At 48.2% G+C, this 198,387-nt stretch carries 154 protein-coding genes, 3 pseudogenes and 1 other annotated feature (1 of these 158 running past the window's edge); of the genes and pseudogenes, 134 read left to right on the top strand and 23 right to left on the bottom strand.

Annotated features, from left to right (window positions below; genetic code table 11):
• Window positions 1–61: 61 nt before the first annotated feature.
• The 42 genes and pseudogenes from ACSR9A_RS24585 to ACSR9A_RS24380 all read left to right on the top strand — a co-directional run bounded on the left by ACSR9A_RS24585 (window position 62) and on the right by ACSR9A_RS24380 (window position 53,244).
• Window positions 62–1,389, top strand: a protein-coding gene (locus tag ACSR9A_RS24585; protein ID WP_473760175.1) for an IS3 family transposase whose coding sequence is annotated in 2 segments (ribosomal slippage) — window positions 62–431 and window positions 431–1,389 — 1,329 coding nt in all. Because the reading frame shifts where the segments join, the coding sequence is not laid out codon by codon here.
• A gap of 38 nt (window positions 1,390–1,427) precedes the next feature.
• A pseudogene (locus ACSR9A_RS24580) lies at window positions 1,428–1,691 on the top strand (spermine/spermidine synthase domain-containing protein); the annotation flags it as partial.
• Window positions 1,692–1,836: 145 nt separating this feature from the next.
• A pseudogene (locus ACSR9A_RS24575) lies at window positions 1,837–2,032 on the top strand (RNA polymerase subunit sigma-70); the annotation flags it as partial.
• Window positions 2,033–2,240: 208 nt separating this feature from the next.
• Window positions 2,241–2,444: a Fic family protein gene (locus tag ACSR9A_RS24570; protein WP_473760173.1), complete on the top strand. Its 204-nt coding sequence runs from the start codon at window positions 2,241–2,243 to the stop codon at window positions 2,442–2,444.
• Window positions 2,356–2,832, top strand: a complete 477-nt coding sequence (locus ACSR9A_RS24565) for a Fic family protein (RefSeq protein WP_473760261.1) — start codon at window positions 2,356–2,358, stop codon at window positions 2,830–2,832. Before ACSR9A_RS24570 ends, ACSR9A_RS24565 begins: the two co-directional genes overlap by 89 nt.
• Window positions 2,833–3,018: 186 nt before the next feature.
• Window positions 3,019–4,149, top strand: coding sequence for a sigma-70 family RNA polymerase sigma factor (locus tag ACSR9A_RS24560; protein ID WP_473760170.1), 1,131 nt, complete (start codon window positions 3,019–3,021; stop codon window positions 4,147–4,149).
• A gap of 4 nt (window positions 4,150–4,153) precedes the next feature.
• Complete coding sequence (locus tag ACSR9A_RS24555; RefSeq protein WP_473760168.1) at window positions 4,154–7,411, top strand: DEAD/DEAH box helicase; 3,258 nt, start codon at window positions 4,154–4,156, stop codon at window positions 7,409–7,411.
• 45 nt (window positions 7,412–7,456) lie between these two features.
• Window positions 7,457–9,073, top strand: coding sequence for a restriction endonuclease subunit S (locus ACSR9A_RS24550; RefSeq protein WP_473760166.1), 1,617 nt, complete (start codon window positions 7,457–7,459; stop codon window positions 9,071–9,073).
• Window positions 9,060–10,589, top strand: a complete 1,530-nt coding sequence (locus ACSR9A_RS24545) for a class I SAM-dependent DNA methyltransferase (RefSeq protein ID WP_473760165.1) — start codon at window positions 9,060–9,062, stop codon at window positions 10,587–10,589. The genes ACSR9A_RS24550 and ACSR9A_RS24545 overlap by 14 nt, the downstream gene beginning before the upstream one ends.
• Window positions 10,579–11,946, top strand: a complete 1,368-nt coding sequence (locus tag ACSR9A_RS24540) for a restriction endonuclease subunit S (RefSeq protein WP_473760164.1) — start codon at window positions 10,579–10,581, stop codon at window positions 11,944–11,946. Before ACSR9A_RS24545 ends, ACSR9A_RS24540 begins: the two co-directional genes overlap by 11 nt.
• Window positions 11,947–11,963: 17 nt before the next feature.
• On the top strand, window positions 11,964–15,101 hold the full coding sequence (locus ACSR9A_RS24535) for a type I restriction endonuclease subunit R (RefSeq protein WP_473760162.1): 3,138 nt from the start codon (window positions 11,964–11,966) through the stop codon (window positions 15,099–15,101).
• Window positions 15,102–15,369: 268 nt separating this feature from the next.
• Window positions 15,370–18,159, top strand: coding sequence for a hypothetical protein (locus ACSR9A_RS24530; protein WP_473760159.1), 2,790 nt, complete (start codon window positions 15,370–15,372; stop codon window positions 18,157–18,159).
• Window positions 18,156–20,945, top strand: a complete 2,790-nt coding sequence (locus ACSR9A_RS24525; RefSeq protein WP_473760158.1) for a hypothetical protein — start codon at window positions 18,156–18,158, stop codon at window positions 20,943–20,945. The genes ACSR9A_RS24530 and ACSR9A_RS24525 overlap by 4 nt, the downstream gene beginning before the upstream one ends.
• Before the next feature lie 232 nt (window positions 20,946–21,177).
• Window positions 21,178–21,876, top strand: a complete 699-nt coding sequence (sigK, locus tag ACSR9A_RS24520) for an RNA polymerase sporulation sigma factor SigK (RefSeq protein ID WP_473760157.1) — start codon at window positions 21,178–21,180, stop codon at window positions 21,874–21,876.
• 508 nt (window positions 21,877–22,384) lie between these two features.
• A complete protein-coding gene (locus ACSR9A_RS24515) occupies window positions 22,385–24,172 on the top strand; it encodes a sensor histidine kinase (RefSeq protein WP_473760155.1) in 1,788 nt (595 codons plus the stop codon).
• A complete protein-coding gene (locus ACSR9A_RS24510; RefSeq protein WP_473760154.1) occupies window positions 24,172–25,770 on the top strand; it encodes a response regulator transcription factor in 1,599 nt (532 codons plus the stop codon). Before ACSR9A_RS24515 ends, ACSR9A_RS24510 begins: the two co-directional genes overlap by 1 nt.
• Window positions 25,771–25,916: 146 nt before the next feature.
• Entirely contained in the window at window positions 25,917–27,431 is a 1,515-nt protein-coding gene (locus tag ACSR9A_RS24505) for an ABC transporter substrate-binding protein (protein WP_473760152.1), read from the top strand.
• 90 nt (window positions 27,432–27,521) lie between these two features.
• Window positions 27,522–28,448: an ABC transporter permease gene (locus tag ACSR9A_RS24500; RefSeq protein WP_473760150.1), complete on the top strand. Its 927-nt coding sequence runs from the start codon at window positions 27,522–27,524 to the stop codon at window positions 28,446–28,448.
• Window positions 28,449–28,472: 24 nt separating this feature from the next.
• On the top strand, window positions 28,473–29,363 hold the full coding sequence (locus ACSR9A_RS24495; protein ID WP_473760148.1) for a carbohydrate ABC transporter permease: 891 nt from the start codon (window positions 28,473–28,475) through the stop codon (window positions 29,361–29,363).
• A 51-nt stretch (window positions 29,364–29,414) separates the two neighbouring features.
• Window positions 29,415–30,953, top strand: coding sequence for a glycoside hydrolase family 43 protein (locus ACSR9A_RS24490; RefSeq protein WP_473760146.1), 1,539 nt, complete (start codon window positions 29,415–29,417; stop codon window positions 30,951–30,953).
• Between the two features lie 354 nt (window positions 30,954–31,307).
• Window positions 31,308–32,339: a hypothetical protein gene (locus tag ACSR9A_RS24485; RefSeq protein ID WP_473760144.1), complete on the top strand. Its 1,032-nt coding sequence runs from the start codon at window positions 31,308–31,310 to the stop codon at window positions 32,337–32,339.
• A 194-nt stretch (window positions 32,340–32,533) separates the two neighbouring features.
• On the top strand, window positions 32,534–33,376 hold the full coding sequence (locus ACSR9A_RS24480) for a class I SAM-dependent methyltransferase (RefSeq protein WP_473760259.1): 843 nt from the start codon (window positions 32,534–32,536) through the stop codon (window positions 33,374–33,376).
• 2 nt (window positions 33,377–33,378) lie between these two features.
• On the top strand, window positions 33,379–33,618 hold the full coding sequence (locus ACSR9A_RS24475) for an acyl carrier protein (protein ID WP_473760257.1): 240 nt from the start codon (window positions 33,379–33,381) through the stop codon (window positions 33,616–33,618).
• Window positions 33,615–34,949, top strand: coding sequence for an ATP-grasp domain-containing protein (locus tag ACSR9A_RS24470; protein ID WP_473760143.1), 1,335 nt, complete (start codon window positions 33,615–33,617; stop codon window positions 34,947–34,949). The genes ACSR9A_RS24475 and ACSR9A_RS24470 overlap by 4 nt, the downstream gene beginning before the upstream one ends.
• Window positions 34,950–34,978: 29 nt before the next feature.
• On the top strand, window positions 34,979–36,109 hold the full coding sequence (locus ACSR9A_RS24465) for a glycosyltransferase family protein (protein ID WP_473760142.1): 1,131 nt from the start codon (window positions 34,979–34,981) through the stop codon (window positions 36,107–36,109).
• A gap of 34 nt (window positions 36,110–36,143) precedes the next feature.
• Window positions 36,144–37,253 carry a radical SAM protein gene (locus tag ACSR9A_RS24460; protein WP_473760140.1) on the top strand — a complete coding sequence of 370 codons (1,110 nt, stop codon included), beginning with the start codon at window positions 36,144–36,146 and terminating at the stop codon, window positions 37,251–37,253.
• Window positions 37,254–37,333: 80 nt separating this feature from the next.
• Window positions 37,334–38,524 carry a radical SAM protein gene (locus ACSR9A_RS24455; protein ID WP_473760139.1) on the top strand — a complete coding sequence of 397 codons (1,191 nt, stop codon included), beginning with the start codon at window positions 37,334–37,336 and terminating at the stop codon, window positions 38,522–38,524.
• A gap of 14 nt (window positions 38,525–38,538) precedes the next feature.
• Window positions 38,539–39,573, top strand: coding sequence for a Gfo/Idh/MocA family protein (locus ACSR9A_RS24450; protein ID WP_473760138.1), 1,035 nt, complete (start codon window positions 38,539–38,541; stop codon window positions 39,571–39,573).
• Between the two features lie 14 nt (window positions 39,574–39,587).
• Window positions 39,588–40,580, top strand: a complete 993-nt coding sequence (locus ACSR9A_RS24445; protein ID WP_341281902.1) for an ABC transporter ATP-binding protein — start codon at window positions 39,588–39,590, stop codon at window positions 40,578–40,580.
• Window positions 40,567–41,376: an ABC transporter permease gene (locus ACSR9A_RS24440; RefSeq protein ID WP_473760135.1), complete on the top strand. Its 810-nt coding sequence runs from the start codon at window positions 40,567–40,569 to the stop codon at window positions 41,374–41,376. The genes ACSR9A_RS24445 and ACSR9A_RS24440 overlap by 14 nt, the downstream gene beginning before the upstream one ends.
• Window positions 41,377–41,381: 5 nt before the next feature.
• Complete coding sequence (locus ACSR9A_RS24435; protein ID WP_473760133.1) at window positions 41,382–42,185, top strand: ABC transporter permease; 804 nt, start codon at window positions 41,382–41,384, stop codon at window positions 42,183–42,185.
• 145 nt (window positions 42,186–42,330) lie between these two features.
• Entirely contained in the window at window positions 42,331–43,113 is a 783-nt protein-coding gene (rfbF, locus tag ACSR9A_RS24430) for a glucose-1-phosphate cytidylyltransferase (protein WP_473760131.1), read from the top strand.
• A 19-nt stretch (window positions 43,114–43,132) separates the two neighbouring features.
• Window positions 43,133–44,227 carry an NAD-dependent epimerase/dehydratase family protein gene (locus ACSR9A_RS24425; RefSeq protein WP_473760130.1) on the top strand — a complete coding sequence of 365 codons (1,095 nt, stop codon included), beginning with the start codon at window positions 43,133–43,135 and terminating at the stop codon, window positions 44,225–44,227.
• A complete protein-coding gene (locus tag ACSR9A_RS24420; protein ID WP_473760129.1) occupies window positions 44,224–45,519 on the top strand; it encodes a UDP-glucose dehydrogenase family protein in 1,296 nt (431 codons plus the stop codon). Before ACSR9A_RS24425 ends, ACSR9A_RS24420 begins: the two co-directional genes overlap by 4 nt.
• Window positions 45,506–45,772, top strand: coding sequence for a phosphopantetheine-binding protein (locus tag ACSR9A_RS24415; protein ID WP_473760127.1), 267 nt, complete (start codon window positions 45,506–45,508; stop codon window positions 45,770–45,772). Before ACSR9A_RS24420 ends, ACSR9A_RS24415 begins: the two co-directional genes overlap by 14 nt.
• Before the next feature lie 5 nt (window positions 45,773–45,777).
• Window positions 45,778–46,842, top strand: a complete 1,065-nt coding sequence (locus ACSR9A_RS24410; RefSeq protein ID WP_473760124.1) for an LLM class flavin-dependent oxidoreductase — start codon at window positions 45,778–45,780, stop codon at window positions 46,840–46,842.
• Window positions 46,820–47,863, top strand: a complete 1,044-nt coding sequence (locus tag ACSR9A_RS24405) for a hypothetical protein (protein ID WP_473760122.1) — start codon at window positions 46,820–46,822, stop codon at window positions 47,861–47,863. Before ACSR9A_RS24410 ends, ACSR9A_RS24405 begins: the two co-directional genes overlap by 23 nt.
• A complete protein-coding gene (locus ACSR9A_RS24400; protein ID WP_473760120.1) occupies window positions 47,860–48,897 on the top strand; it encodes a phosphotransferase enzyme family protein in 1,038 nt (345 codons plus the stop codon). Before ACSR9A_RS24405 ends, ACSR9A_RS24400 begins: the two co-directional genes overlap by 4 nt.
• A gap of 40 nt (window positions 48,898–48,937) precedes the next feature.
• On the top strand, window positions 48,938–49,198 hold the full coding sequence (locus ACSR9A_RS24395; protein ID WP_473760118.1) for an acyl carrier protein: 261 nt from the start codon (window positions 48,938–48,940) through the stop codon (window positions 49,196–49,198).
• Window positions 49,195–50,091 carry a cysteine peptidase family C39 domain-containing protein gene (locus ACSR9A_RS24390; protein WP_473760116.1) on the top strand — a complete coding sequence of 299 codons (897 nt, stop codon included), beginning with the start codon at window positions 49,195–49,197 and terminating at the stop codon, window positions 50,089–50,091. The genes ACSR9A_RS24395 and ACSR9A_RS24390 overlap by 4 nt, the downstream gene beginning before the upstream one ends.
• 32 nt (window positions 50,092–50,123) lie before the next feature.
• On the top strand, window positions 50,124–52,133 hold the full coding sequence (locus ACSR9A_RS24385) for a non-ribosomal peptide synthetase (protein WP_473760114.1): 2,010 nt from the start codon (window positions 50,124–50,126) through the stop codon (window positions 52,131–52,133).
• 217 nt (window positions 52,134–52,350) lie between these two features.
• The gene (locus ACSR9A_RS24380) at window positions 52,351–53,244 is read left to right on the top strand and encodes a nicotianamine synthase family protein (RefSeq protein WP_473760112.1); all 894 of its coding nucleotides are present in this window, start codon (window positions 52,351–52,353) and stop codon (window positions 53,242–53,244) included.
• A gap of 197 nt (window positions 53,245–53,441) precedes the next feature.
• Here the strand turns inward: ACSR9A_RS24380 and ACSR9A_RS24375 are convergent, their stop codons facing one another.
• The 5 genes from ACSR9A_RS24375 to ACSR9A_RS24355 all read right to left on the bottom strand — a co-directional run bounded on the left by ACSR9A_RS24375 (window position 53,442) and on the right by ACSR9A_RS24355 (window position 64,366).
• Window positions 53,442–54,758, bottom strand: coding sequence for a COG1361 family protein (locus tag ACSR9A_RS24375; protein WP_473760110.1), 1,317 nt, complete (start codon window positions 54,756–54,758; stop codon window positions 53,442–53,444).
• The gene (locus ACSR9A_RS24370) at window positions 54,755–61,063 is read right to left on the bottom strand and encodes a DUF7507 domain-containing protein (RefSeq protein WP_473760109.1); all 6,309 of its coding nucleotides are present in this window, start codon (window positions 61,061–61,063) and stop codon (window positions 54,755–54,757) included. Before ACSR9A_RS24370 ends, ACSR9A_RS24375 begins: the two co-directional genes overlap by 4 nt.
• 20 nt (window positions 61,064–61,083) lie before the next feature.
• On the bottom strand, window positions 61,084–61,443 hold the full coding sequence (locus ACSR9A_RS24365; protein WP_473760107.1) for a hypothetical protein: 360 nt from the start codon (window positions 61,441–61,443) through the stop codon (window positions 61,084–61,086).
• 133 nt (window positions 61,444–61,576) lie between these two features.
• Window positions 61,577–62,371, bottom strand: a complete 795-nt coding sequence (locus ACSR9A_RS24360; protein WP_473760106.1) for a class I SAM-dependent methyltransferase — start codon at window positions 62,369–62,371, stop codon at window positions 61,577–61,579.
• Between the two features lie 225 nt (window positions 62,372–62,596).
• Window positions 62,597–64,366, bottom strand: a complete 1,770-nt coding sequence (locus ACSR9A_RS24355; protein ID WP_473760105.1) for a glycoside hydrolase family 2 protein — start codon at window positions 64,364–64,366, stop codon at window positions 62,597–62,599.
• A 160-nt stretch (window positions 64,367–64,526) separates the two neighbouring features.
• Between ACSR9A_RS24355 and ACSR9A_RS24350 the strand changes: the two genes are divergently transcribed.
• The 5 genes from ACSR9A_RS24350 to ACSR9A_RS24330 all read left to right on the top strand — a co-directional run bounded on the left by ACSR9A_RS24350 (window position 64,527) and on the right by ACSR9A_RS24330 (window position 69,374).
• The gene (locus ACSR9A_RS24350; RefSeq protein WP_473760103.1) at window positions 64,527–65,390 is read left to right on the top strand and encodes a helix-turn-helix transcriptional regulator; all 864 of its coding nucleotides are present in this window, start codon (window positions 64,527–64,529) and stop codon (window positions 65,388–65,390) included.
• Between the two features lie 86 nt (window positions 65,391–65,476).
• The gene (locus ACSR9A_RS24345) at window positions 65,477–66,490 is read left to right on the top strand and encodes a LacI family DNA-binding transcriptional regulator (RefSeq protein ID WP_473760102.1); all 1,014 of its coding nucleotides are present in this window, start codon (window positions 65,477–65,479) and stop codon (window positions 66,488–66,490) included.
• 201 nt (window positions 66,491–66,691) lie between these two features.
• Window positions 66,692–67,201, top strand: a complete 510-nt coding sequence (locus tag ACSR9A_RS24340; RefSeq protein WP_473760100.1) for a VOC family protein — start codon at window positions 66,692–66,694, stop codon at window positions 67,199–67,201.
• Between the two features lie 64 nt (window positions 67,202–67,265).
• Window positions 67,266–68,150, top strand: coding sequence for a TolB family protein (locus ACSR9A_RS24335; RefSeq protein ID WP_473760099.1), 885 nt, complete (start codon window positions 67,266–67,268; stop codon window positions 68,148–68,150).
• An 81-nt stretch (window positions 68,151–68,231) separates the two neighbouring features.
• Window positions 68,232–69,374 (top strand): Gfo/Idh/MocA family protein, encoded by a 1,143-nt coding sequence (locus tag ACSR9A_RS24330; protein WP_473760097.1) that lies wholly within the window; start codon window positions 68,232–68,234, stop codon window positions 69,372–69,374.
• Window positions 69,375–69,781: 407 nt separating this feature from the next.
• Here ACSR9A_RS24330 and ACSR9A_RS24325 read toward each other — a convergent pair whose 3' ends face one another.
• A complete protein-coding gene (locus tag ACSR9A_RS24325; RefSeq protein WP_473760096.1) occupies window positions 69,782–70,816 on the bottom strand; it encodes a hypothetical protein in 1,035 nt (344 codons plus the stop codon).
• 830 nt (window positions 70,817–71,646) lie between these two features.
• On the opposite strand from ACSR9A_RS24325, the gene ACSR9A_RS24320 reads away from it, so the two are divergent.
• Window positions 71,647–72,390, top strand: coding sequence for a hypothetical protein (locus tag ACSR9A_RS24320; RefSeq protein WP_473760094.1), 744 nt, complete (start codon window positions 71,647–71,649; stop codon window positions 72,388–72,390).
• A gap of 361 nt (window positions 72,391–72,751) precedes the next feature.
• Here ACSR9A_RS24320 and ACSR9A_RS24315 read toward each other — a convergent pair whose 3' ends face one another.
• Window positions 72,752–73,300, bottom strand: a complete 549-nt coding sequence (locus tag ACSR9A_RS24315; protein ID WP_473760093.1) for a GNAT family N-acetyltransferase — start codon at window positions 73,298–73,300, stop codon at window positions 72,752–72,754.
• A gap of 446 nt (window positions 73,301–73,746) precedes the next feature.
• Here ACSR9A_RS24315 and ACSR9A_RS24310 point away from each other — a divergent pair, with 446 nt between their 5' ends.
• Window positions 73,747–74,628: a hypothetical protein gene (locus ACSR9A_RS24310; RefSeq protein ID WP_473760092.1), complete on the top strand. Its 882-nt coding sequence runs from the start codon at window positions 73,747–73,749 to the stop codon at window positions 74,626–74,628.
• 163 nt (window positions 74,629–74,791) lie between these two features.
• On the opposite strand, the gene ACSR9A_RS24305 is transcribed toward ACSR9A_RS24310, so the two are convergent.
• Window positions 74,792–76,096, bottom strand: coding sequence for a hypothetical protein (locus tag ACSR9A_RS24305; RefSeq protein WP_473760090.1), 1,305 nt, complete (start codon window positions 76,094–76,096; stop codon window positions 74,792–74,794).
• A 245-nt stretch (window positions 76,097–76,341) separates the two neighbouring features.
• On the opposite strand from ACSR9A_RS24305, the gene ACSR9A_RS24300 reads away from it, so the two are divergent.
• The 3 genes from ACSR9A_RS24300 to thiM all read left to right on the top strand — a co-directional run bounded on the left by ACSR9A_RS24300 (window position 76,342) and on the right by thiM (window position 79,675).
• The gene (locus ACSR9A_RS24300; RefSeq protein WP_473760088.1) at window positions 76,342–77,229 is read left to right on the top strand and encodes a glycoside hydrolase family 43 protein; all 888 of its coding nucleotides are present in this window, start codon (window positions 76,342–76,344) and stop codon (window positions 77,227–77,229) included.
• A 242-nt stretch (window positions 77,230–77,471) separates the two neighbouring features.
• The gene (locus ACSR9A_RS24295; protein WP_473760086.1) at window positions 77,472–78,644 is read left to right on the top strand and encodes a benzoate/H(+) symporter BenE family transporter; all 1,173 of its coding nucleotides are present in this window, start codon (window positions 77,472–77,474) and stop codon (window positions 78,642–78,644) included.
• Between the two features lie 194 nt (window positions 78,645–78,838).
• Entirely contained in the window at window positions 78,839–79,675 is an 837-nt protein-coding gene (gene thiM / locus ACSR9A_RS24290) for a hydroxyethylthiazole kinase (RefSeq protein WP_473760084.1), read from the top strand.
• Window positions 79,676–79,958: 283 nt separating this feature from the next.
• Here the strand turns inward: thiM and ACSR9A_RS24285 are convergent, their stop codons facing one another.
• Window positions 79,959–80,864 carry a DMT family transporter gene (locus ACSR9A_RS24285; protein WP_473760081.1) on the bottom strand — a complete coding sequence of 302 codons (906 nt, stop codon included), beginning with the start codon at window positions 80,862–80,864 and terminating at the stop codon, window positions 79,959–79,961.
• Window positions 80,861–81,712, bottom strand: coding sequence for an AraC family ligand binding domain-containing protein (locus tag ACSR9A_RS24280; protein ID WP_473760080.1), 852 nt, complete (start codon window positions 81,710–81,712; stop codon window positions 80,861–80,863). The genes ACSR9A_RS24285 and ACSR9A_RS24280 overlap by 4 nt, the downstream gene beginning before the upstream one ends.
• 320 nt (window positions 81,713–82,032) lie before the next feature.
• On the opposite strand from ACSR9A_RS24280, the gene ACSR9A_RS24275 reads away from it, so the two are divergent.
• The 9 genes from ACSR9A_RS24275 to ACSR9A_RS24235 all read left to right on the top strand — a co-directional run bounded on the left by ACSR9A_RS24275 (window position 82,033) and on the right by ACSR9A_RS24235 (window position 97,080).
• Window positions 82,033–84,609, top strand: a complete 2,577-nt coding sequence (locus ACSR9A_RS24275) for a glycosyl hydrolase (protein ID WP_473760078.1) — start codon at window positions 82,033–82,035, stop codon at window positions 84,607–84,609.
• Window positions 84,610–84,875: 266 nt separating this feature from the next.
• Window positions 84,876–87,674 (top strand): endo-beta-N-acetylglucosaminidase, encoded by a 2,799-nt coding sequence (locus tag ACSR9A_RS24270; protein ID WP_473760076.1) that lies wholly within the window; start codon window positions 84,876–84,878, stop codon window positions 87,672–87,674.
• Window positions 87,675–87,793: 119 nt separating this feature from the next.
• Window positions 87,794–89,632 (top strand): sensor histidine kinase, encoded by a 1,839-nt coding sequence (locus ACSR9A_RS24265; RefSeq protein WP_473760074.1) that lies wholly within the window; start codon window positions 87,794–87,796, stop codon window positions 89,630–89,632.
• On the top strand, window positions 89,607–91,169 hold the full coding sequence (locus ACSR9A_RS24260) for a response regulator (protein ID WP_473760073.1): 1,563 nt from the start codon (window positions 89,607–89,609) through the stop codon (window positions 91,167–91,169). The genes ACSR9A_RS24265 and ACSR9A_RS24260 overlap by 26 nt, the downstream gene beginning before the upstream one ends.
• Window positions 91,170–91,306: 137 nt before the next feature.
• On the top strand, window positions 91,307–92,812 hold the full coding sequence (locus ACSR9A_RS24255; protein WP_473760071.1) for an ABC transporter substrate-binding protein: 1,506 nt from the start codon (window positions 91,307–91,309) through the stop codon (window positions 92,810–92,812).
• Window positions 92,813–92,908: 96 nt separating this feature from the next.
• Complete coding sequence (locus ACSR9A_RS24250; protein ID WP_473760069.1) at window positions 92,909–93,859, top strand: ABC transporter permease; 951 nt, start codon at window positions 92,909–92,911, stop codon at window positions 93,857–93,859.
• Window positions 93,860–93,910: 51 nt separating this feature from the next.
• Entirely contained in the window at window positions 93,911–94,789 is an 879-nt protein-coding gene (locus ACSR9A_RS24245; RefSeq protein WP_473760255.1) for a carbohydrate ABC transporter permease, read from the top strand.
• A gap of 172 nt (window positions 94,790–94,961) precedes the next feature.
• Window positions 94,962–95,183: a binding site (T-box leader), on the top strand.
• Window positions 95,184–95,501: 318 nt separating this feature from the next.
• Window positions 95,502–96,761 carry a tyrosine--tRNA ligase gene (tyrS, locus tag ACSR9A_RS24240; protein ID WP_473760067.1) on the top strand — a complete coding sequence of 420 codons (1,260 nt, stop codon included), beginning with the start codon at window positions 95,502–95,504 and terminating at the stop codon, window positions 96,759–96,761.
• Between the two features lie 196 nt (window positions 96,762–96,957).
• Window positions 96,958–97,080 (top strand): hypothetical protein, encoded by a 123-nt coding sequence (locus ACSR9A_RS24235; RefSeq protein ID WP_473760065.1) that lies wholly within the window; start codon window positions 96,958–96,960, stop codon window positions 97,078–97,080.
• 77 nt (window positions 97,081–97,157) lie between these two features.
• On the opposite strand, the gene ACSR9A_RS24230 is transcribed toward ACSR9A_RS24235, so the two are convergent.
• Window positions 97,158–97,589 carry an HIT family protein gene (locus ACSR9A_RS24230; protein ID WP_473760063.1) on the bottom strand — a complete coding sequence of 144 codons (432 nt, stop codon included), beginning with the start codon at window positions 97,587–97,589 and terminating at the stop codon, window positions 97,158–97,160.
• 233 nt (window positions 97,590–97,822) lie between these two features.
• Between ACSR9A_RS24230 and ACSR9A_RS24225 the strand changes: the two genes are divergently transcribed.
• Window positions 97,823–98,518 carry a DNA alkylation repair protein gene (locus tag ACSR9A_RS24225; protein WP_473760062.1) on the top strand — a complete coding sequence of 232 codons (696 nt, stop codon included), beginning with the start codon at window positions 97,823–97,825 and terminating at the stop codon, window positions 98,516–98,518.
• An 84-nt stretch (window positions 98,519–98,602) separates the two neighbouring features.
• On the top strand, window positions 98,603–99,421 hold the full coding sequence (locus ACSR9A_RS24220) for an SPL family radical SAM protein (protein ID WP_473760060.1): 819 nt from the start codon (window positions 98,603–98,605) through the stop codon (window positions 99,419–99,421).
• A gap of 139 nt (window positions 99,422–99,560) precedes the next feature.
• Here the strand turns inward: ACSR9A_RS24220 and ACSR9A_RS24215 are convergent, their stop codons facing one another.
• A complete protein-coding gene (locus ACSR9A_RS24215) occupies window positions 99,561–100,022 on the bottom strand; it encodes a hypothetical protein (protein ID WP_473760058.1) in 462 nt (153 codons plus the stop codon).
• Between the two features lie 270 nt (window positions 100,023–100,292).
• The gene (locus ACSR9A_RS24210) at window positions 100,293–102,287 is read right to left on the bottom strand and encodes a DUF4832 domain-containing protein (protein ID WP_473760056.1); all 1,995 of its coding nucleotides are present in this window, start codon (window positions 102,285–102,287) and stop codon (window positions 100,293–100,295) included.
• A gap of 659 nt (window positions 102,288–102,946) precedes the next feature.
• Here ACSR9A_RS24210 and ACSR9A_RS24205 point away from each other — a divergent pair.
• The 8 genes from ACSR9A_RS24205 to ACSR9A_RS24170 all read left to right on the top strand — a co-directional run bounded on the left by ACSR9A_RS24205 (window position 102,947) and on the right by ACSR9A_RS24170 (window position 113,448).
• On the top strand, window positions 102,947–104,047 hold the full coding sequence (locus ACSR9A_RS24205) for a Gfo/Idh/MocA family protein (RefSeq protein ID WP_473760054.1): 1,101 nt from the start codon (window positions 102,947–102,949) through the stop codon (window positions 104,045–104,047).
• 8 nt (window positions 104,048–104,055) lie between these two features.
• Window positions 104,056–104,949: a carbohydrate ABC transporter permease gene (locus tag ACSR9A_RS24200; RefSeq protein ID WP_473760052.1), complete on the top strand. Its 894-nt coding sequence runs from the start codon at window positions 104,056–104,058 to the stop codon at window positions 104,947–104,949.
• A gap of 10 nt (window positions 104,950–104,959) precedes the next feature.
• Window positions 104,960–105,802, top strand: a complete 843-nt coding sequence (locus ACSR9A_RS24195; protein WP_473760051.1) for a carbohydrate ABC transporter permease — start codon at window positions 104,960–104,962, stop codon at window positions 105,800–105,802.
• 58 nt (window positions 105,803–105,860) lie between these two features.
• Window positions 105,861–107,225 (top strand): ABC transporter substrate-binding protein, encoded by a 1,365-nt coding sequence (locus ACSR9A_RS24190; RefSeq protein ID WP_473760049.1) that lies wholly within the window; start codon window positions 105,861–105,863, stop codon window positions 107,223–107,225.
• A gap of 248 nt (window positions 107,226–107,473) precedes the next feature.
• Window positions 107,474–108,973, top strand: a complete 1,500-nt coding sequence (locus tag ACSR9A_RS24185) for a right-handed parallel beta-helix repeat-containing protein (RefSeq protein WP_473760254.1) — start codon at window positions 107,474–107,476, stop codon at window positions 108,971–108,973.
• 223 nt (window positions 108,974–109,196) lie between these two features.
• Window positions 109,197–110,237 carry a LacI family DNA-binding transcriptional regulator gene (locus tag ACSR9A_RS24180; RefSeq protein WP_473760047.1) on the top strand — a complete coding sequence of 347 codons (1,041 nt, stop codon included), beginning with the start codon at window positions 109,197–109,199 and terminating at the stop codon, window positions 110,235–110,237.
• A 220-nt stretch (window positions 110,238–110,457) separates the two neighbouring features.
• Entirely contained in the window at window positions 110,458–113,178 is a 2,721-nt protein-coding gene (locus ACSR9A_RS24175) for a glycosyl hydrolase family 95 catalytic domain-containing protein (RefSeq protein WP_473760046.1), read from the top strand.
• A 120-nt stretch (window positions 113,179–113,298) separates the two neighbouring features.
• A complete protein-coding gene (locus ACSR9A_RS24170) occupies window positions 113,299–113,448 on the top strand; it encodes a hypothetical protein (protein WP_473760044.1) in 150 nt (49 codons plus the stop codon).
• Window positions 113,449–113,729: 281 nt separating this feature from the next.
• On the opposite strand, the gene ACSR9A_RS24165 is transcribed toward ACSR9A_RS24170, so the two are convergent.
• Window positions 113,730–114,635, bottom strand: coding sequence for a helix-turn-helix domain-containing protein (locus ACSR9A_RS24165; protein WP_473760042.1), 906 nt, complete (start codon window positions 114,633–114,635; stop codon window positions 113,730–113,732).
• A gap of 172 nt (window positions 114,636–114,807) precedes the next feature.
• Here ACSR9A_RS24165 and ACSR9A_RS24160 point away from each other — a divergent pair, with 172 nt between their 5' ends.
• The 8 genes from ACSR9A_RS24160 to pflA all read left to right on the top strand — a co-directional run bounded on the left by ACSR9A_RS24160 (window position 114,808) and on the right by pflA (window position 124,263).
• Window positions 114,808–115,449, top strand: a complete 642-nt coding sequence (locus tag ACSR9A_RS24160) for a carbohydrate-binding family 9-like protein (RefSeq protein ID WP_473760040.1) — start codon at window positions 114,808–114,810, stop codon at window positions 115,447–115,449.
• A gap of 37 nt (window positions 115,450–115,486) precedes the next feature.
• Window positions 115,487–116,335 carry a sugar phosphate isomerase/epimerase family protein gene (locus ACSR9A_RS24155; protein ID WP_473760038.1) on the top strand — a complete coding sequence of 283 codons (849 nt, stop codon included), beginning with the start codon at window positions 115,487–115,489 and terminating at the stop codon, window positions 116,333–116,335.
• Window positions 116,336–116,377: 42 nt separating this feature from the next.
• Window positions 116,378–117,388: a Gfo/Idh/MocA family protein gene (locus ACSR9A_RS24150; protein ID WP_473760036.1), complete on the top strand. Its 1,011-nt coding sequence runs from the start codon at window positions 116,378–116,380 to the stop codon at window positions 117,386–117,388.
• A gap of 197 nt (window positions 117,389–117,585) precedes the next feature.
• Window positions 117,586–120,012 (top strand): nitrite reductase large subunit NirB, encoded by a 2,427-nt coding sequence (gene nirB / locus ACSR9A_RS24145; protein ID WP_473760035.1) that lies wholly within the window; start codon window positions 117,586–117,588, stop codon window positions 120,010–120,012.
• Window positions 120,013–120,079: 67 nt separating this feature from the next.
• Window positions 120,080–120,445 (top strand): nitrite reductase small subunit NirD, encoded by a 366-nt coding sequence (gene nirD / locus ACSR9A_RS24140; RefSeq protein WP_473760033.1) that lies wholly within the window; start codon window positions 120,080–120,082, stop codon window positions 120,443–120,445.
• 40 nt (window positions 120,446–120,485) lie between these two features.
• Window positions 120,486–121,115: a hemerythrin domain-containing protein gene (locus ACSR9A_RS24135; protein ID WP_473760031.1), complete on the top strand. Its 630-nt coding sequence runs from the start codon at window positions 120,486–120,488 to the stop codon at window positions 121,113–121,115.
• 69 nt (window positions 121,116–121,184) lie between these two features.
• Window positions 121,185–123,458, top strand: a complete 2,274-nt coding sequence (gene pflB / locus ACSR9A_RS24130) for a formate C-acetyltransferase (RefSeq protein WP_473760029.1) — start codon at window positions 121,185–121,187, stop codon at window positions 123,456–123,458.
• Window positions 123,459–123,474: 16 nt separating this feature from the next.
• Complete coding sequence (pflA, locus tag ACSR9A_RS24125) at window positions 123,475–124,263, top strand: pyruvate formate-lyase-activating protein (RefSeq protein ID WP_473760027.1); 789 nt, start codon at window positions 123,475–123,477, stop codon at window positions 124,261–124,263.
• Window positions 124,264–124,301: 38 nt separating this feature from the next.
• On the opposite strand, the gene ACSR9A_RS24120 is transcribed toward pflA, so the two are convergent.
• Window positions 124,302–125,279 (bottom strand): GntR family transcriptional regulator, encoded by a 978-nt coding sequence (locus ACSR9A_RS24120; protein WP_473760026.1) that lies wholly within the window; start codon window positions 125,277–125,279, stop codon window positions 124,302–124,304.
• Window positions 125,280–125,445: 166 nt separating this feature from the next.
• On the opposite strand from ACSR9A_RS24120, the gene ACSR9A_RS24115 reads away from it, so the two are divergent.
• Window positions 125,446–125,979 (top strand): HPP family protein, encoded by a 534-nt coding sequence (locus ACSR9A_RS24115; protein WP_473760024.1) that lies wholly within the window; start codon window positions 125,446–125,448, stop codon window positions 125,977–125,979.
• A gap of 123 nt (window positions 125,980–126,102) precedes the next feature.
• Here the strand turns inward: ACSR9A_RS24115 and ACSR9A_RS24110 are convergent, their stop codons facing one another.
• Entirely contained in the window at window positions 126,103–126,501 is a 399-nt protein-coding gene (locus ACSR9A_RS24110; protein ID WP_473760022.1) for an SET domain-containing protein, read from the bottom strand.
• A gap of 313 nt (window positions 126,502–126,814) precedes the next feature.
• Here ACSR9A_RS24110 and ACSR9A_RS24105 point away from each other — a divergent pair, with 313 nt between their 5' ends.
• Window positions 126,815–127,090 (top strand): hypothetical protein, encoded by a 276-nt coding sequence (locus tag ACSR9A_RS24105; protein ID WP_473760020.1) that lies wholly within the window; start codon window positions 126,815–126,817, stop codon window positions 127,088–127,090.
• 191 nt (window positions 127,091–127,281) lie between these two features.
• Here ACSR9A_RS24105 and arfA read toward each other — a convergent pair whose 3' ends face one another.
• Window positions 127,282–128,793: an arabinosylfuranosidase ArfA gene (arfA, locus tag ACSR9A_RS24100; protein ID WP_341281942.1), complete on the bottom strand. Its 1,512-nt coding sequence runs from the start codon at window positions 128,791–128,793 to the stop codon at window positions 127,282–127,284.
• Between the two features lie 278 nt (window positions 128,794–129,071).
• Here arfA and ACSR9A_RS24095 point away from each other — a divergent pair, with 278 nt between their 5' ends.
• The 8 genes from ACSR9A_RS24095 (at window position 129,072) to ACSR9A_RS24060 (ending at window position 140,853) form a co-directional block, all read left to right on the top strand.
• Window positions 129,072–129,974, top strand: coding sequence for an ArsR/SmtB family transcription factor (locus tag ACSR9A_RS24095; protein ID WP_473760018.1), 903 nt, complete (start codon window positions 129,072–129,074; stop codon window positions 129,972–129,974).
• Window positions 129,975–130,023: 49 nt separating this feature from the next.
• On the top strand, window positions 130,024–131,601 hold the full coding sequence (locus ACSR9A_RS24090) for a response regulator (protein ID WP_473760016.1): 1,578 nt from the start codon (window positions 130,024–130,026) through the stop codon (window positions 131,599–131,601).
• A gap of 3 nt (window positions 131,602–131,604) precedes the next feature.
• Window positions 131,605–133,416: a sensor histidine kinase gene (locus ACSR9A_RS24085; RefSeq protein ID WP_473760014.1), complete on the top strand. Its 1,812-nt coding sequence runs from the start codon at window positions 131,605–131,607 to the stop codon at window positions 133,414–133,416.
• Between the two features lie 431 nt (window positions 133,417–133,847).
• The gene (locus ACSR9A_RS24080; protein ID WP_473760252.1) at window positions 133,848–135,155 is read left to right on the top strand and encodes an ABC transporter substrate-binding protein; all 1,308 of its coding nucleotides are present in this window, start codon (window positions 133,848–133,850) and stop codon (window positions 135,153–135,155) included.
• A 130-nt stretch (window positions 135,156–135,285) separates the two neighbouring features.
• Window positions 135,286–136,182 carry a carbohydrate ABC transporter permease gene (locus tag ACSR9A_RS24075; RefSeq protein ID WP_473760012.1) on the top strand — a complete coding sequence of 299 codons (897 nt, stop codon included), beginning with the start codon at window positions 135,286–135,288 and terminating at the stop codon, window positions 136,180–136,182.
• Window positions 136,175–136,999 carry a carbohydrate ABC transporter permease gene (locus ACSR9A_RS24070; RefSeq protein WP_341281947.1) on the top strand — a complete coding sequence of 275 codons (825 nt, stop codon included), beginning with the start codon at window positions 136,175–136,177 and terminating at the stop codon, window positions 136,997–136,999. The genes ACSR9A_RS24075 and ACSR9A_RS24070 overlap by 8 nt, the downstream gene beginning before the upstream one ends.
• A gap of 84 nt (window positions 137,000–137,083) precedes the next feature.
• Complete coding sequence (gene lacZ, locus ACSR9A_RS24065; protein ID WP_473760011.1) at window positions 137,084–140,119, top strand: beta-galactosidase, LacZ type; 3,036 nt, start codon at window positions 137,084–137,086, stop codon at window positions 140,117–140,119.
• A gap of 242 nt (window positions 140,120–140,361) precedes the next feature.
• Window positions 140,362–140,853, top strand: coding sequence for a hypothetical protein (locus ACSR9A_RS24060; RefSeq protein WP_473760009.1), 492 nt, complete (start codon window positions 140,362–140,364; stop codon window positions 140,851–140,853).
• 62 nt (window positions 140,854–140,915) lie between these two features.
• Here ACSR9A_RS24060 and ACSR9A_RS24055 read toward each other — a convergent pair whose 3' ends face one another.
• The gene (locus ACSR9A_RS24055; RefSeq protein WP_473760007.1) at window positions 140,916–141,464 is read right to left on the bottom strand and encodes a GNAT family N-acetyltransferase; all 549 of its coding nucleotides are present in this window, start codon (window positions 141,462–141,464) and stop codon (window positions 140,916–140,918) included.
• Between the two features lie 369 nt (window positions 141,465–141,833).
• Here ACSR9A_RS24055 and ACSR9A_RS24050 point away from each other — a divergent pair, with 369 nt between their 5' ends.
• The 13 genes from ACSR9A_RS24050 (at window position 141,834) to ACSR9A_RS23990 (ending at window position 155,456) form a co-directional block, all read left to right on the top strand.
• On the top strand, window positions 141,834–142,622 hold the full coding sequence (locus tag ACSR9A_RS24050) for a DeoR/GlpR family DNA-binding transcription regulator (protein ID WP_473760005.1): 789 nt from the start codon (window positions 141,834–141,836) through the stop codon (window positions 142,620–142,622).
• 4 nt (window positions 142,623–142,626) lie between these two features.
• The gene (pfkB, locus tag ACSR9A_RS24045) at window positions 142,627–143,568 is read left to right on the top strand and encodes a 1-phosphofructokinase (protein WP_473760004.1); all 942 of its coding nucleotides are present in this window, start codon (window positions 142,627–142,629) and stop codon (window positions 143,566–143,568) included.
• Window positions 143,569–143,610: 42 nt separating this feature from the next.
• Entirely contained in the window at window positions 143,611–144,990 is a 1,380-nt protein-coding gene (locus tag ACSR9A_RS24040; RefSeq protein ID WP_341281955.1) for a PTS fructose transporter subunit IIC, read from the top strand.
• Between the two features lie 25 nt (window positions 144,991–145,015).
• Entirely contained in the window at window positions 145,016–145,471 is a 456-nt protein-coding gene (locus ACSR9A_RS24035; RefSeq protein ID WP_473760002.1) for a PTS sugar transporter subunit IIA, read from the top strand.
• Between the two features lie 31 nt (window positions 145,472–145,502).
• Window positions 145,503–145,772, top strand: coding sequence for an HPr family phosphocarrier protein (locus ACSR9A_RS24030; RefSeq protein WP_341281957.1), 270 nt, complete (start codon window positions 145,503–145,505; stop codon window positions 145,770–145,772).
• Complete coding sequence (gene ptsP / locus ACSR9A_RS24025; protein ID WP_473760000.1) at window positions 145,769–147,511, top strand: phosphoenolpyruvate--protein phosphotransferase; 1,743 nt, start codon at window positions 145,769–145,771, stop codon at window positions 147,509–147,511. The genes ACSR9A_RS24030 and ptsP overlap by 4 nt, the downstream gene beginning before the upstream one ends.
• 349 nt (window positions 147,512–147,860) lie before the next feature.
• Entirely contained in the window at window positions 147,861–148,529 is a 669-nt protein-coding gene (gene deoC, locus ACSR9A_RS24020) for a deoxyribose-phosphate aldolase (RefSeq protein WP_473759999.1), read from the top strand.
• Between the two features lie 152 nt (window positions 148,530–148,681).
• Window positions 148,682–149,863, top strand: coding sequence for a NupC/NupG family nucleoside CNT transporter (locus ACSR9A_RS24015; RefSeq protein WP_473759998.1), 1,182 nt, complete (start codon window positions 148,682–148,684; stop codon window positions 149,861–149,863).
• Window positions 149,864–149,941: 78 nt separating this feature from the next.
• Window positions 149,942–150,649 (top strand): purine-nucleoside phosphorylase, encoded by a 708-nt coding sequence (deoD, locus tag ACSR9A_RS24010; protein WP_338555475.1) that lies wholly within the window; start codon window positions 149,942–149,944, stop codon window positions 150,647–150,649.
• Between the two features lie 55 nt (window positions 150,650–150,704).
• Window positions 150,705–152,006 carry a pyrimidine-nucleoside phosphorylase gene (locus ACSR9A_RS24005; RefSeq protein ID WP_473759997.1) on the top strand — a complete coding sequence of 434 codons (1,302 nt, stop codon included), beginning with the start codon at window positions 150,705–150,707 and terminating at the stop codon, window positions 152,004–152,006.
• A gap of 271 nt (window positions 152,007–152,277) precedes the next feature.
• Entirely contained in the window at window positions 152,278–153,786 is a 1,509-nt protein-coding gene (locus tag ACSR9A_RS24000) for a DHA2 family efflux MFS transporter permease subunit (protein ID WP_473759995.1), read from the top strand.
• Window positions 153,787–153,997: 211 nt separating this feature from the next.
• Window positions 153,998–155,116 (top strand): GNAT family N-acetyltransferase, encoded by a 1,119-nt coding sequence (locus tag ACSR9A_RS23995; RefSeq protein ID WP_473759993.1) that lies wholly within the window; start codon window positions 153,998–154,000, stop codon window positions 155,114–155,116.
• A 136-nt stretch (window positions 155,117–155,252) separates the two neighbouring features.
• Complete coding sequence (locus tag ACSR9A_RS23990; RefSeq protein WP_473759992.1) at window positions 155,253–155,456, top strand: hypothetical protein; 204 nt, start codon at window positions 155,253–155,255, stop codon at window positions 155,454–155,456.
• A gap of 336 nt (window positions 155,457–155,792) precedes the next feature.
• On the opposite strand, the gene ACSR9A_RS23985 is transcribed toward ACSR9A_RS23990, so the two are convergent.
• Window positions 155,793–156,677 carry an AraC family transcriptional regulator gene (locus ACSR9A_RS23985; protein WP_473759990.1) on the bottom strand — a complete coding sequence of 295 codons (885 nt, stop codon included), beginning with the start codon at window positions 156,675–156,677 and terminating at the stop codon, window positions 155,793–155,795.
• Window positions 156,678–156,852: 175 nt separating this feature from the next.
• Here ACSR9A_RS23985 and ACSR9A_RS23980 point away from each other — a divergent pair, with 175 nt between their 5' ends.
• The 10 genes from ACSR9A_RS23980 to ACSR9A_RS23935 all read left to right on the top strand — a co-directional run bounded on the left by ACSR9A_RS23980 (window position 156,853) and on the right by ACSR9A_RS23935 (window position 175,241).
• The gene (locus tag ACSR9A_RS23980) at window positions 156,853–159,174 is read left to right on the top strand and encodes a beta-galactosidase (protein WP_473759988.1); all 2,322 of its coding nucleotides are present in this window, start codon (window positions 156,853–156,855) and stop codon (window positions 159,172–159,174) included.
• A 257-nt stretch (window positions 159,175–159,431) separates the two neighbouring features.
• On the top strand, window positions 159,432–161,840 hold the full coding sequence (locus ACSR9A_RS23975) for a glycoside hydrolase family 95 protein (protein ID WP_473759986.1): 2,409 nt from the start codon (window positions 159,432–159,434) through the stop codon (window positions 161,838–161,840).
• Between the two features lie 56 nt (window positions 161,841–161,896).
• The gene (locus ACSR9A_RS23970; RefSeq protein WP_473759984.1) at window positions 161,897–164,782 is read left to right on the top strand and encodes a glycoside hydrolase family 3 C-terminal domain-containing protein; all 2,886 of its coding nucleotides are present in this window, start codon (window positions 161,897–161,899) and stop codon (window positions 164,780–164,782) included.
• A gap of 293 nt (window positions 164,783–165,075) precedes the next feature.
• On the top strand, window positions 165,076–166,884 hold the full coding sequence (locus tag ACSR9A_RS23965; RefSeq protein ID WP_473759982.1) for a sensor histidine kinase: 1,809 nt from the start codon (window positions 165,076–165,078) through the stop codon (window positions 166,882–166,884).
• Entirely contained in the window at window positions 166,877–168,445 is a 1,569-nt protein-coding gene (locus ACSR9A_RS23960) for a response regulator transcription factor (RefSeq protein WP_473759980.1), read from the top strand. Before ACSR9A_RS23965 ends, ACSR9A_RS23960 begins: the two co-directional genes overlap by 8 nt.
• 25 nt (window positions 168,446–168,470) lie before the next feature.
• On the top strand, window positions 168,471–169,118 hold the full coding sequence (locus tag ACSR9A_RS23955; protein WP_473759978.1) for a cyclase family protein: 648 nt from the start codon (window positions 168,471–168,473) through the stop codon (window positions 169,116–169,118).
• A 310-nt stretch (window positions 169,119–169,428) separates the two neighbouring features.
• Entirely contained in the window at window positions 169,429–170,391 is a 963-nt protein-coding gene (locus tag ACSR9A_RS23950; RefSeq protein WP_473759976.1) for an ABC transporter permease, read from the top strand.
• A 12-nt stretch (window positions 170,392–170,403) separates the two neighbouring features.
• Window positions 170,404–171,294, top strand: coding sequence for a carbohydrate ABC transporter permease (locus tag ACSR9A_RS23945; protein ID WP_473759975.1), 891 nt, complete (start codon window positions 170,404–170,406; stop codon window positions 171,292–171,294).
• Window positions 171,295–171,404: 110 nt separating this feature from the next.
• Window positions 171,405–173,099, top strand: coding sequence for an ABC transporter substrate-binding protein (locus tag ACSR9A_RS23940; protein WP_473759974.1), 1,695 nt, complete (start codon window positions 171,405–171,407; stop codon window positions 173,097–173,099).
• A 111-nt stretch (window positions 173,100–173,210) separates the two neighbouring features.
• Window positions 173,211–175,241, top strand: coding sequence for a beta-galactosidase (locus ACSR9A_RS23935; RefSeq protein ID WP_473759972.1), 2,031 nt, complete (start codon window positions 173,211–173,213; stop codon window positions 175,239–175,241).
• A 300-nt stretch (window positions 175,242–175,541) separates the two neighbouring features.
• Here the strand turns inward: ACSR9A_RS23935 and ACSR9A_RS23930 are convergent, their stop codons facing one another.
• Window positions 175,542–176,210: an HAD family hydrolase gene (locus tag ACSR9A_RS23930; protein ID WP_473759971.1), complete on the bottom strand. Its 669-nt coding sequence runs from the start codon at window positions 176,208–176,210 to the stop codon at window positions 175,542–175,544.
• Between the two features lie 312 nt (window positions 176,211–176,522).
• Here ACSR9A_RS23930 and spoVAC point away from each other — a divergent pair, with 312 nt between their 5' ends.
• From spoVAC to ACSR9A_RS23890, 8 genes are all read left to right on the top strand, one after another.
• Complete coding sequence (gene spoVAC, locus ACSR9A_RS23925) at window positions 176,523–177,014, top strand: stage V sporulation protein AC (RefSeq protein ID WP_473759969.1); 492 nt, start codon at window positions 176,523–176,525, stop codon at window positions 177,012–177,014.
• 1 nt (window position 177,015) lies between these two features.
• Window positions 177,016–178,029, top strand: a complete 1,014-nt coding sequence (gene spoVAD, locus ACSR9A_RS23920) for a stage V sporulation protein AD (protein WP_473759967.1) — start codon at window positions 177,016–177,018, stop codon at window positions 178,027–178,029.
• 4 nt (window positions 178,030–178,033) lie between these two features.
• Window positions 178,034–178,384, top strand: a complete 351-nt coding sequence (gene spoVAE, locus ACSR9A_RS23915) for a stage V sporulation protein AE (protein ID WP_473759966.1) — start codon at window positions 178,034–178,036, stop codon at window positions 178,382–178,384.
• A gap of 139 nt (window positions 178,385–178,523) precedes the next feature.
• Window positions 178,524–179,483, top strand: a complete 960-nt coding sequence (locus ACSR9A_RS23910; RefSeq protein ID WP_473759964.1) for an AAA family ATPase — start codon at window positions 178,524–178,526, stop codon at window positions 179,481–179,483.
• A gap of 1 nt (window position 179,484) precedes the next feature.
• Entirely contained in the window at window positions 179,485–180,741 is a 1,257-nt protein-coding gene (locus ACSR9A_RS23905) for a DUF58 domain-containing protein (protein ID WP_473759962.1), read from the top strand.
• Window positions 180,738–182,981 carry a DUF4129 domain-containing transglutaminase family protein gene (locus ACSR9A_RS23900; RefSeq protein WP_473759961.1) on the top strand — a complete coding sequence of 748 codons (2,244 nt, stop codon included), beginning with the start codon at window positions 180,738–180,740 and terminating at the stop codon, window positions 182,979–182,981. The genes ACSR9A_RS23905 and ACSR9A_RS23900 overlap by 4 nt, the downstream gene beginning before the upstream one ends.
• A gap of 192 nt (window positions 182,982–183,173) precedes the next feature.
• Window positions 183,174–185,216: a hypothetical protein gene (locus tag ACSR9A_RS23895; protein ID WP_473759959.1), complete on the top strand. Its 2,043-nt coding sequence runs from the start codon at window positions 183,174–183,176 to the stop codon at window positions 185,214–185,216.
• Window positions 185,217–185,227: 11 nt separating this feature from the next.
• Complete coding sequence (locus ACSR9A_RS23890) at window positions 185,228–185,698, top strand: hypothetical protein (RefSeq protein ID WP_473759958.1); 471 nt, start codon at window positions 185,228–185,230, stop codon at window positions 185,696–185,698.
• Between the two features lie 303 nt (window positions 185,699–186,001).
• Here ACSR9A_RS23890 and ACSR9A_RS23885 read toward each other — a convergent pair.
• Window positions 186,002–187,455 (bottom strand): annotated as a pseudogene (locus ACSR9A_RS23885) (IS1182 family transposase).
• A gap of 250 nt (window positions 187,456–187,705) precedes the next feature.
• Between ACSR9A_RS23885 and ACSR9A_RS23880 the strand changes: the two are divergent.
• The 12 genes from ACSR9A_RS23880 (at window position 187,706) to ACSR9A_RS23825 (ending at window position 196,403) form a co-directional block, all read left to right on the top strand.
• Window positions 187,706–188,530 (top strand): Imm3 family immunity protein, encoded by an 825-nt coding sequence (locus tag ACSR9A_RS23880; protein ID WP_473759956.1) that lies wholly within the window; start codon window positions 187,706–187,708, stop codon window positions 188,528–188,530.
• Window positions 188,531–188,735: 205 nt separating this feature from the next.
• Window positions 188,736–189,095, top strand: coding sequence for a hypothetical protein (locus ACSR9A_RS23875; RefSeq protein ID WP_473759955.1), 360 nt, complete (start codon window positions 188,736–188,738; stop codon window positions 189,093–189,095).
• An 11-nt stretch (window positions 189,096–189,106) separates the two neighbouring features.
• Window positions 189,107–189,520: a hypothetical protein gene (locus ACSR9A_RS23870; RefSeq protein ID WP_473759953.1), complete on the top strand. Its 414-nt coding sequence runs from the start codon at window positions 189,107–189,109 to the stop codon at window positions 189,518–189,520.
• 575 nt (window positions 189,521–190,095) lie between these two features.
• Entirely contained in the window at window positions 190,096–190,620 is a 525-nt protein-coding gene (locus ACSR9A_RS23865; RefSeq protein ID WP_341281992.1) for a YqeG family HAD IIIA-type phosphatase, read from the top strand.
• Entirely contained in the window at window positions 190,617–191,744 is a 1,128-nt protein-coding gene (yqeH, locus tag ACSR9A_RS23860; protein ID WP_473759952.1) for a ribosome biogenesis GTPase YqeH, read from the top strand. Before ACSR9A_RS23865 ends, yqeH begins: the two co-directional genes overlap by 4 nt.
• Before the next feature lie 71 nt (window positions 191,745–191,815).
• Entirely contained in the window at window positions 191,816–192,694 is an 879-nt protein-coding gene (gene aroE, locus ACSR9A_RS23855) for a shikimate dehydrogenase (protein ID WP_473759950.1), read from the top strand.
• Window positions 192,695–192,736: 42 nt separating this feature from the next.
• A complete protein-coding gene (gene yhbY, locus ACSR9A_RS23850) occupies window positions 192,737–193,051 on the top strand; it encodes a ribosome assembly RNA-binding protein YhbY (RefSeq protein ID WP_046229655.1) in 315 nt (104 codons plus the stop codon).
• Window positions 193,052–193,158: 107 nt separating this feature from the next.
• Window positions 193,159–193,761 carry a nicotinate-nucleotide adenylyltransferase gene (nadD, locus tag ACSR9A_RS23845; protein WP_473759949.1) on the top strand — a complete coding sequence of 201 codons (603 nt, stop codon included), beginning with the start codon at window positions 193,159–193,161 and terminating at the stop codon, window positions 193,759–193,761.
• The gene (yqeK, locus tag ACSR9A_RS23840; protein WP_473759947.1) at window positions 193,739–194,311 is read left to right on the top strand and encodes a bis(5'-nucleosyl)-tetraphosphatase (symmetrical) YqeK; all 573 of its coding nucleotides are present in this window, start codon (window positions 193,739–193,741) and stop codon (window positions 194,309–194,311) included. The genes nadD and yqeK overlap by 23 nt, the downstream gene beginning before the upstream one ends.
• Window positions 194,312–194,314: 3 nt before the next feature.
• Window positions 194,315–194,662, top strand: a complete 348-nt coding sequence (gene rsfS, locus ACSR9A_RS23835; protein WP_341281997.1) for a ribosome silencing factor — start codon at window positions 194,315–194,317, stop codon at window positions 194,660–194,662.
• Window positions 194,659–195,621, top strand: a complete 963-nt coding sequence (locus ACSR9A_RS23830; RefSeq protein WP_473759945.1) for a CvfB family protein — start codon at window positions 194,659–194,661, stop codon at window positions 195,619–195,621. The genes rsfS and ACSR9A_RS23830 overlap by 4 nt, the downstream gene beginning before the upstream one ends.
• A gap of 14 nt (window positions 195,622–195,635) precedes the next feature.
• Window positions 195,636–196,403 (top strand): class I SAM-dependent DNA methyltransferase, encoded by a 768-nt coding sequence (locus tag ACSR9A_RS23825; RefSeq protein WP_473759943.1) that lies wholly within the window; start codon window positions 195,636–195,638, stop codon window positions 196,401–196,403.
• A 146-nt stretch (window positions 196,404–196,549) separates the two neighbouring features.
• On the opposite strand, the gene ACSR9A_RS23820 is transcribed toward ACSR9A_RS23825, so the two are convergent.
• Together ACSR9A_RS23820 and ACSR9A_RS23815 are read right to left on the bottom strand one after the other, a co-directional pair.
• Complete coding sequence (locus ACSR9A_RS23820; protein WP_473759941.1) at window positions 196,550–197,182, bottom strand: thymidine kinase; 633 nt, start codon at window positions 197,180–197,182, stop codon at window positions 196,550–196,552.
• A gap of 213 nt (window positions 197,183–197,395) precedes the next feature.
• A complete protein-coding gene (locus ACSR9A_RS23815) occupies window positions 197,396–197,617 on the bottom strand; it encodes a hypothetical protein (protein ID WP_473759939.1) in 222 nt (73 codons plus the stop codon).
• Window positions 197,618–197,883: 266 nt separating this feature from the next.
• Here ACSR9A_RS23815 and nrdI point away from each other — a divergent pair, with 266 nt between their 5' ends.
• Window positions 197,884–198,243 carry a class Ib ribonucleoside-diphosphate reductase assembly flavoprotein NrdI gene (gene nrdI / locus ACSR9A_RS23810; protein WP_341282002.1) on the top strand — a complete coding sequence of 120 codons (360 nt, stop codon included), beginning with the start codon at window positions 197,884–197,886 and terminating at the stop codon, window positions 198,241–198,243.
• Window positions 198,230–198,387, top strand: partial view of a class 1b ribonucleoside-diphosphate reductase subunit alpha gene (gene nrdE, locus ACSR9A_RS23805; protein ID WP_473759937.1) — the 5' portion only. Its footprint extends 1,927 nt past the window's final position; 158 of the gene's 2,085 nt are visible here — the first part of the coding sequence; it begins with the start codon at window positions 198,230–198,232; the stop codon falls past the right edge of the window. Before nrdI ends, nrdE begins: the two co-directional genes overlap by 14 nt.

Raw genomic sequence — 198,387 nt, 5'->3', positions numbered from 1 at the left:
GTCATCTTGTAGGGTCTTTTTTGTGTACAATAAATAAAAAAACGAGCGGCGGTCGAAGCGGATGTCTAAAAAATGCTTTACAACTCAAGAGCAAGCTCAGTTAAGAACAAATCCCTATGTGAAAAATGTGAGTGCTAAAGCCATTACCTATACGGATGCGTTTAAAGAACGATTTATTCAAGAATACAATCAAGGTAAGCTTCCAAGTGAGATTTTTCAGGGAGCGGGCTTTGCTCTAGACGTTTTGGGTCCAACCCGGATTAAGAAGGCTTCCAATCGATGGCGCACGGCTTATCAAGAACAAGGGCCTGCCGGATTAACAGACGCTAGAAAACACGCCTCAGGCCGTCCTCTGGGCCGTGAATTAAGTCTCGAAGAAAAATATGCCCGTTTGGAAGCGAAAATGAAGGGGCTCGAAGCGGAAAATGAATGCTTAAAAAAGCTCGATCAACTCGAAAGGCAGATGAGAAAAAAGAAATCCAACTAAGCACGCGGCAAAAATTCGAACTTATTCAACAGATGATGAACACCTATCCTTTCCAGCGAAAGGTGCATGTTCTTTGTGGAATCGCTGGGGTTTCACGTTCCGGCTATTATCGATATGGTAGCGAAGATGCTCGATTACATCGTCAAAAACAGGAAGAAAACGATCAAAAAGTGAAAGCGATTCTTCTGAAAGCCTACCATTATCGGGGAAGAAAGAAGGGGGCTCGTCAAATTAAAATGACACTGGAGCAGCAATATGGAATCACATACAACCTCAAGCGAATTCGTCGTGTCATGCAAAAGTACAACATCGTTTGTCCCATTCGAAAAGCAAATCCCGCACGACGTATGGCCAAAGCCACCCATGAGCATCGAACCTGTCCCAACACGTTAAAGCGAGCCTTTAAGCAAGGGATCGCCGGTAAGGTGCTCTTAACCGACATCACGTATTTAACCTATGGAAACAACAAGCGAGCCTATCTATCGACGATTAAAGATGCCGAAACCAATGAGATTCTAGCCTATGAAGTTTCTGCTTCCATTGGTTTGGATATTGCGATCGAGACGTTGAAACAACTCAAGAAACATCGCCATCTCACTCCGGATGCGTTGATTCATTCGGATCAAGGATTTTACTATACGAACCCGAAGTTCCAATATCTTGTGAAGAAAATGGGGCTAAGTCAATCGATGTCGCGTAGAGGAAACGGTTGGGATAACGCCCCACAAGAATCATTCTTTGGGCATTTTAAAGATGAAACGAATATCAAAACGTGTATGACCTTGGAAGAGGTAAAGCAAGAAGTAAAAAGCTACATGATCTATTACAATCATTATCGAGGTCAATGGAACTTAAATAAGCTGCCGCCTGTAAGGTACAGACAGCAGCTTGAAGTCGCCTAACCTTTTTTTAATTGTCCTTTACAAGGGGTACATTTTAAACAGATAATCCTTGGTTCAAAGGCGACTTAATACGCAACGCCATTCAGGATACGAAAGAAATTTTTCCTATCGCCCGCCTTTATACATGCAATATTCCAACGTATCCAAGCGGGATGTGGACGTTTACGCTCGGTTCAAAGACATATGATCCACTAGAAGTAGAAGTCTCACGTTTCTTTGAACTTAACACGAAGTATTACACGCCTGAATTGCATCAAGCATCGTTTGTTCTTCCTAAGTTCGTTGAGGATTTATGTAAATAAGCTGTGGTCAATTTCAGCTGCTTTATTTATTCTAATTCCTTGTACATGCACATATAGGCCCCCGCCCACGTAGAATATAAAATTGATGTTGGTGGACACTGAGGCTGATTAGAAAGCCCGGTAATACAGCATAGGGGGCCAGACGATGGGATTATTTGCTGCAATCGCTTTGTTTATTAAACAGCTAACGCTGCTCGTGTCGTATGTGAAAAAACAATGCTTTTCCACAGCCGCTTCGTGAAGAAGAAGAAGCGAAACATCTCGCACTAATGGCCCAAGGCAATACGCATTCCCGCAATTTACTTATTGAACATAATTTGCGCCTTGTCGCACATATTGTTAACACGTTATGAACACGAACCAATGTCAGGAAAAGGTGCGGTTTTTGTGTAGCGGGCGCTTTGTGCGGTGAGTGGACAAGCCTAATTATAATAAGCATGGGAGACGATCTCTCTTTAAAATGTACCCTTATTGATAGAGGATCTGGTTGCCTAGATTAATTCTCGGGAAACCTATACGGTACCAGTCCCCATTAAAGCGGGAATTTGTATGTGGCAGTTTCTGACGATCCATCCTTATATGGACAGAAATGGTCGAACAGCTCGAATGATTACAACCTATCTCCTACGCCGCGGTGGTTATGGTTTAAAAGGGTTATTTGTACTTGAAAATTTCTATGACCGGAACTTGGCTGAATATTATCGCCGGCTCCAATTGGGGGCTCCATCACAATTATTATTTTCGACGGAATGAGGCTGACTTGACGCCTTGGCTAGAGTTCTTTATTTACGGTTTAGCAGAGGTTTTTCAAGAAGCCGCTGCTATCGTATCGGAGAAATCTGCCCAAATGACAAAAATAGTACCAGATCTGATTCGTAAGCTATATTCTAGGCAAAGAATGGTCTTTGCTCAATTAACGTTTAAACAGGATGCTCTAACGACAAGTGAATTGGGAAATCTGTTGAATTTATCTGAGCGATCCATAAGAGATAAAATAAGTCATTGGAGAGAAGATGGATTTGTTGAGCCGCGCGATCAAGGTGCTAAGAGGGTTCGTTCATTAAAGTTATCAGCAGCATATGAGAAGCTGGCTCAAGGCATTAGGAATGAGCCGGATAAATTTGCTCATTTTCTACAGTAGATGAAGCACTCCCATATTTCAGTTAAAACAAGCCGACGAACGTCAGGTATAATCCTGATTTTTGTACGGCTTTTTTGTTGCGACTGTATTTATAAAAACCGTAATCTATAATTGGGTATTGTAATACCAAATAAATTTATGGTAATATTTTAATAGGTTGTTTTTGGTAATAAAGGAGGCATTCAAATGGGTAAGAGTATTCGCGAGATGCAGCAAGTGCTAGAACGAACTTTTCCTGATAAGCAGAAAATTCCTTTTGCCGAGGCGAAGGTTTGTCTGCAATCCTTAACTGATGAACAACTAGAGAATGAAGATGTTGAGATTTTTCTTGAGAATATGGGATATCAAGATATCTTACATATAGACCAGTCTAAGAAGGAAAATAAAGCAACAAACATTGATGATATTTTAAATATGGAATGGAAACCCAATACGAACTTAGATATGCTTGATGCCACCTCCAGTAAGGGGGCCTACTCCAAAAATACAATTCTTCTTAAAGAGTATCATGAGACTCAGAACGACCTAGAGTTTGAGAAATTGGTTGTAGACAATATAAAGCTGGTTCAGAAATTGGCTTCCAGATATTTAAGGTACTCCAATCACCAGCATTCCTATGATGACCTGGTATCGGAAGGTACGATAGGGTTAATGGAAGCTATTAGAAAATTTGATGTAAGCAGAGATGTTCAGTTTTCCACTTATGCAGTCTGGTGGATACGGCAACGTATAATACGTTCTATCATCGACACGGGAACGACGATTCGAGTTCCTGTACATATGTTTGAACTTATTCAAAAAATTAAACGTGCCGAGCAAGCTTTTGAGGATCAACATAATCCCCCTAGCAAGGAAGATATTATGTTGAAAGTAGGCATCCCTCCAGAAAAATATGAACAAGCAAAAATCGTGGAGCATCAAGTTCTGGGGATAACATCGACTGAGCAGAATATTTCAGAAGATGGTCAAGAGTCAGAGCTAAGTCAATTCATTAGCTTGGAAACGCATCGATTGTTGAGCGAGTATAGTGAAATTTATTATGATCCTGCACTCTTGGCAGAACAGCATGATTTGAGGAATCGGCTGCGTGATTTGATCATCATTCATCTCAAACCACGGGAACAAGAAGTAATTCAGGAAAGATTTGGTTTTAATGACAATACACCAAAAACGCTTGAGAAAGTAGGAGAGGAATTCGGACTAACAAGGGAAAGAATTCGACAGATTGAAGCTAAAGCACTGAGGAAATTAGCAAATAAAATGAGCAAACAGGCAATCTGTGAAGACTACTATTGGCCTGAACCATTAGGAGGTTAATTAAATGAATACATATTCAAAAATTGAACAAGATCTCTTGCAAATAAAACAGAACCCTAATCAAAAAAAAATGCTTTTTGTATTTAAAGGGTTTCCAGAATCTTTTTTTGATCCAATTCCTCTGCACAAGCTTATCCCACTTTCTATTGCTATTTCAATTAATGAGCTTGATCAAGCCAAAGCGTCCATTCTTCCGGAATTATTTCAGTCACTTCATAAAATCGAACAGGCTGCCTGGTGTACTTACGAGGAATATCAAGTTATAGGCACAGATGTGCTATCCCTCTACTTCACCATTGTAATCTATGAAAATAATATTTATCACCGCACCTTTCCTTGTTTATACAGTATACCTGCAGCAGATAGGTTGTTTACGACTTATTTCGAGGATGACAGTGCTGCCGAGGAACCTGAACAAGATGTAGATTTTGAAATCTTTCAAAAATATTATGGAACGTTAAAAAAAATCGATAACAATTGGTTTATTGTTTACGCTGATTCTGAACCAGCAATTCATTACTATTCAATTCCCCAATTCGAACTTCCAGAGCACAAACTTGAGAATAACGATATAGCTGAACTTGAGCTTATTGAAGAAGAAGATGTATTGATTGGCCTCATCACCCGAATTTTATCCAATGAATCAACCGAACAACAGCAAATTCGGATCTCTTATACAGGAGATATAAGTGCATCCATTCATCGTTATCAAGAGCGAATTCAGCTACTACAGAGTCAACTTCCTCATATTTCATTCACATTAGTTACGAAAACAACAACGTATGTACCACAACAATATGAAACAGAATATTTGCGTGTACTTGAGAAATATTGGAATTACTCAAGTTTTCGCAACTTGCGAATGTATAAGGATATTCATGACCCAGAATTTAAAAAAGAAACAGTCTTTATTCCTCAAAGCCAAGTCATAGATAGCATCGTACAACAGGCTACATTAGCGCAACAGGGGGATCGTTACCGCGATATCTTCGTGACTTCCCCAACTGGCGCAGGAAAGTCAGTTATGTTTCAAGTGCCTGCTATTTACCTTGCTGAAAAATATGGACTAATGACTATTATTATTTCCCCGTTAATTGGTTTGATGACAGATCAGGTACAGGGTCTGATGGATCGTAATGTTCACATGTCAGCAACGATTAATTCTGAAATTACACCTGTTGAAAAAATGAGCATTATTGAACGAATTCGTACAAAAGAGATCTCTATCCTCTATATTTCTCCAGAGACGCTCCTTAGTCGCTCTGATATAGCTCAATTAATTGGAGAACGGGAAGTAGGTTTGTTTGTAATCGACGAGGCCCACATTGTGACAACGTGGGGAAAAGCGTTTCGCTCTGACTACTGGTATTTAGGAGGATATCTGCAACGTCTGCGCAAGAAGGAAATACAGTTTCCAATTGCTACATTTACTGCAACCGCCATATACGGTGGAGTTGAAGATATGTATGCAGAAACAAGAGATAGTTTGAATTTAATTAATCCCATTAGCTACTTTGGCTATGTGAAGCGAGATGATCTGGAGGTTTGCATTCAGAAATCCAATCAAACCAAAGAGCGATTTAAGGAATATTTGGAGGACAAATTCAAAATACTTTTGTTTAGATTACAACAGTATCTGGACAAGGGTGAAAAAACGCTCGTTTATTTCCCAACAGTAGGACTAATTAATCAGTTTCATGAGTTTACCAGAATTTATGCGAGTGAACAACTGCGTCAGCAGCTCGCGGCTTATTATGGTCCTCTTGCTAAAGACCGTAAGCACGGAAACTACCAACGATTCAAGGAAGGCGAAGCATTAATCATGCTGGCTACCAAAGCTTTTGGCATGGGAATCGATTTGCCTGATATCGTGAATGTATATCATTTTGCTCCGACAGGAAATGTTTGTGACTATGTCCAAGAGATCGGACGTGCTGCAAGGGCACTGGAGCGAGGATATGCCTATTTTGATTTCTTGCCTAAGGATTTTGTTCACGTTAACCGATTGCATGGAATTTCAACCATTCGCAAAGATCAGCTTGTTCAAGTAATGACAAAGGTTCTGCAGCTCATTAATGAGAATAAGAACAGCAGCAATGTACGTCATCTTCTAATTAACGCAGAAGAATTTGGTTATATATTCCAACAGGGTTCCGAGGTCAGTGATGAGGTTGATAACAAGTTAAAAACAGCTTTATTGATTATTGAGAAGGATTTTAAGGCTAAGATGGGATATTCACCTATCATTGCTCGTCCGAGAAGTGTATTTGCTAAAGAGTATTTTATGGTTCAGCGCGATCAGGAGCAGCAAATTATGAGTCGATACGGGCAATATTTCAAGAAGATTGATGAAGGACATAAAACAGCATATGGAAGTATCTATACTTGTGATATGAAGAACCTGTGGGAATCAAATTTCCAAGGTCTATCCTTTCCCCAATTCAAGTATAAGTTTCATTCGAAGGATGAAGAACTAGGACTGCCCTTTTTGGTTCATATCCTCCCTGTTCTTCAATTGGAAATTGCTTTGAAGTCGTCACATCGTGATCAGTATACAAATGAGTTGAATCATCAATTAGATCATATTGCGGATATATTCGGTGTATATGCCAAGGAGCGAAGTTACTTTTCCATTACAGAAATTGCAGCAAAGCTGAAAAAGAGCATGAATGGAGATAAATATTATTGTGAAAACCTGGCCTCGGTCCTGATCCATAGTGCGGAGCATTATGATCGAATGATGCAAAAGCATTCTAATTTTTATCAACGATTTCTAAAGTACAGCGAATCGAGGGAAAAGTATTCGATCCAAAATAGCTCCTATGCAGGCTTTTTGGACTGGATCAGAATTGAGTGGAGATATATTCTTAGCCAGGGGCAACAGATGAATAACGAACCAAGTCACCTTACGATGTTTTTACCAAAGGTAAATCCAGAGAAAGTTGAGAAAATATTTATTCTTCTTGGTATACTAGAAGCTCTGGGTAACATGATATATCGCGTGAACGGCGGAAACAGTCCGGAGATATTTCTACGTATCAACTCTCGGATGCAGATTGAACGTAGCATACAAAACCCATCCAGGTATACCAACTATATATTAGAAAATGTAAAGGAAAGGCACTATCTATCGGTAGCAATGCTAACCTATCTGTTCGAAAATGAAGTGGATAATAATGAGTTTTGGGGAAACATCGAAAATTATTTTTTAGGACGTATTCCAGAACAAGTGTTAGCGAAAATCAGGAGTACTAGATCCTAAACATATCCTTGTTGAAGGATGCCTTGCAAGAAAGAAGGTGATGAATTGATTGAATCATTTTGGGAATTGTGCTTGCTTCATGAAATTGTTACTAGGGACCAACTTCTGCGAGAGGCGGTTCGGGTGAATCGCACCCGTCAATCGATTGAGCAGCTTAAAACGGCTGGATGGGATCTTGAGGCAAGCGCTGAAGTGCTATTTAACTGGTTGAAAGAACAGGTTGGGGACCGGGAACTGGGACATTTTCCTGGGGACCGAGATCTATTTTACCGTCTGTATCATTCGGGCAAAGAATTGGATTTATTAGAGTATGCGTACCGTACGGTGCAACAGGATAGAATTACTGGCACGTTGATGGCACATCCCGGAATTATGGAGCGATTTATTTCAATATGCGAGCAAGAGCAGCAACGATCTCTGCTCATCACAGAGACGGAGAAATTTCTACAGGGTCTGTATGAGACGAAATGTTATAAACGTGATTTTCACATCACATTATTATCAGAAAACTATATGCTCTGTCGCTTACTTAAAATATATTTTGAACAGAATCCTCAAATTACCGTCATACAAGCGAGTATCTATCAACCTTTGCAGATGGAGGAAAGATTCGATGCCATTTTATCTATTCCAACCTTTGGACTAAAGCTTCAGGATGAGGATGAAATCTCGATTAGAGAATCAGAAGGGGCGGCCGTCAGCTTCCTACTTCCTGCTCTGCACGAGAGCGGCAGATTATACGTAACTTTCCCACCACGGATGATGTTTCAAGGGGGAGTCATTGCAAGTTGGAGACAGGAGATGAACACAAGCACCCCCGTACAATCCATTTATGCGCTTCCGGATGGGTTGTTCAGGCCCTATACTTCAGTGAGAACTTATCTGGTTGAATTTGGTAATGAAATTCCATCGGAGGTTCGGATAGGTAGATTGGTTATTCACAAGAAGAATCTAGTGTTTGACCGAGAAGTAATGATACATCCGGATCAATTCCAATTATTAGACAATTGGAGAATTGATCTGTTGCTTGATGAAGAACAGGAAAAGCTACGTTCCTTTCAACAGGCAACTATGCCAAAGGAAAAGCTACGTAATATTGCAGATATATTTCGTGGAAAAGCGATCTCGAAGCAGGATTTAAAGCCGGGTAAAGTTCGAGTATTGAATATATCTAACATGGACGATGGTGAAATAAAGCTGGAGGATCTTGAAACGATTGATGAAGAAGAGCGTAAGGTGAAGCGCTATGAAGTGCTTCCGGGTGATCTAGTCATGACATGTAGAGGCACTGTCATTAAGCTGGCCATCTTCCCTGACAACGATGAGATGGTGATTGCTTCTGCTAATATTATCGTACTTCGCTTTAAAATGAGTGTACTAGCTCACTTTGTTAAGATTTTTTTGGAAAGTCCGACCGGGATGGCATTTATTCAAAGCTTCCAACGTGGAACAACAGTGATGAACTTAAATCCTTCTGATGTGGGAGATATTGAAATTCCTATACTGCCAGAAGAAAAGCAGCAGCAGTTGGTTGCCCATTATTTAGAGGAGCGGAAACGATATAAAATGGTTATTTCGGAAGCCCATACAAGATGGGAACTCGCGAAGCAAGATATACAACAAAGAATATTAGAAGAGGAGCTTGTTCATGGCAACAGCTAACTTGGGATTTGAAGAAAAATTATGGAGCATGGCTGACAAACTACGAGGCAGCATGGATTCGTCAGAATACAAGCACGTTGTGTTAGGGTTGTTGTTCCTTAAATATGTCTCCGATGCATTTGAAGAAAAGTATGAAGAACTAAAGAACGAGCCCTATGCAGACCCTGAGGATCGGGACGAATATGTCGCTGCAAATATATTTTGGGTACCAAAGGATGCTCGTTGGAGTCACATTAAGAACAATGCTAAGCAGCCCGAAATCGGACAAATCATTGATCAAGCGATGATTGACATTGAGAAGGAAAACGTATCGCTGAAAGGTGTATTGCCAAAGGATTACGCCAGACCAGCTTTGGATAAAACGCGCCTGGGTGAAGTTATTGACCTGTTCTCGTTCAAGGTGGGAGATGAAGATAGCCGCTCCAAGGATGTTCTTGGCCGAGTATATGAATACTTTCTCAGCAAATTCGCCAGCGCTGAAGGCAAAAATGGTGGGGAATTTTATACGCCTAACAGTGTTGTTCGTTTGCTCGTTGCGATGATTGAACCATTTCAAGGCCGTGTCTATGACCCGTGCTGTGGTTCTGGTGGCATGTTCGTTCAGAGCGAAAAGTTTGTTGAAGAGCATCAAGGCAAGCTCGGGGATATCGCTGTATATGGCCAAGAATCAAATCCAACGACTTGGAAGCTATGTAAAATGAACTTGGCGATCCGTGGCATTGACAGTAATTTGGGTGAGCATCATGCGGATACGTTCCACAACGACCAACATAAAAATTTGAAAGCCGATTATATATTGGCTAATCCTCCATTCAACATTAGCGATTGGGGTGGAGATAGGTTAACTGATGACGCCCGTTGGGCGTTCGGAACTCCGCCCGCAGGCAATGCTAATTATGCCTGGATTCAGCATATGATAAACAAGCTTGCGCCAAGTGGAGTGGCTGGATTTGTATTGGCAAATGGTTCTATGTCTACAAGCACATTAGCTGAATTAGAAATTCGCCGTAAACTGGTTGAAGAAAATGTGGATTTGGTGGATTGTATCGTCACGTTACCGGGGCAATTGTTCTATTCAACACAAATCCCCGTCTGTCTCTGGTTCATGGCGAAGAACAAAGCTCCAAGAGGGCTTCGTGACCGCCGTGGTGAAATCCTGTTTATCGATGCTCGTAAAATGGGACACATGGTGGATCGTACACATCGTGAACTCTCTGAAGAAAACGTTAAGAAAATTGCCGATACCTATCATGCTTGGCGTGGGCAGGATGAGGCTGGAACCTATGAGGATGTGAAAGGCTTCTGTAAAGCGGAGAAGCTTGTAAAAGTTCAGGAGCATGAATATATTTTGACTCCGGGTCGGTATGTAGGTATTGAGGATGTCGAAGAAGATAGTGAACCGTTCGAGGATAAAATGGCTCGCTTGACTTCGGAACTTGCAGAACAGTTTGCAAAATCACGGCAATTAGAAGATGAGATTCGCAAGCAGCTTGGAGGGATTGGGTTTGAGTTTTAGTTGGGAAGTTAAAAAAATAGACGATATTAAGGCCGATATTGCCAACGCAATAGCAATGGGTCCATTTGGATCGAATATAAAAACAGATAACTTTGTTGCAGACGGTGTTCCAGTAATAAGGGGGACAAACCTTTCTATTGGAAAACTTTACGAAGAGGGCTATGTTTTTTTAACTGAGGATAAAGCAGATGAGTTGAGGTCCAGTAATGCTTTTCCTGGGGACTTAATATTCACTCACAGAGGTACTTTAGGGCAGGTTGGCATAATACCATTTAACTCCAAATACAAAAGATATGTTGTTTCACAAAGCCAAATGAAATTGACGTGCAATAAAAAGATTTTAAATCCTTTATTTGTTTACTATTTTTTTAAATCGAAATTAGGCCAGCATGCATTAATGATGAATACCTCAACAACAGGTGTTCCAGCAATTTCACGTCCAGTAACATCATTGAAAAATATTGAGATTTCATTTCCTGCTTTAGCTGAACAAGAAAGAGTTGTAAATATTTTGAACGCTTTGGACAACAAAATCGAACTTAACAAGGCTATTAACAAAAACCTTGAGGAAATGGCCCAAGCCCTTTTCAAACGCTGGTTTGTGAATTTTGAATTCCTGAATGAAAACGGTGAACCGTATAATTCCAGCGGTGGCGAGTTTGAGGAAAGTGAGTTAGGGCTGATTCCTAAGGGTTGGAAGGTTGGAACACTATCTGATCTTGGAGAAGTTGTAGGCGGGGCAACTCCCTCCAAAAGTAAAGAAGAATACTATACTTCCAAGGGAATTGCATGGATAACCCCTAAGGATTTGTCGAGTAATAGAAATAAATATATTTCTAGAGGGCAAATTGATATTACCGAACAGGGATTCAAGAATTCAAGTACACGATTAGTCCCAAAAGGTACTGTTCTTTTTAGCTCTAGGGCTCCTATAGGATACATTGCTATATCAAAAAATGAAATGACTACTAACCAAGGTTTCAAATCCCTTATTCCACTCGAGTATATTGGATCTGAGTTTCTCTACTATGTTTTGAAGTTCAATTCTGAGACTATAGAAAACAGAGCGTCCGGCTCAACATTTAAAGAAATCTCGGGTAGTGAAATGAAGCGAGTTCCAATGAGAATTCCACCTCATAATATAATTGAACAATTCAACATTATTGTTGATTCGTTTGGGGAAATGATTAAAAAATGTGAGTCGGAGAATGATTCATTGGTACAGCTTAGAGACTCTCTCCTCCCCAAGCTAATGTCAGGAGAAATTCGAGTCCCAATGAATGAAGTAAATTCATACCCTGAATTTATTGAGCTCCCATCAGTAGCCGAAAGCAAAGTCCAATATACCACTACCTAACCAAAGGAGGTGCAAGCATGGCGCAGTACATCACATCTTATGCAGAGAGCGACCTCGAACAAGCTGCTCTCGAGTGGTTTGAAGAACTGAACTACAATAAAGCCTACGGCCCAGAGATTTCACCTGAAGGCGAATATCCAGAGAGACAGTTCTATCAGGATGTCATCCTTAAAGAACGCTTGCGTGAAGCACTTATTCGTATCAACAAGCAGCTACCACGTGAGGCTATTGAGGAAGCCATTCGCATCATCGAAGTTCCTCGCAGCCCGAGCTTGATGATTAACAACAAAGCGTTCCAGAAAATGATTACAGATGGCATTGATGTACAGTATCGGAACGAAGATGGCGATTACCCCACCGAAAAAGTGTGGTTGTTCGACACGCATCCTGAACGAATTGACAATAATAATTTTCTTGTGGTGAATCAGTTTACCGTCATTGAAAATCAAGTGGATAAGCGTCCGGATGTTGTCGTATTTGTCAATGGTCTTCCGATTGCGGTTCTGGAGCTGAAGAGCGCTTCCAACGAAGAGGTGGGAATTAGTGATGCCTACAATCAGGTGCAGACCTACAAAAGAGCAATCCCGTCCCTTTTTACATACAATTCCTTCATGGTAATTAGTGATGGAGTCAATGCAAGAGTTGGCACACTGACAGCTGATGAGGAACGGTTTATGATGTGGCGTACGATAGATGGTGAGGACGTTGCCTCCGCTTCCCTCCCCCAGCTTGAAGTACTGATTAAGGGCATGTTTGAAAAAAGTCGTCTTATGGATATCATCAAGCATTTTGTATTATTTCAAACTGATGGTGAACGTCTGTTCAAAATACTGGCCGGTTATCATCAATATCATGCTACGAATAAAGCGATTGCTGCTACGGAAAGAGCTACGCTGGAGGATGGTGACCGCAAGATCGGAGTAATCTGGCATACACAAGGATCGGGCAAAAGCCTGTCCATGGTCTTTTACGCTGGCAAATTGGTTCTGACGCTTGATAATCCGACGATTGTTGTCGTAACAGACCGTAATGATCTTGACGATCAGTTGTACGCTACATTCAGCAAATCAAAAGATTTGCTTCGTCAAACTCCGCAGCACGCCGAAGACCGAGCACACTTAAAACAACTGCTATCGGTGGAGTCCGGCGGTATTATTTTTACAACGGTTCATAAGTTCACGCCTGAAGTTGGCGAAACCCAATACCCTGTACTCACGGATCGTCGTAATGTTATCGTTATGGCCGATGAAGCCCATCGCAGTCAATATGGCTTTCAAGCGGAAATAGTCGCATCGGATGAGGAAGCAAACATCAAATATGGCTATGCAAAATACATGCGAGATGCATTGCCATATGCCTCTTACATTGGGTATACCGGGACGCCTGTAGAGTTAACAGATAAGAACACGCCAGCTGTATTCGGCGATTATATCGACATTTATGACATGACACGTGCTGTAGAAGATGGTACGACTGTCAAGATCTATTATGAAAGCCGTATCGCGCGATTGGAACTAGCGGACACGGAGCGTCCCGTCATCGATGGTGAGTATGAAGAAATTACAGAGTATCAAGAGTATTCTCAGCAAGAGAAGCTTAAGTCACGATGGGCACGTTTAGAAGCGCTTGCTGGTGCAGAGAAACGGATCAAAAAGGTTGCCAAGGATATGGTTGACCATTATGAGCAGCACAAAGGGGCCATGTTCGGTAAAGCAATGATAGTCGTTATGTCGAGACGTATTGCTATTGATCTCTACAAAGAGATTATTGCTCTTCGTCCAGATTGGCATAGTGACGATGATAATGAAGGCAAAATCAAGATCGTTATGACTGGCAGTTCGAGTGACCCGGCTCAGTGGCAACCCTATATCGGGACGAAGCGTCGCCGGGAGCATTTGGCTAAACGAATGAAGGATTTGAATGATCCGCTAGAGATTGTAATTGTACGAGATATGTGGCTGACAGGCTTTGATGTTCCGAGCATGAGTACAATGTATATTGATAAGCCGATGAAAGGTCATAACTTGATGCAGGCTATTGCTCGCGTCAATCGTGTATTTCGTGATAAGCCGGGCGGGTTAATCGTAGATTATATTGGCATTGCAGATATGCTAAAGTCTGCCCTCCAGCAGTACACCGAGAATGATCGTAAGACAGCTGGAATTGATACAGATCAAGCAGTTGATTTTATGTTGGAGCGAATTCAACTCCTTCGTGAACAGTTGCATGGTCATGACTTTTCAAAATTCGCGTCGGAGAAAGCATCTGAACGAATGAAGACAATTGTTGAGACGGTTGATTACGTGCTGGGGCTTGGCGAACAAGGTAAACGAAATTTTGTCAATTGGACGACGGAATTGGCGAAGGCTTATGCGCTGTGCGCTACAACCGAATCTGCAGAATCGGTTAATCTGGAAATCAGCTTTTACAAAGCTGTCAAATCTGGCATCGTCAAACTCATTACGACTGAGAACAAGAAGAAAACGACGAACGAGTTGGATGCGGAACTCAATCAGTTGATTTCCAAATCGGTCATGTCCGATGAAGTCGTTGATATTCTCGAAGCGGTTGGTTTGCAGAAGCCCAATATTGCCATACTGTCAAATGAGTTTCTGGAGCATGTTCGGGGGCTCAAACAGAAAAATCTTGCAGTCGAATTGCTAAGAAGACTTTTGCAGGGGAAAGTAAAGGCGGTATCTCGCACCAGCATCGTACAGTCCAAGAAATTCTCTGAAATGCTGGAGGAAGCTATTCGCAAGTACAATAATCGTACAATTCAGACAACTCAGGTTATTGAAGAACTCATCCAGATGGCCAAAGAAATGAATGCTGCGGTTAAACGTGGCGAAGACTTAGGTCTTATCAAAGAAGAAGTAGCATTCTATGATGCGCTGGCATCAAACGAATCAGCCAAGGAACTCATGGGCGATCTGGTTCTCAAGCAGATTGCTCACGAATTAACTCAGGCTATCAAGAACAATATTAAAGTGGACTGGACGCTACGTGAGAATGTACGGGCTCAAATGAGGATCACGGTTAAGCGGCTTTTGAAAAAATATGGATATCCGCCGGATCTTGAGAAGATGGCCATCGATTTGGTGCTTCAACAAGCTGAATTAATGGCACAGGCAGAGACTAAAGAATTCAAGTATTAATACAACACGACAAGGTGAAATTCAAGAGTTGCACAAATGAGGCACTATTTTCAGATTTATTCTGAAGATAGTGCTTTTTTGATTTCCTTTATTCTAAGAACAAAAGGAAAGAAAATAAATGAACGAATGGGAGGACATGGACAAAAATTGTCGAAATAAAGTGATCAGGACGCGATTTTATATAAGTCAATACGTCGTTGTCTCTATTATTTAAATGGGAATAGATCAGCTCTGTGTCAACTATTTCAAGGAGAGAAGGATGTAAGCCATGCAAGAAGAAAAAGTCGTGCTGGGGGCAAGAGCATTAGGCGATCAGGTCGAGAAGGTGATGCCGACCTATTCCATTATGAAGAAGCAAATAGAAGAAATTCGAACCGCAGCAACCCGTGAGGCTGATAGCAAAACGACGATGGAAAGTGGAAAAATAATTTATAACAATACGATTGGCATCTTTGGCCGGAGGGGTACAGGGAAATCGTCGGCTCTATATACGTTGATTAGTGGGCTTGATCCCAAATCAAGTATTTTATCTCCCCTGATCGAGCCTGATATTTTTGGCGATAATACTAAAATTGTTGGCGCTATTGTTGATTTTCTGAAAAACAAGGGAGATGCGTTGCTTGAAAAATTGAAGCATGGCCCAGTGAATTCGGAGCATCGAAAAAAGCTGAGCGGTTATTATAATGCCGGGGTGTACAAGTCTGCAAATCGGCTGCAGCAGGCAATTAATGAAACGATTGAGTACTACTTGTACACCGAGGATCAATACCGCAGCATACTGACCAAGCATTACGAGGACCTAGCTGTTTATATTAAAAACTCTACCCGGGTGCTCAGTCCGGATCGTACCTTTAAGGAAAAGCTGAGGCAGTTGATTGACGAAATTATTTTTGTCCAGCAGGTTTTGGAAGAGCCCACTGAACCGGTATTGATCTTTATTTTCGTTGACGATATTGATCTTAAAACGTCCAAAACAAGAGAACTGATGGAGGCGCTGCTGCAATATACCGATCATCCCCATATGGTTACAGTTCTTTCTGGGGACTATGATATTCTGCTGGAGTCGTTGACGCTTGCGCTACTTGCTGATGAGCCTTTGCAAGTGAGTGGATTAAACGCTTATGATTCTTTAAAAGTATTGGACAGGTCAAAGGATCGATCTGAGCAGCCGAACGAGACAGCTAATAGTAATACGCGCACCATTATGCGCCGCAAATCAGAAATCGCTCAGGAATATTTGAAGAAGGTTATTCCTTCGTCAAGAAGACATCAGCTGGTGAATTGGGGCAAGGGGACAATACCGAACTTTTCCTTTGGCACATATACATTGCTCGACCGGCTGGTACGATTGCTTGGAGATAAATCGGTCTTCAGCTATGCGCAAGCACCCTCGTCCTTGCAGCAGGGGAAGGAGCAAGTACGATATTTACCAATTACAAGCAGCTATATCATCTTTGATGAAAGAGCACGCGGTATTGTTTATGCCTACTATAATTTGGTGCAGCTCATTGAGTCGGGAACAGATGGTAAGAAATCATTCGATTTCGTGAAAACATTTGTGGACACGCTTCTTTTGTCCAATACGAAAATGTTAAAGCATCAAGAATGGCTGTTTCAGCATTTTCTACAGTGGGGGAGCGACGCGAAATCGACGACTATTGGTTACCCTGACACTAGCCCTGATGATGTTGATGATAGAAAAGAGCTGGCTTTACAGATTCTCATAATGGCCGAAGTTATTAAAGCTCTCTTACCTGATGTGCATTATGATACTGGGGCATTCCAAGCCTTCAAGAAAGAGGCTCTTGGAGGATTTCTTCTTGGAAAGCCCGAGAAGGAAAAACAATCTCCCTCAACTTCTTCAACATTCTTGAATGAGTACAGGCTTTATTATCTCATGCGAGAATTTGTGCTGCATACCGATATGCCCGCAGCCATGCTGTTGGTTGAATTTCTGTCACATTCTGAACTTGAACCATATTACTACCGTTATAACTGGGACAAGGACAAGGGGAATCAGGATCGCTTTGCAGTTAAATATATGGCAAAGCTTTTGGAGCAGCATCCCTCTTTACTTGTGAAGCTTTATCATAAGGCTAAAAATGAAAAAAATGACGAAATTAACGCAGCGCTTACTATTTTGCATGACTTGTGCGCCGTAACCGCCGAGTTTGAGACGACAGAGCGTATTTATGAAGGGCTTCTGGCTCATATTGCTCCCAATAAATATTCTGCTGATGTAGGGGATGCTGAATTGAGAAGGACGTTTTTTATTAACAATTTGAGCGATATACGAGCAAAACAATCTCCAGCTTTAAGTTCGGATGGTCAAAGTGCAGAGCTTCGTTCTTCGACAACAGTTATTTCGAATGATCGAAATAAAAATCTGGCTGAAGGTTTATATGCAGTAAATCAAAAGCAGAACGGAAATCCGCAGCTAAAGCTACCTGTTAGCGTAGTTCAAGCTTTAGAGGAAAATATAGAGAAATTTGGATCGTATTTTTCGAATAAGCTCTATACATCAAATATTAGTGTGCGTATTAAGCGAACTGAGCAAGTAGATCAAGCAATTAAGACATTTGATAAAGGAGTCGAGGGGTCAAGCCGTACGTCAAAATTTCGTTATTGTAAAGATAGGGTCAGAAAGAAATTAAATAATTTTGAATTAGGGGTTTTTACATTTGAATCATACAAAGCTATTTTGAAAGAATTAAGTGATCTATTTACAAATACTCGAGTATGGTATGGGCATGAGGAATCCCGAAAGCTGTATCATGCGTTGAAATATTCTGCTCGCATTGAACAGGATAAAGACAGTGGACATGTCTTTTTCACTGGAAATGATGAATTTATTTTGGGATTGTATGCTCAATATAATAATGGTAAGCAGGGACTGGCAGCATTAGCAGAGCATGTGAAGGCTAAGCGCGATATTCAAGCTAAATTGAATGATGCCTTTAAACAGGTAAGAGGACAAACGGAAGAGGAGCTTGGAGCTTTTGGTCTGGAGCTGGAGGCTGCTGATGTTGAGGGGGCAACCGATGGTGACACGGCATGAGATCCAAGCTGTCGCTTCTCATCCATGTAGCGTTGTTTCCGATCCAGAATTTGCAGTTTTATGGACAGCAGCCTATATTGGACGCTCTGGACTACAGAGACAAGGTAGGTATAGGTAAGAGTAAGCAGGGGAAAGCGAAGCGGCTTGTTGAACGCAAGCTGTATGCGGAGCTGCTGCGCAAGGCAGTACCTAATAGTCTCGATGAAATTCATTTAATGGTGCAAAAGTTTTATCCTATGCTACGCAGTGAAAACGAGGCTCGCCGCCATGATTTTATTCCGTTAGATGAGGATGCGAAAACTTACGCTATTGAAAAAAAGCTTTATCAGCATTATTTTCATATTATTGAGGAGTTTTCCGACTCGTTGCTTTCTTATCGGGATGGCGATATCATTTTCAAGTATTGGAGAAATGATGCCAATGGCTCCAAGAAGTGGCGCTTTATTGACTTCATGGCGCAATATAGCGACCAGGATAAGGTGATTTTTTTTCATGCGCTCAGCCGAACCGTACCCATTGATCTCATGATCGCTCTGCATCACTCAAAAAATAACATACATGATCCTATACAGCTTCATGAGCTATATCAGCATATCAATTTGGCGGATGCCCCTTTAGACGATATATTGGCAAGAGGCGTAGCGGAAAATCATATTCATGCTTCAGCGGCATTTAATTTTTCGATTCTGTGGCAGATGATGATGAACGGTGTATATGCGAAGACCTATTTCAAGAACTTTGAAACGAATCATTTGGCTGCCTCCTCAGAGGTAGAGTCCTATATATGGACAGCTCGTTTATTGCGTCTCGTTCTGTCCTACTATTTGAAGGATTGGGAATCCGGAGCTGTTCGCTCGTTGTATGAATGGATGGAGGACAGTTTTGCAACGACGAAGCCTGAAGTGGTTCGGCTGCTGCATGAGCTTTACCATAATGAATATGATGGATTTGCCCCAATGGACAAGCTTAAGGAAGTGGTTGAAAGTATACAGATTACGTTTATGGAGAATGAGGCAGGTGGATCGGACTTCATATTCAGCATATTTCCTGAGCAGCAGGCTATTAAAACCTATGGCGAGCATCTGTTTTTGTTTAAGGTGATGGCCTATAAGCGACAAATTCAGGATAAATCTGAATGCGCGAGCAGCTACGAGCAGTTCTTTCGTCTGTTTTTTATGTACATTGCCATCAAAAATGAATTTTATCAGCAGGTTACACAACCTACTGTTTTGCATGGTCTGGATTTTTTTAGAGGGTACTTTGATCGGGCGACAGACGGCATTGCAGCTAATCAATCGTATTATACGATGATGCTCCGCACGCTTTTTCAAAACAGATATTTACAGAAAGTCGAACTCAGGCTATCGGTTGCCAGCAGTGAAACGGAAAATCGAAAAAGGCTGCTGCGTCTATTGGAGTCGTACAAGGATATTTTGGTAAAAGACTATGATGTGGAAAATGATCCTCAGTCGGAATTTCCTCTGATTGGAATTGTGTATCATTTGATTAAACGTCCGGATGATGTGAATAAGGATTTCTGGTGGTTTGACGAGGAGAGAGACCATACGCTAAAGCATCTTCATTATGGCGAGCATCAAGAAAAGTATATGAAGCAAGTACAGATGGTGCAGCAGCTTCGCAAAAATGTACCCATGGTTACCAATTTTATCGTTGGACTGGATGCGGCGAGTCTGGAACATTATACCCCTGTTCAAGTGTTTGCGCCTGTATTTGATGAAGCGCGGGACAGCAAATATGATTCATTGAAAATACTTGATCCGGAAGGTCATATTTTGCCCCGACAAAGTCTGTTTTTTACGTTTCATGCCGGCGAGGAATTCCGCCATTTGGGATCGGGGCTGAGGCGCATGGACGAGGTTATTGATTATTGCAAGCTGCATGCCGGAGACCGAATTGGACATGGCATTGCGATTGGTGTATCCGTTGAGAAGTGGACTCAAGGGAATCCTGTTGTTATTTTGCCGCGGGGCGAATATTTGGACAATTTATTGTGGGTGTGGGGCGTTTACAGTCGTACAACGCAGTTCCGCACTGAAGCCATCATTTATTTGGAGAGGCAAATTGATGAATTGGCCTACTGCATTTTTAACGATTTATTATCGGGAAAAACGCCTGGCGTATCCTCTTTATTTAAAACATACAAAAGGCGCTTCAAAAGAATTAAGGATGAGATTGTGAAAGTAAAACACTCGCTAAGAAGTGAGGAGGAGATGTTGACACCATTCGCAATTTCCGCCAAGCAACTGAGGGATATAGAAAACATAGAGGATCGATTATTTGCTTGTTACCATCATGAGGATGCTTTAACAAAAATGGCTGAGCCGATTTATGTAGCTATTAACGAAACCGAAAAAATGATTCTCCAGGATATGCAAAATTATTTAATTGAAAAAATAGCAAGCAGTGGCGTTGTCATCGAGGTCAATCCTTCTTCCAATGAAGCGATTGGGGAAATCGATTCGCTGTTTGGTAATCAGTTGTTTCGTATTCAATCTGCCGGGAACCCGGAGTTGTCTAATATTTTGGTCAATATAAACTCGGATGATCCGATGATTTTTAATACGAATGTGAGCAATGAATTGGTATACATCTATTATGGCATGTTGAAGCAAGGAATAGGCCGAGAGGCTGCCCTGGAATGGATTGAAAAGCTTAGAAGATCAGGCATCGAGACCTCTTTTATTCGGGCAACCCGAAGCCGTATACAATATTTGCGCATTCTGGATATGACCATTAAGGCTTTGCAAGATCCTAGCTATTGTTAATCGAATAAGTCTTTTAATCGGGTATGCTGTCCGTTTCAAAGAAAGGACAGTCCGTTGCACATTCGGAATTTAATCCTTAATTTTACTGCCGTTAGGCAAATAGCCAATGCAGCAGCATTTTTTGCACGATACAGGCACGTATAGGCCACCGCCCACATACAATAGTAACCGGATGTTCTTCTCTGTGGGGACTGTGCAGTTCCCGCCAATTCAGCATGGGGGTGGCCGGACAATGGGATTGTTTGCAACGATTGCTTTGTTTATTAAGCAGTTGTCACTGCTTGTTTCGTATGTCAAAAACAACGCTTTTCCACAGCCGTTGAAAGAAGATGAGGAAGCGAAGCATCTCGCACTAATGGCCGAAGGCAATACGCATTCCCGAAATTTACTTATTGAACATAATTTGCGTCTTGTTGCACATATTGTTAAAAAATTTGATAACACCGGTGAAGATTTGGAGGATTTGATCTCGATAGGTACGATCGGTTTGATCAAGGCGATCGAGAGCTTTCAGACGGGCAAAGGCACGAAACTGGCGACATTTGCTGCCCGTTGTATCGAAAACGAAATTTTAATGCACCTTCGTTCCTTGAAAAAAACGCGCAAGGACGTCTCGTTGCATGATCCAATCGGCACCGACAAAGAAGGCAATGAAATTACGCTCGTCGATATTCTTGGAAGCGATCCGAATGAAATTGTGGAAACCGTGCAGCTTAAAATGGAAAAAAGTAAAATTTATAAAAATTTAGTCATTCTTGATGAACGTGAAAAGGAAGTCATCATGGGTAGATTTGGCTTGGAGCATGGCGGGGAAGAACGGACTCAGCGAGAGATTGCTAAGGAGCTCGGAATTAGCCGCAGCTATGTATCGAGGATTGAGAAAAGGGCGCTGATGAAGCTTTATCATGAGTTTTATAAGGTGAAGAAATAGGTGCCTTACCTGAAGGCTTTTTGATTCAGTAATGAATTGTCAACAGTATAACATGTACTTCTCACGATTTGCAGGATGTTGCACATGGATAATACAGAGTATTTATCACGGCTACTGTGGATGATAGCTACTTTCGTCCCATGATCTATGTGGATGGCGTATCAGAAGCTTAGCAAAATGACTGGAGAAGCTTTTGACAAACAATTTTAAGGTGCGTAATGCACGAAAGGGCTGGGGACGAATTTTGTCTCCTGCCCTTTTGCATTTAATCCTATTTAATTATTTTTGGTGTAAATAAAATAATTTGGGTTAAATTGCTAAAAATATATTAATTATAATTATTTTTTCTGTGATTCTTATGATTTATTGAAATGCTATTAACAAGGTATTAATATTGAGATTTCCCGATAAATGCAAAAGGTTTTATTCATCTTGGATCTGAAGTACAATAGCTTTCGTAGTAATTTTAAATTTGATTCATGGATAGTAAGGAAAGGAGATTTGCGAAATGAATCGTTCTTTGCAAATAAACCGATGGGGCAGCATACAATCCATTAGGATGAAGATGATAGCAGGCTTGTTTCTAATCGTGTTGCCACTGATTGGATTCCTTATTTATATGAATGGCTATGCAATTGACGTCGTCCGTAACCAGGTGGCTGCCTCTAGCAAGGACTTATTAACGCTGTATCGTGACCAGGTGGACGCACGCCTTGTCGAAGCAGATAATTACTTAATCGGGCTCATGCAGGACCCGGATCTCTCGAACATCGATTTTTCCCCGCAGCCCGAGGATCGCATTTTCGCGTCGCAGCGTATCGCATCGAACTTAACAAACTCCATCCTTCGGTATCCCGTTTTGGACGGGTTATTCGTCTATATACCCTCAGATGATCAATACTTATATTCCTTCCGCGACCGTTCCACCATGATCGACCGCATGTACATTAAATCCTATATATCGGAGAACGTAAGTAAGAATTCTGACATGAGGAAGATCACCCAAAAAAGGATGTGGTATGTTCAAAAGAATGGCGACCGCGTTTACCTTCTCCGCTTCTTTGTGCTCGACAACGACTCCATCGTCGGTGCGTGGACTAACGCGGAGTCGCTTCAGACACCGCTTGATCTGCTAGGCATCGGCGAAGAAGGAGCGGCGCTGCTAGGCGACGGGCGCGGCAACGCGATTGTCAATCAGGGTTTTGTCAGTGAACACGGCATTACGATTGAGCCGCAAGCGGAAAGCTATTATCTAACTGGCTCGACGGAGAAATTCCTAGCAGTTGGCGAAGATTCCCGCGAAGGAGAGTTTAGCCTACATGCGTTCATCCCGGAGGATTTGATGCTCCAGCATCTCTCCACATATAAGCTAATTTCCTACTCCCTTCCGTTCGTTGCGGTCCTGATTCTGGCAGCGGCATTGCTCTTGCTTCGGAAGACGCTATTACTTCCGCTCAATCGCTTGCTCAAGGTTATGAACCGAATTCAGCAGGGCAATCTTGACACTCAGATCAAGGATTATCCAACTTCTTTGGAGTTCCAGGTCGTTAATGATACGTTCAATAATATGATGGATCAGATCAAGCATTTGCGTATCAGCGTGTATGAAGAGCAGCTGAATAAGCAGAAAGCGGAGCTTCAGCATCTGCAGTTGCAAATTAGACCGCATTTTTTTATTAATACCCTTAACATGATGTATATGCTAGCCCGTACGAAGGATGTTACGCGCATGGAGGAAATGTCACTGTGTCTGGTAAGGTACTTCAGGTACATGTTCCAAAGCAATCTGAGCTTCGTTTCGCTTAAAGACGAATTGCAGCATATTCGCAATTACTTGCGAATACAAGAACTACGGTATCCCGACCAGTTGACATACGAAATCGAAGCCCCTTCTTTTCTATTGTCTACACCGGTTCCGCCCCTGATTGTGCATACCTTTGTTGAGAATGCCATCAAACATGCCATGACAATGGATGAACAGTTGTCCTTATCAGTAACAATTGAGATGCTCGAGACGCCACAAGCTGCCCTGCATATTGAAATAAAGGATAACGGTCCCGGCTTCAGCCCTACTGTGGTGGAGAGTATAGATCGTGGTGAGCGAATCGTGGACGACGAAGGGGATCATATCGGCATTTGGAACGTGAAGAGGCGGCTGCAATTGATATATGGTGAGCGGACGCAGGTTGTCTTAAGAGACGGGGAGCTGTGTGGCGCTGTAGTGGATGTGACGATTCCGCTCTCGCCCCGAAATGACAAAGAGAAGGACAAGCTTGACCCAGGAGGTATGGACTAATGCTTACGCTGATCATCGTAGATGACGAGAAACTGCTTACAGATTCATTGAAAGGTGATATGGATTGGGCTTCTCTCGGATTCGATAAAGTATTCACTGCATATAATTCGCGCCAAGCAAAAGAGATCTTCGAGCGGGAAAGAATCCATCTTATGGTATGTGATATCGAGATGCCTCAGGGAAGCGGACTAGAGCTTCTAGCTTGGGTGCGCGAGCATCATCCCGATACAGAGACAGTATTCATGACCTGCCATGCCGAGTTCAAACTGGCACAGCGAGCGATGCAGCTGGGGAGCTTCGACTACTTGCTGAAACCGGTTCCGCCGGACGAATTGCTGAGCGTAGGAGGCAAGGTAGTTGCGAAGATTATGAAGGAGAGCGAGGAGAAGCAATACAGTCGGATCGGGCAATTCTGGTCTCGCCGGCAACCGCTAATTGCTGAACAATTCTGGTTAGATCTGCTTCACCATGTTATCCCCTCGAATCCAGATTCCATTAAGCGGGAGGCAGGAGAGAGAGGTATTCCATTCGATGAGAAGCTACAGTTGTTGCCATTATTAATCTCTGTGAAGCGTTATCACAAGGATTTCTCTCCCCGAGATCAGAAGGTTTTGGAATATGCGCTAAAGAACAGTGGCGAGGAGACGCTTGGGCTGGAAGGTCAGGGGCTTCTGTTTACAACTACAGACCGCGAATTGATGGCACTCATTCCGATCGAAGGAGATGCGGCTCCTCTGCGGGAGCAGTTCAAGGAGAAGGCACGACCGTTAATCGATTATGCGTCTGAGTACTTCTATTGCGACATTGCTATTTATATCGGAAATGCCGTTCAAGGTCATGAATTGAATGGCATGGTAGGAAGGCTGCGGGAGCTAGACAAGGAAAATATCGCACTTGCAAAGGACGTATTTCTCTACGATAGTGCTCGTAAGACGCGGGAAACGATCACGTTTCCCGACATGCATGCCTGGTCGATTATGCTTAAGGAAGGACAAGGAGGCCGCATACTCGATGAGGCTAAGGCATTCCTGTGGACAGCGACAGCGAGTATGGACGTGGATTCGCTGTACCGATTCCATCATAACTTTCTCCAAATGGTGTTCTACGTTCTGAAGATAGAAGGAATTGATGCGCAGCTTTTGTTCGGTGATGATAAGTCTGCCGACCTATTCCGCAACGCGTCACGATCCGTTCCCGACATGGTGGGCTGGATGACGCATATAATCGGCAAGTCAATGGATCAGGTCCGGAGCATAAGGGAATCGCCTTCCATTCTGGACAAGGTCGAGCAATACGTGAACGCACGGCTGGATTCGGAGCAGCTTTCGCGGGAAGACGTTGCTGCCTACATGTTCTTAAATCCTGATTATTTGGACAGGCTGCTGAAGAAGCAGACGGGTCATTCCGTCACAGAGTTAATTATAAACAAGCGGATGGCGCTTGCGCTGGAGCTTCTGCTTAAGACGGAGCTTCCCGTTGGCACTATAGCGGTGCAATCGGGATATTCCAACCTTGCCCATTTCTCACGGAGGTTCAAACGGTTTGCGGGACTCAGTCCCCATGAGTACCGTAAAAAATATGTTGCCAATTCCAAATAGATGGCTTCCATGCTAGATGAACGAATAGTCGATAATAGTCAACTGGCATGTCGATTTCGGAGTAGTGGCTATTCTGCCATTGACCGTACAATGAGATCAGGCTCGCGAACATAAGAGTCCACGACACTAGATACGGGGGATGACACATGAACAAAAAGATGGGTTGGACAGGCGCGCTAGTTGCCTTGACGATGCTGATGTCCGCATGCTCGGGCGGTGGCAGTAACGCTGGAAATGCTTCGAACGGAGAGACTTCTGCAGGGAGTACCCAGGAGAAGCCTTACGAAATTGTATACGCATACCCAACATTTGACAACGTTCCTGCGGACATTCAGCTCGTCCAAGACGAGGTTAATAAGATCGCCAAAGAGAAGATTAATGTCACAGTCAAGCTGCTGCCAATCAGCAACAGCGCCTACACGAACCAGATCAACTTGATGATGTCGAGCGGAGAGAAGCTGGACATGATCGCCATGCTGGGCAACTATAGCACACAAGTCACGCGCGGTGTTTTACATCCTCTCGGCGATATCATGGAGGAAAACGCGCAAGGCATTATCGACGCGCTTGGTGAGGACTATTACAATGCGACCAAGGTCGGCGGCATTAGCTACGGCGTGCCGAGCATCCGGGACTTGGCACAAAATTTCGGGTTCGTCATGCGCAAGGATCTCGTGGACCAATACAATATCGAGTTAGGAACGATTAAGAACTTCGAGGAATTCGGCAAGGCGTTCAAGACGTTGAAGGAGAATGAACCTGATATGGTTAGTGCGACAAATCTCGCAGGTGGCACGATACTTGGCACTTACCGTACCTACGATCCGTTGGGCAACGAGCTTGGCGTCCTTTTGAATAGCGGACTTGCCGACTTGAACGTCGTAAACTGGTTTGCGACGGAAGAATACGAGAAAATGGTGCGTCAACTTCGTGAATGGTACTTAGCGGGTTACATTCTCAAGGACGCCGCGACGAATCCGGAATCAAACCACGCCATCGTGAAGTCCGGCAAAGCGGCAGGTTATTTCACCCAGATGAAGCCTGGCTTTGATGCCCAGGAAAGCCGTATGACCAGCCATCCCATGGTGTCGGTGCAGACGGTTGAGCCTGTAGCGAAGACCGATACGGTCACGAACGTAGCCATTGGTGTGGCAGCCAAGTCAGAGAATCCGGCGAAGACTCTACAATTCCTGAATCTGATGTATACCGACAAGGAGATTGTTAACCTGATTGACTGGGGGGTTGAAGGCAAGCATTACGTGAAGATGGAAGGCCAGGATAATATGATTAAGTATCCCGATGGTGTAACAGGCGATAACGTGGGGTACAAGAACTATGGCTGGATGCACGGTAACCAATTCCTGTCCTACGTATTTGAAGGTGACGAACCCGACGTCTACGTCAAAATGGAGGCATTCAACCAGAACGCTGCTAAATCCAAGGCGCTTGGTTTCTCGTTCAACGGCGACAACGTGAAGAATGAAATTGCCGCTAGTAACGCAGTCTTATTACAATACAAAGGCGTTCTTGAGAGTGGCTCAGTTGATGTTGACAAGGTGTTGCCTGAATTCCTTAAGAAGCTTGAGGAATCGGGCATCAACAAGATTATTGCAGAGAAGCAGAGCCAACTGAATGAGTGGGCGGCTACGAACGGCACATAGGATGAGAACGTACAACGATCCAACCGGACGTCAGAGCCGATTGGATCGTTTCTTAAAGAAGAGACCTTTCGGGAAAGGGACGAGATAGGAATGGATTATACAAAAAAGAGACAACGTACGTTCTTTAAATATTTACCGCTTACACTGCTCATGCTTCCGGGTCTTGCTTACCTGCTGATCAATAACTACTTACCGCTGCTTGGCATGTTCATTGCATTCAAGAACATCAATTACTCTCAGGGTATTTTCGCGAGCGACTGGGTAGGTTTTAGCAATTTCGAGTATCTGTTCAAGACGAGTGACGCCTTTATTATTACAAGAAATACGATTCTGTATAATGCCGTTTTCATTATTCTCGGAACGGTCCTCGCCATCGCGTTCGCCATTCTGCTAAATGAAGTGAGGAGAAAGGTACTGTCGCGCTTCTATCAGAGCGTCATCGTTCTGCCACATCTCATTTCATTCGTAGTCGTTGGCTATCTGGCTTACGCCGCGTTCAGCATGGAGACGGGCTTCATGAACAAGACGATACTGCCGCTTCTGGGCATTGACGAAATATCTTGGTACACAGAGCCCAAGTATTGGCCATACATTCTGACTATCGTGCATTTATGGAAGTCGGTAGGATTCTCTTGTATCATTTATCTGGCTTCTATTATTAGCATCGATACCGAATATTACGAGGCGGCAACACTCGATGGGGCGAGTAAGTGGCAGCAGATCCGTGCGATCACCATCCCCCTTATTACGCCAGTCATCGTGATGTTGATGCTTCTTGGCATCGGACGTATCTTTTATTCCGACTTCGGCCTATTCTATCAGGTGCCAATGAACGCTGGAGCGATCGCCGATACGACCAATGTCATCGACACCTACGTTTACCGCGGTCTTATGGTGCTGGGCGACATCGGCATGGCATCCGCCGCAGGCGTCTACCAGTCGCTCGTTGGATTCGTGCTCGTATTGGGCGCGAACTATATCGTCCGGAAAATCAACAGGGAGAACGCCTTGTTCTAGGGCGAGTGGAGGAGCATAACAACCATGGCTATCGAAAATAAAGCTATAAACTGGATCGCTAATATAACGCTGTCGGTGTTCGCGTTGGCCTGTATCATACCATTCGCGCTACTGATCATGGCATCGCTTAGCAGTGAAGCAAGCATTATTCGGAACGGCTATACATTCTTTCCGGAGCAATTCAGTTTGTCTGCTTACGAATACTTGTGGACACATCATCTTGAGCTGGGCCGAGCATACGGCATTACCGTGTTCATCACAGTTGTCGGTACGGCGGTTAGTCTTGCGATTACCTCGGCGCTTGCCTATCCGTTATCGCGCAGGGATATGCCGTTGCGCAATTTCTGGACGTTTCTCGTGTTCTTTACTATGTTATTTAATGGTGGGCTGGTACCTACTTATCTGGTGTACACTCAACTCTTCGATATCAAGAACACCATATTCGGACTGTTACTGCCGGGGTTGCTCATGAGCGGCTTCAACGTCCTGCTTGTCCGTACATTCTTCATGACGTCCATTCCACCTGCCTTGATCGAAGCAGCAAGTATTGACGGTGCGGGTGAGATCAAAACGTTCTATCGGATTGTGCTTCCGCTGTCGCTGCCCATCATGGCGACGATCGGGCTGTTCCAAGCTATTAACTATTGGAATGATTGGTTTAACGGTCTTATCTACCTGACCGATTCACGTCTGTTCGGTATACAGACTATTTTGACAAAGATGATCACGGATATCCAGTTTCTGACGAGCAACAGCAACGCGGCCGGCACGGGCGCAAGCCAAGCGATCTCTGAGTTGCCAAGCACCTCCGTGCGAATGGCGATTGCGGCGGTCGGCGTGCTTCCGATCCTCATTGCGTACCCGTTTTTCCAGAAATATTTTGTCAAGGGCATTACGATCGGAGCTGTCAAATAAACCTGGCAGGGCCGTCATTATCAGCTATTCGGACTATAGGAGTTGAAGACAATGAAATTCTCCAATCCCGTCTTGAGCGGTTGTTATCCCGATCCCAGCATATGCAGGGTCGGAAGCGATTATTATTTAGTCAACAGCTCATTCAACTATTACCCCGGCATTCCGATCTTTCACAGCAGCGACTTGGTCAATTGGACTCAGATCGGGCATGTGCTGACTAGGGAAAGCCAATTGCCTCTAGGGACTAAAACTAGCGGCGGCGGGGCCTTTAGCTTCACGGGAATCTATGCACCTACTCTGCGTTATCGCGGCGGGCGCTTTTATTTAATTACAACGAACGTACAGCATGGTGGGAACTTCATTGTGACAGCAGATCGGCCGGAAGGGCCTTGGTCAGAGCCCGTTTGGCTGGAGTGGGGCGGTATTGATCCTTCTCTCATGTTCGATGAAGATGGAAAGGTGTACGTGACTGGTACCGGAGGAGGAGATGAGCTTCCGGGCATCTATCAGGCGGAGATGGATCCGGATACGGGAGCCATTCTTACGGAGCGCAGGCTGATCTGGGAGGGAACGGGAGGCAGCTACCCCGAAGGTCCGCACTTGTATCGTATAGCCGATTGGTATTACTTGCTTATTGCGGAAGGTGGTACTGAGTTCGGTCATATGGTGACAATTGCAAGAAGCGTGGAGCCTTACGGTCCATTCCAGTCTTGTCCGAGCAATCCTATCTTGAGTAACCGCAGTACAGGCTTACCGATTCAGGCAACGGGTCATGCCGATTTCGTCGAAGCGCATGATGGAAGCTGGTGGGCAGTCTACCTGGGTATCCGTCCTCTTGGTTATCCGTTTTACCATCATTTAGGTAGGGAAACGTTTTTAATTCAAGTTACGTGGTCGGATGATGGTTGGCCTGTTATCGGATATGATGGCAAGGCTCAATTAGAAATTGAGGGCCCATCCTTTTATGAAGGAAGTCTGGGTAAATGCGAAGGCATTTGTCGTGATGATTTTAACAGCGAGTCGCTCAACCTGCATTGGAATTACCTTCGCAATCCGGTGCCAGAGGCGTATTCGCTCACGCGCCGGCCAGGTTGGCTAACGCTCCTCGGTATGGAACAGGGACTTGATGGGATCGAACGTCAGACGTTCGTCGGCCAGCGGCAGCGTCATTTGGAATGTCATGTATCTGCCTTGCTGGATTTCGAGCCTTCTCGAGATGGAGAGGAAGCTGGTTTAACCATTTATATGAATGAGAAGGGGCATTATGAGATTGCCGTAACTCGCATTGACGGGGTTAAGACGGTACTGTTTCGCCGGAGAATAGGCTCCTTGTGGAAAGTGGAGCGGGAGGAGTCCATTCCCGTAGGTTCCATCCTTCTAAGCATCGCAGCAGATGCGACTACTTATGTCTTTGCCTTTACATTGAACGGTGAGGAGGAGACAGAGCTCGGACGGGGAGAATGTTTCTATCTGTCAAGCGAAGTGGCCGGCGGTTTTACAGGAGTCTACGTTGGCTTGTATGCTTCCGGCAATGGGAAACCAAGTGACTCGCCGGCACAGTTCGATTATTTTGATTATAGAACTAATTAATTTTCAGGATTAATCTTCAAATCTGTACGACCAAGATTGGACGTAGGCCGCTAATTGATTAGCGGTCTTTTTTATTTATTTATCGCTTTTTACTGAAAATGGTTAATTTTTTACATCATTTCGTGTAATTTAAAGATGCGTTGAGAGAACTGGATAATGGTGCTATGTTACACGAATCGGCGCTAGAAAACCGATATTTATACAACCATCGCTTAAGCTCGTTAATGAATGAAGAAAATATCCCTATATTCGGTCGGCAATCTCCATTTTTAAAACATGCTCAAAAAAGTGCAATTGCAGGAAAAAAGAGATTAACCTATGGTGGAATTATCCCATTGAAAAGAGGCGATCTAATTGGAAGCTGTAAACACCTCTCATATCCTTCCGCTTCGCAAGCCGATCATTGAGGTCAATTCGTACCACGCCTTTTCCCAGGCCATTGTGCTGACGAATGAAGCATTATCTCTGCCATGGCTGTTTAGCCACTATATCCATCTGTTTGGCGTTCCCGAATTTGATAAGGGCAACTTTATTCATTTCGCGTCCTCATCTTTTTTTCATGAACTGCCCTATACCTTTGTGTCAAAGCTGCATACGGATCAATTAAGGTCGTGGTTTGATGACCCATTAACCTTCTTCATCGATTGCTTGCACAAAAATCAATATTTAGCTATCGCGCTAGACGAATATTATATTCCCGGCACTTCCTCTTACCAAACCAAGCAGCAGGTGCATCATTTGCTTATTCACGGCGTTGATGTTTCGCAGCAGCTGTTCTATGTTGCAGGCTACTTTTCGAATCCGCCGGTCTATGACTCGGGTAGACCGGTCAGCTTCGATCTGCTGCGAGAATCGCTTCGGCATGCAGGACCTATCAAGCAGCGCATCAGCCAGACATTGGAGATTATCGAGTATCCATACCGGGATTTAAGCACGCAAGCTTTTGAGCTGGACATTCATTTTATCGCAAGGTCACTGGAGGAGTATTTGCTGTCCAAGCCGTTGACTGAAAAAAATCCGCAAAGGATTCATTTCTGGTTTGGCCTGCGCGTGTATGATCTGCTCGAGCAATTCCTTGAAAGGGAGCTGGAATCAGACCAGCCACTCCTTCATATGAAAGCGCTCCAGACGCTCGTCAATCATAAGCAATGGATGATAAAAAGAATCGAGTACTTACAGGCTCACAAGCTGATATCCGATAATGGCCTGCTTGCGATGTTGCAGGATGTGCTTAAGCAAACCGTAATTGTTCATCAATGGTGTGTGAAGCAGCGGGTCAGAAGGGACCCAAGCAACCTCGTAAATGCCATTCGCTGCACGCAGCAATTGAAACGTAGTGAAGCATTGTTTTTGGAAAAATGCTTGAATCAATTGGCTATTCCTTAATGATTTCTAGAAAGTGCAAATGTTTTAAAAAAGTGCAATAGAAGGAAATAAGGTTTATTCAAACAAAGAAACGGTTCATCAAAAAAGTCTTATTGCACAGCGAACACCACTGTCTATAAAGTTGAAGTAGGCCATTGACTCACAGGCTACATCACCCATGTTGTAGATGAGAGGAGTTGTTCACTCGCTTGGCAATGAAGACAATGCTAACAACCTCACCGATTCAGCATCAGGTCAGTCGACACACAAGTCCGTTTGGCGTTATGCTGCTGCGATTGATTTACCTCATGTATTACGTCTTGTTGTATCCGCCTTATTATTTCTGGAATAAACGCGATTTTAAAAAGCAAACGAAAAAAAATCCCTTCTACGTCAGTAAGCTCGTGCGTTTGGTAGAAAAGCATCCCCGGCTATATGAGATGTCGATGTTTGTGCTTAACTTTCCAAAACCGACAGCGGTTTATCGTTTTTTGCCTGAATTACAAGGAAGCGTGCTGCAGGTTGGCTGTGGAACGGGGCTTCTGAACAAGCATGCGAAGCGTTGGAGGGATGTAGAGTTTTTCAATCTGGATATTAATGAAAAATACCTTCAATTCGGCATGAAGAAGGGCCGGCTGCACAATTGCCTCCATTCTGGTATTTATCAGGTGGAGAAGGCGGACGAAAGCTTTGACAAGATCGTCTTCGCCAGGTGCTTTCATCACATTCGGCATCATAAAAAAGCGTTTAAGGAATGTGCAAGGCTACTAAATAAAGGAGGGGAATTGTGGATTCTGGATCCTGTTATTTTGGAGGAACAGGGCTCAGGCAAACAAATGAGCGCGGGTTATATGGCCAATTCGTCTATTGACGGCGTCATTTGGCGTTTTACGAAGCAAGCGTTCATAGAACATGTGCTAAATTCACTGCCTGGAGAATTGGAGCTCATTTCAATCACGGAAAATCGGCAGCCGCATTTAACCAATTATAATTTGAAATACCCGCAAACCGATATTTTGGCGGTTATTCGAAAACGAAATGAAGGGGAGAACAAGTAATGCTGCAGACGCAAATTATTACGATTATATCCGAAATCAAGAATGAGCCTGACCTGACGGCTACGCTGACGGGAGCCTCCGATATGCTGAATGACGCGGGGCTGGACTCGCTGCAGCTGATTAATTTCATACTCCGAATCGAAGACGAATTCGAAATCGAAATCGATTTTGACCAATTTGATATGGAGCATCTGCAATCGATCGATATATTCTGCAATTTTATTCAAGCAAAAAGCGCATGAGACGGGCTGGGGGCGTAACGAAGATCCATTGCGGCGCCTTCGATGCGGAGTCGCTGTGGCGGGATGAAACGCTGGCGAAGCTGCCTTCCCTGCCTGATCCGCAGGCAAAGGCAATAGTTGGCGCCATGGACGAGCTGTTATTTTTATTTTGCGAAAGCTCGGATGTGCTGCTTACCCGAAATCCCGTGGCCCCGGCGCAGCTTCGCTATTTGAGTAGCATTGGCCTGACGTTTAGGACGAGCGACGAGCCACTTGAGGCTAACAGCGGAGCGCGGGAGGAAAATCCCTTCCAGCAAATACTGAATAAGGGGGCAGTGCGCCAGTATGAGGAACTGCTTCCGCCGGGCGGCTTAGTAGAGCCGTTTGCCGTACTGGAGGGCTTGCAGGAGCTATCTTCGCTTTATCGGCTAGGTGGGCGTTATCCGGATATGGATACGATTAGGCATGTGAATTCCAAGCTATACTCGACAGAGCTCAGAGAAAGTCTGGGCTATGGCCCGCCAACGAGGATTGTGAGGAATCATATGGAGCTGAGGCGCACCGCGGAAGCGATGTTGGGTGCCGGTCCCGTGCTTATTAAGGATACGTTTGGCGTATCCGGCAAAGGGAATTTGCTGATCCAAAGCATGGCGACGCTGGAGCGTATAGCCGGGTATGTTGCGGCCCAGGAGCAGAAGGGTAAGTCAGCTTTATTTCTGCTCGAGCCACTGCTGGACAAGGAAACCGATTTTTCATGCCAATTCCATATTGATGCGGACGGCGGCTATGAGCTGATTTCCGTACAGCAGGTCATGAATGCCGAATTTGCCTATCAGGGCACGTTCAGTGCAAGCGAGGAGCTCATAGAAAAGCTGGAGCGTGAAGACTATTTTAAGCTCATGCAGAACACGGCCGATCTGCTTTATGAAAGCGGTTACCACGGCCACGTCTGTGTCGATTCGATGCTGCTGGCGGACGGTGGTCTCGTGCCGATCGTTGAAATTAACGCACGCAAGTCGATGAGCCTCATTAAAAAACGGCTGGACGATTATTTGGCCGAATTTTCGCTTCAGGGGAACCTTACCTATTTGTCCGTCATCTGCCATGGAATCGTGGAGTACGCAGATTTGCTTGCGGCTATGGAGCGCGAAGGGCTGCTCTTCCGGCCTGATCGGGGAGAGGGAATTCTACCGCTTAGTGCGGGTACGTTCACGATCAATCAGGCGGATGGATTAAAGCGCAAGGGAAGGCTTTATTTGTCCGCTGCAGCGGGGCAGATAGAACGCTGCAGCGAGCTGCTTTCCCGCATGCGCATTCTCCTGAAGACAAGCGGTATTGCCGTAACCAATTAAAGCTTATAGGGAAGGAGTAGAAAAATAAGATGGGCAATGGGGCTATTCGGGACAATCGTTTCACCACAATTCTTTGCTCAGGCTTCGGGCTCGGCTTCTATAACCCTGGTTTAATCGTGAACTATCAATTAAGACAGCGCGGCATACCGACCGAGGTGCTGGTATTTGAAGGGTTCATGCAAAAGGAAAAGCAAGCAAAAATCATAGACAGCAGGAAGGCTTATCATGATAATTTTGCGCTTGCGAAAATCGCCACGAAGCTGCCCAAGGATATTCGTGACAGCTTCGATTCGGAACAAATCTTTGACCTGCTAAACAGCTGGGCGACGGGGGGAAGAAGGAGGTTTATTTCCTTGTCTGGGCATTGGGTGTACATCCTGGAACTGTACAGAGAGAAGCTCGGTGCCGATGCCGCCGAGCTGGAGGTCGATCTGCTCTATGTGGATTCGGATTTGTCGCCCTCTTGGAAAAGCCTCAAAAAATATAGGCCCGATTACCCTGCTCGTTACCGAGAGGTTTGGCTGTATGCGTCGTCAACGTTGTCTATTCATCTTCAGATTCTTGTCGGCGACGGAGAACCGCTGCCTTTCGCAGATAGAGCGCCTCGGTATGTGATTCATGGCGGAGGCTGGGGGATGGGGACGTATCAAGGAAAAATACCGGAGCTTGCGCAGCTGGGTCTTGACCTCGATGTCGTTGCTTATGAGCCAGCGGAGGCCGAGCGGCAGAAGCCGGGCAATCGTTATTACATGAACGATCCCGGGTGGATGGCATGGATTAAAGGGGAGTCTGGGGAGCATGAATTTCCAAGGTTCGGCGAGATTAGGCCGGATACTGCACCGTCATTTTCCAATCTGCCATCCTATCATGGTCTCTATGATGTCATTCGACAGGCTAAGGGCATCATTAGCAAGCCCGGGGCGGGGACGCTGATGGATTCGCTGGCCTCGGCCACACCGGTCATTATGCTTGAGCCGTTCGGCGAGCATGAGAGGAGAAACTTGGAAGTATGGCTGGAGCATGGACTTGGAATTACCTATGAGGATTGGGAGCGCGCGGGGTTTGCAGAGGAGGCGCTAGAGACGATTCATGAACGGCTGCTCGCGAAACGAGCAGCGACGAGATCGTATACGGACGACTATTTGGAACGAATGGGTTGAGTTGAAGGACGGTATCCTTAGGGAGGAGGGCGAGATGATGGCGATTAAAACGGAGTCCGCGCCTATCGCGGCGCAAGCGTTAGACCTGCACAGTCCCAAGTGGATTTTTCTGCAGCTGATCGAATCGTGCAATTTACGCTGCAAAATGTGCTTCGAGTGGGGAGATAATGGCTCCTACAAGGAGAAGCCAGAGCTAAAGAAGCTCGATATTGGTGTGGTGAAACGGATTATTGAGGAATGCAAGGAGACACGCCCCTATTATGAGCTTTACGGGGGCGAGCCGCTGCTTTACCCATGGATCGACGAGGTATTGGAGCTCATTCACACCACGGGGAGCAAAGCTCATTTTCCCACTAACGGTACCTTGCTGGAGCGGCATGCGGAGATGATTATGGCCTTTCCTCCGGAACGAATCTGGGTGTCACTCGACGGTCCCGAGGAGATCAATGACGCGCAGCGAGGAGCTGGCGTCTTTCGCAAGGCCATGAAAGGCATCCGCAAGCTTTATGAGCTTCGGGAAGCAATGGGCAGTGAATACCCGAAAATTGGTATCAGTACAACCGTCACGCCGACGAATTACAAACATTTGGAGCGGTTCTACTTTGAAAGCTTAGACCTTGCAATGCTGGATTGTATTAGCGTCGAGCTGCAGCAATATGTCACCCGGGAGCGTTACGATCACTACGCAGGCGTACTGCGGGAGCATTTCGATATTGCCGCCGCGCCGATTGCGAGAGGCTTCATCGCTGATCCTGCGCAGTTCGCGGAAGTCGATGCAGCGGAGCTGTGCCGGCAGTTGAAGCGGATTGAGCGCCACTGTGCGGAGCACGGCATGTACTTTAATGCGTATCCGAAGGTAATCAGCGAGGAAAATATCCGCCATTATTTTAATGCGGAATGGTCCAAGGTTACCAATATGAAGAAGCGCTGCGTTTTTCCATGGATCAGCACGGAGGTGAGTGCTAGAGGCGAGGTAACCTCCTGCCACAATTTCTATGATCTATCACTCGGGAACGTCAATGAGCTCAGCTTAAAGGAGATTTGGAACGGCACGAAATACAAGCAGTACAGGGACTATTTGCGCAAGCAGCTGTTTTCCATTTGCCCGGGCTGCTGCTTGTATTATAACGAGAAGCCGCGCTGAGCGGCCTTGCCAAAGCCTGAGGCGGCAGAGCCTCGCGTCACTTAGGAATCTATGCTGAGCTTAAGGGGAGGGAAGTAAGCGTGCAGCCTAAAACAAATATCCGAATGGATGAGAAGTCGTTTGAGATTCTGAAGCGAACGATCCGAAACGCAGCGATCCCAATGAGGCAGAAGCGGGAAAACCCGAAATACAAGACGGAGCTTCCCGAGGTGGTCGCCATTAAGCTGACCAACCGCTGCAATTTGCGCTGCAAGCATTGCTACCAATGGAACGAGGATGGCTACCATCATCAGATGGAGGTGGCTGAACAAAATTTGGATATCGACGTAGCCATTGTGAAACGGTTGTTCGAGGATACGAAGCAGGCGAAATCGCGCTTGTATTTGTGGGGCGGCGAGCCGATGTTCCACCGGCGATTCGGCGAGATTTTGACGATGCTGGAGGAGGATCATCGTGAGGTCACGATTTGCTCCAATGGATTGCTCTTCGATCAATATATGGAGCAAATGCTGCGTATTTCTGAGCAGCTGGAGCTGCTTATCGCCGTGGAAGGGTTCGAGAAGGATCACGATCTCATCCGGGGAAAGGGTTCTTACAGCAAGGTGATGAAGGGCATCGACCAGCTGCTGGCGCTTCGATCAGAGGGGCGGTTTCATGGACGGATTTCGGTCCATTGTGTCATCAATAACGCAAACATCTATTATTTATACGATCTGATGGAGAGCTTCGAGCAGCGGGGAATTGATCTCGTGCTGCTGACGTTCCCTTGGTATATCGCTCAGGATACGTCGCTTGCGATGGACGATTATTTTCGCGAGCACTTCGATTGGCTGCGCCATATTGAGGAGGGAGAGAAGAGCAGCTGGCACGCCTTCAAGTACCGGATTGAGCCGCAGCATCTTCCCTCCCTGCTGGAGCAGCTTCGCAAAATGAACGAACGTGTCTGGGACACCCGTCTGCGCTACCAGCCGGGGCTCGAATTTGACGAAATCGAGCGTTTCGTCACAGGCGAGGTCATGACCAGTCGCTGTGCGACCGATTGTTTGGCGCTGGCTACGCGCATTGACGTAACGCCGACAGGAAACATTTCGGCCTGTAAATTTTTCTCCGAGTTCACGGTAGGCAATCTAAAAGAAAAAAGCCTCGAGGAAATATGGAATTCCGCGGAATACGATCGCCTTCGGGAGACCATCAATAACGGCTTGACCCCGGCATGCTCCAAGTGCAATGTGCTGTATCTGCATGGCGTCTCGGCGCTAAAGCACATATAGGAGCTGATGCTGACATGAGAACTTTAGCTCTAGGCATCATCGGCTGTGCGTCCATCGTTCGCAGGGCAGTATTCCAGCCGCTTCCGTTCGTCGAAGGCATTAGGGTGGTGGGCATTGCTAACCGTACAAGATCGCGGGCGGAGGCGCTGGCTGCGGAATTCGGTGTACCGCACGTATTTGAGCGGCTTGAGGATGTATTGGCAAGCCGGGATGTGGACGCCGTGTATATCGCGCTGAGCAATGACCTCCATGCGGAATGGGTGCTGCGCGCCGTCCGGGCGGGCAAGCATGTGCTGGTGGAGAAGCCGATTGCGATGAATGCGGTGGAGTGTGCGCAGCTTGCGGAGCGGCTTGCAGGCGAGCCAGTGGTCGTGCTAGAAGGGCTGATGATCCAGCATCACCCGTGGCAGAGCGCCTTGCGGGAGCTCATTCAAGAACAGCGTTATGGCAAGCTGCTGCAGATGCGGACGGAGCTGCATATATCGATGCGTGATCTGCCAATCACGAGCTACCGCTGCGATCCAGGCAGAGGAGGAGGCGTCTTCGCCGACCTTGGCTGTTACTGGCTGCAAATGCTGCAGCAGCTGCCGGGCATTGAGGCAACCAAGCCCTCGAAGCTGAAGGCGGAATCAGCGTTCGACGGTCCGAGGGGCTGCGACTGGACGTTCGACGCCTCGCTCGCCTATGCCAGCGGGTTCGTTGCGGAACTGTCGGCTTCCTTCGAACGCCCTTACCGTACGCGGCATGTATTGAGGCTGGAGCATGCCACCCTGGTAGTAAACGATTTTTTTCGCGCAAACGTTGGGAGATATAAAATCACGATCAAGATCGAGGAGCCGGGAACCGGCCGCCCGCTTGGCAGCAAAAGCTTTGAGCCGATGCATTATTACGAAAATCAGCTGGCGTATTTCCGCGACAGCATCTGGACGGGGACTGGCAAAGGAAGTCGCGAGCTTCTTCGTGAATCGCTGGAGCGAGTTAGGCTCCAGGAGCGGATTCTTGCGGCCGCTGTGTACCACAAGCGCTATGTCGAGGAAGGTATGAAGTAAAGGAGACAACAGGCATGATCATTGAGGTTGACGGCTTATCCAAATCCTTCACTTACCATAAGAAAGAGCTGGGACTTAAAAGTTCGATCCAAAATTTGTTCCGCCGCGAGCAGCAAACCAAACATGCGGTTTCGGATATTTCCTTCAGCATCGAGGAGGGCGAGGTCGTCGGATTCCTCGGGCCGAATGGTGCCGGCAAGACGACGACGCTCAAGATGCTGTCGGGCATTTTGCATCCGACGAGCGGCAGCGCCAAAGTGTTCGGCTACACGCCATGGGAGCGGAAAAACGAATTTAAACGGCAATTTTCCATCGTCATGGGACAGAAAAATCAGCTGTGGTGGGACTTGCCTGCGAATGAGTCGCTATACCTGAACAAATGTATCTACGAAGTGGACGATGCGGAGTATGCGCGGACGCTGGGAGAGCTGACCGAGCTGCTGGACGTGAAGGAGCTGCTTAAGGTGCAGGTGCGCAGATTGTCGCTAGGCGAACGGATGAAGATGGAGCTGATTGCCGCTCTCATTCATAAGCCGAGAATCCTCCTCCTTGATGAGCCGACCATCGGTCTCGATATTATTTCGCAGCGCAAAATAAGGGAGTTTTTCAAATATTACAATCGCGACAAAAAAACGACAATCGTCCTGACCAGCCATTACATGAACGATATTGAGGAGTTATGCGATCGGTCTATTATCATCAACCACGGAAGGATCGTATTTGACGGTGGGCTGAGTGAGGTTAATGAAAGGCTCGGGCATAAAAAAATTATGAAGCTTGTGCTTTCCGAGCCCGTTGAAGAATGGGTGCTGAATCAAGTCGGGGAGGTCAAGGAATTCAAGGATACGCATGTGAAGTTCGTGTTCGAGCAGTCGGAAATTAAAAAAATGTCGCGCTGGGTGCTTGATCACCTGCCCGTAATCGATTTCACCATCGAGGATATTCCGATTGAGGAGGGCATCGCCCTGCTGTACCAAAGTGGCGGTGAGAAGCATGAGACTGCATAGCATGTACTTGAAAACCTTCTCACTCGGCGTGCAAAATTCGCTGGAATACCGGACGAACTTCTTTCTGAACCTATTTGGCGCGGTATTTCCGATTTTAATTCAGTACTTCTACTGGAGGGCGGTGTTTACCAGCTCGGGCCAACAAATGGTGTTCGGATTTTCGTATAACCAGATGATCGCCTATTCCATTCTGGCCGTCTTGATGTCTAAGCTGATCGGCACCACGTTCCAATACGAAATTGCCCGGGACATAAAGGACGGCGGATTGAATAAGTACCTCGTCAAGCCGATCGGGTATTTATCATACCGGATTTTCTGTTTTCTTGGGGAAAAAAGCGTGCAAATGCTCGTTGTGCTCGCCCTTTCAGTAATTGTCATGCTGCTGCTGGATGCGTGGCTCGATTTTCCGGTCAACCTGCCCTATATTTTGCTGTTTCTATGCGTTGTGCCCAGCGCTTTAATGCTGAACTTCTTCATCTATTACAGCTTAAGTGCTGTCGCCTTCTGGTTCACGGAAGCGAATGGCGCATTTCGGACGTTTGTGCTGCTTGCCAATATTGCGGGCGGAGGGTTGTTTCCGCTTGATATTTACGGCCCGGTTACCAAGGCCATACTGCTGGCGCTGCCGTTCAATTACGTGATTTATTTCCCGATCCGTCTGCTCAGCGGCATGCTGACCGGCCCGGAAATTGCTACTGGGGCAATGATGCAGCTGATCTGGATAGGGGTGTTCGCCGCACTCTCAACCGTGCTGTGGAGGCAGGGTCTCACGAAATATATCGCGGTGGGAGGGTAGCAGCCTTGTTAAAGACATTAAAAAAATACGCGTTGATCTACAAGGTTTTCGTCAAAAACTGCTTCATCGCCCAGATGGAATACCGGATCAATTTTTTGTTCGCGAACACGATTGAAATCGCTTATTTATTCATCAAGCTGCTTTATGTAATGGTTGCGTTCCGCGTCGGGGTCGTCATTAACGGCTATACACCGGATATGATGATGATGTTTGTCGGGTCCTTTACGATGATGACGGGCTTTTATTGTCTTTTCTTTTATTCGAACTTCATGAATTTGAGCAATCACGTTCGAAACGGAACGCTTGATTTGCTCATCACTAAGCCGGTTTCGTTGCAGTTTATTGCGACGCTGCGCAATGTGGACTTCGGCTTTTCGTTTACAAACATAGTGGCTGGAGCAGGGATGATTATCATGGCTTGGGCTCGCATGGGCATTCCGGTCACACCTTCGCGGGTATTGGTGTTCATGCTGTTCATCTTCCTTGGCATCGTGCTCAAATATGCGATTTTCCTGATGCCATCCTTGATCTCGTTCTGGACGGTGCAGACGGCGGCGGTCAATCAGATGTCTACCGCGATATGGGATATGAACCATGTGCCAATGCATATATACGGCCGCTCGGTTAGGCATGTAGGCACGTTTTTGTTCCCGGTGCTTGTCATTACTAATTTTCCGCTGCTGTTCGTGCTCGATCGACTGACCTGGACGCATATGGTCTGGTTCCTGATCGCCCCGCTGCTGTTCTTATTCCTCTCGCGGAAGCTGTGGAATGTGGCCATCCGCAATTATTCCAGCGCAAGCAGCTAGGGGGCGATTCGGAGCTTAGTCGAGACTAGTCTAGTTCAGCAGGGGATGCCCATTTACGGGCTGCGCATGATCGAAAAGCACCATAGTGCGGACGCCAAGCACATGACGATTGAAAATAGAAGTTCTTAACAGAGGAGCGTCGGGGATGGGGAAAACAAAGGTTGTCTTATTGTCCGGCGGCTTCGGTACCCGTCTGGGTGAAGAAACGATGCTGCGGCCGAAGCCGATGGTAGAGATCGGAGGCATGCCGATTTTATGCCATATTATGAATATTTACGATGCTTGCGGCTTTAATGAGTTTATTATCGCTCTAGGCTACAAGAAGGAAATGATCAAGCAATATTTTCTTAATTATATGTATTTACAAAACGATTTCTGCATCCAGATGAGCCACGCGACCGTCGATATTGTCAGGCACAGGCAGCCGGATTGGACGGTGCATCTGCTCGATACGGGATTGAGCACCATGACGGGCGGGCGACTGCACAGGCTTCGGGATCAGCTCTGCGGCGATACATTCATGACGACCTATGGGGATGGAGTGGGGGACATCGACGTCAAGAGCTTGCTCGATTATCACAAATCCCATGGCAAATTGGCCACGGTCACGCTCGTCAAGCCTCGTGCCCGCTTCGGCACGGTGGACCTAATGGGCGATCAGGTCGTCTGCTTCAAGGAAAAGGCTGATACCGGAGGCTGGATTAACGGCGGTTTTTTTGTCTTTGAGCCAGGCGTGCTTGATTATATCGCTCACGATTCGGATGTGCTTGAGAGCGATGTCCTTCCTCGGCTGGCTGAGGAGGGACAGCTGATGGCTTACAGACACGATGGGTTCTGGGACTGCATGGATACGATGCGCGATAAGCAGTATCTTGAAAGCCTTTGGGCTTCCGGGGAAGCCCCCTGGAAGAGCTGGCGCGAGGATTAAGGGAGGTGCTGAAATACCTATGGATGCGATGAATAATCCGATCGTACAGGAAGATATGGCGTATATCCAAGAAAAAATGGCCAACCCCGCCTGCTTCGTCGGGATGAACATTTTGATTACCGGCTGCGGCGGCTTTATCGGGTTTTATCTGACTCACTTGTTCGTTCATCTGAAGCAGCAGGGCTATGCCTATGACAAGCTGCTGCTGCTCGATACCTTCCGTTCCGGCATCCCGGAGTGGCTTTCCCGCCTAACCCAGAAACATCAGGATATCGAGGCGCACACGTTCGATATTGCCAGAGACAGCCTTGAGCTTGTGCAGGGCGCCGAGTCTGCTGATTACGTCTTTCATATGGCTTCCATCGCCTCGCCCACATTTTATCGGCAGTTTCCAGTCGAAACGATCGAAGCGAATGTCATGGGGCTGCAGCGGCTGCTCGACTTCTATAAGCATCGCCCGCTGAAGGGGCTTCTGTTCTTTTCCAGCAGCGAAATATACGGCGATCCGGACCCGGATTTCATACCGACCCCTGAGTCGTACTGGGGACATGTGGCGAGCATCGGCCCGCGCGCATGCTACGATGAGTCGAAACGAATGGGCGAGACGCTGTGCTACGTCTATCATCAGACATTCGGCATGCCAGTCCGTGTTGTGCGGCCGTTCAACAATTTCGGTCCCGGTATGTCGCTCACGGATCGAAGGCTGCCCGCCGACTTCGCGCTTGCCGTGCTCCGGAATGAACCGATTGTCATTCACTCGGACGGCAAGCCGACTCGGACGTTTTGCTACATTGCTGACGCGATTGACGGCTACCTCCGCGTCCTTCTGCATGACGAATTCGACTTTTTTAATATCGGCATGGACGGCGGCGAGCTGTCCGTTGAACAACTGGCTGGCATATATCGTGAGGCTGCCGCCGAGCTGCAAGGCTACACGGGCGACATCCACTACACTGCATCCCCAGAAAAGGATTACTTGCTGCATAACCCGTCTAGGCGCTGTCCGGACCTTTCAAAAGCCCGAGGTGTGCTCGGTTACCGGCCCGAGATTGAAGTGTCCGAAGGAGTCAGACGTTATTTAACGTTTCTGCAGAAGGAGTTGATCTCCGTATGATCGCGGTAATCGGACTAGGCTTCGTTGGTCTGACGACCGGGCTTGGACTTGCCCATCGTCTCGGCTGTACCGTATTTGCATACGATTGCGATCCGGAAAAAAGGGAGCTGTACCAAAACGGAAGGATACCGTTTCACGAGCCAGAGCTGCAAGAGCAGCTTGGGCGCTATCTGGGCAGCCGATTCGTGGTTTGCGATACGCTTGAAGAAGCCTTGCGTAATGCGGAATATATCTTTTACTGCGTAGGCACTCCCGCTCTTGCCGATGGCAGCGCAGATTTGAACGCCCTGCTGGATGGGGTGAAGGAAAGCAGCGAGGTGTTGCTCGACGGCCGCTTCCGCGTGCTGGTCATAAAGTCCACCGTACCGCCGGGTACAACTTCGCGCGTAATTGCTCCTCTGCTCAAGCAGCTGGGATTACGCCTTGGAGAGCATGTCGGCCTGGCAGCAAACCCGGAGTTTCTAAGGGAAGGCTCGGCGTGGCGCGATGTGATGGAGCCGGACCGAATCGTCATTGGGGAGGCTGAGCCTGTCGGCGGACGGATGCTTGCCGAGCTGTATGCCTTGGGCTTTGATGCTCCCGTCCACCGCGTATCGGCCACAACTGCCGAATTTGTTAAATATATGTCCAATTCGTTGCTCGCCACGCTAATCAGCTTCGCGAATGAGATGGCACTGATTGCGGAGCAGACTGGCGACATTGAGATTCCTCAGGCGTTTCGCTTGCTTCACGAGGACAAGCGATGGCATGGCACGCCAGCCAAGATGACCGATTACGTATATCCAGGCTGCGGTTTCGGCGGATATTGCTTGCCTAAGGACATCGCGTCTATGATTCATCACGCTTCTGTCATTGGCGAGCATGCCGACCTGCTGCAGGCTGCGGCCCTCGTGAACCAAAAGGCGCAGCTGCGAATGGCGGAGCGGATTGCCGCTGCTGCCGGAGACCAGAAGAGCCGTAAGATTGGCATTCTGGGGCTTTCATTTAAGCCGGGCAGCGACGATGTACGCGGCGCCGTTTCCTTTGAAATCATTCGTCAATTGCTCGGGATGGGCTATCTAAGCATTGCTGCCTATGACCCGCTAGCGATGAAAGCGTTCGATCTAGCTTACGGAATGCCTATTTCATATGCACAAACGATGGAGGAGCTGGCTTCGGGGAGCGAAGTTATCGCGCTGATTACCAGCTGGAAGGAATTTGCAGAGAAAAGGCATTTGCTCTCAGGCAAGCTCGTCATCGACGGCAGGTATACGGAAGCGCAAAGCGGGGTGATTGTTCATGCTGGAAAATAAGGAAAGCATCGTGAATATATTGGCGAAGCTGTTGAACCTAGAGCCGGAGCTGCTTGTGGGGCTTGGAGAGGATGCGGATTTAACGGAGCAGTATTTAAGCTCCGTTCTTGTGGTGGAGCTTGTAGTTGAGCTGGAGCAATATTTTGGCCTGATGATCGATGATGAAGATTTATTGACGGAAAATGTCTCCACGATGCGGAAAATCGGGGAGCTGATCTCGAAATATAAGGAGATGCAGCCATCGAAGGAGTGAGCGAAATGGATTTTTGCTGGATGCTTCCGCAGGGCGATCTTCAGCAGATAATGGAGCAAACTATAGCCGCCGAAGGGTACGGCTTCCATTCCGTGCTGTTGATCAATGCGAATGATTACATGGACCCGTGGCTTGCTGCCTCATATTTGGCCGAGCGAACCGAGAAGCTGCGATTCCTGATCGCGCAAAATACGAGCTATATTCTGCCAACGGCAGCGGCGAAAGCGCTAAGCACATTAAACCTGCTGACTAACTTCCGAGCAGATATAAATATAGTAACTGGCAGCTCGGCCATTGAGATGGGGCGCATGACGAAAGCGGTTGGTCACGAGCAGCGCTACGAGCGGACGAAGGAATTTGTAGAACTGTTTCACCGTCTGCAAGAAGGCGGAAGCGTTCACTTTAGAGGCTCCTGGTTCGAGGTGAATCAAGGAGAGTTGTATCCGAAGCCGTCTTCCTATAGCAGCGTGTTTATATCCGGCAGCTCCCCCGAGGCGATGCAAATCGCGGCTGCTGGCGGGCACCATTATTTAACGTATGGGCATGATTACCCGGTTGTCAGCCAGCGGCTTAAAACGTTTCGTGGATATATCCCGAAGACAAGTCTGGATCGTGCCAAGTGCGGCATTATGATCGATATTATCGCCAGAGAGACGACTGAGGCGGCTTGGGCCGCAGCGGAGCGTTTTCTTGGCGAAGCGAGCGCTATAGAGAAGCGCACGAACCGGCTGTTCCGCAATAATTGCGATGCTGCTGGTATTCAGAGCTACAAGGCGCATTATGCAGACCCGATGGCAAAAGTATCCGAGCACTTATGGGCAGGACTCGTGCAGCTGAATACATCAAACGGCTTTTCCATCGTTGGCTCGTACGAGGAGGTACGGCAGTCGATCCGGAAGTTCCAGCAGCTAGGCGTAGACTATTTTATTCTGAGCGGGCTCGCGGGGCCCGATGAACAGCTGCGCATCGGTGAGTACATTCTCCCCTATGTAAGAGGAAATAAGGAATCCGAAGGATTTTCGTCGGCGGTAAAGGAGACCTCATCCCATGGAAATGGACATTATGCCTAAGAAACCTTTTGCCATACGCGCAGGCCTGCACTGCTTGTTCTCCGGTTTGTACCACATCCTTGAGCAAGAGCGGCCGGAGGCGGCAGCGGAGAGCGATGAAGCGGATATATATTTCGAGACGAACGGACTGAATTTGGAGTACTACGGAGATCTGAACAGGGTTTGGCTTGCGTCTCAGGAGGACATTGTAGAACGATTCGCCCGAACTTACGGACTCCAGCTGCATGCCTCATTCGAGGTGGAGCTTGATCCGGGTTCCGCGCTGCTGCGATTGCGGGAGGCTGTGCTTCAAGGCCGTATGCCGCTGGTGTTTATACGTACGACATCGCTCGACTATCATGAAGTATTCAAAGACGGAGAAGAACGAAATCACCTTGTGCTTCTGCTTGGCTGGGACGATGGCGACGATTCGGTTCTGATCGGTGACAGCTCTTTTCTCGATCAGGCGGGGCACGTCACTACCTATGAAGGAGTGCTGACGGTTGATGCGCTGCGAAGGGGATTATGGGGCTATGCGTGGTTCAAGGCAGATGCGGAGCAGAAGCCGTCTACAGCAATAGGACGATTTAATGCGGTTCTCCAAAACATCCGCACATTTAATCAAGGCTTAGAGCTGCCTGAGCAAAGGTACCAAGGCAGTCTTGCCTACCGTATGTATGTGAGGGATTACAATAAGCTGCTTGCGTTAGACGCTCCGGCTTTCTCTGCTGTGTGCCGGAATGTATATTATTGCTTCCGGGTCGGGGGAATGCTTCATCAGCTTGAATACCTTGCTGCATATATAGGGCGCTATAAAGGGCGGTGGCCGCAAGAGGGCCAAGAGCTTCTATACCGCGTGGAAGGATTGCGGGAGCAATGGCGCAAAGCGCTGATGCAGTTGTACAAGGTCGGTCTATCCGTCCAGCGCGGTAAGATCAGCCTTGTGCAGGACCGATTCACTCTGCTGCTTGATGAGCACGACAAATTGCTGCGTACGCTGCTGAGCGCGGTGGACGAGGAACAAGGAACCGCCAGCCGATGAAAGCTAACCTACATGTACAAGACGACAATGGACTCGTTCAAGAAGCCATCGGACGCTTCGCTCTAGAACGAGTAGCATTCGTTCCGCTGGAGAGCTTTGAGAGTGGAGTGTACGCATGGGAAATGAAAGGGCGCAAATTTATTCTAAAACTGACCCGGAAGAGTCGTCGGACCCGGGAACAGCTGCTGGGAGAAATCGATTTTGTTCAATTTGTCTCTTCTAATGGCGTTTCCGTGGCTAGGCCCATCGCTTCAAGGAGCGGTCAATACGTAGAAAATATCGTCGGCAGCATGGATGGTATGGAGGACATGGTTGACGGCGAAGGAAGTGGAGGCAGTGCGGGATACTGGGCGTATGCTTTCGAGTGGGCGGAGGGCGAGCGAGCCGGGCCCGCCCACTATGGGCCCAAACTTTACAAAGTATGGGGGACCGCCATGGGACGGCTGCATAGCCTTTCCGAGCGGTATGCTCCGAAGCAGCCCGAATGGGTTCGTCCCAGATGGGAGGAATCTGAGCTGCTGCCAACGTTAGACGTATGTGCCCGCAGCTCGTTTCCGGAGCTTCGGTCTGCGGCTGACACCTGGATGACCAAAGTAAGGCGAATTCCTGAGCATACGGGAGAATTTGGTTTAATTCACAACGATATGCATCCTCGCAATTTTCATTGGACCGGGGAAGGCATTGTCATGTTCGATTTCGACGGATTGACTCATCATCATTATGCGAGCGACATTGCGGTCGCAATGTATTACGGTTTGGCGGAACATAGCCGGGCAAGTGAGAGCAGTTGGTCTCCTGAGCAATTCCTGCATTGTTTTTTGGAAGGATATTCGGTTTGCCGAACCGTCTCAGCAGAGCTGCAGCGCCATATTCCCGATTGGATGATGTTTCGTCATATCCAGCTTTATATGTTGTATTTCCGGTCTTGGGGGGAGCGGCCCGCTGGTGTCACGGAGAGATGGATCTTGAGCCGTTACAGGAAAGATATTATAGGAGGAACGCTGTTCGGCAGGAAACCTGAGGATTTGGCATGAACAAGCTAATCACATTCTAAGCCTGGAAAGGAGCTCCATCATGAATCGTACGGAATGGACCAAGGAACATATCGCGGGTTATGTGCTGTCGCTGATCAAGGAACAGCTTCAACTGGAGGAGGATGTCGCGCCAGTTGATGAGCTGGCAAGCTATGGTATGGACTCATTTGCTTCAATGAGTCTTGTTGTAGCGTTCGAAACGAACTTCAATATCGTCTTTGAAGACGAGGAGCTGCTTTTCGAAAATTTTGCCACCTTGCAGAATATGGTCGAAGCCATTTACGGAAAGCTGCAGCCATGAATCTGGAATGGGTTGATTGCTCGATCGACAAGCTGCTAACCCTCTTCCCAGGCATTCATCCTTATGCGGCAATGATAGACCGCTGGGCGTTCAAGCCGGTATGGGACGAGGAAGGTGAGGAGGTGGATTTGAGCCGGGTGCTGGCTACGGAGGAACAGCTTCTTACACACTATGGCATTGAGCGGAGTTATGAAAACGACTGGATCGATGAGGCACTGCGAAGCGGGCATTTCGTACTGCTCCCTTGCGATCTGTTCTACATGCCTCATGCCAAGGTGTTTTACGGTAAAGAGCATGCAGGGCACTTCATTATTGTGAGTGAGCTTCTGCGAGATGGGAGTTATTTGATCTTCGACGATCATCCCGCATTTTGCGGGGTGATGGATCGGAGAGGACTAAAGACGGCCCATGATGCGCTCAGCTTGCCGTATCAGAGGTTTTTTCCAGGCATGCTTCAGTTGACGGACGCTTGCGCAATTGGCTATGTGTCCCGCATGCTCAAGGCGGATTCCTTTTACTTAAGCGACTTTGCATGGCGATTGCTGGTCTCGGAGGAGACGGTGCTGCGCAAATGTCAGATCCTGATGGGAACGCGCCATTTTTATCATCGGTTGTATGGTTTCATCCGAATGATAGACGCTGCGCCGCTACCTTCAGGAGAAGGAGCCGCCGTGTCGGAGCTGCGAAGAAGCATTATTCAGTATGTGGACAGCTGGAGAGTTACGGTTAATCTGGCCACGAGGGTGCTGCTTCAGCCGGAGCAGCCGATGTGGGATCGAGTCCAGAAGCGGCTTGAGCACCATCTGGAAAGTGAGGCGCTGCTTCCAAATGCAGCCGCTCGTTTTCTTGAGCTGCTGCATTCGGAAGCTCAGCAACGAAGAAGATTAAGCTGATAAAACCTTCTATAAGGGAGGGGCAAATGTCGATGACGCTCACTACTAGGTATGATCGTGTACGATTAACGAGTTTACGGCTGGCTTGGGGACTCTTGCTGACGAAATACCATGAGCCCGGGCAGCTTCAGCTGCACATGAATGAGCAAGGTAATCCGCCAGTGTGGAGCTGCAAGCGAACTGGCGAGGCTCCCGGCTCCGGCAAATGGACTAATTTGAATCTAGGCTGCTCAGTGGAGGAAACCATTGAAAGCTGGCTGCAGCGGCTTCAGACGGTGCTTGGCATTCCTTCAATGAACGAGGTTATCGGAGCTTCTCCTCAGCGATGTTCCTCGGAATGGCGGGATGAGCTTGAGCAAATCGTGTATGACGATGTTAGATGGAATGGGCATTTGCACAAAAATATTTCTATAGAACGCTTCAAATCCCATCTGGCCAGCTTGGAGGAGGCGCTGCTTCACAAGCGGAATCAGCTGCTTAGGGATGTGCCCATGCTGCTAGCCGATGAATATACTCAGCTCGTAAGGGACTTCAACCAGACAACACTTGCGTTTCCACGGGAGAAGACGATACACGGACTATTCTCGGAGCGCGCGGCGTCGCATTCGGGACGTATAGCGATCGTTTCGAACTCTGGCAATTTGTCCTACGGGGAGCTGGAGAGAGAATCCAGCAGACTGGCTGCCTCGCTGCGCAAGAGAGGGGTAGGCAAGGGACAAATGGTTGCCATTACGGCTGACCGCACGCCGGAAATGCTGATCGGTTTATTGGCGATTTTGAAAGCGGGCGCCGCATACATCCCCATCGATCACCGCTCCCCGGAGGCGCATAACCGCATCATTTTGGAGGACTGCGGAGCTCGAATCGCGATCTCCCGCACGCGGATGCCGGGACTTCAGACGCTTAATCCCTATGAGGCCTCGTCTTACTCGGAGCAGTCCGAGTTTGAGATGAGCGCTCTCATGTCGAATGATTCAGAACTGCTGGCGTATGTCATCTATACATCGGGAACGACGGGAGCCCCTAAGGGAGTTATGATTCGGCATCGGAGCGTCATCAATTATGCAGCTTGGTTTAACGCTCAATATGGAATCGAGGAGCCGCTTCGTGTGCTTCTATCCGCCAATTTGACGTTTGACGCATCGGTAGAGTCGATCTTTTGCACCTTGCTAGGGGGTGGCAGCGTCGTCATGATTCAAACCGAGCTGTTGACGCATCAGCGTGCATTTCGGCAATTCATTGACAAGCATCAGGTACAGGTCATTCATCTCGTCCCTACGCTGCTGAATCGTCTGCTGTCGGAAGGAGAGCGGCTTGCTAGCGTGCAAATTGTGATTTCTGGAGGAGAAGCCCTTGAGCAAGGGCTGAAGGAACGGCTTCTGCACAAGGGATATCGGGTTTTTAATCACTACGGTCCGACGGAGGCGACGGTTGTGTCCGTAAGCGCCGAGCTGAAAGAAGGCTTGCCCGTAACGATTGGCAAACCGATTGGAAATACAAGCCTTTACATCGTTAATTCACACATGCAGCCATGCCCGATTGGTGTGATTGGGGAAATCTGCATCGCCGGAGAAGGCTTGGCTATGGGGTATCTGCAACGCGAGGAGCTGTCGAAGCAAAGGTTTGTTCCAAACCCATTCGAACCAGGAGCTTTGCTATACCGCACTGGCGACTTTGGAAAATGGCTGCCGGAGGGGCTTGTCGAGTATGTGGGCAGAGTCGACGATCAATTGAAAATAAATGGCATACTTGTTCATCCTGAAACGATTCGTAAAGCGGTTGAGGCTCATCCAGCGATTCAAGCTGCCGTTGTCATTTTTTCACCGGACGCTGAAGGAGGTAAGCTGATTGTTTATTATCGCCTGGAGCAGACGGGTGCGATAACGGTCTCGGTATCGGTAACGGAACTGCGAAGTTTTTTGCTTCAGCTGCTGCCGCCCTCGATCATCCCTAAGCAGTTCGTGGAGATGCAGGAATTTCCGCTTAATTTAAATGGGAAGGTGGATAAGAAACGATTGCTTGCTGAGCAGGAGAGTGTATAAGCACAATAATGGGATGTGTCGAGAATGGAGCTAAGGGCTCTAATTGAGCTTTATCATGGTGTCTGGAAACAAATCGCCCCCGCATCCCTTTTCGGAAGCGGGTAGGGCGGCATAGCTTCCCCAGGCAATCCCCGTCCTAACATTCGTCTACATTCTTGACTTTTCGAATATATTCATAGAGAGAACGCGGATGTAGATTGAAGGAGGAATTAGGCAAATGGAGGATTTTTCAACCGCTACCACTAGTCATACAGACAGCACACTGAGTATTCAAAAGGTAGATGGCTTTATCGATTTTATCCGTGAAATAAATGAATTTCTTCAAAAAGAAGAAGATCTTTCTCCAGCTAATCGACGGGTGACGAATATGATTGGACGCCTTTCACAGCAATTACGTGCCTACTACTCGCCTGAGGAAGTCAAGGCCGTTCTAAGCCATGAATATATGGTATTGAACCAGCGAATGCTGCAGGATAAGTTGTCACAAGCTGAATTTTTAGCAGAGCTGGCTGATTCTAAGCATACGGTTAGAGCGGAGGATGCCGCTTTGGATGTCGTCACTCGGTTGCCTTACTGGACGATATACATAGCCTTGGTTAGCGAGGAGCTGTCCACGCTTCGCCAGTTTATTCGACAAGACGATCGGATGGAAAATTCGCCGATAGTGTTTGTTGGCAGCGGGCCGATACCGCTAAGTCCAATTATTCTTCATTTATTTTCTAATGTGGAGGTCATCTGCCTTGATATCGACCCGGCGGCCTGTGAGGCATCCTGCTCTGTCCTCGAAAAAATGGGGTTAAGGACTAAAGTGAGTGTCATTATGAAAAACGGAGCGGAGTTCGATTACAGCCCGTACAACCGGATTTTTGTGGCTAGCCTCGTTCAAAATAAGCTGGCGGTGCTTGGACAAATAAGTCGTACATCCCGGAATCCTCTTGTAGCTGTTCGGACGGCTGAGGGCATGAGGCAGATCATGTATGAAGCGATTGATGAATCGCAGCTGAACATGCAGGGCTGGCGGGTTGCCGCGCGAACTTGGCCTGACGCTAATCTAGTCATCAACTCCACTTTGTTTTTGGAGCGTGTGGACAATTTTGCCGCAAAGGATTGATATCCTAGGTACGGAAGCCTCATTATGAGCTTTAAAAAGGGAAGCGGCAGCTTCAGTAAACAAGCTGATATGCGGGCAATAGCCTGAATTCAGCTTGTTTTTGTGAGGATTGCCGACGCTCTACAGGGTGGGCATTAAAATGAGAAAAGCATAGGTGGCGTCAACCTGCAAAAGCAGATTAATGCCGCCCATGCTTCTTATTCATCCGAGTATGCAATGTTAATCATATAACCGTTGGAGACTACTTCTCCATTATGCTGAATGCCGTTCAATTCATAGGTGTATAGGGCTGTGATAATCCCGCTCAGGACAGGATTCATGACCAGAGGGCTTACCTGAACCAGATAGGAAATTTGGACAGTGCTTCCAGGCGATACATTACCTATAAAAAGGGAGCTAGAGGCATCCGGAGCTGCTGCGGGTACCCCATTTATGCGGATGGACCCGCGTACTAAAGAGGTTTGCGTAATCGTGAGGCGGCTCAGTGTAACATCAGCAGCCCAATTCCCGTTATTGGTCAGCAGGCAAGTATAATCAGCAACATCTTCTGGCTCTACGATGGGAGGGGTCGCGCTGACCCCAAGCTCAAACAGTGGATAGCAGACCTCCGTTGCAACAGTGCCCGACACCGAAGGCTCTAGTTCTATAATGGTACCGTCGGCGTTTCTGTAAGTGCCTTCCGTGCTGGCTTCGTTGATTAAAAGCTGTCCCGGTGACACAATATTGCTGCCTGTAATCATCACCTCAAAGGTTACGAAAGACTGCTTTCTGGGTTCAATCATTCCTAGCGCGATTCCTGTAGTCAAAAATTCCCCGCCTTGCATAACGCCGTTTAAGGTGATGCTGTTGCGTACGAAGAGCGTACCGCTAGGGATGGCTGATAGCAGCAGCACATCCGCGGCGACGTCCCCCATGTTGGCTATACGTGCAGTGTAGAGAAGGATTTCCCCCGGACTGGCGCGATTTTTGTTTACCGTAAAGGAAATCATGATATCCGGCTTGCCGATACGAATAACAGGGAGGGAGACGGTGTTGGAAAAAACGTGCTCCTCGATCAGTCGTCCACTGTCCGTCTGGAACGTATAATCTGCCCGCACTTGGTTGCTGAGTTGTTTGCTGGCAATCTGCATGGCGGTTACAAGCTGAAAGGTCAATCGCACGGTCTGATGCAAGCCGAGCCTGCCAAGGTGCAGACCAGACACGGGATTGGCGCCCGGAAGAGGGACGCCATCCCGGTGTACGCTGTTAGGGACAAATTCTGTTCCTTCTTGCAGCAAGTCATAGATGGTGATATCGGCGTCCCGGTTACCCGAATTGGCAATGGAAATAGCGAAAATGACCGGGAGGCCGGGAAATGCCTGAGATGATTCCGAGCTTTTGATCAGGGTGATAACAGGACCTACGATGGGTGTGTTCACCGTATTGGAGTAGGTAACGAATTCATTTCCACCTGCGCTAAAGAGGATGCGGGACTGGTTCAGCAGGTTTTCTTTCTTGGCCGTGCCGGGCGTCATGATACAGTCACCTGAAAGGTAACGGTAGACGTGGCACCTGCTGCTATTGAACCGACGGCTATGCCGACAGAAGGATTTGCCGCCGGAAACGATATGTTGTCCACGGTGACGCTGCCTGCAACAAAGGTACTGCCGACGGGAATCGGGTCAATAACGACGACATTGTTGACGGTAGAAATGCCGTTGTTCGTCACAAGAATGATATAAATGATGGTATCTCCTGAAACGGCATCAATAGCAGCCGTACTCTTAACCACACTGACGTCTGGTGAGGAAACTGGAATGATCACCGTATTGGATGGAGCTGAGCCGGTACCGGTCCTTCCATCGGGAAGCAAGAAGGAGAAGTTCGCTACGGCGGAGTTGATCAGTTGTTGCGGCGATGGCAGCGATCCAATAGTCACTTGCAGGGTTACCGTAACGGTAATCGTACCTCCTGGCGGAACGGTTCCGACCACAATGCCCTGGTCAGGATCGACGCCAGGCTGGGGCGTGCCATTGATAATGACACTGTTGGGGACAAATTCGGCGCCTGCGGGCACCGGGTCTGTGAGTGTAACCGTTGCAGTCGTATTTCCCGTGTTGGTGATGTTCAAATAATAGATAACGGTATCGCCTACCGTAGCGACAGTCACATTGGAACCTTTTAGAACGCCAATAATCGCCTGAGCTACAGGCAGTGTGACCATATTGGACAAGGATGTGCCCGAGAACGCACCGGAGGTGAAGCTGACGGCAGCCTGATTGCTGAAGGAGCCAGACGATGGCAAGGCTGTGACGGTGACACTGAATGTAACCATAACACTGCCGGCAGGAGCTATCGTTCCAAGCTGGATGCCGGATGCCGGGTTGCTGCTAGGGCGAGGAACGCCGTCGACGCTAACACTGCCCGGTACAAAGGAGGTATTGGCAGGAATGGAGTCGACCAGAATGGCGTCCGTAACATTTTGAATCCCGGCGTTGGTTACCGTAATCGTAAAAGGTACAATGTCGCCAATGGTCGTGGCGGTAAAGGTTGTGCTTTTCACTGCAGTCACATTAGGTGAGGACACCATTGAGGTGACTGTGTTTGACGGGGCAGATCCTGAGAAGCTGCGCCCATCTGGCAAGGTGTAGCTGAAAGCTGAAGTAGATTGGTTCACCAGCTGCTGGGTTGGCGGCAGTGAAGTGATTACAACCGAGAAAGTTAATGTTGCAGGGCTGCCAGGGTCAATCACGCCCAGCGGAATGCCGACAGAAGGGTCAGCGCCAGCCAAGCCAGAACCGTTGAGCAATACGCTGTTCGGTACCAGAGTCGTTCCTGCCGGAATCGGGTCAGTCAGAATCGTTGTTGCGCCGATATTTCCAGAGTTCGTAATCGTGGACGTATACACGATGGTATCTCCAACCGTAGCGGTTGTGCTGCTGACGGTTTTGACTACGGACAAAGCAGGCTGAAACACAGGCGTGGCTACATTGTCTGAGAAGGCCGTAGCCGAGAGAGAGCCGGAAGTAAAGCTTACAAAAGACTGATTGTTGACGAAAGCTGGATTCGGTATCGAAACAACCGACACGCTGAAGGTGACCGGTACTGATGCTCCCGGGGCAATATCGCCAAGCGGTATGCCGGCAGCCGGAATTGCCGCAGGCTGCGGTACTCCGTTTACAGTTACACTTCCCGGAACCAAAGCCGTACCTACAGGAATCGGGTCGGTCAGCAGCGTATTGCTGATAGCTGCAATTCCGTTATTCGTCACATTGATGCTGTACGTAATCGTATCCCCAACTGTGGAAGCGGTAGTAGTCGTGGTTTTGACTATAGCAACGTTAGGAGCCGTTACGCTTACTAAAACCGTGTTGGAGGCTACCGATCCACTGAATGGACGCCCATCAGGAAGCGTAAAGCTGAAGCTGGTTGTGGCTTGATTTAGAAGCTGCTGCGGCGTTGGAAGGAAATCGATGAGGACAGAGAAAGTGACCTGAACGGTGGCTCCCGGTGCAACGACGCCGATAGGGATTCCCGTGATGGGCGAAGCGGCAGCTTGAGGCACGCCGCCCACGATAACGCTGTTCGGAATGAAGGAGGCTCCCGTCGGAATGGTGTCAGTGACGGTTGCCGAAGCGCTATAGTTTCCGGAATTTGTAACGGCTATCGTGTAATTCAGCGTATCGCCTACTGTTGCTGCGACAACACCTGCTGATTTCACGGCTGTCAGAATGGGCTGGTTAACTGGTGTGACTGAGACGTTGGAGAAGGTCGATCCCGAGAAGACGCCAGAAGTAAAGGTTGCAGACGATTGGTTGATGAGCGAGCCGGATGGTGGGAGTGTTTCCACCAGGACGTTAAAGGTTATGGTAATCGTTGCTCCTGGCGCGACCGTCCCAAGCGGAATGCCTCCGGATGGTGTGGCGGCAGGGCTGGGCACGCCGTTAATCGTAACCGACCCTGGTACAAAGGACGAGCCAGTGGGGGTAGGATCCGAAAATATGGTGTTGGTTACTGACGCAATGCCTGTATTGGTCACGCTAACGGAATAGGGAACCGTGTCGCCGATTGTTGTATTGGTCGTCGTGGAGCTTTTGATAATCGAAACATTGGGGGCGGACACTGAAATAGTCAATGTATTGGACAGAGCGCTGCCTGTCAGTGTACGTCCATCCGGCGGTACAAAGGTGTAGGCAGCGGCAGCCTGATTGGCAAGCTGCTGGGGACTCGGCAGGGAAGTCACCAGCGCACTAAAGGTGACCAGAACGGTTGAGCCGGCAGCCACTGACCCTACTGGAATGCCTGTAGCGGGATCAGCTCCAGCGACAGGCAAGCCTCCAACCACCACGCTGTTTGGAATAAAGGTTGTACCGTTAGGCAGAATGTCGGTCAAGGTGACCTGAGCAGCCAGATTGCCTGTGTTGGAAACAGCAACGGAATATGTAACCGAGCCTCCAACAGAAGCGTTGGTCGTATCCGAAGTCTTTACCAGAGTGATGACGGGCTGCGTAACAGGCACATTTACATTGTTGGATTGGGACGTTGATGAGAAGGCGCCTGAGGTAAAGCTGACCGTGGATTGATTTGAAATTACGGATGGAGCTGGCATGTTGACCATCACCTCGAAGGTTACGGTAGCAGTAGCGCTAGGGGCTAATGTACCGATTGGAATGCCGATAGCCGGATTTGCAAGCGGTACGGATGCACCATTTACAAACACGCTCCCGGTAATAAAGCTGGTGCCCTGAGGCATCATGTCGCTTATGACCGCATTGTTGATTGGAGCTGCACCATTGTTTGCGACCAGAACGGTATAGGTCACCGTGTCGCCGCTGGCTACCGATGAGCTGCTGCTGCTTTTGAGCATGGAGACATTGGGTGTAGATACAGAGATTACAACCGTGTTGGATAAGGAATTGTTCGCGAACATTCTGCCGTCAGGCAAGGTATAGGTGTACAATGCACCTGACTGATTGACAAGCTGCTGTGGATTCGGCAAGGAAACGACGACAACCGAGAAGCTGACGACATTAATTTCGCCTGCGGATACCGTGTCCAGAGCGATGCCTGTAAGCGGATCGACCCCCGGATTCGGGAATCCGTTAATGACAACGCTATTCGGCACAAACACAGCCTCAGGAGGCAATATATCCTCTAATTGAACTTCAGCCGGATAATTGCCGGAATTACTGACGGTTAATGTATACGTAAATGTGTCTCCTACAGTTAATGTACTGACGCTGCTGCTTTTCACCAAGTTGATGACGGGTAAGTAAGCTGCCGTTGTGACCAGCGCTGAGGAGGAGGAACCGGTAAAACTCCCTGAAGTAAAGCTCACATTAGCCCGATTGTTGAGTAGCGCCGGGATCGTTGACGCAACGGCTGCCACACGAACGTTGAAGCTGATCGGCACGGTACTTCCTGCGTTAATGGCTCCAAGCAGAATGCCGCCGCTGGGGTCTGCATTAGGCAAGGGTGTGCCGTTCACGACGATACTGCCCGCTACAAAAACCGTTCCGGCTGGAAGGTTATCTGAAAATACAGCATTAGTTACCGCTTCTACACCGTTGTTCGTGACGGCTATCGTATACGTCAGAATATCGCCTATCGTGGCAATCGTGCTGTTAACCGCTTTGGTCACAGTCACACTAGGCGAGGTGGCGGGGATATCGACTACATTGGACGGAGCTGTAAAGCCTGTAAATGAGCGTCCGCTTGGCAATTGATACGAATACGTTGCTGTTGCCTGATTCACGAGCCGTGGCGGTGAGGGCAGCGTGCTCAGAAGGAATTGAAACGTAATAGGAACGGAGCTGCCGGGCGCAATCAAGCCGAGAGAAATACCCGCTAGCGGAGAAGCCCCCGGGACGGAAACAGTGTTAACCGTGACACTTCCAGGTACAAAGGAGGTGCCTGCCGGAAGCGTATCCGTTAAGGTCGCTTGTGCAGCCAAATTGCCGGTATTTGAGACAAAAATCGTATAAGTTAAAGTATCTCCAACGGTGGCAACATTCCGATTCACCGATTTCACTGTACGTATAATCGGCTGGTATACCGGAATGGTTACGGTATTGGACAGCGATACGCCGCTGAACGCTCCGGAGCTGTACGCTACTGAAGCTCTGTTGACAAATTGAGCCGGAGAAGGCAGTGATGAAGATGTTACTTGAAAGGTGACAGTTGCAGAGCTGCCCGCAGTCAGGGTGCTGATAGCAATGCCGCTTGCAGGATTGGCCGACGGCTGAGTCGTTCCATTCAGTGTCACGCTGCCGGCTACAAACACAGAACCGCTCGGCATGGCATCCGTCAGCGTTACATTCGTGACGGGATCGGTGCCATTGTTGGCTATTACTGCGGTATAAGTATATGCTTCTCCAACAGAGGCGTCAGGTACGCTGGCGCTTTTGACGACTGTTACATTTGGCAGGGCAACAGGCAGCGTTACGGTATTCGACCTTGCTGAGCCTGATGATGTTCGGCCGTCGGGAACCGTGAACGTATATGTGGCCGCAGCCTGGTTCACCAGTTGGGGAGGAGAAGGCAGATTTTGAACCAATACCCGAAAGGTGACGGTGGCCGAGCCGCCTGCCGGAATGGAGCCAACCGAAACCCCGGCAGCGATATTAGCTCCCGGAATGGTCACGCCTCCAACGGTCACGCTGTTTGGCACAAACGAAGTGCCCGCAGGTATCGGGTCCGTTACCGTTGTCGTGCCAGCGATATTGCCTGAGTTGGGCACAACAATTGTGTAAATGACGGTGCTTCCCACAGTTGCATTAGCTGTGCTTGCCGTTTTGTTCATCGCTAGAATCGGCGAATAGACCGGAACGGTGACACCGTTGGATGGAATAACGGCAGGAGTGATTGGACCCCCTGCAATGCTTTGGAAGTTGAAGGAAGCATTGGCAGTATTGACGAGCAGCTGCGTGCCGGGCATGGACGTTACCCTCGTGCTGTAGGCTACCGCAATGGAGGCGCCCGGCGCCAGCGTGCCTACCGGTACGCCTGCCGTAATATCGTTGGTCGGCCTTGCAGCACCGGCAACGGTGACGCTGCCCGCAACGAAGGTTAATCCGGCCGGAAGGTTGTCTGTCACAATCATATCGGTGGCATTGGCTGTTCCGGTATTGGTAACGGTAACGGTATAACGGATCGTATCGCCGGTCAAGGAGCCGGATACATTAGCCGATTTGGTTACACTGACTCTCGGTGCATTAATATCGATTTGCAGAGCATTGGCGTTCAGGACATAGGCATCGCCCGAGGTCGTTAATTGAAGTACAGCCGAGGTCTGATTATTGACCAATCTGGCCGATACATCCACGCTTGTAATGTCCCAGCCCTGTCTTCCCCCCACAATATTGCTGCCAGGCGCACCGTTGGTCTGGTTGCGGCTCCCGAAGGTGCCCGTTGTATCCAACGCGCCGGCATTATTATTGATCTGGGAGGCAAAAAAGTTGTTGGCGAAATTGTTTGTACCCGACAAAGCAACCAAGGTTGCGGCTGTAGGGCCGAACAGCGCCTGATCACCGTTTCGGTTGGCATCTCCCTCTTGAGCGCTGAATAAGGCTCTGCCTCCAAGAGCCCCAGATACAGGCGTAGAGAATCCAGTAAGTGTGGTATTAACAGCTGATGAGGTGCTTTGAACGAGAATGGCCCCGGCCCGCAGAGACATATTGCGAAAGGGAAGGGTGGCATTTTGATAAATGACGCCGAGCGTCCAGCCAGCATTGTTGGCAGTCGGATCACTGCTGATCGTCAGGGTGCCTACAACCCGTCCTGTTGTATAGGTTCCTGCACCGCCCTGCTGAACCAGGGTAGTCACATTTGCCGTTCTCACGTAGCCAAGCGCCCCTCCGCCTATTCAAAGGTGTTGCTGGTAGCCGTGTCAGGTAATACATCGGAGGTCCCCGAAGGGGTCGCGAAGGACACCGAATTATTAATCGCTGCTGTCAGATTGGTAGTGCCGTTGACATAAGTGCCGCCCCAGATAAGCTCTGCATAAAGCACGGAGCTGCCAGCGGGAAGATTCAGGACGGCTGATGAGCTGTTGAGCAGGTAATTATCCGTGGTGCCAAAAGGATAGGTGCCATATCGCAGGGCGGTATTAGTTGTAACGAATGCGCCGATGCTGTCGGCAGTTCCAGGAATACCGGACACCTCTGAACGACTGAGGCCCAGCGTATTTCCCGTAAAGGTAATGGCGCCAGTTGCATTCACAGTTGCCCGCACGATAAGTGGAATGTTGATTCACCTCCATTTGGAAGACAACTCCATAAAAGTTTCTATCAACTCATGAGTATGAGCCTAGACTCTTGAATTTGTCTGTCCACATTCGGGCAAGGCAAATAAATTATCGAGAATATCGGAAATATCGGGACCGTCTCTTTAGCCTGCTTGAGATTCGCAGCTTTTTTTTATGGCGGGGTTTACGCAGCAAGGAACGTTTGGGGGGGATGGGCGGAGCGATTTCGGTTTTTTCTGAAGAGAGAGGCTCTGTGTATTCCACCGAATCCGGAGCATTTCCGATTTTGCGCAGTGCTTGTACGCATAAGGGTTCCATTTGGGATTGCCGTGACATTTGGTCAAGCTCGGATGCTGAAATGCTCTCTTTTACGACGACGAAATGATACATGATTTCATCCACGACATTGGCTTGAAGCTGTTGAAGTTCTTCCAGTTCTTCCGATTCATACATAGGCGAGCGAAAAGTCTCGTTGTAAAAGTATTCCATCCGCAGCAAGCGGAAATCGAAGGGAAGCTCCTCCGAGTCGTTATAATGTGTAATTGCCGGAGATTTAGGCCCGTGTGGCGGCTGATAAAAATGCTTCGTGAAATAACGCGGGGTATGCTCGTCGAAGCGATGTCGAAGCAGAGGGTTGGTCACGTTTCTAAAGCTGTGGGCATAAGGGGCCAGTATGCATACGACGGATTTATGAATAGAAATGCGATAGATTTCCGACAAAACCGCAAATAAATCCTGGACATAAGGTAGACTGCGGCAGGCCATAACCCATTCTACCGAATGATCGGGCAGAGGAATGCCGTTGTTTACATCGTATACCATATCCACGCCATCCAGCGGACGGCGGTCAATTCCGTAAAAATCAGGGTGCTTGCTAGTGCCGCAGCCCAAATCCAATTTCATCTATGATTCCTCCTAGGTACGAGTGTATGCAACGGTTCCCATCCTACAAGGTATCCCCGGGGTGGGCAAGATGTGACTGAAAGGCTAGCATAAGTCTGCTTTGCAAAAATAATGCCGAAGAATGCTCCTGTGTGGCAGGAAATTCTTCGGCATTTACTATTTATAGACCCTCATGAGCAATATGTTCACGATCCATATTTTACAAGATATTAACTCTCGCGTGGATTACTGATTTTGTAAAGGAGGACTTTGAACATTATCGTTAGGTTGCGAATGCAGATCCGCAGGTTCGTTCCAAGATTGGTAAATGCGCCGCACCTCGCGGAAGGCTTGTTTGGGCTTGCGATATTCGTTTAGCAAGCCTTTATTGTTAAAGCTGCGCGCCCGATCTCGAAAATGCTTGCCGTCGCTCTTCAGATCGCCCCGAATATCGGCGAATTGCCAAATATAGGTGCCGCCGATTTTAGGGTCGCTACGGAATATTGCTAGCGCTTCGGATACGATTTGCGCCTGATAGTCCTCGCTGAACAATCTTGGCTCCCAGCCGACGTCTCCGAAGATGCCCGCTCCTCCGAACTCGGTCATGAGCACTGGACGGTCACCCGCACCAAGCGCTTCCGCCCGCTCGTGGAACCTCTGAAGCATTTGCCGAAAGCCGCTTATATCGCCTTCGTACCAGCCATAATATTTGTTAATGCCAATCACATCAAAAAGCGGAAGCAGAACATCCTCCAGCGGGTGCATGGTAGCATAAGTAACAAGTCTGGACGTATCCATTTGCTTGACTAAGGAAACAAGCCGCTTGGTCATCTCATAGGCATCCTGTGTACGGGAGTCGATTTCATTATGAACCGACCAGAATACGACTGATGGATGATGGTAGTGCAGGCTGATCATCTCTGAAATCATAGTGAGCGCACGATCCTGGAACAAGGGCTCGCAGACCGTTTCATTTGGCAGAAGGGCTCCCCACATCGGGATTTCACTCCAGAAAAGGATGCCATGCTCGTCCAGCAGGTCAAGCCAATAAGGGCTTTGGGGGTAATGGGAGCCACGAACCGTATTACAGCCAAGCTCACGGATGATATCGAGATCCTTTTGCATCAGCTTTGGCGGAAAAGCAAAGCCCCATTCCGGGTGCTCTTCATGGCGGTTCACGCCCTTCAAGTAGACCATAGATCCATTAATGAGAATCCGGTGGTCCTTCGTTTCGATTCGGCGGAAGCCGATTCGGTCGATTTTGTCGTCAAAATCGGTCCGAGCTTCTATTTTATACAATTCCGGCTTGCCAACATTCCACAAACGAACGTCGCTCCAATGCAGCTTCACGCTGCAGTCTACAGACTTGCCAGCCTCAATCTGTACTTGCTCGGAGTGAAATTCGTAACCACCCTCAGAAAGCTTCAATGCCGTAGTGACAGCTTGCTGTGAGAGGGAGCTAAGCCGTACCTGAATGTGGATGTCCGCATCTGCTCCTTCCAGCAGGTAATCGATTTTGAGCTGCTCAATATACAGATCAGGCAACTGCTGCAGCTCAACGGAACGGATGATGCCGCCATAGTGGAACCAGTCAACGTGCTCCGTCGGAATTGTAAGGCGATCCAGCGTGCTGTCTGTTCGTACAACAAGCTCATGCTCTCCCGCATTTAGTGAAGGAATGACAAAATCAAAAGGAGTGTAGCCGCCGTAGTGATAACCGAGATGACGTCCGTCCAAATAAACATCGCAATGCCCTAATACGGCATGAAAAATCAATCTGATATGCTGCATATTCTCAAGCTGAATTTTTTTTCTATACCAGCTAGCGCCCTCGTATTGGAACAAAGACAGCTCATTATTCCAGCAGGATGGGACGTATAGCGATTTTGAATCATGTGGAAATCGCTCAAACCATTTTTCCTGTAGTCCTTCATTCCTTGGATCTGTAACAAAGTCCCATGGCCCGTCCAATAATTCCGTGTTGCGTATATGATGCTCGCGAAAAGTCCTTAACAACTGTATTCCTCCTTTAGCGCTCCTAAAGTATTAGTCAGCTTGGCTATCGTTTGATAATATGGATAATAGCATGCAGCGTTTTAATTCGGAATGGAATAAACCTGCAAACACATGTAAAAATCGCTCCTCATTTAAGGGAGGGTGGAGAGGGGATACAGATATGGAGCCAATGACCTATCATACAAATAACTTAGTGCTGCATATTCATTTCGTCCTTGATAAAATAACGTATCCAGGCTGGGAGGATGTTCGCAATCTTGTGAATGTGCACAGCTTGTACTGGATTCATGCGGGAGAGGGGACCTTTCTAACCAACACGGAGCATAAGGTGCAGGCGGGGATGCTTGCTTATTTAAAGCCCGGTCTTGAGATGTCCATGCGTTCGGAGCCGCATGCTCCGCTCCGCATGACGATGGTTCTCTTTGATTGCGCGGAGCTCATCTATGATGTGATGTGGGGGGAGGTTAAACCAATAAACAAGCTTACGCTCCCCTTTTTAAGTCAATATCAGCAAAAGCAAGCGGAGGAGCTAGGTTTGTTGTTTCGTGAAACAAATGAGGAATGGGTCGCAGGAATTGCCGCTGGCGCCAGCATTGCCCAATCTAAATTGCAGGTTTTGCTGCATAGGCTTCATCGGATTGAGCAGCCGGACTGGAATTTAGCTGAATCGGGGGCCTTCGCTGCTTTTGAACAAATTAAAAAGCATGTGGAGGGCAGCTATAGGGAAAATTTGCGAATTGAGCAGCTGGCTAAGGAATACAGCATTTCCGCTTCATACCTGCGAAAGCTTTTTCTCAAGTATACGGGCATGGGACCGAAAGAATATTTAAACCACCTGCGCAACCAGCAGGCGTGCGGTTATTTGCGATTTACAGATTTTCCGATTAAAGAGGTCGGCAGGCTTTGCGGCTATTTCGAGGAGTTTCACTTCAGCAAAATGTTTAAGCTGCTAAACGGCGTTTCTCCCAGTGCCTACCGAGCTATGCAAAGGGAGGGAGAGCAGCCTTTGGAACAGAAAGATTAACGGATTAACATTTGTAATCGTATTGCTCTGACGAATGTAACGTGTTAATATGTTAACGATAACACATGTGAATCTGGAGACTAAAGATGAATATAAAGATGTCGGATGTGGCTAAGGCAGCGGGCGTTTCGCTTGCGACCGTGGGCAGAGTGTTGCATAACAACGGTTATGTGTCTGAGGATAAGCGCCGGGAAATCGAGCGGATTATTAAAGAGATGGGTTATATTCCGAATCGTATTGCTCAAGGCTTGAAAAGCAGTCGCAGCAACATTATTGGACATTTGACGCTGTTTAACACTAATATGCAGTTTAAGGAAATCAGCTCCGCAGTTAACACAGCAGCGGCAAGCAGCGGTTATCATGTGCTTACGCTGACGAGCCATATAGGCCTCGGCGAGGAAGAGCAGCAAATTAACGACCTGATTGGTCATCGGGTGGATGGGGTCATTGTAACCTCCTATCATTCTATTTCGAAAGACCTAATCGGCCGTTTACTTGAGAATCACATTCCTGTTGTGATGATCGAGCGTACCTTTGACATGCCGATGGTAGACCGAATTGTCGTTAATGATCGTGCAAGTTCATTAGGCGCCGTTCAGCATATGCTGCAAAAAGGGCATCGGCGAATTGGCTTTATCGGCTCCAAGCTGATGCATCAGGTGGAAGAGGATCGTTATGCGGGTTATTTGGATGCGCTAAGCGAGGCGAGAATCACTCCTCATGAGGAGTGGGTGCAGGTGATGCCCGAATATTCGATAGAGGCAGGCCGAATGGCAATCGACCAGCTGTTAAGGGCTGGGCAGCCGCCTACAGCCATTTTTATGACCTCTGATATTTACGCCTGCGGCGTTTTGCAGGTGTTGTATGAACGCGGTCTTCGCGTACCTGATGATCTGTCGCTGGTCGGATACGACAATACGCTGTCGGCTTTGCTGTCACCGCCGATTACATCCGTTGGCCTGCCATTTAAGGAAATTGGCGATCACGCTTTGCAGCTGCTGTTGCAGCGAATGAATGACCAAGCGGCCATCTCCAGCACAATCGGGATAGACCCGTTTCTGATGGATCGCCATACGGTACGAGAATGGACGGGCGATTAAGGAAAGGCAGTCTGGCAAGGGCACGTCGCCGTGCCCACTGCCTTTCCTTTACCCTAGTTTTATAGCCAATGTGTTAACGTTAACCTATCATTGCAAGCGATGTGTTAACGTTAACACATTGTGTGAACACTACCTAGTGCCTTGTTTTTCATCGTTGTTCATCTTCATGATCTTAAAACCAATCGAAGGAGCGGAAAAAAAATGACTCAATCGCCACCTGTCATTACCCAGATCTGCCTTGTTGTACATGATGCGGAGCAAGCCAGCGCCAATTGGTCTAAGGTGCTCGGCGTGCAGCAGGCGCCTGTAGAGATATTCCCGACGGAAGGCCTGCTTCACTATACGTATGAGAAAGCTGCTGAATACAGCGGCTGCAAGGTCGCCAAATATGAGCTGGGGCATTTCATACTAGAGCTCATGCAGCCGGCGGAAACGCCGAGTCCGTGGAGAACCTTTTTGGACGATCATGGACAAGGCGTATTCCATTTCTGCCTGTTCGTAGATGACCGGAAGGCGATGTATGACACGCTGGAGGGCCTAGGAGCAAAGCAACCGTATCATGTTGGCTATTTCGGCCAAGGCTCTTACAGCTATGTGAATACGAAAGCGCAGCTTGGTTTAGAGCTCAGCATTAACAACCTCGCTGACACGAGCAAGCTAATGGAGCTTCTTGTTCAAGGGCTCGCAAAGCCTTTAGACGAAGTGAAATAAGCTGATTAATCGCATTAGATTAGGAAAGCACAAGCCATTTTAAACTTCAGAGGGGGATTGGAAAATGGATATTCATACGCTTAGAGCGTTAATGAAGGAACGGGATAGCTACAGTATATTGGAAACGCTCGATATCGTTACGGGAGAACGGACGGTTTTACGAGAATTTGACTTCGTCATCGAAGCTCCCAATTGGACGCAGGACGGAAGATTTCTAGTTTATAACGGCAACGGCTGCATGTATACCTACGAATGGGATACCCAAACGGTCAAGCAAATTGAAACTGGCTTTGCAATCGATTGCAACAATGATCATGTGCTTTCTCCCGACGGCACAAGGCTTGCGGTCAGCCATTTTACGGCAGGAGATGCAAGCTCCCGAATTTATGTGCTGCCACTCGAAGGAGGGACGCCGGAGCTGGTAACGCCGAATGCTCCAAGCTATTTGCACGGTTGGTCACCAGATGGCACGACGCTTGCTTATTGTGCGGAGAGGAATGGTCAATACGATATTTATACGATTGCTGTGAGCGGCGGCGAGGAAACGCAGTTGACCGATATTCCAGGAAGCTTGGATGATGGGCCTGAGTTTTCCCCATGCGGTCAATGGATTTGGTTTAATTCGACGCGAAGCGGCCTGATGCAAATTTGGCGCATGGACCCTAACGGAGAAAATCAGCAGCAAATGACTTTTGACGAAGCCAACAGCTGGTTTCCTCATGTGTCTCCCGATGGCAAATGGGTGTCATATGTGACCTATCGCAAGGAAGATGTTGCTCCTGGCGAGCACCCGCCGAACAAGCAAGTGGAGCTTCGCCTAATGCCTGCCGAGGGCGGAGCGCCGCGGACGATTGCCCAGCTCTTCGGCGGTCAAGGCACAATCAATGTCAATTCATGGGCGCCGGACAGCCGCAGGCTTGCCTTCGTTTCATATCGCTTGAAAGCCTAATGTCCGAATCCCGGATTAGGGATTGACGATTCTCGCGAGTGGCGTGAGCTGTACCATAATATTTAGGAGGGGTTGGGTAACATGACAGCATTAAAACCTGTAAAAGTAGCTACTATTGGATGTGGAGCAATTAGCGACGCCTATCTAAGCACGATGATTAACCAATTTAGTATATTGGAGGTTGTTGGCTGCTACGACCGCAATCTAGACAAGACCGAGCGCACCGCTGAAAAATACAACATTCAAGCGCTCTCCATGGAACAAATTATTTTAGATGATTCCATTGAGCTCGTCGTTAATTTGACGGCTTCGACTGCACATTATAGTGTCGTCAAGCAGCTGCTGGAAGCGGGCAAGCATGTTTATACCGAAAAGGTGCTGGCGCTGGAGCTGGAGGAAGCGGCCGAGCTCGTGCGAATCGCGGATGAAAAAAATCTGTACCTGGGCGTCGCCCCGGATACATTCCTCGGAGCCAGCATTCAGACCGCCAGATATGTGGTCGAAAGCGGGATGATCGGAACGATAACATCCGCTCACTGCGCCTTGAGCAGGGATGTTTCCCTCTTCGCGGAGCTGTCCCCGAATGCGATTAAGCCAGGCGCAGGTATTGGTTTTGACGTGGGCATTTATTATATTACAGCTTTGCTTAGCATTTTGGGACCTGTTGCAGAGGTTTCTGGAACTACGAAGACGCTGAACAAGGAACGGCAGCATTATTATATGGAAAAGCTCGGTGAGTCTTACGAAATTCAGTGTGAAAATCTGATGGCTGGCACGCTGCAATTTGAGAGCGGGGCGGTCGTCAGCCTGCTGTTTGACTCCAATTCGATACTGATTGTCCCAGAGAAGCCTACGCTTGTGCTGTACGGCACGGATGGCATTATGTATATGTCAGATCCTAACCTTTTTGGAGGGGAAGTTAAGGTTGTATTAAAGGGCAATACGGAGCCGATGGTGATGCAGCAATCCCATAGCTTCACGGGGGAGAGCAGAGGACTTGGCGTCGCGGAGATGGCATGGTCCATGCGCAAGGGCAGAGCAAACCGTGCCAGCAAGGAGCTGGGCTATCATGCACTGGAGATTTTACACGGCATCGTAAAAAGCGGCGAGACGAAGCAGCACATCGCTCTGCAATCGACCTTTACGAATACGCCGGCTTTGCCGAGAGGTTATGTGACTAATTCTTATTTTAAATTTCAGGAAGAGTCGGGACTTGCTTATTGAAGCAGCAGGGCAGCAGGAAATAGCATAAGATTGTAATGGAAAGGGGCGCTCTTTGTTGAGTGCCCTTTTTTATATGTGGAAAAACAATAAAGTCGGTGGCTAACGAAACGTCATTAAGCTAGCAGGCAGATTAGTTACAATTAGTGGTAAGAGTTAAAGTGCTAAATTATACTAAAAAGTTGATTGTGATTTTTGAAAATCTGGCTGGGCAACTTACGGTTGTACTGACGTTTAGCTTTGGGTGTTATTAATTGCACTGAATATCCCTTTTTTGGACATTTTAGTTACGATGGTTTTAGATCAATTCAACTAAATGTTAGCAAGATTGCCCATGCGATTTCATGTTGAAAATAAAAAAACATGCCATATCACTCTACAGGTGATACGGCATGTGGGTGACACTGCTACTAGTCTTCAAAATTAATCGTATTAGTACGTCTAATATATAAAAATCGATGTTTTGTTTTGTGATCTTCTTTGTCAAATAAAATTGAAATATCTGGATCGTTAAAATCTTCAATATTTATTGGGTTTTTGGCATTTGGGTTTAATAGTATATACATGCCATCTAACAATGATTCATGATATTTTTTGTGAGGTATGTTGGTCTCGAATATAGTTTCTGCTCCGTACTTATTAAAGCGAATAGTCTCGAAGTATGTGTGCTTATTTTTTTTATTTTGATGGGCTCTTGCTTTACCGATTGTAGCAATAGGGTTAAATATTACTGCACTCAGCATATTGTAAGAAGGGTCATCAAATAAATTAATTTTGATAGGGGCTCCATTGTGCTTGGTAGTTTCGGATCCATATTTGATTTCTGGAATTTCATTTACATATTTTGCGCTCTGGAGTCCGTACAGCACTCTTGAAATTGCTGCAGACTTCTGTTCATAAAACAGTGGTTGTTCAAATGCGCCTATAGCAATTATGTATGGTTTTTCTTTGACATAGTCAAGATGTCGATACTTTGTTAGATATTTATTATCATATTTTTCACGGATGCTTTGACTTATTCTTTCAGTTGCCATAGATATAATTTCATCATGTAATTTTTCTGCATCAGATTGAAATTTAACCTTTGAAAGAACTTCCTCTAAGTACTTAGTACGTTCATGTTCTGGTGTATGAGATTGGGCATTCCTCGTCGTTACAGCTTCAATAATGTAGTTATGGTTGTTTTTGCTTACAACGAAATCGGGTCTATCTTTACTGAAGTCAAAGTTAAAACATAATTTATTTAGGCAGGAATACAGATAAATCTCCCAAAAAGTAGTATTAAATGTGCCTTGAAACTCCTTTACGATTTTTTTATCTCGATCAATAAAACCCTTAGACCATTTGTGGATGACATCAATTAGATTCTGGTCATTCTTAATCTGAACAAAATTAGGATGCAGTTTATTCTCAGGAATTTGTATTGTAAAAAAGTCTAATTCCAAGTCGTTCCCACCTTTCGTATTGATAGTTATATCGGATATTCATAAAGAAGATTTTACCCGCGACCGTAATTTAATTACACCCTATTAAAATTCTAGCTTAGCACACCCAGTGAATTTCTAAGGGAAGGAGCTCTGTTTGAGTTTCTTTTCAGCACAGATTAACGAATTTGAGATTTGGAGAAAAACTTAATGATTTTTAACTAAGGGAAATGCTCGTCATAGGTGTAATGAGTTAAGTTAACAGGAGATGATAGCTCAAATATGATATGAAGACAGCCGACCATACGATTGGCTGCTTTTGTTCTTTGAAGTAACGGACAGATTATCGCAACTAAGGTCTAGGTAGTAATACTTCTACCCTTTTCAATATTTATTAAAAGAAATATGATGGAACTTAGCACCGAAGTTTAATGAGGAAACAACAGGTATAAATAATAGGATTCCATGGGGATAGCTTACCATAAACTTCGATATGAAAAATAATGATGAATTTAGAGCGAATGCACAATTTTATGTTTTTCAACAGACTCGATTTGTTTAAACACTATCTCAACAGTTTGGATTACCTTAAAGAACGAGAGGTAAAAGAAAGTAGTTCTAGTGATTTTGATGATGGAAAACGATACTTATTTAAATATGCTTTTCTAGAAATAATGAGGAAATCAATAATAACTATCTATTGAAGTCCCCATTTTAACGGTGCTTCTCTTCTTTAGGTGATGATGATCATGACAACACGATTCTATAAAAGATCAGGGTACATTTTTATGTTTCTATAAAACGATTTTTCGTAAATCAGGTTTACTTGAATAGTTAAGGGATGTGGCTTCGTGGTAAATATTAAAGATAACTTTTATGATGGAAATAAGGAAAAATCTTTCCTTGAAGAATTAAATGACAGGGACGATGCTTTCTGGGGGGCAATTAATTATCTCGCAAGGTTCAATAAAGAAAGATTTAAGGAAGAAGATATGTATTTCTTTCACTGTAGACATTTTATCACAGCTAGACTTGTAAATCATATCCTAGCTACTTATCAGATGTTAAGGATGGGCCTTGAGGATGAATGTTTAATTATGTTAAGGCAATCGTATGAATTATCATGGTTGTTAAAATACTTCATTGATAATCCACATAAGGTTGAAAATTGGGTCAAAAAAAGAGATTTAAAAATTGAACCATATCAAAGAAGATTAGCAGTTGATAATAATTCTGCTTCACAAAAAACTTATTCCAGGCTAAGCAATATTGTTCATTCTAATCGAGATACTTTCTGGGGAACGTGTATTGGAGGTATGTATAATTCATGGGTTGCAAACCAGCTATTCGGAGAATTATTAGCACTGATTTTCGATATTGTAGGGTACCTTGATGAAATAATATTGTTTTTTGAAATTAATGTTGGAAATAGTGATATTGCTGAAATGAAAAAAAATGTTGAAAACAATATGGGTTATGCAATATATGAAACAAGTTATATTCTCAATCCCTCTGATACAATCAACAGATTAAAGGAACTGAATGAAGAAGATGTTATTAGCTATTTGGAAGAGAATTTTGAAACAGTTGATTGACTTTTCAAAGTGTAGTGGTAACGAAATCTAATCTGAAAGAATTTACGGAATATTGTGATTTTGAAGAGTGCTCAAATTATAAAGCAAAAAGTATTTTATTAGATGAATTTATTAATGTATGGTAACCCGCTATGGAGGAGGAACAGCGTAAACCGTCGATCTTCAGGAACAGAGAGGATTCCGCAGTTCTGATGGTTCACATACTGCTGAATGATTTGGAGCATGAACTCCAAAAGTATTGAACCATCGTTGAAGTAACGGAAAACGATAGTTGAATAGCCGACCAAAACAAAGCTGCCGTCGAACGATCGGCAGCTTTGTTTACATTAACGAACAATTTACGACAATAAGCCCTATTGACTCAACTATCGTCCTTCTTTAGCCCAATTAGTCGTTTTGAGTAGCAATGTCTATTTTTTCCTCCGTACATTGGTCGCGTAAACTGAAGAGTAAAACCCGCAGCTTCTAGATTTTTAATACTTGTATGGTTCTGGGGATGAACGGTTGAATATAGGTACAGACATTCTTTTTCCTTAGCACGTTTTTCTCTCAGCTCATGAAAGAATCTTTGTAGACCAAGCCCGCGAACGGATTCATGGACTACAGTTGAATCCAATACTGCAACAAAGGGCAATTCTTTTTCTGGCACTCCGAACTCAGTTCCTAGGTTAATCTCACTTACACCGGGAAATGCCAAAACGGAATAAGCAACTAATTTCCCGTTATTAAAAGCACCGTATATCTCACCCTTTCCATCAATAAGCTCGAGGAAATAATCTTCGTCATCCATTGCAAAAAGATCCTGAAAAGGCAGCCGCGAAATTACCTCAAGCATAAGCGCTCGTATTTCCTGCAGTTCCAGATGATATAAACGTCGTAGCTCTAATTGGTAACCCTCTTTTGTACGCATGGTTAGAGTCCCCCTGACGGATTTTTGTTTTACTCGGTTGAAATTTCAATTTCTTCGACTATCCGGTTTAATCGCTCAAAAAGGATTGCACCCTGTTAACTAATACGCTACAATTATAGGATAATTATTACAAATAAGGATGCAAGAAGGGTGTTCTGTTGCGATTTTATCATCATCATGCGTCAGCCTCATCTAGAGTTTCTCAGGAAATAATTGTGACAAGCACTCAATTATAATGAGAAAGGAAGGATCGTTTGACAAAAAAGATGCTGCCTGTAACGATACCAATAGTTTTGGGGTACAAAAGATATTCTCATTTTTTGGCTGTGATGAGTAATGATGAGAAGTCTCATGCCTGGATATTGAACCACTTTATACAGCTGTATACGGATAAACCCTTTGATAAGGACATTCATTGGCTGAGCTTTTATTTAGGAGAGCCCCTCATGTGGAGGCACAACAATAACCCATGGATCTATACCCAAGAAATAGAATTGAGTCTAATTAATCAATGGACGGAATTAGATAAGTTTATTATAAGCTGTATCGACAAAAATCAATATGTTTATATAAATTGTGATTACTTTTATGTGCCTTATTCGAATTTTTATGGGAAGGTTAATAGAAGAAGCCAATTGCTCATTACGGGCTATGATTTGGAGAAAAATGAATTTACGTTGATGGATTTTTTCAACGCGCAGTACAGGGCTGTCACAATCTCTATTCCGGCGCTAGTTCATGCTGCGAAGCAAGCAATTTGTGGACAGGCGCTGAATCGTTCCAAAATCGTTCTCATTGAATTAAATCAAGTCGAGCATTATGAATTTAATGTATCGCTTGCGAGTAAGCTGCTGAAGGACTATTTGTACGCTGGAAATTCATATGAGCGAATGCCGTTATTTACGAAGCCTAGGGAGCAGGCTGCATTCGGCATGGCTATTTATGCGGATTTGCAGCAGTTTCTTGATCGAATCCAGCAACAGAGCACCGTACACTCGAGCCTGCCTTTTCATATTTTGTATGAGCACAAGAAATGTATGCGCTTACTTTATGACTGTTTGATTAAAACGGGAAGCATAGAGCCTTCAGCTGCTTTAGCGGATGAATTTTCACTATTAATCGAGAAGACGCTTGTATTGCGCAATCTATATTTCAAATTAGAAATTAGCGAGGATCTGCTCCTCATTGGCAAAATGAAGCAAAGTGTGGAAACGATTAAAGCTTTGGAAATTTCAGCGCTTGAGAAGCTGATTGGGCTTATTGATGGAAAGGGCAGCAATGATTTGCAGCAGGAGGCGCTGGATGAAGCACCATCGGTGCATAGCTAAGGGTCTAAATCGGCCCAATAGATTCGGTATAAACCTGCATTTCGTTGGTGTGAGTAACGATAGGCTGACGATGGATATCATGCCATCGCCAGTCTTTTGCTTTCTATAAAGAATAGCGGGGCTGTCCTGCTGCTGCAGAATGTCCGCTTATTGCGCCTTATTTTCAACCTTGTTCATAAATAAGGGTCCGCCCATCCTCGGAAATGCGCACTTCCGCCTTTTCGGCTGATTCCTTGACCGGTGCTGCTGCCGGCACTGCTTCAACCTGTTTTTTCACTTTATGAATGACATCATAGCTGTAGTAGCTGATATTTGTTTCTTCTATTTCGTCATTCGTCGTGTTTTTTTGAGCATAGGTATAGGCTTTGATGAGAGCGACGTTGGAATCGAGCCACTGAACGACTTCTATCGCTGTATGATCGCCAGCCGCGGCTTTCAACGAAGCAATAGGCAGTCCATCACGGTCATAAAAATAAATTTGCTCAGGAGCCAGCTTTAAGTAATTAATGTCGATGCCTGTGATGCGATGCTGCTGCTCTGGAGCAGTGTCCATCCAAGCCACGGTGCCTGCGGGATTCCACTTCATTAATTCGGATGGGACATAGCGTTTTTCCGGCAGTTTAACGCTTGTTAGCGGTTGTCCGTCAGCTGTGAAAAAAGTAACCTCCCCGCTTTCATCGTTGTGGACGAAACGCTCAAAGTCAGGTGACAGGAACAAGGAAGGCGCCCCGGTCGTCGAATGAGGGATAACGCGGAACGTATTTTCAGGCAGCTGATCCTGCTTGTCCTCGCCCTGCAGGTCGAAAAACCAAACATGTCCCAAATAGCTCTGCATAAACAGCTGCTGCTTCTCTTCGTTCCATTGATATTGATAAATGTAATCGTAGTCGTCAGTCAACGGCCAAAAATCCTCTCGAATCCGTGTCATTTCGCCTGTCTTTGCATTTAAAACGGACAGGTGGTAGCGGCCTCCGTCATCAATTATCTCAGGCTCAAGAAAAACGAGCTGCTCCTCGCTGAGTTTTAACAGCTGCCGCTCCTTCCCCGAATGAAAAGAATTGTACCAGCGATTGTTGGAGTCGGTAATCGTCTCGCTCCATTCCACCTTCACCTCATCCTGTCCCAGGCGGTGCGAAAGAAGCGCATTTGTAACGTTATCGTCGCCGCGGTACAGATTGACCATGTGATATACGGCGCCTTGAAGCTCAACAGGAGAGCTGCTGCCCATTGAATAATGGCCGAAAGAATCGGGTAATGCTGCGTTTAGGCTGCCGTCGGCGTTGCGGCTCGTTGTGAAGCTAAGGCTGGTTAGCTTCACATCGGAAGCGGAAGCTTCAGCCGCAGGCTGAGCAGTTGAAATGGGCTTCTCGGTTGCTGCCGCTGTCCCTATTTGGCTATCGTTAGAACATCCTGCTATTAAGAGGGCGAATAAAATACAGCCTTGAACGGTTATATGTTTTGCTTTCATGTTTGCACTCCTCTTAGTGAAATGAACGATTAATTATTTTCCTGCATTTTCATTTCAGACGAATATACGCAGAAATTGTTGCATGCTGGGTCACGTTTAGCACACCATAGCCTCCTTCAAAAAAAGATTGCGATCAGGCCCTTCAAATTATATGATGAGGGAAGGTTAATTCATATGCTCTTTAATTAATGATTTTATTAATTCATTCGTGAATACGATTAAATTAACGCAAAGGGGCGTTTATTGTGAGCAAAAAGCAGCTGGGAGATATTCATTTTCGCGATCCGTATATACTAGTGGACCAAGGCCGCAAAAAATATTATTTGTACGGCTCCATCGGGCAAAATGTATGGAGCGGTAAAGCGATTGGCTTTGACGTTTATGAGAGCGAGGACCTCGCTGAGTGGAACGGCCCTATTGCCTGCTTCCGTCCTGAGCCGGACTTCTGGTCGGATCATCATTACTGGGCACCGGAGGTGTACGAGTGGGAAGGCCGCTTCTATATGTTCGCCAGCTTCAAAGCGGACGGCATTCCGAGGGTGACGGGTGTTCTGGCGGCAGACCAGCCGCAAGGGCCGTTCGAGCTGTGGAGCAGGTCGCTGACTCCGCCGGATTGGGAATGCCTGGATGGCACGCTGTTCGTCGACAACGATGGCGAGCCATGGATGGTGTTCTGTAAGGAGTGGGTGCAGGTGCAGGACGGCGAAATGTATGCGGTTCGGATTACGCGTGATTTTAAGGAAGCGGTCGGGGAGCCGACTTTATTGTTCAAAGCCTCTGATGCTGTATGGTCGGTTGGCGGCGGCGATAATCAGCAAAACTATGTCACAGACGGCCCTTTCCTGCATCGGATGGAAAATGGCGAGCTGGTCATGATGTGGTCGACGTCTGGTCAGGAAGGTTATACGATGGGCATTGCCCGCTCAGCTTCTGGGCAGATCGCGGGGCCTTGGATTCAGGATGCCGAGCCATTGTTCGCCAAGGACGGAGGACATGGCATGCTGTTCAGAACGTTCGAAGGCCAGCTATGCCTGACGATTCATGCGCCTAATAAGCATCCGCAGGAGCGGCCGGTTATTTTTCGCTTGGAAGAAGCGGATGGCCAATTTATTTTGCTTGATCAAATGGAATAAGCGGTATTACGACAGTCAAGACCTAAGCCGGGCAGGTAATCTTTTCTTTTACCCGCCAGCTTAGGTCTTTTTTCAATGGCTCATGGCACGGTGGGTAAGAACAGGGCTGAAGGTTGTACAATCGTAGAAGAAATACTAGAATAAGAAGGGGTTTGAAGCTGGCTCTGATTAGGCCAGTTTTAGGCTGCTATTTTACAGCTTGCGAATGCGTCATGAGATGGAAGGAGCTTTATAAAACAGTCATGCTGAACACTAAAAATATATCAAGCGGGCTCGCGACAGCGATTATGGCCTGTACAGGCGGCGCGGTGCTGATTATACAAGCAGCGGATGCGCTTGGGCTGAGCCGGGCGGAGGCCTTATCGTGGCTGTTCGCGGTTTATGTGATTGGCGGGGCGCTGAATTTGTGGCTCATTCTCCGCTACAAAATACCGTTTGCTGGCGCCCATTCGCTTACGGCTGTCGCTTTTCTCAGCGCATCGGCGCTGCATTATCCGATAAAGGAGCTGGCGGGCAGCTTTATTATGGCGGGTGCGCTTATTGCCGTGCTTGGCGCCACTGGCTTATTCGGCAAGCTTCTGGGACTTATACCAAAGCCGATGCTGGACGCGATGCTGGCGGGAATTGTGCTGCATTACGTCGTGGCGATTATTCCAGCTATTAAAGAGCTTCCAATTATCGGAATCCTATCTTTTCTGGGCTTCCTTATCGTTCCTAAGCTGAATAAAGCGATTCCGCCTTTGCTCGGCATGCTGGCATTTGGCGTCATCGGTCTGCTCATTTGGCATGACTTTCCTGCGGCTGAGGCAGCTGAATTTAGTATGCCGCACTGGATTAGTCCGTCCTTTACGACGGGCAGCTTCATCTCGATCTCGATTCCAATTGCAATATTGATTTTGAGCAATGATATTGCAGTATCGCTGGCTGCCTTAAAGAAAAACGGCTATAATCCGCCTGTTAACAAGACGGTTGTCTTCTCGGGTCTCGGTACGCTGCTCGTTGGCTTCTTCGGCGGACATGCCGTCAACGTCGGGGGCATGATGACTGCCTTATGCAGCAGCGACGAAGCTGGGGAAAGAAAAAGCCGTATTTGGGCGGGAATCGTATGCAGCGTGCTTGTCATTGTTTTCGGCCTGTTTGCCGGAGCGATGCTTGTGCTGATTAATAGGCTGCCTTCAGCGTTTATTGTGCTGCTGTCAGGCTTTTCGCTGGCTGGGGTGCTGATTGGCAATCTGCAAGCTGTATTTTCCGAAACGACGTACCGGTTTTCGACCTTGTTTGCTTTCATTATTGCCATTGCCAATGTATCTTTTTTTGGCATTTCATCCCCAGTCTGGTCTTTGCTGATTGGCTGTCTTATCGCCAAAGTGCTCAAGGAAGGCAAGCCGAAACCAGTGGAAGCGTCGAGCGTTTAGAAGGAATGACCGTGCCGAGTGTGGCTGCAACTGGATATGGCTGCAAACGGATGGGCAGAGAGAGCAGCAGATGCTCCCTGCCCATCCGTTTTTTTTCTGCTGCTGTGCTGCTCGTCATAGGTCTCCACCGCAACATTGTGGTATATATAAGATTAATAGTACTTTAATCATTTGGCAGAGAGGGATGGTTATACATGGAAATCCTACAAACGATTGCTGGATCACTGGAAGCGGTGCGCCGCAATAAGCCGCTCGTTCATCATATTACGAACTACGTGACGGTCAATGATTGCGCCAATATTGCGCTCGCTGTAGGCGCTTCGCCGATTATGGCGGATGAGCTGGAGGAGATGAACGATATCGTCTCCATCGCTTCGGCACTGGTTATTAACATTGGCACACTGAATCGCCGTACAATCGAGTCGATGGTCGCCGCCGGGAAGCGGGCCAATGAGCGGGGCATTCCCGTCGTGCTTGATCCGGTGGGAGCGGGAGCCTCGGCCTTGCGAAATGGTGCGGTGGAGCGGCTGCTGAGCGAGGTGGAAATCAGCGTGCTGCGCGGCAATTTATCGGAAATCCGCTTTGCAGCAGGACTGGAATCGCTGACGAAGGGCGTCGATGCTTCAGAAGCCGACCTCGCAAGAAACGAAGAGACCGCGCAGGAGGTGGCAGAGCGAGCAGCGACCAAGCTCGGCTGCATCGTGACACTCACGGGAGCGACCGATGTCATTAGCGATGGCGAGCGGACGCTGCTTATCCGCAACGGCGTACCGCAGCTGTCCGGTGTAACGGGCACCGGCTGTATGTGCTCTACGCTGATTGGCGCTTTCTGCGGCGCGAAGCAGGAGGGGGATTTGCTGCTCGCGGCGGCGGCAGGCGTAGCTGCAATGGGCATTGCCGGCGAGCTTGCCGCAGAAGCAGCAGAGGGAAAGGGCAGCGGCTCGTTCCATATCGCGATTATTGATGCGGTTAGCCGAATGGATGGTGAGCTGCTTGCTGGCCGAGCCGTAATAGAAGCTGCTGCTCCATAAAAGCAGTACGTTAACCGGCTCCAATCAAGTTAAACGGGTGATGGATGCAGTCTTGTCGTCGAAAGAGGACGGACGGTCCATCTTTTTTGTGGAAAATGGGCTTTTCTTTATTTTGAACAGCTTACATTTAATTTATCTGCTTATGGAGAGGGCTTTCATCGGTTATGGTTACATGGTAAATCGAATCGTGCGACGAGAGATGGAACGATGCCGTTAACTAGAGGAAAAAAAGCAGCTTTCCGTAAATGGACAGCCGTTGCTTTAACCGCTGCTAGGCTCATCCCTATGCGCCGGAAGCTGCCAGCTTGGCTTTTCTCTCCGAAATTAAAGACCCCAGAAGCGTGAGTCCCGCCCCCAGCAACGTAATCCAAGTGATTTTCTCCTGCAAAATCAGTGCAGACGCCGCGACGGTAATGACTGGCACCAGATAGATATACACACTTGTTTGGACCGCACCCAAGAGGCCGACGGCCCGGTTCCACGTAACAAAACAGATGGCTGATGCACCCAGCCCGAGGAACAACAGGTTAGAGAGATTCGCCATATTCCCGAGGCGTCCCAGATCGAGATGGAAGTCGAACAGGAACAGGGCGGGGATCATAAACAGCAGCCCATAAAAGAACACTTTGCGCGTGGCCCCGATGGTGTGAACGTTCCGCTCGCTTATTTTGCGCATCAATACGGAATAGACCGCCCAGACCGCGGGAGCCAGGAAGGCCAGCAAGTCTCCAAGAGGATTAAGTCTTAAGATCAGGCTGCCGTTCAGGCCAATGAGGATAATACCCGTGAGTGCTATTGCGAATCCTGCGATGAATCGTTTATTAAGCTTCTCTCCCTCCAGGAAGAAATGTGCCAGTACCGCCGTCAAAAAGGGGGCAATGGATACGATTACGCCTACATTGGAAGCCCGTGTATAGACCAGCGCGATATTTTCTATGAGAAAATATAAAGTGACCCCGCACAGTCCAGCCGCCATGAACGGCAGCTCTTCCTGGAATGATGCCGTCCGCAGCGGACGCGGAAAGAGCAGGAATAACACCACATACCCGATGAGGAAGCGGAAGAAGAGAATCTCCACAGGTGTAAAGTCGATGAGCAGGATTTTGGTGGAGATAAAGGTTGTTCCCCAGATGAAGATCGTGAGTAGAGCCAGCAGATGTCCTGTAGTGACCTTGCGCTGCTCCGTCATGACAGAGGGTCCGGAGCGGGCCGGGTTCCCGTTTCATGGTTGAAGATGCGCCTGTATTGCTTGGGCGTTAGGCCGATTAATCTTTTGAAAAAATTCGTGAAATGGCTCTGGTCGCTGAATCCGGTCTGCGCGGCTACTTCAACCGGAAGCTGTCCTTGTTCCAACAGCCGTTTAGCCTGACCGATCCGAATCGTCTCCAGATAGCGGTAGGGCGAGATGCCTTTTTGACGGGTGAATACACGCAGTAGGTGGTATTTGCTTATGCCGGTTAAATCGCTTAGCTGATCGAGTGTAAGGTTGTCCGCATAATGGGACTCGATATATTCGCAGACGGCTCTGATTTCGGTAGAAAGTTCATGAGCGGTTGTGGGCGTCTGGGCATCCGAATATTCCCTAAGCAACTGCTCCAGCAGGAACAGCAGCAACTCTTCTTTGTGGAAATCGGCTTCACCTTCGAGGATCATCTGATGCAGCTCATGCAAGGATATGGCGAGCTCACTCTGATAGAGAACGGGCGGGGTGAACCGGGGAAGATTAGCTTGCCCTGTAATCTCCCGCACCAACTTCTGCATAATCTCCGGCTGAATGTTAATGCAGCGGTAGTCCAGCGTCCTCCCGTCGATCTGTTCACAGGCGTGGGGGTCTTGCGGATTAAAAATGATTACATCTCCGCTGTTGAGCAGATATTCTTCGTTGTTGCACAGGAGATGCCGCTTGCCTTCTTCAATAAACCCTATGACGTAATAGTCATGAAAATGATTGGGGAATTTCTGCATAATGCCTTGGAACTGATACGCTTCAAGCTGTAAGTCCGTATCATAGACCACTGTCCGCACTTCACGGGTCACTGTCTGCACCTTCTTCTGTATAATGTATATCCATTATAATAGGTACATTCGAAACATTCTTGGATGATATTGCGCAGCGGAGGGCGGATCTTTGAACGACTAAGAGACGAGTATTTAATTCGTAGTTCTTTGGTTGGTAAATATATGGAATCGTTGCATTTTCTAAGAGCAGGTATTATGGAGAAATGAAGAGCAGAAATTTTCCATCTAGATGGATTTACATAATATGGGGTTTATGCTATGTTTGCTATGAAAGCGCATCCAAGAGTTGATATATTGAACTTGTATTTACCATTCTTAACATGGGAGGAAAGACAAGGATGAAAAATTTACTCAAGAAGGCAAGCGCAATGATGCTGGCATTTGCTCTACTGCTTGGATTAATGACAGCACCGCCTGCTCATGCAGACAACGCACTTTTCACAATTGAAAGCGAAAACGCTCAGCTCACGTCCGATCTTCAAGTGACGACCCAAATTTACGGACAACAGAAGCCCGGATACTCCGGAAGTGGATTTGTCTGGATGCAGAATTCCGGCACCATTACCTTTACGGTAACTGTCCCTGAAACCGGAATGTATACGATCTCCACCCGCTATATGCAGGAGCTTAGTCCTGACGGCAGGCAGCAATCTTTAACCGTTAACGGTGTTACGAAGGGGGCGTATATGCTGCCCTATACGACCAATTGGTCGGATTTCGATTTTGGCTATCATAAGCTGAACCAAGGCAGCAACACCATTCAGTTGAAGGCTGGTTGGGGCTTCGCTTATTTTGATACCTTCACTGTGGATTATGCTGCTCTTGATCCTTTGAATGTGCAGCCTGTCCTCGTCGACTCTGAGGCCACACCGGAAACGCAGCTTCTGATGAATTATTTAACGGAGGTTTACGGCAATCATATGCTTTCCGGCCAGCAGGAGATATACGGAGGCGGAAATGACGGCAATTCCGAGCTGGAGTTTGATTGGATTCACAATTTAACCGGAAAGTATCCGGCCATTCGCGGGTTCGACTTTCTGAACTATAATCCGCTTTACGGCTGGGAGGATGGCACAACCGCCCGGATGATCGATTGGGTGAACAACCGGGGCGGGATCGCAACAAGCAGCTGGCATATTACTGTACCCCGAAATTTCACGGCCTATCAGCTCGGAGAGTTTGTGGATTGGAAAGAAGCCACCTACAAACCGACGGAAACCAATTTCAATACAGCGAGTGCCGTCATTCCCGGCACGAAAGAATATCAATACGTGATGATGGCCATTGAGGATTTGGCGGAGCAACTGGAGATTCTGCAAAATAACGATGTGCCGGTGATCTTCCGACCCTACCATGAGGCGGAGGGCAACGGTGGATTGAATGGGGAGGGTGCATGGTTCTGGTGGGCCTCGGCAGGCGCGGAGGTGTATAAGCAGCTATGGGATATGATCTATACCGAGCTTACAGAGACATACGACCTGCACAACTTGATCTGGACCTATAACAGTTATGTGTATAGCACTTCTCCCGCATGGTATCCCGGCGGCGATAAGGTGGATATTATCGGATACGATAAATACAATACCATTTACAACCGCTATGACGGCTTGTCCGGTGTCCCCAATGAGGATGCGATTACCTCCATTTTTTATCAGCTTGTTGATTTGACGGGCGGCACGAAAATGGTGGCTATGACGGAGAACGACACCATCCCAAGCGTAATAAATCTGACAGAGGAGAAAGCAGGATGGCTCTACTTCTTGCCTTGGTATGGGGAACATCTCATGAGCTCTGCTTTCAATTACCCCGCGACCTTAACAACACTGTACCAAAGCGACTATGTCATTACGCTCGATGAGCTGCCCGATTTAAAGGTTGAAAATCCAACTCCAAACGCGTCCATCACACCAGCAACCGTCGAATTTGACAAGTATGCACCCAATCAAACCGACCCAGCCATAACCGTGAATTCAAAGGGCAATACATTAATCGCTCTCCGGGCAGGCGCTAATGCCTTGTCAGCGACTCAGGATTATACGTTGAGCGGAAATACGCTGCTGCTGAAAAAAGCATTTCTGGCGACACTGCCGATTGGCGAGCATTCGATTGTTTTTGATTTTAATCAAGGACAAGATCCCGTATTAAAAGTCAAAATTGTGGATACAACACCGAGCGCATCCATTACACCGGTAAGTGCGGCATTTGATAAAGCGGCAACGCTAGCGCAGAATATTATCGTAGCCCTTACCTTAAACGGACACCAGCTTGTAAGTATCTCAAATGGAAATGCTACACTTCTATCGGGCCAGGATTATACGGCATCAAGCGCTGGTGTCGTTCTGAGCAAAGCTTATCTTTCCACGCTGCCGCTGGGCCAGAATCTCATAACCTTTCATTTCAGCGGAGGAAATAAAGCTGTATTAACGCTTAATGTTGTGGACAGCGGCGTTCCCACACCTACGGGAGACCTGACGGTCCAAGCCTTTAACGGCAATACGAGTGCCTCCACCAACGGAATTTCACCCAAATTCAAAGTAGTTAACACCGGTGATGCAGCCATTCAGCTCAGTGACGTGTCGCTCCGGTATTATTATACGATTGACGGGGAGAGAGATCAGAGTTTCTGGATCGACTGGGCCAGTATCGGAAATGCGAATGTAACCGGCAAATTCGTCAAACTGGCGACTTCGGTTGAGGGTGCCGATTATGTTTTGGAAATGGGCTTCACGACTTCGGCTGGAACGCTGAATCCCGGCCAGAGCGCAGAAATTCAAGCACGCTTCTCCAAAGCCGACTGGTCCAATTACAACCAAGTGGGCGATTACTCATTCAAGGCATCCAGCAATCAGTTCGTAAACAATGAACAGGTTACCGGCTATATGAATGGTCAGCTTGTATGGGGGATTGAGCCGTAAGTAGGTGACAAAAGGGTTGGATCGGGGGTATCCCTGATCCAGCCCTTTTTGTTGTGTTAGGGAAGGTACTGCGCGCTACCACCAATCAATTTCTACACACCAATCGGTCAGGGGTCATTTTTTGGTTTTAGTCCACCGTTTCACCTTGTGAAAAATGGGCTTTTCTTTATTTTGAACAGCTAATGTTTAATTTATCTGCTTATGGAAAGGGCTTTCATCGGTTATGGTTACATTGTAAATCGAATCGTGCGAGGAGAGATGGAACGATGCCAGTAACAGGAGGAAAAAAAGCAGCTTTCCGTAAATGGACAGCCGTTGCTTTAACCGCTTCTATGCTCATCACCATGATGCCGCTTGCTGCGTATGCCGGCGACACATGGCCATTCAAGGGGGAAAGCGCACACGGCAGCAATCAGCCAAGCGTCCACGGCTACACGAGTGGCCAAATTGCGAATTGGAGCCCGGCAACAGACCCGGGTGCCGAGAAACTGCGGTCGAAGGTGCCGCTGCAAAACCGGATTTTGCCGTTTGCCAGCACACAGGCAAAGCCCACGCTGAATGCCAATGTAAAGATGATGAACGTTGCAGGCGATTATGGCAATGCTTTTATCGAAAATGCGCCCTATACTAACAAGTTTGCCCAGTATCATTTCAACTTCTGGCAATACATCGATTATTATTCTTATTGGCACGGAACTGCAAGCGCTTACACGCCGCCCGAATATTATGATGATTTGGCCCAATCGAACTGGCAGCAAAAATGGTTTGAATTCGGCATGCTGAACATTCCTAATCCAACGTATACCGATGCCGCGCACAAAAACGGCGTCCTCTCCCTCGCTGGCGTTTTTTTCTCCAACAATGACCGCGGCCAGCAAACCTACAAGCAAATGCTTGTCAAAGACAGCAGCGGAAATTTCCCAGTCGCCCAAAAAATGATTGAAATGGCCGATTATTTTGGCTATGACGGCTATTTTATGAATCAGGAGGAATTGTCGCCCAACGTTGCGACAGCGGACATTCCAGCGTATATCGCATTTCTGAAGGTGCTGCAAAGCGGCGGCCTTTATGTGCAATGGTATGACTCGCTTAATACCGCGACAGGGGCAAATACGTTTGCCCGAACGTTCAATAATAACAATATTTCGATGCTGCATGACAAGGTGAATCACCAAACGGTCACCAATTCCTTTTTCTTTGACTACGGCGTTGGCAATACGCAAATTAATAGCGCGAATACTTATCTAGCGAGCTACAATGCCGCAAATGGTACAGCCTATACGATTTTTGATATCGGGTTTGCCGGCTTGGAGGCAGGGAGAGACCGTTTTGCGTCGGTACAAGGGACGGCACTTTCGAGCAAGCTGAGCAGCGGGCTGCCCCGTCTAAGTCTTGCTACGCTCGGGGCAGATTTTGTCCATGCGGGTCTGGATGAAGATATGGGGCAAAGCTGGCCGGTAAGCCGCAGGTCGGAAAACAACTACCAATGGATGACCAATGTGCGTGATCAGCTCTGGTGGTCAGGACCGAATCTGAATCCGAAAAATACGACGGTGTCCGCTGCGAACACGGCAGCCGACGTCTATGCCGACAACCGCTATTGGCCGGGAATCGCCTCGGTCATTGCGGAGCGCTCCGTTATTGGCAGCACGAACTTTTACACGAATTTCAATACGGGCCATGGCCTTTCCTATTACAAGGACGGTGCGGTCTCGAGCAACAGCGAGTGGTCCAATATGAGCCTACAGGATATACCCGTCACTTGGCAGTGGTGGCAGGATACGACGGGCAATCGTCTGACGGTGGACTATGACTACGGTACAAAATATGATATTTCGGCTACGCAGCGTTATCAATATGCCCAGCTTGGCGGCTATAATGGCGGCAGCTCGCTTGTGCTGAACGGCAATCTAAACGCCGAAAATTTCCTGCGCTTGTTCAAAACCGATTTGAGCGTAAACGCAAGCTCCAAGCTGTCCATCACGTATAACAAGCCTTCGGCTAATGATGCATCGGCTGCTTATATCGGCCTTATTTTTAAAGATAATCCGAGTCAGGTCGTCAAGGTGGCCATTCCGAATGCCGGCAATAAGACGAATGGCTGGGTTACGCAGCAGCTAGAACTGGGCGCCTATGCGGGCAAATCGCTTGCCGCTTTTGGACTTGTCGTTGCTCCAGGGTCAAGCGCGATTGCGGGTTACCAGCTCAATGTGGGGCAAATTCGCATTTTCGACGGCTCGGCGATTAAGCCAGCAGCGCCTTCTGGCCTTTCCATTACGGAAGCTTTTGTAGACACAGGTGAAATGAATATTAAGTGGAACATGGAGACCGACTACAGCAAGGTCAAGCAATACGATATTTATATCAATGATGTCTATGTAGGCGGCAAATATGATGATGTGTTTTATATCAAGGCTCTTCCGTCTACAGCTGGCACGCTGAAGGTCGTTCCAATTGGTGCGGACGGATTGGAGGGCTTTGCAGCTACGCTGCCTTTTAATCTGAGTGAGTCGGTATCTAGCATTAACGTAGACTCTCAGCAGAACGGGCAGCTGTCAGTAAGCTGGGTGAATCCGCCGAGTCCAGTGGGGAATACGACGGTAAGCGTGCGTTCGCTGAACTGGATTACGACGGCGCAGCCTATCCTCGAACAGCAGACGGCGGCGGCAAGCGCAACTAGCGTGACCTTCAGCAATATGCCAATTAACGGCGATGATTTTCTCGTAACGGTTACGACGGCGGGAGGAAGCTCCGTGAGCAAAAGCGGCCATTTTATTGACAAAATAGCGGAGCCTTATGGCGAGCAATGGTCATGGAGCGGCAATACGCTGAATCTGCCGATGCCAAATACGAGGGACTGGCGCTATATGTACGTCTATGAAAATGGCGTAGCCAAATCGTTCCCGGTCACGTATATTTCCGGCAGCGCGGGCAGCTTTGCGAAAATCATTCGCGGCAGAACGACGAAGGCAAGCCTGAGCTTCACGTCGACCGCTGCCACCGTCTATATTGTGATGGAGGATTACGCTGGAAATCAATCGCAGCCGCTTTATGTTCGCAGCTAAAAATAGATTCATTTGTCAATCTTTTCATCTTATACTAGTAAAAGCGGGAGGACAGGGCGACACCCTGTCTTCCTTTTCCTGTTAATGTCGATGAAGAAGTAAGCGACAAGGGGGAGGGGATGAAGAAGCTGTATATAGATGCGATTAAAAATAATTTATTTGTCAAAATCATGCTTGTTTTTGCTGTCATTATTGTGTGCGCTACGGCGATTCTCGCTTATTTCACAGTCGATTATATGTCCCAGTCTGTTGCTGACAATGAGCTGGAGAAGCAGAAAATGTCCATGGAGCGCGTCCATCAGCAGCTTGCTGGCAAGGCTCACGTCGTCCAGCAGCAGGTGCAGGACATTTACCGCGACCCGTCCTTTTCCTATTCCTTATCCTATTTGCTGAAGCATTCTTTTTCCGAATATATGAATTTCAAAATGGACAGCTATTACAATAACTTAGGCAGCGGTGTCGATGATTTGGATTTTTTCAAAAAAATGCTTGAAAATGATGCAGATATTGCGAATATGCTGCTGTTCAGCTCCGAGAAGCAGTTTCTTTATATGTTCGGGCAAAGCAATTTGACGAAGCTGTATCAGACGCAGGCGTCAAAATCCTATGTTCCGGATGCGATGGCGCTGGAAAGCAGCATCGTAGCTACGCCAAACCCATGGGTTCGCAGGACGATTGACCAATGGGAAAACAAGCTTTTTTCCGTTAGAGTACATATCAATGAGGTAGGCACGCTGAGCAATGTCGGACAGCTGCTCGTCTTTTTTCAATCGGATGCACTAAAAACGGCGCTGGTGAGTGAGGGTCATGACAGGCAGGGCTATATTTTGATTTTGTCAGGAGATGGACAGGTCATTTTTGACTCCTCGGACCGTTATTACGGCAAGCTCTATCCCTATGTGGACAAAATAAAATCGGTGGACAGCCTTGCCTTTTTGGAGGAGGAATCCTATATTTCGATGCTCCCGTCCAGCAGCCTCGGCTACACCGTATTTGGCATTATGCCGAAGCGGGAGGTGGAAGCGATCTACGAGCCCATGAAAAATGCGGTCATCGCAGCGAGCTTTGCTTTTATTTTAATTACGATTTCCATTCCGTCCTTTGTCGTCTTTAATTTTTCACGCCGGACGAACCGGATTATCCGCTCGATGCGGCGGGTAGAGACTGGCGATTTGACCATTCGAATTGTTGACGAGAAGGAGGATGAGATCGGGCAGCTCTCGCAAGGCTTCAACAAAATGCTCGATGAGCTTTCGCGCCATATCGATCGGGTGTATGTGGCTGAGCTGAAGCAAAAGCATACGGAGTTTGCAGCGCTGCAGGCGAGGATTAATCCGCATTTTCTCTACAATACGCTTGAGGTCATTCGGATGAGGGCCCTTTCCCATGGCGCCGCCGATGTCAGCGAGATGATCTATAGCTTGGCGGTGCTGTTCAAGAGCTTTGTCCAGCAGCAGACCGTCGTGACTATGGAGGAAGAACTGGAAAATTGCCGTCTTTATTTGGAGCTGTTTCGCATTCGCTACAAGGATCGTTTTGCCTACGTCATTGGTTGTGATCCTGAGCTGAAGGAGCGCATGATGATCAAAATGTCGCTGCAGCCGATTGTGGAAAATTATATTGTCCATGGCCTGCGCTCGGAGGAGGAGGACAACCTCATTAAAGTGAGCGCCACGTTGGAAAACGAAAGGGTGACGATTGTAGCGGAGGATAACGGAGCAGGCATTAGCAAGGAACGGCTGGAGCAGATTAAACGCTCTCTTGGCAGGTATGCGGTTCAGGAGCCGGATGATTCGCTGGGACTGCGGAGTGTGAAAGAAAGGCTTGAACTGATTTATGGCAAAGACGGAAGGTTCGACATCGAGAGCATCCAAGGAAAAGGGACGAGGGTTACCTTCAGCTTCCCGGCTTTAAGGAAAGGAGAGATGGAAAATGTACCGCGTATTTCTGGTAGATGATGAGCCGTTTATATTAGAGGGCCTATATGATGCAGTAGACTGGGCGGCCCACGGTCTGGAGCTGACGGGAAAAGCGGGAAATGGCCGCAAGGCACTCGAATTGCTGCAGCAGGTTCCTGCTGATTTGCTCATTACCGATATTTCCATGCCTATTATGAATGGGCTGGAGCTGATTCGGGCTGCGCGAGCGATCAGGCCGGAGCTGAAGGTCATTATTTTGAGCGGATTCAATGATTTTGAATATTTAAAAGAAGGCATGCAGCTGGGCATTGAAAACTATTTGCTTAAGCCGCTTAATTTCGCTGAGCTGACCTCGACGCTTGCCCATACGGTCAAGAAGCTGGATGAAACGAGAAGGAGCAGCGCGCTCGAAGCTGAGAAAGTAGATATTTTGAAAGACACGATTCTTTATCGCTGGCTGACCGCTGCGATCGATGCCGTTCAATTGCAGGAGCGGGCAGCGATGCTGGATATTTCTTTCAGCGGCCGTTATATTTCCACGATGCTGCTTAGAGGAGGCAGCGAGCGGGAGGATGGGCTCCTGCAAGAGCTGCGGCAAACGGCAAATGCCAGCGGAGACAGGCTGTTTCTGCAAAATGTGGAGGGCGATGCCGTGCTTGTGTTTATGGCGGAGGAGGAAGCGGATTGCGCGGCCAAAGCTATGCAATTTGCCTTGCAGCTAAGGCTGAGGGAGGAGGCGCGTCCTTATCGGATTTCGATCGGCTCCCCGCAGGCTAGAGGAGCGCAGGAGGCGCTCAGCTATGAGCATGCGCTGCGGGCTCAGGAGTATTTTTTGCTGCTGCATAAGGAAGAAATTGCTTTGTATGAGGATTATGCGGCAAGAAGGGATGAGCTGCTCCCTGATGCAGAATTAAACTGGGCCAGCTACAGGAAGAAGGTTTCCGCCGCGGATACGGAGGCGCTTGTCGCTGAGCTGACAGACGATTTCCAGGCAATTCAAGCGTCTAGCGCAGCGACGCCTAGCAGGCTTCGCATGTTGGTGATGCAAACGCTGCTCTGGCTGCAACAGGAGATGGGAGGAGCCAATACGGTTAATGCCATTATTGCGGAGCATATGAATGCTTCCTTTAACAAGGCGGCGAAAGCGTCTGAATGGGAGGAGCTGCTTGCCATTATGACCAGTACGATCCGTGGCATGTCCACGATGCTTATTAAAGAGGAGACCAATCCCACGGTTAAGCTGGTGCTGAATGACGTGGAGAAATTTTTTGCCACCGATCTGTCCCTCAAGCAGCTGGCGCACAAATACCATATTCATCCGGTTTATTTAGGCAAGCTGTTCCAGAAGGAAACGGGGGAAAGCTTTACGGAATACGTCAACAAACACCGGATCGAGCAGTCCAAGCTGCTGCTCCGCACAACCGCGCTGAAGGTCCATGAAATTTCCCGAAACGTCGGCTATTGGGACAGCGGCTATTTTCATAAACAGTTTAAAAAATATGTTGGCGTAACGCCAGCCGATTATAAAAGCATGTTATTTGCAGCAAGCGGCGAAGCGGATGACTCGTATACATAAAGAGTGGCCTTGTATATGTTTATTTTGAACAGCGTTTGTTTAGTTTCTTCTCTATTTGAAAGTGCTTACATCCGGTAATCTACAATTAAGCGTTAAGCGATAGTCAAGGGGATGCAAACAAAGGGAGGTAACGATTGATGAGACAAAACAAAAGCTGGATGATGCTATTCGCGGTGCTGCTTTCATTCTCGCTGCTGCTAGGGGCATGCAGCTCAAACGGCGGTGCGAAAGAAACAGGTGCAACGGCGGAGAGCAGCGGCAACGGCGGCAATACGGCTAAAGATGAAACAGTGGAGCTGAGCTGGTACACAATCGGAACCCCACAAAAGGATGTAAACCGCGTTATGGAGGAAGTCAGCAAATATACAGCCGAGAAAATTGGCGTAACGATCAAAATGACCCAAATGGATTGGGGCGATTATACGCAAAAAATGCAAATCGCTACCTCATCAGGAACGCCTATGGACATCATGTTTACTTCTTCATGGGCATTCGATTACGTGCAAAATGTCCGTAAAGGAGCCTTTTATGAAATCGATGATTTATTGAAGGAGCAGGGCAAAGGAATTGTGGAGACGCTTGATCCGGCCTTTCTTGAAGGCTCCAAGGTAGATGGTCACAACTACGGCATTCCGGCGAAAAAAGAGCTTCCGGCGCTTGAAGTATGGCGCTTTAACAAAACCCTGCTGGATAAATACAATTTGAGCATGGATGGCATCTATACGCTGGAAAGCATAGAGCCGCTGCTGAAAACGATTAAAGACAGCGAGCCGGATATTACGCCATTCGCCATAACGAAGGATTATATGCCCGTGCTGCCGTACGATTATTTGATCTCCAACCTGCCAATGGTCGTAAGCTTGGATAAAGGCGATTACAAAGTCGTAAACGTGCTGGATACGCCTGAGCTTAAGGCAGCGCTAGATACGATGCACAGCTACTACAAGAAGGGCTACGTTTCGCCAGAGGCGGCAACGACCAATGGGCTGGACGATACGCAAAAATCCGGCAAATGGTTCCTTGACCGTGCAGCGACGACGCCTTTCGCCGATAATCTGTGGAGTGCAAGCTATGGTTATCCGGTCGTATCAACGCCCGCAAGCGAATCAATGATTTTCAACTGGTCCGTCATGGGCTCGATGCAGGCGATTTCGGCTAATTCGGAGCATCCAGAGAAAGCAATGGAATTTCTGAACCTGCTGAACACCGATCCGGTATTGCGCAATATGATCGATTCCGGCATCGAAAACGTCCATTACAAGAAAACGGCTGACAATGCGATGGAGAACTTGGATGAGTCTAAAAATTATGATATGCCGACCTTCTCGCTTGGCAATGTGACGTTGACGTATCTCAATACGGGCGATCCTGAGAACAAGTGGGATGAATACAAAGTGTTCAATGAAGCGGGCAAAGTAGCTCCAACGCTGGGCTTCAACTTTGACTCGACGAGCGTCACGACCGAGCTTGCATCGATTCAGAACGTCAAAGGCGAGTTCTGGTCGGCGCTAATGACGGGTACGGTTGATCCGAATGAATATTTGCCAAAGGCGATTGAGAAGTTTAACTCAGCAGGGCTGGATAAAGTTATTGCGGAAGCACAGACCCAGCTTGATGCGTGGAAAGCGGCGAATCCTAAATAATCCGTGAATAGGGAGAGGCGAATTTTCGGATTTGCCTCTCTTTTTTTATAACGATAACGAGCATTGATAAGTTGGCGGTGTAAGGAGATGAACGACATGAACGACATGTTCGACAAGCTGAAAATATTTTCACGGGACATCCTGCGCAATCGAGCGATGCTCTTGATGGTGCTGCCAGGCGCCCTCTGGTTTTTGCTGTTTTCCTACCTGCCGATGGCGGGAACGATTATTTCCTTTAAGCAGTACAGATACAGCAAGGATGGCTTTTTTGCCAGCATCATGAATAGCAAGTGGGTGGGTCTAGACAACTTTAAGTTTTTGTTCAGCACCTCGGATGCCTATATCATTACGCGCAATACGGTGCTTTATAATGCAGCCTTTATTATTTTAGGGCTTATCTTGGCCGTTGCGCTGGCGATTATTTTAGTCGAACTTACGAATAGGCGGCTGAGCAAGTTTTTTCAAACCGCAATGTTTATGCCTTATTTTCTATCATGGGTCATTGTCGGCTATTTTGTATTCAGCTTCCTCAGCTTTGATAAAGGGCTGATGAATAAGACGCTCGAATGGATGGGCATGGAGCGAATCAATTGGTATTCGGAGCCCTCCAAATGGCCGTTTATTCTCGTATTGGTCAACCTGTGGAAAGGCGTTGGCTACAGCAGCGTCGTGTATTTGGCGGCTATTATGGGAATTGACCGCTCGCTTTATGAGGCTGCGATGATTGACGGTGCAGGCAAATGGAAGCAAATTACGAATATTACGATTCCGCTGCTCGCTCCGGTTATATCGATTATGACGCTGCTCGCTGTCGGAAAAATCTTTTACGCGGATTTTGGACTCTTTTATCAGGTGCCAAGAGATTCGGGCTTGCTGTATTCAATGACCAACGTCATTGATACGTATGTGTTCCGAGGCTTGAAGGTGAACGGCGAAATCGGCATGAGCACGGCTGCCGGGCTTTATCAGTCCTTCGTCGGATTTCTGCTTGTTATGCTGTCCAACTACATCGTCAGAAGAAAAAATAAGGATAATGCCTTGTTTTAAACGAAGGAGGAGCTATAGGTGCCCGTAAAAAAACCAAAGCGTTTCGATCAAATCTCACCTGCTGCCAACTTTCTCCTGAGCCTGCTGACAGGTGTCATTGCGATTGCTTGCGTCTTTCCTTTTGTGTTCGTCGTCATCATTTCATTTACGAATGAAAAATCGCTTGCCTCGAACGGCTACCGCATTATTCCGAAGGAATGGAGCCTGGAGGCGTACCAATATATATTTCGGACAGGGGATGCGCTGCTGCGCTCGTATGGCGTCACGATTTTTGTAACGGTCGTCGGTACGCTATTGAGCCTTGTCATCATTACGCTTTATGCGTACGCTATTTCCCAGAGAAGCTTTAAATATCGTCGCTTATTCAGCTTTTTTGCGATTTTTACGATGCTGTTCAACGGCGGCATGGTGCCGACCTTCATCGTCGTTACACAGCTGCTGCATATGAAGGATACGATATGGGCGCTTATTATGCCGATGCTCGTCAATGCGTTTTATATCCTCATTATGCGAACGTTTTTCAGTACGATGGTGCCTACCGCCATTATTGAATCGGGGAAAATAGACGGGGCAAGCGAGCTGCAAACGTTTATTCGGCTTGTGCTGCCGCTGTCGCTTCCCGGCATTGCTACAATCGGCTTGTTCAATACGCTTGGCTATTGGAATGACTGGTTTAATGCACTCTTGTACATCGACACGCCTAATCTGGTGCCGCTGCAATCGATGCTGATGCGAATTGAGACGAGCATGCAGTTCATTATGCAAAATTCGACCAATTCGGCGATCAGCACCGGTATATTGCAAAACATGCCGCAGGATACGTCGCGAATGGCAATGGTCGTGCTGGCGACGGGGCCGATCGTGCTGGCTTATCCTTTTTTCCAGCGCTACTTCGTTCAAGGGCTGACGATCGGGGCGGTGAAGGAATAGGCAACCCTTGAAATTTCACCTATTGCGGCTGATTCAAAGAATTTCAAGGGTAATGGCGATCGAAAGCCAAGCTTTTCATGCAGCGAAGCTTCTTTTTCACCATACGTTTTTACCTGACGTTTAAGCTTGCAATGATTTTCACGTTCCGCTATACTGTCTATAATCTAATACATGTTATACGTTGATAGAGCGCAGTAGCAGCTTTGTCCCTGTTGCAGAAAGTCAGGGGTTGATGAGACCTGACACATACAAGGGCTGTGAATTACACTCTGGAGTATCTTGGGTAATGCCAAGCGGCAGGGCGAACGATATTTCGCCGAAAGCGGTATGAGCAGTTTTTTTCAAGCTGTTTGTGCAAGTTGGGTGGTACCACGGTTATTCAATCGTCCCTATGTCTCCAGTAGACGAGGGGCGATTTTTTGTTGCCCAAGGTGAAACGGCTGTCGCCGTCCTCTGGCGGCGCGGCGCGTTTCAGTCCGAGAAATATAAGCCCATTTATACGTGCAAAACTTATAAATTCTTATATTTCAAGCAAAAACGACTTCGTCGTCCTTCTGGGACGTGCGAAGAGCTTTGACGGAGAAATTTAAGCCTATTTATACGTGAAAAACTTATAAATTCTTATATTTTGAAAAAGCCAAGCCCAGCGCGGATTTCCGCTCATTAACGTAAAACATGCTACTATTATCGAATGGAAAAGGGGTTGTTTGCTTTGAATATTATGGATGAACTCGGATGGCGCGATGCCATTAACCAGCAGACGGATGCGGAGGGACTTCGCGAGCTGACGAATACGAAGGCAGTGTCGCTGTACTGCGGCGTTGACCCGACTGGTGACAGCATGCATATCGGACATTTGATTCCGTTTATGATGCTGAAACGTTTTCAACTCGCGGGCCATCGCCCCGTTATTCTCATTGGCGGAGCGACCGGAACGATCGGTGATCCAAGCGGACGCCAGACCGAGCGCTCGCTGCAAACGCTGGAGCAAGTGCAGGCAAATGTGGACGCGTTAAGTGCACAGCTGAAAAAGCTTTTTATGACTGACGGCGACAATCAGGTGCGCATGGTCAATAACTACGACTGGACGCACAAAATCAATGTCATTGAGTTTTTGCGCGACTTCGGTAAAAATTTCAGCCTCAATACGATGCTGGCGAAGGACGTCGTATCGAGCAGACTCGATAGCGGCATTTCGTTCACCGAGTTTTCGTACCAAATTTTGCAGTCGCTCGACTACCTGCACCTGTTCCAGAACGAGGATGTGCAGCTGCAAATCGGCGGCTCCGATCAATGGGGCAATATTACGAGCGGCCTTGACCTGATTCGGAAAAAAGAAGGCTCAGAGGCGAAAGCGTTCGGCCTGACGATTCCGCTTATGCTGAAAGCCGACGGCACGAAATTCGGCAAAACGGCGGGCGGCGCGATCTGGCTTGATCCGAACAAAACGACGCCATTCGAGTTTTACCAGTTCTGGGCGAATACCGATGACCGCGATGTCGTGAAATACTTGAAATTCTTCACGTTCCTGAGCAAAGCGGAAATTGAAGCGCTCGAGGAGAAGGTGCAAACCGAGCCTCATAAACGCGAAGCGCAGAAGGCGCTGGCAGAGGAAATGACGAAATTCGTGCACAGCGAAGAACTGCTGGAGCAGGCAAAGCGCATTACAGCGGCGTTGTTCAGCGGCGACATTCGCTCGCTGACAGCGGATGAAATCGAGCAGGGCTTTAAAGAAATGCCGACCTTCACAGCGGACGGGGAGCCGAAAAACATCGTCGACTGGCTCGTCGATCTCGGCATTGAGCCTTCCAAGCGCCAAGCGCGCGAGGATATTACGAAGGGCGCCATCTCCATGAACGGCGAGAAGGTGACGGAGCTTGAATTTACCGTTACAGCGGAGCATGCAATTGGCGGTCGGTTCATCATTATTCGCAAAGGTAAAAAAAGCTACAGCTTGGTGAAGCTGGGCTAGCGCAGCAAGGTTAAGCTGGGTTAGTGTAGCCCAGCAGAGCAGCGCAGCTGAAGCAGCTGAGCTAATGCAGTTTTGTTAGAGAATCGCAGCTGCTGCAGTTGGATTAGTCCGAGACGGTTAGCTTGCGGCCTGACGATCCGCTATTTTAAGCTTTTTGTTGATTTCAGCGTTTGAGCGGACAGGAGAGCCGTTATTCATGAAATTTCGGCTTGAAAATGGGCATTCGCAGCTATTAGCTGCCCCTGAGTCCGCGACATTCTCCATCGAGCGTTGTTTGAGGGAAATAGCGGCATTTCAGTCCGCCAAAGGTTCGGATTGAGGCCATTGCCTGGCTAAACAGGGTCGGCGTAAATATAGCCAAACAGCGTAAGGAAGCTGTTTGGCTATATTTTTTAACTATTTATGAGGAATTTCGTGCTGGAAGTCATTGGCCGCCAAGCTGGGCCTGCGATTATCCTCTTTACCCAGAAAGCTGCGCAAATCCTTGCCTGCCAGCGGCTCGTCGGCAAATCTCGGTATGATATGCAAATGAGAGTGAAACAGATGCTGTCCTGCTGCGCCTTGCGTATTCCACTGCAAATTATAGCCATCTGGCTGATGCAGCTCATCCAAATGAGCCTTCACCCTATGTACAAGCTGGTACGTATCGGCCCATTCCTGCTCCGTCAGCTCAAAAACATTTTCCCGGTGCTGCCGCGGAACAATTAAACCAGAACCAATCAAAATGTCCTGAGGCATTTGGTAAAAGATGCAGCTTTCATTGCTTAATATAGCTCGCTGCCGCGCCTCCAGTTCTGGCCTGCAAAATACGCATGAATCGTGATTCATCAATGGAATCGCTCCTTTGAAGGATAGAATGATAAGGCAATAGCTGATCGTGCGTACAGCTCTATTTTACCAGACGATAGCCTATCTAGGTAATGAAATTGAAAGCTATAGGAGTTGAAATAGGCGATGATAGATTTCGTTATCTTGCTCTTTCATTCTCTTAGGCTTACAGTCTTGATGGCTTGAGGTATAGTAAGGATAAGACGAAATGAATGGAATAGCGGGGGATAGGAATGGCACAAATGATACGGGAAGAGCTGCTTTTGCGGGCGGAGGCGGATTATCAAAAGTTTGCTGCGTCGCTGATACCGAATATTAGCAATGTAATGGGTGTTCGGCTGCCGGAGCTGCGTAAGCTTGCAGCAGAAATTGTAAAGGGCGACTGGCGCGCTTATTTGGCGGAGGCGGACGATGAATTTTTCGAGGAGGTCATGCTGCAGGGCATGGTCATTGGCCTCGTGAAGACGGATATGGAGGAGCTTCAGCGCTATATCGCCGATTTTGTGCCGAAAATCGATAATTGGTCGGTCTGCGACAGCTTCTGTGCGGGGCTGAAGGTGACCAAAAAACATTCGCAGGAAATATGGGGTTTTATCCAGCCGTATTTTGCTTCGGAGCAGGAGTATGATTTGCGCTTTGCAGCGGTTATGCTGCTTAATTTTTATGTAAATGATGAATATATAGAGCGGGTGCTTCAGCGGCTCGATCAGATTGACCATCCTGCCTATTATGTGAAAATGGCGGTGGCATGGGCGGTATCCATCTGCTACATCAAGCAACCAGAGCCGACAATGGCCTATTTGAAAAATAATGCGCTCGACACTTTCACGTATAACAAAGCGCTGCAAAAAATAACCGAATCGTACCGCATCGATCCGGATACGAAAGCGATTATCCGCAGCATGAAGCGGAAAGTCGTGAAAAGCTAATCAGGCAAGGCTGATTGAAGTAGAGTAAGTATAGTAGATGGCATACAGCGCATGCTTATTATTTAGAATGCCGGAGGGGGCACGATGAAAAACGAGCTTTTATACAAGCAGCCGAAGACGCTGCTCAATAAAGGGACCGGCTTTCTGTCAGGCTACAGTCATTCGCTGAATCCTTATACGGGCTGCGCCTTCGCTTGCTCCTATTGCTATGTGCGGGGCATGCCGGTGTCCATCTTCCGTGGACAGGAGTGGGGAAGCTGGGTTGATGTTAAGCTTGGCGCCGCCGAGCTGCTTAAGAAAGAGCTGCGAAAAGCGAGGGCGAAGGGGCCCGTGACGATTTTTATGTCCTCCAGTACGGACCCGTATCAGCCAGCCGAATATAAGGAGCAGGTGACGCGCTCCTTGCTGGAGGCGATGGCGGAGGAGCCGCCGGATTTTTTGCTTGTTCAGACGAGAAGCCCGCTCGTTACTCGCGACATCGACTTGCTGCTGCGCCTGGGAAGCCGGGTGCGCGTCAGTATGACGGTGGAGACGGATTTGGAGGCGATACGAAAGCATTTTTCGCCGATGGCTCCGCCCATTCAAGCTCGATTGAGAGCTTTGCGATTACTGAAAGAAGCTGGCGTGCCGACTCAGGCGGCGGTTGCGCCATTGCTGCCGAGCAGCGAGGCATTTGCGGGCAAGCTTGCCACGCTCGTGGATCGGGTGTGCATAGACGATTATTTTATGGGTGATGGAAGCGGCGGTAAACGAACGAGGCGACTTGGGCTTGAGACACTGTATGCGCAGCTAGGAGCTGAGGAATGGTATGAGCCTTCGGCTTACGAGACGGTTTATCTGCAGTTCCGTGAGGTATTTGCGGAGGAGCAGCTGTTTATAAGTCAGGCGGGGTTTGAGCCTTGAGGGTAGCTTTTGTAATGCGGAAACCACTACGAAAAACCTAATAGACCTCCTTGTCAATTACTAAACAGTAGGAGGTCTATTTCATGATTTATTGTTTCGATGCCTGGTGTTTTACTAAGATGTAAAGTTAGAACTGCTTTTATGGAAGCTGTCCGCTTCCTTTGTATTTGGCCGTTTTGGAGTTCCAAGTATAAACAGCAGCAGCTAGTGACCAGCCTTCATTATTGTATTTTTTCCACAGCTGTGTCACTTGCCCTTTCTTATTAATGGTTACCCCCTGATCCCCCATAATATCCAGGACGCTTTCAAGTGAAGCCTTTTTTAATCTAAATACTTCCATTCTAGTGTTGGAAGGAAAATATTCATAGGCTACTGCCACATGTTTCTCGGTTTTTGTAACAGAGAAAATTTGAACTGTTGGAGACGCAAAGTCTTCATCGCTAATGATTTCTGTAGTGATAAGCTCAATTGCTCCTTTAGCATTGATAAAATAGAAGTTTCCCGACTCTGCCAAAATAAAATGTTCAGCTTTTTTGTCATTGTTTAAGTCTCCAGATTTGCTAACGGAGATTTTCTCTTTGGGGTATTTTTTCTTAAACAAATCTTCTGGTTTGGAATTGGCTGCATTTGTGATACTTGTAGGAATCATAAGTAATGTGAGGATTAGAACGAATAGAAACCATTTTTTGTTTAAAATAACACTTCACCTACTTTAGCAATATTTAGATACATATTATAACACTTTTTCCGCATAAGTCATCCTGGATAATGTATGATTTTTAGAAGGCAAGTTAGTTAAACAAATGATATATTAAAAAAAAGGCTGTCGAGATCCCTCGACAGCCTTTTCATCGTTCCATGATATAGTCTACTATTTCGTCACACTACTCAGCTTATAAGCCCCATCAGCGAGCCTGTTCGTGTTCGCAAAGTCGACGCCTGGGGCATTCGTTTGCGGATTAATGATCGCAATCGCGATATCATAGGTTCCCGAAGCAAGGCTGGAGACAGGAATCGAATCGCTAATTGTATAAGTGCCTGTTTTCCAAGTGCGCAAATCGACTGTTGTCGTTTTCTTCGCGACGACCGTATTGCCGCTGCGCAGCTGAATTTCGACTGGCCAGCCGAATGGGAAGTGCTGGACGCCTTTATTTTCTAGCTTGATCGTTGTAGCAAACGTGCTTCCAGTTATAGCAGATGGATGTGAAATTTCTTTCACAACAAAATGATAGCCCATCCGTTTTTTCAGGGTATCGATATTGCTTTGCAGCGTATTGCCTACCGCGAGCGAAGCAGGCGAGTTAGGACCAAGCCAGCTTGGCTTGCTCAGCTCCGTCTGGCGTTGCGTTTCCGTAAAGCCGCTGCCCGTAGTGAGCGCGGCAGTCATGCCGGACGCTCCGCCGTAAAACTCCCCGCCAGAAATACGCGTCTCCCAAAAGTTAGCGTGCGCTGGCTGCTGCTGGCCGATATCGTCCCAGTAGCCATTTTGTGTGCCGGTATACCAGCCCCAATCCGCATCGAAGCTGTCTTTATGTCCAAACACATCGTTAAACATGCCCATAACTAGCCCCTTATTGTTCGTTTTGGCAAGGGCGATGCTGCGTCTGATCAGTACCTGCATTTTGTCCTCTTTGCCGGCGAAGGCATCAATATAATGCTGCACATATTGATTCGAAATCGCATTTGGCGGGAAGACGCCCGTGTAATTCGCTTCGCCATTTGGCCCTACATAAGGCCATGTGTGAAATTCCGCCCAATGGCCAATCGAGCCGATTTGGACAAAAGCGACAGGGCGCTCATTTGTATTATACCGGGCGGCAATCGCTTCAATAGCAAGCTTATGCCGCTCTATTAGATAAGCAGAGCTGTAGTTGGGCGAAAAGCCCATATTGTTGCCGGTGCCCATGCCGCCAGTCGTATCGTTATAGGCGGTGCCTGGAGATTGGCCGAGGGCGACCATATCATTGTAAAGCCAATCGGGAATATCCCGGTGCGCTGCGCCAGTTGGGCTATCTAGAATAAACCGCAGCACAACTTTAACGCCTAAACTGTTCCAATGAGCGAAATTATTCGTCGCTTCAATGGCTGCGAAGTTATATGTTCCTTTCGTCGACTCAAGCTCCTTCCACGTTACCCCGGCATAAACGAGCTTGTGCTGCTGAGGGTAGCCTGTCGTTTTAGCGGATGGAGCCCAGCCTTTAAACGGGTTATTAAGAGGGCTGTCCAGCTCAACTGGGTATGCGATCGTTGTCGCTCCGCCAGGGTCGCCTGAACCGCCGCTTGAAGCAAGCAAATAGGAGGGAAGCGTCTGGCTTGCCGCCGGCAGCCGCGAGGTCGTCGAGTTGTTATCGATATAGCCAGCCTGAATGGTGCTGCCAGCGCTAATCTGTAAAGTGGCTAAAGGTATGGCGACCTCAATAACGGTAGAGCTGCGGAAAAATTGCGAGGAGGAGAGGGTCGTATTCGCATTCCAGCTCCAGCTGCTTCCGGTTCCCGCATAGCGGTATAACCCGGCATTTTCCAGCAACCATTCAATGCCGGTAGCACCCCAGCCTGATGCTTGATAGCCCGTTGCCGTGTTGTTGTCCGTGTTCAGCCAGAAGCTGCCCATTGCCGTGCTTAAGCCTGAGCCTTGGATGAGCAAATACAGATTTGTTCCATCGTTTGTCATTTTGAAGCTTTGAGCGGCTCCAGTACCTGTAGCGAGCGCATTAATGCTGCTCCAATCGCTTACATTCCCATCGACCGTAATCGTAGCGGCTTGTGCTTCCGGAAGCGTGCCAATCGGCTGGAAGATTGCGAAGACGAGTGCAAAAGTCAAAAATAAATGGACTAAAAGCTTTTTGTTGCCGGCTGCTTTAAACATGGTAAACCTCCTTGGGTTATAGGGTTGTCCCGCTCTAGGCCATTCGAATGAATGAAAGGCCGTCTATCCTTCCATTTTACAGGCAAATCACCCCCTTTCAGTAGGCAAGCGGTTTGTTCCAAGCTGTCTTGGCTTTGTTACATTCATGAGAGTATTTTGTACAAATCATCTAGGTGATAGATTTTCAAAATTAAAATTTGCGGCAAATAATTCGAAGTGTTTTCATGATGCGGAAGTCGTTTATATGTTGCATTATAGGCGATATGAGCATACAGAACAAGAGAAATTTTCCAGATCAAGTGTGAAAATTGCCTAAATATAAAGCAGTTGACAAACGTCAATTCAATGTAATAATCTATATCAAACGAAAGGAAATTTGCGGCAAATATTAGTTGAGTTAAAAAGAGTGGTTTGACGAAAGTTGTTTTGTAAACGCTTCAAAAATAATAAAACCTTATATAATTACGGATAAATCAAGGTTTATAGCCGAAATCAATTTATTTGCCGCAAATACAGAGATAATTTAGCCAAAAATTGATTGACATCAAGAGCGAACTGTTTTACTATCGTAATCAGATATAAAACTTTGTTAGATAACCTAACATGAGGTGCGGCGGATAATGATTGCCGCAAAATTAATGACAACGGAGTGTGTAGACATGGGGAACATTAGAATGGCTTTTATCGGTGTCGGCGACATGGGGTCGCATCATTGCATCGGGTTTGATTTGCTTCAAGGCAGTGACGTTCGCTATATCTGCGATATGAACGAAGCTAACGTAGCACGCACCGTTGCTGAGCTTAAAAACAGCAGTCCGGTCATCGTAACGGATTACCATGAGCTGCTTCATAAAGAGGATTTGGATGCGGTTGTTATCAGCGTTCCGAACTATTTGCACCGCGAGGTAGCGGTTGCTTTTCTGGAGGCAGGCAAGCATGTGTTTCTGGAAAAGCCGGTTGCCCACACAATTAAAGATTGCGATGCCATTATTGAAGCGGCAGAAAAATCTGGGCGTATTTTGCAAATCGGGCTCGTTTACCGTTATTCCAACTTATACCGCCGGATGGCTAAGGAATTGGAAAATGGGCGTCTGGGCGATGTAAAGCTAATGTGGTGCAAGGAGTTCCGTGATCCATTCCCGCCTACCGAATGGTTTTATGACAAGTCGAGGTCGGGCGGAGCGATCGTCGAGAAGGATTGCCATCACTTTGATATTTTCAACTGGATGATTCAGGCGAATCCGGTACGCGTATTTGCTTCAGGCGGCCAGCATGTGATGAAGCAGGGGCAAGAGAATCTCATTACGAATTCCTACAGCCATTATCCAGCGAAAAATATTTCCGATACGTCGATCGTCGATCACGCCTTCATTACGATTGATTATGACAACGGCAGTAAGGCGAACCTCGGCCTTTGCATGTATTTGAAGCCAAGAAACCTGCTTGGCGAAGGACTTGAAATCGGCTTGATTGGCGACAATGGCGGACAGATGGTTGCGCGCAACGACAAGACGATTGATATCGTCGGCGGCGAGGATTGGACGAAGGATCATCTCGATATTGATGTAACGTCGGATTCCATTATGGGCGGCCATACGGGCGGCCAAACGCAGCGTATCGATTTCCTGAAATGCGTAAGAGAAGGCAAACAGCCGTTTGCGACGGCGCAGGTTGGTCGTAATGCACTGCTGATTGCGCTCGCTGCCGAAAAATCTATTTTAGAAGAACGGTATGTCTATTTAGAAGAAATCACTGGCTAAGGGGTGTCATGATGAATAGCTTGCGAAAATATGACACATTGCTGTTTTTCCTATTTATTATGCCATGGATCATTGGCTTTACGATCTTCTTCCTGATTCCATTCGGCACTTCGGTGTTTTACGCCTTTACGGATGCGAAGCTGCCAGGCGCGGTCAATTATAGCTTTGTCGGCTTTGATAACTTCATTCATATGATCGATGATCCTATTTTTCTGAAAAGCTTGCTCAACACGATGTATTTCGTCGTTTTCGGTGTGCCGATCGTAACGGCGGGCATGCTGGTGCTGGCGATGCTGCTTAATTTTAATGTGAAGGGCATTGCACTGTTCCGTACCTTCTATTACTTGCCTACGCTTGTGCCAATTGTGGCAACCGTCATTATTTGGCGGCTCGTCTTCAATGCGGAGTTCGGCATCTTGAATTTGGGGCTCGGCCTGCTCGGCTTTGATAAGATCGATTGGATCGGCGGCGAGCATACGATTAAGCCGGTTATCATTTTGCTGCAGGTGTGGATTTCGGGAAGTGGGGTGCTGATCTTTTTGGCGGCGCTCAAAAATGTACCGAGGCATTTGTATGAAGCGGCTGAAATTGACGGTGCGGCGGGTGTCCGCAAATTTTTAGCCATCACGCTGCCGATGATCAGCCCTTCGATTTTGTTCGTTATCATTATTCAAACGATGTACAACTTTCAAATGTTTACGGAGGCGCTGCTGCTCTCCAAGGGCGGCCCGAACTATGCAGCCTATACATTTGTCTACAATATTTACAAATCGGCCTTTACCGACTTGAAGTTCAGCATGGCGATGTCACAATCGATCTTCCTGTTCGCGCTGATCTCGCTCGTCACCTTTGTGCTGATGAAAATATCGAATCGCTTCGTGTATTACGAAGGAGAGAGATAGGGGGATCTATATGAATGGCGGGCAAAAAAGCAGCATGACAGCGACGATCTCCAAATATGTATTGCTGCTCGCAGCGTTGGTGTTATTTGTAGGGCCTCTCGTGTGGATGCTCTCGACGATGATGAAGACGAAGGCGGAGACGTACAAGGTGCCGCCGACTATTTTTCCAGAACAGATGAACTTTGAGGCGTTTGAGCGATTGTTCGCCGTCCAGCCCATGATGTGGCAGTGGATTCAAAACTCCTTTGCGATTTCGTTTTTCGTCGCTGCGGGCGCTGTCGTTTCCAGCTCCATTGTGGCTTATGGCTTTTCGCGTTTTGCGACGAAATACCGGGATAAGCTTTTTCCGATCGTGCTGCTGACGCTGATGATTCCGCCGTCTATTATGATGATTCCATCGTATGTGCTGTTCGCGAAGCTGGGGTGGATTGATACATGGCTGCCGCTGATCGTTCCGGCATGGCTCGGAGGCGCCTATTACATTTTTCTATTCCGGCAATTTTTTCTGACGATTCCGCAGGAGCTTGATGAAGCGACTTACCTCGATGGCGGCAATCGCTGGACTGTATATGCGAGAGTCATTATGCCGCTGTCCAAGCCAATTATTATTACGACGATCATTTTCGCTTTCGTCAACTCTTGGCTCGATTTTCTCGGACCGTTTCTGTATATCAAAAATAATGAGCTGTTCACGCTAAGTGTTGGCCTGCAGCTGCTGATTGGACAGACGAGCCAGGATTTCCCGGCGCTTGCGGCCGGTGCTTTCATTAGTATCATTCCAATTGGCCTGCTGTATTTCTTCGCACAACGCTACATTGTGGAAGGGGTGGTGCTGACGGGCTCCAAAGGATAGTCGCGCGGTCTGGTTCTGGTTTTCTTGCTTTCTACATGATGTAAAAGGGGAACTGTATATGAAAACGAAGAGCAAATGGAAGTTGAGTGTAGGTACTACGTTGTTGGCTACGTCTATTCTTGTAACGGGCTGCGGAGGCGGCAATGCAGGCGGGCAGACGAATACGGCGAATCCAGCAAGCGCCGGTGGCAATTCCAGCACGCCAGCTGAAGAGGCTGTCACGATTACCTATTCTCAGTGGGGAACGGCCGAGGAGCTTCAGCGCACACAGGAATTGCTAAACAAGTTCATGACGGCTAATCCGAGCATTACGGTCAAGCTGGAAGGCAAGGACTGGGGCAGCTATTGGGACGGGCTGACGGCGAATGCCGCTGGAGGAACGCTTCCGGACGTATTTAAAACGAGCTATGCTTATGTAGAGAAATATGCGGGGCTGGGCATTTTTAAAGAGCTGGACGGCTTGCTCACCGACAATAAATTTGATTTGAACAATGTCGATCCTAGCCTGCTCGGTCTTCATAAATATCAGGGCAAGCAGGTGTCGCTGCCGATTGATGCGAATGTCATCGTTTGGTACTACAATAAAGCATTGTTCTCTGATGAAAAAACAAACCCGCTGAAGGCGCCGATGCCATCGCTTGAGCCAACTTGGGATGAAATTACCGATATTGCGACGAAGCTGACGTTTGATAAAAACGGCAAAAACGCAGGCGAAGCGGGCTTTGATGGCAAAAACATCGTGCAATGGGGCCTTTCGATTTCCCCAGGCTCGACCATGGATTGGTTCCTTGAGCCTGAGCTGTGGTCGAACGGCGGCAAGCTCGTCAATGATGATGGAACGCTTGCGCTCGATACCCCGGAATCGATTGAAGTGCTGCAATATTTTATTGATTTGACGAAAAATAAAAAGATCAACACAACGCCTGCGCAAATCGAAGGGCTTGGCGGCCAAGTCAACCTTGCGATTACAACGGGCAAGGTTGCTATGAATCCGGGCGGCAGCTGGAACACCGCCAACTATAAAGAAGCGGGCATTGATTACGGCATCTCTTATTTGCCGAAATTTAAGACGAACCAAACGGTTGTCCAGCCTGCGGGCATGGCAATCAGCGCTAATACGAAGCATGAAGCGGCGGCTTACAAGCTACTGGCATGGCTTGCGGGCCCTGAAGGGCAGACGGAGCTTGCTAAGCAGGGCTATTCGATTCCGGCGAATAAAGCGGCATCGGATGCTTATATTGAAACGATGGGCGAAGCGAACAAAATCTTCCTTGACGCCCAGCAATACGGCATCGTATCGCCATTCACGGCGAAGAAAACCGACCTCGTATGGACGTATGGCGAGCAATCGCTCAAGCTTCCGCTTGCGGGTGAAGGCGATCTAATGGCGGCGATTAAGGAATTGACCTCCAAAGTAAACTAAAACGACAAATAACAGCAGCATTGGAGCCGTGCTTAAGGTTCCGAGCTGCTGTTGTTTTGTGTTTGTATAAGCTGTGGCCTATAGAATGCCGATATAATAGAAAAGCTAGCCACGGGGCCATCTATCTGACAAAATAAGCAGAGGTCTATAGTACAGTGGCTGCTATTACAAAAGTGGAGCATTCCTCAAGGAGATGATCGTTCGTCATGAAAATGAATAAATATGTAATCGCCATGCTCGGCGTGGCGATGTTCACCTTGCTGGTCATCGGTGTTTCGGGACCGGACGTTTCGGCAGAGGGAGCCGAATATTATGTTGCAACGACAGGCAATGATTCCAATGCCGGTACGATAACCGCGCCATGGAAAACACTGCAGCATGCAGCTGATGCGGTACCGGCTGGAAGCACAGTTTACGTTCGGGGTGGCGTGTATAACCAGAAGCTGAACATGACCCGTTCCGGCTCTGCTGCGGCAGGGCCAATCCTCTTCACGAATTATGCAAAAGAAGTCGCTGTTATTGACGGCACGGGACTGACGGCGAGTGGTGCGGAAGGCCTCGTTAGCTTGACCGATGTCAGCCATGTGACCATTAAGGGCTTGGAAATCCGCAATTTTATAAGCACTTCGAAAAATAAGGTGCCGATAGGCATCTATGTGAGCGGAGCTGGAAGCTATATCAGCCTGCTGGACAATAAAGTTCATGCGATTAAAAATACGGTGACACCGACAGGCAGCGGCTTGCAGGGCCGTGATGCTCATGGGATTGCCGTATATGGCACAAAGGCGCCGGCTTCGCTCAACCATGTGACGATTGACGGCAATGAGCTGTACAATTTGGTACTCGGCTCCAGCGAATCGCTTGTGCTCAATGGCAATGTGGATACGTTCGAAGTAACGAATAATCTGATCCATGACAATGACAATATCGGCATCGACCTGATCGGCTTTGAGGGGACCGCCCCGAATACAGCCTATGATCAGGTTCGGGGCGGTCTAGTGAAGGACAACCGGGTCTACAACATTACGTCCAATAACAATCCTTCTTATGGCAAGAAGCTGCCCAACAACAGCCATGCAGCTGGCGGCATTTATGTCGATGGCGGCAAGGACAGCATCATCGAGCAAAACTACAGCTACAACAATGATATTGGAATTGAAATTGCGTCCGAGCATAAAGGGAAATCAACGAGCCATATTACGGTGCGAAGCAATGTTATTTACAACAACCGTCTAACCGGTATTGCAATGGGCGGCTATGATAAGCAGCGCGGTTCCACGACAGACAGCAAGATCATCAACAATACGCTGTACAAAAATGATACAATCGGTGACGGCGCCGGCCAGCTGTACGTTCAATTTGACACAAAAAATAATGTGGTCAAAAACAATATTATGGTGGCCAGCTCGACAGGCGTTCTCATCTATAATGAATATACGCAAAACGTCGGCAACATCGTCGACTATAATTTGTATTTTACGCCAGGCGGAAGCTCGGATGCTTATTGGGTTTGGAAAAATGTCGAGTATAACGGCTACGCGGCATACAAGGCGAATTCTAGCAGCGATTCACATTCTGTATTTGCAGATCCTAAGTTCGCAAATGTCTTATTGAATGACTTCCATCTGCAAGCGACGTCCCCAGCTATGGATGCTGGTGACACGGATACCGCCCTTATCGGTACGCTGGATATCGATGGGCAGCCGCGTGTACAGGGTACAGCTGTTAATATTGGTGCAGATGAGTAATGGCAGAGCTTAAGCAGGCAAACGGTTAAAAAGACGCAAAAAACGCCAGGGCAAAGCAGGCTTTCCTGACGTTTTTTTATTGGGAAGAATGGGCGATTTTCTTGACTTCCCTGAGGCTGGACTATAAAATTATATTTGCCGCAAATCATTGTTGGTTAAATAAAATTTGCCCCAATTATAGTCGGGCTTTTATCTATTGCTTAGGTGAAAAGAGGAATCAGGAATGGCTAAACTGAAAGATATAGCGGATCGCGTTGGCGTATCCATCTCGACGGTCTCACGCGTGATGAAAAACGATGCCAACCGCTCCGTTAGCGACGAGACCCGTAAAAAAATTTGGGAAACCGCCGAGCAGCTTGGCTATCGCACGCTCCGACCGGCAAAGAAGAAAAAGACAGAAGCCAAAACAGCCTATCGAATTGGTTGCGTAGTCGCGATTCCGCAAAACAAATACAACAATCCTTATTTTTCAGTCATATTGGAAGGGATAGAGAAGGAGCTTGCCGCCTCGAGCATGCGCCTCGAATTCGTATACAGCATTGAGAAGGAAACGGATACCGAGCAGCTGCAAGCCTTGGTGAAGGAACATCAAATCGACGGCATGCTCGTAGTAGAGCGCATTGATCCTGAGGCGTACCGCTGGATTAAAACGAATGTCCGGGCGGTCGTCGGTGTCGATATTGCCGATAGAGAGGTTCCTGTAGTCAGCTATGATCGGGAGGCAGCTGCGAAGGAAGCGGTTAACCATCTTGTCGAGCAGGGCCATCGCCATATCGCCTATATTGGCGGCTCGGAATACAAGGACGACTTCCGTGCGGAAAAACGTTTTCTCGGCTATCAAAGCGCCTTGAAGGAAGCGGGCTTGCCAATGGATGATGAATGGGTCATTGATGTGAAATGGGATGTGGCGCTCAGCTACGAGCTGACGAAGCAGGCTTTTGCGAACAATGCGCAGCGGCCGACGGCTATTTTTGCTGCCAGTGACATGATGGCGATTGCGGCAATGCGCGCAGCGACGGAGCGCGAGTTGAAAATTCCCGATGACATTGCCTTTTTCGGCGTCGATAACATTGAAATATCCGAATTTACATCGCCGCCGCTTTCGACCATTCATGTGCCCAAGCTGGAGATGGGCATGTTCGCGGTCAAGCTGCTGATCGATTATTTGGAAAATCAATATCAGATCGCGGTCAAAATGGTCATTCCCTACCGCTGCCTGCTCCGCCACTCCACCAGCAGCAAGCTTACGCATGTTACGCCATAGCACAGCTGGATATGTATGTGCATGTAGATCCATTAAAAGATGACTTCTGATAGCTCTAATCAGAAGTCATCTTTTTTTTATTGAAAAACCCTCCTGCTCGCCACTCTATCTATACGAAAGCGACATGCCGCTCACTCTACTTGTCGCCTTCACGAATATATATTTTCGCTCGTATCGCTATAATGAGCTTACGAAGTTAACAACGTTGGAGGGGAACGATATGACGACAGCCACATCAAGCACGCGCATGTATGAAAAGGGAAATTATTCTCGCACCTATACGGAAGTTCCAACAGCTAATCCTGCATTTGAATGGCGGGATGGCATGGTTAGCGGCAACGGTGAAAATGGTTATATTACATCCGGCTCGCCGTATATGGACAGCTTTATTTTTCAATATATGTGGTTTAACTATCCTTCCCAGGATCCAAGGGTCATTCCCGAGGAATTAACGGGGCAGCTGGCGGATGCTAGATGGAATGTTTTTAACCAAAATGATCAATGGAAAATTACACATGCCAATGGGGACACGAGAAAAAGAACCTTCTACTATAGCTATCATCCCGGACACCAGCTCAGGCTTAGTGCGACGAATAAAGGAAGCGCAGCGGAATATGAGCGATGGACCAATTACGAAACGGCAGAGACGGGTGTGCGCTACAGCGATGAGCAGGGCTCATGGGTTCGGACATCGTTTACATCTAGAATCGATAATGTTTCGCTTACGAAGCTTGCCGAGTCGTCTACCGGTGCCAAAATCAATATGACGATTTCCGTAGATGACATTTTAAGCATGTCCCGGGCGCAAGGTGGCCACACGGAGGTTACGGCGCTTGCGTATAAGAAACTGGTGGATGCGAATGCGGATTATATTGCGCAGGTTGCACACTACCCCTCTTATCCGGGCAGCGAGTTGATTAATGGAGGATATGCGGGGCTGACGCAGGTCATTGTTGTAAACGGTACTAAAAAGCGCGTGCTGCTCCCTGATACGAATGAAACGATCAATGTTGGAGGCGAGCAAAACCCCGCCATTCAAATTATAGAGGCCGATGCGGTCTATCTCCTTACACAATCCAATCGAACGCATGAGATGGGCAGGCTTGAGGATTTTGCCGGGATGACGCAATATGCGCTTGTGGAGCAGTTATTTGAACATACGAATGCAGTTGCGCAAAAATATAAGGATGCGGACGGTCATTTCGATTATAATGCCGCTCTAGCGCCCCATGCCTACAAGCACGGAGCCGAATATAACGCGGTAAGCTTTCGGATTCAAGGCGATGAGGAGCACAAAGGGGCGGATAATGTAGCGCTTATTGCGGCGCAGCAAGCATCGCCAACTAAAGTCAATCATGCTTTTATGGAGCAGGTGTATAATCAGGGGCGCTATGCGATGATTTGCTGCAGCGGCTCCAGTGCACCTCGCTTGTATGGCATGTGGACCGGAGAATGGAACCCCGGTTGGCGCGGAATTTATACCCTTGATGCCAATGTCAATTTGCAGGTAGCCCCGATGAATTCCGGCCATTTAACGCAAGCGCAGCTGGGTTATATTGCGTTTTTCTTGAGAAATACGCCTGATTTTGCCTACAATGCAAAAATGGCGTATGGGATGCATGATGCGATTCAAGTATCCGTGAACTCAGATGGCGACCGCGGCATGCATGTGGAATATGACAATGACTATCCGTTTGAATATTGGAATGCTGGAGCCAGTTGGTGCCTACTGCCTATTTTCGAATACTGGCAATGTTACGGCAATCTGCAAATTCCGATTCATGACAGCATGAGGATTCAGGAATTGCAGCCGCTGCTCAGTGTAAAAGACGGAGGGTTGAGCGATGAGGAATTCGCCGCGCTTCTAAGCAAGGGCAGCCTTGATTTGGAGAGTGATATTTTGCTTCCGCTGCTTACAAAGCAGGCAAATTTTTGGGAGCAGATAGGTACGCCGGAATATTACACCGATGCAAGCGGCAAAGCTTGTTATGAAAGCGGCAAAATGGCGTTGAACCCCGGTGAAGCCTATATCATTATACCGGCCTATTCACCGGAAAATAACCCGATTGGGTATAGCAGCACCATTACGGCTAATGCCACAATGGATATCGCTGCTGCGCGGGATGGCCTGCTGATGGTTATTGCCATGGAACGAGCCGTCAAACGCGAAGGTTATGAAGCGGCCATTGCTAAATGGGAGACTTTGCTAACCCAGCTGCCGAATTATAAATATGATGAGGATGGCGCTTTGCGTGAATGGGCGATGAATGAATATACCGAAAACAACAATCACCGCCATTTAAGCCATCTATACGTGGCTTGGCCGGCTTATGAAGCCCAGAACAATACGGGGCTTGCTGCCGCTGCAACAATCGCGCTTCAAAACCGTGACGACTACAACACCCATGATGCCACCGCGGGGCATGGCTGGATGCATAAGGCGCTCGTTAGCGCAAGGCTGAAAAATGGCAACGGCGTGCTCGCTTCTCTGCTGCCTATGATGACGGGCACGGCCTATTATCCATCGTTAATGACGGACCATGATACGAACCGAAGATGCCACACCTACTGCACGGATACCGCATTTGGTACGCTTGGCGCGGTCAATGAAGCGCTGTTATTCTCAAACTCTGGTGAAATCGAGCTGCTCCCGGCTTTGCCAACCGATTGGAAATCAGGCTCCATTAATGGCCTTATGGCACGAACTCAAGTAGAGGTTAAGGAGCTTGTCTGGGATGTAGCGGCGAAAAAGATACAGGCTACTCTGCGTTCAGGCGCCAATAGCAATGTGATTCAATTAATGGCAGGCGTCCCTTGGACGCAAGCCATCATAAATGGCAGCGAGGCAGAGGTGCTTCAAGGCGAGAGTGGCAAGTATATTTCATTAACGTTGAGTAAGGGTACGGACGTTGCGGTTGAATTTATTTTGGCCAATGCGTAGCCTGCAATAGCAAGGAGGAGAGGACTTCTGAGGTAACTCAGGCGTCCTCTTTTTTGTTTTACTAGGGCGTGTATGCAAAAGGCAGCTTCATGCTGCTCGTTTCGGGGGTTTGCTCCCTGCATGAAGACAAAAAGACAAAAAGATAGACTTCGTGGACACAACTTGGAGGACACAGCAGCCGCTATTTCGACCGAATCACTGGTTTTGGCACCGGCTGCGGACTCAGGAGCCGCTAATGCGCTGCCCATCGTCATTTTCAAAGGGTTATGAAAGCGATAGCGAATCTCCTGTCAGCTTAAGTCCTGAATTGGGATTAAGATCCAGAATAGCGGAAACTCAGTCCGCGAAAAAAGGAATGAGCTTCCAAAACAGTTTGTTCTCATCCACAGTGCTCTCTGCAACTATGCTCTCTGCAGCTGTAATCTCAGTAACAATCCCATAATGTGGTTCCTCAAGTCTTGTATGGTCAGAGGAAATTGACATTGAATAGGCATGAAGCAAGGAGCAGCAGCAAGGGCTCACGTTTGCGGGCGCATCCTAGAGAGTGCTGCTTACAAAATGTTGGACAGCTTGCGGTATTCGCGCGGTGAAATGCCTTCATGGCGGCGAAAAATCCGGCTGAAATAATGAATATCGGGATAGCCAACGCTTTCGCCGATGCTCTCTATTGATAGCACGGATTCACGCAGCAGCCTTCTCGCCTCCCGGTGGCGGATCGATTGGACGAATTCGCTCGGAGGCATTCCCGCCATTTGCTTAAACAGCTTCGCCATATGATCGACGCTCAAATTAAGCCGTCTCGCAAGGCTGGGGTTCGTCCATGGCTCCGCTGGCGCGTCTTCGATTTGCTTCATCAATTCCAGTAGCTTGTCCCCGTGCACAGAGGCCTGTGCAACAGAGCTTGATAAGGAGGAGCGCAGCAGATGGGTGAGAATTTGCAGCATATACGCTTTGCAGGCGAGCTCATAGCCGGGCGGGCGCATCGTAAACTCGTGCACGAGCTGCTCCATGAGCTGAACGCATACGAGGGAAGGCGTATAGACGATGCTCGCCGATAACGGAGCCAGATGTTCTGAGCAGGCCTCCACCGCAAATTTATCTCCTTGGGCCTCTTCTGTATAGACGACCATATCCGCCTCGGTCTGAACCTCCAGCTCATTGAAAAAATCAAAGTGAATGCCTAGAAACCTCGCTTCAGGAGTCGATATAATCTCATTTTGATGATAGACACCTGAGGGCAAAAAAATAAGCTGGCCCGCTGTGAGCATATAACGCTGCCCTTGCATATAGGTAGCTGCTTCGCCATGGGTCACATACAGCAGCTCAAAATCATACAGCCTTCGCTTCGGCATCGGGCCCGGCGGCAGGCTTTGGAATTGGGCATAATGGACGCTCGGCGACCATTCCCGAAAAGGAGCTATCCTTTGTAGAGGGTAGCATGCAGCAGAGTTATCCACAGAGTCAACCACCTTTCCTATATTTGCAAACACAATAAAACGGAATTGTGCAAATAATATCTTTTTCAACTAAATAAAAATCCGATAAAATCGGCTAATATAAATGTATTATCACATGTTTACTAATGGGTTTCAACATAACGGATTTTGCTAAAAAAGGAGCATGAAGCTGATGGAATTCGCTATAGCTGCCATTGACGGCAGCTACATTTGCAACCGGCTTGAGCCCGTTGCACCTGGCACTTCATCCGCATTGCTGGATTGGGGTCGCTGTGAAGCGCTGGAGCTGGTCGAGACGGTAACCGGAGAGCCGCCGCGGGAGCGGACGGAGGTAAGGTTGGGCTGGAGTTCGGAGCATTTGCATCTTCGTTTCGAATGCAGGGATTCGCATATCGTATCTGATTTTACACTGCGGGATGAGCCGCTTTATGAGCAGGATGTTGTCGAGGTGTTTATTGACGAGGAGGGGGAGGGTCGGCGTTATATGGAGCTGGAGGTTAGCCCGCATAATGTTGTATTTGATGCCATTATCGAAAATGACGGCTCAGGAGGCATGATCTCCTCGGACCTGCAATGGCAGTTTTCCGGCCTCCAAACGTCCGTGCAATCAGACGGTCAAGGAAATGTGCTCTATTACATTGATATTCCAGCATCTAATTTCAAGCGTCCTTTCGCTCCGGGTTTAACGATGCAAATCAACGTTTACCGCATCGATCAGGATTTTCAGGGTATACGCGAGTATCAAGCATGGCGACCTACGCGAGCGGTTAACTTTCATCTGCCGCAGCATTTCGGCAAGCTCATTTTTAATTAAAGCTTTTAACCCAATTCAATTAACAGGAGGAACCCAAATGAAAAAAGGGATTAATATTTGGTCATTCAACAGCGACACCACCATCGCCAGCTGCATCCAAACGGCGAAAAAAGCCGGCTTCGATGGCATCGAGCTGTCGCTTAACGGCACGGGCGAGCTGAGCCTCGCGGCAACGGATCAGGAAATTCGCGACATCAAGGCGCGTCTAGAGGAAGCTGAGCTGGAAATTGCGGGCCTTGCAACGGGATTATATTGGGATTATGCCATGACGAGCGCGAACCCGGAAACGCAAAGCAAAGCGATAGATGTGTGCAAAAAACAGCTGGAGCTTGCAGCGGCGTTTGGTGTCGATACGATTCTGGTCATCCCTGGCGCGGTTGGTGTTGATTTTATCCCAGGCAGCGAAGTAACGGATTACGAATATGCGTATAACCGTGCTCAGGAGTCGATTGCGAAGCTGGTTCCTTTTGCAAAAAGCGCGAACGTATCGATTGGCATTGAAAATGTATGGAATAAATTTCTGTTGTCGCCGCTTGAGCTGCGCGGGTTTATCGATTCATTTGGTTCAAGCTATGTAGGCTCTTATTTCGATGTTGGAAACGTCGTGCAAAACGGTTATCCAGAGCAGTGGGTACGCATTTTGGGCAACCGCATCAAGAAGGTCCACTTCAAGGATTACCGCCGCCAAGCGGGCGGGCTTCACGGCTTTGTTGACCTGCTTGCAGGCGATGTGAACTACCCTGCTGTCATGGAGGCGCTGCAGGCGATTGGCTATGACAATTACGTCACGGCCGAAATAATTCCGCCATATACGCATCATGCCGAGCAAATTATTTTCAATACTTCGAAAGCGATGGATGCGATTTTGGGCCGTGGAAACGCCTAGTCTATTTCGCCTCAAGCATTTATTTGATAAGGGGGATTTACCATGTTAAAAGTAGGATTAATCGGCTTCGGTTTTATGGGACGCATGCATTTCGACAACTACGTTCGTCTGACAGAAGAGGGCGCACCTGTGCAATTGGTGGCGATTTGCGATCTAATGATCGAGGAGTTGAAAAATGGCAAAGCTTCTGGAAATATGGCGACGGGCCAAGAGGTTTATGATCTTTCGCCATACAACTTGTATGACAGCATTGAGAAAATGCTTGAAAACGAGGAGCTCGACATAATCGACATTACGCTGCCCACTTATTTGCACGCAGAGCTGACCTGCTCGCTGCTGGAAAAGGGACTGCATGTGCTGTGCGAGAAGCCGGTAGCCGGCAATTCCGCCGATGGCTGGAAAATGGCGCAAACGGCTGAGCGCACAGGCAAAACGCTGATGATCGGCCAATGCCTGCGCTTCTGGCCAGCATATGAATATTTAAAAGCTGTTGTGGACGATGGCCGTTTTGGCGCGGTAACGGGCGGCTATTTCTTCAGAGGCTCTGCTGCCCCTAAAGGCTGGTTCCTTGACGGCAGCAAGAGCGGCGGGGCTGTGCTGGATATGCATATTCATGATACTGATATTATCCACTGGCTGTTCGGCAAGCCGGAGCAAGTGTCGACGCTCGCCCGCAATGTCATTCCAGGCAGCGGCTACGATACGGTATCTACAAATTACGTTTACCCGGACGGCAAAGTGCTGAATGCACAAGCGGACTGGACGCTGGAAGGCGATTTCGGTTTTGCGATGACGTACCGCGTCAATTTTGAAGGTGGCAATCTGCTGTTCGAGAACGGACAGGTTAAAGTGAATCCGAACAACGAGCCAGGCTTTATAGCTGATCTTTCACCTGACATGGGCTATTACCGCCAAATCAAATATTTCCTTGAATCGGTAAACGCGGGTACGCCCGTATCGATATGTACGCCGGAAAGCGCTGTTGGCACGCTGGAAATTATTGAAGCAGAGCTTCGCTCAGCCGATGAGCGCGGCGCGTTAATCCGTTTGTAAGGATGTATTTGGCGGCCAATCGGCCAACCTAGCGGCGCACAGAAACATAAGAATTGGCCCTTTCGCTATAGAAATATGGCGGCAGGGTCTATTTTTATTTTAATCGTTCGATATGTGAAAAATATCACATAACTCCGGCTCGTTGTTGTTTATACTGATGGTAAGAACAATGAAAGCTTTACAGGGAGGCGTTTACAATGGGAGCAATACGGCAAAAGCTTGTGCTGATTGGCAATGGGATGGCGGGAGTAAACACGCTGGAGCATATCCTCAAGCTGTCACCAGAGCAATATGACATCACGGTATTCGGCAGCGAGCCGCATCCAAACTATAACCGGATTATGCTTTCCTATGTATTGGAAGGCAGTAAAACGATAGACGATATTATTTTGAACAGCTGGGCTTGGTACGAGGAGCATCATATTACGCTGCATACGGGAACGACGATAACGGCTATTGATACGCAGCAAAAAATCGTGTTTGCGGACAATGGGCTGACCGCAGCCTATGACCGTCTAATTATTGCTACGGGCTCGAATCCCATTATACTGCCCGTTCCCGGGCATCAGAAGCAGGGCGTCGTAGGCTTCCGCGACATTGCGGATTGCAGCGTCATGCTGGAGACAGCGAAGCAATATCGCAATGCAGCTGTTATAGGCGGCGGGCTGCTCGGTCTGGAAGCTGCCAAGGGCTTGCTCAATTTGGGCATGAATGTGACGGTCATTCATTTAATGGCGGATTTAATGGAGCGCCAGCTTGACCCGAGCGCTTCGGCGATGCTGAAGGCGGAGCTGGAACGGCAAGGGCTGCATTTCCTCATGGAAAAGCAGACGGCGGAAATTTATGGCGGTGAGCGCGTTGAGGGGCTGACCTTCAGCGACGGAACGAAGCTGGAATCGGATTTTATCGTTATGGCAGCGGGCATACGGCCTAATACGGCTTTGGCCAGCGCGAGCGGCCTTGAAGTGAAGCGGGGCATCGTCGTCGATGATTACATGCAAACGTCGGCGGAAGGCGTGTACGCAGTTGGCGAATGCGCCGAGCACCGCGGCATTTGCTACGGCTTAGTAGCCCCGCTGTTTGAGCAGGGGGCCGTGCTGGCGAAGCAGCTATGCGGCGTGCAGACGAAGGCTTACGAGGGAACGCAATTATCGACGAAGCTAAAAATTTCGGGCGTAGATGTATTTTCGACGGGCGTCTTCCTGGATCAGCCAGAGCTGACGGTCATTCGCAAGCAGGATGACTGGAAACAGCAGTACAAGAAGCTGCTGCTTAAGGAAAATACAATTGTTGGCGGTGTGCTTTACGGCGATGTCAGCGATTCGAGTCGGATTCAGCAATGGGTACGCGAAGGAGCTGCCATGACGGAGGCTATTTATGCAGAGCTGATGGGAGCAGCTGGCACCGCGTTGTCGGCTGCTGACCGCGTAGCGCAAATGGCCGATGATGAAATCGTATGTGGCTGCAATGGCGTATCGAAGGGGAGCATCGTAAAGGCGATCAAGGACAATTCGCTTACTTCGGTCGATGAGGTAAAGGCGTGCACAGGGGCTGGGCGTTCGTGCGGCGGCTGTGTGCCGACGGTTAGCCATTTGCTGCAATATGTGTTGGGAGACGAATATGCCGGCCAGAAGACGAAGACGGGCATTTGCGGCTGCACGAGCCTCAGCCGCGATGAAATCGTAGCTGCGATTAAAGAGAAGCATCTGACGACTGTGAAAGAGGTTATGCATGTACTGGAGTGGCACAATCCGGAGGGCTGCTCGAAATGTCGCCCGGCGGTCAATTATTACTTGGGCATGCTGTGGCCGCAGGAGCATGAGGACGAGAAGGATTCGCGCTTCGTTAATGAACGGATGAACGCCAACATTCAGAAGGATGGCACCTACACGGTCGTGCCGCGGATGTATGGCGGCGTGACAACGCCGGAGGATCTGAAGAAAATTGCCGATGTTGCCGTGAAATATGATGTAAAAATGGTTAAAGTTACTGGAGGCCAGCGGCTTGATTTAATCGGGGTTGCGAAAGAAGATTTGCCACTCGTATGGGAAGAGCTGGATATGCCCTCGGGCTATGCCTATGCGAAGGCGCTGCGTACAGTAAAAACCTGCGTCGGCCAGCAATTTTGCCGCTTCGGTACACAGGATTCGATCGGCATGGGCATTCGGCTGGAAAAAACATTTGAGCGGATCGATATGCCCGCCAAGTTCAAAATGGCCGTGAATGGCTGTCCGCGCAACTGCGCCGAGTCGTGTACGAAGGATATTGGCATCGTCGGCAATGACGGCGGCTGGGAAATGTTCGTTGGCGGCAATGGCGGAATCAAGCCGCGCATCGCCGAGCTGCTGTGCAAAGTGAAAACGGATGAAGAGCTTGTGCAGATGGTGGGTGCTTTTACCCAATATTATCGTTTGACGGCGAATTACTTGGAGCGCACTTCGGAGTGGGTGGAGCGCGTTGGCATAGAGGCGATTAAAGCGGAGGTTGTTGACAATATGGGTCGCCGCCGCGAGCTGTATCAGGATATTTTAGCCGCGCTAGCCGAGCTGAAGGAGCCTTGGAGCACAGCGCTTGAGGAGCAGCGGGAAAGCAGCTATCTGTTTGATGCGATTCAAATGAAATAGGCAAGCGAATGAAGGGTAGGCTGAGCAGTTACTAAAATTTAAAGGATAGAAGGCGAGGAGCATCCAAATGACCACACAGGTAAATCAAGATTTGACCTATATTAAAATCGGCACACTCGAGGATTTTCGCGAACGAATGGGGCGGGTTATTCGCTTGAATCAAAAGGAGATTGCTGTGTTTCGTACAACCGACGGCACCTTGTATGCGCTGGACAATCGCAGTCCCCATCGCAGGGGAGGTCCGCTGGCGGAAGGCATGGTATCGGGACATTTTGTACTGGACCCGTTATATGATTGGAAGATTGCACTGGATAGCGGGCAGGTGCAGGCGCCTGATTCTGGCTTGGTGCAAACCTATCCACTGAAGGTGGAGGGCGAGAACGTACAGATGGGACTGACGCCTCAGCAAGCAAGGCAGCTCGGACTGGAATAATAGAGGCAAGTATCTTAAATGAACAAAGGAGGTTTATCTATTGAATACAGCGACGCTTAACAGAGAAGGTGGTCAAGGCAAGAAGGGTTTCGGAGAGTGTGCGTGCTGCAGTGGCAACCACCTGCTGCATGCACTTTTGGAGCAGAAGGAGCGGCAGGACATTGGCATTCAGCCGGAGAAGCTGAAAGCGGCAGATTGGAGCGAGCAGTCGATTGCCGGGATGGTGCGGCAGCTCATGTTCGGCTATCATCTGTTTCTCAGAGCCGAGCTGCCGTTGCTGCATGAATTGACGGCGCTCATTACGAGCGTGCATGGCAGCCAGCACCGCCAGCTGATTGAGCTGCAGCAGCGCTTCCATGCTTTAAAGGCTTTGCTGGAGCAGCATTTGATTGATGAGGAAGAATGCTTTTTCCCGCTTATTCTGAAATATGAGCGGCGCAATTCTGCTAGCGCATTTAGGCAGGCGAAGCAAATGGTCGAGAAGCTTGAAGGCGACCATAGGCGGATCGGCAATATGCTGCTGCATCTTAGGCTGGCTTCGGCGCATTATATGCTGCCAGATGATGCGTGTGAAGCTTTCGCTTATACGTACAGCAGGCTGAGGCAGCTGGAAGCAAAGCTGCTGGAGCATATCCGGCTGGAAAATCATTATTTATTTTATAGATTGTGATAATTTTCACATTATAAAAAGGGATCTGGTTTTATACTGTAGCTATATAGGATATAGGAGGCGGAAAAGATGGCTGTCAATCATACCGATCGCATTAAAGTGGCAGAGTCTGCGGGCGCTTGGCGGGGCTTTGCAGCAGGCAAATGGCAGGAACGCATTGATGTAAAGGATTTTCTGGATCATAATTTGCAGCCTTATACAGGCAATGAGGCCTTTTTGGCGGGAGCCACTGAGGCAACGGTCGAGCTTTGGCAAAAAATCCAGCACCTCGTCAAGCAGGAGCGGGCAAACGGAGGTGTGCTGGATATTGACCTAAATACAGTTTCCAGCATTACCGCCCATGCTCCCGGTTACATTGACCAGAAGAAGGAGCAGATTGTCGGGCTGCAAACCGACGCGCCATTGAAGCGCTCCATTCAGCCATTCGGTGGCATCAAAATGGTCGTTGATGCGTGCGAGGCTTACGGCTTCGAGCTGCCAGCCGAAATGGTCAAAATGTTTACCGAGGTTCGCAAAACCCATAACCAAGGCGTGTTTGATGCCTACACCTCAGAAATGCGGGCAGCGCGCAAAGCAGGAATCATTACGGGGCTGCCAGATGCTTATGGACGCGGCCGAATTATTGGCGATTATCGCCGGGTAGCCTTGTATGGGGCCGATCGTCTCATCGCGGGTAAAAAGCAGGAGCTGCTGCTGCTGGAAACAGGCACGATGACGGAGGACACGATTCGCGACCGAGAGGAAATATCCGAGCAAATCCGTTCACTGCAAGAGCTTAAGCAGATGAGCCTTGCCTACGGCTGCAACATCTCCCGGCCAGCAGCTACGGCGAAGGAAGCGTTCCAATGGCTGTATTTTGCTTATCTTGGGGCGATTAAGGAGCAGAACGGCGCGGCGATGAGCCTTGGGCGCGTTTCCAGCTTTCTCGATATTTATATCGAGCGCGATCGGCTGGAAGGAAGGCTGACGGAGGAGCAGGCACAGGAGCTGATGGATCATTTTGTCATGAAGCTGCGGATCGTGAAGTTTTTGCGGACACCGGACTATAATGAGCTGTTTAGCGGTGATCCGACCTGGGTGACAGAGTCGATTGGCGGCATGGCGGTCAATGGCCAGACGCGGGTGACGCGCAGCTCCTTCCGTATTCTTCATACTTTATACAATTTAGGTCCGGCACCGGAGCCGAATTTGACTGTACTATGGTCAGCGAGCCTGCCGGAAGACTTCAAAAAATATTGCGCCAAGGTGTCGATTGAAACGAGCTCGATTCAATATGAAAATGATGACATTATGCGCCCGCAGTTCGGCGATGATTACGGTATTGCCTGCTGCGTCTCCGCGATGCGGATCGGCAAGCAGATGCAGTTTTTTGGGGCTAGGGCGAATTTGGCAAAAGCGCTGCTCTATGCCATCAATGGTGGAGTAGATGAGGTATCCGGTGCGCAGGTTGGGCCAGCATTTGCCCCGATTACGAGCGATTTGCGCCTCGATTATAAAGAGGTGATGGGCAAATATGACGCCATGCTGGAATGGCTTGCTGGACTGTATATGAACACGCTCAACATTATCCATTACATGCATGACAAATATGCATATGAGCGGCTGGAGATGGCGCTGCATGACCGTGAGATTTTGCGTACGATGGCATGCGGCATTGCGGGCTTGTCTGTTGTGGCCGACAGCTTGAGTGCGATCAAGCATGCGGTTGTTGTACCGATACGTAATGAAAATGGCATCGTTGTCGATTTTGACATTCAGGGCGAATACCCGATGTACGGCAACAATGACGAGCGGGTAGACCGGATCGCTGTGCAGCTCACGGAAACGTTTATGAATAAGCTGCGCAAGCATCGCACCTACCGCGGCGCTTTGCCAACGATGTCGGTACTGACGATCACATCGAACGTCGTATATGGCAAAAAAACGGGCAGCACGCCGGATGGCCGAAAAGCAGGGGAGCCTTTTGCGCCCGGCGCTAATCCGATGCATGGCAGAGACCGCAAGGGTGCGCTTGCCTCGCTCGCATCCGTAGCTAAAATTCCTTACGAGGATTGTCTCGACGGCATTTCCAATACGTTCTCGATTATTCCGAAGGCGCTCGGCAAGGAGCCGCTGACGCGCATTAACAATCTCGTTTCGCTGCTTGACGGTTATGCGGATAGCTCCGGCCATCATTTAAACGTTAACGTATTTGAACGGGAGCAGCTGCTGGATGCGATGGAGCATCCGGAAAACTACCCGCAGCTGACGATTCGTGTATCAGGCTATGCCGTTAATTTTATTAAATTGACCCGCGAGCAGCAGCTCGATGTCATTAACCGCACGTTCCACGGCGCGGTATAGAAAGGAGGCCCTAAGCATGTTAGGCAGAATCCATTCCTTTGATACGTTTGGAACCGTCGATGGACCGGGCATTCGTTTCGTGCTTTTTATGCAGGGCTGCGCTTTGCAATGCCAGTTTTGCCACAACCCGGATACGTGGGATACTGGAGCAGGAAAACAGGTGACGGTCGACGATGTTTTGCGGGAAATAGAGCCCTATGTGCCGTATTACCGCCGCTCTGGCGGCGGCATTACGGTTACGGGAGGAGAGCCGACGCTGCAGGCGCCCTTCGTAACCGAGCTGTTCAAAGCGTGCAAGCAGCGCTGGGGGCTGCATACGACACTTGATTCGTCGGGGTTTTGTGAACCGAATCATGCGGAGCCGCTTATGGCGGTTACTGATCTGGTGCTTCTGGATTTGAAAATGATCGATTCCGCTAAGCATGAGCTGCTAACCAGTCGTCCGAACGAGCGGATATTGCGTTTCGCAGCCGCTTTGAGCTCGTGGAAGCAGCCGGTGTGGATTCGGCATGTGCTCATTCCGCAGGTGACTGATGGCAGCGACGATTTACGCGCGCTTGGCGCTTATATCAGCGAGCTTCAATCGGTTGAGAAGTTCGAGATTTTACCCTATCACCGAATGGGAGTTTACAAGTGGCAGCAGCTTGGCCGTCAGTATCCGCTGGAGGGCATTCCGAGCCCGACGGAGCAGGAGGTCGCGCGGGCTTACCGGCTCGTGCAGGAGGGTGGTATTCATGCGGCGTCGCAAATAGTAGAAGTGGGGAGCATAGAAAAGAAGCAGCCTATCAGCCGATTGCTCGGCTGAAGGGCTGCTTCTTTTTTTCTTCCAATCGCTCTATATTTTCAGCGAATCGATTGATTAACGGCCAACTCTTGTAAAAGCAATTCGCTGCTTTTCTCCAGCTGCATAGGGTACAAATGAACGTTAGCAGGCGCTTGTCGCTCCAGCTCATCGAACACAGCTGATGAGGCGTACACATGATCAGCCTCATTCAGCGCTTTGCTTAGCAGCAGGGGATTATCGGTTCCCGCTGTACTGCAGTTTGTGAGTTCAATTCCAGCCTCTAGTACGCGCTCGGCCATCCATTCACCGCCGACTTTACCTAGACAAACGAAAGCAAGAGAAGCAGTAGAAGGCAATTTTGCTATTTCCAATAAGGAAGCCTGCTCGATAATGGCTCCTATAACGGTTAATTTTTTCCCAAAAGGTTGGATCATTTGCTTTACTTCTTCTGCATGATTCAGCGTAGTTACAAAAGCGTCCGCATGGCTGACAGCCTCGCTAAGCGAGTCGCTCTCCAAACGTAAATCCTCTAAAAAGCATATTTCCACATCCGCGCCTGTGAGCCGACTGATTTCGCTGCTGTAAAATAGATAGTCATGGCCTCTGCACTCCACGAATATGAGTCGCTTCGGTCTGGCATTATCGTTTTCTTGCAAGAGGGTATAGGCCAAGCCTGCCTGAAAATATTCTCTCAAGGAAACTTGATGACGGACAGCTTCTTTTTGTGCATGAGTAAACATTTTTTTCATAGGAACACGTTCTTTTTGCAGTCGCTCAATCTCAAGGCCAGCAACCACCTGGGTACCTCGGCCTTTTTGTACGGAAACAAGCCCTTCTTCTTTTAACTGGCTATACACCCAATTGATCGTATTTCGATTAAGCCCTAAAAATTCGGCTAATTCGCCTGCAGGCGGCAACATTTCGCCCGCTTGAATTTCGCCGGTGCCAATGAGCCATTTAAACTGTTCTTTGATTTGAGTATTTACATTAAAGGTTAGTGTCGGATCAACGCGTAGCATAAGCCGTCTATGCTGCATAGAGCTTACCTCATTTCATAGTCAACTAGTTATATTATAGCTTGATCGTGAAAGGAAAAACAACTTTAATACGCTATTAAACCAAATAAAACGTTGACAATGCGTGGGAATTCATTTATATATTACTATATAACTAGTTTACTATTCATTTAAGAGGAGTGGAAGGATGCATACGTTCTTTTTACGATTAACAACTAAGCTGAAGGAGAAGGGAGGAAGCGGCATGCGGAGCCCTTTAACCATTTCATTACCGAAAGCGGCATGGGGTGCTTTGGGAGGATTTATTGTCATTTTGCTGCTGTCTATACTGACTGAAGAGTCGGACCTTGTATGGATTATGGCTCCGTTTGGAGCCACCTGTGTACTGGTTTTTGGCATATGGGATTCCCCATTGTCGCAACCGCGCAATGTGATCGGCGGGCATTTGATATCGACTGGCATTGGCTTGCTTCTTTATCATTTATTTGGGCAGGGGAGCTTTGTTATGGCCGCTGGAGTAGGTCTTGCGATCGGATTAATGATGTTAACCAAGACGACCCATCCTCCTGCTGGAGCCGATCCTCTAGTTGTCATAATAGCTGGAAGAAGCTGGTCTTTTTTAATAAATCCTGTACTTATTGGAACTATCGTCATTGTGGGAATGGCCCTCATAATAAACAATTTGGACAAGGCTAAAAAGTACCCGACCTTTTGGAGATAAGCCTACGATTATTCTCTTACTCATGGAGCGTAAGCAGCTGCCCAAGCATAAAAAGCCCGAAAGACGAGCACTAATTTCCTAGTGCCTATCTTCCGGGCTTTCATACTTTCACATCTGGCTATGCTAATCTTCTTTATTCGCGCCTTGTTCCTCATTAAACCAAAGAGGGTCCTCGCAATCGACTTCACCGTTATAGTTAATCAGCAGCTCTTCTCCTGCCTTAATATCGGTAAAGGCAAAAAAGTCTACCGTCAAATTGTCAAAATTAAGCTCATAGAACGTGTTCGGCGTATACGAGTGATTAAACAGCATACCGTAGCCCAGCAAAAGAGCGGAATGGTTTGCTCCATATTCAAAAGCGTAGTCGGCAAAAATCGTTTTCTCAAGGTGGACATGCTCCTCGTTCTCGTAAGGAAGGACCGGTGCTTCGTGAATAAGCGCGCCCTCGGCGATGTCCTGGGTGGCGAATACGCCGCGGTTCAGCTCGCCATTGCTGAGCTGGGAAGTTCGAATTTCAATCATGATAGTATCCTCTGTCCACTAAAGCATATAATGGAATTCTTTTTCTCAACATTATAGCCCGCTTTCGCTAAAAATAGCAATGCTGCTTCATTCAGTCGCTCCAATTGTGCTTTTCCTAAGGTACTATAAAAACATGGTACTATTGCGGTTAAGCCTCCTCTTGTATAGTTAAGTTAGTCATATATAGCAAGCATACATACTGCTGTTTCAAAATATAAGCATTTATAAGATTCACCCTCATAATCGGCTTTTAGTGAGCGATTTCGCTATAGATAAGGAATATTCGCCAGGGGCAGAAAGGTGACTTGACGCCATGAACAGAGCTTTGACAAGGCAGAAGGAGCTGCAGCACAAGGCCGCTGTACTCAAACAATATGAAGTCTATGGTTATCAGGTCGCCTATTATGTGCTGGAGAATGAAGCGCTGGCGGCACAGGCAGTCATGCAGGCTCTTAAGCAATTATTTCAGGATGAGCAATTTTTCAAGCAGCCACAGCCTGAACAAAAGCAGCAGACAAAACGAGTCGTCATGAAGCATTCCTTGCTTAGCAAATTGGCTGCTCAGCCATCCTCGCTCAGAATCATATAAACTAGAAGCAGCTGCTATAGCAGCCCGCTCCCCGCTTTTTCACGAACAACAGCAGCCGGTCATGCTATCCAATCGAACCAAGGCAGCTTTGAGCGCAAGCGCCGCACATTACAAGCGGCAATAAAACACCCTCCGAAATTCCCAAACAGGCGAATTTCGGAGGGTGTTTATGTTTAGCCGGCTTGAAGCGCTTAGTTGGAAGCGACTTTCAAGCGGATCATATTCCACGAAGCTTTGCCTAGTACGGCGCTAACTTGGCCGCCATCGACTTTGGCTGTGCCATTGTTATGCGGCAGCACCTGATTAGGACGAGCTTTCGTATTACAAGCTTTAATATCGTCATGCTCCAGAACCACATGCTCGATGAGGCTGACTGTACCGAAGCTGCGAACATCAACATCAAGGTCCAGCGATTCCTTCAAATGACGGTTGACGGCGAAAATCGTAATTTCACCTTGCTCCTCATTATGAACGCTAATCGCTTCCAGATAAGGCACATCAGTGAAGTCCTTCGAATCGTATTTTGGCGATGAAGTAATCGGTTGAAGCACAGTGCCCCGTCCATACAGCGATGCGTGCTTGTAAGGGAAATACGTCGTTTGCAGCCACAGCGGACCGCCATTTTCCGTCATAATCGGAGCGATAACGTTAATGAGCTGAGCCAGGCAGGCGATTTTCACCCGGTCTGCATGCTTAAGCAGTGTAATGACGAAGCAGCCGACAGCAAGCGCATCCTCAAGCGTATATACATCCTCAAATTCTGGCGGTGCAATATGCCAGCGTTCCTCGGCGCGGCTTGTGCCAATGGAATTCCATACATTCCACTCATCCAGCGACAGCATGAGCTTCTTCTTGCTGCGCTTCTTCGCTTTCATGTAATCCGCAATCGCCGTTACGCTGTAGATGAATTGATCCATATCGAGCGATTTCGCGAGGAAGTTTTCCGAGTTGTTTTCGTTATTATTGTAATACGTATGCAGCGACAGGTAGTCGACCTGATCATACGTCAAATCCAGTACAGTCGCTTCCCAATCGGCAAAGGTGCTCATGCCGCTCGAAGAGCTGCCGCAAGCAACAAGCTCGATGGATGGATCGACCCAGCGCATCACTTTAGCCGTTTCATTCGCCAGTCTGCCGTATTCAACTGCTGTTTTGGCGCCGATTTGCCAAGGGCCGTCCATTTCATTGCCCAGGCACCATGTTTTGAACTTATGCGGCTCTTTGTAGCCGTGTGAAATGCGCAGATCGCTATAATAGGAGCCGGATGGATGATTGCAATATTCAACGAGGTTACGTGCTGCATCTACGCCGCGCGTGCCAAGATTGACCGCCATCATGACTTCGGAGCCTACGAGCTTCGCCCAGTCGGCAAATTCGTTTGTGCCAACCTCATTAGTTTCGGTTGTCCACCAAGCCAGCTCAAGCAGACGCTTGCGCTCTTCTTTCGGGCCAACGCCGTCCTCCCAATTGTAGCCCGAGACGAAATTTCCGCCAGGATAGCGTATAATAGGAACGTTGAGCGCTTTAATCGCTTCGAGCGCGTCGCGGCGGAAGCCGTTCTCATCAGCCGTAGGATGGCCCGGCTCATAAATGCCGCCGTATACGGCGCGTCCTAGATGCTCGATGAATGATCCATATAGACGCGGGTCAACCTCAGCAATTTTAAAATGTTTATCAATGAGCATCGTTGATTTCAATGACATAATGGTAAAACCTCCTGTTTAAAAGTGTGGTGAAAATAGATCTGCACTGCGTGAAAAGGTTGGCTTACGACCGTTGACGCTTCTCCAGCTCAACCTTTTCACTCCGCTTGCCTTTTTCACCTTGCATATAAAAAAATGATGAATTAGCCAAAAACTGAATTCATATACTTGCTAACTACTTATATTTTTAACATAATGAATAAATACAAGCAATGAATAAGGGTCGTAATAATGAAGGATTAGCTAAATTACTAACCCTGCAAATAGGATGTGACAGAATGTACTTAACGACGAATGCAGAATCGCTTCGTGTATATGAAGCGCTGGCGAGCGAGGTTCGCCTGCAAATTATTGATTTGCTGGATGAGCGTGAACGGCATATTAAGGAGCTGGCAGCGGAGCTTTATTTGAGCAGCGCGATTGTCAGCACCCATGTGAGCAAGCTTCAGCAGGCGGGTATTGTGACGAGCAAAATGAAGCGCGTAGGTGGCGGAACGTATAAATATTGCTCACTTTCGGCCGAATATTTGCAAATCAGGCTGTCCAAGCCAAATGACCAGAAGCGAAAAAATATGGAAACGATGCTGCCGGTCGGCCATTATACCGATGTAGCCGCCTTTCCAACCTGCGGCATTGCAACAGCAGAGAAACTAATCGGGCAATATGATAATCCCAAATATTTTTTGGACCCGGAGCGAATGAATGCCGGCATTTTATGGTTTGCCAGAGGATATGTCGAATATAAGGTGCCCAATCATCTATTTGTTGATCAACGGGTGCAGGAATTGGAAATTTCACTGGAGATTGGCTCCGAAGCGCCGCAAATTAATGAAAATTGGCCGTCGGATATTCGCTTTTTTATCAATGGCTTGTATTTGGGCGAATGGACGAGTCCGGGTGACTTTGGACGTGTGCGTGGACGGCTGTCACCGGATTGGTGGCAGGGCGATGTGAATCAATATGGCTTACTGAAGGTGCTGCGTCTCAATGCGAATGGCACCTTCATTGATGGCTTGCAAATATCCGAGCTGACAATTCATGATTTGGATTGGGAGACCCCGTTTCTGACGCTTCGCATCAGCGCCGAGGAAAGTGTTCCGGGCAGGGGAGGATTAACCTTGTACGGCAAGGGGTTTGGCAATTACAATCAAGATATAAGAATTCGTACCTATTATGAATAAACCCCAAACACTTCAATGGGAATAGCTGGATGAAAATGGAGGGATCGTAATGGCGCCTTATTGTCGTGTGCTCATTGTAGATGATGAAATATTAGTCAGACAGGGCATTAAGCACTTATTGAATTGGGAAAAGGAAGGCTTTCAAATCGTCGGCGAGGCGGCGAGCGGAACGGAGGCGCTGGAGAAAATTCAGCAGCTGGAGCCGCATATCGTAATAACGGATATCGTCATGCCTGTCATGGATGGCGCGGAGCTTACAAGAATTGTCAAAGCGAGATTCCCGGAAATTGAAGTGATTGTGCTTAGCAGCTTTGGAGAATTTGATTATGTGAGATCGACATTTCAAAGCGGCGTTGCCGATTATATATTGAAGCCTAAGCTGGAGGCGACCCATCTACTTGAAGTATTAAAGCGTACTGCGCAGCGAATTCCTTCACTGAAGCTGGAGCATGCACCAACCGATAAAGACACAACGGTACAGGTGCTGCTGGATATGCTGATGGATGGCTTCGGCGTAGAGCTTGAGGAGACGGTGGGGGCAGAAGCGTTCCCTTATGACAGCTTTCAGATGCTTGGTGCAGAATGCAAGCCTGCTGGAGATAAAAAGGCCATGCTAGCCGTAGCTGAGCTGCTGAAAAAAAGAATGCAGTCGGAGCTCGTCGTTTCGCTGGAAGAGTCGGTCCATTATTCGCTTAGGGCGGAAGCTGGGCGCGTCGTGCTGCTCATTAATTTGAACAAGCAGGAAAGCCCGCAGCTTGCCGCTGCCGTACGGAGACTGGATGAGTGGACGGGCGAGCAAATGCTTGAGGCGAGATGGACACTGGGCGAGCCGTTCAGCCATTATACCGAGGTGGGGGACCATTTCAAGCTTAGCTTTCTGAAAATGAGCGACTACCGCTTTTTTTTGGCTGACCCGGATTGTGTGCTTATTGCAGGGGAGCTGCCATATATGCCGCCAGTAGAAGAGAAGTTTGATTTGCCGCGGTTTTCCGAGCAGCTGAGCAAGCAGCAGTTTGAGAGCGCTTTTAGCGACCTGCTGGCTTATGTGCAGGGTGCCCCGCATTTTTATAAGAAGGATGTATTTGAGTTTAAATCATTCCTTAGCAATGTTATTTTTAATATGACGATTGTAGTGGGCCGCCTGGAGGTGGATGCCACGCATTTGGAAGAGGCGAAATACCGCTATTTCAAGGAAATTGGCGATGCCTCGCATATAAGCGAAGCCATCGTGCTAATGGAGGCATTCGTGAGCGAAGCGGAGACTGTACTGGCAACCCGCAAGCAGGGAGCAGGCAATCCGAATATGGCAATGCTGCTTGCTTATATTGGCGAGCATTTTGCTGAGCCGCTAAGTCTGACGGAGCTGGCGAAGCATTTTCATTTTAACCCTTCTTATTTGTCTACGTATTTCAGTGCGCATAATAATGAAGGCTTTAGTGAATATTTGAACAAAATTCGGGTGGAGAAGGCGGCAGAGCTGCTGCTAGCCGATACGGCATCCATTTCGGAAATAAGCGGCATGGTGGGGTACTCGGATCATAGTTATTTTACAAAAGTGTTCAAAAAGATAACGGGCTTGTCACCTAGCCATTATCGCAAACAATATGTCAACCAGAAAAGGGACTAGTGCATGAAGGCATTTTTGGCAAAATTTAAATATCACGGCTTGTTTATAAAAATGTTTACCGTCACCTTTGTCAGCATCATTTCGGTTTCGCTGCTTACTACGCTTGTGATGATGCAGATGTCGGAGCGTCTATTCATGAATACGTTCAGTATTACGAATGGAAAAATCATCAATCAGGTGCAGACGAATTTCGAGTCATTCAGCTATTCCATTGTGACAGCGACCAATAATGTTCAGCAAAGCGGAACGCTCAAATCGTTTCTTACAGACCCCGATGAACGATCTGTCCCGACGTTGAAAAGATATTATGAAGCCAACACACAAATCAAGCGAATTCAATCGGGCGTCTCCGCTTATCCGGTGAATATGACGATAACGGGAATTAACGGGCGCAGCCATTCGTCCGACAGCACCTATTGGCCGCGATCAATCGAGAAGCTTCGCAGCAGTAAGCTAACGGAGCAGGCGCTGCAGGAGCCACGGCGTATTTTGTACGAGCTGGATCAGGATAGCATGACGCCTGAAGACAACTCCAATGCTGTTGTTGTCGCCATGAAAACATTGCTGGAGCGAACGAGCGGCCAGCCTTATGGCCAGCTTTATATTGCAATAAGAGAAAAGGATTTTCGCAAATTTTACACGAGCTTCACGAGCAGTGGAAATGATGTCGTTATCTTGAATCAAGCAGGCATGATCGTTTCCAGCAATCGTGAACAGCTTGTAGGGACGACGGTGCCAGAGCTTTTGACCTATGCCAAGCAAATTGAAGAGCAGCAGCTGGACGTTATGGACACAACGGCGATGGGGAAGAGCAGCCTCGTATTGTCCAAATATTTGCCGACCTATGATTTTTATTTGGTGAACTTAATTGATAAGCAGCAGGTCATGAGCCAAATGGTTGATTTCAAAATGGTTGTCCTTATCTCTCTGGCAATCGTGCTGCTGGCCCTCATTATCGTCTTTGTGATTTCAAGGCGGCTGACGAGATCGCTAACGCTGCTGGCTCGGCAAATTTCACGGGTGACGAAAAATGATTTCAATAATTACACTTCGGTAACGGGAAGCTACGAAATCAAGCAGCTCGGCAATGCCTACAATTACATGTTGGATGAGCTGAACGATTATATAAAGCGGCTCATTCAGACGCAGAAGGACCAGCGTAACGCCGAGCTGTCTGCGCTGCAGATGCAGATTAATCCCCATTTTTTATATAATACGCTGGCATCGATTAAAATTTTGGTCCAGCAGGGCAATAAGGATAAGGCTGCGGAAACGATAAACGCACTGATTTCCCTGCTGCAAAATACGGTGAGCAATATAAGCGAGACGATTCCGGTCTCACAGGAGCTCGTCAACCTTAAAAATTACGTATTTATTAATCATGTGAGGTATGGGGAGCAGATTCGAGTCAACTACTTTGCGGACAAAGATTGCATGGGGGCCCATTTGCCGAAGCTGGTTATCCAGCCGTTTATGGAAAATGCTTTTTTCCACGCTTTCCATGAGCGCAGCGAGGGATATATTTATGTACTTATCTCCCGTGAGGGCGATTCGCTCATCTGTGAGGTCGTAGACAATGGGGTCGGCATTAGCGGGCTGAGTAACGGTGAAGCTGGAGCCGAGGTTGACGGAGTAACCCAGAAAAACGGTGAGCGCGGGGTGCATTCGGCAAGCCATTTCTTCTCCGGCATTGGCATACGCAATGTGCATGATCGTTTGACCCTGCTTTATGGTGAAGGCTATGGAGTGACGATTGTCAGTGATCCAGGCCAAGGAACACGCGTGAAAATCAAGCTTCCTTTGTTATTTGAGTAACGATTTTTAAAGCAGCGGCTCGCAGGATAAATCCTGAATGAGCTGCTGTTTTTTAGTTGGCAGCCTTAAATTATTGAAGACAGTATAATAGCAGCCCAACAAGCACAAAATTCAAATACATCTTTTTCATGACGAAGGACGGTGATCAACCATAAAAAATAGGAAATTGGTAATAGGCAATGAGCCTCATTGACACGATCGATCCAGTACTTAGAAGAAGATCCTTGATATTTCCAACTGCCGTCTAAATATATTACCAATAAGCAAATTAATTACTATTGGCAAAAAATAACTACTGTTTATGAAATAAAAGAATGACAAATCCCTATAAAGATATTGCTATCGAACACAATAAACAGATTGTTATAATAAATGATGTTAGCCGGCAAACGCTTTCAGTTACGCAGACAATTATAAAGGGGTTGGGTTTCGTGAAAAAAATGCTTGCCATCCTTTTGGCCAGCTTCGTGCTGCTCACAGCATGTTCAGCTAAAACAGACGATGCTACAAACACAGGCAGCGGAAATGCTGCAGGAAACACTGCAAAAGAACTTACGGTTTGGGCATGGGACAAAACGTTTAACATCGGCGCTATGGAGCGTGCGGGTGCGGCTTATGCTGCTAAGCATCCTGATTCCGGCGTAAAACTTAACATTGTTGAAAATGCACAAGCTGACATTATCCAAAAGCTGAATGCAGGCCTTAACTCGGGCACAACAAAAGGTCTTCCATCGATTATTTTGATCGAAGATTACCGTGCGCAAAGCTTCTTGCAAGCTTACCCGGATGCATTTTTCGACCTTTCGGATTACATCAAACCGGCTGACTTTGCTGATTACAAAATCGGACCGACAAGCCTTGATGGCAAACAATACGGCGTACCTTTCGATTCTGGCGTAGCGGGACTTTATGTAAGAACCGACTATTTGGAGCAAGCTGGCTACAAAGTAGCTGATTTGCAGGATCTGAACTGGGATCAAGTTATTGAATTAGGTAAAGCTGTTAAAGAAAAAACAGGCAAGCAATTGCTTTCTCTAGATCCTAATGACCTGGGCATTATCCGGATGATGATTCAGTCCGCTGGCTCATGGTACCTGAAGGATGATGGTGTAACACCTGATATTGCTGGCAACGTAGCACTGAAAGAAGCTTTCGAAACTTACAAAAAGATGATGGAAGCGGACATTGTAAAAGTTCATTCCGACTGGAGTCAGTTTGTAGCCGGCTTTAACAGTGGCGAAGTAGCAAGCGTTCCAACAGGAAACTGGATTACAGCTTCCGTGAAAGCAGAAGCATCGCAATCTGGAAAATGGGCTATCGTACCATTCCCTAAATTGACGAACAACGCTGATTCCGTTAACGCTTCGAACCTTGGTGGCAGCTCGTGGTATGTTATGAACGTTGATGGCAAAGAAGCAGCAGCAGAATTTTTGAAAGAAACATTTGGTTCTGATGTTGACCTGTACCAAAAGCTTGCAACAGAAATTGGTGCAATTGGCACGCTGAAAGCAGCAGCTGATGGCGAAGCTTACAAAGCAGCTGATGAATTCTTCGGCGGACAAACAGCGGTAGCTGATTTCGCAAAATGGACTGCTGAAATTCCAAGAGTTAACTACGGTATGCATACGTATGCTATCGAGGACATTCTTGTTGTAGAAATGCAAAACTTCATGGGCGGCAAAGCAATCGACAAAGTATTGGCGGATGCTCAAGCTCAAGCTGAAACACAAGTTAAATAAATTCGACCATACGGCAGATGAATAAAATCTTGGGCAATCAAAGCCCCGTCAGTATCGTTCGTTCTGTTACTGGCGGGAGCGGCGGATTGCCCCGAGATTTTATTTCCGTGAAGAAAGGGGTTAGGCTATCGTGAAAGCAGCGCAGCCTGGCATAAAAATTCGTAATCGAGCAAGCTTGACAGGATGGCTGTTCGTCATCATTGCTGTCGTACTAATAGCAGCATTTTATTTCTACCCAATGGTTCAAGCGCTCCTTCTATCGTTCAAATCCGGCAAAGGGATGAACCTCCACTATGTAGGCTTTGACAATTACATTCGTCTATTCAGTGATCAGACGTTCCGTGTCGCAGTAAAAAATACATTTATTTATCTCATCATTCAAGTGCCGGTTATGATCGTGCTGGCGATGTTTATTTCTGTACTGCTGAATGACAGCAAGCTGAAGTTTAAGGGCTTTTTCCGTACAGCGATTTTCCTGCCGGCGGTTACATCTCTTGTTGCCTATTCGGTTATTTTCAAATACTTATTTGCAGGCGACGGCCTTGTGAACCAATTGCTGCTCAAGCTGCATCTGATTGGCACGCCTATTCAATGGATCACAGATCCATTTTGGGCCAAAATTACGGTTATTATTGCCATTACGTGGCGCTGGACAGGCTATAACATGATTTTCTACTTATCAGCTTTGCAAAATATTGACCATTCGATTTATGAGGCTGCCAAGATCGACGGCGCGTCCTCGACTAGACAATTTTTCGGCATTACGATGCCTTTGCTCAAACCTATTATTTTATTTACATCCATTACATCGACAATCGGTACACTGCAGCTGTTCGACGAGGTTGTGAACATTACGAAGGGCGGACCGGGCAATGCGTCTATGTCCATCTCCCAGTACATTTACAATCTGTCCTTCAAATATTCCGCAGATTTCGGATATGCAGCAACGGTGTCTTATTCTATCGTAATTATGATTATTATTTTGGCATTTGTTCAGTTTAAAGCGGCAGGTGATAAAAATGGATAAGCTAAAACGGGTATCGGTTTATATTTTTCTCAGCGTCGCAGCGTTCATTTCCATTTTCCCGTTTCTGTGGATGATCGTCAGCGCGACGAACAGCTCCTCGGATGTAACGCAAGGCAGACTGCTGCCAGGCAGCAAGCTGCTTGACAATATTAATAATTTGTTCAGCACGGTCGATATTGTGCCGGCGCTTATGAACTCGGCTAAAATTTCCATTTCGACGACGCTGCTGGCGATGCTGATTGCTTCGCTTGCAGGTTACGGCTTTGAAATTTATAAAAGCAAGGCAAAGGACATCGTCTTCACGATTTTGCTCCTGTCCATGATGATTCCGTTCGCGGCGATTATGGTTCCGCTGTATCAAATGTTCGCAGGAATTTCGAGCAGCGTTCCATTTCTAGGCCTTGATACGCTTTCGGGCGTCGTGCTGCCAACGATGACGACAGCGTTTCTCATCTTCTTTTTCCGTCAAAACACAAAAATGTTTCCGAAAGAGCTGCTCGAAGCAGGTCGTATTGACGGCTTGAACGAGCTGGCCTTGTTCTTCCGCATTTATGTGCCTACGATGAAAACGACGTATGCGGCAGCGGGAATTATTACGTTCATGTCCAGCTGGAACAACTACTTGTGGCCGCTTATCGTGCTGCAATCGCCGGACAAGCGTACCATTCCAATGTTGATCTCCAACCTCGGCTCCAGCTACACGCCGGATTACGGGATGATCATGATGGCAATCGTTATTTCAACGATTCCAACAGCGCTTGTATTCTTCCTGATGCAAAGACATTTTGTAGCAGGTATGACCGGTTCGGTCAAATAATCAACTTAAAAGCAAGGGATAGGCGGCTGCATGCCGAGCATGCAGCCGCCTGACTTATCATCTACGTTATGGAGGAATTATTTTATGACTACTGCAAAACCGAGCCTCGACTGGCTAACTGATGTAAGTGTATTTGCTGTTAACCGCCTGCCTGCCCATTCGGATCACCGTTATTATGAAACTGAAGCAGAGGCGGAAGGCAATGGCAGCATGCCTCTGCGCCATAGTCTGAATGGCAGCTGGAAGTTCAACTATGCCGTGAGACCTGCGGATCGTCCAGTTTCTTTTTACGAGCAAAGCTTTAATAGCGACACTTGGGAAGCGATTGAGGTGCCAGGCCATATTCAGCTTCAAGGCTTCGGCAAGCCGCAATATGTGAATACGATGTATCCATGGGATGGACATCATGAGCTTCGTCCGCCGGCAATTCCGGAAAATGACAACCCGGTTGGAAGCTATGTGAAGCATTTCTCCGTTCCGCAGAATATGCTGGGCAAGCCGGTATATATTTCCTTTCAAGGCGTAGAATCGGCTTTCTATGTTTGGCTGAATGGGCAGTTCGTCGGCTACAGCGAGGACAGCTTTACACCCGCTGAATTTGATTTGACTCCTTATTTGCAGGAGGGTGAAAACAGGCTGGCAGTTGAAGTTTACCAGCGCAGCACGGGAAGCTGGCTCGAGGATCAGGATTTTTGGCGTTTTTCCGGCATTTTCCGCGACGTCTATTTGTATACCGTTCCGGCTATCCATGTTCGTGATTTGTTTGTGCATACAGAGCTTGATGCGGCTTATGAGCAAGGTACGCTGCTGGTAGATTTGAAGCTGAGCGGTACGCTCGAAGGCGCAAGCATGAAGCTAGTGCTGAAGGATGCAGCTGGTCATGCCGTTGTATCTGGAGCTGCAGCAGCAGCTGAAGCGGGGACGTGGACGGCTTCGCTTGATGCAGGAGCAGTGTCGCTGTGGAATGCGGAAAATCCATATTTATATAAACTGTATGTAGAGGTTTATAACGCTGCAGGCGAACTCATTGAAGTAGTTCCGCAGCTTGTAGGCTTCCGCAAATTCGAAATGATCGACAAAGTGATGCATATCAACGGCAAACGGATTGTATTCAAGGGCGTTAACCGCCATGAATTTAACCCTCGCAGAGGACGGGCCATTACGGCTGACGATATGCTGTGGGATGTTAAGACGATGAAGCAAAACAATCTAAATGCTGTTCGCACCTCCCATTACCCGAACCAATCGTTATGGTATGAGCTGTGCGATGTGTACGGATTGTATGTCATTGATGAGATGAATTTGGAAACACATGGTTCATGGCAAAAAATGGGTGCCGTTGAGCCGTCGTGGAACGTTCCTGCTAATAAGCCGGAGTGGGAGGATATCGTAATGGATCGGGCGATTTCAATGGTTGAGCGCGACAAAAACCACCCGTCCATCTTAATCTGGTCGGTCGGCAATGAAGCATACGCAGGCGAGGTGCTGCTGAACGTATCGAACTATTTCCGCAGTGTTGACCCTAGCCGCCTCGTTCATTATGAAGGTGTATTCCATAATCGCGACTATGATGCCACGAGCGACATGGAGAGCCGCATGTATGCGAAGCCTTCCGATATCGAGCTTTATTTGAATGATAATCCGCAAAAGCCGTACATTAGCTGTGAGTATATGCATGCAATGGGCAACTCAGTGGGCGGCATGCACAAATATACAGAGCTTGAGCAAAAATATGCGTTGTACCAAGGCGGATTTATTTGGGATTACATCGATCAGGTTATTGTGAAAAAAGACCGCTTCGGCAAGGAGTTCCTCGCTTATGGCGGTGATTTCGACGACCGTGCGACCGATTATAATTTCTGTACGAACGGCATCGTATATGCCGATCGCAAAGTATCGCCGAAAATGCAGGAAGTGAAGTTCCTATATCAGAACATTAAGCTGCTTCCTGACCAAGAAGGCGTGAAAATCGTCAATGAAAATCTGTTTGAAGGAACAGATGCTTATGAGCTGGTTGTTAAGCTTCATCTGGAAGGCGCGGAAGTTTTCCGCAGCGTAAGCGAGATTCAGGTTGCTGCACAAAGCGAAGCCTACATTCCAGTTGCGCTTCCGGCAGCAGAGCAAGCGGGTGAGTATGTTGTTCACGCGTCCTTGCAGCTGAAAGCAAGCACGCTTTGGGCGGATGCAGGATATGAGCTGTCGTTCGGACAATTCGTATTTTTGGTGGAGCAAAAGGAAGCAGTGATTCTTCCAGCAGGAGAACTGCGCGTCGTAGAAGGCGATGTCAACATTGGTGTGCATGGCCGCGATTTCAGCATCATGTTCTCCAAGCAAGCCGGCACGCTGACTTCGGTCAATTATGCGGGTAAAGAGATGATTGCACTGCCTCCGGCTCCACTGTTCTGGCGGGCAACGACGGATAATGACAAAGGATTTTCACTTGGCTTTGATTCCGGCATGTGGTTTGCAGCGAGCTTGACACGTAAATGTATTAGCGTTGTTTTGACAGAAGAGGCGGGAACAGCAACGGTAACGTTCCAATATCGTCTTAGCATAAGCGCTGATGTATTGGTGACAGTGGCCTATACCGTGCTGGGTGACGGAAGCGTGCAGGTGAAATCGCGTTATGAGGGAGCGGCGAATTTGCCGAAGCTGCCGATTTTCGCACTTTCGTTCAAGGTGCCTGCGGACTATCATAAGCTAGACTGGTATGCGATGGGTCCAGATGAAAACTACATTGACCGTGCATTCGGGGCGCGTCTTGGCGAGTTCCAAAACGTTGCCGCAGATAATGTATCCGGTTATGTTGTACCGCAAGAGTCCGGCAATCGTACAGGCGTCCGCCGCGTAAGCATTACGAATGATCTCGGACGAGGCCTTCGCATTTCGGCGCCAGCGACTCAGCCTGTGGAATGCAATATTGCGCCTTATACCGCATTTGAGCTGGAGAGCGCGCAGCATCACCATGAGCTCCCGAACGTGCATTATACGGTTGTGACAGTAGCAGGCAGACAAATGGGTGTCGGCGGTGACGATAGCTGGGGCGCGCCTGTCCATGATGAATATTTGATCCAAGCGGATCAGGAGCTGGCTTTTGAGTTCCTAATCAGCCGGGTATAAAAGTTGATGCAGTGAGCATTTTGTACTTGAATTGCTGTATAACGATAGTGGAAAAAAGAGGAGGGCGGCTGCCTTCCTCTTTTTTATCGTGGAATCTACACGATATTTTTAGAAAAACCCTTCTTAAATCGCGTATGCATATTAATTTAATTTTGTCAAATTTGCGAGCCCAATGGCAATTTGACGTCTTCCGATTCTTCCAGCATACTAAACTTAATTAATGCGAAAGGTCGGTCGAATGAATGGATAATAATATTATTGAATCAACATTGAAGGAATTGCTTTCTGTCGTTAAGATCATTAATGAACGGGTAGGAACATTGGAAGAAGGGCAGCAAGTACTGACTGAAGGGCAGCAGGCACTGACTGAAGGACAGCAGGTACTGACTGAAGGACAGCAGGTACTGACTGAAGGACAGCAGGTACTGACTGAAGGACAGCAAGCGCTGACTGAAAGCCAACAAGCTCTGGCTGAAGGGCAACAAGCGCTTGCTAGTAGTCATCAAGCACTTGCTGAAAGTCACCAGATGCTTGCTGATAGTCAGCGTGAAGGTTTCAGAGAGGTGAATGAGAAATTGGAACGTATGGAATTAAAGCTTGAAGCAACCTTTGAGCAGACAGCCCGCATTACTGAGGTAGTAACAACAACGATCGTTGATAGGCTCGATGCCCATCGGAACATGATTGCGAAGGTTGAAGAAGAGATTGAAATTTTAAAAAGTCGTCATAAATAATAGGCTCACATGAAGAAGAAGAGGAGGGCGGGTGCCCTCCTCTTCTTTCATTGCCTGATAGATTATTTATTTAACTGCTCATAATCCGCTCTCGTCAATCCGTAAAAGATCAAGTCCTCAAATTCTCCCCATTTGAAAATATGCTGCTTGAATTCGCCTTCATATTTCATGCCAATCTTTTTCATGACATTGGAGGAAGAAGGGTTTTTAGCCATTGCTGCTGCCATTATTTTATTCAACTCCAACTGCTCAAAGCCGAATTGAATAACACGCTTCGCCGCTTCTGTCGCATAGCCATGCCCCCAATAAGGCTTACCCGACCAGTAGGAGAGCTCGCCTCGCTGATCCGGCTTGCTCAAATTCAAGCTCATACAGCCAATTAAGGCATTGTCTTTTTTGCGGGTCACTGCGAAAGGGAATCCCTCTCCATTGCTTGCTCTAATTGTATTGTTGCTAATCCAATCCTCGGCTGCCCCATCAGGATAGGGGTAAGGAATAGACAAGGTTGTGCTTGCTACTTCAATATTGCCGGCCAGTTTCTGAACTCTGCTTGCGTCGTCTAAGTTAAACGCTCTCAAAATCAATCGTTCTGTTTCTAGTGTTGGCTGCATAAGGAAACACCTCGCAATAATTGATTTTTTTGAAATATAGGAGAGGATATGATTTTCCCATCCTCCCTCTATATTTCTCGGAATGAAACGCGCTGTGCCGCCAAAGAACGGCAAAGCCGTTTACGCTTGTCTTATCCTATTTTATAGGCTTAACCTTCTAAATAGCAATGTGCGAATCGTCATGGGCATAAGCAGCAAGTATTCCTTGAAAACGTTCACGAAATGACTGAGTATGACCGTTTGTGAAAATAATAGATAAAGAAACCATTTGACATCGCACTAATGACTGAATATAATCGATTTATAAACAAAACGTTCATAAACATTCATTCGAATGACTGGACGATTTCATAAACGATCAAATAGGCGGTGAGGAACATTTTTGGCGAGGAACGCAAAAATTTAATTTTAGCTTTAGTGGAAGAACAGAAGCGTGTTGACCTGCAGGCTCTATGTGAAAAATTTCAAGTATCGGAGTCGACGATTCGCCGGGATTTGCGGGAGATGGAGGAAGCCGGACTGCTTAAGCGCACGCATGGCGGAGCGATCTCCATTCGCAGCGTTAACTTTGAACCGAGCTTTTCCGAGAAGGAGATTACATCAACGCAGCAAAAGAAAGCGATTGCAGCGAAAGCGGTTCAATGGATTAGCAATGGAGATACGATTTTGCTTGACTCAGGCACGACCACTTTTTATTTGATGCAGCAATTGACAGCGTTTACGAAGCTGACGGTTGTTACCAATTCGCTTATGCTGCCGCAGGATTTGGAGCTGCCGCCAGGCATCGATGTCATTGTACTGGGCGGGGCTTACCGGCCTGGCGTATTGTCATTGGTGGGGCCGATAACTGAGCGCAGCCTTGATTTTATTAAGGTTGATAAGGCGTTTATGGCGACGAACGGCATGGACTTGGAGGAAGGGCTAAGCACGCCGAACGTGGTTGAGGGAGACATCAAGCGTAAAATGATTAAGCGCGCTGACCGCATTATTTTACTCAGCGACAGCAGCAAGGTCAATCAGGTCAGCTTCTCGCGCTTTGCTGATTGGAGCGATATTGATATATGCATTACCGATTCGGAGATGCCGGAGGATTTTGCCCGGAAGCTGGAAGAGCGAGGCGTAGAGGTGTATCGCACCTCGGTAGGAAAGGAGGCATAACAGCATGTCCAAGCAGCAAGTTATTACACTTACCTTGAATCCTTCCATGGACAAGACGATTATGCTTCAGGAGCTGAAGGTAGGAGGGCTCAATCGTGCAGAGGACATCCGTCTTGACCCTGGCGGTAAGGGCATCAATGTGGCGCGAATCGTTCACACCTTTGGGGCGAGCGTCACCGCCGCTGGATTCATCGCTGGCGGCATAGGCAAACGAATTATAGGGGAGCTGGACCGTTCGGGCATTCATACTGCTTTCGTTGAAGTGCCGGGCGAGACGCGGACGAATATGAAGCTTGTGGATCAGAAGCAGCGAACGACGACCGAGGTCAATGAGCAAGGCTTTACGGTAAGTGAGAGTCAGCTTGCCGAGCTGGACCAATTGCTTGATGAGCTGCTGCCGAAAGCGTCTGTCCTTGTACTTGGGGGCAGCTTGCCGAAGGGAGCACCACCTGAGCTGTATCATCATTTTATTGTAAAAGCACGCAAGCTGGGCGTACGAACGATTCTGGATGCGGATGGCGAGGCGTTGGTTACTGGGATTAGTGCGATTCCATTTGCTGTCAAGCCTAATCAGTATGAACTGGAGCAGCTTGTACAGCGCAAGCTGGACACGAAAGAAGAAATCGTACGGGCTGGAAAACAGCTGCTTGCTCAGGGAATTACGCTCGTTATCATTTCGATGGGCGCAGATGGGGCCATCGTCATGAGCGGTGAAGAAGCCTATATGGCCAAGCCGTTCCCTATTGAGGCACTGAGCACAGTTGGCGCTGGCGATTCGATGGTAGCCGTGCTTGCGCAGGCGCTTTTGCAAAATAGCAGCCTTGAGGATGTAGCAAGGTGGAGTACGGCCGCAGGAACGATAACGGCTTCCAAAGCAGGCACCCAAGTATGCGAGTTCGAGGAAATTCGCAGCCGGGCAGGAGATATTTATATTCAAGCATTGTGATTATATTGAAGCGACTGGCGACATCATAAGGGAGGAATTGACATGAAGAAATTGCTGGCGGTAACTTCTTGCCCCACTGGCATTGCCCATACGTATATGGCCGCGGAATCATTGCTTAAAATGGCAGAGGAGAAAGGCGTTCCGCTGAAGGTGGAGAAGCGCGGCGCGCTTGGCGTAGAGGATGAGCTCACACCGGAGGAAATTGCCGAAGCGCATGCGATTATTTTGGCAGCGGATACCGATGTATTGGAATCGCGATTTGCAGGCAAGCCGATCATTAAGGTTGGCGTTGCCGAAGGCATCCGTAATCCAGCAGGGCTGATCGAGCAGGCGCTTGCGAAAGAAGCGGCTCAAGCTGGGGCGGCTGCACCCGTGCAGGAGCAGACGAAAAAAGAGAGCAGCTCCGTTCGAACCGGTGCCTACAAGCACTTGATGACAGGCGTATCCAACATGCTGCCGCTCGTGGTGGCAGGCGGTATCATTATTGCCATTTCGTTTATCTTTGGCATAACAGCATTTCAAGAGGAAGGTACGCTTCCGGCTGCATTGATGAGCATTGGTGGCGGGGCGGCATTCGCCTTAATGATTCCGATTTTGTCCGGCTTTATTGCTTTCTCTATCGCAGACCGGATTGGTCTAGCGCCCGGGCTTGTAGGCGGCATGCTGGCAAGCCAGCTGGGAGCCGGCTTCCTTGGCGGTATTATTTCAGGCTTTCTTGCCGGCTATGTGGCAAAATGGCTGCGGCATGCGATCAAGCTGCCGAAATCACTAGAAGGCATAAAGCCGATCTTGATAATTCCCGTACTGTCGACGCTCATCGTTGGGCTGATGATGGTTTATGTTGTCGGAACGCCAGTGAAGACGCTGATGGATATTTTGACCACATGGCTGACGGGGCTGAATTCAACGAATGCGATTTTGCTCGGCTTGCTGCTTGGGGCAATGATGGCGTTCGATATGGGCGGTCCGCTTAATAAGGCAGCGTATACATTCGCTGTCGGCTTGCTCGCAAGTCACGTCTATGGCCCGATGGCAGCGGTTATGGCAGCGGGAATGACTCCGCCGCTTGGCCTATGGCTAGCTACCGTCATTCGCAAAAACAAATTTTCCAAAGAGGAGCGCGATGCAGGAAAGGTGGCGGGAGTCATGGGGCTGGCCTTCATTACCGAAGGAGCGATTCCATTCGCGGCTGCCGATCCGCTTCGTGTCATTCCAGGCACGGTCCTCGGTTCAGCTGTAGCAGGAGCGCTGTCCATGGTATTTGGCGCGACGCTTCAAGCGCCGCATGGTGGGGCATTCGTACTGGCCATTCCTAATGCAGTGACCCATCTCGGCGCTTATGCCGCAGCGATTGTCATTGGTTCAGTTGTAACAGCTGTAACGGTATCCTTGCTCAAGAAAAATAAGCCGGCAGCGGCTTAAATCCCATCTCATGGAGGTTATTACAATGTCATCCCAAACCTTATTAAACATAGAAACAATTATTCTTGATTCGACTGCTGGTGATCGTCAGGCTGTTATTAAAGAGCTTGCGGAGCGTCTGCAATCGGCTGGCTATTTGAACGATGAGGCTGCTTTTCTAGCTTCGGTTGAAGCGCGTGAGCAGCATGCCTCAACAGGCATCGGCTTTGGCGTAGCGATTCCACATGGCAAATCCGCTGGTGTCATCAAGCCTGGCCTGGCATTTGCCCGTCTAGCGCAGCCGATTGAGTGGGGTTCCCTTGACGGCAAGCCGGTCACTTCGATTATTTTGCTGGCGATTCCGGAATCGGATGCGGGCAAGGAGCATTTGCGTATTTTGGCCTCGGTATCGCGCAAGCTGATACACGAAAGCTTCCGCCAAGAGCTGCTTGATGGCCAAAGCGCCGCGGATATTTTGGGAACATTGGAAAGCGCCCTGTAAGCACAGCGAGACTAAAGGAGGAGACCGTGCGATGCAAACACGTGTATTGACGATTATAAATGAAGAAGGGCTGCATTTGCGTCCGGCCCAAGTGCTGGCTAATGCAGCAGGACAATTCGCAGCCGATATTTACGTAGAGGTGGCTGGAGGCGGAGAGGCTAATGCGAAAAGCGTGCTCGGCATCATTGCGCTTGGATTGGAAAAAGGCGCTGAGGTTAAGCTGTCGGCGGATGGCGAAGACGAGGAGCAGGCTGTCGCCAAGCTTGCTGAACTATTCGAGCAAGGTTTCGGAGAGCAATGAGCGAGCAGCATATTAAAGGAATCGGCGTTTCGGAAGGTATCCGCTTCGGGAAAGCCTTCATCTATGGCGCACCTGCTGTAGAGGTGGCTTATCCCCAGCGGATTGAGCCGGAGCAGGTAGAGGCGGAGCTTGAACGTCTGGAGCAGGCGAAGCGCCAGTCGGCAGCAGAGCTGAATACGATCATCGCCAAAACCGAGGCGAAGCTGGGGAAGGATAAGACGGCAATTATCGAGGGTCAGCTGAGCTTTCTGGATGATCCCGCCTTTTACGGCGATATTCGCGGTCAAATTAAGCGCAAGCAGGCGTCCGCTGAACAAGCGGTCCAAACCGTGCTGGCCCAGCTTTCCGCTTTGTTTGAGAAGATGAACAATGCATACGTAAAGGAACGCATTCATGATGTGAAGGATGTTGCAGATCGGCTCATGAGTCATTTGCAGCAAGTGTTTTATCCAGATCTGGCAAGTATTACAGAGCCCGTTATATTAGTAGCGGAAGATTTAACGCCTTCCGTCACCGTACAGCTTGACCGCAGCATTGTGCTCGGCTTTGTGACACGCGTTGGCGGAGAAACGACGCATACTGCAATTTTATCCCGTTCGCTGGGCATTCCTGCGGTTGTTGGCACTGGCGCTGCTTTTGAGCAGTTGAGTCACGGTGATGAGCTAATTCTGGATGGTACGGACGGCGTTATTGTGTTAAATGCCGATGCTGCTACCCGCTCGGATTATGAAGCAAGGCAGCAGGAGGAGCAATCGGCGGCCGGGAAGCTTGAGAAGTACAGGCTGCTGCCAGCAAAGACGGAGGATGGCAAGCTGATTGAGCTCGCGGTTAACGTCGGCATGCCGGAGGAAATGCGTGAAGGGCTTGTGGACGAGGCGCATGGGGTCGGCTTGTTCCGAACGGAATTTCTGTTCATGAATGCGGACCGCTTGCCAGATGAAGAAAAGCAATTTGCTGTGTATAAGCAGCTAGCCGAAGCGTGGCAAGGCAAGCCGATCGTCATTCGTACGCTGGATATAGGCGGGGACAAGGAGCTTTCCTATTGGGATTTGCCGCATGAGGACAATCCATTTCTCGGAAATCGTGCAATACGCCTTTGCCTGAATGAGCGGGAGCTGTTCCGTACCCAACTGCGGGCGATTGTTCGCGCCAGTGCCTTCGGTACCGTTAAAATTATGTTTCCGATGATCTCCTCGATGCAGGAGTTCCGCGCTGCCAAGCAGCTGACGCTTGAAGTCATGGACGAGCTGAAGGAGCAGGGGATCACCTTTGATGAAAAACTGGAAATCGGCATTATGGCCGAGGTTCCGTCTGTTATTCAGCTGGCGGACCGTTTCGCCAAAGAGGTTGACTTTTTCAGCATTGGCACAAACGATCTAGTGCAGTATACACTCGCTGTTGACCGCATGAACGAGAAGGTAGCGCACTTATATGATTATTTCCATCCGGCGGTTATCCGCTCGATTCACAGCCTCATCCAAGCGGCGCACAAGGAAGGCAAATGGGTCGGAATGTGCGGGAAAATGGCGGGCGATCCGCTTGCTGCACCACTGCTGCTCGGCATGGAGCTCGATGAATGGAGCATGGATGCGGGCTCTGTGGCGAAGCAAAAGTTTACACTGTCCAGACTAAATGTGCAGGATAGCGCGCAACTGCTAAGCGATGTGCTTGACCTCGACACGGCTGAGGAAGTTCGGCAGCAGGCTAAAGCTTTCCATGCTTCCAAGTTTAGTGATTAGCAAATGTTTGACCAGATGTGAATAGGCATCATGCCGCCCATTCTACCCATGCCCACCAGTAAGAGGGCATTCAGGACGCTTTCGTAATATTCGATTCCTCTAGCAGGAACGAAGTTACGAAGGCGTTTTTCTTTTTGTTAAAAATTAAATTTTACATTTGTTCATATTTTGATGAGTGATAGACAGCGTAAATGGGTAAAATATTAAAATAATTGGTGAAAAGGTGGGATTCGGTGTTTCGCAGCTTCATTAAATGAACATAAGTCCATATGTATGTTTACATATGATCAAATTCATGCTAAACTAAGTTTGTATTTGAGAATTCGTATATGGGGAAGAGGAACAGGTCATGTTAAATTTGTCTGGAATGATTGATCATACGCTGCTGCGTGCCGACGCGACGAAAGCAGAGATCGCTAAGCTGACGGAGGAAGCGAAACAATATGAATTTGCTTCGGTTTGTGTAAATCCGACTTGGGTCGCTTTTGCCGCTGAGCAGCTAGCCGGAAGCAAGTCCAAAGTTTGCACAGTTATCGGCTTTCCATTAGGGGCATCGACGAGCGCCGTTAAAGCTTTTGAAACGAGCGACGCGATTGCAAATGGTGCAGATGAAATTGATATGGTCATCAATATTGGCGCCTTGAAAGACGGCAACGATGACTATGTGGAGCAGGACATTAAAGCCGTTGTTGATGCGGCTGCAGGCAAAGCGATTGTGAAGGTCATTATTGAGACAAGCCTGCTAACCGATGAAGAAAAGGTTCGTGCATGCGAGCGTTCGGCGAAAGCCGGAGCCGATTTTGTAAAAACCTCGACAGGCTTCTCCACTGGCGGAGCGACAGCTGAAGATGTAGCGCTCATGCGCAAAGCAGTCCAAGGCAAGCTCGGAGTGAAAGCATCGGGCGGCGTACGCGGACTTGAGGATATGAAAAAAATGATCGAAGCAGGCGCAACTCGCATTGGCGCAAGCTCTGGTGTGAAAATAATGCAGGGCGAGCAATCCAGCACCGCTTATTAATGAAGTAACCATAGAACACGGTGCTGCTCCTTTCCGAAGGGGTGGCCCGCTTTTCACGATAAATGCAAGAGAGGAGGCATCAGCATTGCTTTGTAAGCGCTCTATTCAGCCAATCAACTTCCATAATCATGAAAAAATAGGAGGCGGCAACTATGAAATACATCGTAGCTTTATTAGGCCTGCTGGTTGTGCTAGGATTGTCCTATATCGTCAGCAACAATAAGAAAAATATTCGTTTCAAGCCGATTGCCATCATGATCATTTTGCAGGTGGTTCTTGCCTTTGTCCTATTAAATACGATTGCGGGCGCGACCTTGATCAAAGGTTTTTCCGGCGTGTTTGAACAGCTGCTCTCCTATGCGCAGGAAGGGATCAACTTTGTATTTGGCGGTATTTTAAATGAAGGACAATTTTCCTTCTTCCTGTCGGTTCTGCTGCCCATCGTCTTCATATCCGCGCTAATTGGCATTTTGCAATACTTGAAAATCCTTCCCTTTATCGTAAAGGGCATCGGATTTGTGTTAAGCAAAGTGAATGGCATGGGCAAGCTGGAGTCTTATAATGCGGTTGCTTCAGCTATTTTAGGCCAATCGGAAGTATTCATTTCGGTCAAAAAGCAAATTGGCCTGCTGCCGAAGCATCGCCTGTATACGCTGTGCGCCTCGGCGATGTCCACCGTATCGATGTCGATCGTCGGCTCGTATATGCAAATTTTGGACCCGAAATATGTCGTGACCGCGCTAGTACTCAACCTGTTCGGCGGCTTTATTATCGCTTCGATTCTTAATCCGTATACGGTAGAGGAAGGCGAAGACGTGCTGCAAGTACAGGAGGAGGGGGAGAAGCAGACCTTCTTCGAAATGCTGGGTGAATATATTATGGACGGCTTCAAGGTTGCGATTATCGTCGCGGCGATGCTGATCGGTTTTATTGCCCTCATTGGCATGGTTAATGGTTTGTTTCTTGGCATTCTCGGCATTTCATTTCAGCAAATCCTTGGATTTATTTTCGCTCCTTTCGCTTTTATTATGGGAGTACCGTGGAAAGATGCCGTTGATGCGGGAAGCATTATGGCCACGAAAATGGTATCGAATGAATTTGTAGCGATGCTCGAAATTAGCAAATATCCTGATCTTTCGGCCAAAGCAGTCGGCGTCGTATCGGTGTTTCTCGTCTCTTTTGCGAATTTCTCCTCCATCGGCATCATTGCAGGCGCGGTAAAAGGCTTGCATGAGAAGCAGGGCAATGTCGTGGCGCGCTTCGGCATGAAGCTGCTTTATGGCGCAACGCTTGTAAGCGTGCTGTCGGCGACGATTGCAGGGATTTTCATTTAGACGAAGCAACTAAGTAAGTAACTAACTAATTAATTAACTAATTAATTAACTAATTAACGAAGCAGAGGAGATATTTCAATGAGTGTTCATATTAATGCACAGCAGGGCGACATCGCCGAAACGATTTTATTGCCAGGTGACCCGCTAAGAGCGAAATATATTGCGGATACGTATTTGGAAAATGTAACATGCTACAACGAAGTGCGCGGTATGCTGGGTTTTACAGGAACGTACCAAGGCAAGCGTATTTCCGTGCAAGGAACAGGCATGGGCGTACCGTCCATCAGCATTTATGTCAATGAGCTCATTCGTGAATATGGCGTGAAAAATCTCGTTCGTGTCGGCACATGCGGCGCCATGCAAAAAAGCGTAAACGTGCGCGAGGTTATTTTGGCGCAAGCGGCTTGTACAGATTCCAGCATGAATCGCCACGTATTCGGCGGCTATGACTTCTCGCCAATTGCCAGCTTCGAGCTGCTAAAGGCGGCTTACGAGCGCGGCGTAGCCAAAGGCCTCAAGCTGCATGTCGGCAATATTTTCTGCTCGGACAGCTTCTATCGGGATGATAAGTCCATTGTCGAGAAGCTGATGGAGCACAATGTGCTTGGCGTTGAGATGGAAACGACGGCGCTTTATACGCTCGCTGCAAAATATGGCGTCAATGCACTGACGATTTTGACCGTAAGCGACCACCTGCTGACGGGTGAGGAAACGACTTCTGCTGAAAGACAAAGCACATTTAATGACATGATGGAAGTGGCGCTGGAAACGGTAACTTCCCTGTAATAGGCAAGATTGCCTGGCTTATAGCTATTATTTTAAATCGTGAGGAGAATGCAGCATGAGAATGGTAGACCTAATTGAGAAAAAACGCGATGGTGAAGTGCTGAGCGCTGAAGAAATTAACTTTTTTATTCAAGGATATACGAAAGGCGAAATTCCTGATTATCAGGCCAGCGCAATGGCAATGGCGATTTTCTTCAAGGATATGACGGAGCAGGAGCGCGCTGATTTAACAATGGCGATGGTGAATTCCGGCGATACGATCGATCTGTCGGCCATTGAAGGCGTGAAGGTAGACAAACACTCCACTGGCGGTGTTGGCGATACGACGACGCTCGTTCTAGCCCCACTCGTTGCAGCGCTGGATATTCCAGTTGCGAAAATGTCGGGACGCGGCCTCGGCCACACCGGCGGAACGACAGATAAGCTTGAAGCAATTGCTGGCTTTCACGTTGAACTGGAGAAGGAAGAATTCGTTCGTCTCGTGAACAAGGATAAAATCGCGGTCGTCGGCCAATCCGGCAACCTGACGCCAGCTGATAAAAAGCTGTATGCGCTGCGCGATGTTACAGCTACCGTCAACTCCATTCCGCTGATCGCAAGCTCGATCATGAGCAAAAAAATCGCTGCCGGCTCCGACGCTATCGTGCTTGACGTGAAAACAGGCGCAGGCGCCTTCATGAAGACGGTAGACGATGCGAAGGAGCTTGCGCACGCGATGGTGAGCATCGGCAACAACGTTGGACGCAAAACGATGGCGGTCATTTCCGACATGAGCCAGCCGCTGGGCTTTGCAATCGGCAACGCTTTGGAAGTAAAGGAAGCGATTGATACGCTGCAAGGCAAAGGTCCAAAAGATTTGGAGGAGCTCTGTCTGGCGTTAGGGCGTCAAATGGTCTATTTGGCGAACAAAGCAAGCTCGCTGGAAGAGGCGGAGGAAATGCTGAAGGAAGTCATTCGCAATGGCAAAGCGCTAGAGAAATTCAAGGTGTTTATTGCCAATCAGGGCGGCGACCCTTCGGTTGTTGACCATCCGGAGAAGCTGCCGCAAGCGGCTTATCTGATCGAAGTGCCAGCGAAGCAGGACGGTGTCGTAGCGGAGATTGTTGCTGACGAAATCGGTACAGCAGCGATGCTGCTGGGCGCAGGACGCGCGACGAAGGACTCGGAAATCGATCTGGCAGTAGGCCTGATGCTGAATAAAAAAGTCGGCGACACCGTCAAAGCCGGCGAATCGCTCGTAACCATTCATGCCAATCGTGAAAATGTGGACGATGTGCTCGCGAAAATTTATGACAATATCCGTATCGGCGATAAAGTCGAAGCTCCTGTCTTGATCTACGGAACTATAACCGAGTAGAAATAAAGCCATTTGGGTATAAAATGGAAACCGCCATCCGGGTGCAAGTGCTGCCGGGATGGCGGTTTTTGTGCTGCTAGGAAACGGCTAGGCAACGGTTTATAAAAGGTTTATAAGGTAAACAAACCGAAATGCTTAACCTACAAATACTTAACAACTAAAATATTTGACAATAAGGTAAAATGCCCTTATTATATGTGAGGGGACAGATGTCCATTGGGAAATGGGTACATAAGTCATCTTGTGTTGATAGGCTAGAGGGGGAGAATAAATGTCGCAAACAGCATCGAAGGGCGGCGCAGAGCCTGAATTCCGCTTGGCAAGCATCATCGTACCGATGATCGCCATTATTTCAGGCATATTTATGGTTATTTTGGATTCAACGGCGATGAATGTCGCGTTATCCAGGCTCGTCATTGATTTTAATACCGATTTGCCAACGATTCAGTGGACGGTAACGGGCTACATGCTGGCGACGGCGGCGGTCATTCCGCTTTCGGGCTGGCTTTCGGATCGTTTTGGGGCCAAAAATATATTTTTGGGCTCGGTTGTAGCCTTCACCTTGGCATCCTTGCTATGCGCATTGCCTAGCAGTGCCGAGTGGCTCATTGTATTTCGGATTATTCAAGGCCTCGGCGGCGGCTTCGTTATGCCGGTTGCTATGGCTTATGTATTTCGGTTAAGCCCGCCGAATAAGGTGGGGCAAGTGATGGGGATGATGGGCGTGCCGATTTTGCTCGCGCCTGCGGTTGGCCCGATTTTGGCCGGCTGGCTCGTGGAATATCATTCCTGGCACTGGATATTTCTGATTAATATTCCGGTCGGTATTTTCAGCCTTATATTCGGCCTTTGGAAGCTGCCGAAGACGGAGCGCAAGCAGGTGACCGGCATTGATATTCCAGGCATGATTTTAGGGCCGCTTGCTTTTGCCTCCTTATCTTATGGGGTTACGCAAGGGGCGGAAAGCTGGTCGTCCGATAAAACGATTGGTGGGCTAGTTATCGGCGGTATCGCGCTCATCGCGTTTATTATCGTAGAGCTGCGGTCAAAAACGCCGCTGCTGGAGCTTCGCGTGTTCCGCTCGGTTGACTTCTCGTTCAGCATTTTTGTGCAGTGGCTGCTGCAATTTTCGCTTTTCGGCGCGATTTTCCTGCTTCCACAATTTTTGCAGCAGGCACGCGGCTACGGCGCCTTTGATACGGGGCTGACTTTGTTTCCACAGGCGCTTGCTTCCGCATTTATGATGCCGATTGGCGGCTATTTGTTTGATAAAATCGGGGTAAGATGGCTTGTCGTTATCGGCCTTAGCCTTGTATCCGGTGCGATATTTCAATATACGCAGGTCGATTTGACGACAGAGGGCAGAGATTTGCTGCTTCCGCTCATAATGGCGGGCATGGGCTCCGGCCTTATGATGATGCCGCTCAACTCGCATTTGCTGCAAAAAGCGCCGCGTGACCTCGTCAGCCGGGTAACATCGCTGACAAGTGCTTTGCAGCAAGTTGTCAGCTCCTTCGCGGTTGCTACTTTAGTTACAGTGCTCTCATCACGAGTTAAGACGCTGATTGTAGATCAACAGCTGCCGCTTACTACACCTGCAGAAGTACAGAAAGCGACGCTTGCTGTAGCGCCGGAAGCCTTCGGCTATACGTTCGGCATTATGCTAGTCATTGCCATCGTCGGCATTTTCCTCGGCTTGTTCCTGCGCAGAGTGAAAGTACAGGCGGGTGCGGAAGAGCAGAAGAGCAAGCAGGAATTGGGGCTTGAGGGACTGCATTAATTCAATTCAATTCAATCTAGCTTACGTCAGACGCCTGGTTCGCCAGCGGCGGTCTGGCGTATTTTTTTTATTGTCGCAGGCTCTTGAAGTCGCCAGTTCCTTGTCGATCTCTACTATAGCTGCCCGAGCTGCACGGCAGGATATTGAATAGGGATCTAGAATTATAGTTTTAGGAAGGTAGTTAATATTCAGACTGAAAGGATAGGGGAAAATGGTTACATACAGAATAGCAAATCCGAATGAGCGCGATGAATACATAGATTTAGCCAACTATGCTTTTAGCTTAGATTTTGAAACTCTAATGCCCAAAGCGTATGAAAAGAGCGTAGATTCTTCAGCGATGCATATGGTTGCTGTGGATGAGAAAGGCAGACTGCGCGCACAGGTGGCCGTTTTTCCAGAGCCTATGACGGTATGCGACTATACGCTGCGAACCTGCTATTTGGGTACCGTATCGGTCCATCCTCGTGCGCGTGGCGAAGGGCATATGAAGGTGCTCATGAACATGTGGCTTGAAAAACTGCGCGATACGTATGATATGGTCGTATTATATGGTCAGCGACAGAGATATGAGTATTTTGGCTTCACTCTTGGCGGTGTAAAGTTCAAGTATTTCGTGGGAGAGGCCAATGTGCGCCATGCCTTAGGACAGGTGAACGACACAGGAATAACCTTCTGCCCGTTATTCGAGATTGAAGGAGCAGAAGCCTTTGCGCATAGCATGAACACCTCGCGGCTTGCTTATGTTGAACGGAACGTGCAGCAATTGCCACTTATTTTCAACACTCTTCATCAAAATGCGCTGGGCGTCCTGGATCATGGTAAGTTGATCGGGTACTTGATCGTAAACGAAGCAGGCGATGAAATATCTGAATTCGCGATGGAAAATAAGGACGATATTTCGCGGACTATCAAGGCTTATATGGTATATAGCAGAGCAGAGCGGATTTCTATTTTTACGCCAGAATATGACATTTATCTGAATGCGACTCTGGGCAGCCTTGCTGAAGACTATGTTATCGAGACATCCGACATGTATCATATTCTGGATTTTGCCAATGTATTGAAGGCTTATCTGACTCTAAAGTTCAAGACGACAGGGATTGTCCAGGGGGAATTCTCCGCAGTCATGGACGGTCAACCGATTACTGCGCGAGTGGATGCGAGCGGCGTGACTGTCGAGCGGTCTGCTAAGCAAGATGCAGTTGTCCTTACTAAGCAGCAGGCTCAGACGCTTCTGCTTACACAGCACAGTCGTTATATGGCAGTTACTGCGCCCGTAGGATGGTTTCCACTACCGATATTCTGGTACAAGATTGATAAATACTGAGACAATTTGAATGGAAATCTGTTTGCTTTTGGTGGGGGAATGTAAAAGGGAGGATTAAAAGCGTGTTAAATTATCGAAAACCAAGATTCTGGCTGCTTGGTGTCTCAATTGTTATTATGCTAGCAGTTGGGATTGGATGGATAGAAAATTCTGTAATGAAGCAGAGTTCAAGAAACTTGATGGAAATCTCTACTACGTAAGTTTACCATTTTCAAACCAAGGGTCTGGAATGAATCTTCAGGTGTTGGTTCAAGCTGAAAACCAGGCATTAAAAATCGTTGATTTGTATTTTGGAAACACAGATGGTGTTTTTGAAAAGCTTGAAAAAATAGAAATTTGAACGAATCTCAGCGCTTGTATATTGTAAAAAGGAATACCAAAAGCGCCTTGCCTGCATAACGCAGGGCAAGACGCTTTTCCCGCTGGTGTCTCCCATTCAGCCTAACGGTTTTGCCCTGATTCCCGATATTACCTCATTGTTACCTGATTGGAGGCTTGCGGAGAGCAAAGCAGCGGCATGTGCACGCAATAGCTCCCGGTTAAGCTCCATAAACGCAATCCCCCTTCTGCTTCGGATTATACATTCTATTAAAATGGCACGGAGATGTGCTAGTCTCTTAATCTATCAGGCGAAAGTTGATGAATTTATCGGTTATGGTCAATGGACTATAACGATCTAGCCTTTCAGCTGCCTGCGGTAATCCGTAGGCGACACGCCGATAATCTTCTTAAACAGCCGGGAAAAATAATACGGGTCCTTAAAGCCGAGCGACAGGCTGACCGCCTTCACGCTTTGGTCGGTAAGGTCAAAAAGCTGGCCGGCCCGCTGCATCTTCAGCCGCAAATAATAGTCGATTGGCGCATAGCCGGTAGATTGCTTAAATAGATGATTAAGATGCTGCTTGGAAATGCGCGTTCGCGTAACCAAATCCTCTAAGGTTAAATGGCCCTCCAGCCGTTCCTTCATATATTGTATAGCCTGTTCAATATAGGCGAGCATTTTCTCATCCTGCTTGCGCCTTGGAATAAGCGAAATGAAGCTCAGCAAATAACGAACCGTTTGCGAAATATGCAGCTGATGAATAACCGAATAGGATTTGGCCGACAGCAGCTCGTAGCATTGGTTAAATAGCTCGACGATTTTCTCCGCCTCCGGCAGCGACACGTGGAGCAGCGCTGCCTCAAGGCTAAGGCTTTCCAGCAGCTGCACCAGCTCCTCGCCACGAAAGTGAAACCAGTAGATGCTCCATGGGTTCGCCGTGTTGGCCCCGTAGCTATGAGGAGTAAAGGCGGGGATGATGGAGACGGTTTTCTCCGTTACTTGAATCGTCTCCTCACTGCCGAGCTTAATCCAGCCCTCTCCATTCGTGCAATAGATGAAAATATAAGAATCGCAGCCCTTAGGCCGCTCTCGATAATGATGCTTGGCACGGTGAAAATAGCCGATATCCGTTACATAGGCTTGGCGAATAATCGGGTGGCTGGTCATCTCCTCCAGCTGGTAGGGGGGCAAAACAATCAGCTTCTCCGTCTCGAAGCCTTGTGTTTTTTTGTTGAGCATGGTGAAGCAAGCCTCCTCGTTCCTTATGGTTATATTGTAAGCGGAGGGAGCTTCGAGCCGCAAGCGCTGCATTCTTACAAAATCAGAATATGCTCCATTAGGAACAGACAATTGTCAATGGAAAGACGGGCATAGTCACGGTACAGTGGAGGAAGATAAAGGAGGTAATAGCGTAATGAATCAACATCATATAGCTGTAAAACTGAATGAGTGCAATAAGGAAATTACGACGGGCGTATTGTCGAGCAATAAAGGAAGCAATCCGAAAGGGGAAAGCTTCGGTTTTACGAATTTTTACATGACGCGCAATGGTGAGCCGTTTATTCCGGTTGTCGGCGAGTTTCATTTTTCTAGATTCTCTTATTTGTATTGGGAGGAAGAGCTGCTCAAGATGAAGGCGGGCGGTGTACACGTAATCGCAACCTATATATTTTGGAATTACCATGAGGAGAAGGAAGGGCGCTTTAATTGGAATGGCAACCGCAATCTCCGCCATTTTATTGATCTTTGCGCTAAGCTTGAGCTGCCGCTCGTGCTTCGAATCGGTCCTTTCTGCCACGGCGAGGTGCGTAATGGCGGCATTCCGGATTGGGTGTTCGAAAAGCCGCTCGTCATTCGCTCAAATGATGAACTGTATTTGAAATACGCAGCACGTCTGTACCGCGAAATAGCAAGGCAGATGAAAGGCTCGCTGTTTCAAGACGGCGGCCCCGTTGTTGCGATTCAGCTCGAAAATGAATTTATGCACTGCGGCGCTCCGCTGGACTCATGGGGCTATAAAAACGGCGTATTCATGTCTTCAGGCACGGGCGGCAATGCGCATTTGGACAAGCTCAAAGCGATTGCGGCACAATCGGGCATTCGCCCGCTGTTCTTTACAGCTACTGCATGGGGAGGAGCAGCGGTGCCTGAGACGGACACGCTCCCGATGCTTGCAGGCTATGCGTATACGCCATGGATTCCAAATCAGCCGCCGAGCGGCGAATATATTTTCCGCGATCTGCATGTAACACCAATGGAGCAGGTCAATTATCCTTCTGCACAATATCCGGTGGCCTACTGCGAGATGGCAGGAGGTATGCAGGTCAGCTACACGGCTCGGCCGCATGTGAGCCCGGACAGCGTGGAAGCGATGACGCTTGTGAAGCTGGCTAGCGGCAGCAATCTGCTCGGCTATTATATGTATCATGGCGGCTCAAATCCGCGCGGGGAAAATGGTTTTCTCAATGAATACGGCTTGCCGAAAATAACGTATGATTACCAGTCTCCGCTGGGCGAGTTTGGACGCATTGGCGAATCATATGACCGTATCCGCACGCTCAGCCTGTTCATGGAAGCTTACGGCGCAAGTTTGGCGCCAATGGGAACGGTACTGCCGGAAGGTCAAGCGGAGCTGCATCCTGAAAATACGGAGGCACTGCGTTATTGCCTGCGGCAAAAGGATGGCTCGGGCTTCTTGTTTCTGAACAATTTCCAGGATCATGTGGACATGCCTGATCGGGAAGATGTAAGTGTGACGTTGGAATCGTCCAAAGGGCAGGCGAGATTTCCTCATACGGGCAGCTTGCGATTGAAGCAAGGAATTAGCGCGGTGCTGCCGTTCCACTTGGAAGCAGCAGGCATTCATATCGTTTCCGCTACCGTTCAGCCTCTGACGAAGCTTACGGATACAGAGAACCCGCTGCTTGTCTTTTATGCGCATGAGGGTCTGATCCCAGAGCTTATTATTTCCGAGGAAATGGTCGCGGGCGTAACTAGCGATGGTGGCGGTATAGTGGAGCAGCAAAGTGGAGTTTATATTGTACATCCGGCAGCAGGCAAGCAGCATTTAACTGAAGTAAGGCGTAAAGACGGAAATGTCGTCCGTATCCTTATCCTCTCTAGAGAAGAGGCGCTGGGCACATATCGCCTCCGCTTGTGGGGAGAGGAACGCCTGCTAATCAGCGACAGCCATCTCTATGTATCCGGCGAGCAGCTCATTTGCACCTCGCCTGGAAAGGCGGAATGGCAAGTTGCCATGTATCCGGCAGCCGCAGCGGATATTAAATCAAGCCAAGGCAGCCTTTCTCCAGCAACCGAAGGCTTGCTCCAACTTTATAAGGTGAAGGTAGCAGCATATGAACCGCAGCTTCTCATCAATAAGACGTCAAATCGTCATGCGGCTGTGCAAATCGATGCTGCTTGGCCAGAGCAGGTGGCGGATTTGTTTCTTCATATTGAATATGATGGCGATGTAGCCGCTGCGTATTTGAATAATGAGCTGCTGACGGACCATATCCATTATGGCCAAGCATGGCCCATTGGGCTGAAGGGCTTCCAAAATGAACTGCTGGATAATGAGCTGCAGCTCGCCATTACTCCTATACGAAAAGGTACAACGCATACGTTTGTGAATCAGGCGTTCGTGGAGCGCTTTGAAGGTGTGGAAATCGCAGCGTTTCATGAGATTAAGGCGGTGCCGCATTATGTTACGGCGTTGTCTCAAGTGTTCAAATAAGCCGCTAATGGAGGGCGACAAGCAGGCACGTCAGTATCCCAGCAGGCAGCAAGCGCTGGGAAACAGGCGTGTTTGCTGTCGTTTTTAAGCGTTTTTTGACGGAAAAGGTACTAATTTATATATGACTTTGTCCTTAATATTGAGGGTACTGCAAAGGAAGAGGTCTGGCTTATGATGAATATATAAGCTTGGCGACGGATTTGAGCCACGGCGCTGCAAGAGCGACGAACCATAAAACTAAAGGAGTGACCATCGCAGTGACAACGCAGCAACAGCAAAATATTCAGCCATGGAAGCTATGGTACAAGCAGCCAGCGAGCCGTTGGGAGGAAGCGCTGCCGATCGGCAATGGCCGATTGGGCGGCATGGTATTTGGAGATGCGCACAAGGAGAGAGTGCAGCTTAACGAGGATACGTTATGGTCTGGATTTCCACGCGATACGAACAATTATGAAGCATTGAGGTATTTGAAAAAATCGCGCGAGCTTATTTTCGCTGGGCAATACGGCGAGGCCGAGACGCTTGTGCAGGATAAAATGCTAGGCATGAACACGGAGGCTTATCAGCCGCTCGGCGATCTTTATATGGAGCATCGCCAGCTAGGGAGCGGAAGCGGAACGTCCGCTTATCGCCGGGAGCTTGACCTGAGTACAGGAATTGCTTCGTCTGCCTATACAGTAGAAGGCCGATCCTATCGCCATGAAATATTCGTAAGCGCTGTTCACCAAGTCCTGTGCATTCGCTATGAAGCGCTGGATGGCGGGGAGATTTCCCTTGCGGCAGGGCTGGAGTCGCCGCATCCGGTGCAGCTGGTGGAAGGTAGCGACGGCGCGCTTGTACTGAGCGGTACATGCCCTTCCCATATTGCCGACAACTATCATCAGGATCATCCGAGGTCGGTGCTTTACGAGCAGGGCCGCGGTGTTTCCTTCGAGGCAAGGCTGCAGGTGCTCGGTGCAGGCTCGGCCAGTATCGTCAATGAAGCAGATGGCGCCAGCAGTTCGCTTGTTGTAAGCGGGCATGGCACGGTTACGCTGCTGCTGGCGGCCGCGTCCAATTTTGCCGGCTATCAGGTAATGCCGGTTAACGATTCCGTAGCATTGGCGCTTAAAAACGAGCAGCCGCTTGCGATTGCAGCGGAGCTTGGCTATGAGGAGCTGCGCAGCCAGCATATTGCCGAGCATCAGCGGCTTTTCCGCCGGGTAGCTATCGATCTCGGTACTAGCCCGAATGCGCTGCTTCCAACAGATGAGCGGCTTGCAGGCTATAAGCGGGGAGAGGCTGATCCGCAGCTGGAGGCTCTATATTTTCAATATGGACGGTATTTGCTTATGCAGAGCTCAAGGCCCGGCACGCAGCCGGCCAACTTGCAGGGCATATGGAATGACCGGGTACAGCCGCCATGGAACAGCAACTATACGACGAACATCAATACGCAAATGAACTATTGGCATGCGGAAATTTGTGGGCTGGGCGAATGCCATGAGCCGCTGATTGATATGATTGGCGAGCTTAGCCAGACCGGCAGCCGAACAGCGTCTATTCATTATAATGCGCGCGGCTGGGTCGCCCATCATAATGTGGATTTATGGCGGGCTTCGACCCCTTCGGGCGGGCATCCGAGCTGGGCCTTCTGGCCATTCGGCGGCATTTGGCTTTGCCTACATCTATGGGAGCATTATGCGTTTAATCCGGATCTGGATTATTTGCGAGAACGGGCGTATCCCGTTATGAAGCAAGCCGCTCTGTTTTGTCTGGATTGGCTGCAGGAGACGGAAGATGGCGTGCTCGTCACGATTCCGGCCACTTCGCCGGAAAATATGTACAAGCTGCCAGATGGCAGCGGCGGCACAAGCAGCGTATCTATGGCAACGACTATGGATATTTCGCTCATTAAGGAGCTATTTACGCTTTGCCTGCATGCAGCTGATTTGCTAGGCGAGGATGAGGCGCTGCGCAGCGAGTGGCAGGGAGCGCTGGCGAAGCTGCCGCCATTCCAGATTGGCTCGGATGGCAGACTGATGGAATGGGTTGAGGAATTTGAGGATCATGAGCCGGGACATCGCCATGTATCGCATTTAATTAGCCTGTATCCGGGTTTTCTGATCAATACGGAGAAGGAGCCAGAATTGCTGGAAGCTGGACGGGAATCGCTGAGACAGCGGATTGCAAGCGGCGGTGGCCATACGGGCTGGAGCTGCGCATGGCTCATTAACTTGTATGCAAGGCTGGGCGAGCCGGAGCAGGCGCATCATTTTATTGAGACGCTGCTTTCCCGCTCGACGCATCCGAATTTGTTCGACGATCATCCGCCGTTCCAAATTGATGGGAATTTCGGCGGGACAGCGGGCATCGCTGAGCTGCTGCTCCAAAGCCATACGCAGGAGCTTTCACTGCTGCCTGCACTGCCAAAAGCATGGCCGAACGGTTCCGTACAAGGGCTGCGGGCACGCGGCGGCTTCATTATCGATATGGAATGGAAAAATGGACGTCTTGCGTCAGCCCGCATCGAGTCGCTCTCAGGCTCGCCATGCAAGGTGCGCAGCGGCGATCTGGAGCTGGCGGTGCGGACGGAAGGCGAAGGCACAGTTGTAGCGAAGCAGGGCGAGCCGTTTGAAACATCGGCTGGCGCTGTATACACCGTTGTGCCTAAGGAAGCGTTGTAAGCTTAAATCACACACCTATATATAGAAGATTTAGCATAAGGGAGAAGTGGAAAACCATGACAGAACAGCAGTATCCATTTTTAGACGGCAAGCTGGACATAGAGGAGCGTGTGCGCGATCTCGTATCGCGGCTGACGCTGGAGGAAAAAGTAGAGCTAATGGTGCAATATCAGCCTGCCGTTGAGCGGCTCGGCGTCAAACCATACAAGCATGGAACGGAGGCGGCGCATGGTCTGGCTTGGCTCGGCGAAGCGACCTCGTTCCCACAGCCCCTCGGTCTTGGCTGTACCTGGAATCCGGAGCTGCTGAAGGCTGTTGGTTCGGTCATCGGTGATGAAGCCCGCGTCTATTATCAGCGCAGCCCCGAAGTAAATGGCCTCACGCTGTGGGCGCCTACCGTCGATATGGAGCGAGACCCGCGTTGGGGACGGACGGAGGAAGCTTATGGAGAAGATCCAAAGCTGACGGGCGAGCTTACGGCGGCCCTCGTGCAAGGCATTCAAGGCGACGACCCGGTATTTTTCAAAGCGGTTGCGACGCTGAAGCATTTTATCGCCAACAACAATGAAATAGATCGCGGCAGCTGCTCGGCGAGCATTGATCCGCGCAATATGAAGGAATATTACCAGCGTGCTTTTCAGCCCGCGTTCGTCAAGGGCGGCGCGCAATCCATGATGACGTCGTACAATTCGGTAAACGGCGTCCCGACGATTTTGCATGAGGATGTGAACAAGGTCGTTAAGGGCGAATGGGGAATGAATGGGTTTATCGTCAGCGATGCTGGCGACTTAATCGGCCTGGTGAAGGATCATCATTATTATGATACGTACAAGGAAGCAGTCGCCCATTCGATTAAAGCTGGAATAGACAGCATTACCGACGATAAGGAAATCAGCTGCGGGGCGATCCATGAAGCATTGTCCGAAGGCTTGCTTGCGGAAGCGGATCTCGACAAAGCGCTGACCAATACGTTCCGCGTGCGTTTCCGTCTTGGCGAATTTGATGCGGATCATCCTTATGCGAATGTGCCCGAGTCCGTCTTATGCGCTCCTGCCCACGGCGATCTGTCGCTGCAGGCGGCCCGCGAGTCGATCGTGCTGCTCAAAAATGAAAAGGCCACGCTTCCGCTTAACAGCAGCAAGCTGGGCAGCGTAGCGGTCATTGGGCCGCTCGGCGATGTCGTGTATCGCGATTGGTACTCCGGCACTTTCCCTTATACGGTTACGCCGTTCGCCGCTATCCAGCAGAAGTTGGCTGGCAAAAAGGTTACGTTTACGAGCGGCAGCAATCAGGTTGTTTTGAGATCTGCCGCAGATGGATCGCCGATATCGCTCGGTGACAACGGTGTGCTGCAGGTCGCCGCTGGCAGTTCAGCGGAGACGTTTGAGGTAGGCGATTGGGGCTGGAACAGCCTGACGCTGCAAAGCAAATCCACGGGCAAATTTGCGACGAGCGCGGATGATGTCCATATTGCCGCAGCAGCGGACGAAGCCTATGGCTGGTATGTAAAGGAAGTGCTGCGCCTGGATGCGAAAGCGGATGGCACAACGGACCTTCTTACATGGGATAATAAACCAGTTGTGCTAAAGGAGCAGGCTGGCAAGCAGCTGTTGACTGTAGCTGAGGAAGGCGGTACGCCAGAAGCAGCTGAAGACAACGCGGGCAGCGCAGCTAACAGCGGAAGCGGCAACTGTGGTGACAAAGAGCACAAAGGTGCCTTTAGGTTGGACATTACCGTTGATGGCATTGCCGCAGCAGTAGCGGCAGCACGCGAAGCTGAAACGGCGATTGTATTCGTCGGCAACAACCCGCTTATTAACGGCAAGGAAGAAACGGACCGTCCCGGCTATACGCTTGCGGCAGCGCAAGAGCAGCTGCTGAGGGAAGTATATGCGGTTAATCCGAACGTAATCGCCGTCGTCATCGGCAGCTATCCGTTTGAGCTTAATTGGGCGCAGGAACATCTTCCAGCGGTTGTGTATTTGGCCCATGCTGGCCAAGAGCTGGGCAATGCGGTCGCTGATGTGCTGTTCGGCGATTTCGCGCCGGCAGGCAAGCTGAATATGACCTGGTACAGCCATATCGAGCAGCAGCTTACCGACATTATGGATTATGATATTATCAAAGGAAAACGAACCTATTTGTATTTTGAGGATGCGCCGCTATATCCATTTGGACATGGGCTGACGTATGCGCCATTCTCCTTCGACAGCCTGCGCATTGCCCCAGCTGAAGCAGGCGAAGGCTGGATGGCAAGCATTCGAGTAACAAATACAGGCAGTGTGGAGGCTGGCGAAGTCGTGCAGCTGTATGCCCATGCGAATGCCTCGCGTGTTAAACGTCCAGTGAAGCAGCTTGTTGGCTTTGAGCGCGTATACTTGCAGCCGCAGGAAAGCGTTGCGGTCCAGATCGCGATTAGCGCAGCTGAGCTTTCCGTGTGGGATGTGACGCGGGACCGCTTCTGTCTGGAGTCAGGCGTTTACAGCCTGATGGCAGGCAGCTCGTCAAGCGATATCCGCTTGACAGCCGAGCTGTCCATCGAAGGCGAGAGCATTCCGCCAAGAACGCTGAGGCAGCTGACGCGCGCGGAAAACTACGACGATTATTCCGCCGTGCTGCTTGATGAAAGCAAAGAAAGCGGCACTTGCATAAGGCTGACTGACGCATCAAATGCTGGCTGGATACGCTTTGCTGATGTGCAATGGAGCGCTGCTCCAGCGGACTTCGAGGCGCGGGTTAGCGGCGGCCTGACTGGCGGCACGCTGACGGTGCGCTTTGGCGCGGCTGATGCTGAGCAAGCAGCCGTTCTGACGGTGCCGGCTGGCGGCGAGCAGCAGTGGCAGAGCGTTTCGGCATCGCTTGCAGCGGGCATTTCCCCGCAGGCGGACGTCTATATTGCGCTGAGCGGCAGCGTGCGGGTGAGCAGCTTTATTTTTTCCTAAAAGCATATCAAGGATCGTTAGGCCGCAGGCTCTTTATGAACTTGCGGTCTTTTTTAAATATAGGAAAGGATATGATTTCGCCATCCTTTCTCTATATTTCTCGGACTGAAACGCGCCGCGCCGCCAGAGGACGGCGGAAGCCGCTTCACCTTGCCAGTAGCGGCGGGCAGGGTGTACATCTGGGATGCTGCATTTTATAATAGAGGCGGGGCTTTCGAGAACGCTTTCTTACATGTACATCGCGATTTTACGCTGGAAATATATGAAGTAACTGAAGAAGGGGCAATTGCCGAGTGAAGAAACAACCCTTAATCGTCAGGAAAATGAACGATGTTCGCATTAAGCATAAGCTGATGATTTCATTTTTGCTCGTTGTCTGCATTCCGGTGCTGCTAGTTGGTATTATATTAACGGCGGCCTTTCGCCAAAATGTGCTGAGTCAGGCGACGCAGCAGACGCTGAACAACGTTGAGAAGATCAAGAAGCAGACGGATGACATCATTCGCATGCCTATTACGATTTCGGATAAGATGCTGTTTGATACCTCTCTGCGCAGCACGGTGAACACCAATTATGAATCTACGTTTGAGGCTGTAAGCGCCTTGTGGGAGTTTCGGGCGTTTAAAGATTATATGCAGCTGTATTCAGAAATCAACAATATTCGCTTCTATACGACAAACCAAACGATTCTCGATAACTGGGAATTCATCAAAACAAGCAAAGCCACTGAAGAAGCATCATGGTACCAAAGTGCGATGGGGGAAGACGGCATCCACTGGATGTACATGAAGGATGAGACGAAGAAAAATAACAATTATCTCAGCCTCGTTCGAAAAATACCTTTTCCTACCTTTCGCTCAAGCGGCGTGCTGGTCATTGGCATTAATCAAGGGAAGCTGAATGCGCTGCTTAGCCAGGAGCCTTTCGATACGATGATCTTTGATGATTCCGGCTATATTGTGGCGGCCAGCAATCCGAAGCAGGTGGGGCTGAATTTGTCCAAGCTCGATTTCTCCAGCCAATTGTCTGGGAAAGGGGCGGGCACATTTGAAATTTTGTATGAAGGCAAGCGTTCTCGGCTTGTCATGGAGGAGCTCACACCACAATCAAGCCGCAATGGTTTGCGCATCGTATCCGTCTTCTCGATCGATAGCATCGTCAGCGAAGCGAATCACATTAGTATTTTGGGGCTGACGATTATGGCTATTAGTCTGGCCATTGCGTTTGTGCTTATTTATTTTTTCTCGGGATTGCTTTCTTCGCGTATGCTGCTGCTGCACAAAAATCTTAACAAAGTAGCAATGGGCGACTTGACGACGGTGTCTACGGTAGACGGCAATGATGAGATTGGGCTGCTCTCGCGGCAGTTCAACAATATGGTGGTCAGCATTAGAGGACTGATGGACGAGGTTTCCGAGTCGCAGCGGCAGCAGGATCAGCTGGAGCTGAGGCAGAAGGATATTAAGCTGAAAATGATGGCCAGCCAAATTAATCCTCATTTTTTATTTAATGCGCTGGAGTCGATTCGCATGAAAGCCCACGTAAACGGCGAGACGGAAATTTCTTCGATTGTCCACATGCTGGGCAAGCTTATTCGCCGCAATTTGGAAATTGGCGCTGGTAAAATACGACTGAAGGATGAGCTGGAAATTGTTCGCTGCTATTTGGAAATTCAGAAGTTCCGCTACGGCAATGACCGCCTTACCTTTAATTTGGAGCTGGACCCGGGTGCGCAGTCATTGGAAATCCCACCCCTGATCATTCAGCCGTTGATCGAAAATGCGGTCATTCATGGCTTGGAAAACATCGACGAGGGTGGCTGTGTGACCGTGACGACGCTGCTTCAGGATCGGGTGCTGCATGTGCAAGTATCGGACAACGGCATTGGTATTGAGGAAGCTCGAATGGATGAAATTATGCTGGCGCTGGGGGATATGGACGAGGAGCAGGAATATCGCATTGGCCTGCGCAATGTTCATCAGCGGCTGGTGCTGCTCTATGGACAAGCTTCCGGATTGCAGATTAAGAGCGGCGGGGAAGACGGTGGAACGACCATTTCGTTTGAAATCCCGCAAGCGCAAGGAGGGCAAGAGGATGCATAAGCTGCTTATCGTTGATGATGAGCCGATGATTCGCGCAGGGCTGCGCTCAATTATTGATTGGGAAAGCCTTGGATTTGTATGGGTAGGGGAAGCAGCTAGCGGCCCAGAGGCGCTAATTAAGCACGGCCAGCTATCCCCCGATTTAATTTTAATGGATATACGCATGCCGAGGATGGATGGTCTGCAGGTGATTGAGGAAATTCGCAAAATCGACAGCTCCTGCCATTTTCTCGTTTTGAGTGGGCATGCTGATTTCAGCTATGCGCAGCGGGCCATTCAGTTCGGCATTGATGCATATATTTTGAAGCCGGTTGATGATGAAGAGCTGCATGAGAACGTGGTACGCATCGCGGGAGTACTCGATAAGCGTTCTGAGGAGGCGGCAAGTCTCGGCCACCGGGAGACGCTGCGCCGGGAGGAACTGCTGCAGCTCGCTGTATCGGGAGATGCGGCCAGCTATCCGGAAATATGGAAGGAGCTGAAGCAGCTTACGGGCGATTCGGCCAAGAGCTACCAGCTGCTGCTCATCGAGTGGTCAAGAACGGAGGAGCATACGTCGGCGGCAAGCATTGCGGCGAGGCGCAGATTGACAAGTGTCGTACAGAGCAATCGGGCAGGCTGGACATTTAGCTCAGGCGCGTATACCGCTGTGCTGCTGAAAGATTACGTCGTGCAGCAAGGCACGGGCGAGCTGCTGCGGCAGTGGGTTCAGCAGGCGGCACAGGAGCAGCGTTATATCGCTGTCGTTGGCGAGGCAGTGCCTGCGCTTGTACAGCTGCCGAGCAGCTATGAAGCCGTGCTTGCGGCCATCAAGCACAGCTTCCGGCTGTCAAGCGGCGAGCTTCATCTTGTTAGTGGCGAGGAGCAGGCTGTGCACGCAGAGGCGGATGAGGAGCAGCTCCAATTACGGCTGCAGGAGCTGGCCCAGAAGCTGTATTATATGCTCGACATCGGCAGCCAGGATGGCGTGCGGCTGATGCTGCAGGAAGCAGGGGAGCTGGCGAGCACGAGCCGGCTTTCCGAGCAGCGCATAAAAACCAGCTTTGCGCAAATGCTGACGATTGTGCTGAACAAGCTGACGGCGGTTCATGTGCAGCTGGCCATTCAGGACGAGCTGCGAATTGTAACGGATTTATACAAGCAGACGAACTATGACGAGATGATGCTGCTGCTGGAGGACCGCCTATCGCAGCTTGCGTTCCGTCTCGGAAATTCCAGCAATGTATCGGTCATTAAGCAAATTACCGGTTTTATTGAGCGCCATTATGCGGAAAATTTAAAGCTGGAAACGCTGGCAGAGCTGTTTAATTACAATAGCGGCTATTTGGGCAAAATGTTTAAAAATTTCACCGGCGAGCATTTCAACACCTATCTCGATCAGGTGCGGCTGCGCCATGCGGTAGAGCTGCTGCAGCAGGGGCTCAAGGTCCATCAAGTATCCGAGCTGGTCGGCTATGCGAACGTCGATTATTTTCACGCTAAATTTAAAAAATATAAAGGGCTGTCGCCTTCCTCGTTCAAAGGCATGGTAAAATCAGATGCCGAGCGGCAGGAGTCCTAGACGTAAAGTGAAGGGGGAAAACGGATTGAAAATCATCGATTTGACGCATACCATTTTCGAACAAACGCCTGTTTATCCCGGCACGCCGCAGCCAACGCTTGAAACGCTGAGCACGTATGAGAAGGACGGGTTTAGAGAAACGCTGCTGACGCTTGCGTCTCATACCGGCACACATATGGATGCGCCTGCCCATATATTCGCAGATGGAACGACGCTGGAGCATATTCCTGCCCAGCAATTCGTCGGGACAGCGCTTGTCCTTTCATGCGGCGATTTACAGGCTGGCGAGCAAATTACGATGCGTTATATTGAACAGGTGCGTCCGCTGGCCGATTCGGTTGACTTTCTGCTTTTTGATACGGGCTGGTCCAAGCATTGGGGAACGGATGCGTATTTTGGTGATTATCCCTATATGACGGAGGAAGTAGCCGACTATTTAATCAGCAGCGGTAAAAAAGGTGTTGGCCTCGATGTTATTGGCGTTGACCCGATTTCGGATGCGAATTTGACGATCCATAACAAAATCTTTTCCCAATCAAAAATGGTTATCGTCGAAAATTTAATTCATTTGGATCAAATAGGCGGAGGGGTATTTACTTTTTGTGCTTTGCCGCTCAAATTTCGGAATGCCGATGGCGCGCCGGTGCGTGCGATTGCCATTGTAGAGTCATAACGAAATAGGTGAATAAACTTCCAATTACATATTTTATTTTCCAAAAATGCCCTCTTCTTGCTTTCAAGCGGAGGGCGTTTTTTTACGAAATCCGTCATTTTTAGCTAATGATCCAGCCGGAATACCTCATTTTTTGCAGAAAAATCATATCAAAATCACATAAAAAGCAGCCTGTACGTATTTTTATATGATTTTAGGTGGAATTTGTCGGGTGCCGAGCCGAAAACGCTATCGGTTATGATGAGAACATAATAAAGAGAGAAATTCACGGATATGTAGTGTGAAAGTGAAGTTTTTAGGAGGAGCAGAGATGAAATCGTTACCAACCGTAGAACACCCGCTTAATGTGAACAAAAGCAAAGCCAATCGTTTCTGGGACCGGATGAAGCAGCAGAAATACTTGTATTTTATGTCCATTCCGTTCGTCATCTGGGTTTTCGTATTCAGCTATGTACCGCTTTGGGGCTGGGTGATGGCATTCCAGAACTATAAACCGGCCAAAGGATTTTTTGAACAAAAATGGGTCGGCCTCGACAACTTCATTATGTTGTTTGGAGATGAACGCTTTTATCTCGTCCTGCGCAATACGCTTGGCATGAGTATTATGGGACTGATCGTCTCCTTTACCGTACCTGTTATTTTCGCCCTAATGCTCAATGAGATCAGAGGCCAATTTTTCAAACGCTCCATCCAGACGATTTCATATTTGCCCCACTTTGTATCCTGGGTTGTTGTCGCTGGCCTTGTTAGCAAAATGCTGTCCACAGATAGCGGCGGTGTCAACGACCTGCTCATGTGGCTAAATTTGATAGATGAGCCGATTCAATTTATGACGAAAGGCAGCTGGTTCTGGGGCATTGTAACGATGTCCGATATGTGGAAGGAAACGGGCTGGAACTCAATCATATTCCTGGCGGCTATGGCGGGCATTGATCCCGAGCAATATGAAGCAGCAACCGTTGACGGAGCAGGAAGATTCCGTAAAATGTGGAATATTACACTACCCGGTATTCGTACCACCTTTATGGTATTGTTTATTTTGTCCATTGGTCATTTGATCAGCATTGGCTTTGAAAAGCAATTCCTTCTCGGCAACCCGCTCGTTGTCGATTATTCCGAGGTACTCGATTTATATGCGCTGAAGTATGGCATTCAAATGAGCCGCTTCTCTTACGGTACGGCGATCGGCATATTCAACTCCGTCGTCAGCATTATACTCGTGTTTAGCGCTAACGCCATCTACAAACGCATTACGAAAGAATCGGTTATTTAGGAGGAAGCAATCATGCAGGGAACCATTAGAGCTAGATCAGAGATTATTACAGACGTCATCATATATATTGTGATGGGGCTTGCTGGATTAATTACGATTTATCCGTTTTTGAACGTACTCGCTATTTCATTCAATGAATCGATGGATACGGTGAAAGGCGGCATTACGGTGCTGCCTAGAAAATTCACCTTGGAAAACTATATTACGATTTTTCAGTATAAGACATTGCTGACCGGTTTCCAAAACTCGGTGCTGCGTACCATTATCGGTACGATTATCGGAGTGCTGTCGGCTTCGATGATGGCGTTTGTGCTTAGCCGCCGCGAATTTCAGGCGCGCAAGCTGATTTCACCGCTTTTCGCGATGACGATGTATTTTTCCGGCGGTATGATTCCTATTTATTTGCTGATGAAGAATCTAAATTTGATGAGCAGCTTCTGGGTATATATTATTCCGCTTATTTTGAGCGTTTGGAACATTTTCGTCGTCCGCTCCTACATTGATGGACTGCCTTATGCTCTACAAGAGTCAGCAAAAATCGATGGCGCCAATGACTTTACGATTTTCTGGCGGGTCATCCTGCCGCTTTGCCAGCCTGTGTTGGCGACAATTGCGCTGTTTATTGCGGTACAACACTGGAATGCTTGGTTAGATACGTATTTGTACAATCCGCAGGCCCCTCAGTTTACAACGCTGCAATATGAGCTGATGAAGGTGCTGCAATCGACGCAGTCCGGCTCTAATTACCGTGATGCGAACGTACAGCAAAACTTGGCTGCGGTATCGCCAGAATCCATCCGGATGGCCATTACGATGGTCGTTACGCTGCCTATTTTAGTCGTCTATCCTTTCCTGCAAAAATATTTTGTCAAAGGGATGACGCTCGGCTCCGTCAAGAGCTAGTGGGCGGGCCGGCGGGCTTTAGGGCTTCCATATGGTAATAACAGGTTTCCTGTTGTATACAAGTTTATCGCTTCATATTTAATACCGATTAAAAGGGAGGCAACACGAAGATGAAGAAAAAGAAAACCGCTCTAATGGGCTTGCTGCTTGCAACGGCTTTGACTTTCACAGCATGCGGCTCTGGCAGCAATAATGAAGCAGGTACAGGCAATACGGGCAATACAGGGGAAGGGGATTCTACGGAGCCAATTACAGTAAGACTGGTAGCTGGCGACCTCAACCCAGACTGGGATAACATGGAAAGCGACATCGGTAAATTTCTGAAAGAAAAAACAGGCATTACGATGCAGCAGGAGTTCCCGGTTGGCGGATCAGATACCGACATGTTCGCTCTGATGGCAGCAAGTGGAGAGTATCCGGACATGGTTATGGCGAAGGGCAGCGTAAAAAGCTTGGTTGACGCTGGCGCGCTTCTCGACCTGACGGATCTGATTGAAGAGCACGCCCCTAATATTAAAAAAGTATACGGCGAATATTTGAACCGTCTTCGCTATAGCAAAGATGATCCAGCTATTTATGAGCTACCGTCTTCTGGTGTAGGCCAAACTTATTTTGATGCCGAAGGTGGCTTCGAAATTCAGCATCAGGCACTTGAGGCGCTGGGCTACCCTGAAATCAAAACCGTTAAAGATTACGAAAATGCCATTAAATCGTACATTGAGCAAAACCCGACAACGGAGGATGGACAAAAAAGAATCGGCTTGTCGCTTAACGGCGGCGAATGGCAAATTCTAATTTCCGTAACAAACCCTGCATTCTACGCAACGGGCTTGCCGGATAATGGCGAATTCGCTATTGACGAGAAAACATTCGAGACGAAGCTGCACTACCAACGTGAGGAAGAAAGAGAGTACTTCCGCTGGCTGAACCATATGAACGATATTGGTCTTCTGGACAAAGAAAGCTTCGTTCAAAAATATGACCAGTACAAAGCTAAAATCGCAACGGGCCGCGTAATCGGCATTATCGACCAGAAGTGGGACTATGCACAAGCGGAAAACTCGCTGAAAGCAGAAGGCAAATTCGGTGCGACTTATGCGCGCTTCCCTGTAACACTGGATGAAAGCTATCAAGATCATTCTTACCAAGGCACAGGCTACATGGCAGGACATGGTATTGCGATTACAAAATCGGCTAAAGATCCTGTTCGTCTGATCAAGTTCCTGGATTACCTTGCTTCTGAAGAAGGCCAAATTCTCGTTAACTGGGGAATTGAAGGCAAGCATTATGAGGTTGTGGATGGCAAACGCGTATTCAAACAAGAAATTCAAGATCTCAAAACAAACGACGGCAATAAATTCAAGAAAACGACAGGTATTGAAAATTACATGATATCGGCTCGTTACGGCGATGGCGTTAAGGATTCGACAGGCAACTACTATACAACGAAATTCCCTGAGCAGTTTAAAGCGGAATATTCGGAAGCGGACAAAAAGACTCTTGCTGCATATAAAGTGGAAATGTACAAAGAGTTCTGGCCTGCAGACGATGCGTTCCCAGAGCGTCCTTACGGCGCAGCGTGGAACCTGAATTTTGAAACAGGCTCGGAAGCTGATGTTATTTTCCAAAAAACACAAGATATTATGAAAAAGCGTGTTCCAGAAGCGATTTTGGCGAAGCCGGAAAACTTCGACAAAGTATGGGATGACTTCATGGCAGATCTAGACAAAGCAGGTGCCAGCAAGCTGAACGAACAGTTTACGCAAATGGTTAAAGACCGCGTTGATTTCTGGGCGCAAAAGTAAGGGGTTGCTGTGGAGGGGAGGACTCTTAAATGAGTTCTCTCCTTCATTTCTGTCAATAGGCATGCTATGTTAATAAAAGACCAGTGAAAATGGAAGAGGAGCTGTTTTACATTGATTAATGAAAAATTGCCGAAAATTTGGTACGGTGGCGACTACAATCCGGAGCAGTGGGATGAATCTGTTATGGAAGAGGATATTCGTATGTTTAAGCTGGCGGGCATTGATGTGGCGACCGTCAACGTATTTTCGTGGGCGCGTATTCAGCCGGATGAGCATACTTATGATCTCGAATGGCTGGACCGCATCATTGATCGTCTGTACAAGGACGGTATTTATGTCTGTCTGGCGACGAGCACAGGTGCACATCCGGCATGGCTGGCGAAAAAGCACCCCGATGTGCTGCGTGTCGATTATGATGGACGCAAGCGCAAATTCGGCGGACGCCACAATTCCTGTCCAAATAGTCCGGCTTACCGCAAGCTGTCCGAGCGTCTGGCTGGCACGATTGCCGAGCGCTATAAAGATCATCCTGCTGTACTCGTATGGCATGTATCAAATGAATATGGCGGCTATTGCTACTGTGACAACTGCGAGGCCTCATTCCGCGTTTGGCTGGAGCAGCGTTATGGCACGCTCGAGAAGCTGAACAAGGCGTGGAATACGGCGTTCTGGGGCCATACTTTTTACGATTGGGACGAAATCGTTGCTCCTAATTCCCTCAGCGAGGAGTGGGGACATAACCGTACGAACTTCCAGGGCATCTCTATCGACTACCGCCGTTTTCAGTCGGCAAGTATGCTTGCTTGCTACAAGCTGGAATATGAAGCGATTAAGCGGCATTCGCCTAACCTGCAAGTGACGACGAATTTAATGGGTACGTATTCCGAGTTGGACTATTTCGAATGGGCAAAATATATGGACGTCGTCTCGTGGGACAACTACCCGTCGATTGATACGCCGTTCAGCTTGACGGCGATGACGCATGATCTCATGCGCGGCCTCAAAAGCGGCCAGCCGTTCATGCTGATGGAGCAAACGCCAAGCCAGCAAAACTGGCAGCCGTACAACTCGCTTAAGCGTCCAGGCGTTATGAAGCTGTGGAGCTATCAGGCGGTGGCACGCGGTGCGGATACGGTGCTGTTCTTCCAGCTGCGCCGCTCGGTCGGTGCTTGTGAAAAATACCATGGCGCTGTCATTGAGCATGTCGGCCATGAAAATACCCGCGTATTCCGCGAATGCGCCGAGCTGGGCGCTGAGCTGCAGCAGCTGTCTGACCGCATTCTCGATTCGCGCGTGAATTCCAAGGCGGCGATCGTCTATGATTGGGAAAATCGTTGGGCGGTTGAGCTGTCAAGCGGTCCGACTGTTGCGCTTAAATATCTTGATGAGGTGCATAAGTATTATGACGCCTTATTCCAAATGAATGTTCAGACGGATATGATCAGCGTGGAGGAGCAGCTTGATCGTTACGATCTGGTCATCGCTCCGGTGATGTATATGGTGAAGCCGGGCTTTGCGGAGAAGGTTGAAGCTTTCGTTGCGCGCGGCGGCACTTTCGTCACGACGTTTTTCAGCGGCATCGTCAATGAAAATGACATTGTGACGCTTGGCGGATATCCGGGCAAGCTGCGCAAGGTGCTGGGCATTTGGGCAGAGGAAATCGATGCTCTGCTGCCGGGCCAGCATAATGACATTGTGCTAAATAAACCGCTTGGAGCGCTTGAAAGCGGGACATACTCCGGCAGTGTTTTATGCGATCTGATTCATACGGAAGGCGCTGAGGTGGTTGCTGAATATGGCTCCGAGTTCTATAAAGGCATGCCTGCGGTAACGGTTAATTCGTTCGGCGAGGGCAAAGCCTGGTACGTGGCAACGAGCCCGGACAAAACGTTCCTGCAAGGCTTCATGGCCCATTTATGCGAGGCCGCCGGCATTGAATCGCTGCTTGCCACTCCAGACGGCGTTGAAGTGTCGCAGCGAGCCATTAACGGCAGCACCTTTACGTTCATTTTGAATCATAATGCGGAAGCGGTGCAGCTTTCGGAGCTGCCTAGCACGTTCACGAAAGAGCTGCTGAGCGGAGAAGCTGTAAACGGATCGCTTGCAATTGGGGCGAAAGGCGTAGCGATTTTGGAAAGCTAGGCAGCAGCCAACACAACAGCAGCGGACAAGCTCCGCATTTGCCCCTGCCCGCATATGCTGAACGTATAGAAGCATAGCTATAGGGAGGGCCGCCTATGAAGAAAGCAAATGCATTAAGCAGTCGCAAGCAGCTGGAGCTGATTTTGCTCGTGCTGGCGCTGTATGTGCTGCTCGTTCTGCTGTTGATTTTGTTATTATTTTAAGCTGGATGTCCGTGCTAGCTGGCGGGATGGAAATAAGAAGGGGTATTCGACTGTTTTAGCTGAGGCTAAAGCGGGCGGATGCTCTTTTTTAAGTATGTTATAGGAAAGGCAGCAATTCTATTAATGAATTAACCATATAATCTGGTGAAAAGTTCGGTGGCAACTCTTTATTTTTTCGATTAATCCAAGCGACCTTAATTCCTGCGTCTTGTGCACCCGCAACATCGCTAGTCAGGGAATCACCAACATGTAAAACCTCTATGGGTTTAAGATTATAGGACGTTAAGGCCTTCTGAAACATCTCAGGTCTTGGCTTATAAGATTTTACGTCCTCACTAGTAATAATGTGCTCGAATGATAAACCATTATGATTGATGGCAGATTGAATGTCATTTTTATCAATATTTGAAAGAATGATTATGGGTATACGGATGCTCTCCAAAAATATCTTTGCATCCTCAAATAGTTGAGCGGATTGCCAGTGATTAAATAAAATTTCGCTTAGTTCTCGAGGATTTTCAGACGACTTATAAAAGGCTATTGTCTCCTCTAAGGAAATAAGCTCGATTTCACGCTGGGCTTTAAAATGATCACCGTAAGAGGATTGGAAAATTTCAGAAAAAGAGAGCCACCAATATTTACCTATGTCTCTTGCAGTAGTTTGAGTTGATGTCGTTCCCAAGATTCTTTTGCAAATATCCTCAATAAAAATATCATCTTCGTGCACGAGTGTACCGTAGAAATCAAGAAATAACGCTTTATACATAAAAAATACGCCCTCTCTTTATTGCGTTATTGTGTTAATACTTTACCATAGTAACGTAGCGAAAAGCTTTTGTACACCATTTCCTATCGTTAGCCAAACATGCCGCAGGAAGTGCCACAGATCATGGAAGTGAATCACTTTTTTTTCGAAAATAAGCTTCGTCCATACCGATGAATCGGAAACTGCAAGTGCGGTCTTCATGCTGCATACATAATAGCCCCTCCCATGGCAAATAATGAATTTGAACTGATGCGTCCGCGCATCTCGGGTTTAGCTTTTTGCAGCAGGGCATAACGGAAAGGGGGGCAAGCTATGACAGCAAGCAGCTCGGACAAAGGAAAATATAAGAAGATGGCGATGTCATCAAAGGAATACCAGAACTTTGCCAAAACGCGGGAGCCTTCCCGCTCCATAGGAACGAATTGTTTGAAAGCCTTTATTATTGGTGGCGGAATTTGTGTGCTGGGTCAGGTGATTCAGGAGCTGTTTATGCATTTGCTCCATATGAAAGCGGAGGATGCGAGCAATCCAACGGTCGCTGTGCTCATTATCATTTCCGTTATTTTGACGAGCATTGGCGTGTACGATAAAATCGCCCAGTGGGCAGGAGCAGGCACCGCTGTGCCCGTCACAGGCTTCGCCAATTCGATGTGCTCGGCGGCGCTGGAGCACCGTGCTGAAGGGCTGGTCCTTGGCGTTGGCGCGAATATGTTCAAGCTGGCGGGCTCCGTAATCGTGTTTGGCGTCGTGGCGGCCTTCGTCGTGGGCATCGTCCATCTCATTCTCGGCACAGGAGGGCAATAATATGCTGCGCGGCAAACAGACCTGGTGGTTCGAGAAGCGTCCCGTCATTATCGGCGCGGCAACGGTAGTGGGGCCAGAAGAAGGTGACGGCCCGCTGGCTGAGGATTTTGACCTTGTGCATCCTGAGCTGGATATGCAGCAAAAAACCTGGGAGAAGGCCGAGCGGCTGCTGCTGGAGCAGGCTGCGGACTTTGCGCTCCAGCATGCCCGAATAGACAAGGAAATGGTGCAGTTTTTTGTCGGCGGCGATTTAATGAATCAAATTATAAGCAGCAGCTTTGCAGCGCGGTCGTTGGGCATTCCTTATCTTGGCGTCTTCGGCGCCTGCTCGACTTCAATGGAATCGCTATCGATTGCCGCTATGCTCGTCAACTCCGGCTCTGCCGATTATGTGCTGGCGGGCACATGCAGCCATAACTGCACAGCGGAGAAGCAGTTCAGATACCCGACGGAATATGGCTCGCAGAAGCCGCCGACGGCACAGTATACCGTTACTGGCGCTGGAGCAGGACTCGTTGCCGCTTCGGGGGACGGTCCGACCATCGAGTGTGCCACGATCGGCAAAATCGTCGATCTTGGCATCACCGATCCATTTAATATGGGCGCTGCGATGGCGCCAGCAGCCGTCGATACGATTCAAGCACATTTTAATGATACGGGCCGTTCCCCGAGCGATTATGACCTAATCGTAACAGGCGACCTTGCTGGTGTAGGGCATCCGCTCGCCAATGAGCTGCTGCTGCAAAATGGCGTGCCAATGAATGACACGGTATTTGGCGATTGCGGCCTAATGGTGTACGATGTGAACCGCCAGAAGGTGCAGGCGGGCGGCAGCGGCTGCGGTTGCTCGGCAGTTGTTACCTACGGCCATTTGCTTAAGCGGCTCGCAAGGGGCGAGCTTAAGCGCATATTGGTCGTTGCAACGGGAGCGCTGCTGTCGCCGCTTTCATTCCAGCAAGGCGAGAGCATTCCCGGCATTGCGCATGCAGTCGCTATTTGCGGAAAGGAAGGGTAAGGCGATGATTTTTTTATGGGCATTTCTAGTTGGCGGCGCTATTTGCGTCCTAGGGCAAATTATGTTCGATGTATTCAAGCTAACCCCGGCGCATACGATGGCAACACTGGTCGTTATTGGGGCGGTGGTGGATGGAATCGGCTTATACGAGCCGCTCGTTGCCTTCGCTGGAGCAGGAGCGACGGTCCCGATTACGAGCTTCGGCAATGCGCTGGTGCACGGGGCTTTGACCGAGCTGCATGACCAAGGCTGGATTGGCGTTATTTCCGGCATATTTAAAGTGACGAGCTCGGGCATCTCGGCTGCGATTATCTTCTCGTTCCTGGCGGCATTGGTTATTCGGCCAAAGGGGTAATAGACTGGAAAACTGGAGGGTCCTGTGGGATCCTCCAGTTTTTTTTGGAAATTGATGCATTTGTACTTACTTGCTGGACTGCTGTAAAATGGAACTATATGCCTTTATCCATCTTGATACGCTGCGGGAGGTTATTCATATGGAAACGCGACAGGTTGACATGCAATTATGCGCATCTATTCTTACTAATCTAAATCATAGTATTTTGGGAAAACAAGAGCAAATTGAAAGGCTAATGATTGCCGTGATCGGCGGTGGGCATGTGCTGCTAGAGGACGTTCCCGGCACGGGGAAGACGCAGCTCGTAAAGGCGCTGGCCCGTTCAATCGGCGGCCAGTTCAGGCGCATTCAGTGCAATCCGGATTTGCTGCCTACTGATATAACTGGCGTATCCATTTATCATCCGAAGCAGGAGGAGTTTTTGTTCAGGCCAGGTCCGGTCATGACCAATTTGCTGCTGGCTGACGAGATCAATCGGGCGACGACCAAAACCCAATCTGCGCTGCTGGAAGCGATGGAGGAGGGCCATGTGACGGTAGACGGCGACACGTACGCGCTGCCTCATCCGTTTATGCTGCTTGCCACGCAAAATCCGATTGAGTTTGAAGGTACTTATTTGCTGCCCGAAGCGCAGCTTGACCGTTTTATGATGAAGCTTTCGCTCGGCTATCCCAGCGAGGAAGACGAGCAGAAGATGATTATGGGCAGCGAGGTGCGGCTGCTGCCGGAGAGCCAGATTGCCCAAATTGCCGATGTGGACGATATGATCCGCATTCAGCAGCAGGTGCAGGCGGTCCATATGGATGAGGCCGTGGCAAAATATTTGGTCAGCATTGTCAGAGCTACGCGCGAGCATCCCGGCATTCAGCTTGGCGCCAGCCCGCGTGCTGCGCTTTCGTTTGCCAGGGCAGCCAAAGCAGCTGCTTATTTGGATCAGCGCAGCTTTGTTACGCCTGATGATGTGAAGAAGCTTGCTTCGCATGTGCTGTCTCACCGGCTGTCCTTGCATACGGAGGCTAGAATGAACGGCCACAAAGCGAGCGAACTGGTAGATCAAATCATGGAACAGGTAAGAGTGCCGGTGAGATTGGAGCGCTGATATGGAAATGCTGACGCTCAGCCTGCAACGCAGACGACTGCTCATAAGCGCGTTCCTGTATGGAGGAGCGCTGCTATATTTATTATTTCAAGGCGGCAAAACGGCCGTGATGTTGTTCGTTATTATGAATGGGCTGCTGCTTTATTTGATGTTAGGGCGCTTTAGCGGCATTAGTCAAGTAAGCGGCACCCGAAGCTTACGCAAATCGGACGGCGGCCATGGCGATTACGCGCTGGCGGCCGGAAGCTGTCTTACGGTCAAGCTTTCGGTGAAGGTGCCCGGTTATTATCCGATACCGTTTGTGCTGGTCCATGATCAATTGCTGCGCAACAATGGACAAGCGCTGCAATTCGAATCCTCCTTTGTGCCGAATTTTAAGCGTTCCGGCGAAGTGCTGTATACGACACCTCCACTGCAGCGCGGTGAATACCGTTTCGGAGCTACCGTATGCTCCTCCCATGACGTATTCGGGCTGTTTGAGCATTCGGGCAGCTTTATGGAGGAATCGGTGTTCAGCGTCATGCCCCAAATTGTCCCCCTGCGCCAGCAGCGAGGTCTGCAGCTTGGTGCACGCGGACCTTACTCCCACGCTATCGCTTCGCGCTCGGCGAAGGAGACGACGCAAATCAATGGCGTTCGCGAATATGTGCCTGGCGACCGCTTGTCGCGGATTCACTGGCATGCGACGGCGCGCACGGGGCATTGGAAGTCCAAGGAGTTTGAGCGGGAGTCGCTGCCACGAACGCTCATTATTATCGACCGCGAGGCCAAGGCGTACAGCGGGGCGCGTGCAGAGCGCTTTGAGCTCGCGGTATCAGCGGCCGCTTCGCTCATTGAAAGCGGCGGACGAGGCGACACGGCTATGGGACTGCTGTCTGCCGGATCGCAGCGGGCCATCTTCCCGCCTAAGTCGGGTGCCGACCAACGGGGCGCGATTATGCAGCATTTAACGGCGGTGAATGCAGATGCGGAGCAGCCTTTATTTCAGACGCTGCTTGCGTCGGAGTCGCTGCTTGATTCGGGATCCATCGCGCTTGTTATTTCCGCAGCACCCGGCAAGGAGGCGAGCACGAGCTTGGAATGGCTCGCACGCAAAGGGCTAAAGCCTTGCCTGCTCCATATTGCGGACGTGGGCGGCCTAGCTGCAGCGATGAACCAAGACTGGCAGAAGCTGCTGCGCGCCCGAGGCTGGCCGGTATTCACACTTACGCAGCTGCCTGAGCTGCCGGCTGTGCTTGAAGGAGGCGGCGGAGCATGAGAAGCGGAATGAATAGATTGAAAGAATATGCCGCATTCGAGTGGTATGGGCGAATATCGCGGATCATTATTATTTTTTCGTTGATCAATTCGATTGCGGTTTTTGAAAACTATTGGTGGAAATCTACGTTTACCTGCATTTATATGACGCTGCTGCTTGCGGGTGCAGTTGACGTCTTGCTTCCTGCGATGAGGCGCAGGCTGCGGATGCCGCTCCAGCTGCTGCTCATCGTCGTATCAACATGGATAGTGGTAGGCGCATCTCCCAGCTTTTCCGGCTCAGAGGAAGGCGTGCGGAAAATCGCCGCTATTCTTTGGAGCCTGCTGCTCCAATTCCACCCCTATATTTGGTTTAGCTTGGCTATGCTTGCGATGTATGGGCTGTTCAGTGTCTGGACGACGTCACGTATTCGCATATTCGGATTTATTGGGGCGAATTTGCTCGTTTTGACCGTAGCCGATTCGTTTACCCCAATTTGGCTTTGGGACAATGTGGCTTGGGTCGTATTGCTGGGGCTCATATGGCTGGCAGCGGGGCATTTGCATCATTTTCAGCGTCACCATCCAGGAAGCTGGAAGGAGCTGCTGCATTATCCCTTGCAATTATTTATGCCTATCGCGGCGGTGCTTGCGCTGCTGATGGCCGCAGGCCTGATTATGCCATCGATTTCGCCCGTACTGCGGGACCCGTATACGATATGGAAAGAATCGAAGGGCGAGAAGGTCAATGTTTTTTTAGGCGAAAAAGGCTCGGATCCGGGAGGGGTAACGCTGGATACAAGCTCCGGCTACGGGCGTGATGATGACCAGCTTGGCGGCGGCTTTAACTTCGATTATTCGCCAGTCATGACGGTTGCAAGCTCCCATCGGAGCTATTGGAGAGGGGAAACAAAATCGTTTTATACCGGCAGCGGCTGGCTGGAGCTGGATGAAGGAGCGGAGCCTAACAACGTCAATCAGCTGAAAAAGGAGCAGGAGCTTTCCCTGCCGTATGATCGCAAGCTGGCAGATACGATTGAAGTGGAGCAGACGGTGACGATGATTCGTAAAGACCAGTATCCCGTTTTATTTGCGGCCGCTCCGATTAACCGAATTCACTGGATCAATGATCCGGAAGCGAATTTGTCCTACCGGCTCACCTGGGCTCCTGACGATCAGGAGCTGCGTTTTCCATTGCAGGGGAGAGGAAGGCAGCCATTTCCGGAATCATACTCTGTTGTTTCCACTGTTCCCGTGCTGGATGAAGCGAAGCTCCGCAGCACCGATGCGCGCTTAGATAGCTCTAGTGAACAGGAGCATTATACACAGCTTCCAGATCAATTGCCTGACGAGCTCATGCAGCTTGCCGAGGAATTGACTAAAAATGCGACTAATGACTATGATCGGGCAAAAATGCTGGAATCGTATTTGCGTTTGAATTTTGCCTATACGAATGAGCCTGATCTGGGCAAGCTGACGGGTGATTCTGACGATTTTGTCGCCCAGTTTCTGTTTGAAATTCAGGAAGGCTACTGCGATTATTTTTCTACGGCTATGGCGGTGCTGGCCCGTTCCGTCGACCTGCCTACGCGCTGGGTGAAGGGATTTGCGCCAGGTGCTTTGCCTGCCCTTGGGGCGGATGCAATGGATCGCTTCGATATGGATACGTTTCTGCAGGGTGAAGGCACGTATACCGTTCGCAATTCCGACGCCCATTCTTGGGTGGAAATTTATTTTGATGGTTATGGCTGGGTTTCCTTTGAGCCGACGGCAGGATTTGCTTTCCCTTATACAATTGCCGGAGAAGATGCGGCAGCGCCTACACCAGAAGTAGAAGAGGACACGGATGAGGCGGATAAGGCGGCAGCTGCCGAAAAAACAGATGTTTCGTACAAAGGTTTTTATATTGCAGGTATTTCCCTGCTTGTATTATTGCTGGCGGTTAGCTTAATTGTACGCCGTCAAGCGCTGAAGGCAGCGTGGCTGCGCTTCCGGTTCCGCTCCTATACGGCGAATGACCGCATCGTATGGGAAACGGAGCGCCTGCTCCGCGTTTGCCGGAGGAAGGGGCTAAAGCGCTCCGAGCATGAGACGCTGCGGGAAGCCGTGCAGCGCTTTGCGCAGCAGCGTACAGATATTCGCAGCGAGCTCACTCAGCTGCTGAACGATTTTGAACGAGCCAAATACAGTGGCACAGCGGCAACGCCAGAAGAGGCGGAGCAGTTTGTGAACAAAGTAAAGCATGTTATTTCGCTATTATAATGAATAGCTTTTAACCCACTATAATGGACACTCTATGCTGCGCTTTTTGAACAATAACTTTTGACTGTTCAGTGAAATTGTGACTAATTAAAATATTGGAAACTAGTTTTAAGATGCAATTATAAAGTTGTTACAAATTTTCCTAATATGCCTTGACAAGAGAAACACGGATAACAATGAAGAAGGTGAAATGTGGCTGGTAAGCAGGTTGTATTTAAACCCGATGAAATGAAAAATCTCCAGCGGAAAATGATTCAGATTGGCGAAGAAACGGAAAGGCTTCGCCGACAGGTAAGTGGGAAGATAGCAAGCTGGGATCGCCCCTTGCCGGTGCTGGGGAACCTGGAGCAGATTCAGAGGCAGCTGACGAGTTTGACGCAGGAAGCGGAGCAGATGACGGAAGTGATCAGCAAAGCGCTGAAGGGCATAGAACGGGTGCAGGCGGAAGCGGCGCAGGAAGCGAAACAGCTGGCGAAGGGGCTCAGCGGACTGGAGCGTTTTGACCTGTTGAAGCGGGTGGGGACGACAGGTGGCGGCAGCTACACACCCGTGCCCGTGCCCTTCCGTCCGATGGTAACAAATCTAATCGACCGTATATTGCCGCAAGCCAGCCGAGACCGCTGGTCGAGCGATCCGTTGGTGAAGGAGCTGCGGCGGGTCGCGGGCCTGCAAGGAGCGACGGCGGCAGAGAAGCTGGATGCGGAAATGAAGCTGGAGGCGATCTTCGCCGAGCGGGATCTAATTGCGAAGGCGCAGACAGCGTATGCGGTGTACAAGCAGTTCGGGAATCATCTGATGATGGCAGAAGTGCATAAACAGGCGGAGATCAGCCGGGAGAAACTGAAGGAACTTGGCGTAGCAGAGAGCTATTTTGCCCCGAACGTCAATATGACGAGCTATTTCAAGCAGGTGCCGCTGCTGGCGTGTGACTATGATCCCTCCTTTGCGCTGGAAGGGGATCTGACGACACGGGTACCGCTGCCGGACAACGCCCGCTATTTGTTTATGGTGATGATGGCGCAAACGCAGGGTCCGACGGGTGAACTGACGAGGGTGCAATTGAAGGAAATTCATGCGCTGCAGCAAACGATTCGAGACGCTGCGGTCGGACTAGTAACGGATGTGCAGCAGGGGCAAGTGAAAAGCGGTCTGCTGAACGTGCTGACGATTTTACAGAGCATGCAGGCATTAAGTAAGTATGATCCCCCGGCAAAGGAAGTCGTCGTCGAGGAAAAGCCGGGCGTGCTGGAGAAGTTTGGGCAGGATGCGATGCGGACACTTGAAATCCTCTGGTCGAATCTGAAGGATCAAGGAAAAGTAGAAGGAGCAGCGATAAAGGAAACGGGGAATAGCATCGTTGCAATCCTGACGGATTTATATAATGCCCATGCAGATCGTGCAAGCAAGGGTGGCGATTCCTTCTATGACTTTTTAAATCAAGCGACAATGGGACTTGCAAGTGTGCCTGGAGGGTTATGGAAGGAGTTAGGTGCACGAGAAGCGAGTAAGAATGAGTCGCTGTCTGCGTATGTTGATTATGTAACGTCAGGCTTATCAGGGATGCTACAGGGAGCTTTTGCTCCCAATGATCCGAATTCCAAGGAGCATGTACTGAATGTACTCGGAGTTTTAAGCCTGCTGTTTCCGATAAAGGGAAAAGGGACAGGAGGGCTAGAACCAACCGTTCCGAAAAGCCCAGAGGTCAAACCGGAAGGTGCAGGAAGTGGCTTTGAAGTAGGATTTGGCAATCAGCTTGTGACCCCTGATGGTATCCAATTCATGGATGCTTTTCCCAACGACAAGTCACCAATCGAAGTCCCAAAAACGGACGTGCAGAAGCGATATCTGGAAGAGATGGAGCGACTGAAACGAGAGACTGAGGGGACAGGTATAGAAAAAGGAAATAGGGAAGTATTGGACAAGATGTCATCCATGTCTGCCATGTATAAATCTAATTTGGCATATGATTGTTCTGAGATTGCAGAGGATTTAGCCCAAGCTGCAGGTGGTAAAGGGGAGATTTTTACAATAAAGCCCTTGGAAAAATTCGGAACTATCATGGTTGAAGAATATGGAGAGATGAAAATCTTTATTTATCATACTGTATACTCAGATGGAAAATATATTTATGATCCTCGTCTTAGCGAAAGTCCTATACCAATCAAGGATTATATGGATAATATAAGTAAAGAGAATGATGGACAGATTTTAGTAAGTAAGAAGACATTAAAGTGAGGGTGAAAAAAATGACATTAAAAAGTATATATTTATTGGAGAAAGAAGAGGTGGAGCAGCAGGATTTAATGGCTTATACCCTAGCTAAATTAGGTTCATTTGAATGGTACAGAACGTCAATGTATACCCCTAGTAATATTTATGCTGCTCCTGCAGGTTTTTACTTTAGATTTCACGAAAATAAAGATATGTATGAGTTATTAGATAAATGTATTGAAACTTATCACGGCAGACTTAATTGGTGCATTCATCTTAGCCAAAGTACAAGAAACAAAAACTATATTATTGAGCCAACTAAGATATACGAAGTCAAATTAAATAAAGAATATTTGGAAACCTATAATCTAAGAGAAATACTTGGAGAGAGTTACGTCGGTTTATGCGAACAGGCAATTTCCGATATTCCCCTATTATGCAAACATATTGAAGACTGGTTTCAATTAGAAAAGAAACCACTTCATCTGCCAACACCTCCACAATAGAAATATTAATAAGGGCATTATCCCATGTAATTAAGTTGGTGGGGAACGAATACACCCATTATTCAACCTATAACGCATGTAACCCAAGTAATAAGCCACAATGCGAGTTGAACTGTAACCTCATTTATGGAAAGTGTTAAAAAACGGTATTGAAGCCTTAAGCAGCTAGGAGATGACTTCTGAATTCATCAAGGCCACTGAAAAACTTACGTTTATAATTTGTTAAGATTTGTTTTAAATCAAAAAGGCGAAATTTCGTTCACATTGGAACGGAATATCGCCTTTCTCTTAATTCTTTTACTTTTAATCTTTCATGAGTGTAATGATTCGCTTGAGATTAACAGAAAATATGGCCATGGCACCTTGCATTTGCATGCCAACAAGACCCGAGGACGATGCAACATCATACCCGTGTCTATGCTTGAGTTCACTGTTTTTCGCTTCAATTTTATAACGTTCTTTCGATTTCTCTTTGAAATTATCACTATTTTGAAATGCCTCATGTTCCTTATGTTCGGTCGATTTGATGGTTGCAGAATAGGTTTTACTTTTCGCACCTTCTTTATAGCACCCGTCTTTCATTGGGCATACTTTGCATTTTTCAATGTCAAACATGTAGGTATTCTTTTGGTTATTATTCATACCTTTCTTACCTGTACGCGCTCTTTGAATCGCCATATGTCCAGCTTTATAAACGTACATACCTGCATCTTTATTAAACTCAAATACCTCTTCTTTTTTACGAGTTCCTTGTGTGATATTAGGGTTTAATTTTGATATTAATTGTAATTCGTTGTGATTGGCATACTGAATATTATCTTTTTCAGAATAGGCTGTATCTCCAATGACGGTATCGATCTTCATACCTGTGTCACGACTTTTTTCAATGAGCGTTTGAAGTTGTTTTCCAGCGTTTTCTCACCCGTCGTAATCACCGCAGCTGTAATGATTCGTTCTTCATTCATAGCAAGATGTGTTTTGTAGCCAAAGAACGAGGAGTCTGCTGTTTTGTGACCTATGCGTGCATCTGGATCATTACTGAGTTGAAGGTGCTCATGGTGATCAGCCACGATTTCTTTTAAGTAGTTCAGCTTTTCTTTCACCTTTGGGTATTCACGAAGGGATTCTTCTTGTTCCACCGCATCTATAACTTTTTGGCAATAGTCCCGTTCATCAGATAATTCGTTCGTCGTTATTTTCGATGGGAATTTATCCTTCATTTTTTCATCGATCTCGTAAACGGATTTTCTCAACAACTTAGACTTTTGCATTAATATTTCTCTGGGGGACAGCTGATTAAATCGTGCTTTCGTATGGGTGGCATCCACAATAATTGCGCTGCTTTTGATGATTTCTTTTTTCAACGCGATCTCTACGGTCTTTTGAATAAGTATGTCGAGCAGGTTCACATCTTTCAAGCGAAGCTTGCGAAACTTCGTTAGTGAACTAGGATTAATGACTTCATCTTCAGGGGCCATATCTAAAAAATACTTGAAGGACAAGTCATATTTGGAACGTTCTACAACGTCCATATCGGAGACATCGAAAATGGATTTCAACAATAGGTATTTGAACATTCGGATGGGGGGCACTGCATGGCGACCATTGTCGAGGCAGTATTTATCCTGTAATTCTATATGAACAAATGAAAAATCTACGAGATCATTGATTTGACGAAGCATATTATCTTTAGGTACCACGATATCGTATATGGCCATAAATGGACTAAGGTTAAGAGATTGTTGGTTTGAAATCATCCGAGACACCACCTGAAATTAATCATTTAATTATACAGGAAAACAGGATACCCCTCCTCAAAAAAATGAGGAGGGGTATCCTGTTTATCGATGTTGGACTTTTTCAGTGGCCTCGATGAATTCAGAAGTCATCTCCTAGCTGCTTAAGGCTTCAATACCGTTTTTTTAGCACTGTCCATAATTGAGGTTACAGTTCAATTATCCAGACCCAGATTTTAATCCTGAAGTATAACAATGAGGTGAACATATAATGAATGAAAGATTTGAATCCACTAGAGAACAAATTATGAATATAGACTGGTCAAACGAAGAATCTGATAAACCCTCACATGCAGTTCTTCTTTTTGAATTCTATAGGAGAAGGGCGATTTTTTTAGATCACCTTTCAATTGAAACTGCTCAGAGACGTGCTTTTTTTAGTGCTGCCAAAGAAAGTGAGATTGAATTACCTATTGACATTGAAGCAATGTGTCCTGAATTAGAACTAATAAAAAATGAATGGCTAGTAAAATGGACTTGTTTATTTAGTTTAGAATGGGCTTACCTAATTGACCGGAAAATACCTATTACACTTAAATTTCATGATATGTACATTCCAATAATTGAATTATTTAAAAGGGGTGGGAGGGTTAGGTATCACCATGCGGATATTATATGTGGAAAAATTGGAAGATCCCGTATACCGAGTAGTAGCCTAAGTGAGTATGAATCAAGAGACATTAGTAATGAAGTGCTTGATATAATGGATAACGCTTGGTACTATAAGCAGTTAGATATGAATGTTTTTTTTGATATCTTAAATACTAATGAACAAAGTGCTGAAGAAATCGCTTCGCAATTATTTGAACGATTAAAAAACTCTAAATTCACTTTAGGAGAGAGTGTGATTGTTCAAACTATTTTGGGAGAATTATTACTTGATAATGATATTTTTGCAATTGAGTATCTTAAAAATGTAGAAAGTGAACTTTTGACATATAAAATGAGCGAACTAAATACATTGTTACCTGAATCAGAGAAAAAAGATTTGTCTATGCGAATTCATGATTTGTTAATCAGGCTTCAAGGTGTTTAATATGAGTAATTTCAAGGTAGTATTTATGTAATTAAATATAGGGATCTCCTTTTTTGAATCTCACAGTTTAATCAACAATGCCACAATACGTGCTAACCAACGTGTTGTGGTTTTTTTTATATGACGTCACCGACGGTTCATCTAATTTAAGATTACAACTGAGGGGACGGGTAATATATCCTACAACGAAGGCGCTTTATCAGAAATGAACGCAATGCATCAGACCTATAAGGATTACCCTGGTATCGATTGTTCTGAAATAGCAGAAGATCTTTATAAAGCGTCTGGTGGTAGAGGGAAAATATACAATATACAACCTAAGAACTCGGAGCTCAATAAAATGGGAATGGAGAACTTGTATAAAGTAACTCCAACTGAATCTAATATGATGAAAGGGTATGCATATGGGAAACAGGAAGAGTATTTGTATCACAATATATATAGTGATGGTGTTTATGTGTACGATCCAAGATATAGTGCTACGCCTGTTCTTAAAGATGATTATTTTAAAGTACTAAGTGAAATTAATCCAAATGGACTTAATGTTTATGAAGTAAAACCGTAGGAGATGGTACCATGACAAATATTGATGATTACTCAACATTATTAGCTGATTGTTTGTTAAGTAAATTTCCATTAGCACAAATCCGAAGGCAAATGTACCATATTGATGATACTTATGCTTATATCCCTCACTTAACATTTTTTTTAGAAGAAATTGATGAGGCCTGTAACATTTATGAAAGGTTGGGAGAATGTATTGAACGATTTGAAGGTAATTTAAAATGGATAATGTGCAAGTACATACCTTCAAGAAAAAATTATGTGATTGCTCCTCATGCATTTTTTGAAGAAGATTCAATGAAAAAAAAGACTCCAATTCCAGTGTCGATAAGTAGAATGTTGGAAATTTCTAATTATCAAGAAATATGTGAGCTCACAATAAAAGATATTCCATCTTTAGTTAGTCACATAAATAAAAGTTTTTAGTGAGCGGAATTTAACTTTGTGAAGTGGTGGCTACTGTGCTTAAGCCCCTTCCAGTTCCATGTGCTACCCGTATAAAGATTTCTTCATTTCGGTTGTACGCACATCAAATGCTTTAATTTTACAACCTAAATAACGCTATTCCGTTACATTGAACAGGTCTATTATGGTCAGATACCACCATGATTGACCTGTTTTTTGTTATGTTCGCTTTCTTGCAGTTTTTTCGAAATTCTGCGCAAACTTAGATTACTCCGCCCCGATAGGGAGGATGAGAAGCTAAACAATAGCACTTTTAAGTAGGTTGGGTACGAGTGCGATATGGAACATAGCAATTTCTCCTCGGTGTCAGGATGGTTGTGGTGAATACTTTTTACTACAACGAGAACACTTTGTCTCTATTCATTTTGATTTTACAGTTTACTGGAAGTGAATTTGCTCATTTATATCTATTAAGAAGGAAAAATTCAGCCTGCCGCTGCCCAAGCAATGGACAGCGGTATTTTTTTGCAACAAAATCGTTTTTTATGTTATAGTTTCGTAAGATAGCAGGAGAATAGCAAAGGGGTTTAACGCTTATGTTCAAGAAACTGTTGCCACATATGCGTGTGGATACGGTTTATGATATTCAATTAGATGAGCTGCATAAGAATGGAATTCGCGGCATTATTACGGATCTGGATAATACGCTTGTGGGAGCGCGGGTGCCGCTTGCAACGCCCGAGCTGGTCAAATGGCTGGACGATGTCCGTGAGCGCGGCTTTAAAGTCGTTATCGTATCGAATAATAATGTAACCAGAGTGTCCAAATTTGCAATGCCTTTGAACATTCCGTTTATTCATGCTGCGCGCAAGCCGGCTAACACGTCGTTTCGCAAAGGGCTAAAGGTATTGGAGCTGAAAGCGGAAGAGACGGTAGTCATTGGCGATCAGATGCTGACGGATGTGCTGGGCGGCAATCGAATGGGATTATATACGATTCTTGTAGCGCCAATTGCTCCTGCTGATGAAGGAATCATGACCCGGGTCAACCGCCGAATTGAGCGTATCGCCAAATCGAGCCTTGGCAAAAATGGGTTATGGAATGAGGGGGAGAAGAAGTGAAGGAAGAGCAGCTTAGTCTGGCAGCACAGTCTTGTGCGGGCTGTGGCGTAAAACTGCAAACGGAAAATGCAGAGCTTCCTGGCTTTGTGCCAGAGCAGGCAGTAGTAAGGGAGCCGGCCATATGCCAGCGTTGTTTCCGTATTCGCAATTATAATGAAGCATCGTCGGTGACGGTGGACCAAAATGAGTTTCTGAAGCTGCTCAGCAGCGTAGCAACAACGGACAGCCTCGTTGTGCATATTGTTGATTTGTATGATTTTGAGGGCAGTTTGATTTCGGGCCTGCAGCGCTTTGTAGGCAACAATCCCGTGCTGCTGGTCGTCAACAAAGTCGATTTGCTGCCAAAATCAATGAACCTGAACCGTCTCCGCAACTGGGTGCAGCAGCAGGCGAAGAGCGAGGGGCTGCGTACGCTGGATATCGTGCTGTGCAGCGCCAAGCGCAACATTGGTTTCGAGCATGTTATTGAGGCGCTTGATCGTCACCGTAAAGGGCGCGATGTGTATGTGGTCGGCGCAACCAACGTTGGCAAATCTACGCTGATTAATCGCTTGATTAAAGATTACAGCGATTTGGAGCGCGAGCTGACGACATCCCGCTATCCGGGAACGACGCTTGATGCTGTACACATTCCGCTGGATGATGACAGGTTCATCATCGATACGCCCGGCATCGTCTATCCGACGCGGATGACGGAAATTGTGCCGCGTGGATTTCTGCAGTCGCTGCTGCCGGACAAGCCGATTAAGCCGCTTGTGTACCAGCTTAATGACCAGCAGACGCTGTTTATCGGCAGCTTGGTCCGTTTTGATTTTGTAGAGGGTGAGCGCCAATCGTTTACGCTGTACATTTCCAATGCGCTGAATGTGCACCGGACGAAGATGGAGCGCGCGGATGCGCTTTATGAGGATCATCAGGGCGAGCTGCTCGGCGGACCTTCTCGCGAAGAGCTTGCCGAGATGCCGGCATGGACGCGCCATTCGCTACGCGTGCCGCGGGGAGCGAGGAAGGATGTATTCATCTCTGGCCTAGGCTGGATTCAGGTGAACGGGGAGGCAGGCGCCTTGCTCGATTTATATGCCCCGAAAGGCATCAAGGTGCTGCTAAGGGATTCATTGATTTAACGGCTATGATGGGATAAGCTCGTCATCATGCTTTACACTTCATGGGCAGCTGAGAGGGGATATTGGCGGAAATGAGTGCGGGAGAAATCCATACAGCAATGCAGCGCATTGACAGCCATACGGTGCTTTACGGAGTAATTGGTGACCCCATTCATCATTCCAAGTCGCCAATTATGCTTAATCGCGCTTTTCAGGAAACGGGCATTAACGGTGTTTATTTGGCTTTCCACATTACGGCAGGCGAGCTGTCCGCTTTCGTTAGCGGCGTTAGGGCGATGGGTATTCGGGGAGTGAATGTGACGATTCCTCATAAATTGGATATGATGAAGGAAATGGATGAAATCGACGAAAGCGCGCGAGCGGTAGGGGCGATGAACACCATTGTCAACGATAACGGACGTCTAATTGGCTACAACACGGACGGCATTGGCTACGTTCGTTCCCTTAAGGAAGAGGCGGAGCCGGAGCTTGCCGGGAAAAAGATTGTTGTGATTGGCGCAGGCGGAGCTGCACGCGGCATTGTTTATGCGCTGTCAGGCGAGCAGCCGGAGCGCATTACAATTGCGAACCGCTCGCTCGGCAAGGCTGAGGAGCTGGCTGCAGCGCTGCAGCGCCGCGCAGATATCGCGGCGGTCACGAATGACGAGCTGCGCAAGGTATGCGCGGACGCGGATGTCGTGATCAATACGACATCTTTAGGCATGTATCCGAATGTGGTTGAAAGTCCGCTTGATGCTTCGTGGCTGAAAGAAGGCTGCGTCGCCAGCGATTTAATATATAATCCGCTGCAGACGAAGTTTTTGCAGGATGCTGCGCTTCATGGCTGCCGGACGCATGGCGGTCTGGGCATGTTTATTTATCAAGGCGCATATGCTTTCGAATATTGGACAGGGCAGCCCGCGCCTGTTCAAGCGATGCGCGAAACGGTACTCGCTGCCCTTCAGGGCTAGCAACTTTTTCTTATTACTATTTGAAAGAAGGAACATAGAGCGATGCTTACAGGGAAACAAAAACGTTATTTGCGCGCGATGGCGCATCATTTACAGCCGATTTTTCAGGTCGGCAAAGGTGGAACGAATGACCATCTTATTCGTCATATTAATGAGTCGATTGAGCTGCGCGAGCTGATCAAGCTATCCGTGCTGAACAACTGCATGGACGATCCGAAGGAAATCGGAGTTGAAGTAGCGGCAGCGGCTAAAGCCGAGCTGGTACAGGTTATTGGCAAAACGATTGTGCTATACAAACGCGCATCGGAAGAGAAAAACCGCAAAATCGAGTTGCCAGCTGTCAAAGCGGGACGCTAAGGGCTCGCGAGGAAATGAGTTCTCGCTTTTGCTGGCAAAGTATGCAGCGGAATTTATTTCACCGCAATGACTAAGCGCGAAGTTTACAGACAAGGAGGACTGCGGCTATGCGTAAAATCGGCATTATGGGCGGAACGTTCGATCCCATTCATCTCGGACATCTCATTGCCGCAGAAACAGCGCGTACAAGCTGCGGGCTGGATGAGGTGTGGTTTATTCCCTCGTTTTTGCCTCCGCTCAAAAGCCATGAGCCTGGCGAGCACAGCGAGCTACGGCTGCAGATGGTGCAGGAAGCGATAAGCGGCAATCCCCATTTTCGTGCACTGGATATTGAGCTTGCAAGAGGCGGGCTCAGCTATTCCATCGATACGGTTCTGGAACTGAGGCATTTACATCCGCAGGATTCCTTCTCTTATATAATTGGAGCCGACCGGGTCAATGATTTGCCCGGGTGGCACCGGATTGAGGAACTGGCGGAGCGGGTTGCTTTCATCGGGCTTAATCGGGAAGGCACGGAGGCGGAGTCCGGTGCGCTGCCGGATTCCTTGCAGCAGCGGCTGACGTTTGTGGATATGCCGCCCATCGGCATTTCATCTACGGCGATTCGCGAAGCGATTCAAGCTGGCGGCAGCTTCCGCTATCTCGTACCGGAGGCTGTGTTTCATTTTATTACGAGGAGGGGCCTTTATGGAGCGCGATCAAATGATTGAGTCGGTGAAGGCGCAAATGCCAGAGAAACGCTGGAAGCATACTGAAGGCGTAATGGCAACGGCGGTTCAACTGGCGGTAAGGTTCGGGGAAAATCCGGAGCAGGCTGAGCTGGCGGCAATTTTGCATGACGTGGCGAAATATTGGCCGGTCGACCGCATGGAGAAGGTGCTGCGCGATCAGCAGCTGGCGCCCGAATTGCTGGCACAGGATAAAAATTTATGGCATGCCGAGGTGGGAGCCTGGGTCGCAGAGCATGAATATGGTGTCACAGATGCGCTGGTGCTGGATGCTATTCGCTTCCATACTTCGGGCCGCCTTGCGATGACGCGTCTGGACAAGGTAGTTTGTCTGGCGGATTATATGGAGCCTGGGCGCGATTTTCCCGGTGTCGACGACATTCGCAGGCTGAGCAAGGATAGCTTGGAGCAGGCGCTGCTGGCGGGATTTGATTCGACGATTCTGCTGCTGCTCAAAAAAGGCAAGGCCATTTTTCCACTGACAATAGAAGCACGTAATGGTTTAATAGAAGAGTTAAAAACAGGAGGCTGAGTTATGACGGTACATTCGGAGGAGCTTCTGCAAGCAACGGTTGCTGCAGCGGAAGATAAGAAGGCTATGCGTATTGTAGCTTTGAATTTGCAGGAAATTTCCCTGGTAGCGGATTATTTCGTAATCTGCTCGGGTAATTCGGATACACAGGTACAGGCGATTGTGACGGAAATTCGTAAATCGGCGGAGCAGCGCGGCGTTCGTGTTCGCGGGATTGAAGGCATGGATTCGGCCCGCTGGGTGCTGGTTGACCTTGGCGATGTGGTTGTTCACGTATTCCACCGCGACGAGCGTGACTATTATAATATTGAAAAGCTTTGGTCTGACGCCAAAGTTGTGGAATTCGCATGAGCTTGATTGCCGGTACGACAATAACGTTAAGGGTGGCACGCGAAGTGTCGCCCTACGGCTATTTTTTGACCGATGGCGAATCCGAGGTGCTGATGCATTATACGGAGCTGGTCGGCAGCAAGCCCAAAGTTAACAATGAGGTTGAAGTCTTTATATTTTTTGATACCGAGGATCGACTGGCTGCAACGATGAAGCGTCCGCTGGTGAAGCTCGGCGAGCTGGCACGCCTTAAGGTAGCGGATGTGCACCCGCGGCTGGGCTGTTTTCTCGAAATCGGGCTTGGCCGCCAGCTGCTGCTGCCGCTTTCGGAGCTGCCGGAGAATGTCGATTATCGTCCGCTGCCGGGTGATGAGGTTCACATTGTGCTGGGCCATGACAAAAGCGGCAGACTTATCGCCCGGCTTGCAGGCGAGGATGAGCTTGGGCCGCTCGTATTTGCGGCACCAGATTCTTGGCGCAACCAGTGGATCCATGGCTGGGTAACGAAGTCGCTGCAAATGGGCTCTTTCGTCCTGATTGACGGCGGAGTTGTCGGCTTTGGCGCATATGGTCTTATTCCGGCACCGGATCGCGTGCGCGCGCTTCGTCTTGGCGAGCGGGTATCGGCGCGCATTACCTTTATCCGAGAGGATGGACGGGTGAATCTGTCGATGGGCCAGCAGAAGGAAGTGGGCCGTCTAGAGGATGCCGACCGTCTGCTTGCCTTTTTGAAGGAGCGTCCGGGCGGCGGCATGCCTTATTCCGATGAGACGGAAGCGGGCATCATTAAGCAAAAATTTGGCATCAGCAAATCGGCATTTAAACGTGCGATTGGCAAGCTGATGCGCGAGCGTCTGATTACCCAGAAGGGCAGCTGGACCTATCTAGTGGAAGCGGCTGGAGACAGCGAAGCAGCAGGCGATGCTGTTAATTCGAACAATAGCGAAGCCTCTGCTTCCGAAGGCTCATCTGAGGATTAAGGAGGGCTTTCTAGGTGGAGTCATATGGCGAGTTCGCTGCGGTATACGATGAGCTAATGAGCGACATGCCTTATGAGGATTGGCTTTGGTTCACAGAGCAATGCTGGGAGCGTTATGGCAAGCCTTCTGTTGTTGCCGATCTTGGCTGTGGGACAGGCTCTATCGCGATACCGCTTGCTATGACCGGTATGCAGGTTTACGGCATTGATTTGTCTGAGGATATGCTGAGCGTGGCGCGCAGCAAATGGGATGAGGCGCTTTCTGCCGCCCATGGCGCACGTACAGGCTCAGCCATCTGGCTGCAGCAGGATATGAGGGAATTTGATCTGGGCACGCCTGTGGACGCGGTTATTTCCTTCTGCGACTGCGTCAATTACTTGACGGAGGAAGCGGATGTGATTGCCGCTTTCGAGGCGGCATACGCCGCGCTTCGCCTTGGCGGCGTATTTCTATTCGATGTGCATCCTAAGGCGCAGCTCATTCGCTATGCGGAGGAGCAGCCCTTCGTGCTGGACGAGGACAATGCGGCCTATATTTGGACATGCGAGCTGGACGAGGAGCGCTGCGAAATTGAGCATCATTTGACAATCTTTGCGCATGAAAGCGGAGAGCGGTTTCGCCGCTTTGAAGAAATGCATGTGCAGCGGGCTTATGAGGCGGACTGGATTTCGGAGCAATTGCAGGCGGCCGGGTTCAGCAAGGTCGAGCGTTTTGCCGATTTCAAGCTGCAGCCCCAAGACGAGCGCTCGGAGCGGCTTTTTTTTGCGGCGGTAAAATCTTAATACGGCGTTCTGCTAGAACGCCAAAAGGCTTGCGCAGCCGTATGCTCATCAGGAGCAGAGCGGCTGCGCAAGCCTTTTATTGTGCTCATATTACAGTTGCCTGAGAGGTTGCTGTCGCAATTTCGCTACAGTATGTTGCTCTGCAATCAGAGCTGCGCAGCAGCGTCTGTATGCTCTTCCTCTGCTTCCTCCACCGCTTTATGCGGAGGGACGAAATGGCGGCGGCAGCGGGGCTCGTAGCTCTCCGTATCGCCGATTAAAATGACTGGCCCCAGCGTCGCTGGCTGGCCGTTAATGACGCGCTGCGTGAACGCCGCGTTCGCATCGCCGCATACGGCGCAGAAGGAAGTCAGCTTCACAATTTCGTCGGCAATGGCGAGCAGCCCGCCGATATAGCCAAAGGCTTTGCCGCGGTAGTCCATGTTAAGGCCGTCTACAATGACTTGTTTGCCGTTATAGGCAAGCTCCTCTATAAGAGGGATGATGCTTTTGGAGAAAAACTGCACCTCGTCGAAAGCGACGACGTCGGCATGCTTGGTATCCTGCAAAATGCGCTCCGCCATCTCGGGCGTAAGCTCCTTCGGAATGTTGAAGGCCGGCAGGCGGTAGCCCATGCGGCTAACAATTTCCTCGCTGCCGAACCGATTATCCTCCGCAGGCTTATAAGCTCTGACTTTTTTGCGGCCATATTGGAGCAATTTATGACAGCGCCGTATGAGCTCGCCGGATTTTTCCGAGAACATCGGGCCGATAATGACCGTAATCCAACCTCTATCCATATGGCCTAATTCTCCCTTACACTTGAAATATAAGCATTTATAAGTTTTGCACTTATCATTAGGCTTATATTTCTCGGATTGAAACGTGCTGCGCGGCCAAAGGACGGCGATAGCCGTTTCACCTTGAGTCCATGTGTGCCTGTATCATTTTAGCAGGATTACCCTGCGATGCAATGTGAAGGTTGTATGCTTTTTGAATTACTTGTTTAAAAATTATTCTCGAAGCGCGTCCTTCAAGCGGCTGTTCATGGAAGTACCTGCAGCTGCCCCACGTGCAGCAGCGAGCCGCCATTTTTTAACTTCCTGCTTCAAGCGATCGTTCTCTGCCGCTAATAATTCGATGTTTTCAAGCAGCTCGGGATTCGTATATCCAGCATCCTTAAATAGCTTATGCAGCGCCTCTTGGAGCTGTTCAGGCGATAAAATTTTGTTCATATTAACCTCCGTATCAATTAAAAATGACTCTACCACATCATATCCGTATCTGTTAAAATAGTCGAGTGGCCTAAAACCGGGTCTCATAGATAGGCGTATTTTTTCATTTGACTCCACCTATATATTGATGTAGAATCAAATTCAGCAACTACATCTTGTTGTGAAGCACGGAAAACGACACTTTAAGTCTACTAGCGCAACTGACGCTTTTTCAAGGTCAGAAGCGCTTTTCTATTGCTGATATCCGGTAGGGGAGAGAGAAATATATGCTGGTTGTCTATGATTCCAAGACGGGCAACGTCAAACGATTTATTAACAAATTGAATATGCGCGTTATTCCGATTGAAGAGCAGGAAGCGATTCAGGAGCCATTCGTTCTCATCACGTATACGACAGGCTTTGGACAGGTGCCAGAACGGGTCATGTCGTTTCTGAAGCGCAACAGCAAGCATCTTCGCGGCGTATCCGCCAGCGGCAACCGCAATTGGGGAACGGGCTTTGCCAAAAGCGCAGATACGATTGCCGAGCTATACAATGTCCCTGTTATTTCTAAATTTGAGTTGTCCGGAACGAAATACGATACGGAAAACTTTGTTGAAAGGGTGCGAACCATTGAAGCATATTGAGTTGAATAATGAGCTGATGCAGCGCGGAGCTGACGGCTTTTACCAGTTGGACAAGGATAAAGAGGCAGTAGCAGCATTTATGGAGGAAGTTGAGCAGAAGAGCGTGAAGTTCGCCTCGCTCCAGGAGAAGCTTGACTACTTGAT

It is taken from the genome of Paenibacillus sp. R-74696 (assembly GCF_055814915.1).
The sequence above is the reverse complement of the archived record's forward strand: the minus strand, read 5'-3'. Positions and strand labels throughout refer to the sequence as shown.

Bases quoted from the DNA above. Each gene is read 5' to 3' on its own strand.
- ACSR9A_RS23900 (WP_473759961.1), top strand. From the start codon at position 180,738: ATGAGAAGCGGAATGAATAGATTGAAAGAATATGCCGCATTCGAGTGG.
- ACSR9A_RS24335 (WP_473760099.1), top strand. From the start codon at position 67,266: ATGGATATTCATACGCTTAGAGCGTTAATGAAGGAACGGGATAGCTAC.
- ACSR9A_RS24055 (WP_473760007.1), bottom strand. From the start codon at position 141,464: ATGCAGCCAACACTAGAAACAGAACGATTGATTTTGAGAGCGTTTAAC.
- ACSR9A_RS24380 (WP_473760112.1), top strand. From the start codon at position 52,351: ATGGAGGATTTTTCAACCGCTACCACTAGTCATACAGACAGCACACTG.
- nirB (WP_473760035.1), top strand. From the start codon at position 117,586: ATGGGAGCAATACGGCAAAAGCTTGTGCTGATTGGCAATGGGATGGCG.
- ACSR9A_RS24000 (WP_473759995.1), top strand. From the start codon at position 152,278: ATGTCGCAAACAGCATCGAAGGGCGGCGCAGAGCCTGAATTCCGCTTG.
- ACSR9A_RS24220 (WP_473760060.1), top strand. From the start codon at position 98,603: ATGAAAAACGAGCTTTTATACAAGCAGCCGAAGACGCTGCTCAATAAA.
- ACSR9A_RS24480 (WP_473760259.1), top strand. From the start codon at position 32,534: ATGAAGACAATGCTAACAACCTCACCGATTCAGCATCAGGTCAGTCGA.
- ACSR9A_RS23985 (WP_473759990.1), bottom strand. From the start codon at position 156,677: ATGCTCAACAAAAAAACACAAGGCTTCGAGACGGAGAAGCTGATTGTT.
- ACSR9A_RS24445 (WP_341281902.1), top strand. From the start codon at position 39,588: ATGATCATTGAGGTTGACGGCTTATCCAAATCCTTCACTTACCATAAG.
- ACSR9A_RS24510 (WP_473760154.1), top strand. From the start codon at position 24,172: ATGCTTACGCTGATCATCGTAGATGACGAGAAACTGCTTACAGATTCA.
- ACSR9A_RS24505 (WP_473760152.1), top strand. From the start codon at position 25,917: ATGAACAAAAAGATGGGTTGGACAGGCGCGCTAGTTGCCTTGACGATG.
- ACSR9A_RS24105 (WP_473760020.1), top strand. From the start codon at position 126,815: ATGAACAGAGCTTTGACAAGGCAGAAGGAGCTGCAGCACAAGGCCGCT.
- ACSR9A_RS24205 (WP_473760054.1), top strand. From the start codon at position 102,947: ATGGGGAACATTAGAATGGCTTTTATCGGTGTCGGCGACATGGGGTCG.
- ACSR9A_RS24190 (WP_473760049.1), top strand. From the start codon at position 105,861: ATGAAAACGAAGAGCAAATGGAAGTTGAGTGTAGGTACTACGTTGTTG.
- ACSR9A_RS24460 (WP_473760140.1), top strand. From the start codon at position 36,144: ATGATGGCGATTAAAACGGAGTCCGCGCCTATCGCGGCGCAAGCGTTA.
- ACSR9A_RS23910 (WP_473759964.1), top strand. From the start codon at position 178,524: ATGGAAACGCGACAGGTTGACATGCAATTATGCGCATCTATTCTTACT.
- ACSR9A_RS24030 (WP_341281957.1), top strand. From the start codon at position 145,503: ATGCAAACACGTGTATTGACGATTATAAATGAAGAAGGGCTGCATTTG.
- ACSR9A_RS24535 (WP_473760162.1), top strand. From the start codon at position 11,964: ATGGCGCAGTACATCACATCTTATGCAGAGAGCGACCTCGAACAAGCT.
- ACSR9A_RS24375 (WP_473760110.1), bottom strand. From the start codon at position 54,758: ATGACGCCCGGCACGGCCAAGAAAGAAAACCTGCTGAACCAGTCCCGC.
- ACSR9A_RS24185 (WP_473760254.1), top strand. From the start codon at position 107,474: ATGTTCACCTTGCTGGTCATCGGTGTTTCGGGACCGGACGTTTCGGCA.
- ACSR9A_RS24035 (WP_473760002.1), top strand. From the start codon at position 145,016: ATGTCATCCCAAACCTTATTAAACATAGAAACAATTATTCTTGATTCG.
- ACSR9A_RS24315 (WP_473760093.1), bottom strand. From the start codon at position 73,300: ATGCGTACAAAAGAGGGTTACCAATTAGAGCTACGACGTTTATATCAT.
- ACSR9A_RS24525 (WP_473760158.1), top strand. From the start codon at position 18,156: ATGAGATCCAAGCTGTCGCTTCTCATCCATGTAGCGTTGTTTCCGATC.
- ACSR9A_RS23890 (WP_473759958.1), top strand. From the start codon at position 185,228: ATGACATTAAAAAGTATATATTTATTGGAGAAAGAAGAGGTGGAGCAG.
- ACSR9A_RS24195 (WP_473760051.1), top strand. From the start codon at position 104,960: ATGAATGGCGGGCAAAAAAGCAGCATGACAGCGACGATCTCCAAATAT.
- ACSR9A_RS24345 (WP_473760102.1), top strand. From the start codon at position 65,477: ATGAATATAAAGATGTCGGATGTGGCTAAGGCAGCGGGCGTTTCGCTT.
- ACSR9A_RS23960 (WP_473759980.1), top strand. From the start codon at position 166,877: ATGCATAAGCTGCTTATCGTTGATGATGAGCCGATGATTCGCGCAGGG.
- ACSR9A_RS24095 (WP_473760018.1), top strand. From the start codon at position 129,072: ATGTACTTAACGACGAATGCAGAATCGCTTCGTGTATATGAAGCGCTG.
- ACSR9A_RS24500 (WP_473760150.1), top strand. From the start codon at position 27,522: ATGGATTATACAAAAAAGAGACAACGTACGTTCTTTAAATATTTACCG.
- thiM (WP_473760084.1), top strand. From the start codon at position 78,839: ATGGAAATCCTACAAACGATTGCTGGATCACTGGAAGCGGTGCGCCGC.
- ACSR9A_RS24015 (WP_473759998.1), top strand. From the start codon at position 148,682: ATGAAATACATCGTAGCTTTATTAGGCCTGCTGGTTGTGCTAGGATTG.
- ACSR9A_RS24270 (WP_473760076.1), top strand. From the start codon at position 84,876: ATGCCAGTAACAGGAGGAAAAAAAGCAGCTTTCCGTAAATGGACAGCC.
- ACSR9A_RS24235 (WP_473760065.1), top strand. From the start codon at position 96,958: ATGAAATTTCGGCTTGAAAATGGGCATTCGCAGCTATTAGCTGCCCCT.
- ACSR9A_RS24060 (WP_473760009.1), top strand. From the start codon at position 140,362: ATGGATAATAATATTATTGAATCAACATTGAAGGAATTGCTTTCTGTC.
- ACSR9A_RS24340 (WP_473760100.1), top strand. From the start codon at position 66,692: ATGACTCAATCGCCACCTGTCATTACCCAGATCTGCCTTGTTGTACAT.
- ACSR9A_RS24560 (WP_473760170.1), top strand. From the start codon at position 3,019: ATGGGTAAGAGTATTCGCGAGATGCAGCAAGTGCTAGAACGAACTTTT.
- ACSR9A_RS24005 (WP_473759997.1), top strand. From the start codon at position 150,705: ATGAGAATGGTAGACCTAATTGAGAAAAAACGCGATGGTGAAGTGCTG.
- ACSR9A_RS24360 (WP_473760106.1), bottom strand. From the start codon at position 62,371: ATGAAATTGGATTTGGGCTGCGGCACTAGCAAGCACCCTGATTTTTAC.
- ACSR9A_RS23940 (WP_473759974.1), top strand. From the start codon at position 171,405: ATGAAGAAAAAGAAAACCGCTCTAATGGGCTTGCTGCTTGCAACGGCT.
- ACSR9A_RS23980 (WP_473759988.1), top strand. From the start codon at position 156,853: ATGAATCAACATCATATAGCTGTAAAACTGAATGAGTGCAATAAGGAA.
- ACSR9A_RS24260 (WP_473760073.1), top strand. From the start codon at position 89,607: ATGTACCGCGTATTTCTGGTAGATGATGAGCCGTTTATATTAGAGGGC.
- ACSR9A_RS23990 (WP_473759992.1), top strand. From the start codon at position 155,253: ATGGATAGAAAATTCTGTAATGAAGCAGAGTTCAAGAAACTTGATGGA.
- pflB (WP_473760029.1), top strand. From the start codon at position 121,185: ATGGCTGTCAATCATACCGATCGCATTAAAGTGGCAGAGTCTGCGGGC.
- ACSR9A_RS24275 (WP_473760078.1), top strand. From the start codon at position 82,033: ATGAAAAATTTACTCAAGAAGGCAAGCGCAATGATGCTGGCATTTGCT.
- rfbF (WP_473760131.1), top strand. From the start codon at position 42,331: ATGGGGAAAACAAAGGTTGTCTTATTGTCCGGCGGCTTCGGTACCCGT.
- ACSR9A_RS23830 (WP_473759945.1), top strand. From the start codon at position 194,659: ATGAGCTTGATTGCCGGTACGACAATAACGTTAAGGGTGGCACGCGAA.
- ACSR9A_RS23995 (WP_473759993.1), top strand. From the start codon at position 153,998: ATGGTTACATACAGAATAGCAAATCCGAATGAGCGCGATGAATACATA.
- spoVAE (WP_473759966.1), top strand. From the start codon at position 178,034: ATGATTTTTTTATGGGCATTTCTAGTTGGCGGCGCTATTTGCGTCCTA.
- ACSR9A_RS24120 (WP_473760026.1), bottom strand. From the start codon at position 125,279: ATGCAGCATAGACGGCTTATGCTACGCGTTGATCCGACACTAACCTTT.
- ACSR9A_RS23875 (WP_473759955.1), top strand. From the start codon at position 188,736: ATGAACGCAATGCATCAGACCTATAAGGATTACCCTGGTATCGATTGT.
- ACSR9A_RS23815 (WP_473759939.1), bottom strand. From the start codon at position 197,617: ATGAACAAAATTTTATCGCCTGAACAGCTCCAAGAGGCGCTGCATAAG.
- spoVAC (WP_473759969.1), top strand. From the start codon at position 176,523: ATGACAGCAAGCAGCTCGGACAAAGGAAAATATAAGAAGATGGCGATG.
- deoD (WP_338555475.1), top strand. From the start codon at position 149,942: ATGAGTGTTCATATTAATGCACAGCAGGGCGACATCGCCGAAACGATT.
- ACSR9A_RS24115 (WP_473760024.1), top strand. From the start codon at position 125,446: ATGCATACGTTCTTTTTACGATTAACAACTAAGCTGAAGGAGAAGGGA.
- ACSR9A_RS24040 (WP_341281955.1), top strand. From the start codon at position 143,611: ATGAAGAAATTGCTGGCGGTAACTTCTTGCCCCACTGGCATTGCCCAT.
- ACSR9A_RS24305 (WP_473760090.1), bottom strand. From the start codon at position 76,096: ATGAAAGCAAAACATATAACCGTTCAAGGCTGTATTTTATTCGCCCTC.
- ACSR9A_RS24110 (WP_473760022.1), bottom strand. From the start codon at position 126,501: ATGATTGAAATTCGAACTTCCCAGCTCAGCAATGGCGAGCTGAACCGC.
- ACSR9A_RS24415 (WP_473760127.1), top strand. From the start codon at position 45,506: ATGCTGGAAAATAAGGAAAGCATCGTGAATATATTGGCGAAGCTGTTG.
- yqeK (WP_473759947.1), top strand. From the start codon at position 193,739: ATGGAGCGCGATCAAATGATTGAGTCGGTGAAGGCGCAAATGCCAGAG.
- sigK (WP_473760157.1), top strand. From the start codon at position 21,178: ATGGGATTGTTTGCAACGATTGCTTTGTTTATTAAGCAGTTGTCACTG.
- yhbY (WP_046229655.1), top strand. From the start codon at position 192,737: ATGCTTACAGGGAAACAAAAACGTTATTTGCGCGCGATGGCGCATCAT.
- ACSR9A_RS24090 (WP_473760016.1), top strand. From the start codon at position 130,024: ATGGCGCCTTATTGTCGTGTGCTCATTGTAGATGATGAAATATTAGTC.
- ACSR9A_RS23970 (WP_473759984.1), top strand. From the start codon at position 161,897: ATGACAGAACAGCAGTATCCATTTTTAGACGGCAAGCTGGACATAGAG.
- nrdI (WP_341282002.1), top strand. From the start codon at position 197,884: ATGCTGGTTGTCTATGATTCCAAGACGGGCAACGTCAAACGATTTATT.
- ACSR9A_RS24295 (WP_473760086.1), top strand. From the start codon at position 77,472: ATGCTGAACACTAAAAATATATCAAGCGGGCTCGCGACAGCGATTATG.
- ACSR9A_RS24250 (WP_473760069.1), top strand. From the start codon at position 92,909: ATGAACGACATGTTCGACAAGCTGAAAATATTTTCACGGGACATCCTG.
- ACSR9A_RS24410 (WP_473760124.1), top strand. From the start codon at position 45,778: ATGGATTTTTGCTGGATGCTTCCGCAGGGCGATCTTCAGCAGATAATG.
- ACSR9A_RS24570 (WP_473760173.1), top strand. From the start codon at position 2,241: ATGTGGCAGTTTCTGACGATCCATCCTTATATGGACAGAAATGGTCGA.
- ACSR9A_RS24150 (WP_473760036.1), top strand. From the start codon at position 116,378: ATGTTAAAAGTAGGATTAATCGGCTTCGGTTTTATGGGACGCATGCAT.
- ACSR9A_RS23930 (WP_473759971.1), bottom strand. From the start codon at position 176,210: ATGTATAAAGCGTTATTTCTTGATTTCTACGGTACACTCGTGCACGAA.
- ACSR9A_RS24225 (WP_473760062.1), top strand. From the start codon at position 97,823: ATGGCACAAATGATACGGGAAGAGCTGCTTTTGCGGGCGGAGGCGGAT.
- ACSR9A_RS23820 (WP_473759941.1), bottom strand. From the start codon at position 197,182: ATGGATAGAGGTTGGATTACGGTCATTATCGGCCCGATGTTCTCGGAA.
- ACSR9A_RS24285 (WP_473760081.1), bottom strand. From the start codon at position 80,864: ATGACGGAGCAGCGCAAGGTCACTACAGGACATCTGCTGGCTCTACTC.
- ACSR9A_RS24515 (WP_473760155.1), top strand. From the start codon at position 22,385: ATGAATCGTTCTTTGCAAATAAACCGATGGGGCAGCATACAATCCATT.
- ACSR9A_RS23905 (WP_473759962.1), top strand. From the start codon at position 179,485: ATGGAAATGCTGACGCTCAGCCTGCAACGCAGACGACTGCTCATAAGC.
- nadD (WP_473759949.1), top strand. From the start codon at position 193,159: ATGCGTAAAATCGGCATTATGGGCGGAACGTTCGATCCCATTCATCTC.
- ACSR9A_RS24390 (WP_473760116.1), top strand. From the start codon at position 49,195: ATGAATCTGGAATGGGTTGATTGCTCGATCGACAAGCTGCTAACCCTC.
- ACSR9A_RS24395 (WP_473760118.1), top strand. From the start codon at position 48,938: ATGAATCGTACGGAATGGACCAAGGAACATATCGCGGGTTATGTGCTG.
- pflA (WP_473760027.1), top strand. From the start codon at position 123,475: ATGTTAGGCAGAATCCATTCCTTTGATACGTTTGGAACCGTCGATGGA.
- ACSR9A_RS24465 (WP_473760142.1), top strand. From the start codon at position 34,979: ATGGGCAATGGGGCTATTCGGGACAATCGTTTCACCACAATTCTTTGC.
- ACSR9A_RS24160 (WP_473760040.1), top strand. From the start codon at position 114,808: ATGGAATTCGCTATAGCTGCCATTGACGGCAGCTACATTTGCAACCGG.
- pfkB (WP_473760004.1), top strand. From the start codon at position 142,627: ATGTCCAAGCAGCAAGTTATTACACTTACCTTGAATCCTTCCATGGAC.
- ACSR9A_RS24070 (WP_341281947.1), top strand. From the start codon at position 136,175: ATGGATAAGCTAAAACGGGTATCGGTTTATATTTTTCTCAGCGTCGCA.
- ACSR9A_RS24210 (WP_473760056.1), bottom strand. From the start codon at position 102,287: ATGTTTAAAGCAGCCGGCAACAAAAAGCTTTTAGTCCATTTATTTTTG.
- ACSR9A_RS24490 (WP_473760146.1), top strand. From the start codon at position 29,415: ATGAAATTCTCCAATCCCGTCTTGAGCGGTTGTTATCCCGATCCCAGC.
- ACSR9A_RS23880 (WP_473759956.1), top strand. From the start codon at position 187,706: ATGAATGAAAGATTTGAATCCACTAGAGAACAAATTATGAATATAGAC.
- ACSR9A_RS24545 (WP_473760165.1), top strand. From the start codon at position 9,060: ATGGCAACAGCTAACTTGGGATTTGAAGAAAAATTATGGAGCATGGCT.
- ACSR9A_RS24405 (WP_473760122.1), top strand. From the start codon at position 46,820: ATGGAAATGGACATTATGCCTAAGAAACCTTTTGCCATACGCGCAGGC.
- ACSR9A_RS24440 (WP_473760135.1), top strand. From the start codon at position 40,567: ATGAGACTGCATAGCATGTACTTGAAAACCTTCTCACTCGGCGTGCAA.
- ACSR9A_RS24400 (WP_473760120.1), top strand. From the start codon at position 47,860: ATGAAAGCTAACCTACATGTACAAGACGACAATGGACTCGTTCAAGAA.
- ACSR9A_RS24310 (WP_473760092.1), top strand. From the start codon at position 73,747: ATGTGGAGGCACAACAATAACCCATGGATCTATACCCAAGAAATAGAA.
- ACSR9A_RS24265 (WP_473760074.1), top strand. From the start codon at position 87,794: ATGAAGAAGCTGTATATAGATGCGATTAAAAATAATTTATTTGTCAAA.
- ACSR9A_RS24470 (WP_473760143.1), top strand. From the start codon at position 33,615: ATGAGACGGGCTGGGGGCGTAACGAAGATCCATTGCGGCGCCTTCGAT.
- ACSR9A_RS24425 (WP_473760130.1), top strand. From the start codon at position 43,133: ATGGATGCGATGAATAATCCGATCGTACAGGAAGATATGGCGTATATC.
- ACSR9A_RS24450 (WP_473760138.1), top strand. From the start codon at position 38,539: ATGAGAACTTTAGCTCTAGGCATCATCGGCTGTGCGTCCATCGTTCGC.
- ACSR9A_RS24155 (WP_473760038.1), top strand. From the start codon at position 115,487: ATGAAAAAAGGGATTAATATTTGGTCATTCAACAGCGACACCACCATC.
- ACSR9A_RS24530 (WP_473760159.1), top strand. From the start codon at position 15,370: ATGCAAGAAGAAAAAGTCGTGCTGGGGGCAAGAGCATTAGGCGATCAG.
- ACSR9A_RS24330 (WP_473760097.1), top strand. From the start codon at position 68,232: ATGACAGCATTAAAACCTGTAAAAGTAGCTACTATTGGATGTGGAGCA.
- ACSR9A_RS23865 (WP_341281992.1), top strand. From the start codon at position 190,096: ATGTTCAAGAAACTGTTGCCACATATGCGTGTGGATACGGTTTATGAT.
- ACSR9A_RS24350 (WP_473760103.1), top strand. From the start codon at position 64,527: ATGGAGCCAATGACCTATCATACAAATAACTTAGTGCTGCATATTCAT.
- ptsP (WP_473760000.1), top strand. From the start codon at position 145,769: ATGAGCGAGCAGCATATTAAAGGAATCGGCGTTTCGGAAGGTATCCGC.
- ACSR9A_RS24170 (WP_473760044.1), top strand. From the start codon at position 113,299: ATGAAGACAAAAAGACAAAAAGATAGACTTCGTGGACACAACTTGGAG.
- ACSR9A_RS24200 (WP_473760052.1), top strand. From the start codon at position 104,056: ATGATGAATAGCTTGCGAAAATATGACACATTGCTGTTTTTCCTATTT.
- ACSR9A_RS24385 (WP_473760114.1), top strand. From the start codon at position 50,124: ATGACGCTCACTACTAGGTATGATCGTGTACGATTAACGAGTTTACGG.
- ACSR9A_RS24175 (WP_473760046.1), top strand. From the start codon at position 110,458: ATGACGACAGCCACATCAAGCACGCGCATGTATGAAAAGGGAAATTAT.
- ACSR9A_RS23870 (WP_473759953.1), top strand. From the start codon at position 189,107: ATGACAAATATTGATGATTACTCAACATTATTAGCTGATTGTTTGTTA.
- ACSR9A_RS24255 (WP_473760071.1), top strand. From the start codon at position 91,307: ATGAGACAAAACAAAAGCTGGATGATGCTATTCGCGGTGCTGCTTTCA.
- lacZ (WP_473760011.1), top strand. From the start codon at position 137,084: ATGACTACTGCAAAACCGAGCCTCGACTGGCTAACTGATGTAAGTGTA.
- ACSR9A_RS24495 (WP_473760148.1), top strand. From the start codon at position 28,473: ATGGCTATCGAAAATAAAGCTATAAACTGGATCGCTAATATAACGCTG.
- ACSR9A_RS24230 (WP_473760063.1), bottom strand. From the start codon at position 97,589: ATGAATCACGATTCATGCGTATTTTGCAGGCCAGAACTGGAGGCGCGG.
- nirD (WP_473760033.1), top strand. From the start codon at position 120,080: ATGACCACACAGGTAAATCAAGATTTGACCTATATTAAAATCGGCACA.
- ACSR9A_RS24180 (WP_473760047.1), top strand. From the start codon at position 109,197: ATGGCTAAACTGAAAGATATAGCGGATCGCGTTGGCGTATCCATCTCG.
- deoC (WP_473759999.1), top strand. From the start codon at position 147,861: ATGTTAAATTTGTCTGGAATGATTGATCATACGCTGCTGCGTGCCGAC.
- spoVAD (WP_473759967.1), top strand. From the start codon at position 177,016: ATGCTGCGCGGCAAACAGACCTGGTGGTTCGAGAAGCGTCCCGTCATT.
- arfA (WP_341281942.1), bottom strand. From the start codon at position 128,793: ATGTCATTGAAATCAACGATGCTCATTGATAAACATTTTAAAATTGCT.
- ACSR9A_RS24555 (WP_473760168.1), top strand. From the start codon at position 4,154: ATGAATACATATTCAAAAATTGAACAAGATCTCTTGCAAATAAAACAG.
- ACSR9A_RS24085 (WP_473760014.1), top strand. From the start codon at position 131,605: ATGAAGGCATTTTTGGCAAAATTTAAATATCACGGCTTGTTTATAAAA.
- ACSR9A_RS23950 (WP_473759976.1), top strand. From the start codon at position 169,429: ATGAAATCGTTACCAACCGTAGAACACCCGCTTAATGTGAACAAAAGC.
- ACSR9A_RS23945 (WP_473759975.1), top strand. From the start codon at position 170,404: ATGCAGGGAACCATTAGAGCTAGATCAGAGATTATTACAGACGTCATC.
- rsfS (WP_341281997.1), top strand. From the start codon at position 194,315: ATGACGGTACATTCGGAGGAGCTTCTGCAAGCAACGGTTGCTGCAGCG.
- aroE (WP_473759950.1), top strand. From the start codon at position 191,816: ATGAGTGCGGGAGAAATCCATACAGCAATGCAGCGCATTGACAGCCAT.
- ACSR9A_RS24420 (WP_473760129.1), top strand. From the start codon at position 44,224: ATGATCGCGGTAATCGGACTAGGCTTCGTTGGTCTGACGACCGGGCTT.